General features: G+C 70.4%; 153 protein-coding genes and 6 pseudogenes (1 of these 159 cut by a window edge). 68 read left to right on the forward strand and 91 right to left on the reverse strand.

Annotated features, from left to right (window positions below; translation table 11 throughout):
• Positions 1 to 187: 187 nt before the first annotated feature.
• The 3 genes from PXH83_RS00005 to lnt are packed head-to-tail and all read right to left on the reverse strand — an operon-like array spanning position 188 to position 3,170.
• A complete protein-coding gene (locus PXH83_RS00005) occupies positions 188 to 994 on the reverse strand; it encodes a 3-hydroxybutyrate dehydrogenase (protein WP_274555183.1) in 807 nt (268 codons plus the stop codon).
• A 55-nt stretch (positions 995 to 1,049) separates the two neighbouring features.
• Positions 1,050 to 1,529: an NUDIX hydrolase gene (locus PXH83_RS00010; protein WP_274555185.1), complete on the reverse strand. Its 480-nt coding sequence runs from the start codon at positions 1,527 to 1,529 to the stop codon at positions 1,050 to 1,052.
• 24 nt (positions 1,530 to 1,553) lie between these two features.
• Entirely contained in the window at positions 1,554 to 3,170 is a 1,617-nt protein-coding gene (gene lnt / locus PXH83_RS00015) for an apolipoprotein N-acyltransferase (RefSeq protein ID WP_274555188.1), read from the reverse strand.
• 184 nt (positions 3,171 to 3,354) lie between these two features.
• On the opposite strand from lnt, the gene PXH83_RS00020 reads away from it, so the two are divergent.
• Complete coding sequence (locus PXH83_RS00020; RefSeq protein WP_274555190.1) at positions 3,355 to 4,434, forward strand: O-antigen ligase family protein; 1,080 nt, start codon at positions 3,355 to 3,357, stop codon at positions 4,432 to 4,434.
• A 78-nt stretch (positions 4,435 to 4,512) separates the two neighbouring features.
• On the opposite strand, the gene PXH83_RS00025 is transcribed toward PXH83_RS00020, so the two are convergent.
• Together PXH83_RS00025 and PXH83_RS00030 are read right to left on the reverse strand one after the other, a co-directional pair.
• The gene (locus PXH83_RS00025; protein WP_274555192.1) at positions 4,513 to 5,067 is read right to left on the reverse strand and encodes a hypothetical protein; all 555 of its coding nucleotides are present in this window, start codon (positions 5,065 to 5,067) and stop codon (positions 4,513 to 4,515) included.
• A gap of 54 nt (positions 5,068 to 5,121) precedes the next feature.
• Positions 5,122 to 5,907 carry a glutamate racemase gene (locus PXH83_RS00030; protein WP_274555194.1) on the reverse strand — a complete coding sequence of 262 codons (786 nt, stop codon included), beginning with the start codon at positions 5,905 to 5,907 and terminating at the stop codon, positions 5,122 to 5,124.
• A gap of 58 nt (positions 5,908 to 5,965) precedes the next feature.
• On the opposite strand from PXH83_RS00030, the gene PXH83_RS00035 reads away from it, so the two are divergent.
• Positions 5,966 to 7,165 (forward strand): glycosyltransferase, encoded by a 1,200-nt coding sequence (locus PXH83_RS00035; protein WP_274555196.1) that lies wholly within the window; start codon positions 5,966 to 5,968, stop codon positions 7,163 to 7,165.
• A gap of 16 nt (positions 7,166 to 7,181) precedes the next feature.
• Here the strand turns inward: PXH83_RS00035 and PXH83_RS00040 are convergent, their stop codons facing one another.
• On the reverse strand, positions 7,182 to 8,447 hold the full coding sequence (locus PXH83_RS00040; protein ID WP_274555198.1) for a TerD family protein: 1,266 nt from the start codon (positions 8,445 to 8,447) through the stop codon (positions 7,182 to 7,184).
• Between the two features lie 286 nt (positions 8,448 to 8,733).
• Between PXH83_RS00040 and PXH83_RS00045 the strand changes: the two genes are divergently transcribed.
• The 4 genes from PXH83_RS00045 (at position 8,734) to PXH83_RS00060 (ending at position 13,290) form a co-directional block, all read left to right on the forward strand.
• Positions 8,734 to 9,225: a DUF6643 family protein gene (locus PXH83_RS00045; protein ID WP_214922963.1), complete on the forward strand. Its 492-nt coding sequence runs from the start codon at positions 8,734 to 8,736 to the stop codon at positions 9,223 to 9,225.
• 42 nt (positions 9,226 to 9,267) lie between these two features.
• Entirely contained in the window at positions 9,268 to 10,092 is an 825-nt protein-coding gene (locus PXH83_RS00050) for an MOSC domain-containing protein (RefSeq protein WP_274555205.1), read from the forward strand.
• Between the two features lie 73 nt (positions 10,093 to 10,165).
• On the forward strand, positions 10,166 to 10,771 hold the full coding sequence (locus PXH83_RS00055) for an Rv1733c family protein (RefSeq protein ID WP_274555207.1): 606 nt from the start codon (positions 10,166 to 10,168) through the stop codon (positions 10,769 to 10,771).
• A gap of 104 nt (positions 10,772 to 10,875) precedes the next feature.
• Positions 10,876 to 13,290 (forward strand): right-handed parallel beta-helix repeat-containing protein, encoded by a 2,415-nt coding sequence (locus PXH83_RS00060; RefSeq protein ID WP_274555209.1) that lies wholly within the window; start codon positions 10,876 to 10,878, stop codon positions 13,288 to 13,290.
• Here the strand turns inward: PXH83_RS00060 and PXH83_RS00065 are convergent.
• Positions 13,260 to 15,626, reverse strand: coding sequence for a hypothetical protein (locus tag PXH83_RS00065; RefSeq protein WP_274555211.1), 2,367 nt, complete (start codon positions 15,624 to 15,626; stop codon positions 13,260 to 13,262). The genes PXH83_RS00060 and PXH83_RS00065 overlap by 31 nt on opposite strands.
• A 195-nt stretch (positions 15,627 to 15,821) precedes the next feature.
• Between PXH83_RS00065 and PXH83_RS00070 the strand changes: the two genes are divergently transcribed.
• Positions 15,822 to 16,679, forward strand: a complete 858-nt coding sequence (locus PXH83_RS00070; RefSeq protein ID WP_274555213.1) for a DeoR/GlpR family DNA-binding transcription regulator — start codon at positions 15,822 to 15,824, stop codon at positions 16,677 to 16,679.
• A gap of 112 nt (positions 16,680 to 16,791) precedes the next feature.
• Positions 16,792 to 17,295: an SRPBCC family protein gene (locus tag PXH83_RS00075; protein ID WP_274555216.1), complete on the forward strand. Its 504-nt coding sequence runs from the start codon at positions 16,792 to 16,794 to the stop codon at positions 17,293 to 17,295.
• 45 nt (positions 17,296 to 17,340) lie between these two features.
• On the opposite strand, the gene cds1 is transcribed toward PXH83_RS00075, so the two are convergent.
• The gene (gene cds1 / locus PXH83_RS00080) at positions 17,341 to 18,477 is read right to left on the reverse strand and encodes an L-cysteine desulfhydrase Cds1 (protein ID WP_274555218.1); all 1,137 of its coding nucleotides are present in this window, start codon (positions 18,475 to 18,477) and stop codon (positions 17,341 to 17,343) included.
• 212 nt (positions 18,478 to 18,689) lie between these two features.
• Here cds1 and PXH83_RS00085 point away from each other — a divergent pair, with 212 nt between their 5' ends.
• Both PXH83_RS00085 and PXH83_RS00090 read left to right on the forward strand, forming a co-directional pair.
• Entirely contained in the window at positions 18,690 to 19,016 is a 327-nt protein-coding gene (locus tag PXH83_RS00085; RefSeq protein WP_214922926.1) for a hypothetical protein, read from the forward strand.
• 166 nt (positions 19,017 to 19,182) lie between these two features.
• Positions 19,183 to 19,716, forward strand: a complete 534-nt coding sequence (locus PXH83_RS00090; protein ID WP_274555222.1) for an ATP-binding protein — start codon at positions 19,183 to 19,185, stop codon at positions 19,714 to 19,716.
• Positions 19,717 to 20,058: 342 nt separating this feature from the next.
• Here PXH83_RS00090 and PXH83_RS00095 read toward each other — a convergent pair whose 3' ends face one another.
• The 4 genes from PXH83_RS00095 to PXH83_RS00110 form a co-directional block, all read right to left on the reverse strand.
• Positions 20,059 to 22,620, reverse strand: coding sequence for an ABC transporter permease (locus tag PXH83_RS00095; protein ID WP_274555224.1), 2,562 nt, complete (start codon positions 22,618 to 22,620; stop codon positions 20,059 to 20,061).
• Positions 22,617 to 23,384 (reverse strand): ABC transporter ATP-binding protein, encoded by a 768-nt coding sequence (locus PXH83_RS00100; protein WP_274555226.1) that lies wholly within the window; start codon positions 23,382 to 23,384, stop codon positions 22,617 to 22,619. Before PXH83_RS00100 ends, PXH83_RS00095 begins: the two co-directional genes overlap by 4 nt.
• A complete protein-coding gene (locus tag PXH83_RS00105; protein ID WP_274555228.1) occupies positions 23,381 to 23,668 on the reverse strand; it encodes an SHOCT domain-containing protein in 288 nt (95 codons plus the stop codon). The genes PXH83_RS00100 and PXH83_RS00105 overlap by 4 nt, the downstream gene beginning before the upstream one ends.
• A gap of 371 nt (positions 23,669 to 24,039) precedes the next feature.
• Positions 24,040 to 24,771, reverse strand: coding sequence for an XRE family transcriptional regulator (locus tag PXH83_RS00110; RefSeq protein WP_338054691.1), 732 nt, complete (start codon positions 24,769 to 24,771; stop codon positions 24,040 to 24,042).
• Between the two features lie 132 nt (positions 24,772 to 24,903).
• Here PXH83_RS00110 and PXH83_RS00115 point away from each other — a divergent pair, with 132 nt between their 5' ends.
• Positions 24,904 to 25,098 (forward strand): hypothetical protein, encoded by a 195-nt coding sequence (locus PXH83_RS00115; RefSeq protein ID WP_274555232.1) that lies wholly within the window; start codon positions 24,904 to 24,906, stop codon positions 25,096 to 25,098.
• A gap of 540 nt (positions 25,099 to 25,638) precedes the next feature.
• Here the strand turns inward: PXH83_RS00115 and PXH83_RS00120 are convergent.
• A complete protein-coding gene (locus tag PXH83_RS00120) occupies positions 25,639 to 27,393 on the reverse strand; it encodes a GmrSD restriction endonuclease domain-containing protein (RefSeq protein ID WP_274555234.1) in 1,755 nt (584 codons plus the stop codon).
• Positions 27,394 to 27,949: 556 nt separating this feature from the next.
• Here PXH83_RS00120 and PXH83_RS00125 point away from each other — a divergent pair.
• The gene (locus PXH83_RS00125) at positions 27,950 to 28,501 is read left to right on the forward strand and encodes a GNAT family N-acetyltransferase (protein ID WP_274555236.1); all 552 of its coding nucleotides are present in this window, start codon (positions 27,950 to 27,952) and stop codon (positions 28,499 to 28,501) included.
• A gap of 94 nt (positions 28,502 to 28,595) precedes the next feature.
• On the opposite strand, the pseudogene PXH83_RS00130 reads toward PXH83_RS00125, so the two are convergent.
• From PXH83_RS00130 to PXH83_RS00145, 4 genes and pseudogenes are all read right to left on the reverse strand, one after another.
• Positions 28,596 to 28,772: pseudogene (locus PXH83_RS00130) on the reverse strand (ATP-binding cassette domain-containing protein); the annotation flags it as partial.
• A gap of 3 nt (positions 28,773 to 28,775) precedes the next feature.
• Positions 28,776 to 30,143: an ABC transporter substrate-binding protein gene (locus PXH83_RS00135; protein ID WP_274555238.1), complete on the reverse strand. Its 1,368-nt coding sequence runs from the start codon at positions 30,141 to 30,143 to the stop codon at positions 28,776 to 28,778.
• Between the two features lie 19 nt (positions 30,144 to 30,162).
• Entirely contained in the window at positions 30,163 to 31,020 is an 858-nt protein-coding gene (locus tag PXH83_RS00140) for a bestrophin-like domain (protein WP_274555240.1), read from the reverse strand.
• Positions 31,021 to 31,309: 289 nt separating this feature from the next.
• Positions 31,310 to 32,524, reverse strand: a complete 1,215-nt coding sequence (locus tag PXH83_RS00145) for an ROK family protein (protein ID WP_274555243.1) — start codon at positions 32,522 to 32,524, stop codon at positions 31,310 to 31,312.
• Between the two features lie 108 nt (positions 32,525 to 32,632).
• Here PXH83_RS00145 and PXH83_RS00150 point away from each other — a divergent pair, with 108 nt between their 5' ends.
• The 4 genes from PXH83_RS00150 to PXH83_RS00165 all read left to right on the forward strand — a co-directional run bounded on the left by PXH83_RS00150 (position 32,633) and on the right by PXH83_RS00165 (position 38,070).
• On the forward strand, positions 32,633 to 33,853 hold the full coding sequence (locus PXH83_RS00150) for an MFS transporter (RefSeq protein WP_274555245.1): 1,221 nt from the start codon (positions 32,633 to 32,635) through the stop codon (positions 33,851 to 33,853).
• Between the two features lie 71 nt (positions 33,854 to 33,924).
• The gene (locus tag PXH83_RS00155) at positions 33,925 to 34,275 is read left to right on the forward strand and encodes an SCO4225 family membrane protein (protein WP_274555247.1); all 351 of its coding nucleotides are present in this window, start codon (positions 33,925 to 33,927) and stop codon (positions 34,273 to 34,275) included.
• 128 nt (positions 34,276 to 34,403) lie between these two features.
• Positions 34,404 to 37,265, forward strand: a complete 2,862-nt coding sequence (locus PXH83_RS00160; RefSeq protein WP_274555249.1) for a poly(A) polymerase — start codon at positions 34,404 to 34,406, stop codon at positions 37,263 to 37,265.
• A gap of 58 nt (positions 37,266 to 37,323) precedes the next feature.
• Positions 37,324 to 38,070, forward strand: a complete 747-nt coding sequence (locus tag PXH83_RS00165) for a maleylpyruvate isomerase family mycothiol-dependent enzyme (protein ID WP_274555252.1) — start codon at positions 37,324 to 37,326, stop codon at positions 38,068 to 38,070.
• Positions 38,071 to 38,151: 81 nt separating this feature from the next.
• Here the strand turns inward: PXH83_RS00165 and PXH83_RS00170 are convergent, their stop codons facing one another.
• On the reverse strand, positions 38,152 to 38,553 hold the full coding sequence (locus PXH83_RS00170) for a MarR family transcriptional regulator (protein ID WP_274555254.1): 402 nt from the start codon (positions 38,551 to 38,553) through the stop codon (positions 38,152 to 38,154).
• Positions 38,554 to 38,639: 86 nt separating this feature from the next.
• Here PXH83_RS00170 and PXH83_RS00175 point away from each other — a divergent pair, with 86 nt between their 5' ends.
• Positions 38,640 to 40,130 (forward strand): MFS transporter, encoded by a 1,491-nt coding sequence (locus PXH83_RS00175; RefSeq protein WP_274555256.1) that lies wholly within the window; start codon positions 38,640 to 38,642, stop codon positions 40,128 to 40,130.
• A gap of 68 nt (positions 40,131 to 40,198) precedes the next feature.
• Complete coding sequence (locus PXH83_RS00180) at positions 40,199 to 40,477, forward strand: DUF6332 family protein (protein ID WP_274555258.1); 279 nt, start codon at positions 40,199 to 40,201, stop codon at positions 40,475 to 40,477.
• Here the strand turns inward: PXH83_RS00180 and PXH83_RS00185 are convergent.
• From PXH83_RS00185 to PXH83_RS00195, 3 genes are all read right to left on the reverse strand, one after another.
• Positions 40,438 to 41,103, reverse strand: a complete 666-nt coding sequence (locus PXH83_RS00185; protein ID WP_214922877.1) for a response regulator — start codon at positions 41,101 to 41,103, stop codon at positions 40,438 to 40,440. The two genes, PXH83_RS00180 and PXH83_RS00185, sit on opposite strands and share 40 nt — an antisense overlap.
• On the reverse strand, positions 41,100 to 42,407 hold the full coding sequence (locus PXH83_RS00190; protein WP_274555265.1) for a sensor histidine kinase: 1,308 nt from the start codon (positions 42,405 to 42,407) through the stop codon (positions 41,100 to 41,102). The genes PXH83_RS00185 and PXH83_RS00190 overlap by 4 nt, the downstream gene beginning before the upstream one ends.
• Before the next feature lie 198 nt (positions 42,408 to 42,605).
• Positions 42,606 to 43,313, reverse strand: a complete 708-nt coding sequence (locus PXH83_RS00195; RefSeq protein WP_274555267.1) for a TetR/AcrR family transcriptional regulator — start codon at positions 43,311 to 43,313, stop codon at positions 42,606 to 42,608.
• 126 nt (positions 43,314 to 43,439) lie between these two features.
• Here PXH83_RS00195 and PXH83_RS00200 point away from each other — a divergent pair, with 126 nt between their 5' ends.
• Positions 43,440 to 43,895, forward strand: a complete 456-nt coding sequence (locus tag PXH83_RS00200; RefSeq protein ID WP_274555269.1) for a nitroreductase family deazaflavin-dependent oxidoreductase — start codon at positions 43,440 to 43,442, stop codon at positions 43,893 to 43,895.
• Here the strand turns inward: PXH83_RS00200 and PXH83_RS00205 are convergent.
• Complete coding sequence (locus PXH83_RS00205) at positions 43,885 to 45,165, reverse strand: geranylgeranyl reductase family protein (protein WP_274555272.1); 1,281 nt, start codon at positions 45,163 to 45,165, stop codon at positions 43,885 to 43,887. The two genes, PXH83_RS00200 and PXH83_RS00205, sit on opposite strands and share 11 nt — an antisense overlap.
• Positions 45,166 to 45,324: 159 nt before the next feature.
• Between PXH83_RS00205 and PXH83_RS00210 the strand changes: the two genes are divergently transcribed.
• Together PXH83_RS00210 and PXH83_RS00215 are read left to right on the forward strand one after the other, a co-directional pair.
• Entirely contained in the window at positions 45,325 to 46,689 is a 1,365-nt protein-coding gene (locus PXH83_RS00210; RefSeq protein ID WP_274555274.1) for a dipeptidase, read from the forward strand.
• A 69-nt stretch (positions 46,690 to 46,758) separates the two neighbouring features.
• Positions 46,759 to 47,376, forward strand: a complete 618-nt coding sequence (locus PXH83_RS00215) for an MBL fold metallo-hydrolase (protein WP_274555276.1) — start codon at positions 46,759 to 46,761, stop codon at positions 47,374 to 47,376.
• Positions 47,377 to 48,219: 843 nt separating this feature from the next.
• Here PXH83_RS00215 and PXH83_RS00220 read toward each other — a convergent pair.
• Positions 48,220 to 48,795 (reverse strand): annotated as a pseudogene (locus PXH83_RS00220) (AAA family ATPase); the annotation flags it as partial.
• 266 nt (positions 48,796 to 49,061) lie between these two features.
• Here PXH83_RS00220 and PXH83_RS00225 point away from each other — a divergent pair.
• The 3 genes and pseudogenes from PXH83_RS00225 to PXH83_RS00240 form a co-directional block, all read left to right on the forward strand.
• Positions 49,062 to 49,241 carry a hypothetical protein gene (locus tag PXH83_RS00225; protein ID WP_214922839.1) on the forward strand — a complete coding sequence of 60 codons (180 nt, stop codon included), beginning with the start codon at positions 49,062 to 49,064 and terminating at the stop codon, positions 49,239 to 49,241.
• A 108-nt stretch (positions 49,242 to 49,349) separates the two neighbouring features.
• The gene (locus PXH83_RS00230) at positions 49,350 to 50,126 is read left to right on the forward strand and encodes an SDR family oxidoreductase (RefSeq protein WP_274555282.1); all 777 of its coding nucleotides are present in this window, start codon (positions 49,350 to 49,352) and stop codon (positions 50,124 to 50,126) included.
• 188 nt (positions 50,127 to 50,314) lie between these two features.
• A pseudogene (locus PXH83_RS00240) lies at positions 50,315 to 50,560 on the forward strand (NPCBM/NEW2 domain-containing protein); the annotation flags it as partial.
• A 43-nt stretch (positions 50,561 to 50,603) separates the two neighbouring features.
• Here PXH83_RS00240 and PXH83_RS00245 read toward each other — a convergent pair.
• Positions 50,604 to 51,566, reverse strand: coding sequence for an ROK family protein (locus PXH83_RS00245; protein WP_274555284.1), 963 nt, complete (start codon positions 51,564 to 51,566; stop codon positions 50,604 to 50,606).
• Between the two features lie 257 nt (positions 51,567 to 51,823).
• Between PXH83_RS00245 and PXH83_RS00250 the strand changes: the two genes are divergently transcribed.
• Positions 51,824 to 52,813: a LacI family DNA-binding transcriptional regulator gene (locus PXH83_RS00250; protein ID WP_274562611.1), complete on the forward strand. Its 990-nt coding sequence runs from the start codon at positions 51,824 to 51,826 to the stop codon at positions 52,811 to 52,813.
• Positions 52,814 to 52,852: 39 nt separating this feature from the next.
• Here the strand turns inward: PXH83_RS00250 and PXH83_RS00255 are convergent, their stop codons facing one another.
• The 6 genes from PXH83_RS00255 to PXH83_RS00280 form a co-directional block, all read right to left on the reverse strand.
• On the reverse strand, positions 52,853 to 54,661 hold the full coding sequence (locus tag PXH83_RS00255) for a serine/threonine-protein kinase (protein ID WP_274555285.1): 1,809 nt from the start codon (positions 54,659 to 54,661) through the stop codon (positions 52,853 to 52,855).
• A 117-nt stretch (positions 54,662 to 54,778) separates the two neighbouring features.
• The gene (locus tag PXH83_RS00260) at positions 54,779 to 56,077 is read right to left on the reverse strand and encodes a DUF6986 family protein (protein ID WP_274555288.1); all 1,299 of its coding nucleotides are present in this window, start codon (positions 56,075 to 56,077) and stop codon (positions 54,779 to 54,781) included.
• 163 nt (positions 56,078 to 56,240) lie between these two features.
• Entirely contained in the window at positions 56,241 to 57,203 is a 963-nt protein-coding gene (locus PXH83_RS00265) for an electron transfer flavoprotein subunit alpha/FixB family protein (protein ID WP_214922807.1), read from the reverse strand.
• Positions 57,204 to 57,263: 60 nt separating this feature from the next.
• The gene (locus tag PXH83_RS00270; RefSeq protein ID WP_274555291.1) at positions 57,264 to 58,049 is read right to left on the reverse strand and encodes an electron transfer flavoprotein subunit beta/FixA family protein; all 786 of its coding nucleotides are present in this window, start codon (positions 58,047 to 58,049) and stop codon (positions 57,264 to 57,266) included.
• A gap of 201 nt (positions 58,050 to 58,250) precedes the next feature.
• Positions 58,251 to 58,742: a flavin reductase family protein gene (locus PXH83_RS00275; RefSeq protein WP_274555294.1), complete on the reverse strand. Its 492-nt coding sequence runs from the start codon at positions 58,740 to 58,742 to the stop codon at positions 58,251 to 58,253.
• Entirely contained in the window at positions 58,739 to 59,065 is a 327-nt protein-coding gene (locus PXH83_RS00280; protein WP_274555296.1) for a TlpA family protein disulfide reductase, read from the reverse strand. Before PXH83_RS00280 ends, PXH83_RS00275 begins: the two co-directional genes overlap by 4 nt.
• 219 nt (positions 59,066 to 59,284) lie before the next feature.
• Between PXH83_RS00280 and PXH83_RS00285 the strand changes: the two genes are divergently transcribed.
• Positions 59,285 to 60,007 carry a lysophospholipid acyltransferase family protein gene (locus PXH83_RS00285; RefSeq protein ID WP_274555298.1) on the forward strand — a complete coding sequence of 241 codons (723 nt, stop codon included), beginning with the start codon at positions 59,285 to 59,287 and terminating at the stop codon, positions 60,005 to 60,007.
• Positions 60,008 to 60,038: 31 nt separating this feature from the next.
• Here the strand turns inward: PXH83_RS00285 and PXH83_RS00290 are convergent, their stop codons facing one another.
• The 7 genes from PXH83_RS00290 to PXH83_RS00320 form a co-directional block, all read right to left on the reverse strand.
• Positions 60,039 to 60,731 (reverse strand): B3/B4 domain-containing protein, encoded by a 693-nt coding sequence (locus tag PXH83_RS00290; RefSeq protein WP_274555300.1) that lies wholly within the window; start codon positions 60,729 to 60,731, stop codon positions 60,039 to 60,041.
• A 22-nt stretch (positions 60,732 to 60,753) separates the two neighbouring features.
• Complete coding sequence (locus tag PXH83_RS00295; protein WP_274555303.1) at positions 60,754 to 61,353, reverse strand: transglutaminase-like domain-containing protein; 600 nt, start codon at positions 61,351 to 61,353, stop codon at positions 60,754 to 60,756.
• 85 nt (positions 61,354 to 61,438) lie between these two features.
• A complete protein-coding gene (locus tag PXH83_RS00300) occupies positions 61,439 to 62,518 on the reverse strand; it encodes a threonine aldolase family protein (RefSeq protein WP_274555305.1) in 1,080 nt (359 codons plus the stop codon).
• Positions 62,515 to 63,285 (reverse strand): SDR family oxidoreductase, encoded by a 771-nt coding sequence (locus tag PXH83_RS00305; RefSeq protein WP_274555306.1) that lies wholly within the window; start codon positions 63,283 to 63,285, stop codon positions 62,515 to 62,517. The genes PXH83_RS00300 and PXH83_RS00305 overlap by 4 nt, the downstream gene beginning before the upstream one ends.
• A 26-nt stretch (positions 63,286 to 63,311) precedes the next feature.
• The gene (locus PXH83_RS00310) at positions 63,312 to 64,709 is read right to left on the reverse strand and encodes a DUF6421 family protein (RefSeq protein WP_274555309.1); all 1,398 of its coding nucleotides are present in this window, start codon (positions 64,707 to 64,709) and stop codon (positions 63,312 to 63,314) included.
• 81 nt (positions 64,710 to 64,790) lie between these two features.
• Positions 64,791 to 65,795, reverse strand: coding sequence for an alpha/beta hydrolase (locus tag PXH83_RS00315; protein WP_274555311.1), 1,005 nt, complete (start codon positions 65,793 to 65,795; stop codon positions 64,791 to 64,793).
• Positions 65,792 to 66,949: an LLM class flavin-dependent oxidoreductase gene (locus PXH83_RS00320; RefSeq protein WP_274555313.1), complete on the reverse strand. Its 1,158-nt coding sequence runs from the start codon at positions 66,947 to 66,949 to the stop codon at positions 65,792 to 65,794. Before PXH83_RS00320 ends, PXH83_RS00315 begins: the two co-directional genes overlap by 4 nt.
• 52 nt (positions 66,950 to 67,001) lie before the next feature.
• On the opposite strand from PXH83_RS00320, the gene PXH83_RS00325 reads away from it, so the two are divergent.
• Both PXH83_RS00325 and PXH83_RS00330 read left to right on the forward strand, forming a co-directional pair.
• Positions 67,002 to 67,649 (forward strand): PadR family transcriptional regulator, encoded by a 648-nt coding sequence (locus tag PXH83_RS00325; protein ID WP_274555315.1) that lies wholly within the window; start codon positions 67,002 to 67,004, stop codon positions 67,647 to 67,649.
• A 126-nt stretch (positions 67,650 to 67,775) separates the two neighbouring features.
• A complete protein-coding gene (locus PXH83_RS00330) occupies positions 67,776 to 68,459 on the forward strand; it encodes a glycerophosphodiester phosphodiesterase (protein ID WP_274555317.1) in 684 nt (227 codons plus the stop codon).
• Between the two features lie 52 nt (positions 68,460 to 68,511).
• Here PXH83_RS00330 and PXH83_RS00335 read toward each other — a convergent pair whose 3' ends face one another.
• Positions 68,512 to 69,066, reverse strand: coding sequence for a GNAT family N-acetyltransferase (locus PXH83_RS00335; RefSeq protein ID WP_274555319.1), 555 nt, complete (start codon positions 69,064 to 69,066; stop codon positions 68,512 to 68,514).
• A gap of 72 nt (positions 69,067 to 69,138) precedes the next feature.
• Here PXH83_RS00335 and PXH83_RS00340 point away from each other — a divergent pair, with 72 nt between their 5' ends.
• From PXH83_RS00340 to PXH83_RS00365, 6 genes are all read left to right on the forward strand, one after another.
• Entirely contained in the window at positions 69,139 to 69,525 is a 387-nt protein-coding gene (locus PXH83_RS00340) for a VOC family protein (protein WP_274555321.1), read from the forward strand.
• 98 nt (positions 69,526 to 69,623) lie between these two features.
• Positions 69,624 to 70,187, forward strand: coding sequence for a TetR/AcrR family transcriptional regulator (locus PXH83_RS00345; protein WP_274555323.1), 564 nt, complete (start codon positions 69,624 to 69,626; stop codon positions 70,185 to 70,187).
• 130 nt (positions 70,188 to 70,317) lie between these two features.
• The gene (locus PXH83_RS00350; protein ID WP_274555326.1) at positions 70,318 to 70,860 is read left to right on the forward strand and encodes a DUF5134 domain-containing protein; all 543 of its coding nucleotides are present in this window, start codon (positions 70,318 to 70,320) and stop codon (positions 70,858 to 70,860) included.
• Between the two features lie 84 nt (positions 70,861 to 70,944).
• Positions 70,945 to 71,880 (forward strand): M56 family metallopeptidase, encoded by a 936-nt coding sequence (locus PXH83_RS00355; protein ID WP_274555328.1) that lies wholly within the window; start codon positions 70,945 to 70,947, stop codon positions 71,878 to 71,880.
• A 58-nt stretch (positions 71,881 to 71,938) separates the two neighbouring features.
• Entirely contained in the window at positions 71,939 to 72,607 is a 669-nt protein-coding gene (locus PXH83_RS00360; protein WP_274555330.1) for a phosphatase PAP2 family protein, read from the forward strand.
• Positions 72,608 to 72,787: 180 nt separating this feature from the next.
• Positions 72,788 to 73,429, forward strand: a complete 642-nt coding sequence (locus PXH83_RS00365; protein ID WP_274555332.1) for a TetR/AcrR family transcriptional regulator — start codon at positions 72,788 to 72,790, stop codon at positions 73,427 to 73,429.
• On the opposite strand, the gene PXH83_RS00370 is transcribed toward PXH83_RS00365, so the two are convergent.
• The gene (locus PXH83_RS00370) at positions 73,417 to 74,904 is read right to left on the reverse strand and encodes an LVIVD repeat-containing protein (protein ID WP_274555334.1); all 1,488 of its coding nucleotides are present in this window, start codon (positions 74,902 to 74,904) and stop codon (positions 73,417 to 73,419) included. The genes PXH83_RS00365 and PXH83_RS00370 overlap by 13 nt on opposite strands.
• Positions 74,905 to 75,081: 177 nt before the next feature.
• On the opposite strand from PXH83_RS00370, the gene PXH83_RS00375 reads away from it, so the two are divergent.
• From PXH83_RS00375 to PXH83_RS00390, 4 genes are all read left to right on the forward strand, one after another.
• Positions 75,082 to 75,744, forward strand: a complete 663-nt coding sequence (locus PXH83_RS00375) for a DUF305 domain-containing protein (RefSeq protein WP_274555336.1) — start codon at positions 75,082 to 75,084, stop codon at positions 75,742 to 75,744.
• A 231-nt stretch (positions 75,745 to 75,975) separates the two neighbouring features.
• On the forward strand, positions 75,976 to 77,334 hold the full coding sequence (locus tag PXH83_RS00380; protein WP_274555338.1) for an FAD-dependent oxidoreductase: 1,359 nt from the start codon (positions 75,976 to 75,978) through the stop codon (positions 77,332 to 77,334).
• Between the two features lie 910 nt (positions 77,335 to 78,244).
• Positions 78,245 to 79,966 carry a S8 family serine peptidase gene (locus PXH83_RS00385; protein ID WP_274562612.1) on the forward strand — a complete coding sequence of 574 codons (1,722 nt, stop codon included), beginning with the start codon at positions 78,245 to 78,247 and terminating at the stop codon, positions 79,964 to 79,966.
• Positions 79,967 to 80,163: 197 nt separating this feature from the next.
• A complete protein-coding gene (locus PXH83_RS00390) occupies positions 80,164 to 82,917 on the forward strand; it encodes a helix-turn-helix transcriptional regulator (protein WP_274555340.1) in 2,754 nt (917 codons plus the stop codon).
• A gap of 24 nt (positions 82,918 to 82,941) precedes the next feature.
• On the opposite strand, the gene PXH83_RS00395 is transcribed toward PXH83_RS00390, so the two are convergent.
• Genes PXH83_RS00395 through PXH83_RS00445 form a run of 10 tightly spaced genes read right to left on the reverse strand, consistent with a single transcriptional unit; the run spans position 82,942 to position 104,396 of the window.
• Positions 82,942 to 83,958 (reverse strand): TolB family protein, encoded by a 1,017-nt coding sequence (locus tag PXH83_RS00395; protein ID WP_274555342.1) that lies wholly within the window; start codon positions 83,956 to 83,958, stop codon positions 82,942 to 82,944.
• The gene (locus PXH83_RS00400; protein ID WP_274555344.1) at positions 83,955 to 85,322 is read right to left on the reverse strand and encodes an MFS transporter; all 1,368 of its coding nucleotides are present in this window, start codon (positions 85,320 to 85,322) and stop codon (positions 83,955 to 83,957) included. The genes PXH83_RS00395 and PXH83_RS00400 overlap by 4 nt, the downstream gene beginning before the upstream one ends.
• 17 nt (positions 85,323 to 85,339) lie before the next feature.
• On the reverse strand, positions 85,340 to 86,530 hold the full coding sequence (locus PXH83_RS00410; RefSeq protein ID WP_338054692.1) for an alkaline phosphatase family protein: 1,191 nt from the start codon (positions 86,528 to 86,530) through the stop codon (positions 85,340 to 85,342).
• A gap of 23 nt (positions 86,531 to 86,553) precedes the next feature.
• Complete coding sequence (locus PXH83_RS00415; RefSeq protein WP_274555346.1) at positions 86,554 to 87,447, reverse strand: galactokinase; 894 nt, start codon at positions 87,445 to 87,447, stop codon at positions 86,554 to 86,556.
• 4 nt (positions 87,448 to 87,451) lie between these two features.
• On the reverse strand, positions 87,452 to 89,323 hold the full coding sequence (locus PXH83_RS00420) for a class I SAM-dependent methyltransferase (protein ID WP_274555348.1): 1,872 nt from the start codon (positions 89,321 to 89,323) through the stop codon (positions 87,452 to 87,454).
• Positions 89,320 to 90,486 (reverse strand): glycosyltransferase, encoded by a 1,167-nt coding sequence (locus PXH83_RS00425; protein ID WP_274555349.1) that lies wholly within the window; start codon positions 90,484 to 90,486, stop codon positions 89,320 to 89,322. Before PXH83_RS00425 ends, PXH83_RS00420 begins: the two co-directional genes overlap by 4 nt.
• On the reverse strand, positions 90,483 to 91,295 hold the full coding sequence (locus tag PXH83_RS00430) for an alpha/beta fold hydrolase (protein ID WP_274555350.1): 813 nt from the start codon (positions 91,293 to 91,295) through the stop codon (positions 90,483 to 90,485). The genes PXH83_RS00425 and PXH83_RS00430 overlap by 4 nt, the downstream gene beginning before the upstream one ends.
• A 7-nt stretch (positions 91,296 to 91,302) precedes the next feature.
• Positions 91,303 to 91,671, reverse strand: coding sequence for a phosphopantetheine-binding protein (locus PXH83_RS00435; protein WP_274555351.1), 369 nt, complete (start codon positions 91,669 to 91,671; stop codon positions 91,303 to 91,305).
• Positions 91,661 to 97,033 carry a type I polyketide synthase gene (locus tag PXH83_RS00440; protein WP_274555352.1) on the reverse strand — a complete coding sequence of 1,791 codons (5,373 nt, stop codon included), beginning with the start codon at positions 97,031 to 97,033 and terminating at the stop codon, positions 91,661 to 91,663. Before PXH83_RS00440 ends, PXH83_RS00435 begins: the two co-directional genes overlap by 11 nt.
• Positions 97,026 to 104,396: a type I polyketide synthase gene (locus PXH83_RS00445; RefSeq protein ID WP_274555353.1), complete on the reverse strand. Its 7,371-nt coding sequence runs from the start codon at positions 104,394 to 104,396 to the stop codon at positions 97,026 to 97,028. The genes PXH83_RS00440 and PXH83_RS00445 overlap by 8 nt, the downstream gene beginning before the upstream one ends.
• Positions 104,397 to 104,780: 384 nt before the next feature.
• On the opposite strand from PXH83_RS00445, the gene PXH83_RS00450 reads away from it, so the two are divergent.
• Positions 104,781 to 105,674, forward strand: a complete 894-nt coding sequence (locus PXH83_RS00450; RefSeq protein ID WP_214922715.1) for a LysR family transcriptional regulator — start codon at positions 104,781 to 104,783, stop codon at positions 105,672 to 105,674.
• Between the two features lie 135 nt (positions 105,675 to 105,809).
• A complete protein-coding gene (locus PXH83_RS00455) occupies positions 105,810 to 106,973 on the forward strand; it encodes a putative Ig domain-containing protein (protein ID WP_274555355.1) in 1,164 nt (387 codons plus the stop codon).
• Here PXH83_RS00455 and PXH83_RS00460 read toward each other — a convergent pair.
• Entirely contained in the window at positions 106,960 to 107,322 is a 363-nt protein-coding gene (locus tag PXH83_RS00460) for an ArsR/SmtB family transcription factor (protein WP_274555356.1), read from the reverse strand. The two genes, PXH83_RS00455 and PXH83_RS00460, sit on opposite strands and share 14 nt — an antisense overlap.
• 150 nt (positions 107,323 to 107,472) lie before the next feature.
• Between PXH83_RS00460 and PXH83_RS00465 the strand changes: the two genes are divergently transcribed.
• Positions 107,473 to 108,555, forward strand: a complete 1,083-nt coding sequence (locus tag PXH83_RS00465; RefSeq protein ID WP_274555357.1) for an NADH:flavin oxidoreductase/NADH oxidase — start codon at positions 107,473 to 107,475, stop codon at positions 108,553 to 108,555.
• Between the two features lie 40 nt (positions 108,556 to 108,595).
• Here PXH83_RS00465 and PXH83_RS32410 read toward each other — a convergent pair whose 3' ends face one another.
• From PXH83_RS32410 to PXH83_RS00495, 6 genes and pseudogenes are all read right to left on the reverse strand, one after another.
• On the reverse strand, positions 108,596 to 108,913 hold the full coding sequence (locus tag PXH83_RS32410) for a hypothetical protein (RefSeq protein WP_420803101.1): 318 nt from the start codon (positions 108,911 to 108,913) through the stop codon (positions 108,596 to 108,598).
• A 121-nt stretch (positions 108,914 to 109,034) separates the two neighbouring features.
• Positions 109,035 to 109,433: a hypothetical protein gene (locus PXH83_RS00475; protein WP_274555358.1), complete on the reverse strand. Its 399-nt coding sequence runs from the start codon at positions 109,431 to 109,433 to the stop codon at positions 109,035 to 109,037.
• A 10-nt stretch (positions 109,434 to 109,443) separates the two neighbouring features.
• Positions 109,444 to 109,824: pseudogene (locus tag PXH83_RS32725) on the reverse strand (DNA glycosylase AlkZ-like family protein); the annotation flags it as partial.
• Between the two features lie 112 nt (positions 109,825 to 109,936).
• Complete coding sequence (locus PXH83_RS00485; RefSeq protein WP_274555359.1) at positions 109,937 to 111,004, reverse strand: hypothetical protein; 1,068 nt, start codon at positions 111,002 to 111,004, stop codon at positions 109,937 to 109,939.
• A gap of 83 nt (positions 111,005 to 111,087) precedes the next feature.
• On the reverse strand, positions 111,088 to 111,216 hold the full coding sequence (locus tag PXH83_RS00490) for a neutral/alkaline non-lysosomal ceramidase C-terminal domain-containing protein (RefSeq protein ID WP_274555360.1): 129 nt from the start codon (positions 111,214 to 111,216) through the stop codon (positions 111,088 to 111,090).
• Positions 111,213 to 112,340, reverse strand: coding sequence for a neutral/alkaline non-lysosomal ceramidase N-terminal domain-containing protein (locus tag PXH83_RS00495; protein ID WP_274555361.1), 1,128 nt, complete (start codon positions 112,338 to 112,340; stop codon positions 111,213 to 111,215). Before PXH83_RS00495 ends, PXH83_RS00490 begins: the two co-directional genes overlap by 4 nt.
• Here PXH83_RS00495 and PXH83_RS00500 point away from each other — a divergent pair.
• The 4 genes from PXH83_RS00500 to PXH83_RS00515 all read left to right on the forward strand — a co-directional run bounded on the left by PXH83_RS00500 (position 112,339) and on the right by PXH83_RS00515 (position 116,291).
• Entirely contained in the window at positions 112,339 to 113,424 is a 1,086-nt protein-coding gene (locus PXH83_RS00500) for a WD40/YVTN/BNR-like repeat-containing protein (protein ID WP_274555362.1), read from the forward strand. The genes PXH83_RS00495 and PXH83_RS00500 overlap by 2 nt on opposite strands.
• Positions 113,425 to 113,533: 109 nt before the next feature.
• The gene (locus tag PXH83_RS00505; RefSeq protein WP_214922653.1) at positions 113,534 to 114,211 is read left to right on the forward strand and encodes a uracil-DNA glycosylase; all 678 of its coding nucleotides are present in this window, start codon (positions 113,534 to 113,536) and stop codon (positions 114,209 to 114,211) included.
• Entirely contained in the window at positions 114,208 to 115,269 is a 1,062-nt protein-coding gene (locus tag PXH83_RS00510) for an N-acetylglucosamine kinase (protein WP_274555366.1), read from the forward strand. Before PXH83_RS00505 ends, PXH83_RS00510 begins: the two co-directional genes overlap by 4 nt.
• 95 nt (positions 115,270 to 115,364) lie before the next feature.
• Positions 115,365 to 116,291 carry a sirohydrochlorin chelatase gene (locus tag PXH83_RS00515; RefSeq protein ID WP_274555368.1) on the forward strand — a complete coding sequence of 309 codons (927 nt, stop codon included), beginning with the start codon at positions 115,365 to 115,367 and terminating at the stop codon, positions 116,289 to 116,291.
• Between the two features lie 114 nt (positions 116,292 to 116,405).
• Here the strand turns inward: PXH83_RS00515 and PXH83_RS00520 are convergent, their stop codons facing one another.
• From PXH83_RS00520 to PXH83_RS00530, 3 genes and pseudogenes are all read right to left on the reverse strand, one after another.
• A complete protein-coding gene (locus tag PXH83_RS00520; RefSeq protein ID WP_274555370.1) occupies positions 116,406 to 117,455 on the reverse strand; it encodes a lactonase family protein in 1,050 nt (349 codons plus the stop codon).
• A 58-nt stretch (positions 117,456 to 117,513) separates the two neighbouring features.
• Positions 117,514 to 117,711, reverse strand: a pseudogene (locus PXH83_RS00525) (hypothetical protein); the annotation flags it as partial.
• 255 nt (positions 117,712 to 117,966) lie between these two features.
• The gene (locus PXH83_RS00530; protein WP_274555372.1) at positions 117,967 to 119,469 is read right to left on the reverse strand and encodes an FUSC family protein; all 1,503 of its coding nucleotides are present in this window, start codon (positions 119,467 to 119,469) and stop codon (positions 117,967 to 117,969) included.
• Between the two features lie 226 nt (positions 119,470 to 119,695).
• On the opposite strand from PXH83_RS00530, the gene PXH83_RS00535 reads away from it, so the two are divergent.
• Both PXH83_RS00535 and PXH83_RS00540 read left to right on the forward strand, forming a co-directional pair.
• On the forward strand, positions 119,696 to 120,178 hold the full coding sequence (locus PXH83_RS00535; RefSeq protein ID WP_274555374.1) for an Lrp/AsnC family transcriptional regulator: 483 nt from the start codon (positions 119,696 to 119,698) through the stop codon (positions 120,176 to 120,178).
• 24 nt (positions 120,179 to 120,202) lie between these two features.
• Positions 120,203 to 120,898: an HAD family hydrolase gene (locus PXH83_RS00540; RefSeq protein ID WP_274555376.1), complete on the forward strand. Its 696-nt coding sequence runs from the start codon at positions 120,203 to 120,205 to the stop codon at positions 120,896 to 120,898.
• A 12-nt stretch (positions 120,899 to 120,910) separates the two neighbouring features.
• Here the strand turns inward: PXH83_RS00540 and PXH83_RS00545 are convergent, their stop codons facing one another.
• Positions 120,911 to 122,572, reverse strand: a complete 1,662-nt coding sequence (locus tag PXH83_RS00545) for a bifunctional NAD(P)/FAD-dependent oxidoreductase/class I SAM-dependent methyltransferase (protein ID WP_274555378.1) — start codon at positions 122,570 to 122,572, stop codon at positions 120,911 to 120,913.
• A gap of 83 nt (positions 122,573 to 122,655) precedes the next feature.
• On the opposite strand from PXH83_RS00545, the gene PXH83_RS00550 reads away from it, so the two are divergent.
• The 5 genes from PXH83_RS00550 (at position 122,656) to PXH83_RS00570 (ending at position 129,189) form a co-directional block, all read left to right on the forward strand.
• Entirely contained in the window at positions 122,656 to 123,249 is a 594-nt protein-coding gene (locus PXH83_RS00550; RefSeq protein ID WP_274555380.1) for a helix-turn-helix domain-containing protein, read from the forward strand.
• A gap of 97 nt (positions 123,250 to 123,346) precedes the next feature.
• The gene (locus PXH83_RS00555; protein WP_274555382.1) at positions 123,347 to 124,000 is read left to right on the forward strand and encodes a DNA polymerase ligase N-terminal domain-containing protein; all 654 of its coding nucleotides are present in this window, start codon (positions 123,347 to 123,349) and stop codon (positions 123,998 to 124,000) included.
• Complete coding sequence (locus tag PXH83_RS00560) at positions 123,997 to 124,647, forward strand: HhH-GDP family DNA glycosylase (protein ID WP_274555384.1); 651 nt, start codon at positions 123,997 to 123,999, stop codon at positions 124,645 to 124,647. The genes PXH83_RS00555 and PXH83_RS00560 overlap by 4 nt, the downstream gene beginning before the upstream one ends.
• A 124-nt stretch (positions 124,648 to 124,771) precedes the next feature.
• On the forward strand, positions 124,772 to 126,853 hold the full coding sequence (locus PXH83_RS00565; RefSeq protein ID WP_274555387.1) for a neutral/alkaline ceramidase: 2,082 nt from the start codon (positions 124,772 to 124,774) through the stop codon (positions 126,851 to 126,853).
• Positions 126,854 to 126,972: 119 nt separating this feature from the next.
• Positions 126,973 to 129,189, forward strand: a complete 2,217-nt coding sequence (locus PXH83_RS00570) for a WD40/YVTN/BNR-like repeat-containing protein (protein WP_274555390.1) — start codon at positions 126,973 to 126,975, stop codon at positions 129,187 to 129,189.
• A gap of 102 nt (positions 129,190 to 129,291) precedes the next feature.
• Here the strand turns inward: PXH83_RS00570 and PXH83_RS00575 are convergent, their stop codons facing one another.
• The 4 genes from PXH83_RS00575 to PXH83_RS00590 all read right to left on the reverse strand — a co-directional run bounded on the left by PXH83_RS00575 (position 129,292) and on the right by PXH83_RS00590 (position 134,941).
• Positions 129,292 to 131,511, reverse strand: a complete 2,220-nt coding sequence (locus PXH83_RS00575) for an NADP-dependent isocitrate dehydrogenase (protein ID WP_274555392.1) — start codon at positions 131,509 to 131,511, stop codon at positions 129,292 to 129,294.
• A 285-nt stretch (positions 131,512 to 131,796) separates the two neighbouring features.
• Positions 131,797 to 132,999: an ABC transporter permease gene (locus tag PXH83_RS00580; protein WP_274555395.1), complete on the reverse strand. Its 1,203-nt coding sequence runs from the start codon at positions 132,997 to 132,999 to the stop codon at positions 131,797 to 131,799.
• Complete coding sequence (locus PXH83_RS00585; protein WP_274555396.1) at positions 132,996 to 133,787, reverse strand: ABC transporter ATP-binding protein; 792 nt, start codon at positions 133,785 to 133,787, stop codon at positions 132,996 to 132,998. The genes PXH83_RS00580 and PXH83_RS00585 overlap by 4 nt, the downstream gene beginning before the upstream one ends.
• Complete coding sequence (locus PXH83_RS00590; protein WP_274555399.1) at positions 133,784 to 134,941, reverse strand: efflux RND transporter periplasmic adaptor subunit; 1,158 nt, start codon at positions 134,939 to 134,941, stop codon at positions 133,784 to 133,786. The genes PXH83_RS00585 and PXH83_RS00590 overlap by 4 nt, the downstream gene beginning before the upstream one ends.
• 309 nt (positions 134,942 to 135,250) lie before the next feature.
• Here PXH83_RS00590 and PXH83_RS00595 point away from each other — a divergent pair, with 309 nt between their 5' ends.
• Both PXH83_RS00595 and PXH83_RS00600 read left to right on the forward strand, forming a co-directional pair.
• Positions 135,251 to 135,904, forward strand: coding sequence for a response regulator transcription factor (locus tag PXH83_RS00595; protein ID WP_274555401.1), 654 nt, complete (start codon positions 135,251 to 135,253; stop codon positions 135,902 to 135,904).
• Between the two features lie 80 nt (positions 135,905 to 135,984).
• On the forward strand, positions 135,985 to 137,226 hold the full coding sequence (locus PXH83_RS00600; RefSeq protein ID WP_274555403.1) for a sensor histidine kinase: 1,242 nt from the start codon (positions 135,985 to 135,987) through the stop codon (positions 137,224 to 137,226).
• 80 nt (positions 137,227 to 137,306) lie between these two features.
• Here the strand turns inward: PXH83_RS00600 and PXH83_RS00605 are convergent, their stop codons facing one another.
• From PXH83_RS00605 to PXH83_RS00650, 10 genes are all read right to left on the reverse strand, one after another.
• Positions 137,307 to 137,930 (reverse strand): hypothetical protein, encoded by a 624-nt coding sequence (locus tag PXH83_RS00605; RefSeq protein WP_274555405.1) that lies wholly within the window; start codon positions 137,928 to 137,930, stop codon positions 137,307 to 137,309.
• Positions 137,931 to 138,040: 110 nt separating this feature from the next.
• Positions 138,041 to 157,810, reverse strand: coding sequence for a non-ribosomal peptide synthase/polyketide synthase (locus tag PXH83_RS00610; protein WP_274555407.1), 19,770 nt, complete (start codon positions 157,808 to 157,810; stop codon positions 138,041 to 138,043).
• A 5-nt stretch (positions 157,811 to 157,815) separates the two neighbouring features.
• On the reverse strand, positions 157,816 to 162,420 hold the full coding sequence (locus PXH83_RS00615; RefSeq protein WP_274555409.1) for a non-ribosomal peptide synthetase: 4,605 nt from the start codon (positions 162,418 to 162,420) through the stop codon (positions 157,816 to 157,818).
• Complete coding sequence (locus PXH83_RS00620) at positions 162,417 to 171,971, reverse strand: non-ribosomal peptide synthetase (RefSeq protein ID WP_274555411.1); 9,555 nt, start codon at positions 171,969 to 171,971, stop codon at positions 162,417 to 162,419. Before PXH83_RS00620 ends, PXH83_RS00615 begins: the two co-directional genes overlap by 4 nt.
• A gap of 280 nt (positions 171,972 to 172,251) precedes the next feature.
• Positions 172,252 to 175,086, reverse strand: coding sequence for an amino acid adenylation domain-containing protein (locus tag PXH83_RS00625; RefSeq protein WP_274555413.1), 2,835 nt, complete (start codon positions 175,084 to 175,086; stop codon positions 172,252 to 172,254).
• Entirely contained in the window at positions 175,083 to 185,117 is a 10,035-nt protein-coding gene (locus PXH83_RS00630; protein ID WP_274555415.1) for a non-ribosomal peptide synthetase, read from the reverse strand. Before PXH83_RS00630 ends, PXH83_RS00625 begins: the two co-directional genes overlap by 4 nt.
• Before the next feature lie 84 nt (positions 185,118 to 185,201).
• Positions 185,202 to 185,429 (reverse strand): acyl carrier protein, encoded by a 228-nt coding sequence (locus PXH83_RS00635; RefSeq protein ID WP_274555417.1) that lies wholly within the window; start codon positions 185,427 to 185,429, stop codon positions 185,202 to 185,204.
• The gene (locus tag PXH83_RS00640; protein WP_274555420.1) at positions 185,426 to 187,306 is read right to left on the reverse strand and encodes an HAD-IIIC family phosphatase; all 1,881 of its coding nucleotides are present in this window, start codon (positions 187,304 to 187,306) and stop codon (positions 185,426 to 185,428) included. The genes PXH83_RS00635 and PXH83_RS00640 overlap by 4 nt, the downstream gene beginning before the upstream one ends.
• Positions 187,307 to 187,308: 2 nt before the next feature.
• A complete protein-coding gene (locus PXH83_RS00645) occupies positions 187,309 to 189,393 on the reverse strand; it encodes an ABC transporter ATP-binding protein (RefSeq protein WP_274555423.1) in 2,085 nt (694 codons plus the stop codon).
• A gap of 112 nt (positions 189,394 to 189,505) precedes the next feature.
• Positions 189,506 to 189,730, reverse strand: a complete 225-nt coding sequence (locus tag PXH83_RS00650; RefSeq protein ID WP_214919707.1) for an MbtH family protein — start codon at positions 189,728 to 189,730, stop codon at positions 189,506 to 189,508.
• Between the two features lie 385 nt (positions 189,731 to 190,115).
• Here PXH83_RS00650 and PXH83_RS00655 point away from each other — a divergent pair, with 385 nt between their 5' ends.
• Positions 190,116 to 190,769, forward strand: coding sequence for a response regulator transcription factor (locus PXH83_RS00655; RefSeq protein ID WP_214919708.1), 654 nt, complete (start codon positions 190,116 to 190,118; stop codon positions 190,767 to 190,769).
• A gap of 16 nt (positions 190,770 to 190,785) precedes the next feature.
• On the opposite strand, the gene PXH83_RS00660 is transcribed toward PXH83_RS00655, so the two are convergent.
• From PXH83_RS00660 to PXH83_RS00700, 8 genes are all read right to left on the reverse strand, one after another.
• Positions 190,786 to 191,601 carry an alpha/beta fold hydrolase gene (locus PXH83_RS00660; RefSeq protein WP_274555430.1) on the reverse strand — a complete coding sequence of 272 codons (816 nt, stop codon included), beginning with the start codon at positions 191,599 to 191,601 and terminating at the stop codon, positions 190,786 to 190,788.
• Between the two features lie 113 nt (positions 191,602 to 191,714).
• Positions 191,715 to 192,518, reverse strand: coding sequence for an enoyl-CoA-hydratase DpgD (gene dpgD, locus PXH83_RS00665; protein ID WP_274555432.1), 804 nt, complete (start codon positions 192,516 to 192,518; stop codon positions 191,715 to 191,717).
• Complete coding sequence (gene dpgC / locus PXH83_RS00670; RefSeq protein ID WP_274555434.1) at positions 192,515 to 193,822, reverse strand: (3,5-dihydroxyphenyl)acetyl-CoA 1,2-dioxygenase DpgC; 1,308 nt, start codon at positions 193,820 to 193,822, stop codon at positions 192,515 to 192,517. Before dpgC ends, dpgD begins: the two co-directional genes overlap by 4 nt.
• Entirely contained in the window at positions 193,819 to 194,496 is a 678-nt protein-coding gene (dpgB, locus tag PXH83_RS00675; protein ID WP_274555436.1) for an enoyl-CoA-hydratase DpgB, read from the reverse strand. Before dpgB ends, dpgC begins: the two co-directional genes overlap by 4 nt.
• A gap of 23 nt (positions 194,497 to 194,519) precedes the next feature.
• Positions 194,520 to 195,593: a 3,5-dihydroxyphenylacetyl-CoA synthase DpgA gene (gene dpgA / locus PXH83_RS00680; RefSeq protein ID WP_274555438.1), complete on the reverse strand. Its 1,074-nt coding sequence runs from the start codon at positions 195,591 to 195,593 to the stop codon at positions 194,520 to 194,522.
• A gap of 183 nt (positions 195,594 to 195,776) precedes the next feature.
• Positions 195,777 to 198,116, reverse strand: coding sequence for an aminotransferase class I/II-fold pyridoxal phosphate-dependent enzyme (locus PXH83_RS32310; RefSeq protein ID WP_338054693.1), 2,340 nt, complete (start codon positions 198,114 to 198,116; stop codon positions 195,777 to 195,779).
• A gap of 136 nt (positions 198,117 to 198,252) precedes the next feature.
• On the reverse strand, positions 198,253 to 201,144 hold the full coding sequence (locus tag PXH83_RS00695) for a helix-turn-helix transcriptional regulator (protein WP_274555440.1): 2,892 nt from the start codon (positions 201,142 to 201,144) through the stop codon (positions 198,253 to 198,255).
• A 274-nt stretch (positions 201,145 to 201,418) separates the two neighbouring features.
• Positions 201,419 to 202,585 (reverse strand): prephenate dehydrogenase, encoded by a 1,167-nt coding sequence (locus PXH83_RS00700; protein ID WP_274555442.1) that lies wholly within the window; start codon positions 202,583 to 202,585, stop codon positions 201,419 to 201,421.
• A gap of 158 nt (positions 202,586 to 202,743) precedes the next feature.
• On the opposite strand from PXH83_RS00700, the gene hppD reads away from it, so the two are divergent.
• Both hppD and PXH83_RS00710 read left to right on the forward strand, forming a co-directional pair.
• Positions 202,744 to 203,847 carry a 4-hydroxyphenylpyruvate dioxygenase gene (gene hppD / locus PXH83_RS00705; protein WP_274555444.1) on the forward strand — a complete coding sequence of 368 codons (1,104 nt, stop codon included), beginning with the start codon at positions 202,744 to 202,746 and terminating at the stop codon, positions 203,845 to 203,847.
• Entirely contained in the window at positions 203,828 to 204,949 is a 1,122-nt protein-coding gene (locus tag PXH83_RS00710) for an alpha-hydroxy acid oxidase (protein WP_274555445.1), read from the forward strand. The genes hppD and PXH83_RS00710 overlap by 20 nt, the downstream gene beginning before the upstream one ends.
• Before the next feature lie 146 nt (positions 204,950 to 205,095).
• Here PXH83_RS00710 and PXH83_RS00715 read toward each other — a convergent pair whose 3' ends face one another.
• Entirely contained in the window at positions 205,096 to 206,142 is a 1,047-nt protein-coding gene (locus PXH83_RS00715) for a ParB/RepB/Spo0J family partition protein (protein ID WP_274555446.1), read from the reverse strand.
• A 576-nt stretch (positions 206,143 to 206,718) separates the two neighbouring features.
• Positions 206,719 to 210,444, reverse strand: coding sequence for an NACHT N-terminal helical domain 7-containing protein (locus PXH83_RS00720; protein ID WP_274555447.1), 3,726 nt, complete (start codon positions 210,442 to 210,444; stop codon positions 206,719 to 206,721).
• A 172-nt stretch (positions 210,445 to 210,616) separates the two neighbouring features.
• On the opposite strand from PXH83_RS00720, the gene PXH83_RS00725 reads away from it, so the two are divergent.
• Positions 210,617 to 210,781 carry a hypothetical protein gene (locus tag PXH83_RS00725; protein ID WP_274555448.1) on the forward strand — a complete coding sequence of 55 codons (165 nt, stop codon included), beginning with the start codon at positions 210,617 to 210,619 and terminating at the stop codon, positions 210,779 to 210,781.
• Between the two features lie 101 nt (positions 210,782 to 210,882).
• Here PXH83_RS00725 and PXH83_RS00730 read toward each other — a convergent pair whose 3' ends face one another.
• Positions 210,883 to 211,305, reverse strand: a complete 423-nt coding sequence (locus PXH83_RS00730) for a secondary thiamine-phosphate synthase enzyme YjbQ (protein ID WP_274555450.1) — start codon at positions 211,303 to 211,305, stop codon at positions 210,883 to 210,885.
• Between the two features lie 135 nt (positions 211,306 to 211,440).
• Between PXH83_RS00730 and PXH83_RS00735 the strand changes: the two genes are divergently transcribed.
• A complete protein-coding gene (locus PXH83_RS00735; RefSeq protein ID WP_274562618.1) occupies positions 211,441 to 212,574 on the forward strand; it encodes an NAD(P)-binding domain-containing protein in 1,134 nt (377 codons plus the stop codon).
• Between the two features lie 6 nt (positions 212,575 to 212,580).
• On the opposite strand, the pseudogene mltG reads toward PXH83_RS00735, so the two are convergent.
• Both mltG and PXH83_RS00745 read right to left on the reverse strand, forming a co-directional pair.
• Positions 212,581 to 213,050 (reverse strand): annotated as a pseudogene (mltG, locus tag PXH83_RS00740) (endolytic transglycosylase MltG); the annotation flags it as partial.
• Complete coding sequence (locus PXH83_RS00745; protein WP_274555452.1) at positions 212,996 to 214,807, reverse strand: ABC transporter ATP-binding protein; 1,812 nt, start codon at positions 214,805 to 214,807, stop codon at positions 212,996 to 212,998. The pseudogene mltG and the gene PXH83_RS00745, both read right to left, overlap by 55 nt.
• Before the next feature lie 114 nt (positions 214,808 to 214,921).
• Here PXH83_RS00745 and PXH83_RS00750 point away from each other — a divergent pair, with 114 nt between their 5' ends.
• Both PXH83_RS00750 and PXH83_RS00755 read left to right on the forward strand, forming a co-directional pair.
• Entirely contained in the window at positions 214,922 to 215,377 is a 456-nt protein-coding gene (locus PXH83_RS00750) for a MarR family winged helix-turn-helix transcriptional regulator (protein ID WP_274555454.1), read from the forward strand.
• Positions 215,378 to 215,503: 126 nt separating this feature from the next.
• A complete protein-coding gene (locus tag PXH83_RS00755; RefSeq protein WP_274555456.1) occupies positions 215,504 to 216,931 on the forward strand; it encodes a Gfo/Idh/MocA family protein in 1,428 nt (475 codons plus the stop codon).
• Positions 216,932 to 216,978: 47 nt separating this feature from the next.
• Here PXH83_RS00755 and PXH83_RS00760 read toward each other — a convergent pair whose 3' ends face one another.
• Positions 216,979 to 218,604: a peptide-N4-asparagine amidase gene (locus PXH83_RS00760; RefSeq protein ID WP_274555458.1), complete on the reverse strand. Its 1,626-nt coding sequence runs from the start codon at positions 218,602 to 218,604 to the stop codon at positions 216,979 to 216,981.
• A 157-nt stretch (positions 218,605 to 218,761) separates the two neighbouring features.
• Between PXH83_RS00760 and PXH83_RS00765 the strand changes: the two genes are divergently transcribed.
• The 3 genes from PXH83_RS00765 (at position 218,762) to PXH83_RS00775 (ending at position 222,741) form a co-directional block, all read left to right on the forward strand.
• A complete protein-coding gene (locus tag PXH83_RS00765; protein ID WP_274562619.1) occupies positions 218,762 to 220,633 on the forward strand; it encodes an ABC transporter transmembrane domain-containing protein in 1,872 nt (623 codons plus the stop codon).
• Complete coding sequence (locus PXH83_RS00770; RefSeq protein WP_274555461.1) at positions 220,630 to 222,411, forward strand: ABC transporter ATP-binding protein; 1,782 nt, start codon at positions 220,630 to 220,632, stop codon at positions 222,409 to 222,411. The genes PXH83_RS00765 and PXH83_RS00770 overlap by 4 nt, the downstream gene beginning before the upstream one ends.
• 192 nt (positions 222,412 to 222,603) lie before the next feature.
• On the forward strand, positions 222,604 to 222,741 hold the full coding sequence (locus PXH83_RS00775; RefSeq protein ID WP_274555464.1) for a hypothetical protein: 138 nt from the start codon (positions 222,604 to 222,606) through the stop codon (positions 222,739 to 222,741).
• Between the two features lie 35 nt (positions 222,742 to 222,776).
• Here the strand turns inward: PXH83_RS00775 and PXH83_RS00780 are convergent, their stop codons facing one another.
• Positions 222,777 to 223,568: a metal-dependent hydrolase gene (locus tag PXH83_RS00780; protein ID WP_274555466.1), complete on the reverse strand. Its 792-nt coding sequence runs from the start codon at positions 223,566 to 223,568 to the stop codon at positions 222,777 to 222,779.
• A gap of 121 nt (positions 223,569 to 223,689) precedes the next feature.
• Here PXH83_RS00780 and PXH83_RS00785 point away from each other — a divergent pair, with 121 nt between their 5' ends.
• The 3 genes from PXH83_RS00785 to PXH83_RS00795 all read left to right on the forward strand — a co-directional run bounded on the left by PXH83_RS00785 (position 223,690) and on the right by PXH83_RS00795 (position 228,053).
• Positions 223,690 to 226,203 carry a DEAD/DEAH box helicase gene (locus PXH83_RS00785; RefSeq protein WP_274555468.1) on the forward strand — a complete coding sequence of 838 codons (2,514 nt, stop codon included), beginning with the start codon at positions 223,690 to 223,692 and terminating at the stop codon, positions 226,201 to 226,203.
• Between the two features lie 109 nt (positions 226,204 to 226,312).
• Positions 226,313 to 227,188, forward strand: coding sequence for an acyl-CoA thioesterase (locus PXH83_RS00790; protein ID WP_274555470.1), 876 nt, complete (start codon positions 226,313 to 226,315; stop codon positions 227,186 to 227,188).
• A 286-nt stretch (positions 227,189 to 227,474) separates the two neighbouring features.
• Positions 227,475 to 228,053, forward strand: coding sequence for a substrate-binding domain-containing protein (locus tag PXH83_RS00795; RefSeq protein ID WP_274555472.1), 579 nt, complete (start codon positions 227,475 to 227,477; stop codon positions 228,051 to 228,053).
• A 34-nt stretch (positions 228,054 to 228,087) separates the two neighbouring features.
• On the opposite strand, the gene PXH83_RS00800 is transcribed toward PXH83_RS00795, so the two are convergent.
• Together PXH83_RS00800 and PXH83_RS00805 are read right to left on the reverse strand one after the other, a co-directional pair.
• The gene (locus tag PXH83_RS00800) at positions 228,088 to 229,059 is read right to left on the reverse strand and encodes a hydroxyacid dehydrogenase (protein WP_274562620.1); all 972 of its coding nucleotides are present in this window, start codon (positions 229,057 to 229,059) and stop codon (positions 228,088 to 228,090) included.
• A gap of 376 nt (positions 229,060 to 229,435) precedes the next feature.
• Positions 229,436 to 230,047 (reverse strand): hypothetical protein, encoded by a 612-nt coding sequence (locus PXH83_RS00805; protein ID WP_274555476.1) that lies wholly within the window; start codon positions 230,045 to 230,047, stop codon positions 229,436 to 229,438.
• 190 nt (positions 230,048 to 230,237) lie between these two features.
• On the opposite strand from PXH83_RS00805, the gene PXH83_RS00810 reads away from it, so the two are divergent.
• Positions 230,238 to 230,686, forward strand: partial view of a sensor histidine kinase gene (locus tag PXH83_RS00810; RefSeq protein ID WP_274555478.1) — the beginning only. 739 nt of this gene lie beyond the right edge of the window; the window shows 449 of its 1,188 coding nt (coding positions 1–449); it begins with the start codon at positions 230,238 to 230,240; the stop codon falls past the right edge of the window.

Raw genomic sequence — 230,686 nt, forward strand, 5'->3', positions numbered from 1 at the left:
CAGGTCGCGCCAGGTTACGGGCCGCTCGTAGGCGTCGGGGGCGGCCCCGCGCGCGAGGAGCTCCAGGTACGGCGCTTCGCTGCTGCTCTGCGGGCGATCGCGACGAGCGGGATGACCGGGATGATCCGGGCGGTCGGGTTGATCGGGGCGGGCGGGTTGATCGGGGGACATGGGCACACTCAACCAGCTAGTGAGCGGTCCAGCCGCCGTCGAGGGGCAGTGAAATTCCGGTGATGAACGACGCCTGGGCGCCGCACAGGTAGGCGACCGCTTCGGCGACCTCGTCCGGTTCGATCAGGCGCTTCAGCGCGGAGTCCTGGAGCAGGACGTCGGCCAGGACGCGTTCCTCCGGCAGTCCGTGGGCGGCCGCCTGATCGGCGAGCTGGCGCTCGACGAGCGGGGTGCGGACGTAGCCGGGGCTGACGCAGTTCGATGTGACGCCGTGCTCGGCGCCTTCGAGAGCGGCGGTCTTGGAGAGCCCTTCGAGGCCGTGCTTGGCCGCGACGTACGCCGATTTGTACGCGGAGGCACGCAGTCCGTGCACGGAGGAGATATTGACGATACGGCCCCACCGCTGCCCGTACATGTGCGGCAGCGCACCCCTGATCAGCCGGAACGGCGCTTCGAGCATCACGGTGAGGACGGTGTGGAAGACGTCGGGCGGGAATGCCTCGATGGGGCGGACCAGTTGCAGCCCGGCGTTGTTGACGAGGATGTCCGTGCCGGCCGCCGCCTGCTCGGCCGCGTCGAGGTCGGTGAGGTCGAGGGGGTGCGCTTCCACGGCGCCCGTCAGGCCCGCAAGTCCCGCCGCCTGCCCGACGAGGGCGTCGAGCCCCGCCGCGTCCCGGTCCACCGCTCTGACCTTGGCTCCGGCGGCTGCGAGCCGCAGCGCGCAGGCGCGGCCGATGCCGCCCGCCGCGCCGGTGACGAGCGCGGTACGGCCGCCGAGGTCGAGTGCTGCGGCATGGCGTGGGGGTGTGGTGGGCGCGGTCATGCCCACGACCCTAGGCAGCGCTCCGCGCACGACCCATGTGGCCAGCACCCATACTTCAGGGCTGGGGGGTGGGCTCGAACCATGTGGGTGCGTCGGTGAGCGCCTGCTTGATCCTCAGGTACCCGAACTCGTGGAGTTCCGGGAGTGCGTCCACCGAGAACCAGCCGACTTCCAGCGACTCGTCGTCGTTGACGCGCGCCTCACCGCCGACGGCCCGGCACCGAAAGGTGATGTCCATGTACTGGCACTGGTCGCCGTTCGAGTACTGGACCGGCTGGAGCCCCTGGACGAGGACGACCCGCTCGGCCACGCACCGTACGGCCGTCTCCTCGTACACCTCGCGCTCGGCGGTCGCCGCAGGCTGCTCCCCCGGCTCCGGAATCCCGCCGATGACCGACCATTTGCCGGTGTCGGCGCGACGCCCCAGCAGCACTCTCCCCTCGTCGTCGAAGACGATGGCGCTGACGCCCGGCAGGAAGAGGAGCTGGTGGCCTGCGGTGGCACGGATCTCGCGGATGAACTCAGGGGTTGACATGGCCCGACCCTAACGGCCCGTCCGTCATGCGGACGTACGCCGACGGGCCCGTGCCCCGAGCAGGACGGCCCAGCCGAGACCGGCCCCGGCGAGCAGTGCCAGTGCCCCTTCGGGGATCGTGCCGAGGCGCGTCGCGGGCGTCAGCGAGGAGCGCAGCGGCACCTCGGCGACCAGCGCGTCGGGCGTGAAGATCTGCGACTTCTGCACGACGTCGCCGTCCGGCTGGATGACGGCGCTGACCCCGCTGGTGACGGGAACGAGGACGGCCCTGCCGTGCTCGACGGCACGGACCCGGTCCATCGCCAGCTGCTGGTACGTCATCTCGCTGCGCCCGAAGGTGGCGTTGTTGCTGGGCACCGAGATGACCTGGGCGCCGCCCATGACGGCGTCCCGCACCGCCCAGTCGAAGGCCGCCTCGTAGCAGGTGGCCAGGCCCACTTTGGTGCCGGCCATGTCGAACACACCCGGCTTGGTGCCGCGTCCGAAGTCCCGGCGGACCATGTCGACGTAGCTCTCGCTGAAGAACCGCACGACGGGCCGCAGCGGGATGTATTCGCCGAAGGGCTGGATCTGCCGCTTGTCGTACGTGTCCTGAGGGCCGCGCTCGGGGTCCCACAGAATCTGCGTGTTGCGCAGCGGCCCGGTGTCTGGGGCGACGACCGCGCCGACGGCGATCGGCACGCCGATGGCCTTGGCCGCGTTGTCGATGACCGAGCGGCCGTCGGCGTTGCGGTAGGGGTCGATGTCCGAGGAGTTCTCCGGCCACAGGACGAAGTCCGGCTTCGCCTCCTTGCCCGCCTTGACGTCGTCGGCGAGCTCGACCGTACGCCGCGCGTGGTTGTCGAGGACCGCGCGGCGCTGGGCGTTGAAGTCGAGTCCCATGCGCGGCACATTGCCCTGGATCACCGCTGCGGTGGCGGTCCCGTCCTCGGCCGTGTCGGTGACCAGCGGGCGCGCGGCGAGGGCCGCCGTCACGGGGACGAGGACGGTCAGCGCCGCGAGGGCGGCGGTCCGGCGGGGCAGTTGACCGGTGCTCCGGTACGTACGGGCCTGGCGCACCAGTTCGTAGAGGCCGAAGCCGCACAGGGCGACCGCGAACCCGAGTAGGGGGGTGCCGCCCAGCGCCGCGAGCGGCAGGAAGGCGCTGTCCGCCTGGCCGAAGGCGATCTTGCCCCAGGGGAAACCGCCGAAGGGCACCCGGGCGCGGACCGCCTCGCCCAGGACCCACACCGCGGCGGCCCACAGCGGCCAGGCCGCCAGCCGGGTCACGGCGGCGATGCCCACACAGCACAGTGCGACGAAGACCGCCTCCACTGCGGCGAGCGCCAGCCACGGTCCCGGGCCGACCTCTTCGCCCGTCCAGACAAGGAGGGGAAGGAGGAAGCCGAGCCCGGCCAGGTAGCCGAGTCCGAACGCGGCCCGCAGGCCTCGCCCGTACAGGCACCAGGCGAGCAGGGCGAAGCCGGGCAGTACCAGCCACCAGAGCGGGCGGGGCGGGAAGCTCGCGTACAGGAGCAGGCCGGACAGTGCGGCGGCCGACGCAGCCACGAGCCGACGCAGCATTGTTCTCCCGCGGTGGGTGGGGGCGGACTGCGGGGCCAGCTGTGCCGGCTCGTCTACGGCGGTGCGGGTGGCGCTCACGCCGGGGAGTCTACGGTGGCCGGGCGGGGCACCGGGAGTCCGGTCACGGCGGCTGAGGCAACGTTCCTGCGCAATCCGTACACAAACCCGTGTCCCTACCGTTACGGTGTGCGCCAGTCCCTGCCGCCCGGCCCGATCCAGCCGCGGTGAACGGGGCCCGTCACATGTCGGGGGGTCGACGGGGATGGCCGCACCGGCCGTACGGTCCGTCGCGCGCGAACGCGGCGGCATCACCGATGCCGCCGGCGTCGTGATCCTGGGCGGCTGCGCCGTCTGGCCGCTGATCGCCGCCACGGGCCGGGACGCCAGGCCCGAGGGCGTCCTGCTCGCCGTGCTGGCCGTCGCCGGGGCTTATGCGTGCGGCCGGATCTGCGGCTCACTGCTGCCGGTCGCCGCCGCGTCGGCCGCTTCCCTCGCCGCACTCGGCCTGGCCGGCGCCTCGCAGCCCGCATCCGGAATGGCCGGCGCGGACGCCGTCACCGTTCCCGGGAGTACCGGCGCGACCGCCGCGCTGCTGGCTCTGGCCTCGGGCGCCGCGTGCTGTGCGGCCTGGGCGGCGCGGCCGTATCCGCTGCGGCTGGGGCTTCGGCTGCTGGCCCTCGGCATCGCGGTCACGGCGCTGCTGCTCGGCTCCGCCGCCGGGTTCGCGGCGGCGCTCGGCGTACTCCTCTGTTCCCTCGCGGCGGGCCGGGCGCATCGCAGGGCGGCGGGGCTGGCGGGGCTGGCGCTGGCGGCGGGGCTCGTGGTGGGGGGTTCATGGGCGGTGGCGGAGGACGCGCTGCCCGACGGGCTGACCGTCTCGCTGGAGGGTCGGCTGACCACGAACCGGGTGCTGCTGTGGCGGGACGCGATCGCTCTGGCCAAGGAGAATCCGGCGCGCGGCACGGGCCCCGACCGGTTCGGCAGGCTGAGCCCGACCGCCCGGCAGACGCCCGGCTCCGACGGCAAACCCCACTCGGCGCCGTTGCAGCAGGCCGCCGAACAGGGGATCCCGGGGGTCGTGCTGCTGGGCGCCGCATTCGCCTGGATGCTGTACGGGCTGTGGCGCTCGCCCCGGTCCACACCGGTGGCCCTGACGGCCGCGGCGGCGCTGACCGCCCTGGCGGCCCTCGCGGGCATCGGCAACGCGCTGAGCTTTACGCAGGTGACGGCGGGCGCCGGTCTGCTGGCCGGTCTGGCGACCGCGCGCCGGCTGGGCGAGGACGGGGCGGATACGGTCGCCGCATCCGGGGCGGGGGCGCGGCCGCGCAGCCGTCAGACGTAGGGGCGTACAGGTTCTTACAGGTCTGTTTCTTACGGGTCTGTTTCTTACAGGTCTGTCAAGGTACGTCCGTCCGGGGGATCAGGCTCCGGCAGTTTTGCCTGTGGTGCCGAGGCCCAGCCGGCCGCGGATGACCCGTACCGCGGTCTGGGCATCGTCCACGGTCACCGAGAAGGTCCCGCCGTCCCCGAGCTTGAGGATGACACCCTCGCCTTCACGGACGATCATGCCGACCCCCAGGTCGGGACGCCAGCGGTAGCCCCAGCCGCCCCAGTGCCGGGGTGTGAGGCTCGGGGCGAATTCGGCGCCCGCCACATGGTCGAGCCGGATACGCCGACGGGGCAGACCCAAGTGGCCGCAGCGCACCTCGACCGCATCGCTGTAGACCTTGACCGCCACATGGACGAAAGCCAGGGTCCCGAAGAGCATGAGCACGCCCACCGCGAGGAGGCCGACGATAGTCATCACCAGTGGGACGTTCGTCCACGAGGCGTCGACGGCCAGTCTGATGCCGACGGCCAGACAGGCGGCGCCCGCAGAGGCGAGCAGCCACTGTGCGCGGTTGGTCGCGCGACCGGTCCAGATCGGGAGAGCGGGCTTCACGGCAGGCCCGTCGCCGTTGGGGTGGTCCCTCATGCGTAGCAGCGTACTCACGTTCAGCGTTCCGGGCAGTGCTGCGCCGGGCCCAGGTCAGCGAACGGTGCTGACGGCCTCCAGCAGCCTGCCTTCGGCGTACGCGAGGGCCGGTCCCGGCAGCGCGGAGTCGCTTCCGCCGAGCAGCACGGTGAGCCCGCCGCCGGGCGTGGCCGCGGTGGCGGGCTGCGCCCCGATACGGCGCAGTGCCTGCGCGGCGACGGCTCCGGCGGAGCCGTGCAGCACCACGGGGGGTGCGCCGGGCGGCTGGACTGCGGCGCGGATGCGCTCGGCGACGAGTTCGTAATGGGTACAGCCCAGGACGACGGCCCTTACATCGGCCGGCGTGAGGGCGGCTGCCGCTGCGACGGCCAGGTCGATGGCCTCCTCGTCGGCGTGCTCCACCGCGTCGGCGAGACCGGGACAGGGCACCTCGGTGACGGTGACGCCGTCGGCGAAGTCACGGATGAGGGCGCGCTGGTAGGGGCTGCCCGTGGTGGCGGGAGTGGCCCAGATGGCGACGGGTCCGCCGGCCGCGGCGGCCGGCTTGATCGCGGGCACGGTGCCGATGACCGGAATCCCGGGCTCCAGCTCTGCGCGGAGCGCGGGCAGAGCGTGCACGGAAGCGGTGTTGCAGGCCACGATCAGTGCGTCCGGCCGGTGCGCGGCAGCGGCGCGTGCCACGGCGAGCGCGCGTGCGGTGACCTCGGCGGGCATATGTGGCCCCCACGGCATGGTGTCGGGGGCGGAGGAGAGGACCAGAGCGGCGTCGGGCCGCAACCGGCGTACAGCGGCGGCCGCTGCCAGCAAGCCGATTCCCGAGTCCATGAGCGCGATCTTCACCCGGTCACCATAGTCGACCGCCCTCCCACCCCGGCCGGGGTGGGGCAGACTTCGGCGGATGAGCGCCATTGCGTGGATTGCTGTGGGATCACTGGCCGCGTGGGTGTGGCTGCTGCTGGGCCAGGGGTTCTTCTGGCGTACGGATCAGCGGCTTCCGCAGCGCGCCGAGCCGGACCGTCCGCCCGGCCCATGGCCGGATGTCGCCGTTGTCGTACCTGCGCGCGACGAGGCCGAGGTGCTCCCGTCGAGCCTGCCTTCGCTCCTCGCGCAGGACTATCCCGGACGGGCGGAGATCTTCCTCGTCGACGACGGCAGCCAGGACGGTACGGGCGCGCTGGCCCGCGAGCTGGCCGCCCGGCACGGCGGGCTTCCACTGACCGTGGTCTCCCCCGGCGAGCCCGAGCCAGGCTGGACCGGGAAGCTCTGGGCGCTGAGGCACGGCATCGCGCTGGCCCGCACGCGCGAGCCCGGGTGTCCGGAGCCCGAGTATCTGCTGCTGACGGACGCCGACATCGCGCACGATCCGGACAGTCTGCGCGAGCTGGTGGCGGCCGCCCGCACGAACGGCCTCGACCTGGTCTCCCAGATGGCGCGGCTGCGTGTTGTCAGCGAGTGGGAGCGGCTGGTCGTACCGGCCTTCGTCTACTTCTTCTCGCAGCTCTACCCCTTCCGGTGGGTGAACAGGGCGGGTGCGCGGACGGCGGCGGCCGCCGGCGGCTGTGTGCTGCTGCGGACCGAGGCCGCGGTGCGGGCGCGGGTCCCGGACTCCATCCACCACGCGGTGATCGACGACGTGTCACTTGCCCGGGCTGTCCAGCGCAGTGGGGGCAGGATCTGGCTGGGGCTCGCGGAGGGCGTGGACAGCGTGCGCCCCTGTCCCCGGCTCGGCGACCTGTGGCGGATGGTGTCGCGCAGCGCGTACGCCCAGCTGCTGTACAGCCCGCCGCTGCTCGCCGGGACAGTCGTGGGGCTCGCGCTGGTGTATCTCGCGCCCCCGGTCACGCTTTGCGCCGGTCTGCTGTCGGTTGACGGGATCACGGCCTGGGCGGGCGGCCTGGCGTGGGCGGTAATGACAGCGACGTACCTGCCGATGCTCCACTACTACGGGCAGCCGCTGTGGACGGCTCTGCTGCTGCCGTTCACGGCGGTTCTGTATCTGCTGATGACCGTCGATTCCGCCGTGCAGCACTACCGCGGGCGAGGCGCGGCCTGGAAGGGGCGTACGTACTCCCGTCCCGAGGCCGCGCCGGAGCGTTGACCGGAGCGTTGAGACGTCACTTCCTGCCGGGGGTCCAGTTCATGCCCCAGCCGTAGGCGTAGTCGATGGTGCGCTGGGGGCTGACGCCGCGTTCCGGTACGAGATAGCGGGCTTCGCGGCGCACGGTCAGGTCTCCGTCCTCGTTGGTGATGAGGGCGAGCGAGGCGACGGTCGACGGCACGGTGCACTCGTCGAGGGAGAAGTCGATGGGTGCTCCGTGCTGCGGCTGGAGCGTGACCGTGGCGTGCAGATCGGCGAACGAGCGGGCGCCTTCGTACACGGCGACGAAGATGATGACGCGGCGGAGCTTGTCCTTGTGGTCGAGGTTGATGGTCAGGTTCTCGCCGGTGCTGACGGCTCCGGTGCGGTCGTCGCCGTCGAGGTGGATGTACGGCGGCTGGTGCAGCGAGCCGAAGGCGTTGCCGAGGGCCTGGACGACTCCCTTGCGGCCGTCGGTGAGTTCGTAGAGGGCGCACAGATCGAGGTCGAGGTCGCTGTGCATGGCGACGGCCCTGCCGAGCTTGGCGCCCCAGCCCTTGAACTGCTTGCGCACCTCCCAGTTGAGGTTCACGCGCATGGTGCCGGTGGTGCCGCCCTGCTTGGCGAGGGAGACGGACGGGGCTTCCTTGGTGAGCGTGATCTTGGTGAGGCGTACGGGGGTGGCGGCGGCCGGAGGAGCCTGGGTTGGCTGGGGCGGCGGGGCCTGGAGCGGCTGGGCCGGGGCCTGGGCGGGAGCCTGGGCCCGGGCCGGCTGCTGGGGCTCGTCGACGCTGATGCCGAAGTCCCTGGCCAGGCCTTCCAGGCCGCTGTCGTAGCCCTGTCCCACCGCGCGGAACTTCCACGCACCCTGGCGCCGGTAGAGCTCGCCGAGGACGAAGGCCGTTTCGACGGCGGCGTCCTGGCTGTCGAAGCGCGCGAGCTCCGCGCCGTTCGCCATGTCCAGGATTCGTACGTAAAGTCCCGGCACCTGCCCGAAGTTGCCGCCGTCCGCCGATGCCGCCACGACTACGGTCTCGACGGCGGGCTCCACGCTCGCCAGGTCGACGGAAAGCGTGTCGGTCACGCTGCCCCCGGCGGGCGTCTTGCCGTCGTGCCTGACCGCGCCCGAGGCGTGCGCGGGCTGGTTGTAAAAGACGAAGTCCGCGTCGGAGCGGACCTTTCCGGACACCAGCAGCAGGGCGGAGGCGTCGACATCCGGCACTCCGGGGCCTGAACGCCATCCCAATTCGACGCGCACGCTCGGCGCCGGCACCGGCACATTGGTTCCTTTTAGCATGGACATGCTCGCCCCCATCGCGAGTCCCGGCGTCTCAAGTCCGGGTGCCTGAAGATTTCCGTACGGCCAACCTATTGCCCAGCGTTCCACAGACGTCACGGCGACCGTTTCAAGATCGCCCGCGACCACGGGTAACCCATGGCCAGGGCGGTCTTTACACGATCCGAACGCCGCGCGCCGACCGATTTTGCCAAGTTCGCTCGGATTAGGGATCCGCAGTCACTCGCAGCATGTAAAACAACCCTCTTATCGGGCTCCCCAACCAGAACATCTTCGGCTTAACTTAGGTGCCATGACGTCCCCCCGCGCCACCTACGGCGGCGGTTACTACTCCGCCCCGTCCTTCCCGGACACCCCGATCTACGACTCCCTGGTCGCAGAACGAGGCACGCCCCAGATTGCTCCTATCCGGGTGCCCTCCGCGTACGACACCGGGAACAGCTATCTGCCGGCACTCCCGGCGGCGCTCCCCGCCCTCCCGTCCGCGCCTTCCCAGTACGCCCCTTCGTACGGTTCGCAGGGTTCATACGGCTCGCAGGGTTCGTACGGGTACCCGCAGCAGGCGGCGCCCCAGCCGATGCCCCTGCAGCACGCGCCCGCGCCGTACATCCCACAGCAGGCCGCGGCCCCGCGCGGCTACGGCTACCCCGGTCCGCAGCAGCAGCCCCGCCAGGCGGCTGCCACCGGATACGAGGCGATGCGCCCCGCGGCGCAGCGTCCTGTACCGGCGGCCGGGCCGTACGAGGACCCGTACAACCGTCAGTACCAGGGCCGGGGGTACTGACCGGCCGCACGGATGTCAGACCTGGCTGGCAGGATTGACCGCATGCCGAATCCAGTTCTCCATGCGGTCCATGTCTATCCGGTCAAGTCGCTGGCAGGGTGCGCGCCGGGTGAGGTGAAGGTCGAGCCCTGGGGGCCGGCCGGGGACCGCAGATGGATGCTGGTCCACCCGGACGGCAAGGTGGTCACCCAACGACCCCAGCCGAACCTGGCGATGGCGCGCGCCGAGCCGCTGCCGGACGGCGGGATCCGGCTGTCCGCGCCCGGGCGGGAGACCCTCACCGTTGCCGTGCCCGAGCCCGCGGGCACCACGTGTGTGGAGATCTGGAAGGACAAGGTCGAAGCTGTAGAGGCGGCTGCGGGGGCGCACGCCTGGTTCAGCGACTATCTGGGCACCGAGGTGCGGCTCGTCCATCTCGACGATCCGTCGAGCCGCCGTGCCATCGATCCGGATTACGCGAAGCCGGGCGAGACCGTCAGTCTCGCCGACGGCTATCCCCTGCTGGTCACCACACTCGCCTCGCTCGACGCCCTCAACTCCCTGATAGCCCAGGGCGACCATGCCGACGAGGGTCCGCTGCCGATGAGCCGGTTCCGGCCGAACGCGGTAGTGGACGGAGCCGCGCCGTGGGTCGAGGACGGCTGGAAGCGGATCGCGATCGGCGAGGTCAGCTTCCGGGTGGCCAAGCCCTGCGGCCGCTGTGTCGTCACGACCACCGACCAGCGGACGGCGGAGCGCGGCAAAGAGCCGCTGCGCACGCTCGCCAGGCACCGGCGCTCGGGCGACAAGCTGCTTTTCGGTCAGAATCTGGTGCCTGAGAACACCGGGACCATCCGCGTCGGCGATCCGGTGGAGATACTCGAATAACCTCCCACCACCCGGGAACCCGCCGGGGCGGCAGGCGCGTTGAAGGGACGGACGCGGAGGGGGGTGCGGGACCGTGCGAACGGCAGTCGGCGTCTGGCGCCGGAGGCACAGTCCCCTGTGCCGCCCGACCGATCTCGTCGAGGCATGGGTGGCATTCGCCGCCGTGCTGCTCATCGCTGTGGCCGCCCCGGCCGTGGGCTGGATCTGCGGTTCGCTCACCGGCGAGTCGCTGCACCGGTCGGTACGCATCCAGCACGAGCAGCGCCACCCGGCGACGGCCGTCGTCGTACGTGCCGCACCGTCCCCCGCCGCTGTCCCCGACCCCGAAATCTCCTCGGAGCGCGCTGCGCACACCCGGGTCGTCGCCAACTGGACGGCGTACGACGGAAGCCGGCACACCGGGACGGTCCTCATGACCGAGCGGTCCCCGCGGCCGGGCGACCGGTTCCGGATATGGACAGACGCGCAGGGGCGGTCCGTCCAGCGCCCGCTGGACAGTGCCACGGCCTCCGCCCACGCCGCTCTCGCGGGCCTCGGCGCGGGAGCGGCCACCGCGGGGCTCGTCGAAGGCGGCAGGCGCCTGGTCGTATGGCGCCTCACGCAGCGGCGGTACGCCCGCCTCGACGAGGCGTGGGCCGAAGTGGGTCCCGACTGGGGGCGCACGGGCGCGGGCAGTTGAGAGGCGGGCCTCCCAAGCACCACTGACCTGTCAACTCCCCGTCGCCGCGCGCGCTACGGTGGACCGACCAGATCGTCGGCACAAGGTGGGGGCACAACAACGCCATGGCACAGGGCACGGTCCAGGTGACGCACACCGGCACATCGCGGTGGCGGCGCCGCACAGGCGAGTACGCCTCCCTCGCCGCAGCCCTGGAGGCCGCGGGAGACGGTGACGTCCTCACCGTCGCTCCCGGTACGTACCGGGAAAACCTTGTCGTCGAGCGCGCCGTGACCCTGCGCGGGCCCGAGGGCACCGTCGGCTCGGTCCGTATCGCGCCCTCCGACGGTGTGGCGCTGACCGTGCGCGCCTCCGCCGTGGTCCAGGACCTGTACGTCGAGGGCCAGGACACCGCCGCCCCCGCCCTGCTCGTCGAGGACGGCACCCCCGAGCTCGTCGATCTGCGGATCGTGACGCGCTCCGCCGTCGGCATAGAGGTGCGCGGCGCGGCCCGGCCGACGGTGCGCCGCTGCACCGTCGACAATCCGGCGGGTGTCGGCATCGGCGTACTGGAGGGCGCGGGCGGGGTGTTCGAGGAGTGCGAGGTGGTCGCGGCGGGCCAGTCGGGCGTCTCGGTCCGCGGCGGGGCGCACCCGCGCCTGGAGCGCTGCCGGATCCATCGCACCTCGGGCGCCGGCCTGTCCGTCACCGGCGAGGGCAGCGGCCTGGAGGCCGTCGGGTGCGAGGTGTACGAGATCAAGGGCACCGGCGTGCAGATCACCGCGCGCGCCGCCGCGCATCTCACCGACTGCACGGTGCACCGCACTTCGGCCGACGGCATCACGCTCGACACCGACGCCGTGCTGACGCTCTCCGACTGCGATATCCACGACATTCCGGAGAACGCGATCGATCTGCGCTCCCGCGCGGTCCTCACCCTCACCCGTTCCACGGTCCGCCGCTTCGGCCGCAACGGCCTGTCCGTCTGGGACCCGGGCACGCGGGTTGACGCCAACCAGTGCGAGATCCACGACAGTACGGGCGACTATCCGGCGGTCTGGATCAGCGACGGCGCGACCGCCGTCCTCGAAGCCTGCCGGGTCCACGACGTCCCCGACGCGCTCTTCGTCCTCGACCGCGGTTCGCGTGTCGACGTCGTCGACAGCGACCTGTCCCAGGTGCGCAATACGGCGGTGTCCGTGAGCGACGGCGCGACCGCGCAGCTCGACGACTGCCGGATCCGCGAGGCGTCGACCGGAGCCTGGTTCCGCGACCACGGCAGCGGCGGCACGCTCTCCGGCTGCACCATCGACGCGGCGCAGACCGGAGTCATCGTCACCAAGGGCGCCGATCCCCGCATCGAGCGCTGCACGGTCACCTCGCCCGCCGAGGCGGGTTTCTACGTCTCCGCCGAGGGCCGCGGCACCTTCCACAACTGCCGGGTGAAGGGCAGCAGCGGCTACGGCTTCCATGTGATCGACGGCTGCCGCACGACGCTGACCCGCTGCCGTACGGAGCGTTGTGCGCGCGGCGGTTACGAGTTCGCCGAGGACGGACCGGTCGTCGAGGACTGCACCAGCGACGAGAGCGGCGTACGGTCGACGGCCCAGGAGGCCACCGCCCCGGCCGTGCTGCCCGCGACGCAGTCCGCCGGGCTGCTGAGCGCGATCCCGGGCCCGCGCGCCGAGCATCCCACGGCGCCCGTCCCCGCGCACGAGGCCGCCCCTGCACGCTCGTCGAAGGCTGTCCTCGGTGAACTCGACGCGCTGGTGGGCCTGGAGAGCGTCAAGCGCGAGGTGCGCGCCCTCACCGACATGATCGAGATCGGCCGCCGCCGCCAGGAGGCCGGGCTCAAGGCCGCGTCGGTCCGGCGCCATCTGGTCTTCACCGGCTCCCCCGGCACCGGAAAGACCACGGTGGCACGGCTGTACGGCGAGATCCTGGCCTCGCTCGCGGTCCTGGAGCGCGGTCATCTCGTCGAGGTGTCCCGGGTGGACCTGGTCGGCGAGCACATCGGCTCGACGGCCATCCGCACGCAGGAGGCCTTCGACCGTGCGCGCGGCGGTGTGCTGTTCATCGACGAGGCGTACGCGCTGTCCCCCGAGGACTCGGGGCGCGACTTCGGACGTGAGGCCATCGACACGCTGGTGAAGCTGATGGAGGACCACCGGGAGGCGGTGGTTGTGATCGTCGCCGGGTACACGGCGGAGATGGAGCGCTTCCTGTCCGTCAACCCGGGTGTGGCATCGCGCTTCTCACGGACCATCAGGTTCTCCGACTACGAACCCGACGAGCTGCTGCGGATCGTGGAGCAACAGGCGGAGGAGCACGAGTACCGGCTGGGTGCGGGCACGGCCGAGGCGCTGCTGAAGTACTTCACGGAGCTGCCCAAGGGCCCGGCCTTCGGCAACGGCCGTACCGCCCGCCAGACCTTCGAGTCGATGGTTGAGCGGCACGCGGGCCGGGTCGCCCAGCTCACCGAGATGAACACGGACGACCTGACCCTGCTCTACCCCGAGGACCTGCCCGAACTGCCCTGATCCTGCGGGGAGTCCGGCCGCTGCCTGGGCAGGGCGGGCTGTGGCAGCCGGTCGAGCAGTGCGGTCCTCTCCCGGTCGAATTCGGGGTCGGCCTGGTAGTCGGAGTGCCCCAGTACGGGGGCGGGCAGCGGCTGTTCGCGGGTACGCCCGTAGGCGAGCGGGTCCTTGAGCGCGGCCCGGTCCACCTCGGGCTCCTGGCCGCCGCCCGTGACGCGCACCGGGCCGCCGATCGGGTCGGTGGGCCGCCACAGGTTCCGCCAGCAGTGCACCTCGTCGCTCAGGGCCTCCAGGCAGGCGGGGCCGAAGTACGCGGGGAACCAGCGTCCGTACAGCCGCTCCAGCGGTGATCCGTACGTGAGCAGGGCGACCCGGCGCCGGGTGCGCAGGGGCAGTTGCCAGACCGCGGCCGCCGACAGGACGCTGCCCTGCGAGTGGCCGGAGATGACGAGCCGTCCGCCGGTGCGGTCGGTCCACGTGGCCATGCGCCAGGTGAGGTCGGGGACGGCGCGCTCGGCGTAGCAGGGGGGCGCGAAGGGGTGCGCCGCGCGCGGCCAGAAGGTGCCAACGTCCCAGAGGATGCCGATGGTGCGGCGGGCCGCGGCGTCACGGTACGCGCGGCGGCCCCAGGTGACGAACAGTATGAAACCGAAGCCGATCAGCCACGAGCCGAGGGCCTGCGCGGTCTGGGCCGCCGACGCGATGAAGGCGTACGCCCCCTCGGCGGCCCTGCCCGGCACTTCCCCCGTCCCCCAGGCGCCGACGACTGCGGCCGCGCCCAGCAGCAGTGTGGTGCCCGCCGTAATGCCGACGATGGAGGGCGCCGAGTCGGTGAGGGCGGCCCTGGCGCGGGTCCCCGCTATACGGCGGGTGCGGACGGAGTCGGGCTCCGCGTCCGGGTAGTCCGCCTCGACCTCGCCGGTCAGTGCGCGGCGCACCCGCCAGGTGCGTACGGCGAGGAAGGCGCCCAGTGCCAGCAGGACGACCAGCAGGGGCGGGATGACCGACGCCTGCCAGGTGAGCAGTACCGGTGGGCCTTCGAAGCCGCCTCCCGCTCCCTCCCCCGGGGTGGCCGCGCCGTCGAGCCAGTCGCCGACGCGCTGGGCGACTCCGCCGGTCATGACGCCGCCGAGGGCGCAGGCGAGCATGGCGACGGCGGGGCCGCCGAGTCCGCGCATCACCGTACGGGCGTCGGGTGCCCGCCGGTACATGGCCAGGGCGACTGCGGCGAGGGCGATGACGAGGCCGCCCTGGCCGAGGGCGATGATCCCGAATGTACGGTCGCCCGGGAGTCGGCCTCCGGAGACCCAGTCGGGGCGGGACCAGGCGGCGTACAGCATGCTCAGGGCCAGCAGGGCGAGTGCGGCTCCGGGCAGCCAGGCGACGACGGCCTGGTCGAGCTTCAGGTCGAGGCGGGATTCGCTGCGGCCCCTGCGGCAGACCACCCAGACCACCACGGCGCCACCGGCGAGCAGGGTCAGTTCGAGGACCCAGCCGAGGGTTTCCAGGAGCGGGCCCGAGGCGCGGCGGTCGTAGCGGGCTCCGGCGCCGGCGAGCGCCGCGGCGACTGTGAGGAAACCGGCGGCGGTGTGGGCGGCGCGCAGCCGGGCGACAAGCCTGCGGCCGTACCAGAAGCCGGGCATGCCGAGGGCGGGACGGGCGGTCGGCTCGTCGGGGTCGGGCTCGGCGCCGGGCGGCAGGGGGCGCTGGGACTCGTACGCGCTCCAGGTGCGGTTGGACAGGTACCAGAGGAGGCCGGTCAGCGCGGCGGGCACGAGGGCGGCGAGGGCGAGGCGCCGGCCCGGCTGGCTCCACCAGCCGTCGTGGGCGGTGGACATGAAGCCGAGCCAGGACTTGTCGCGGGAGCAGCCGGGCGAGCCCGCGCACTGCCAGGCCGCGAGGTCGAGGGCGACCTCGCAGGCGGCGGCGGTCAGCAGCACGGTGAGGCTGAGGGCGACGAGCCGCACCAGGACCCCGTACATGCGTACGGTCTTCTTGAGGCCCTCTGTGGTGGGCTGCATCCAGTGCGCGAGATTGGCGACCATGAAGGGCAGCAGGAGTAGCCACAGGGCGCGGGCGCCGTTGCCCGAGGTGAGGTTGCACCAGACGTACGCCTCGGGGACCGGCCGGTCGCGGGGCTCGTCCGGTGCCGGTTCGTGCGGGTGGAGTCCGGCTTCGGCGTCCTCCGTGCGGCGGTATACGGCGGCGGTCTCGTCGCCGGTTACGCGGACCGTGCGCGGATCGCCGAGCATCTCCTCGGGGGTGGTCCCGCCGACCCCGTGGACCAGCAGTTCGAGCGCGGCTCCGCCGTCGGTGGGGGACGGTGTGACACGGGGCACTTCTGTGGCTCGCTCTCGTGGTGGGAGGATCGTGTTCCGCGCACGGCGGCGCCGCTCAAGGATCCCGGATCATGGGCGGCTGCCGCAGGGCTCTCACCGAATCTCCCCGAGGTCCGGCCGTCGAGCACCCGTGCGAGGATGAGCAACCCCCAGTGCACGCACCGAGTTCACCCACGCGAAAGGACCGGCCTGCCCGTGACCGAGAATCAGAACCTGCTCGCCGAGCAGCGTCGCGCCCTGATCCTCGACGAGGTAAGACGGCGCGGCGGTGTCCGGGTCAATGAGCTCACCAGGAAGCTCAATGTCTCCGACATGACGGTCCGCAGGGACCTCGACGCGCTGGCCCGCCAGGGTGTGGTGGAGAAGGTCCACGGCGGCGCTGTGCCGGTGGTCGAGGCGAGTACGCACGAGCCGGGCTTCGAGGCCAAGTCCGGTCTCGAACTGAGCGCCAAGGAGGACATCGCGCGGGCGGCCGCGGCGATGGCGGCGCCGGGCTCGGCAATCGCGCTGTCCGGCGGGACGACGACGTACGCGCTGGCCCAGCATCTGCTGGAGGTGCCGGACCTGACGGTGGTGACCAACTCGGTGCGCGTCGCGGATGTGTTCCACACCGCTCAGCGCGCGGGCACGGGCGCGGGCAGTGGGCTGCGGCCCGGTGCGGCGACGGTGGTGCTCACCGGTGGCGTGCGGACACCGTCGGACTCACTCGTCGGCCCGGTCGCGGACCAGGCGATCCGCTCGCTCCACTTCGATGTGCTGTTCCTCGGAGTGCACGGGATTTCGGTCGAGGCGGGTCTTTCCACCCCGAATCTGGCCGAGGCGGAGACGAACCGGCGCCTGGTGCGGTCCGCACGGCGGGTCGTCGTGGTCGCGGATCACACCAAGTGGGGGACGGTGGGCCTGAGTTCGTTCGCGACGCTCGAAGAGGTCGACACGCTGGTCACGGACAGCGGGCTCTCCGCGCAGACCCGCGAGGAGATCGAGGAGCATCTGCCGGGACTGGTGGTCGCGGGCGAATCCCAGGAGACAGAGCCGGAGCCCGCAGACATCTGACGGTCCGACAGTTACGGTGTACGGGCCCGGCCCGGTCCAGTCCCTGTTCCGTCCTGCCTGTCCTGCCTGTCCTGTCCTGTCCGTCACCGAACCCGCTGGGGGTGCAGGTTCCATGGCACGCCGACTCCGCCCTGTCGAGCTCGACTTCGTAGAAACCGCGCCGCTGCGCCTGGTCTTCGCCGCCGAGGTGTCCGCACCCCCGGAGGCCGTGTACCGGGCGCTCGCGGAGGACGTCGATGCCTGGCCCAGCTGGTTCGGCGCGGTGACGCTGGCCCGGCCCACGGCTGGTGGCGCGGGGCGCGAGGTGCGGCTCAAGGGCGGCACGCGCTTCCAGGAGACGATCCTGGCGGCGGAGCCCGGCGAGCGGTACGCGTACCGCGTCGACGAGACCAACGCTCCCGGCCTGCGTGCCCTGTTGGAGGAGTGGCGGATCGCTCCGGCCGGGACTGGTGCCGGTCCAGGTACTGGTACCGGTACGCGCGTGCAGTGGACGTTCGCGGCGGACGGTCCCGCGCCGCTGCGGCTGGCGTTGCGGGTCGGCCGGGCGGGACTGGGGCGGGCGTTCCGGGACGCGGTGCGCAGCCTGGACCGGCGGCTGGCGTCGGCAGCCGCGTGAGCCCTCACCCGTAGCCCTTCGGCAGGACCGGTCAGCAGGGACCGGTCAGCAGCTCCACTCGCCGGTGGCCAGGAATTCGTCGATCGCAGCAGCGTACGGCGCAATGTCCAGGCCCTGTTCGGCGAGCCAGGCGTCCGAGTAGTACTTGTCGAGGTAGCGCTCGCCCGGGTCGCAGAGCAGCGTGACGACACTGCCCCTGCGCCCCTCCGCGACCATCCCGGCGATGATCTTCAGGGCGCTCCACAGCCCCGTACCGGTGGAACCGCCCGCTTTCCGGCCGATGGCCCTGTCGAGCGCGCGTACGGCCGCGACGCTCGCCGCGTCCGGGACCTTCATCATCCGGTCGATCGCGCCGGGCACGAAGCTGGGCTCCATCCGGGGCCTGCCGATGCCTTCGATGCGCGAGCCGCAGTCGCTGGCGGCGAGCGGGTCGCGGCGGGTCCAGCCGTCGAAGAAGCAGGAGTTCTCCGGGTCGGGGACGCAGATGCGGGTGTCGTGCTGCATGTAGTGGACATAGCGCGCGATGGTGGCCGATGTGCCGCCGGTCCCGGCGGTCGCGACGATCCAGGCCGGTTCCGGGTAGCGCTCCAACTTCAGCTGCTGGTAGATGGATTCGGCGATGTTGTTGTTGCCGCGCCAGTCGGTGGCCCGTTCCGCGTACGTGAACTGGTCCATGTAATGCCCGCCGGACTCGGCCGCGAGGGCGGCCGACTCTTCGTACATCTTCCGCGAGTCGTCCACGAAGTGGCACTGCCCGCCGTGGAATTCGATCAGGCGGATCTTCTCGGGGCTGGTGGTGCGCGGCATCACGGCGATGAACGGCACGCCGATCAGCTTCGCGAAGTACGCCTCGGAGACGGCGGTCGAGCCGCTGGACGCCTCGATGACCGGCTTGCCGGGTCTGATCCAGCCGTTGCACAGGCCGTACAGGAAGAGCGAGCGGGCGAGCCGGTGCTTGAGGCTGCCGGTCGGGTGGGTGGACTCGTCCTTGAGGTACAGGTCGATCCCCCACTGCTCGGGCAGCGGGAAGCGCAGCAGGTGCGTGTCGGCGGAGCGGTTGGCGTCGGCCTGGACCTTACGGACGGCTTCTTTCAGCCATGCCCGGTACTCCGCATCGCTGCGGTCCACATCGATGGTCGCCATGGCGGCGTCGCCGGCGCGTGCCTGGTCAGTGGTGCTCATGCGGGCCACTCCTCGTCGTAGCGTCCCCGCGGCAGCTGGTTCCACCTCGGGACTCACGTCTCCCATCCGCCACTTTAAGCCTCTCACCTGCACAAACGTTGACTTTGGGCATCCATAGGGATCCCTTGTTGATGGGCGAGGTGCTCTGGTGCGTACGCCCACGTTTGTGCAGACTGCCCCCCAGGACCTATGCGCGAAGGGGGCGAAGTGGCATGGCGGAGCCCGAGTTCAGCGCGACGGGCGTACGGATCGAGCGTTGGCCCCGCTCACTCACCAAGGCCGGACAGGTGCTGGTCAAAGACGGCAGGCTGGTGCTGCTGACGAGCAACGGGCGCGAGATCGACAGTGCGCCGCTGGGCTCTGTGAGTGCGGGGAAACCCTGGTACGCCGGGGAGGACAGCACGGTGGCGACGGTCAACGGAACCCGGTACCGGCTCATCATGGGGAAGCACGGGCGCACCCCGAAGGGTGAAGAGCTGGCGGGCCGGCTTCTGGAGGCCATTCGCAGCGCCCGCGACACGCGGGGTGCACGTGACTGATGTGATGCGAGTTGCGGAGCAGTATGACCTGGGTCACCCTGATCTCACATCACTCAGGGTGCAACGGCGGTGACGCTGAGATCCAGTCCGCCGGACCACACAGCAGCCAGCAACTGCTGGATCCGTTCTTCGTCTTCTTCCGGACCTATTTCGGGGAGTCGCAGCCGTGATCAGCCAGCCAAGCAGGCACTGCACGGTGGAGCTCCAGGCCCTGCCGTCGCGGATCGGTCAGGTCCGCAGAATCATCTCGGCGCAATTGCGCTACTGGCATCTCGATACCTTGATCGACCTGGCGGCGCTCGGCGTCACCGAATTGCTGACCAACGTCCACCGGCACGCAGAGCCGGACAAGACGTGCACGGTGAAGATCGAGCTGCTGCTCGACCGCCTCACGGTGTCCGTCCACGACCACGATCCGCGTCTGCCCACGGTCCGTGCGGCCGACGCGGGTGAAACGAGCGGGCGCGGGCTCGCTCTGATAGAGGCGTTCAGCGAGAGCTGGGGCGTACGCCCGCAGGGCGACACCGGGAAGGTCGTGTGGTTCACACTGCCCGCACCGCCCTCCCCCGTTGTGGCGCTGTCCTCCTACCCCGTGTACGGGGCGACGACCGACGGACCGTTCCCCCATGACGGCGCTGCTCACGACGTCGTCGAGGCGACGCACGCACATACGCCCGCCCGGTCGGCCGTGGTCGGCTGACTGACGGGGCGGACGAGGCGCGCACCACGGGCCGTCACAGGAGGCCCGCACGACCGGCGTTCACGGGCGTGCGGGCCCCACGCGACCGGTCTCGGCCGGGCGCGGGCCGCACCACCGGCCGTCAGGGCCCCGCGCTACCGGCCTCAAGCCGCACGGGCGAGCACTGCCGGCCCTGACTGGGGTGGGGGCCGCGCCACCGGCCTCAACCTGGCGCGGCCCGACCACCGGCCTTCACCGGGGTGGGTCCGCGCTACCGGCCTTCACCGGGGTGGGTCCGCGCTACCCGCCATGACGGGCACGCGGACCGCACCCCGGCGTTCACCGGGTCGGCGCCCCCGGCCGTCACTCCGTGGCGATCGCGCGCAGTACGTCCAGGCGTGCCGCCCTGCGGGCCGGGCGCCAGCCCGCCAGGGCGCCGGCGGTCAGTCCGACCAGCGCGACCACCGCCAGCTGGAGCAGTGGCAGCGCGAACGCGAAGGCAGTGTCGCCCGCGCCCTCGGACGCCTTCACCAGCACCCAGCCGAGGAAGGCTCCGAGTGCCAGACCGCCCGCCGTACCGAAGGCGGCGACCAGCACCGACTCCCAGCGGACCATGGCGCGCAGCTGCGACCTGGTCTGGCCGACCGCGCGCAGCAGGCCGAGTTCCCTGGTCCGTTCGTGGATCGCGAGGGTGAGGGTGTTGGCAATGCCGAGCAGCGCGATCAGGACCGCGAGGGCCAGCAGTGCGTAGATCAGCGTCAGCATCATGTCGATGGCGCCGGCTGCGGACTGTGCGTACTCGTCGCGGGTCTGCACCTCGGGGTCGCCGTAGGCCGCCGCCGTCTTCTCGACCGCTGCCGTGCCGTCCGCGTCCGTCACGCCGTCCTTGAACGTGACGGCGACGAGGGTGTCGGAGTCCTGTCCGCGGTGCGGGGCCCAGGCTTCGCGGCTGATGACGTAGTCGCCCGGCAGCTCGGACCGCTCGAAGACGGCGCGGACCGTGAAGGTCTGTTTCCGGCCGTCCGTGAAGGCGAGTTCGGTGGTGCTGCCCGGCCGCCACCCCTTCTTGTCGGCCTCGGACTGCGATACGGCGAGGCCGTCCGCACCGAGGGCGTCGAGCGATCCTTCGACCGTGCCGAGGTCGAAGCCCTTGCCGAGCGCGGCCGGGTCGGTGACGGTCAACTGCCGTCCCCCGCCGTCGACGTCCGCCACGCCCTGGCCGAGTGCGACCGTGGCCGCCACCTCGGGCAGCTCCGCGATCGCGGGACCGAGCTTCGGGCTGAGCCCGCTGCCGCCCGCGCCGAACGCCGGTGCGCTGATCGCGACATCGCCCGCGAAGGAGCGGGCCACCGTCTGGTCCATCGTCGCCTTCAGCGAGGCGCCGAAGACCGTGAACAGGGACACGACGGCGACGCCGATCATCAGCGCGGTGGCGGTCGCCGCGGTGCGCTTCGGGCTGCGCAGCGCGTTGCGCCTGGCCAGGCCGCCGGTGACGCCGCGCAGCCGGTCGAGCGGGCCGCCGAGCACCCGTACGGCGTACGACGCTGCGACCGGTCCGAGGATCACGAAGGCGACGAGCGCCAGCACCGCGCCGGCCCCCGCAAGCCACACGGACGGGCTGACCAGCACCCCGACGAGGATGATGCCGACCCCGGCCAGGCCCAGGCCCGTACCGGCGACGCCACGCGACCTGGACGCGCCGGAGTCGTCGACGGCGGTTTCGCGCAGCGCGGCGAGCGGTGCGGTGCGTCCGGCCCGGACGGCGGGCAGCAGTGCGGAGCCGAGGCATACGAGGACGCCCACGACGAGCGGCAGCAGCATCGAGACGCCGCTGACCACCAAGTCGCCCTCGGGGAAGGGGAATCCGATGGCGGGGAAGAGTGCCTGGAGGCCGGCGGCGATGCCGATGCCGCCGAGCAGCCCGGCCGCGGATGCGATCACCGCGACGACGGTCGCCTCGGCGAGTGTCGAGCCGACGACTTGGCGGCGGGAGGCGCCGAGGGCGCGCAGCAGGGCGTTCTCGCGGGTGCGCTGGGCGACGACGATCGCGAAGGTGTTGTGGATGGAGAAGGTCGCGACCAGCAGCACGATGCCGGAGAAGACGAGCAGCAGGGTGGTGAAGAGGCTCAGGAACTGACCGGAGATGGCGTCCTGGTTCTCCGCGGTCGACTGCTCGCCAGTGATCGCCTCAACCCCCTCCGGCAGTACGGGAGCCAGCGCGTCCACGAGCTCCTGCTGACTGGTCCCGGGCCCTGCCCGTACCTGAATGCTCGACGCCTCGCCCGGCTTCGGCGTGAGGTACTTCTCCGCGTCGGCGCGCGTCATCCCGGTGAAGGTGACCTCGCCCATGCCGTCCTCGCCGCCGAACGTGGCCAGGCCGACGACCGTCACGCGCACCGGGTCGGGGGTGCGCAGCACGGTCGTGTCACCGACCTTGAGACCGCCGTCCTCGGCCGCTCCCCGGTTGACGACGACCTCGCCGGTCGCACTGGGTGCGCGCCCTTCGGCGAGTTCGTACGGGTTGAGCTCGGGGTCGTCGATCCAGTTGCCGGCGGTGGTGGGCGGGCCCTCGCCGCCGACGGGCTCGCCGTCGGAGCCGATGAGCTGGCCCGCGCCCTGGATGCTGGGTACGGCGGCCGCGGCGCCCGGAGCTTCCTTGACAGTCTTGACGAGCGAGGTGGGGACAGGCTGCCGCGTCCCCTGGCCCTCTCCGACGACGTTGGAGCTGCGGACGACCGCGTCCGTACCGCCGGTGGCGTTGCCGAACATCGAGTCGAAGCTGCCGCGCAGGGTGTCGCCCATGACGAGCGTGCCCGCGAGGAAGGCGACACCGAGCAGCACGGCGGTGAACGTACCGGCGAAGCGCCGCTTGTGGCCGCGCAGGGAAGACATGCTCAGCCGTACGGACGTACTGACGGAACTCATGTCGTCACCCCCCTGACGTCGAAGGCCTTGAGGCGGTCGAGTACGCGTTCGGCGGTGGGCGATTCCATCCGGTCGACGAGACGCCCGTCGGCGAGAAAGACGACCTCGTCGGCGTGGGCGGCGGCGACGGGGTCGTGGGTGACCATGACGACCGTACGGTCCATCTGGCGCACCGCCCGGCCGAGGAGGCGCAGCACCTCCTCACCGGACCGCGAGTCGAGGTTGCCGGTCGGCTCGTCGGCGAAGACGACGTCGGGGCGGCCGGCGAACGCGCGGGCCACTGCGACGCGTTGCTGCTGGCCGCCGGAGAGCTCGCTCGGCCGGTGGTGCAGGCGGTCGCGCAGCCCGACGACATCCACGAGCGCGTCGGTCCACTCCTGGTCGGCGCGGGCTCCCGCGAGGTCCATGGGCAGCGTGATGTTCTCGGCGACGGTCAGGGTGGGGATCAGGTTGAACGCCTGAAAGACGAACCCGATGCGCTCGCGGCGCAGCAGAGTGAGCCTGCGGTCGTCGAGCGCACTGAGGTCAGTGGGCCCGATGAAGGCGGACCCCGAGGTGAGCGTGTCGAGCCCGGCAGCGCAGTGCATCAGCGTGGACTTGCCGGACCCGGAGGGCCCCATGATGGCGGTGAACCGCCCGGCCGGAAAGCCGACGCTCACCCCGTCCAGGGCCCTGACTTCGGTGTCGCCCTTGCCGTAGACCTTGACGGCGTCGACGACGCGGGCGGCGGTGTCGGTACTGGTACCGATGGCCGTGGCGGTCACGCCGCACCGCCCTTCGCCGTACGGCCGAACTGCTCGTCCAGTACGGAGAGCCGACGCCAGTACTCCTCCTCGTCGATCTCCCCGGAGGCGAAGCGGCGCCCGAGCATGGCGATCGGCGAGCTCTCACTGTGCGGGCCACGGCCGGCATCTGCCCGCCAGGGCCCACGGCGCCCACGCCACACGGTACGACGCAGCACGGTGATGACGCCGACGACGACGGCCGCCCAGATGAGCGGAAAGAGAAGGATCCACGGGCCGGGTCCTTCGTGCGCGAGGGTGTTCATGTAGGTCAGCTCCTCGGTGCGATCTGCGTGCTTCCTTGCTTCCTTGTCGCTACCGAGAGTGGCGCGGGGAGGGGGGCCGGGTCGTCGTACGGCCAGCGGCAGTGCGCGTACCACGGAGGGAGTAGGCGAGGCGTGCGCGACTGCTTCCGGGGCGCAGCTTCCGCAGCTCAGAGTGCGAGTTCGATCCTCGTCGCCTGCTCCGAGCAGAAGCCCCAGGCCAGCGGCCCGGGGCTTCTTCGTTGTCCAGACTGTGGCAGGCATCGCACACCAGCTCCGCACCGGAGGGCGAGCCGCCGCAGGGCCAATCAGCACGGCGGAAGCGGCAAGGCGGCCGACGGGGGCTCACGCCATCGCAGATGCTGAGGGGAACCTCACGACGCGATGGTCGTCGCCCGGCCCCAGAGTTCCTCCGCGTGTTCAGCGAATCGGTCGAACATTCCGTCCTCGCCCTGGCGGCGCAGGTGCAGAAGCGGCGAATCGTGGCCGACCAGTCGAGCAAGGTGCGGTGTCACAAGGGCGTCATGGTCAAACCTGAACACGGACAGGGAGACATGATTGGCCGCGTCCTCCGCGCTGCTCAGACGAGCCTCCAAGCCGTCCTGTGCACCTAGGCGTTCCAAGTGCTCCAAGGTGATCTTTATACGTGTGGACACGCTGAGAGCCACGTCCTCGATCGCTTCCCGCTGACGAGTCACCTCCCCATCAGGGTCACCCAGCAGGAAACGCACCCGGCACCCCGACTGGATCTTCCTGCGGAGGGTGGCGGCGAAGGCAGGCTGCTCCAGCCAGAGGAAATAGTTCGTGTACCCGGCCAGGAAGATCTGGTCGTCGGCCTGCTCGACCAACTCACCCCACACGGTGGACGGGCAAGCCGACCGGTATGGATAGGCGTGGACCAGTTCACGGTCATGGCCCGACTTCACTCGGTCCTGTACAGCCTTCGGCCAAATCATCTCTTCGTCCACCTTCAGCGCCCGGCAGGCGTCGACACGGTTTCTTGCGTGGGGTACCAACTCGGCGTCGGCCAGCCATCGCTCTACCGTCTTGGGCGACACCCCGATCCGGGCAGCCAGCCTTCGGGGCGAAAGCTTCGCGTCAGCCATAGCTGATCGTAGAGCCACGTTCAAGACTTCCCCCAGCGACGTTTGGGCCTTCTTGGACCGTAGCCGCATCCGGCCCAACTGTCCTTGTCTTGGGGCGAGATACGTCCACTCGGGTTGAGCACCCTCAGAGGCATGAACCGCCCGAAGACCACCATGGACCAGCCCGTACACCTGCCGCTCCCGCCGCCGCTCCCACGTCCGGCCAAGGGCTGCGGAGTGTGCGAAGCCCTCGCCAGACAACGACAAGCGGCCAGAGACTGCGGCGACTATTCGACCGCGACGGACGCGTGCGTGGAGATTCGCAACCACCCCCACCGAACGCTGTAGCACCAATGACCGCCCAAGAGGGGCAGCGTCGGACATGCAACAGTGGCACGACGGCCGCAAGGCAGCCGAGGAGGCGACCAACGCATTCGAAGAATGCCCGACACGGCCGGGTGATCCTGAGCACAAGTACCGGCACGCCCGACCCGCGGTCACGCATTCCGGCTAGCCGTACGTCGCCTCGGCCTGCTGCCCGTCAACATCGTGAGGGGTCACCGAGGCACTCGTAGGCGCCCTGTCACTACCAGGGGAACGCCAAGGGAAAGACGGGCACGGGCCTGTCGAGTCTCAGGTGATGGTTGACGATTCAGCGTGAGTGATGTCCGACGTCTGTCCTAGACGATCTTCTGGTGGGTGTATTCACCGACTTACGCGCGACCACCTCCGCCGTGAAAGACCGGATCGTGTCGGTGTCCAGGTGGGCGGGCGACCACCTGGTGGCAGATGCCGGGCCGAGTGGGACGTGTAGCTCGGCTAGGACGGATCCGCCGTTGCTGCTGACCGTCCGTTCGGCGATCCGGTGTGCGGGCGGCAACAAAACCATCACCCGAACATTTTCCCGAGCGCCGCAACTTTCTTTAGGTCGCTAATTTCCTCAGTGGAGGAACCTCGTCTCACAAAAACACGATCACCACAATACGATAGGTCATTTTGCCCTGGGACCAAGACCCTAATCACCGAGAGCCCTTTGTACTCGATGGTGTCGATTCCGGAAAGGATCTGCGTCGCCAGTGGTTCACTAATCGGCTGCTGAGAAATTCTACTCACAAACCTCTGGACATAGTTATCCAGGGAAATCCCTCGCACTCTCGCCTCCCTGTCAACGCCGACCACATGATGCTGTCCGACCTTGATCGGAACAACGGAGTCAAGGCTGTGGATCCTAGAAGCATCCGGCTCCTTATCCGCAACCCCAATGAAGAGATATCCTTCCACGCCGGGCTTCATGTTCGCGATCCCGCAAATTGTCTCCGCCAAGCGGGCACAAATGGCGTCGTCCCACGACCTCTGACCATCAAGACGCAGAAGTCCCTGCTTGAACTCGTATCGACTCGTCTCGATCCTCGACCTTCGCAAGGAGTTTTCAAAGTCGAGCGCAAGTCCCGGACCGTGGCCAAACACGGGTGGAACCCTCGATACGAAGTGCCGCTGAGCCAGGCCCGTAATCGTATCGATGTTGGATACGCGATCATCAGCCGATGTGTAGTGGCGGGCACTTTTGAGACGCGTGCCGACATTTTTCAGCGCCGACACAATCGCAGCATAATCGTCCGGAGACTTTTGCTGACGCACGATCAACTCAAAGAATGACATAAAGATTGCATAGAATGGCGTCCGAATTGGGTTTCCGGTACTCGGGCGCACCAGGTTCCTTAGACCGTTAGGCGCTGGAAGCTGATCATCCACTACCTCAGCCAGCACAGAGAAAGTCGACTGGATCTCCTCCTGAAGTCGCCTCACGCCGTATGCGGAAAGACTCCTTTCGACACGCTTATGTTTTTCACTGGCCTCTTCGTAGATTTCGTCAAATTCCTCCTTACTGGCAGGAAACGGGCTTCCCAGGAGAATGGAGGCGGCAATATCAGCAACCATTTGCTCGTCGTCGCCTTCACGTAGTTGCTTCACATTGAGGATGCCGTGCCGAATCCACAACGTATCCTCGGCACGCACTCCATATTGTTGTCTTTCGCGAGCCGACTCAACAGAAATGCTCGGCATGTCGTGTAGAAGTAGAACGTCATCGGAAACATCGCCGCGGAGGGCGCTTGCAACCGTTCGTACAAGTTCCGAAAATGGATTAAGCATGCCAGCTTGACGCTTCTCTTGCGCACTCAACTGACGGCCATTCGAATTAATTCGACTGAAGACATCAGTGATTTGCTGCTCGGTTTGGGTGGGGAAAATCGTGACAGCCAACTGATAATCGAGGAGGTTGGCACATTTATCCGCAGGAAGCGTGACGAGGGTTTCCACAGGCTCGAAAGCCTTCGCATCTGCAGCTTGACGGGCCCTAGCGCTCTGGCCTAGGTCGAAATTCATTCCCCTATAGTCAAATTTCTGCTCAATGAACGAGAAGATCGCATCAAGGCGCTGCATTCCATCGATAATTTCATATTTTCCCGTTCCGTGAATCTCCGGCCGCTCAGCAAGCAGGATTAGGGGAATTGGATAGCCATCCAGAATGCTGTCAATTAGCAACTGCTTTTCAGACACGGACCAAACAAGCTTGCGCTGGTAGCGCCGATTAACGAGAAGCGCGTCGTCCCTAAATAGCCGATACGCCTCCTGTACGCTCATACCTCTGGGGGTAATTGAGACATGCATTTCAGTAGTCAATTTTCACTCCGCGAGCGTAGAAGTACTGTTACTCTTAGCTTGGCACATCAAAGTGGGTTGCGCCCGGTATCGCCCAAAAATACGCCTCGACAAAGGCCCTGGGTGGTCAAATCGCCCGCCATTGAGCCTCAGCGACTGGTCGTGCCAGTACTTCGTACTGAGGAGTCAGGAGCGGATTTGAGCTCGGAGCGAGCAGGCGTGCGTACTCTTGGCCTGGCTCTCTGCTGAGCTCAGCTTCCTCGCCAAGGCCCCTGTAGCCTGGGCGGTCTGATTGAGCGCCAGTACTGGCGGTATGCCGCGGTCGGCATGGACTACAGCACAAGAGCATGCGGAGCGCCAGATCCTCCACCTTGCAGTTCAGCCCATGTCGTGGTCACGTTCAAGCGCGTCCCAACGGCCTTGACGCGCGGACCAGTTCGTACGGCGACTATTGCCAAAGAACTGCGCGAAGAGATCGCCCAGTTCTCGCCCAGCAGGCTCGCTCTTCCGCACTGACCTGCTTGAGTAGAGTCCAGACATGCATCCGATCAGCCGCCGCAGCGAGCGCCTTGAGGTCCGGGAGCTCCAGACCTCCGACGCCAACGACGTCTTCGCGATCTACGGTGATGAGAGAGCCACCGAGCATCTCTCCTTCGACCCGCGAACGCAGGAGGAGGTGGCTCAGATCGTCGCCCGATCCATGGCATTCGCCACTGCCGAGCCCCGGCAGGAGTACGCGCTCGCGGTAGTCGAGCGCGAAGGTGGCCGACTGATCGGATTCGGCCGCCTCGCCCTCGACCCGCACCAGACCGGTGGCGCCACCATGGGCTTCGCCCTGCGCCCAGATGCCTGGGGTGTCGGCTACGGCACCGAAACTGTCCGGCTCCTGCTCGACGTCGGATTCGACGAGCTGGGCCTACACCGCGTGTGGGGAGCCCGCTCGCCAATCAACGGCGCATCCGCGCGCACCATGGAGGCAGCCGGGATGGTTGAGGAGGGGCGCATCCGCGAGCACATCAAAAAGCGCGGCCAGTGGCGAGACTCCATCGTCCACGGCATCATCGACCGCGAGTGGTTCGCGCGCAGTTAGTCGAACGACACCGTTTACGCCGTCCGTGGGCAGCTGGTTGGCGCCGTCGCTTCCGGCGCTCAGGCTCCAGCGTTCAGGAACGTGCGAAGCGGTTGAGCGTGTCGAGCCCGGCAGCGCAGTGCATCAGCGTGGACTTGCCGGACCCGGAGGGCCCCATGATGGCGGTGAACCGCCCGGCCGGAAAACCGACGCTCACCCCGTCCAGGGCCCGGACTTCGGTGTCGCCCTTGCCATGCCAAGCCCCGCGGCCCAGGCCTGATCCGCCGGACACGCCCTAGTCCCGGTAGCCGCCGCCCTCGACCACGTCCTTCGCGAAGAGCTGGGCCTTGGCCAGCGCCTCATCGACTGGCTGCCGGCCGGCGATCGCCGCGGAGATCTCCTCCGACACCCGGTCGCCGAGGTCCGCGAACTCCGGGATGCCGACGTAGTGCACCCCGGCCCACGGCTGCTCGTGCATCCCGGGCTGCTTGGGGTTCGCGGTCTCGATCGCGTCCAGCGTCGGTTCGGCGAACGCCTTGGCGGCCTCCATGTACTCCGGAAGCCTGTACGTGGACAGCCGGCCGCCAGGTGGCACGCGAACCCAGCCGAGCTTCTCGCCGTATTGCTTCAAGTAGCCCTTGGCCGTGGCCCAGGAGGCGAACTCCCACGCGGCCTCCGGATCCTTCGCCGTGGCCGGGATCGCCAGCGACCAGGCCCACAGCCATCCCGAACTTTCCGTGTTCACCACCGGGGCGGGGGCGTAGCCGAGCCTGCCGGCGACCTTGCTTTCCTTCGGGTCCTCAAGGGTGCTGGCGAAGACCGTGCTGTCGTACCACATGGCCGCCTTGCCCTGCCGCATCGTCGCCAGGCACTCGGCGGGCCCGGCCTCGGCGGCCCGGGGCTCGCCGTGCCGGCGGACCAGGTCCGCGTAGAACCGCACCGCCTTCTTCGTTTCGGGGGAGGTGAGCTGGGGGTTCCAGTTCTCGTCGTACCAGCGACCTCCGAAGGTGAGGATCACCGTGTTCAGCGGGGCCAGCACGTTCCCCCAGCCGGGACCGCCGCGCAGACAGATCCCGGCGACGCCGTTCTTGGGGTCGTGAAGCTTCGCCGCCAGTTGGGCGACCTGCTGCCAGCTCGGGTGGGCCGGCATGGTCAGCCCGGCCTTCGCGAACAGGTCCCTGCGGTACATCAGGAAGGACGACTCGCCGTAGTACGGCACCGCGTACAAGCCATCGTTGTACGACAGCGCCTTGCGCACCGTGGGGATGAAATCCTCTATGTCGTAGTCGCCCCGGCCAGCGTAGGCATCGAGTGGGGTCAGCCACCCCCGTGAGGCGTAGATCGGCGCCTCGTACGGGCCGATGGTGACGACGTCGTAATGGCCGGTCTCGGTGGCGATGTCCTCCGGTACCCGGTCCCGCAGCTCGTTCTCGGGGAGGAACACGAGGTTCACCTTCGTGTCCGGGTGTTCCTGCTCGAAGTCGTCGACGAGTTTCTCCATGTCCCGCATGAAGTCGACGGCTGTCACCGTGATCGTCGTGCCTTCCTCGTCCCCGGTATCCCCGGTATCGCCGGCGCAGGCGGCCGCGCCGAGTGCGAGCGAGGCGATCGAGGCTCCCAGCAACGCGACACGTGTCAGCCGCCCACAGCGCATTTCCAGCATCAGTACCTCACCTCTCTCCTCATTCCGGGAGCTGGTCCGAGCTCGCGAACGAAACGTAGTCGGACACGTCCAGGAGGCAGCCCGGGACCCTCTGCGCGGTCGACTTTCCGAAGTAAGTGGCGACCTGCTTCTCGCCATCAGAGGGAACCCCCATGCCTTTGGCGAGCGCGACCTTCCAGGGTTTCGGCTCGATCGAGTTGCTGTCCTGGAGGGGGTGGTCCAGCGCGACGATCAGGGCCAGGAAGAGGCCGATGAAGAGCGAGAGGAGGCCGGTGAGAGCCAAATGGTCGATCAGCCTGACGCCGACGAGCGCCCAGCTCACCCCGATGGTCACGACCGCGCCGAGAAAGAGGACGATGTAGAGCTCGGGCAGCAACCCGATCTCCACCTCCCCCTGCCGCTCGCGACGAAGGTTGTTGTATTCGTTGAAGGCGTCGACGGTGGCAGACTGGGCATTCGACTCCTGGTCGTTTTGAGGCTCATAGAACATGAGCGACTCGAACACGGCGTCCAGCCTGCCCTGGTCCTCCTCGATCTCGCCCTGCTTCTGCTTCGGCCAGACCTCGTCGATCACGTTCTCGGCATAGTTGCGTACCTGCGACTGGAGTCGGCATCGACGGCTGTTGGGAAATGCCTGACCGGCGCGATAGACACTGGTGAGTTGTGAGGCTTCCTGGTTGACCAGCTTCTTGACCTCCACATAGTGGTCGTACGCGCCGACGGCAACCAGCCCGACCAGCAAGGCGTAGAAGATCCCCACGACCTCGATCAGGAAGGTGACGCGCTCGTTGTGTTCGGGGTCACCGCCGAACCGCCGACGAACCCAGGAGCGCGTGAGCAGGCCGCCCAGACCGAAAGCGAGTAAGCCCCCGGCCAAGACCACAGCCTGGGCCCAGGTCGTCAAATCCGAGAACCAACCAGGCATCCGCTGAACACGTCCCTAGTGTCTTGTGATTCTGTTCGTGTCGCTTCTAGTTGTTCTGACTCACTTCTTCACGTTTGTGTGGGCAGGTTATCCAGCACGACATAAATTTCCGCCCGACGTGCGGCTGGACGGCCTATCAATTGGTGGGTGGCGTTGTTGGGTCAGGTCCGTCGCGGGGTCACCGGCGTGCGGTGTACTGCGGCCGCGTCCTCGCTGGTCGAAGAGGACGGTGCGACAGCGGTCATGCGAGTGCGGCCAGCGGGTCGTCCAGCACCGGCTGCCACGCCAACTCGGCCGCGCCCACCAGGCTGTTGTGGTCCAGCGTGCACGGCAGAATCGGTACGCCGCCGCTCCTCCCCCACAGGCTTCGGTCCGCCACGACGGCGCGCAGCCGCACCGGGTCGGCGTCCAGCAGTGCGCGGTGGAGGCCGCCGAGGATGATGCGGTCGGGGTTGAGGATGTTCACCAGGCCTGCGAGGCCCAGGCCGAGGCGGTCGATCAGTTCCTCGGCCGCGGTACGGATCGCCGGGTCGTCGTATTCCTCGCGCAGCAGGTCGCGGGACTGCTGGAGCAGGGAGACCTCGGGTCCCGGGGTGCGGCCCGCCGCCGTGAGGAAGGCGAGCGGGTCGGCCTCAACGTCGAGGCAGCCGCGGCCGCCGCAGTAGCAGGGGCGGCCTTCGGGGTTGACCGTGAGGTGGCCGACTTCGAGGGCGAGGCCCGAACTGCCGGTGTGCAGGCGGCCGTCGATGACCAGCGCGCCGCCGACGCCGCGGTGCCCGGTGGCGACGCAGAGCAGGTGCTGGGCGCCGCGTCCCGCGCCGTGGCGGTGCTCGGCGAGTGCGGCGAGGTTGACATCGTTGCCGGTGAACGCGGGACCCGCGAGGCCGGCGGCGCGAACCTGCTCGGCGAAGATGTCGCAGACCGGGGCGCCGGCGGGCCACGCGAGGTGCAGGGGGTTGAGGGCGGTGCCGTCCGGTTCCGCGACCGCCGACGGCACGGCGAGGCCCGCGCCCACGCAGCGCAGTCCAGTCTCACGCAGCAGCCCTGCGCCCGCCTCGACCACCGCGCCGATCACCTGCGCCGGGTCGGCGGACACCGTCAGGCAGCCGGGTGCGGTCGCCACGATGCGCCCACCGAGGCCGACGAGCGCCGCCCGGAAGCCGTCGGCGTGCACCTGGGCGGCGAGGACGACGGGGCCCGAGTCCTTGACGGCCAGCCGGTGCGAAGGACGGCCCTGCGAACCGGCCGCCGCTCCCGGCCGGGAGTCGACCTGGATCAGTCCGAGGGCTTCCAGTTCGGCGGCCACCGCACCGGCGGTTGCCCTGGTGACGCCGAGCTCCGCCGTGAGGACGGCACGGGTGGGCGCCCGGCCCGTATGCACCAGTTCCAGAGCAGGCCCGAGCGCGCTCCGGCCCCTCTCCAGCTTTGTTTTGACGGTGGTCGCCTTGCCGTTCATGGGGGCGAGTCTCCCATGTCTCAGAAGATCGTCCGGGTCCGGCTCCCGTCTCCGGGCCGGTGACCGGTCGGCTTGTACAGATCCGGACGCGGCCCCTATGGTGAGTTTGTGCCGCTACTAAACAAAGTAACCGCGACCGCCCCGGGGAACAAGCGCGGAAACCCCGCCGCAGCCTCCCTGTCCCGCCTCCGTACCGCACTGACCGTGTTCTTCGCCCTCGACGGCTTCCTCTTCGCCGGGTGGGTGGTCCGTATCCCGGCCATCAAGGAGCAGACCGGGGCCTCGGCGAGCGATCTCGGCCTCGCCCTCCTCGGCGTCTCCGGCGGCGCGGTGATCACCATGGTGCTCACCGGGCGGCTCTGCCGGCGCTTCGGCAGCCATCCGGTGACCGTGGCCTGCGGCGTACTGCTGTCGCTGAGCATCGCGCTGCCCGCACAGACACATTCGACGCTCGCGCTCGGCCTGGTGCTGCTGGTCTTCGGAGCCGCGTACGGCGGCATCAACGTCGCGATGAACAGTGCCGCGGTCGATCTGGTCGCGGCCATGCGGCGCCCCGTCATGCCGAGTTTCCACGCCGCCTTCAGCTTCGGCGGCATGACCGGGGCCGGGCTCGGCGGCCTGGTCGCGGCCGAACTGTCCGCCACCACACACCTGTTGGCCCTGACCGGCATCGGGCTCGTCGTCACGGCAGCGGCGGGCCCCACGCTGCTGCGCCACCGGGTGCCCGTCCCCGAACGTACCGAGGCGGCGACCAAGGGCGGGCCGCTCTCAGGAAGGACCCGCAAGACAGTCGCGCTGTTCGGCGTGATCGCCCTCTGCACGGCGTACGGCGAAGGGGCCCTCGCCGAATGGGGCACCCTCCATCTCCAGCAGGACCTCCACGCCCACCCCGGCATCGCAGCGGCCGGCTACTCCCTCTTCGCGCTGGCCATGGCGGCGGGCCGACTGAGCGGCACCACCCTCCTGGAGCGGCTCGGCCAGACCCGCACTCTCGTGGCGGGCGGATCACTCGCATCAGCCGGAATGCTGCTCGGCGCGCTCGCGCCCACGACCTGGCTCGCGCTGTCCGGCTTCGCCGTCACCGGACTCGGCCTGGCGAACATCTTCCCTGTGGCGGTCGCCAGGGCGGGCGCACTGGCCGGGCCGGGCGGGGTGGCCGCGGCGTCGACGCTCGGTTACGGCGGCATGCTCGTCGGGCCGCCTGCCATCGGGTTCCTCGCCGACTGGTTCTCGCTGCCCGTCGCCCTGACGACGGTGGCGCTGCTGGCCGCCGCTGCCGCACTGCTGGGGTACTCCGCTCGGAACGCGTCCTCCACCCCGCCCGCCTGAGTAGCCGTACTCAGGCGCGGCCGGATCGCGGGCCGCACCATGAAGGCACCGGACCGAATGGGGAGACGACCATGACCGCTCGACGGCTGCGCAGCATCGCGCGACTGACGTTCCGCAATCCCGCCTCGCTGGTGTACCTCGGCGTGGTCGCCGTGACGGCGGTGCTCGTCACGATCGACACGCTCTTCGTGACCCACGAAGACGCCTCGTTCGCCGGGATGTCGCTGTTCCTGCTCAGTGCGCCGACGGTGTTCGCGTTCTTCATCGGCGGCGATCTGCTCGGGGAGGCCGTGAACGTGTCCACGTGGTTCGTGTACGTCGCCATGGTGCTCTCCGTACTGATCCAGTCGTTCGCCCTCGGCTGGTTCGTCCGACTGGTCCGCGGCGGCGCCGCGCACCCTGCCCATCCGCAGGGCGCCTGACCACAGGGCGCCTGACCACCGGTCGTCCGACCATCAGTCGTCTGCAATCGCTCGGCTGATCGCTGCAGCTCGACATCGCGCCTGCCCGTCGCGGGACCATGGTCTTGGACCCCACGTCCGGAGGCGCCATGCGTACGAGCGAGGAGATCTACCACCAGGTCCTGTGGGACCCGCGGTTCGACCCGGCCAGGTTCGTGCTGGGGATCAGCCAGCGCGGGGCAGCGGTCGAGCCGATGCCGCTGCCCTCCTTCGTACCGGGCGGTGACATCCCGTGGCACCGGGTGGTGTTCGTCGAGGCGGACGGCGAGGTGGTCTGGGACCGGGCCACCGGTGTGGACCGGATCGATGCCTCACAGGCGGGCCGGGCACGGTATCCGCGTCGCCTGCTGGGGCCGTTCTTCACGGCCGGAACGCCGTACGCATGGGACCCGGCGGCCGGATGGCGCCCCGTGGACCGCGACCGCGCACCCGGCGCAGCACGGGCCGAGCGTCTGCGCGTACTTACCTGGAACACCCTGTGGGACCGGTACGACAGCGACCGTATCGACACCGCCCGGCGCAGGCCGCTGCTGCTGGCCGCCCTGGAGCACGCCGATGCGGACGTCATCGCCCTGCAGGAGGTCGAGACCGAACTGCTCACCATGCTGTTGAGGGCCCGCTGGGTCCGCGACGGCTACACCGTGTCCACCGGCCCCGAGGGGGAGGACGTGGAAGAAGGCGGGCTGCTGGTGCTCAGCCGACTGCCCGTACGCGAGACGGCGTGGCACGAGCTCGGCCCGCACAAGGCCGCCGTGGCCGTTACCGTCGAGACCGCCGCCGGGCCGCTGGTACTGGTCACCACCCACCTGTCCAGCGACCACTCCGCCGACGGCCGGGTCCGGCGGGAGGCCGAACTGACCCGGCTCGCCGAGGGGCTGGCCGCCGTCGGAGGCGATGTGATCCTGCTGGGCGACCTCAACGAGCACGGGGACGGACCGGCCCGTGTGCTGGGCCTGCTCGACGCCTGGACCGAGGTGCACGGGGCCGGTGACGCGGCGCCCACCTTCGATCCGCGCGTCAACCCGCTGGCCGCACTCTCCTCGGTGTCCGGCCGGGCGGCCCGGCTGGACCGGGTACTCCTGCGGGACGGGGGAGCCCTGCGGGCGACCGGGGCGGTCCTGCGGGGCGTGTCGCCGAGCCCGGACGGGCAGTTCGTGTCGGACCACTACGGCGTGGAGGTGGATCTGGCCGTACGCGTCGGGCCCGAGCTCCCGGGTGTGTTCGACGTTTCGCCGACGCCCCGTACAGCGGTGGCATGGATGCCGTCGGCGGAGCTCTGGCCGCCCATCCAGAGCATCCGCGAGGAACACGACCCGCAGATCCGCCGCTGGCCACCGCATGTGAACCTGCTCTTCGGATTCGTGCCGGAGTCCGACTTCGAGCAGGCTGCCCCGCTGCTGTCCGCCGCAGCGGCTGAGACAGCCCCGTTCACCGCCCGCCTCGCAGGCGTACGCACCTTCAAGCACCGGGAGTACTCCACCGTCTGGCTCGACCCGGCGGCGGCCGACCGGGCGCCCTGGGCGGAGTTGCAGCGCGCGCTGGAGGAACGGTTCCCCCGTTGCCGGGGCCGTGCCGGGAGATTCACCCCGCATCTGTCTCTCGGACGCACCCGGGAGCCACGTCGGCTCGCCACCGAGTGTGCCGCCCTGCTGGGCAGCATGTCCGCGTACGTCGGCGAACTGGTCCTGCTCTCCCGCCGGGGCGGGGAGCCAATGCGGCCACGGGCGACGATCGCCCTGGGGACGGGCGAGGTGCGGTGGCTGTCCGAGCCCGGCACGGAGGAACCCGTAACAACGCCCGTCACAGAGGCCGGTCCGGGGACAGGGCCAGGGACAGGGACGGCAGAGCAGGTCGCGCAGTGCGTTTCCGAGGCACTGGCCGAAGGAATCGTGTACGTCACCGGATCGCGCCGCATGGGCTGCGCCCTCACCGACGCGGACCTGAACCTGGTGGCGGCGCTGCCGGGCGCGGTCGACATGGTGGGGATCGAAGCGCGGGTGGCGGCGGCGCTGCCCGGCGCCACCCGGGTACGTCGGGTACAGCAGGTGACCGGTGCCGAAGTGCCGGGTCTGCGGCTGCGCGTCGACGGCCTGGACGTCGACCTCGTGGTCGTCGGCGCCGGAAATCTCGCCCCCGCCGAGGCAGTGGCCCGCCGCACCGAGCTCGGTGACGCAGCCGCGATCGCCTTGAGCGCGGTCAGCGACGCGGACGCGGTACTCGCCGCGACCGGCGGCAACCTCGACGCATTCGCCCGGCTGGCCAGGGAGGTGAAGGCGTGGGCCCGGGCACGCGGCCTTGACTCGGCCCCCTTCGGCGGGCTGCCTGGCCTGGCCTGGGCCGTATTGGCGGCACGAACGGCGCGCGAGGCCGGGGACCTTCCGGACGCCGACCTGCTCCGGCGCTTCTTCTCCACCTGGGCCGCCTGGGACTGGCGCGAACCGGTGAGCCTCTCTGCACACACCACGGCATCCGCAGCACCCGTCTCGATCATGACCCCCACCGCACCCGTCCGGAGCTGTACCGGACAACTCGGCACCGGCGGACGGGAACTGCTGTCCCAGGAGCTCTACCAGGCTTGGGAGACCGTGGAGTCGGCGGCCCGGACCGGCACCGACCCTTGGCCGGAACTCCTCTCGCCACCGCCTCTCCACCGGCGTCACGCGGCCTGGGCGATTCTGACCGTACGCACAGAGACGGAAGAAGACGTCGAGGTCCCCCTGAGCCGCCTCTGGACGCTGCTCACCACCCTGGGACAAGCGGGCTCGCCGGACGCCCGCGCCTGGCCCCGCCCCTTCGAGACCGCACCGGGCTCGGCCCGCTACGCGATCGGCCTCGGCCAGACACCCCCGGACGCACCCCAACTCGCCGACCTGGCCGCCGGATGGCTCAAGGGCCTGCCCGGGGTTGAGATCGAATGGGCGGAAGGCGGCGTCGTACCTACGATCCGATGACTTCGATCCGATGACTTCGGATCGGCGTCCCGGGGAGACCTTTGGCACAATCGCCCGCATGGAGATCTCCGAGCTCGTCAACTGCCTCGACCGCGAAGGCAAGTTGCTGACCGCTGCCGCCGAAAGCGCGGGATCCGGCGCCGAAGTGCCCACCTGCCCCGGCTGGCAGGTGCGGAATCTGCTGCGGCACACCGGCATGGTCCACCGGTGGGCGGCGGCGTACGTCACGGCGGGACACAATGCCTACCACCCCGACGAGGGCGAGCCGGACCTCGACGGGGATGCGCTGCTCGGCTGGTTCCGCGAGGGCCACGCCCTGCTGGTGGCCGCACTGAGCGAGGCGCCCAAGGACCTGGAGTGCTGGACCTTCCTGCCCGCGCCGTCGCCGCTCGCCTTCTGGGCGCGGCGGCAGGCGCACGAGACGGCGGTCCACCGTGCGGACGCCGAGTCGGCGCTCGGTGCCGGACTCTCGCCTCTGCGGCCGGAGTTCGCCGTGGATGGCATCGACGAACTGCTGCGCGCCTTCCACGCCCGCGAGAAGAGCCGGGTACGCACGGAGGTGCCGCGAGTTGTGCGTGTGCGGGCAACAGACGCGGGCGATGTGTGGACGGTCCGGCTCTCGCCCGACGGGCCGCCGCAGGCCGAACGTACCGAAGAAGGGTCTGCGGACTGTGAGTTGAGCGGTCCTGCCGAGAAGCTCTACCTGGCCCTCTGGAACCGGCTGCCGCTCTCCGCAATCACACTGTCCGGTGACGCAGAGCTCGCTCAGCTGTGGCGGGAGAAGTCGCCCGTCACCTGGTCGTAGCGAAGTAGCGACGTAGTGGCATAGCGGCATAGCGTCGAAGCCGCGTATCGACGTAACGACGTAACGACGTAGCCCTCTGCGTTACGCGGGCCGGTCCGCCAGCATCCGCGCGAGCACCGCGCGCTGGAGCGGCTTGACCTCGGCATGGCGTGCCCGGCCCGCGTCCGTGAGCACCACCCGTACTCCCCGGCGGTCCTCGCTGCACATTCCGCGATGCACCAGGCCGTCCTTCTCCAGCCGGCCGATGAGCCGGGACAGCGCGCTCTGGCTCAGGTGGACGCGGGACGCCAGTTCCTGGACGCGGTACGCACCGCTGCCGTCCTCGGCGGTCCCTTCCGCCAGTACGTCCAGTACCTCGAAGTCACTCGCGCCGAGGCCGTGCTGATGCAGCTCGCGGTCGAGCTCGCAGAGCGTGCTGGCATGCAGCGCGAGGATGCCGCGCCACTCATCGACGAGCGCTCGCTCGGACTTCTTCGCTGCCATGGGCGCACGGTAGCAGAATTCGGCACTTTGTTGCATTGGAATTAAATGCGCTTGCACTCAATGCATGTGCATGTACTGTGCTCCTCATGACTTCTCCGCTCAACGTCCCTCATTCACCTGTGCGTTGGAGCCCGCGCCTGTGGGGCACCCTGCTCGTGCTCTGCGGCGCGATGTTCCTCGATGCCCTCGACGTCTCAATGGTCGGCGTCGCCCTGCCCTCCATCGCCGCCGATCTCGACCTGACCACCTCGACGCTGCAGTGGGTCGTCAGCGGCTACATCCTCGGTTACGGCGGACTGCTGCTGCTCGGCGGCCGCGCGGCCGACCTGCTCGGCCGGCGCCGCGTCTTCCTCATCGCGCTCGGCGTCTTCGCCCTGGCCTCACTGCTCGGCGGACTGGTCGACTCGGGGCCGCTGCTGATCGCCAGCCGCTTCATCAAGGGCCTCAGCGCCGCCTTCACCGCCCCGGCCGGGCTGTCGATCATCACCACGACGTTCAAGGAAGGCCCGCAGCGCAACCGCGCGCTGGCCATCTACACCACCTGCGCCGCCACCGGCTTCTCCATGGGCCTGGTCCTCTCCGGCCTGCTCACCGAGCTCAGCTGGCGCTGGACGATGCTGCTGCCCGCCCCCGTCGCGCTGATCGCCCTCGTCGCCGGCATCAAGCTGATCCCGCACAGCGCCCGCGACAACACCCGTGGCGGCTACGACCTGCCGGGCGCCGTCACCGGCACGGCCTCGATGCTGCTGCTCGTCTTCACCGTCGTACAGGCGCCGGAAGTCGGCTGGGCCTCCGCCCGTACGCTGCTGTCGTTCCTCGCGGCCGCCGTGCTGCTCACCGTCTTCGTGGTCATCGAGCAGCGCACCGCGAACCCGCTGGTCCGGCTCGGGGTACTGCGTTCCGGCAGCCAGATCCGGGCGCAGTTGGGCGCCGCCACCTTCTTCGGCAGTTACGTCGGGTTCCAGTTCCTCGTCGTCCAGTACATGCAGTCGCTGCTCGGCTGGTCCGCGCTGGAGACGGCGCTCGCCTTCCTGCCCGCCGGTGTGCTGGTGGCGCTCTCGTCCACCAAGATCGGCGATGTGGTGGACCGGTTCGGCACCCCGCGTGTCATCACGGCGGGCCTCACCTTCTTGGTGATCGGCTACGCGCTCTTCCTGCGCATCAGCCTCACTCCGCAGTACGTGGCGGTCATCCTCCCCTCGATGCTGCTGATCGGCGCCGCCTGCGCGCTGGTCTTCCCCTCGCTCAACATCCAGGCCACCACCGGTGTGGACGACAACGAGCAGGGCATGGTGTCGGGCCTGCTCAACACCTCGATCCAGGTGGGCGGCGCGATCTTCCTGGCCGTGGTCACCGCCGTCATCACGGCGGGCGGTGGCGAGGGCGGCTCCCCGCAGGCCGTACTGGACAGCTTCCGGCCGGGCCTGGTCGTGGTGACCGTGATCGCGCTCGTCGGACTGCTCATCACGCTGACCGGGCTGCGCACGCGGCGCCGCCAGGAGACCGTCGTGCTCGCGAAGTCCGTACCGGTGACGGCCGAGGAGGCCGAGCCGGAGCGGGTGGGCGTGCGCGACTGACCGGGGGGCGGGTGCGGCCGGCGGGTGTACCTTGCCCGCCGGCCGCACCCGTTGGGACACTTCCGGGCATGGGGACACGGACGCAGGCTCAGCGCGATGCGATGACGGTCGAGATCGGTTACGCACTGCTGAGTGCGGCCGTCCTGGCGGGTGTCACCTTCGCCGCGCTCACCGCTCCCGCGTATCTCCTCGGCTGGCCGCCGACACTGAACAAAATCCTGCTCGTGGCCGGATGCGCGCTGGCCGCCGTCGTGTTCGTGCTGCGGGTCGTCCATGTGCTGTGGCGCTACAAGGGTGCGCCCGGCACTCAGCCCAGCCAGCCGGGCCGTACGAGCCCCGACTCGTAGGCCAGTACGACCAGTTGGGCCCGGTCACGGGCGCCCAGCTTCACCATGGTGCGGCTGACGTGCGTCTTCGCGGTGAGCGGGCTGACGACGAGGCGGCGGGCGATCTCCTCGTTGGACAGGCCCATGCCCACCAGGGCCATCACCTCCCTCTCACGGTCGGTCAGTTCCACCAGGGCCTCGGCCTGCGCCGGTTCCTTGGACCGGGCGGCGAACTCCGCGATCAGGCGGCGCGTCACGCCGGGCGAAAGCAGCGCGTCCCCGTCCACCACGGCCCGTACCGCCCGCAACAGCTCTTCCGGCTCGGTGTCCTTGACCAGGAAGCCCGAGGCACCGTTGCGGATAGCCTCGAAGACGTACTCGTCGAGCTCGAAGGTGGTCAGCATGATCACCTTTACGCCGTCCAGCGCCGGGTCGCCGGTGATACGGCGGGTCGCCGCGAGGCCGTCGAGCAGCGGCATCCGGATGTCCATCAGTACGACATCGGGGCGCAGTTCACCGACCAGGCGCACCGCTTCTTCCCCGTCGGCCGCCTCCCCCGCCACCTCGATGTCGGGCTGCGCGGCGAGCAGGGCCCGGAAGCCGGCCCGTACCAGCGACTGGTCGTCGGCGAGCAGTACGCGGATCACGAGTTCTCCTTCTGCGAGTTCGGCGAGTTCGGCGAGTTCGGCGAGTTCGGCGAGTTCGGCGAGTTCGGCGAGTTCGGCGAGTTCGGCGAAGCGCGGAACGGAAGGGTCGCCTCCACCCGGAAGCCGCCGTCCGGACGCGGCCCGGCCTCGATCGTGCCACCGAGGGCGGCCGCACGCTCGCGCATCCCCACAAGTCCGTTGCCGCTGCCGCCCGCGTGGCCGCCGGTGGCCGGTCCTTCGTCGTCGATGCGCAGGTCGAGGCGGCCGGGCGCGTAGGCGAGCCGGACGCGGGCGGTGCGCGAGCCGGAGTGTCTGACCACGTTGGTCAGGGCCTCCTGGACGATGCGGAAGGCCGCGAGGTCGGTACCGGGCGGCAGGGCGGCCCGTACGCCTTCCGTCTCGATCTCCACGGTGAGGCCCGCGCCCGAGGCCTGTTCCACGAGCTCGGGGAGCCGGTCGAGGCCGGGCGCCGGGGAGCGCGGCGCCTCGCCCGGGGTGCGGAGGGTGTCGAGGACCTGCCGCACTTCGCCGAGCGCCTCCTTGCTGGCCGACTTGATGGTGGTCAGGGCCGTACGGGCCTGCTCGGGGTCGGTGTCGAGCAGGGCCAGGCCCACGCCCGCCTGGACGTTGATGACCGAGATGCTGTGGGCGAGTACGTCGTGCAGCTCGCGGGCGATGCGCAGCCGCTCCTCGTCGGCGCGGCGCTTCTCGGCGGCCTGACGCTCGACGCGCTCGCGCGCCCATTGCTCCCTGCGTACGCGCACGAGTTCCGAGGCGGCGACGACGGCCACCACCCAGGCGGCGACGAGGAGTTCCTGCCCCCAGGGGGCGGCGTCGTCGTTGGCGGGCGGCAGCCACCGGTAGAGCCAGTGCGAGAGCAGGACGTGGCCTGCCCAGAGCGTCCCAACGGCTGTCCAGGCGGCCCGCCGGTGACCGGCGACGATGGCGGAGAAGCAGCCGATGGCGACGGGGACGAAGACCGGTCCGTACGGATAGCCCGCGCCGAGATAGGTCATCGCGGCCGCCGACGTACCGAAGGCGACGAGGACGGGGTACCGGTGGCGCAGCAGGAGCAGCGCCGCGCCCACGAACAGCAGGAGCCGGGCGAAGACGTCGAGCCCTGGGCGGTCGAGCTGCCCCTCGGCCGCGAACCCCGATCCCACCTGCACGAACGCGATCACGAGCAGGGTCGACACCCACGGCAGCCGGCCGCCCGCCTGCCGGGTCACCCAGGGCTGCCAACGCGGCGGCCCGCCCTGCTGCCAGGGGGGACCGCCGCACCACCGTTCTTGCTGCGGGCTCATAGCGACCGTTCCTGCTGCGGGCTCATAGCGGCCACGGTAGACGCGCAGCGACGGCCGGGGCGTCAGCCGTGCGTGGTGATCACACGTACTCCCTGTGCAGTACGTGGTCCCGGCCTCGGCCGAGGGCGGATCGAGCTCGGGCGCTGTCCGGAGTGCGTACGCGAGGGCGCTGCGCGCCCCGCGCGAGCGGGTGCCGCGTCAGGATCCGGCGCTGCTGCCGATCAGGCCCACCGTCTGGGCGAGGCCCGCGGCGGAGTGTGCGAAGAACGCGTCGCGGTCCTCGACAATCCGGTTGAACTGGCCGAATACCTCGAAGGAGATCAGGCCGAAGAGCTGCGACCAGGCGGCGACCAGGGCGACCACGACCGGCGGCGGGAGGTCGGGGGCGAAGTCGGCGGCGATCCGCTCCGCCTCGGGGCGCAGGCCGGCGGGGAGACGCGGGACGGCGAGGCCGTTGGTGCGGTGGGCGTCGCGTGCGATGGAGATGAGGGCCCGGCCGACGCGGGAGGCGGGGCCGACGGTCGCCTGGGGGGCGGTGTAGCCGGGTACGGGCGAGCCGTAGATCAGGGCGTACTCGTGGGGGTGGTCCAGCGCCCAGGTACGTACGGCCCCGCAGACGGCGGTCCAGCGCTCGGGGTGGGCGGCGGCTGCGGGCTGCTGTGCGAGCGCGGTCTCGGCGGCGGCGCCCACGGCGTCGTACGCGTCGACGATCAGGGCGGTGAGGAGGTCGTCGCGGCTCGGGAAGTAGCGATAGAGCGCGGAGGAGACCATTCCCAGTTCGCGGGCGACCGCGCGCAGGGAGAGCTTTGCGGCGCCTTCGGCCGCAAGGTGTCTGCGTGCCTCTTCCTTGATGGCCGCAGTCACTTCGATCCGGGCTCGTTCCCTGGCTCCGCGCATGGTGCTCATCGCGAGCAGTCTGTCACGTTCGAGAGCACCGACCAATAACGAGAGCACCGCTCTTGCATTGGATCGCCGATCGAGTGCACACTGCTCTCAAGCGAGAGCAGTGCTCTCACACCGGTGGAGGCCACCATGCCGCAGTCCGAGCCCTACTACCTCCAGGGCAGCCCCATGGCGATCAGGCTGAACAACGTCATCGGCTGGCTCGCCCGCCACGGCTTCAGCCTGATGGGCTCGGCCGAGCTGTCCGTCCGCGGCCGCAAGAGCGGCCAGATGCAGCGCATCCCCGTGAACCCGCACACCCACGACGGCGCCCAGTACCTTGTCTCCGCCCGCGGCCACTCCCAGTGGGTCCGCAACATGCGCGCCGCCGGCCAGGGCGAACTCAAGGTCGGCCGCAAGGTCCGCCGCTTCACCGCGGCCGAACTTCCCGACGACGAGAAACTCCTGGTGCTCCGCACCTACCTGGAGCGCTGGGGCTGGGAGGTCAACCAGTACTTCAAGGGTGTGACCGTCAAGTCCTCCGACGAGGAGCTCCTGGCGGCCGCCCCCGACCACCCCGTCTTCCGCATCACCGTCACGGGCTGACGGACGACGACCCCCGGTCCGCCGCCGCACCCCGGTCCGCCGCACCCCGGCCCAAGGATCCCGAGTCCACCGCGTTCAGTGCGCGCTGGGCCATGGGGTGCGTACGCACTGTCTCGGCCAGCGTGGTCGAGCCGCGCGTGATCCGGGCGAACATCTTCCAGGCCGGCCGGAAGCCGGTGATCGCCGCATGCAGCAGCCCGGGACGGCGCTCGAAGAGTGCAAGCATCCGCCGCCCGACGCCCATCTCCACGCCGAGCCCCGCCTTGATGGCGAAGGCGTAATTCAGTGCCTGGCGGCGGGCGTCCACCGCATCCTGCGACTCGGCGATCCGCACCGCCCACTCCCCCGCAAGCCGCCCGGACCGCAGCGCGAAGGAGATCCCCTCACGGGTCCACGGCTCCAGCAGCCCCGCCGCGTCCCCACACACCAGCACCCGGCCGCGCGACAGCGGCGAATCCTCGCTGCGGCACCGCGTCAGGTGCCCGGAGGAGACGGCGGGTTCGAACCCGGCGAGACCGAGGCGGGCGATGAATTCCTCCAGGTACCGCTTGGTGGCCGCACCCTCGCCGCGCGCCGAGATCACGCCGACCGTCAGCGTCTCCCCCTTGGGGAACACCCAGCCGTAACTCCCCGGAATCGGCCCCCAGTCGATGAGCACCCGCCCCGCCCAGTCCTCGGCGACCGTCGCGGGCACCGGGATCTCCGCCTCCAGGCCGAGGTCCACCTGGTCGAGCTTCACCCCGACGTGTGCGCCTATGCGGCTCGCACTGCCGTCCGCGCCGACCACCGCGCGCGCCAGCACCGTCTCGCCGCCGGAAAGAACGACCGCCACCGTGCGCCGGTCCGGCACCGCCGAACCGTGCTGCTCGACACGTGCGACCGTCACGCCGGTACGGACTTCGGCGCCCGCCTTCTGCGCCGCCTCCACCAGACCGGCATCGAACTCCGGCCGGTTGATGAGCCCGAAGAGCATCTGCTTCGAGCGGCGTGTCCGCGACAGCTTCCCGCCCAGCGAGAACGTCACGGCGTACACACGGTCCATGAGGGGCAGTTCGAAACCGGGCGGCAGCGCGTCGCGCGATGGCCCGATGATGCCTCCGCCACAGGTCTTGTACCGGGGGATCTCCGCCTTCTCCAGGAGGAGTACGCGCCGTCCCGCGACGGCTGCCGCATATGCCGCCGATGCCCCCGCGGGCCCGGCACCGACCACGACGACGTCCCAGACCGGCTCTTCGTGCTCACGTCCGGCGTCTGCGTTCTCGCTGCTCACGATGTGCTTCTGCTCCTGATCCGCCCGTTGACCGTACTGCTGACGCATCCTACGGCGCGGGCCCGGCCGATCTCGTTGTGGGAGGATCGGCCCTGCCTTCCGATGTACGAACAACCATTCGTACATGTACACAACGTCGCACCCACGAGGAGCGTGCCCATGACCGCGAATCCGATCGCCGAGACCGTCGCCTCGCTGATGCCCCGCGCCAAGGCGGAGCTGGCCGAGCTGGTGGCCTTCCAGTCGGTGGCGGATCCCGCGCAGTTCCCGAAGAGCGAGTGCGAGGCCGCCGCGAACTGGGTCGCCGGCGCGCTGCGCTCCGAGGGCTTCCAGGACGTCGCGCTGCTCGACACCCCGGACGGCACCCAGTCCGTGTACGGCTTCCTGCCCGGTCCTGAGGGCGCTCCGACCGTCCTGCTGTACGCGCACTACGACGTGCAGCCGCCGCTCGATCTTGCTTCCTGGGTTACTCCGCCGTTCGAGCTGACCGAGCGCGACGGGCGTTGGTACGGGCGTGGCGCCGCCGACTGCAAGGGCGGCTTCATCATGCACCTGCTCGCGCTGCGCGCCCTCAAGGCGAACGGCGGCGTTCCTGTCTCCGTCAAGGTCATCGCGGAGGGCTCGGAGGAGCAGGGCACGGGCGGCCTGGAGCAGTACGCGGAGGCGCACCCCGAGCTGCTCGCCGCCGACACCGTCGTCATCGGGGACACCGGCAACTTCCGCGTCGGCCTGCCGACGGTCACGGCGACGCTGCGCGGCATGACCATGCTGCGGGTACGGATCGACACCCTGGAAGGCAACCTGCACTCCGGCCAGTTCGGCGGCGCGGCACCCGACGCGCTGGCCGCGCTCATCCAGCTGCTGGCCTCGCTTCGCGCCGAGGACGGCTCGACGACCGTGGACGGGCTGACCGCGGACGCCGCGTGGGACGGCGTCGAGTACCCGGAGGCGGAGTTCCGCAAGGACGCCAAGGTGCTCGACGGCGTCGACCTGATCGGCAGCGGCTCCGTCGCCGACCGCATCTGGGCCCGCCCCGCCGTCACGGTGATCGGCATCGACTGCCCGCCGGTCGTGGGCGCGACGCCGTCCCTCCAGGCGAGCGCGCGGGCGCAGATAAGCCTCCGCGTGCCGCCGGGCCAGGACGCCACCGAGGCGACGAAGCTCCTGACCGCGCACCTCGAATCGCACACGCCGTGGGGTGCGCGGGTCTCGGTGGAGCAGGTGGGCCAGGGCCAGCCGTTCAAGGCGGACATCAGCAGTCCGGCGTACACCTCGATGGCCGATGCGATGCGTGTGGCGTACCCGGGCCAGGAGATGCAGGCGTCCGGCATGGGCGGCTCGATCCCGCTGTGCAACACGCTCGCCGCGCTCTACCCGGAGGCGGAGATTCTGCTCATCGGGCTGAGCGAGCCGGAGGCGCAGATCCACGCGGTGAACGAGAGCGTGTCGCCCGAGGAGCTGGAGCGGATGTCCGTCGCGGAGGCGCTGTTCCTGGTCAACTACGCCGAGTCCAAGAAGAGTTAAGCGGAGAGCGGAGATCGCCGACAGCGGAGATTCGTGCGGCGGGCGGCACGCGCTGCGTACGTTCGCCGCATGGATCTCGTCGAGGTAATCCCCGAGCGACTGCACATGTTCCGCTTCCCGATCGGCCAGGCGTACCTCTGGCGCGAGAGCGGGGGGCCGGACGCGGAACTGACCCTGATCGACGCGGGCAACAAGGACGCCGCCCCGGACATCGAAGCGGCGATACGGAGCCTGGGCCTGCGCCCGCAGAACATCCGCCGTATCGTCCTCACCCACTGCCACCGCGACCACGTGGGCGCCACCCAGGAACTCGCCGACCGCTTCGGCGCCGAGATCGTGGCCCACCGGCTCGACGCGCCCGTCATCCGCGGCGACCGGCCGGTGCCGGAGCCCGTACTGCTGGACTGGGAGCGTCCGCTGTACGCGCACGGGCTGACCGTGCCGCCGGCCCCGCCCACCCGGGTCGACCGGGAGGCCGAGGACGGCGACCTGCTGGACTTCGGCGGCGGCGCGCGGGTGGTGCACGCCCCCGGCCACACGGACGGCAGCATCGCCGTCCATCTGCCGGAGTACGGCGTGCTGTTCACGGGTGACTGCGTCGAGGCGTTTTCCTTACCAAACTTCTATACCCCCTCTTTCTTTTCCTATTACCTAATGGTTCTCTATTTTTTATATATCTCTTATTAAACTCCAAATACTTAAACCCATCCCACCAATCCCTTATCACTTAATCCCACACATTCTGTCACTTCTAGTTAATACACAAATAATATCTACATACTCACACTCACAGCAGTCAGTCATCCACCTTATACCCCCCCCCCCCTCCACCCAGATTCCCCCCCCCCCTCACCTACTAAGTCATTTACTTATCTAGTTCAAACTGTCCACCCCTTTTTATTTTTTTTCCGTTTATATTTATCATATTTAGATAAATTTCTTAATTTTAATCTTCAAACTTTGTACTTAAACCTTCTATGAGTAGTATCTCCTATTATATACCATATCCCCTATATATATATTTTTATAGCACTATTATTGCTCATCTCCTTCCATTGTACTCCATTACCCTTTTCCAAATTTCTTTTTTTTCATCACACGCACACTCACTCCCCTAAATATTCTAGATACATCTTACTCTCCCCTTACCTCCTCCTCCCCTCAATTATTCTAGAGATAGAGTGGAAGATACTCAATCCTTAGAGTACCCTGATACCCCCCTACTCCTTCCTAACGCGTAGGTGAGAGATGATAGAGAGTGTCACCCTACTCCTCCTGTATAGTATAGATACCCTCTATGTGTCCTCTCTACACCCACACACCAAGAGAGATAGAGATAGTAGATAGATGTCTCTTTCTTTCTTCACCCCCTACTCGTTGTGTGTGTGTTTTCCCACCCTCTTTAAATACCTACTTTACTCCTATCATACCCGCGCTGGACGCGCTTCTCGAGCCCGCTTGAGACCGGTGTTGTAGGGTGTTTTGAACTTGTGGGCCGCTACCCCCCCCGCGCACTCCTAGTAGATGACACTGCACGATCTCGCAGGCGCCGGCGGCCCCGGTCCGTACCGCGTCGGCTATCCGGCAGGCCGTCTCGGCGGGGCTCAGCCGGCTGGTGTCGATGACGTGGGCGTCGTCGGCGAGCCAGGACAGGGCCGCGCGGTACGGCTCGATGTGCTCGTACGCCCATTGACGTACGCGCTCACTGACTTCCTGGTCGTCCTCCATCTCCTCGCGGTCGGCGATCCGTTGGCGCAGGATCGTTTCGTCTGGCGCCAGCAGTACGTGGCACACCGGGATACGGCGGGCGGCGAGCCCGCCGAATATCTCGTCCCGGTACTCCTGCCGCAGGATCGTCATGGGCACCACCAGCGGCCCGCCGACCTCGGCGAGCAGGGCGGCGGCGGTGTCGACGACGAGGCGACGCCAGATCGGGAGGTCCTGGTAGTCGGTGACCTCGGAGAGTCTTTTCTGCGGCAGCAGGTTGCGCAGTCCCCCGCCGATCAGTTCGGGGTCGTAGAAGGTGCTGTTCGGGATCAGATCGATCAGTTCGCGCGCGGCGCTGGTCTTGCCCGCACTGAACGCACCGTTGATCCAGACGATCACGGTTCCCCCTCTTCCGTAGCCCCCAGTGGCTTGCCCGCAACACCCTGCCACGGAAACCCGGGGTCACCGCATGGTGCCCGCGACCGTTTGGGCACACAACCGTGCTGATGCTGTTGCGGGTTGGAAGCAACGCCGGCGGGCCCCGGCGGCGTCGAATCGTATGACAAGAGTGCCCTGGTGGGACGGGGGAACCGTGACGCACGCGCACGGAGTCTCGTTGGAGCACATGAGCGAGAGTTCGGCTGGTATGGGAACGGGGGTGCGGCATGAGTCGCATGGTGTTGGAACAGTTCCCGGCCGGAGGCCCGAGGGGCAGCTGGCCGGCTGAGGAATTCGCCTTGGCACGACGCGCGGAGGGGTGCCCGGCGGAGGTCGTGATGGACCTGGAGTCGGACGCGTTCCTGGTGATCGTGGTGCAGCGCGTGCCGGAGGGAGCCGGCACGTAGCCGCCGGCCGACCTTTTCCTTTTCTGGCCGGTCGGCTGCGGAAGCTGTCACAGAACGCGCGAGTCGTCGGTTCTTCATGAGTGACAGCAACACGAGAAGGGCCGGCTGATGAACAACAACGGGATCATGGTGACCGGTGCGACGGGCGTACTCGGCCGCAAGGTGCTGGAGCGGGCACGCCGCACCGGGTTGCCGGTGCGGGCGCTCAGCCGCAGGGCCGTGCTGCCGGGCGATGCGGGGGTGACCTGGTTCACCGGTGACCTGGCGAGCGGTGCAGGTCTGGACGAAGCGTTCGCCGGGGTCCGGACGATCATTCACTGCGCGACCGACATCTGGCACTTCAAGAACGACATCCCGGCCTTCCACCACCTGCTGGAGGCCGCGAAGCGGGCCGGGGTCGAGCACGTCGTCAACATCTCCATCGTCGGCATCGACCGGATCCCGTACCCCTACTACCGGATCAAGCTGGAAGGGGAGCGGCTGCTGGCGGCCTCGGGAATCGGCTGGACCAATCTGCGCGCCTCTCAGTTCCCCGAACTGCTGGACAGGACCTTTACCGTCTTGTCCAGGCTGCCGGTGGTCATCGTGCCGGCCCGTACCGTCTGCCAGCCGGTCGACCCGGGTGACGTTGCGGACCGGCTTGTCGAGTTGGCGCTGGACGGGCCGGCCGGACAGGTGCCGGACCTGGCCGGGCCAACGGTGTACACGGTGGACCGGCTGGCCAGGACCTGGCTGCGGGCGGCGGGCAAGCGCCGCCTCGTCCTGCCGGTGTTCATCCCGGGGAAGGTCGGCGCGGGCTTTCGTTCCGGGGCTCTGACCACGCCCGACCGCGCAGTGGGCAAGCGGACCTGGGAGGAATACCTGGCCGAGAAGGTCGTCCGCTGACGTCAACGCGGGCGAGCCGCGCATCCGCAGCCGTGCGACCGCGAAGGCCACGAAGGACGGCCGTCGCCGCCGGGGCCACTGCCACAGGCGGTGAGCAGCGAAGGCAGCGCGACCGCACCCGCGCCCGCGGCCGCACCGCGCAGGAGATTCCGACGGGACATCCGATGTCCTGCTACGCGCGCGGGAAGTGCTCCGGCGTCACCGCGGGGGTGGGTCTCGACGACGAGACGGGCCTCCGGGGCACGGTGGCGTTCGAGATCTGGGCGGACGGCAGGAAGGCCGCCTCGACGGGCACACTGACCAACATCATGCCGTCGCAGCCGATTTCGGCGGATGTGAGCGGTGCGCAGGTGGTGCGTCTGGTGGTCACGGACGGCGGGGACGGGATCGACTACGACCACGCGGACTGGGCCGATGCGAAGTTGAGCTGCTGAGGTGGTGAGGTGGTGAGTCGTGGGGTGATGGGCCGTCAGTTCGTCAGGTGCTGAGGGCCGTCGCCGCTTCGCCCGGCTTCTTCCCGAGCAAGGCGGTGGCGGCCGCGCCGACCAGGCCCGCGTCGGTGCCGGTGAGCGCCGGAGCGACCGTCAGTCGCTGTACGAACGAGAGCGTGGCGTAGTCGCGCAGCGCGCGGCGCAGGGGCACGAACAGCACATCGCCCGCGCCCGCCACTCCCCCACCGATGACCGCGATGTCGATCTCGACCAGCGTCGCTGTGGCGGCGATGCCTGCTGCCAAGGCCTGGGCGGCCCGTTCGAACGAGGCGACGGCGACCGGATCTCCGGCCCGGGCGGCAGCCGCCACCGCGGCGGCGGTGGCGTCGCCGTCGGGGCCGGGCCGCCAGCCCTGCTCGACGGCCCTGCGCGCGATGTTGGGCCCGCTGGCGATCCGCTCCACGCAGCCGCGCGATCCGCACGGGCACGGGTCGCCGTCCAGGTCGACGCTGATGTGGCCGATGTGGCCCGCGTTGCCCGTGGGCCCGGGGTGCAGCTGCCCGCCGAGGACGAGGCCACCGCCGACGCCGGTCGAGACGACCAGGCACAGGGCGTTGTCGTAGCCGCGGGCCGCGCCCTGCCAGTGCTCGGCGGCCGTCATGGCGACGCCGTCGCCGACGAGTGCGACCGGGCGGCCGCCGACCGTACGCCGTACCCGCTCGACCAGCGGGAAGTCGCGCCAGCCGGGGACATTGACCGGGCTGACCGTACCGGCGGAGGCGTCCACGGGACCCGCGCTGCCAATACCGACGGCCGTCGCGCGCTCCCACAGCGGGGACGCGGTCAGCTCGGCGAGCACCGCGGCGACGGCGAGCATCACCGTGTCGCCGTTCTCCCGGGCGGGGGTCGGCCGCTGTGCCCGCAGGAGAAGTCGGCCTTCGCCGTCCACCAACGCGCCGGCGATCTTGGTGCCGCCGATGTCGAGAGCTGCGACGAGGTCGGTGCGCATCGGTGTGGGATCTCCAGGCTGAACGAGGTGGCGGCAGGTCAGAGCCAGTCTCCATTCACCTGACAACGTTGTCCAGGCCCTATGCTCGACGCCACACCCCTTCGCTCCCGCCGCACACCCCGACCGATACCTCCGAGCACGACCCGAGCACTACCCCGAGTACGCCCCGAGCACGCCTCCGACGACGACAGGACAGGACAGCGCACGTGGCCGACACCGAGAGCCGCCCCGAGCCCCGTTACGGCAACCGGCCGACCATGAAGGATGTGGCCGCCCGCGCCGGAGTCGGCCTCAAGACGGTCTCCCGTGTGGTGAACGGCGAACCGGGCGTCACACCCGACACAGAGCAGCGCGTCCATGAAGCGATCGCTGCCCTGGGGTTCCGCCGCAACGACAGCGCCCGGGTGCTCCGCAAGGGCCGCACCGCCAGCATCGGCCTGGTGCTGGAAGACCTGGCCGACCCCTTCTACGGGCCGCTGAACCGCGCCGTCGAGGAAGTGGCCCGCGCCCACGGCGCTCTCCTCATCAACGGATCGAGCGCCGAAGACCCCGGCCGCGAGCAGGAGTTGGTGCTCGCGCTCTGCGCCCGGCGCGTCGACGGTCTGATCGTGATCCCGGCCGGGGACGACCACCGTTACCTGGAGCCGGAGATAGCGGCGGGCATCGCCACCGTCTTCGTGGACCGCCCCGCCGGGAAGATCGACGCGGACGTGGTGCTCTCCGACAGCTTCGGCGGCGCGCGCGAGGGCGTGGCCCATCTGATCGCGCACGGGCACCGCCGTATCGGCTTCATCGGCGACCAGCCGCGCATTCACACCGCTCACGAGCGACTGCGCGGCTACCACGCCGCGATGGAGGAGGCCGGGCTGCGGGTCGACGACGCGTGGGTGTCGCTCGGCAGCACCGCGCCCGAACGGGTTCGCGACGCGGCCACCGCGATGCTGGACGCCCCCGAGCCCGTCACCGCCCTCTTCGCGGGCAACAACCGGGTGACGGTGACGGCCGTACGGGTCCTGGCCGGCCGGGAGCACCCCATCGCCCTCGTCGGGTTCGACGACATCGAGCTGGCCGATCTGCTGCAGCCGGGCCTCACCGTCGTGGCCCAGGACGCCACCGCGCTGGGCCGCACCGCGGCCAACCGCCTCTTCCGCCGCCTCGACGGCGTGGACGACGCCCCCAGCCGCGTGGAACTCCCGACACGACTCATCGCGCGCGGCTCGGGCGAAATACCGCCCTGGACGCGCTGAGCCGGACGGGTGGCCGGACCGCCGTACCGTTGCGCGGCCTCAGCAGACGGGGAGGCCGGGCACCGGCTGGTCGTTGTCGCCGCCCTTGATGTAGACATCGCTGACGAAGACGTTGGTGTTGCCGCTGTCGTCGTCGGTCTTGGCCCACCAGACGTTCGTCCACTGGCCGGAGGTCTCCCTGCGGCCGAGGTTCTGCTGGCAGTAAAAGTAATTGGTGCCGGCGTTCAGGACGCCGACTTCGGTGCCGGACGCCGTGTAGGACTTCGCGGTCTGCCAGACGGTGCAGTTGTACTTGCCCGCGCCGATGGAGTGGCAGGCCGGCTCCGGAGCCGGGGTGCCGGGGTCCCCGCCGCCGGTCGTGGTCGTGGAACCGCCGCTGCCCGAGCCGCCGCTCGTCGAGCCGCCCGAATCGCCCGAGCCCCCTGACGTGTCCGAGCCGCCGGAGGAGCCGGACGTATCCGAATCGCCGTCGTCGGAACCGCCGTCCGATCCGCCCGAGTCCCGGGAGTCCTTGCCGTCGTCGCCCTTCGCGGGCGGCTTCGCGTCCTTGCCCGGCGTCTTGTCGGCGGCTTGCCCGGAGGGCGCGGCGCTGGTCGGCATCTTCGTCGCGGAACGCTCGCCGTCTCCGGGTTCACGCTCGTCGCTGCCGGGCGACGCGCTCTCCCCCGAGCCGTTCGCCAGCTCGCCGGACGTCTGTTCCGTACGGTCGGTGAGGGCGTACGTCACGCCGCCTCCCGCGAGCAGCGCAGCCGCGACACCCGCCGCCACCAGGACCTTGCCGCGCCCCGGCCGCCGCTCCGGAGTCGCGGGCTGGGCAGCGGGAGCGGGGGTAGGGGCCGGCGCGACGGGACCCGGTCCTGGCGGCGCCTGCTGCCGGCCCATCGCGGGGCCGAACCCCTCGGGCCGGTGCGGCAGCACATCGCGCACCGTGGCCTCCCTCGGCGCACCCTGCGACCCGGGGCCGCCCTGCGTCTGCCGGACACCGCCCAGCGCCGCGGTGGCCGTCGTGTCCTCGCCGGCCGCCACCGCCGCCAGCAGCCGGGCCGCCTCTGCCGCGTCGGGCCGCTGCGCCGGGTCCTTGTGCATCAGCTTCTGGAGTACGGGCCCGAGCGGCCCCGAGCGCTGCGGCTCCGGCAGCGGCTCCTGGACGATCGCGGTCAGCGTCGACCAGGTCGACGTACGGCGGAACGGCGAGCCGCCCTCCACCGCCGCGTACAGCGTCGCGCCGAGCGCCCACACGTCCGAGGCGGGCCCCGGTTCGTGGCCCTGGGCACGCTCGGGCGCCAAGTAGTCGAGGGAGCCGACCAGTTCGCCGCTGCGCGTGAGATGGGTGGTGGAGCCGTCGCCCGGGTCGTCCATCGCGGCGATCCCGAAGTCGGTGAGGACCACCCGTCCGCCGGGCTCCAGCAGCACATTGCCCGGCTTGACGTCGCGGTGCAGCACTCCGGCACGGTGGGCGGCGCCCAGCGCCTCCAGCACCTTCACGCCGATGGACGCCGCCTCGCGCGGCTCCAGGACGCCTCGCTCGTTCAGTACGTCGTCCAGCGAAGGGCCGTCGATGAGCTCCATGACGATGACCGGGCGTCCGTCGTGGTCGGCGACGTCGTGCACGGCGATGACTCCGGGGTGGCGCACGCGCGCGGCGGCTCGCGCCTCGCGCTGCATGCGCACCCGCAGACCGGACAGTTCGGGCGCGGAGGCATCGTTGTACGTCCGCAGTTCCTTGACCGCGACCTCACGGCCCAGCACCTCGTCGACGGCCCGCCAGACGACGCCCATCCCACCCCGGCCGAGCTGCTCGACGACCCGGTAGCGGCCGGCGATCCGCTCGTTCTCCCCCGAAGACACCGCTGCCCCGTTCCTGTGTCGCGTGTGTGGACGCGTACAGAGTACGGGGCAGCTGTGACACCGGATTCGGGGTGTCGGCGGCTGTTACCGGGCCGTGGCCGCCACTTGCTGCGGCCGCTACTTGGCCGTGGCCGTGAGGTCGCCGCGGCGCGGCGACGCGAAGGCGTCGAGGTCCGCGCGGGTCAGGCCGGTGAGCCGGGCGACCTCGGCGGTGTCCAGGGCGCCGCAGTCGATGCCGCGCAGCAGGTAGCCGCTGAGCGCCTTGGCGGTGGCGGGCTCGTCCATGACGTCGCCGCCCGCGTGGTTGACGTACGCGGCGAGGCGCGCGGCGGCCTGCTCGTACCCCTCGCGGTAGAACGCGAACACGGCCGCGTACCGGGTCGGGATGTGGGCCGGGTGCATGTCCCAGCCCTGGTAGTAGGCGCGGGCCAGGGCGCGGCGGGTGAGGCCGTAGTGGAGCCGCCAGGCCTCGTGGACGTGCTCCGTGGAGCCGACCGGCAGGACGTTGGTGGAGCCGTCGGACACGCGTACGCCGGTGCCGGCGGCCGCGACCTGCATGATCGCCTTGGCGTGGTCGGCGGCGGGGTGGTCGCTGGCCTGGTAGGCGGCGCTGACGCCGAGGCAGGCGCTGTAGTCGAACGTGCCGTAGTGCAGTCCGGTGGCGCGGCCCTCGGCGGCGCCGATCATCCGCGCCACGGCGGCGGTGCCGTCGGCGGCGAGGATGGACTGGCTGGTCTCGATCTGGATCTCGAAGCCGATCCGGCCCGCGTCCAGGCCGCGCGCCTTCTCGAACTCTTCGAGGAGGCGCACCATCGCGGTGACCTGCTCGGGGTACGTCACCTTGGGGAGCGTGAGGACGAGCCCGTCGGGCAGGCCGCCGGCCTCCATCAGGCCGGTGAGGAAGATGTCGAGGGTGCGGATGCCGCGGTCGCGTACGGCCGCCTCCATGCACTTCATGCGGATGCCCATGTACGGCGCTGCCGTGCCGTTCCTGTACGCCTCGCTGATCAGCCGTGCGGCGCGGGCCGCGTGGGCGTCCTCGTCGGCGTCGGTGCGGCCGCCGTAGCCGTCCTCGAAGTCGACGCGCAGGTCCTCGATGGGCTCCCGCTCAAGCTTGGCCCGTACGCGGTCGTAGACCGGCCCCGCGAGCTCGTCGGAGAGGCCGAGGACGGCGGCGAGCGACGCGGCGTCCGGCGCGTGCTCGTCGAGGGCGGCGAGGGCCTGGTCGCCCCAGCTGCGGATGGTGTCGGCGGCGAAGACGTCGCCGGGGACGTAGACCGTGTGGACGGGCTGCCGGGTCCCTGGGTCTCCGGGGTACCGGCGGGCGAGCTCCTCGTCGACCGGTACGAGGGACGCGCTGATGCCCTCGCTGACCGCGCCTGTGAGGCTCGTCGCCACCTTCTCCTGCTGACCCATTCCAACCCTCCAGTTTTCCGCTTCACGGAATCAACAATCCGCATGGCGAAGTTAATGGTCGGTCATGACCTGCGTCAATGGTCTCCGGAAAGCGGCCGGGGCCGCGCGGTGAAGATCACCACGCGGCCCCGGCTCTTTCCGACTTCTCGCGGACTTCCGCAGGTCAGCCCTTGCGGGCCTTGACCTCTTCGGTCAGCTGCGGGACGACCGCGAACAGGTCGCCGACCACGCCGTAGTCGACGAGGTCGAAGATCGGGGCCTCGGCGTCCTTGTTGATGGCCACGATGGTCTTCGAGGTCTGCATGCCGGCCCGGTGCTGGATCGCGCCGGAGATGCCGGAGGCGATGTACAGCTGCGGGGAGACCGACTTGCCGGTCTGGCCGACCTGGTTGGAGTGCGGGTACCAGCCGGCGTCCACGGCGGCGCGCGAGGCGCCGACAGCGGCACCGAGCGAGTCGGCGAGCTCCTCGATGACGTGGAAGTTCTCGGCGCCGTTGACGCCGCGGCCGCCGGAGACCACGATCGCGGCCTCGGTCAGCTCGGGGCGGCCGGTCGACTCGCGCGGGGTGCGGGAGACGACCTTGGTGCCGGTGGACTTCTCACCGAAGGAGACGGCGAGCGCCTCGACGGCGCCCGCGGCCGGGGCGGCCTCGACCGGCGCCGAGTTCGGCTTCACGGTGATGACCGGGGTGCCCTTGGAGACACGGGACTTGGTGGTGTACGAGGCGGCGAACACGGCCTGCGTGGCCACCGGACCCTCGTCGCCCGCTTCCAGGTCGACGGCGTCCGTGATGATGCCGGAGCCGATACGGACCGCGAGGCGGGCCGCGATCTCCTTGCCCTCGGCGGAGGACGGGACGAGTACGGCGGCCGGCGACACGGCGTCGTACGCGGCCTGGAGCGCGTCCACCTTCGGTACGACGAGGTAGTCGGCGAACTCCGGGGCGTCGGCGGTGAGGACCTTCACGGCGCCGTGCTCGGCGAGCACCGCGGCGGTGGCCTCGGCACCGGAGCCGAGGGCGACGGCGACGGGCTCGCCGACACGGCGGGCGAGCGTCAGCAGCTCAAGGGTGGGCTTGCGGACGGCGCCGTCCACGTGGTCGACGTAGACGAGAACTTCAGCCATGGGACTTCAATCTCCTGCGAGTGCGAAGAATCTGGGGGCGTTTGAGGGGGCGTACGAGTCCTAGATGAACTTCTGGCCCGCGAGGAACTCCGCGAGCTGCTTGCCGCCCTCGCCCTCGTCCTTGACGATCGTGCCGGCGGTGCGCGCCGGACGCTCCGTGGCGGAGTCGACCTTGGTCCAGGAACCTTCGAGGCCGACCTCGTCGGCGTCGATGTCCAGGTCGTCCAGGTCCAGGGACTCCACCGGCTTCTTCTTGGCGGCCATGATGCCCTTGAAGGACGGGTAGCGGGCCTCGCCCGACTGGTCCGTCACGGACACGACGGCCGGCAGGGAGGCCTCCAGCAGCTCGCTCGCGGTGTCGCCGTCGCGGCGGCCCTTCACGACGCCACCCTCGACGGAGACCTCGGAGAGCAGCGTGACCTGCGGGACGCCCAGGCGCTCGGCCAGGATCGCCGGGAGGACACCCATGCCGCCGTCGGTCGACGCCATACCGGCGATGACCAGGTCGTAGCCGGTCTTCTCGATGGCCTTGGCGAGCACCAGCGAGGTGGCCATGACGTCACTGCCGTGCAGGTCGTCGTCCTCGACGTGGACGGCCTTGTCGGCGCCCATGGACAGCGCCTTGCGCAGGGCGTCCTTGGCGTCCTCGGGGCCGACGGTCAGCACGGTGATCTCCGCGTCGTCGGCCTCGTCGGCGATCTGCAGCGCCTGCTCGACGGCGTACTCGTCGAGCTCCGACAGCAGGCCGTCGACGTCGTCGCGGTCGACGGTCAGGTCATCGGCGAAGTGCCGGTCGCCGGTGGCGTCGGGCACGTACTTCACACAGACAACGATCCTCAAGCTCACGCCGGCTCTCCTACTGCATCGTCTATTTCTTGACTGCCTCGTTGCAGGCAGCATAGGCGCCTGAAGGGGCGGATCCCGGTCGGGGCGGACCCCGCGCCGACTGGAATATTACTCGTCAGTACACCCAGCTCTTTCCCTGTAAGCAAGCGCTTTGAACTGTGACCTTGCCAACGCTGCGTAATCGGAAGGCAGCGGGAACTCTCAGTCCCTCAGCGCGTTGAAGCGACCTTGGTGATAGAGCAGCGGCCGGCCGTGTCCCGCAGGGTCTCCGGCAACAACCTGGCCGAGCACGATCCGATGATCCCCCGCGGGCACGCGCGCCACCACACGGCACACCAGCCACGCCAGTACGCCGTCGAGCACGGGCACCCCCTCGGGTCCCGTACGCCAGCTGGTGGGCGGCGCGAAACGGTCGGCGCCACTGCGGGCGAAGGTGGCCGCCAGGCCCCGCTGCTCCTCGGCCAGTATGTGGACGCCGATGTGCTCGGCCTCGGCCAGCACCGGCCAGCTGGACGAGCCTGTGCCCACTCCGAAGGAGACCATCGGCGGATCGGCGGCGACCGAGTTGAGCGAGGTGGCGGTGAAACCGACGGGGCGCGAGCCCTGCGCGGTGATCACCGCGACACCGGCGGCGTGCTGCCTGAAGACCGAGCGCAGCAGTTCTGGAGAGCCCACCTGGGCTGCCCTGGTCATACGGCCCTGCCAAGTGCCGCGAGGACATCGGCGCGGCGCGGCTGCCCCGAAGCCCTGCGCACGACTCGCCCGTCCGCGTCGAGCACCAGCACGGTCGGCGTCCTTACGATGCCCAGCTCCCGTACGAGATCGAGCCGCGCCTCCGCGTCGATCTCCACATGGGCCACTCCCTCGACCATGCCGGCGACTTCGGCGAGGGTCCGCCGGGTCGCCCGGCAGGGCTGGCAGAACGCGGTGGAGAACTGGACGAGAGTCGCCCGCTCCCCCGGCTCCGCACCGATCTCGGCCGCACCCAGTTTCCTACCGCCGTCGTGCCCTGACACCCGCTGCCTCCCCTTGTTCTGACGTGTCCCTTTCCAGCATTCACGGCATGAAGACGATTCCCGCACTTTCCCTACGTGACGAGAATCTCGCGCATGAAAGACCTCAGGGCTGGCTACTCGGGCGCTCATGGGGCACGATCTGCCCAACGCCGCTAAACCTACGGCTGCGTAACTTCCGCCGGGAGAGCCCTCCCCGGGCACAGAAGGGTCACCCCTGACATGGCAGAACTCGTCTATCGACCGGTCATCGGTGCCGCACGTACCTTGTTCAAGGCGCTGGACCTGAAGATCGACACGCAGGGTTCTGAAAACGTCCCCCGCACCGGTGGCGCCGTGCTGGTGAGCAATCACATCAGCTACCTCGACTTCATCTTCGCCGGACTCGGCGCGCTGCCGCAGAAGCGCCTGGTGCGCTTCATGGCGAAGGAAGCGGTCTTCCGGCACAAGATCGGCGGGCCGCTGATGCGCGGCATGAAGCACATTCCGGTGGACCGCAAGCAGGGTGAGACCGCGTACGCGCACGCTCTCGACTCGCTGCGTTCCGGCGAGGTCATCGGTGTCTTCCCGGAGGCGACGATCTCCGAGTCGTTCACGCTGAAGAGCTTCAAGTCGGGTGCGGCCCGGATGGCACAGGAGGCCGGGGTGCCGATGATCCCCGTGGCCCTGTGGGGCACGCAGCGCCTGTGGACCAAAGGCAAGCCGCGCAATTTCGGCCGTAACCACATCCCGGTGACGATCCGCGTCGGCGAGCCGATGGACGCACCCAAGGACGAGTACGCGGGCGCCATAACCCGGCGGCTGCGCGGGCGCGTGCAGGAGCTGCTCGAAGCGGCTCAGCGCGCGTACCCCGTACGACCGAAGAACGCCGAGGACACCTGGTGGGTCCCGGCGCACCTCGGCGGCACGGCGCCGACCGCCGCGCAGGTGCGCGAGGCCGGCTGACCGTCCGTACGGCCTGATCCATTCCGGCGGGCTACTCCGGGGAGCGGACGGTGATCCGCACCCCGGGGCTCAGCTTCTCCAGCGACTCGGCGAGTTCGGCCCCTGCGGCCTGGAGCTCGCCGATTGTCATGGGGGCCATGCTTTCCAGCAGGAAGACGGCGTTGACCGACTCCTCGGTCAGGCGCGTGCGGACGCCCTGGCGCCAGTTCCAGCGCCGGCAGGTGACGCCTTCGTCGTCGCACCAGACGACTTCGCCCGCATCGGGGTGCTCGACGACGTCCTCGCCACCCGCGACCGTGACGAAGGGCTCTTCGCCGGTGGCCCGTACGAGCCTCATGCCGCCCGTGATCCGGTCCAGGTCCTCGCCGCCGACCGGGATGAGGTGGGCGACGCTTATGGCGTTGTAGAGATCGACGAGCAGATTGATGCGCGGCAGCCCGGCGTCCGACAGCGCGCGCCTGGCCAGCGCCTCGGCGGAGTTGCGGTTGCGGGACGGCTTGGTGCCGAAGGCCGTGTACGCGGCACGCCAGGCGGCCATGTGCGGGTCCTCGTGCGGGGCGAGGCCGCCGAGGCGCTCGGCGAGGCATCGCGTCGCGTCGTCGAGGAGGGCCGAACTGTTCGCGTCGCTGGGCCCGTTGACCAGGCCGTGGGCCTCGACGGCGAGGTGGGTGAAGCCGGGGGTGAGGGCCCGCACCTCGTCCGACACGGTGAGTGTGAGTGTCATGTCTGCCTTGCCTCGGGGGCGTTCAGAGTGCGACGGGGAGTGTCCGCCAGAGGTACGGCCGGTCCGGGGCGGCTCGCAGAGCGCGCAGGACGGCCGGATGTGGTGCAGCATACAACACCGGGTAGTCCACTTCACTGCACTCCGGGCGCACGGACCAGGCCAGCCGCTCACCGTCGAGGGAGAACTGTGCGTCGACGCCGGGCTTGTTGCCGCGCGGGTCCTGCCGCGACCAGGCACTCCGCCCCGGGAGCTTGATGGCGACCAAGCCGTGGACCATCGGGTTCGAGCCATCGTCGTCCGTGAGCCGCTGATAGCAGAGCGCGGTGGGGATGGACTCGGCGCGCAGCAGGGCGGCGAGGGCGTGGGACTTGGCGTGGCAGATGCCGCTTCGCTGCGCGAGGACGTCGGAGGCACGCCAGGTGACACGCATGTCGCCCGTGTCGTAGGAGTGCGGGACGGTGTCGCGTACGAACTCGTAGGCCGCTTGGGCGTATGCGTATGCATCGGACGCTTCGGCGCGAAGCTTCGCCGCCGTGTTCCGTACGAGCGGATGCTCATGGTCGACAGCCTCGTCGGCCGCCAAGTAGGCCGAAAGGGCTGGGCTTTCCTGGATCATCTCCATGGCGGCCGAGCATAAAGACGCAGCCGACCGGAAGTCAATCATCTTCCGATCGACCGCATATTTATGCGCTATCTGGGTACGCGGGCTACCTGGCCATCTCTTCCTTCAGCGCCTGCACGAAGCCGTCGACGTCGTCCTCCGAGGTGTCGAAGGAGCACATCCAGCGGACGTCGCCCGCCGCCTCGTCCCAGAAGTAGAAGCGGTAGCGCTCCTGCAGACGCACACTGACGTCGTGCGGCAGCCGCGCGAAGACGGCGTTGGCCTGCACCGGGTAGAGGATCTCGACACCGTCCACCGTGCGGACACCGGCGGCGAGCCGCTGCGCCATCTCGTTCGCGTGGCGGGCATTGCGCAGCCACAGGTCGCGCGCGAGCATCGCCTCCAACTGCACCGATACGAAACGCATCTTGGAGGCGAGCTGCATCGACATCTTGCGCAGGTGCTTCATGGCGCGCACCGCGTCGGGGTTGAGGACGACCACGGCCTCGCCGAAGACCATGCCGTTCTTGGTGCCGCCGAAGGTCAGGATGTCGACGCCGACGGTGTTGGTGAAGGTCCGCAGCGGTACGTCGAGCGAGGCCGCCGCGTTGGATATCCGGGCGCCGTCGAGGTGCACCTTCATCCCGTGCTGGTGCGCGTGGTCGCAGATCGCCCGGATCTCGTCCGGTGTGTAGACCGTGCCCAGCTCGGTGTTCTGGGTGATCGAGACGACCTGCGGCATGGCGCGGTGCTCGTCCTCCCAGCCGTACGCCTGCCGGTCGATGAGCTCGGGCGTCAGCTTGCCGTCGGGCGTCGGTACGGTCAGCAGCTTGAGGCCGCCGACCCGCTCCGGGGCGCCGCACTCGTCGACGTTGATGTGCGCACTCTCGGCGGCGATGACCGCGCCCCACCGGTCCGTGAGCGCCTGGAGGGCGACCACGTTGGCGCCGGTCCCGTTGAAGACGGGGAACGCCTCGGCGAACGGGCCGAAGTGGCTGTGCATGATCCGCTGGAGGTGGTCGGTGTAGTCGTCCTCGCCGTAGGCGACCTGATGGCCGCCGTTGGCGAGGGCGATCGCGGCGAGAACTTCGGGGTGGGCACCCGCGTAGTTGTCGCTCGCGAAGCCACGTACCAGCGGGTCGTGGTGCCGACGGGCGTCGGTCTTCGCCGTGTTGTTCTGGTTCACGGCTTGGGGGTCAGCCACAGGCGCTGTCCATTCACTTCCCTGGCGGGCCTGTCCCAGACTCCGGCGATGGCCTCGGCCAGTTCCTTGACGTCCGTGAAGCCCGCGAACTTCGCGTTCGGGCGCTCGGCGCGCATCGCGTCGTGCACCAGTGCCTTGACGATCAGGATGGCAGCCGCGGCCCGCGGACCGTCGTCGCCCCCCACCTTGCGGAAGGAGTCGGCGAGCGCGAGGGTCCATGCCTCGGCGGCGGCCTTGCCCGCGTTGTACGCGGCATTGTTCGCCGTGGGCTTGGCCGCACCGGACTGGCTCACCAGGACGAACCGGCCGCGGTCGCTGCGCAGCAGCGCGTCGTGGAAGGCGATCGAGGTGTGCTGCACGGTACGGATGAGGAGCTTCTCCAGGAAGTCCCAGTCCGCGAGGTCGGTCTCGGTGAAGGACTTCGCGCCGCGCCAGCCACCGACGAGGTGGACCATGCCGTCGATGCGGCCGAATTCCTTCTCGGTCTTGTCGACCCAGTCCCGGGTGGCTTCGAGGTCGAGGAGGTCGACGATGTCACCGGTGACGGTGGCGCCGCCGTGGGCGTACCGGGCCGCGTCGACGGCCTCCGCGAGCCGTGCCGCGTCGGCGTCGGAGGCCACCACGACGGCCCCTGCCTCGGCGAGCGTCAGCAGTGCGGCACGGCCGGCCGGCCCACCGGCTCCGGCGACCGCGATGACGGCGCCCTCCAGCGGGCCTCCGTTGCCGTTGCCGGTGGTGTTTGCGGTCATGGTCGTCGCCTCCTGGGCGCGAGGGCTCACGCGGCCACCCGCTCGGCACTCTTCGCGGTGATCCCCTTGGTCGAGGCGATCACATTCTTCAGCTTCTTGGAAAGCGCCTCATAGAACATGCTCAACGGAAACTCGTCCGGAAGCACGTCGTCGACGAGTTTGCGCGGGGGCAGCGACAGGTCCAGGGCATCAGGGCCCTTGGCCCAGCGCGAGCCCGGGTGGGGTGCCAGGTACGTCGAGACCAGGTCGTACGCCGCGAACCAGTGCACCAGCTTCGGGCGGTCGATGCCCGCCCGGTAGAGGTCCTCGATCTCGGCGCAGAGCTGGTTGGTGACCTGCGGGGCACGCTCCCAGTCGATCTTCAGCGTGTTGTCGGTCCAGCGCACCACGTCGTGCTTGTGGAGGTACGCGAAGAGCAGCTGGCCGCCGAGGCCGTCGTAGTTGCGGACGCGGTCGCCGCTGACCGGGAAGCGGAACATCCGGTCGAACAGCACGGCGTACTGCACGTCACGGCCGTGCGCGTTGCCCTCGGCTTCGAGCTTCACGGCCTCCTTGAAGGCGGTGAGGTCGCAGCGCAGCTCCTCCAGGCCGTACATCCAGAACGGCTGACGCTGCTTGATCATGAACGGGTCGAAGGGCAGGTCGCCGTGGCTGTGGGTGCGGTCGTGGACCATGTCCCACAGCACGAAGGCCTGCTCGCAGCGGGTCTGGTCGGAGACCATCGCCCGGATGTCCTCGGGCAGTTCGAGGCCGAGGATCTCCACGGAGGCCTCGGTGACGCGGCGGAAGCGGGCCGCTTCGCGGTCGCAGAAGATGCCGCCCCAGGTGAAGCGCTCGGGGGCCTCGCGCACGGCGATCGTCTCCGGGAAGAGCACCGCGGAGTGGGTGTCGTACCCGGCGGTGAAGTCCTCGAAGGTGATGCCGAGGAAGAGCGGGTTGTCGTAACGGGTGCGCTCCAGCTCCGAAAGCCACTCGGGCCACACCATGCGCAGCACGACCGCTTCGAGGTTGCGGTCGGGGTTGCCGTTCTGCGTGTACATCGGGAAGACGACCAGGTGCTGAAGGCCGTCAGCGCGCTGCTGCGCGGGCTGGAAGGCGAGCAGCGAGTCCAGGAAGTCGGGTACGCCGAAGCCGCTGTCGGCCCACTTGCGCAGGTCGGCCACGAGGGCGCGGTGGTACGCGGCGTCGTGCTCCAGCAGCGGGGCGAGCTTCTCGACCGCGTTGATCACACGGTCGAGGGTGGCCTCCGCGGTGACGCGGGAGGGCGCCCCTTCGGCGTCGAAGTCGATGGAGCCGTCGGCCGACTGCCAGGGCCGGATCTCCTCCACGGCATTCTTGAGCTCGGGCCAGGCCAGGTGCTCGACCACGCGCCGGGCGTCGGATATGCCGCCGGCTGCTATGTCCTGCACAAGAATTTCCGTCATGTCACTTCCTCCACGGGAGAACCTCGCGTCAAGGCACCGTATAGGTATTCACCCCTCCCACTCAAGTGGTACCCCAGTAAATTATCCTGCACAGCCCCCTTGATCGCAGCGATTCTTCCTGCCCTTGGCCGTACTGGCGATGGCTTCTGCCACTCCGGTCAAGGCATCGCGGGCGTCATCGAGGATTTCCGAGAAGCCGAAGAAGCCGTGGAACATCCCGGGACAGTGGCGTTCTGCGACCGTCACTCCGGCCCTCCGGAGCCTCTCCGCGTACGCCTGCCCCTCGTCGCAGAGCGGATCGCAGCCCGCGGTGACGATGTACGCGGGCGGTAGCCCCGCCAGGTCGCCTGCCCGCAGCGGCGAGGCGTAGGGATGGGCCCCGTCGCCCTCCGGGCCCAGGTACTGCTCCCAGAACCAGCGCAGCGCTGCCGCCCCCAGGAAGTAGCCGGTGGCGTTCTTCCGGTACGAGTCGGTGTCCTGCCCGGCGTCGGCCGCTGGATAGACGAGCGCCTGAAGTGCGATGGCGGGGCCGCCGCGCTCCTTCGCCATGAGCGCAGCCACGGCCGACAGGGTGCCGCCCGCACTGTCGCCCGCGACGACCAGCGCCCGCGGATCGCCGCCCAGCTCCCCCACATGGCCGGCGGCCCACAGCAGGGCGGCGTACGCGTCCTCGACGGCGGCGGGGAACCGGGCCTCGGGTGCGAGCCGGTAGTCGACGGAGACCAGCACGGCGCCCGAGGCGCGGCACAGGCCCCGGACGGTGATGTCGTGGCTGTCCAGACCGCCGATGACCCAGCCGCCCCCGTGGCAGAAGACGACGGTGGGCCGGGGCCCCGTCGCGGCCTGCGGGTCGGGCCGGTAGATCCGTACCGGTATCCCGGGAGCCCCGTCCGGGCCCGGAATGGTCCGCTCCTCCACCGAGCCGACCTGCGGGGGCGCCACAGGAGGCTTCGGCAACGCGTCGATCATGCGGCGGGCCTCGACGGCGTCGGTGACGGCGCCGCCCAGATCGGGGAAGGCGGAGGTCATGAGGTCGACCAGTTGCCGCGCATCGGGGGCCAGGCGGTCGCCGGCTTCGCCTGTCATCGGCCGCCGCCCCTGAAGCCGCCGTCCTTGACGCCGCTCTCCTTGAAGTACGGGATGACTTTCTCGCCCCACTGCCGGATCGTTTCCAGGCACGCCTCCTGCGGGACGGTGCCCATTTGGATCAAGCACATGATTTCGTCGGCGCCCGCGTCGCGGAGCCGTTCCACATAGGCGATGGCGTCGTCCGCCGTGCCGTACGCGTGGTCGGCGTTGAACGTGGCCGTGGAGGCGGGGCGTACCGGGATGTCGTGCTCGTGCAGCCGCGCGACGACCTGCTCGGCGGCCCTGCGCATCTCGGCTGCCTCGTCGGCGCCGTCGACGACCGCCTCGTCGGGGATGCCCGCGCCGCCGTACCAATGGCCGATGGACTGGGCGAAGAAACGCTGGCCGCGTACGCCGATGCGCCGCGCCCGCTCGCGGTCGTCGAGCACGATTGTCGGGCAGAGCACCGAGAAGTGGTCGTTGACGACGCTCGACACGAACCGCTCCGGGGTGCGGGCGGCGACGGCGGCGTCGTACGCGGTACGCATCCCGGCGATCGACTCCGGTCCCGCGAAGCCCATCACCAGCGCGCCGATACCGAGCTCGGCGGCCTGGGTGAGGGTCTCGGTGCGGCTGCACGCGAGGAAGAGCGGAGGGTGCGGGGTCTGCTCGGGCCGGGGCAGGATCGGATGCGGATCAATGTCGATCAGCTCGCCGTGGTACTCCAGCTCGTCCTCCTGCCACGCCCTGCCGATGATCCGCAGCGCCTCCTCGACCTCCTGGGTCGTACGGCCCCTGTCGACCCCGCACAGCGAGGTCTCCTGCTCCGTACCGCCGCGCCCGGCTCCCAGATCGAGCCGCCCGCCGGAGAGCAGGTCGAGCATGGCGGCGCGTTCGGCGACGCGCGCCGGGTGGTTGAAGCGGAACGGCATGCAGACGACGCCATGACCGATGCGGATGGTCGTGGTCTTCGCGGCCACCCAGGTCAGGAAGATCTCCGGGGCGGACATGTGCGCGTACCACTTCAGGGAGTGGTGCTCGACGGCCCAGATCCGGTCGAAGCCCATCTTCTCGGCGAGCACTGCCTGTTCGACGCTGTCGCGGATGACCTGATGCTCGCGCTCGACGGTGGGGTCGGCCAGTTGCGCCTCGAAGATGACGGAGAACTTCACGGTGCCTCCAGGGGGTTGCGTCCATGGGGCTGCGCTTATTTCAATCAGTCATATGACTAGTCGTCAGATATCGAGGAAGCAAGACCCGGGCCCGGACGACCTGCCGCCGACCGCATGGGCGGTGCTCGGCCTGCTCTCCTTCCCGGGTGAGCGGACCGGCTACGAGCTGAAGAAGTGGGCGGACGCCTCCCTGCGCTTCTTCTACTGGTCGCCCGCCGTCAGCCAGATCTACGCGGAGCTCCGGCGCCTCGAATCCCTCGGATACGCGGCGTCCCGGCGCTCGGGCCCCGAAGAGCCGCGCACCAAACGCCAGTACGCGATCACCGAAGAGGGACGGGCGGCGCTCGCCGAGTGGGCGGACAGCGCCGGGGACACGGGCCCGCCGGTGCTCAAGCATCCGCTGGTGCTGCGCGTATGGCTTGGTCACCTGGCGGACCCGGAGCGCCTGCGGGAGCGCGTGGAGGACCACATCGCCCGTACGCGGGGCGAGTTGAAAGAGGTACGGGACGCTCTGGCGCGGGCGGGGGGCGTCGCCGACTGGGCACATCCTCAGGTGGCGCTGCGCTGGAGCGAGCGGCAGCATCTGGCCGAGCTGGAACTGGCGGAGGCGATGCTGGCCGATCTGGACGGGCTGGGGACGCCGGGCACGTCGACGACACTGCCGCGTCAAAGCGCCAGGGGTCCGCTCACGCAAGGGTGACGCGGCTCGCGTCGGCCCGGCCCGGGCCCGAGCGGAGCGGTCCGCTTCCGCCTGCGAGCGGGGTTCCCTCGGGGAAGAGGGCCGTTAGGCTGCCCGGGAGCCGCCGTCGACGGAAGCGAGATTGCCTTGAGTTTCCTCACCATTGGTCACCGTGGGGTCATGGGTGTCGAGCCGGAGAACACCCTCCGTTCCTTCGTCCGTGCCGAGCAGGCCGGCATGGACGCGATCGAGCTGGATCTGCATCTGAGCAAGGACGGCGCGCTCGTGATCATGCACGACGCGGAGGTGGACCGTACGACCGACGGCAGGGGCGCGATCGCCGACCTGACCCTCGCGGAACTGCGGGGACTCGACGCCGGGCAGGGCGAGCGCGTTCCCCTCTTCGAGGAGGTCCTCGACGCCGTGAAGTCCCCGCTCCAGGCAGAGATCAAGGACGTGGCGGCGGCGCGGGCGCTCGCCGAGGTCATGCACCGGCGGGATCTGACCGGGCGCGTGGAGGTGTCGTCGTTCCACGACGAGGCGGTTGCCGAGATCGCGTCGCTGGTGCCGGGCGTACGGACCGCGCTGATCGCCAGCCGCTGGGGCGGCGATGTGGTGGACCGCGCCAAGGCGGTGGGCGCGGCGACGCTCGCCCTGAACATCCGGAGGTTGACGCTGGAGACGGTGGAGCGTGCGCACAGGGAGGGTCTCGCGGTCATCGGCTGGGTGGTGAATACGCAGGATCATCTGCGGCTGGTGCGGGCGCTGGAGCTGGACGGTGCGACTACGGACTACCCGGAGATTCGGCGTACGGGGCGGTTCACGGCGTAGAGGTGGCTCGGGGCGTGGGCGGGGCGGGTGCGGGTTGCTGCGGCGCAGCCCCCTACCCGCCCAGCGTCTTGACCAGCAGCTCGAACGCGAGGTCGTCCCGCTGCGGCACGCCGAACCGCTCGTCGCCGTACGGGAACGGGCTCATCCGCCCCGTCCGCCGGTAGCCGCGCCGCTCGTACCACGCGATGAGTTCGTCACGTACCGAGATCACCGTCATGTGCATCTCACCCACGCCCCACGCCTCACGCACCGTCCGCTCCGCCTCCGCGATGATCACCCTCCCCAGGCCACCGCCCTGCAGGCCCGGCGCGACGGCGAACATCCCGAAGTAGGCGGCGTCACCCCGGTGTTCAAGCTGGCAGCAGGCGACCACCGCGCCGTCCCGCTCGACGGTCAGCAGTCGGCTGTCCGGCGACTTGATCACATCGAGGACGCCCTCGGGGTCCGTCCGCTGCCCTTCGAGGATGTCCGCCTCCGTCGTCCACCCCGAACGGCTGGAGTCCCCGCGGTACGCCGACTCTATGAGCGCGACCAGCACGTCGACATCGGCTTCCGTCGCGTCGCGGAAGGTGAGCTCTGCGTCGGCCGGGCGCGGGGTCGTGTCCATGAAAGGCGCTCTCCAGATCTGTACGGCGGAGGTCGGGCGACCTGAGCCTAACGCCCGCTAAGGTCCGGATGCATGGTGCATGTACTGAGCAGCAGGACACTCCTCCGCCCCACGGACCCCGAGCGCTCCCGCGCCTTCTACGGCGGGGCGCTGGGTCTCGCCGTCTACCGCGAGTTCGGTACGGGCCCCGAGCGCGGCACCGTGTACTTCCTCGGCGGCGGCTTCCTGGAGGTCTCGGGACGTTCCGATACGCCGCCCTCCCCCGCTCTCCAGCTGTGGCTCCAGGTCGCCGACGCGACAGCTGCGTACGAGGAACTGTCGGCGCACGGCGTCGATGTGCTGCGGCCGCCGGTGAAGGAGCCCTGGGGACTGGTCGAGATGTGGATCGCCGATCCGGACGGCGTACGCATCGCGGTCGTGGAGGTACCGGCGGAACATCCCCTCCGCTACCGGCCGTGACCAGCGGCTAGGCTGGGCCGACCGAGGCTGACTGAAATTCCGGTCAAGGCCTGGGGCGCAGCGAGTCCGGGGAGTGGACAAGGAGTGGATGAGTCGACATGGCGTCCGACCGTCAAGTACTGATCATGGAAGCGGCCGTACGTGTCATTGCCCGCAGCGGGGTGCGGGGACTGCGTGTCGAGCAGCTGGCCGCGGAGGCGGGGGTGTCCACGGCGCTGATCTACTACCACTTCAAGGACCGGTCCGGTCTCATCCGCCGGACCCTCGATTTCGTCAGCGACCGGGCCGTCGCCTACACCGACGAGGCGATCGCTCGTGCCGATGATGCGCGCGGCGAGCTCGAACAGATGCTGCTGACGGAGCTCCAGGACACGCCCGGGGTACGGGAGAACAGCACCGCCTGGGGTGAACTCCGCGCCAGCGCGGTCTTCGAGAGCGACGACCTGCGGGATGCTCTGGCGCGCTCCACCCGGTCCTGGGTGACCGATGTCGCCGAGGCGATCCGGGCGGTGCGGCCGGATGCGAACGCGGAGGACGCGGCGGAGCGGCTCACCGCGCTCGTCGAAGGGCTCAGCGAGCGCTGGCTGAGCGGCTCCTTGGCACTGGAGCGGGCACGTGAGCTGTTGCGGGGAGGGATCGCGGTCGAACTCGACGCGGGGTAGCGCCGCAGGCAACCCGCACAAGCCCACGCTCCCCCACACACCCCGCGCGCACCCCCACGCGCCCGCATACGACCCCCCACCGCTGGGCATCGCATCGACGGGACGACACCGTCGAACGGGGAGGTACACCGTGCACGGACAGGCGTTGTCCAGCTGGCTGCTCGTCGCGCTGTGCTCGGCGACCGGCGCGTACTGCGTTCTGCGCATGTACACCGGCATGGGGGAACACCGGAAAGAGGCGGGCAGCGATGCCCTGATGGGATTCGGCATGGCGGCCATGGCCGTGCCTGCAGCGGTGGCCGCCCCGCCGTTGCTGTACGCCGCCGTCTTCGGCGGCGCCGGCCTGCGCGCCCTGTGGCAGGCCCGCGGGAGTACGCACCATCTGCACCATCTCGTCGGCTCGCTGGCGATGGTCTACATGGCCCTGGTGATGGCACCGGGCACTGGTCACACACCCGGGTACGCCCCCGGCGGCGTACCCCTCCTGACCGGGGCGCTGCTCCTTTACTACGCGACGTACGTCCTGCGCACCGGGGTCCGGTTGATGCCGGTGTCCACCGGGGCTGCGGGAACCGGCGGCCGGGCGCCCGCCTGGGGTGCTCGTCCCGAGCTCGCGATGGCCTCCCGGCTCTCCATGGGCATCGCCATGATCGCCATGCTGGTCACCCTCTGAGGGCGCCCGCGAAACCGTGGCCTGCGTCACTTGACGCACCCAAGTCCTACCCGGGAGTAGCCCCGTCCTCATAGGCTGCTGCCCATGACGGTCCCCTTCGCACTTCTGCTGCTCGGTGTCGTCGCCGCCGTCGCCGCCCCGCGGCTCATGTCGCGGGCCGACTGGCGGGAGCGCGAACCCGTGGTGGCCCTGTGGGTGTGGCAGTGCATGGTGGCCGGTGTCCTGCTGTGCCTGGGTCTGTCGATGACGTTCAGCGCGGCCGCCGCCTGGCAGGCCGTACGGGGCCAGATGTTCGCGCCCGCCCCGCACGGTGTGGTCGAGGCGTACGCCCTTGCCGCCTACGGGCCCTGGTCCGCCGTCATCGCGGTGCTCCTCGCGTGCGGCGGTGCCTGGACGGCGGCAATGCTGACCCGGGAGATCCGCAGGGCGAGCGTACGGCGGAAGGTGCGGCGGGCGGAGCTGCTCGTACGCTCGCCGCTGCTGCCCGGCGAGGAACCCGGCAGCGACCGGCTCGTGGTCCTTGAGGGCGAGCGGCCCGACGCCTGGTGGCTGCCCGGTTCCGCGCCCCAACTGGTCGTCACCACGGCGGCGTTGCGCCGCCTGAAGGGCCGTCAGCTCGATGCCGTGCTCGCTCACGAGCAGGGTCACGCCCGCGCCAGGCACGACTGGCTGCTGAACTGCGCGTCCGCTCTCGCGATCGGTTTTCCGCAGGTACAGGTGTTCGCAGCGTTCCGCGACGAGATGCACAGGCTCGTGGAGCTGGCCGCGGACGACGTGGCCTCGCGGCGCTTCGGCCGGCTGACGATCGCCCTGGCCCTGGTCGAACTCAACGAGGACCGCGGCGTGTTCGGCCCGTGCCCGACGCCCGGCGCCGAGCTGCCGCACCGCGTGCACCGGCTTCTGACCCCCGTCCCGCGGCTCGCAGCGGGCCACCGGCTGGGGCTGACGGCCGCGGCCGCGCTCGTGCCTGTCGTGCCGCTGCTGGTCGCGTTCGCTCCGGGGCTCAACGCTCTCGGATAACGCGCTCGGACGACGGGCCGGGCGGTTGCGCGCGCCGCCCGTGGGCGAGGATCTTCCCATGCGCTCCCCCCACCCCGCCCTTCCGGCCCTCGTCCTCACCGGAATCGTCTGCACGGTCCTGTCTGTTGCGCTCCTGGTGCTCGTCGCCGTCGAGTGGGCCCCACTGATGGCGTTCGACCGCTCGGTCGCGGACGGGCTGCACAGTTCGGCCGTCGTCCGCCCCGACGTCACCCGAACCAATCGGGTGCTGACCGACTGGGTGTGGGACCCATGGGCGATGCGCGCGCTGGTGGCCGTCGCCGTCGTCTGGCTGCTGTGGCGGCGTGAATGGCTTCTCGCGATCTGGGCCGCGGCGACCAGTGCGCTCGGCTCGCTCGTACAGCAGGGCCTCAAGGCCGCGGTGGACCGCGACCGCCCCCGGTGGCCCGACCCCCTCGACTCCGCGCACTACGCCGCCTGGCCGTCCGGCCACGCGATGACGGCCGTCGTCACGTTCGGGATCCTGCTGTGGCTGCTCGCTCTGCGGGGCGCGGACCGACGCCTGCGTACCGCCGTGCTGGTGGTGGGGGTGGTGTCCTGCGTCGGCGTCGGTCTCACCCGGATCTATCTGGGCGTGCACTGGGCGTCCGACGTGCTGGGTGGCTGGCTGCTCGGAGCGGCGTTCGTCGCCGTCATGGCACTGGCGTACGGTCGCGTCGTCTCCTCCCGGGAAGGAACACCCGAATGACAGTCAAGGGCGCACTCTTCGACTTCTGCGCGGCGTACACGGGCAAGAGCCGCCCGTATCCGGCGGTCCCCCGCGCCGCCGGATACAGACGGCAAGCCCACGCAACAGGACCCCGTAAGGGACCCTGCGTGGTACGACTGAGTATATTGGCTGAGGGCCAGTCAACGCAGGAGTTACAGCATGTCCCCGCGCAGCGCATCGGTCAATGAAGAGTTGCGTCGGCGTTCCCGGGAACGGCTGCTGCAGGCAACCGTGGAGCTGGTCGGCGAACGCGGTTACGAGGCCGCGACCCTCGGGGACATCGCGGACCGGGCCGGTTCGGCGCGCGGTCTCGTCTCGTACTACTTCCCGGGCAAGCGGCAGTTGCTGCAATCGGCCGTCCACCGGCTGATGCACCGGACGCTCGAAGCGGCCCTGGAGCGCGAGCCGCGCAGCGAGGACGGCCGCGAGCTGCTGGCCCGGGCCATCGACGCCATTCTGGGGCTGGCGAGCGAGCATCCGCTGCTGATGCGCACGCACATGGCGGGCATTCTCCAGGCCGAGGGATTCGTCCAGTGCCCGGAGCAGCGGCGGCTCGCCGAGCTGCTGCGGAACACGGTCGTCCGGTACGGATCACAGGACGTGGACGTCGATTACCCGTTGCTGCGGGCCCTGTTGATGGGCGCGGTGTTCGCCGTACTGCTGCCGGGGGCGCCGATGCCGCTGACGAGTCTGCGGGCCGAGCTGTTCCAGCGGTACGGGCTGGACTGGGAGCTCGGCGTGCCGCCGGACGGGGATCCGCCCGGCGGCACGCGGGCATGCGGGGTCGATCAGCGGCGGTAGTCGGGCTGGGTCTGCACATTGAGCTCGTGCAGCCGGACCTTCTTGGCGCCGTCCGTGCGCTTGTCGTTGAGCTTCAGGACGTCGAAGCCCTTGGCCATGTCGTTCGAGTAGATGTAGCCGTTGTAGTAGTACGCCGACCAGGAGCCGGCGGTCACCGAGGTGTCCGCGCTGACCGGACCGCGCTCGAAGAAGGCGATCTCCTCGGGCTTGGACGAGTCGGTGAAGTCCCAGACGGACACGCCGCCCTGGTACCAGGCCTGGACCATGATGTCCTTGCCCTTGACCGGGATCAGCGAGCCGTTGTGGGCGACGCAGTTCTCGGTGTCCGCCTGGTGGCGGTCGATCTTGAAGTAGCTCCTGAACACCAGCTTGCGGCTGTCGCCCTTGCCGGTGATGTCGTAGATGCCGTCGGCGCCGCGGTTCGGGCCTGTGGCTTCGTTGCAGGTGGCGCCGACGCCGCCGCCGAGCTCGTCGGTGAAGACGACCTTGTTGGCCTTCTGGTTGAAGGTCGCCGAGTGCCAGAACGCGAAGTTGACGTTGTCCTGGACGCGGTCGATGACCTTCGGCTCCTCCGGGTCCTCGATGTCGAAGAGGATGCCGTCACCCATGCACGCACCGGCGGCCAGGTCCTTCGAGGGCAGCACGGTGATGTCGTGGCAGCCGGTCGTCTTGGAGACGCCCGGGTTGGTGGGCGCGCCCGGGTTTCCGCCGTCCGGGAAGAGCACAGGGAAGCCCACGATCGCGGACTTCTCCGGAGCGCTGCGCGGCACCTTGATGACGGAGATTCCGTCGTGCGGCGGCTTGCAGTCGGGGAAGCTCTCGCTGGGCGAGTACGACGAGACGTAGACGTAGACGTTACGGCGCTCCGGCACCAGGGTGTGCGTGTGCGAACCGCAGGCGGTCTCGACAGCGGCGACGTACTTCGGGTTGCTCTTGTCGCTGATGTCGAAGATCTTCATGCCCTCCCAGGAGGACTTCTCCGTCGCGGGCTGCGAGGTGCTGGCGCAGGAGTTGTCGTTGCGCGAGGAGTCCGTGGAGAGGAAGAGCAGGTTTCCGGAGACGGAGATGTCGTTCTGGGCACCGGGACACAGAACCTGGGAGACCGTCCTGGGGGCCTTCGGGTTGCTGATGTCGAAGATCCGGAAGCCGTCGTAATTGCCGGCGAAGGCGTAGTTGCCCTGGAAGGCCAGGTCCGAGTTGGTGCCCTTGATCGCGTCCTTGGGGACGTTCACGAGGTGCTCGATGTTCTTGCTGTGGGCGATCTCGTCGACGCCGGGTATCTCGCCGCTCTCGATGGCGGCCTTGGCCTCGGCATGCTGTGCGGTGGAGACGCCCTGCTTTGTGGCAGGCGAGTCTCCCGGGTCGGGGATCGCGGCCGCGGGTCCGGCCGTCAGCAGCGTAGCGAAGAGCCCGGCCGCGGCTGCCGCCACGCCGAGATGTCTGCGCCGCACGCGGGTGATGTGCAACGAGGTCACTGCGTCCTCCCTTGTATCCGTTCGTAGTTGAACGGTTCATACACCCCGGCAGTATCGTCGTTTGCATGCACATCTCAACAGATGGCAACTAAGACGTAATGAAAGTTTTTGATCAGTGGCGTGCGTGAGCGTGCTAAGAACTGTCATCAACCAGCCCATCTGCCCCAGGAGGTCGCCGTGTTGAACCGCCGAAAGCCAACGCGCGCCCGCAGACTCGCACTTGTGGCGGCGTCGGCCGTTTTCGCCGTGACCGGCCTCGGCGCGTGTTCCGCGGCCGGGGACGCTCCCGAGGCGAAGGCGGGCGGCGGGCCTTCCGTGGTGGCGCCGGGCAAGCCGGGCGAGCCCGCGAAGACCATGTCGGCCGAGGAGGCCGCGAAGTCCCTCCCCGACGACACACCCAACAGCGCGGACTTCTCGTACGCGCGCATGATGATCACGCATCACGCGCAGGCGCTCGTGATGACGGAACTCGCGCCGAAGCGCGCCGAGTCGGCGAAGGTGAAGCGGCTCGCCGAGCGGATCACGGCAGCTCAGCGGCCGGAGATCGACGCCATGCGGGGCTGGCTGGACAACAACGGCGGCAAGAAGCGCAAGGGCGGCCACGACCACGGCTCGATGCCCGGGATGGCCACGGAGAAGCAGCTCGCGCAGTTGCGCGAGGCGAAGGGCGAGGAATTCGACCGGCTCTTCCTGAAGCTGATGATCACTCACCATGAGGGGGCGGTCGGCATGGCCACCGAAGTCCTCTCGCAGGGGAACAACGTCCAGGTCGAGGAGATGGCGACCGACGTGCTCGCCCAGCAGACCGCCGAGATCGGCAGGATGCGCGACATGGCGTGAAAGGCTCGTCGCTCAGCGGTGACCCCGCCGGCGGCGCTGCCGCCCGGCCAGGAACCTTGATCCGGTCCGCGACTGGTCCACACTGGTCATTAGCCCCCAAAAGTTACTTTCAGGTACACCGGAAAGGACCCCGGACAGCCCGGGGTCCCCACGGCACGCACGCAGAGCATCTCCCGCTATGCCGCCCACCAATGCCATGCTGGAGTCACCTTGCGGGAAGGAGCACCCGCCGTGCTTCGCGTCGCTGTAATCGGCTCGGGCCCCAGTGGGGTCTACGCCGCTCAGGCCCTGGTGCAGCAGGAGACGGTGCCCGACGTACGGGTGCACGTGCTCGACCGGCTGCCCTGTCCGTACGGACTGGTGCGCTACGGCGTCGCACCGGACCACGAGAAGATCAAGTCGTTGCAGAACAATCTGCGCACGGTGCTCGAACACGACCGGATCACCTTCGTCGGCAACGCGGAGGTGGGCTCGGCCGGGCTCACCACGGCGCGGCTCCTGGAGCTCTACCACGCGGTGGTGTACTGCGTCGGCGCAGCGACCGACCGCAGGCTCGGCATTCCGGGCGAGGAACTGCCGGGCAGCTACTCCGCGACCTCCTTCGTCTCCTGGTACAGCGCGCATCCCGACGCCGCCGCGAACGGCTTCGCGCTGGGCGCCCGGTCGGCCGTCGTCATCGGGGTGGGCAATGTGGCGGTCGACGTGGCCCGCATCCTGGCGCGCGGTGCGGACGAGCTGCTGCCCACCGATGTGCCGCAGCCCGCGCTCGACGTGCTGGCCGGCAGCCGGCTGCGCGATGTGCACATGGTGGGCCGGCGCGGTCCTTCGCAGGCGAAGTTCACCACCAAGGAGCTGCGGGAACTCGGCGCGCTGCCGGACGCTTCGGTGGTGGTACGGCCCGACGAACTCGCCCTCGATCCGGCGTACGTGGAGCCGGCGGTGTCCGCGGCCCTGCCCGCCGTTAACCGGCGCAATGTCGAAGTGGTGAGGGACTGGGCGACGAGCCCCGCGCAGCAGCGCTCACGCGTCATCCACCTGCGGTTCTTCCTCCGCCCCGTGGAGGTGCTGGAGGAGGACGGGCGGGCAGCCGGGGTGCGGTTCGAGCGGACCCTGCCGGACGGTACGGGTGGGGTGAGCGGCACGGGAACGTACGAGGACATCGAGGCCCAGCTGGTGCTCAGGTCGGTCGGCTACCGCGGCAGGCCGCTCCCCGGCCTACCCTTCGACCCGGCACGCGGCACGGTGCCGAACGCGGCGGGCCGCGTCCTGCGCGACGGGGTGCCGTCGCCCGGGGAGTACGTCGCGGGGTGGATCAAGCGGGGCCCGACGGGCGTGATCGGCACGAACCGCCCCTGCGCCAAGGAGACGGTGGCCTCACTGCTGGCGGATGCCCCCGAGCTCGCCCGCCGGCAGCTCCCGGAGGACCCGCTGGCCGTACTGCGGGAGTCGGGACTGCGCCTGGTCGAGTGGAAGGACTGGAAGGCGATCGAGGCGGCGGAGGCGGCGCTGGGGCTCTCGCTGGGCCGGGGGTCGGTGAAGCTCCACGAGTGGGCGGATCTGCTGGCTGCGGCGCACCGGGCGGCGGGCTGAGGGCCTCACCGGCTGGGGGTGTGGTCCCACCAGTCGGCCCTGAGCACCGGGCTGCGCCTGGCCAGCCGGCCGAAGGCGCCCGACGTCGGCCCTGGACGCCGGGCGCAGCAGGCTGCCCCGCCCATGGGCCCCGAGTTGGCCCTCCATGTCGGGCTGCGCCTCACTGCTGGGCCAGGGGGTGGAGGTGCCCCGACGTCGGCCTCTGGCCCCGGAGCGGCGTCCGGCTGACAGTCCGAGGTGGGTCGCTTAAGGGCCTGATCCGCCGGACACGCCCTAGGCGTGGGCCTTGGGCCCCCGGGTGGGGTGCGGGCCCCGGCGTCGGCTGTGGGCGCCGAGGCGGGGCGCTCGGGGGCGGATGGCGCCCCCGTTGCGGTGGCCCACAGGGAGAGCCCGGTGTCCCAGGTCGTCCCGAGCGGGTGGCCGATGCAGTACGCGGAGCCGTGCGTACGCCCTCTTCGCAGTGTTCGATGGCCGCCGCCGAACCGGCCTGTTCCGGGCCGGTAGTTGCGTAGTGCAGGTGTTGTGCGGAGTGGGCGGCCGGGGGGTTTGAGCAGAGCGGCGGGGCGTGGACAAGGGTTTTCCCCGTATCGGCTTCATCTCGTCTTTCCCTACTGTCTGTCCACCGGCGATCTTCGATTCCGTCGAAGCCGGTAACACCCCTCTGCCCCTGCCCTGACCCGGCCGGGGCGTGCTTCAGGCGTGCGGCGGCCGGTGGTGCCTCACATCAGCCATCGGCCCCGCATCGCAGCGCCTGCACAGCTCCGCTCACGAAGTGCGCCAACTGCCGCTCCGGCCTGCCCGGTTCCGGCTCTCGAAAGGGAACACCTTGCACGCTTCCAGACGAAGACTCATATCCGTCGTAGCGGCCTCCGCCACCCTGCTCGGGGCCGCCGCCACCTCCTCCGTCGCCATGGCACAGCCCGCCGCTCCGGCGGCTGCGGCAGCGGTATCCCCGACCCCCACCGCACCGGTCGAGAACCTGATCGTCGGGTACAAGTCGTCGGCCTCCGAGGCGCGTTCCAACAACGCGGCATCGGACGACGCCGAGGCAAAGGGCCGCAAAGCGGGCGAATCGCTGGAGTTCGAGCGTCGGCTGGGGACCGGCGCCGCGCTGGTCGACCTGGGCGGCAAGCTCGCGCCGGCCGATGCCGCCGACGTGATGGCGCAGTTCCGCGCGGACCCGGATGTGGCGTACGTCGAGCCGGACGCCCGGGCTTACGCGATGGCGGACCCGAACGACACCGAGTACGCCAAGCAGTGGGACCTGTTCGAGGCCACGGCCGGTATGAACGTCCCCGGCGCCTGGGCCACCACGACCGGCACCGGCGTGACCGTGGCCGTGATCGACACCGGCTACGTGGCGCACTCCGACCTGGCCGCCAACGTCGTGGCCGGCTACGACTTCATCACCAGCTCCACCGCCGCCCGTGACGGCAACGGACGCGACAACAACCCGGCCGACCAGGGCGACTGGAGCGCTGCGGGCGAGTGCGGCATCGGTTCCACGGCGTCCAACTCCTCCTGGCACGGCACGCACGTCGCGGGCACGGTCGCCGCGGCGACCGGCAACGCGAAGGGTGTCGCCGGTATCGCGTACGGCGCCAAGATCCAGCCGGTACGTGTGCTGGGCAAGTGCGGCGGCAGCACCTCCGACATCGTGGACGCCATCACCTGGGCGTCCGGCGGCTCGGTCCCCGGTGTCCCGGCGAACGCGACGCCCGCCAAGGTGATCAACATGAGCCTCGGCGGTTCGGGCGCCTGCGGCAGCACCTACCAGAACGCGATCAACGCGGCCGTCGGCCGGGGCACCACCGTCGTGGTGGCCGCGGGCAACAGCAACTCGAACGCGAGCGGCTTCTCGCCGGCCAGCTGCAACAACGTGATCAACGTCGCGGCGAGCAGCCGCAGCGGTGACCGCGCGTTCTACTCGAACTACGGCACCATCATCGACATCGCCGCCCCCGGTGGCGAGACCCGCCGGGCGACCGACACCCCCGGCACGATCACCACGCCGGAGAACGGCATCCTCTCGACGCTGAACACCGGCACCACCACCCCGTCGGCCGAGAACTACAAGCCCTACCAGGGCACCAGCATGGCCGCCCCGCACGTCGCCGGCCTCGCCGCACTGATGAAGGCGGCCAAGACCACGCTGACCCCGGCCGAGATCGAGTCGGCCATCAAGGCCAACGCCCGCCCGCTGGCCGGTACCTGCACCGGTGGCTGTGGCGCCGGACTCGCGGACGCGGCCAAGACGGTCCAGGCCGTCACCGGCGGTACGCCGACCGGGCCCACGTTCCAGAACACGGCCGACGTCTCCATCCCCGACAACGGCGCCGCCGTCACGTCGTCGATCACGGTCAGCGGTGTGACCGGCAACGCCCCGGCCGCCCTCAAGGTCGCCGTCGACATCAAGCACCCCTACCGCGGTGACCTCGTCGTCGACCTGGTCGCTCCCGACGGCACCACCAAGCGCCTGCAGAGCTCCTCCAACGACAGCGCCGACAACATCATCACCACGTACACCGTCGACGCCTCCGCCCTGGTCGCGAACGGCACCTGGAAGCTCCGGGTCCAGGACGTGGCGAGCGCCGACATCGGCTTCATCGACTCCTGGGGTCTCACCTTCTGACCACGCTGACCAGGCGAAAAGTCCGGACCAAGCACCACCACGGACCTGCCGACGCCCTGCGCGTCGGCAGGTCCGACGGCTTTTTCACGCCGGCACTGACGCCTGCGTCACACTCCTGTCCTGTTCCGCGAACGACCTCGTATTCTCGCGCTCACAGGAAAGGCACAGGGACGGGACCGAGAGGCTGGTGGCTGTGCGTGGCGGCGACCGCGAACGCTGACGCGCCCGTCGGGCGCGGTGAGCTCATCGCACTCCTCGACCGCGCGCTCGGCGCCGACGGCCGGGCCGTCCTCACCGGTACGGCAGGCGTCGGCAAGAGCGCGGTGGCGACGGCTGTCGCGGCTCTGGCCGAATCGCGCGGGGATTCCGTACTGCTGCTGGCCCCCGAAGAGGCCGACCGACGGATACCCGGGGCCTGTGCCGCCGCTCTGCTCGCTTCGGTGCCGCGCACGGCCCTGGACTCCCTGTCCGGACCACAGCGGCTGGCGATCGCGATGTTCCGGCGGGAGACCGACGCTCCGGACGACGGCTGGGACCGGATCGCGCTGCGGCTCGCGATCGTGGAGGTGCTGCGCGCACTCGCCGCGGTCGATCCGGTGCTGCTGGTGGTGGACAACGCGCAGTGGCTGGACGGAGAAAGCGTCGATCTGCTCCGTTTTGCCCTGCGGCTCACGCCTCCCCAGGTCCGCATCCTCGTGGCCGAAAGCGTCCAGGGCGGCGCACCGTTGGCGGAAGCCCTGTGCGGACCCGGCGCGCGGACCGTACTGGTGCCGCCGCTGGACGCCGACGAAGTGGCCGAGCTGCTCGTACGGCACAGCCTCCCGTCCCGCCTCGCGGGCCGGATCCACCGGGCCAGCGGCGGCAACCCGCGGCTCGCTCTGGCCCTCGGGCGGTCTCTGGCCGAGGCGCGTGAGCCCGTCCACCACGCGGACACGCTTCCGGTGTCGGGGCAGGCCCGCGAGGTCGCCCGGCGGCTGCTGGCCGAGGCGTCCGCCCCCGTGCACGGCACCCTGCTGCTGGCCGCGCTCGCCGCCCGGCCCACGACGGCGCTGCTCCGCCGGGCCGGCAGACCTGCGGCCGAGGCCGAACTGGCCGCCGCCGAGGAGGCCGGCCTGGTGACCGTCGAGGAGGACGGTGCGGTGGCCTTCACCGCCGGGGCGCTGCCCACGGTTCTGGCGGCGGATGCGGGCTGGACGGATCGCGCCGCGGGCCACGCCGCGCTGGCGGACGCGGTCGACGATCCGGTGGAGGCCGTACGTCACCGGGCGCTGGCCGTGGACACCCCCGACGAGGAGCTGGCCGCCGAGGTCGCCGACGCGGCGGCGGCCTGCCGGCGCCGGGGCAAGCGCGCCCTGGCGGCCGAACTCGGGCTGCTGGCCGCGGAACGCACCCCGCTGGACCGGCCGGCCGCCGAGCTGGCCCGGCTGGTCGACGCCGCCGAGGACGGTGGCTGCGCGGGACGCGCCGATCTGGCCCGCCGCGCCGCCAGGGCGGTCCTGGCCCGCGACGCCTCTCCGGCCGACCGGGTACGCGCCCGGCTGGCCGTCATCGACTCCGCCGGACAGGCGCTCGCCGACCTCGACGAGACCTTCGCACACGCGATGGCCGACGCCGCCGGTGATCCCGCGCTGCTGGCGCTGGTCCAGCTGCGGGTGGCGTGGAAGCTCAACCTGTGCGACGGGGACCCCGTACGCTCCTGCGCCGCCGCGGCCGAAGCGGGCGCCCTGGCGGCCGTCGGCGGCGATCACGTGGCCGAGGCGATGGCGCTGACCGTGCGCGCCCGGATGGGACGCATCCTGGGCGACCCGGCCGCCGAGGGGATCCTGGCCGAGGCGCTTGCCCTGCCCGCGCCCGAGGTACCGCTGGGGATGCGGAACGCCCCGCAGTACCTGGCGGTGCGGCACGCGCTCTTCGACGACCGGCTCGCCGACGCCAGGGCGCAACTGCTGGTGCTGCTGCCCGCGGTGGAACGTACCGGCTCCGCCGAGGACGTCTTCGAGGTCCTGCGGAGCCTTGCCGAGGTCGAGTTGCGCGGGGGCAGGTGCGCCGCGGCGCTCGCCCACGCACGCCGCTCCGTGGAGCTGACGATCGAGGCGGGCCTGTCACCAGGGCCCGCGTGGTACATCGCGGCCATGGCCGAAGCCATGGGCGGCAGCTTCGTCCGGGCCGCCGGGTACGCGCGGCGGGGAGTGCAGGCCTCCGAGGAGGAACACGACCAGGTGTTCCTGTCCCGCAGCCTGTACGCGCTGGGGCTGGTGGAACTGGTCACGGGCGAGACCACGAAGGCGGTCGCCACCCTGCGCCGGGTGGCCGATTCGGAGGCCGCTCAGCAGGTCGTCGACCCCTCGGTGCTGCGCTGGCACGGAGAGCTGGCCGAGGCGCTGGTGGCGGCGGACGCGCCCGACGAGGCGGTGGCGCTGATCGACGGTGTCCGTGAGGTCGCGGTCGGTCTGGGCCGGTCCGGGGTGGTGGCCGCCCTCGACCGCGCGTACGCGCTGGGCCTGGCCGCCGGTGGCGACGCGGGCGCCGCGGTCCGTCTCCTGGAGGACACCTCAGCGCGCTTCGCCGAACTGGACCTGCCCGTGGAACGCGGCCGGACCCTGCTCGCCCTGGCCCGTGTCGAACGGCGCCGCCGCAGGCGGGCCCCCGCGCGCACCGCCCTCCAGAGCGCGGCCGAAGTGTTCACCCAGGCAGGCGCGAGGCCGTGGGCGGAGCTGGCCTGCGAGTCTCCGGCCCGGCCGGACAGCGGCTACGGGCGTGAGGGGGCGCCCGTACTCACCGAGGCGGAGATGCGGTTGGCGGTGCTGGTCGGCGAGGGGGCGAGCAACCAGGAGGCGGCGGCGAAGCTGTTCCTCAGCGTCAAAACGGTGGAGGCCAGGCTGACCCGTATCTACCAGAAGCTGGATGTACGCTCCAGAGCCCAGCTGGCCACCGCACTGCGCGGAAGGTGACGCCCAGGACCTCTGGCGAGCCCCTCAGGGGAGCACGGCCGGAGACGTGCCGGACTTCACGGCCATGCGGGGTGTGCCGCCGCCGTCCGCAGGGACCGACCAGAGGTCGGCTCCGAAGTCGCCGGGCAGGGCGTAGAGAAGAGTGCGGCCGTTCAGCCACAGGGCCTGGTCGTCGACGCTTCTGCGCTCCGCGAGCGCGGTCTCACGGCCGGTACGCAGGTCCAGGACGTACAGCCGCCAGGGCGTACTGGCGGATGCGCCGGGGACGCGTTTCTTGAAGGCGACACGAGTGCCGTCCGGGGAGAGGGACGGGCATTCGACGTTCTCGCGCAGGGTCCGCAGTGTGCGCCGTCCCAGGTCGCCCTCGACGAGGTACGTACGGCCACGGGTGGCGAGGGTCGCGTAGAAACGGTTGTCGTCGGCGGCGAAAGTGACGCCCCAGAAGTTGTGGTCGGCGGCCCGGTGGCGGCGACCGTCCTTGATCACGGCGAACTTTTCCAGGTCGGGCCGGAGGCTGCCGGTGCGGCTGTCGTAAACGGCGGTACGGGTGGAGAAGGCGCTGCCCGCGTACGAGTCTCCGCTGACGAAGACCGTCCACGCCACCAGCCGTCCGCTCGGCGATACGCGGGCGCGAGTGGGCATCCCGGGCACCGGGAATGTACGGACGGGGCGCAACCGCGCGTCCAGCAGCACGGCTTCGTGACCGGGGACCACCCCGCCGGTGGCGCGGAGGCAGATGCCGGTACCGGCAGCCGCGTGGAAGCGCAGGCAGTTACGGGGCGCGGAGGTGCGGGGCCCTGCCGGGGTGGCCAGCGGGACGGAGGAGACGTGATCGCGTTGCGGGCCCCAGGCCAGGTTGCGGAAGAGCAGCCGCTTTGGCTGACGCAGCGTCACCACACCGGTTTGGGCGCCTGGTTCGCCCGGTCTGGCCTGATCACGTTCGGCCGCGCGGTCGGCGGCCCGCAGGGTGACGACGGCCGCGACCACGACCAGGACGGCGGTGACGAGCACGAGGACGAGCAGCCGAGCCCTGATGCTCATGAGGGACTCCGTCGGTGGAGGTGGCGGTGGCGGTGGAGGTGGGGGCGGAGGGTGGACAGGGCGGCGACCGCTGCCAGCGCGACGGCCAGACCGGCGGCGGCCACGGTCAGGGCGCCTTCCGGCCCGAAGTACATCCAGCCCGCGCCGAAGAGCAGTGAGCCCGCGAAGCGGGCGAGGGCTTGCGCGGTCTGGACGAGCGCGAGGCCGCTCGCCCTCAGGTCCGTGGGCAGCAACGGGCCGGCGGCGGCCATCAGTACGCCGTCGGTGGCCGCGTAGAACGCGCCGAGCAGTACGAGTACGGCTCCGGCCGCCGCCAGTCCGCCGCCCCAGGGGGTGAGCAACAGCACGTACGCGATGAGCAGCGCCCCGTGCCCCGCGAGGAAGACCTGCCGACGGCCGATCCGGTCGGCCAGGTGCCCCAGCGGCACGGCCAGCAGCAGGAATCCGGCGGCGGCGCCGACGGGCAGCAGCGGGAAGTACGGGGCGGGCAGGTCGAGGCGGCGCTGCAGCAGCAGATAGAGGAACGAGTCGCTGACGGTGACCACGCCGAGCAGCGCGGCGATCAGACACAGGCGAGGCAGGCCCGAAGTGCGGGCCAGGGAACGCAGGGCACCCGGCCGGTGCCTCTTCTTGTCAGTGTCCTTGTCCCGATTCTTGTCCGCGTTCTTGTCCCCGTTCTTGTCCGCGCCCTTCCTCCGGGCCGTAATGGTGGAGGACGGCTCCCGTACGAACAGCACGAGCAGCAGTACGCCGAGTGCTGCGGCGCAGAAGCTGACCACGAACACGGCGTCGTAACCGTCACGAGCGGCCCACAGCACGGCGAAGGCCGCGAGCGGGCCGAGCAGCGCGCCCGCGGTGTCCATCGCCCGGTGCACCCCGAAGGCGCGGCCCTGCTCCTCGGGCAGGCAGGACAGGGAGATGAGTGCGTCGCGCGGGGCGGTGCGCAGCCCCTTGCCGGTGCGGTCGGTGGCGAGTACCGCACCGACCGCCCACGGCGTCGTGGCCGCGAGCAGGGCGAGTTTGCAGCCGGCGGACACGGCATAACCGGCGCCCGCCACCAGCTTGCGGCGCTGGGCGCGGTCGGCGACATGGCCACCGGCCAGCCGGGACAGGGCACTTGCGCCCTGGTAGAGGCCGTCGAGGGCGCCGAAGGCGAGCGGGGACATGCCGAGGCCGACCACGAGATACAGCGGCAGTACGGCGGTGACCATTTCTGCTGAGACATCCGTGACCAGGCTGACCGCGCCGAGGGCGATGACGTTGCCGGCGACGGCGCGGCGGGTCCTGGTGCCGCGCGGCGGGCGCGGCCGCGTGCGGCGTACGCCCGCCGTGGTGTCGGCGGCCCGGCTTGCCGACAGGTACACGGGTGACTCCCTTCCGGTCAGAACCAGTTGACGGTCAGCGGGAAGGCCGCGTTCGACGAGGCTCCGGCGGAGTCGGTGGCCGTTGCGGTGATCTGGAGTGTGCCGGTCTGCCAGGGTTTGCCGGTGATACGGCCGGTGGCGCTGTCGATGCTCAGGCCGAACGGCAGTCCGGTGGCGCTGTACTTGAGGGGTGGTTTTCCGCCGGTGGCGGTGATCTGGATCGTGCAGCTCTGGTTGAACTTGCAGGTCTGCGTACCCGGGTTGGACACCTTCAGGTCCCCGTCCGGCGGCGGAGTCGTACCGTCGCCGAAGACCTCGCTGATGGGGGTGGCGCTCGCCGCATTGCCGGCGTGGGTGGTGCCGAAGAGGTCCTCGAAGGTGCGCAGCAGGTTGTAGTGGTTGTACGCGCTGCTGTACTTGCCCTGCTTGACCTTGGCGCCGGAGAAGACCGTGGCGATCTGGTTGGAGCCGAGGAAGTTGTCCTCGTCCCACGTGAGCACCAGCAGGCTGTTGTTGGCCTTGGCCCACTGCGCGTAGGCGTCGAGGTTGTTCTTCACCCAGGTGTCTCCGGTGCTGACCGGGCACGAGTGCATGTCGTTGCACTGGTTGGGGACGACGAACGACAGATGAGGCAGCTGGGAGAAATCGCTCTTCGGGAACTGCGCCCAGGTCTTTCCGGTGTTGAGGGGCACGTTCTTGAAGGCGAACCAGGGGTTGTGCTTCTGCGCGTACTGACCGCTGGTGCAGACCGTGGACCCCTCGCTCGGCAGGTCTTCGTTGTACGTGGCGAAGGTCTTGCCCGCGGCGATCAGTTCCTGCCCGAGGTTGGCGGCGCTCATCGACTGCGGGGTGTAGCAGCCGTCGCCCGTGATGCCCTGGGTGGCGCCGGAGAAGAGGTTGAAGTAGTTCGGCTGGCTGGGGTGGGTCAGGGCCTTCATGGCGGTGAGGCTGGCGCCCGCGTTCGCGAGCTGGTTGATGTACGGCGCGTTGGCGCTGCCGATGATCTCGCCGTACTGCTTGTTCTCGAAGACGACGACTACGACGTGGTCGTAACTGGGCAGCGCGGCGGGCGCGGGGGCCTGCGCGGCGCTCGAATCGGATACGCCGAAGGCAGCGACCAGGGCCAGGGTGCTGAAGATCCCGGCGGCGGTTGCCCGCCACGTCCTGGACCGGGCCGGTGTCCGGTCCGGCAAGGCTCTTGGTTTCATGGGGTGTTCCTCCTTGTCCTTTCTCACTCTTCGCGGCGGGCCGCGCCCGCCACGGTGATGTTCACCAGGCGCGGCACGGGAAGTCCGCGGCTGCGGAACTCCTCGGCCACACCGGTACGTACGGCCGCCAGCCGGTCGTACGGCAGCAGCACCAGCCCGCTGCGCTCCGGCTGCGGACCGGGCCACCAGTCGGCGGTGGCACCCGCACGCCGCGCACACGCCACAGCGCGCCGGACATCGCCCCCGCCCGGGCTGTCGCCGCGCGTCACCAGCAGCATCAGCCGCGCCCCGTACTCGGCCGGGTCGAGGCGGACATGGCGTCGGCCTCCGTGGCCTCCGCCGAGCAGCAGAGCCCGGCCGGGCCGGGCGAACAGCACGGCCTGGCGCAGCGCGTTGTCGCCGTCGGGCGCGGCGTCCCGGACGAGGGCGGCCACCCTGCCGCGCGGTGGGCGCGGCCTGGCGGGGCCGGTGTGCGGGCGGGCGTACAGGTCGGCGACCGCGAGCGCCACGGCGCACTCCAGCGGTTCGGCGCTCGAAAGACCGGTCGCGGCGGTCAGCGTGGAGTGGATGTGCAGGTCGATTCCGCCGCGGCCGTATCCGGCGCGGGCCATGGTGCGCAGGAGGGTGTAGGTGCGGGCGGCCCAGGCGGGGTGGGGCTGCGGCGGTCCTGTGAGCGGGAGTTCGCAGCTCTGTGCGGGGTGGGCGAGCGAGCTCAGCCGTACGAGACCGTCGTCCCGTGGCGCGGCGGCGGCTGCCACGGGCCAGCCTGCGGCGGCGACGAGGTGCGGCGAGCCGAGGTGGAAGGCGTGCGGGGCGCTCCACACCGTGGCCGGGGGTCGGTCGTGCGCCGATTCGAGGGCGTACGCGACGAGCCGGAAGAGCGGGTCGGCGGTGTGGCGGCGGGCGAGGTCCAGCACGTACTCACCTTCCTTCCGTGTCGGCGGGTGTCCTGCGGGCGAGCAGGCGGTAGGCGTTGCCGCCGTCGGTGGCACGGGCCACCGACGAACGCACTCCGTCCAGGGCCGCAGCGGCGGCGTAGCACGGCAGCGACACGGTCTGCACGGCCGCACGGAACGCCCGCCCCGCCGGGGTGGCGCGGCCAGGGCCCCAGGGGGCGTACGGGTCGGGAGCGAGGCGGTTCGCGGTGAGGAGGACGGCGCCGAAGAAGTCGCAGGACTGGTGGGCGGCGCCGTGCTCCTCGGCGAGGACGGTGAATCCGCGCTCTGCCAGCGCACGGCGGAGGTTGGCGACCGGGATGAGGTGCTGGTGCTGGGGCTGGAACCAGGGCAGCCAGGCGGGGCCCAGGAGGCGGGCGAGGCGCGATTCGGGGTCGGGCAGCTCGATGAGCAGATGTCCGCCGGTGGGCAGTACGGCGGCGGCCGCGTCGAGTTCGGCGAGCGGGTCGCGGGTGTGCTCCAGGTAGTGGTACATGCTGACCGTGTCGTAGCGGTGGGCGAGCCCGGCGGCGAGGTCGGGGAACTGGCCGTGGTGGGCGGCAGTGACCCAGCCGCGCGCCTCCGCCTCCCGCACGGCGGCAGCCATGTCCAGGCCGTCGAAGCGGGTGTCGGGCCAGACGTCGCGCGCGCTGTCGCAGAAGTGGCCGTGCCCGGTGCCGACGTCGAGCCAGGCGGCGGGCGTCCCGAAGGGTTTCAGCATTTCGGCGCGGTCGCGGTACGAGCGGCCCATCCTGGCGAACACGACGTCGGCGCCGCCGTCACCGAGGCCGTCGTAGAAGTCGCGGTAGTAGAAGTCGAGGCCGTCGAGGGAGAGGCGGGGGTTCTGGAAAACGTGGCCGCAGTCGCCGCACTGTTCGAGGGTGAACCGGCCAGGCTTGCCCTGGAACAGGTCGGGGACGCGGGTACGTACGGAGAGACGGTCGGAGCCGCACCAGGGGCAGTCGGGGCGACGGTCCTCGAAGAACCGGTCGGTGCCGGCTTTCAGTTCGGCGGTGTAGTACGGCCGGAGCTCCTCCAGTTCGGGCGACGGTCCGGGGCCGGGGCGGGCGCTCACGGCGGTACGGAGTGCGGCGCCGAGGGAGTGCAGGGGACGCGCGGCGGCGGCCCGGGGCAGGTCGGCCGGGCGCAGAGGGCTCCGGGGACCGCCGAGGACGAGGACGGGCTGCACGCAGTAGAGAGCGGCGGCCGCAGCGCCGCAGCGCCGGTCCTCGAAGGCCGCGCGCAGGAGCAGGGCCAGACCGACCAGTTGGGCGGTGGCCACCAGGCCCGGGGGCAGCCCTTGGGCGCGGAGCTCTGCGGCCCGCAGACTGAGGTCGGGGGTGGGGGCGGCCAGGCCGGGGGCGATGGCGACGCCGGTCGCGGTGGCGGCGTACTCCTTCAAGCGCTTGAGGAGGGTGTGGAGTTCGGCGGTGCCGAGGTCGGTACCGAGTTCGGTGCCGGGATCGATTCCGGCTCGGCGCCGGACGTCCTCGCCGACGAGTACGGCGTGCCCGGCGCCCCGGCCCTCGGCCGTGCGGGCATAGCGGTGGGCGCTGAGGTCGAGGATGCGGAGCAGGCTCAGAGCGCGCTCCGTGTCGAGGAGGCCGGGCAGCAGGTCGAGTACCTGCAAGCCGGTTCGTTCAGCGTGGGCGACGGCGGCGAGGAAGGTGGCGTCGTCGACTTCGACACCGCGTGCGGTGATCAGGTGCCATTCGTTCCGGGGCGGGCTGCTCGCCTCGGGGGCAAGGTCCAGGACTGGTACGGCGGCCAGTCTGCGGCGGGCGCGCACGGTCCCGGCGGTGAGTCCGGCCAGCGCAACGAGAGCCGCCCATGGGACGCGGGTACGGGGCTGTGTCATGTCAGCTTCTCCAACCGGTCGGCCGCGGCCACGGCACCGCCGGCCGCGGCGAAGGACGCCTGGATGCGGCGGGCGGCGTGGCGGTGCGCGGGGTCGTCGAGTACGGCTTCGAGTGCGTCGCGCAGCTCGCCCGCGCGGGCCCGGCCGAAGCGCACCCGGACGCCTGCTCCGGCCGCCTCGACCTGCTGGGCGACGATCGGCTGGTCGTCGCGGATCGGCGCGACGACCAGGGGCAGGCCGTGGGCGAGGGCCTCGCAGACGGTGTTGTGGCCGCCGTGGCTGACGACGGCGTCGAGGTGCGGGAGCAGCTGGAGTTGGGGGACGTACTCCTGGAGAAGGACGTGGTCCGGCACCTCGCCGACGGCGTCCGCGGGCGCGGCCAGGATCAGCTGGACGCGGTCGGCCAGCTGATCCACGGCCCGCAGGACCGTGGCGTAGAACCGGCCGCCCGCCTCCCGGTTGAGCGTCCCGAGCGAGACCAGAACCCGGCGTCGTACGGGATCCAGCCGCTGCCACGGGAAGGACGAGCCGTCCGAGGGGCGCGGGCCGAGGGCCGGGCCGACGAAGGCGTAGTGCTGGGGGTACATCTCGTCGGCGCCGACCAGTTCGGGCGTGGAGAAGACAAGGACCAGGCGGTCCGAGAAGCGCGCGTCCCAGCCCGCGGGCGCCCCGCAGGCCGCGAGCAGTCCGGCGATCCGGTCCGCCACCCACTCCCCCACCCGGGGGAAGCCGGCGAAGGGCCGGGTGAACTCCGCCGAGGTCGACGCGGACGTCACCCACGGCAGCCCGCGTCGCCCCGCGACCACAGCTCCGGCGAGCGCCTGCTGATCGACGACGAGTACATCGGGGGCGTACGCGTCGACCGCCCTCTCGACGCCGGGCAGCATGGCGTGGGCGAGCGGGATGATCGCCTCCTCCCACAGGAAGCGCAGGGCTGCGACGCCGCGCAGGTCGCGCCAGTGCTCGTGCAGCGTGCCGTAGCCGCCGGTTTCCGCACTGTCGCCGGAGGGGTACAACTCGGCGCCTGCGGGCAGCAGTTGATGCAGTACCTCGGCCGGGCCCGTCCAGGCGACGTCGTGTCCGCGGGCGGTCAGCTCGGCGGCGACGGCGACCGTGGGGTTCACGTGTCCGGCGAACGGCGGGACGACGAAGAGCAGCTTCATACCGTCACCGCCTCGGGCTGCTGCCGCGCGGGCTCGGCGAGTCGGTCGAGCACCGCCCGCCGGAGCTCGTCGGTGCCGCCCTTGAGTACGTCGTGTCCCAGGCCCGGCAGGACGCGGACGGTGCAGTGGGCTGCATGGCGGGCCAATTCGCGGGCGCCGGGGAGCAGTTCGGAGTGCTCGCCGCAGACGGCCAGCACGGGGCAGCGCACTCGGGCGAAGTCCTCTGGCGTGAAGGGCCGGGCCGCCGCGATGTCGTCGATCAGGGTGGTGCGGTTGAGGAGTTCGTCGGCGGTGGCGGTCAGGCGGGCGGCCTTGCGCGCTCCGATCGAGGCGAGTTCCTGCGGCACGTGGCTGCCTTCGAGGTCGAGGGCGGCGACGGAGAGCGTGTCGAGCATGTTCTCGATCCAGAGGCCGCTCAGCGGGGCCTCGATGAGGACGAGCCCGGCGACGAGGCCGGGGTGGGCGAGCGCGGTGTGGAGTGCGAGCATGCCGCCGTAGCTGTTGCCTATGAGGTGTACGGGGCGCTCGTCGAGGCCGAGGGCGGCGAGCAGGGCGGTCAGGTCCCGTACGGCGGTGTCGGTGTCGTACCCGGCGGGCGGCCGCTCGCTGCGACCGTGGCCGCGCAGGTCGTACAGGACGACGTCGTGCCCGGCCCGGGAGGCGGGGACGGCGAGGGTGCAGTAGAAGCTTGAGAGGTTGTCCACGACCAGGCCGTGGAGGAAGACGGCGACGGGTTCGGTGGAACTGCGGTCACGGCCCGGCAGCCGCTGCACGTGGAGGCGTACGGAGTTGGCGAGGATCTCGGCCATGGCGGGCTCAGGCGGCCGAGGCGGACGAGGTGGACGACGGGGCTGATGGGCGTGACGTGGTCGGCGGGGTCGGCGAGGCCGGCGGAGCCGACGGCGCTGTGCCGGCGATGTGGAACACGAGGTCGCCGACCGTCATGGCCAGGATCTCCTCCATGTCCTTCTCCGCCAGGAAGGCGATCAGGTCCACCGCCGCCCCGTAGCGCTGCTGGAGCAACTCTGCGAGTGCGACGAACTCGATGCTCTCCAGCGCCAGATCCTCGTTGAACGTGGTCTTCAGAGTGACCTCGTCCGCGAGGAGGAACTCGTCGCCGACGGTCTCGACGAGCATGGCGGTGATCTCGGCGAGTATCCGTTCGGCCGTGGGGTCAGATGCCATGGCTGGCCTCCGTCGGGTCGGTGGTGGCTGGGGTGGTGGTGGATGCGGCTGTGGCTGTGGCTGTGGCTGTGGCTGTGGCTACTGTCCGGGCGACGACGTGGAGGGTGGGGCCGTCGTCACCGGGGCCGGGCAGGTCGTGGACCGTGCTGATCCTCACGGCGTGGCTACGGCCCTCGGGCGAGGTCACCCGGAGCCCTGCGGGAGCGTCGGTGACGGTCCACTGCCGCAGGCGTCCCCCGAGGCCCGTGCCTTCCGCCTTGGCGGCTGCTTCCTTGGCACACCAGAGCGCGGTGAGCGCCTGCGCCGTGCCGGTGCCTTCGCGCGCGGCGAGCTCCTCGGCGAGGCGCCGCTCGTCGGCGGTGAGGGCGATACGGCTCAGTGCGGCGGGATCGTCGGTGACGGTCTCGACGTCGATGCCGATGCCATTTCCGATGCCGATGCCGATGCCGACGGTGTGAGCAGGCTGGGCGTACGCGACTGCCAGCCGGTCCTTGTGGGCGAGGGAGAGCCGTAGCCCTGCGGCGAGCGGGCCTTCGGGGCGCGGGCGGCCCCGGTCGTCGTTGCCCACGGGGACTTCGGCCGGGAAGACGGGGCCCGCGTCGCGCTCCCAGAGAAGCCGGCGTATCGCATCCTTCGCCGCGATCCGGCCGAGCAGCCAGGCCGCGCGGGCCCGCGGCGGACGCTGCTCGTACGCCGCCCGCTCGGCGGCGCCGAGGTAGCGCCGCATCACCAGCTCCTGCGAGGCGGGGTCGGTCCAGCGGCGCCGTGCCAGACACCAGCCGCCGGGCTGCGGCTCGCCGATGCCGCAGATCTCCGGCGTGAACTTCATCGGCCACACCCGCTCGTCGGCGGCGAAGCGCCGGTACGTCCAGCCCTCCAGGCGGGCCAGTACGGTGCCGTCGCCGTGGGTGAGTTCCACGTCGCCCAGTACGGAGCCCGGCCGCACGGCGCGGATGCGGGCGGTGGCGCGTACCAGCGCGCCGTCACGTGGAGCGGGCCCGTAGAGGCGGACCCGCTCCAGCGACGCGGGGAACACCAGCCGGTCGACCGTCAGCCTCAACTGCATCCAGTGACCGAGCAGTTGCCCGGCGGCATCGAGGAGTGCCCCGGGCGCCGGCAGGGCGCACAGCACCCCCCGGATGCCGTCGTCGGCGACGGCGGTCACCTCGCGGACTCCGGCGAAGGCCGGCCCGTGGAACATCCACCGGTCGCGGTAGAGGGCCTCGGCGCTGACCGGCGGCGGCGCTTCGCGGGTCAGTGCCGAAGGATCGGGGGCGGGGCGGGCAGGACGACGGTCGGCCAGGACGACGGTGACGGTCGCGCACCCGGCGATCTCGACCCGCACCCGGCCGCTGTCGGAGGGGTCGTGGAAGGCGTTGATCTCGGCATCGACGGGCGGGGCGACGGCGAGCCAGCGCAGGGCGCGCACATCGTCGAAACCGGCCACAGTACGCCCGGGGACCAGCTGGCGCGCGGCGTCCGCGGCCAGCTCCAGCAGCGTGGTCATGGGCACGACGGGGAACCGGTCGGAGGGCTCGGGCCAGGTGTCGGGCTGGAGGTAGACACAGTGGTCGCGGACGTACGGCATGGTCTCCAGGGAGAGCTGACGGCGGGTGCGGTGCTCCTGTGGCGCGGTGGGCGCCGGCCGGAGGGCGGGGGCAGCGCGCCAGGCTTCCGCAACGCTGCGTGCTGCGGCTTGCGTCTCCTCCAGTACGGCGTCCAGGGCCGAGACCAGTGCGTGGCTGGAGGCGGCGGGTGGCCGGGACGGGCCGGTCACGGACAACTCGGGCGCGTTGCTGCCGAGGCGCACCAGCGGGGAGCCGAGGTCGAGCCGTACGAGGCGAGGTCTGGGCGCTGCGGGCGAGGCAGGCACCGCAGGCCCGGCCGGCATCCCGGGGTTGCGGTCCGTCAGGCGATCCCAGCGGGCGTCGAGGCCTTCCGTCCACAGCGCTGCGGCAAGCCGGCGCAGTTGGTTCAGCCCGTCGCTGCCCCGGGCCGCGCCCGCGGAGACGGCGAGGTGGTCCCGGCCGTGCAGGGTGTCCGCCACGAAGCCGGGGAGGCTGCCCGGGCCCATCTGTACGAAGGCCCGTACACCCTCGGCGTACAACCGGCTGGTCAGCTCCCGGAAGCGCACCGGTTCCAGCAGGTGGCGCAGCACCACGTCCCGGACTTCGTGCTCGCCCCCTGGGTACAGGGCGCACGTGGTCGCCGACCACACAGGTACGGTCGGCGGCCGCAGCGGCAGCCTGGCGAAGGCGGCGCGCACCTGGTCGAGGTACGGCGCCCACATCGGCGTATGGAAGCCCGACCGGAATGGCAGCTCCTGCGTGAGTACGCCCTGGCCGGCCAGCCGGATCAGCGCGTCGGCAACGGGGCGGGGCTCGCCGCACAGCACCGACTGGTGAGGGCAGTTGTCGTGGCTGACGGCAACACGGTCGAGCCCCCGCAGCGCGTCGGCAGCTTGCCGCGCGCCGCAGCCGAGGGCCGCGTACACGAGATCGGGGACGTCGAGATCGCCGGGGCGCAGCGAGTCGAGGAAGGTGTCGACCGCCTGCTGCGGGTACATCCCGGCCACCACCATGGCGGTCCATTCGCCGAGGCTGTGTCCGGCCAGCAGGTCGGCCCGGATGCCGAGTTCGGGGAGTACGCGGGCGAAGAACCGGCCGACGGCGATGGCGTCGACCGCCCGCTCGACCAGTGCGCCGCCACCGGTCAGGGCGGGCCGGGGCAGCCCGAAGTGGTCGGCGACGCCGTCGACACAGGGAGCGAGCTCCGGCTCCAGCCCGGGAAACAGGAACGCGAGCCGAGCGTCGCCCGCGAGCAACGGCCTCGGCGCAAACCACACCCCGCCACGCCCGCGCCACGGCTTCCCCCGAGCGACAACCGCCGCTGCGAGGGCCCGCTGCTTGCGCCCGTGGGCCCCGAAAAGAGCAAGGCGACAAGGACCACCGGAGCCGAGCGGCGCGGAAGCCCGCCAGCGATCGGGCAAGGCTTCGAGCACGCCCAGGAGTTCGCGGGGAGTGGCGGCCGCAATGCGAAGCACGAGCCCGCCCGCCCCGGGGCCCGTGCCTACCGGCGGGCGGACCGCCGATGCGGACACCGAACCTTCTGGAACCGGGTCCGCGGACACCGAAGCCGTCGGCAGCGGGCCTGCGGTTGGCGAAGCCGTCGGGCCCGAGACCGCCGATACCCAACCCGGCGCGTCCGAGCCCGAGGCCGCCGCAGGCGAGCCCGCCGGTGCCGAGACCGCCGGAGCCGGGCCCGCGGGGCCCTGGGTCCCGGTGTCCTGGCCCGCGGACGCGGAGACGGCCAAAGCCGAGACGGACGCCGCCGGAGCCGAGCCGGCCGATGCCAAGGCCGATGCCTCCGGACCCGGCGATGCCGAAGCCGCCGGAACCGAGCCCGCTGCTGCCGAAGCCGCCGGAGCCGGGCCCGCGGGGCCCTGGGCCCCGGTGTCCTGGCCCGCGGACGCGGAGACGGCCAAAGCCGAGACGGACGCCGCCGGAGCCGAGCCGGCCGATGCCAAGGCCGATGCCTCCGGACCCGGCGATGCCGAAGCCGCCGGAGCCTGGCCCGCCGTTGCCGAGGCCGGTTGGCTCCGGGGCCCTTGGGCGGGCGGTGGTGGGGGGCTCGCGTTGCCGGGGTGGTTCCTGGGCTCCGTCCCGTCCGGGGGGCCCTGCTCAGCAGCCGGGCGGGGCGGCTCCGTGCCGGGTGCGGCAGCGGGCTTGGGCGCGGTGCCTGGATCGGCCGCACCGGCCCTGAGCCGTCCTCCCGGCGGTAGCCCGGCGCGCGCCGCCGTGGCGGGAACGGGGCCCGGCAACTCTCCCGTCGCGGCCGTTGCCTTCGCCGACGGCGCCGTCTCCGTGGCAGGTCCCCGCACCGCGCGGCCGGCCGGGCCCCCCTCCCGTACGAGCGGCACGGACCCGCCGCCCGGTGCCTCCTCCAGCACCACGTGGGCGTTGATCCCGCCGAAGCCGAACGCGTTCACGCCCGCCCGTCGCGGTGCGCGCCCCCGCTCCCACGGCTCTTCCGCCGTCACCGGACGCATGCGCGTCCGCGCGAAGCCCTCGTGCGGTTCGTCGAGGTGGAGGGTCGGGGGCAGCGTCCCGTCGTACACCGCGAGTACGGCCTTGATCAGCCCGGCCATCCCCGAGGCCTGCATGGTGTGGCCGAGCATCGACTTCACCGAGCCCATCGCGACCGGGTCGGTGCCCGCCACGCGGGGGCCGAACACCCGGGCCACGGTGGCGAGTTCCGCCTCGTCGCCGACCGGTGTCCCGGTGCCGTGCGCCTCCAGCAGGCCGAGCGCATCGGGCGCGGCCGGGTCGAGACCGGCCTGCGCCCAGGCCTGCCGCAGGGCGCGTACCTGGCCGTCCACCAGCGGGCTCATCAGGCTCGCCGCCCGGCCGTCACCGGCCACGCCGACCCCTCGTACGACGGCGTAGATCCGGTCGCCGTCGCGTTCGGCGTCCGCCAGGCGCTTGAGGAGGACGATGCCGGTGCCCTCGGAGAGCAGCGTGCCGTCGGCGCGGCGGTCGAAGGGACGGATGGTCTGGGTCGGGCTCAGCGCCCGCAGCTGCGTGAAGACGCTCCACAGCGTGGCGATATGGCAGTGGTGCACGGCCCCCGCAACCACCAGGTCGCAGCCGCCGCCCGCCAGGAGGCCGGCCGCCTGCTCGACGGCGAGGAGCGACGAGGCGCAGGCGGCGTCGAGGGTGTAGGCGGGGCCCCGGAAGTCCAGGCGGTTGGCGGTACGGGCGGCCGTGAAGCTGGGTACGAGGCCGATGGACGCGTCCGGCCGCTCCGGGCCGAGGCCGGCCTGAAACGCCTCGCGGACCGCCGTGATCCGGTCCTCGCCCAGCTCGGGGGCGAGTTCGCGCAGGGTCGCGGCGATCTGGTGGGCCGTGCGTACGCGCTGGTCGAGGCGGGCGGTGGCAACGCCCATGAATCCGCCGCGGCCGAGGATCACGCCGATCCGGGAGCGGTCGGCGGGCAGCCGCTCATCGCCCCCCGCGTCGGCCACCGCCTCGGCGATGACGCGCAGCGCGAGCAGCTGATCGGGCTCCGCGCCGGCCACGGCCGCGGGCATGATGCCGAATCGGGTCGGGTCGAAGGCGGCGAGGTCGTCGATGAAACCCCCGCGTCGGCAGTAGAAGTGGTCGCTGCGGGCCGGGGCTTCGGCCCCGTTCGGGTCGTAATAGACCTCGGGATCCCAGCGGCCGGGCGGTACATCGCTGATGGCGTCCAGACCCGCGTAGAGATTCCTCCGGTACGCGGCCAGGTCGGCGGCGCCGGGAAACACGGCGCCCATGCCGACAACGGCCGCGTCGGTCGGGCGGGGTCCGCGTCGCGGGTCAGCCATGGTGGGCCTCCCCCGGGTGCTCCGCCATGAGGACGACCTGGCCCACGGTGCCGTGCGCAAGCTCGGCGAGGAACGCGGCGGTGCCCGCGGCCGGATCGAGGAGCGGGATGCCGCGGCTCGCGTACATCCGCTCCAGTTCCGGCGTCACCATGCCGCCGGCCTCGGCGGCCCACGGCCCCCAGTCGATGGCGAGGACACGGCCCGGGAAGCGGCGTGACCAGGCCGGGGCGGCGGCCAGGGTGTCCAGGGCGTCGTTCGCCGCCGCGTAGTCGGCCTGGCCGCGGTTGCCGAAGACCCCGGCGACGCTGCCGAAGAAGACGAGGAAGCCGGGGGCGGGCGCGTCGCCGTGGTCGGCGGCCGCGTCGGCGAGGTGACGGGCACCGTCCACCTTGGTGGCGAAGACGCGTGCGAAGGATGCCGGGTCCTTGTCGCACAGCAGCCTGTCCTGGATGGTTCCGGCACCGTGCACGATCCCGTCGAGGCGGCCGTGGCGTGCGCGTACGTCCTGGATGACGGCCCGTACGGCGTCGGCGTCGGTGACGTCCGCCGCGTGGTAGCGGACGGAGGCCGCGACACCGCCGAGCGCGGCGAGGGTGCTGCGTATCTCGCGAGCGGCGAGGACGCGGGACGCGGCCGCTTCGACCTCGGCGGGGGTGCGCAGGCCTTGCCGGACCAGGGCCGCGCGCAGGGTGACCCGGTCGTGGGCGTGGGCGACCGCCGGATCCTCGGCGTCGTCGGGGGGTGGCGTACGCCCGATGAGCTCGATGTGGCATCCGGTGGCGTGGGCGAGGGCAACGGCCGTACGGGCGGTGATGCCGCGCGCTCCGCCGGTGAGCAGCACCACCGCGTTGCGACCGAGCCGGAGCCGCACCGCTTCGGTGTCGGGGAGGGGAGCGGTGACGGTGCGCAGGCTGTTGCGGGTTCCGTTGGTGTAGCCGACGGCCACCGGCTCCTCGGGGGAACACAGTTCGGCGATCAGGTGGGCGGCGATCCGTTCGGGACGGTCCTTGGGGTCGACATCCACGGCGCGGACTTCCACGCCGGGGTATTCGATCGCCGCCGTACGGGCAAATCCGCACAGCCCCGCACCGGGAACCGGGTCGGCGGAGTGCGGTGAGGAAGCGTTACGCCCGAACGCCCCGCCGCAGCCGGTGACGAGCAGCAGCCGGCGCGTGCCCGCGATCAGCATCTCGCGCAATGCCCCGAACGCCTCCGGCAGCACGGGCGCCTCGGCCGCACGCAACGCACCGAGATCCACCACGCCGTCGGATCCGGCGGCGTCCGCCAGACGTTCCCGGCGCACGGTACGCACCTCGGCCCCGTAGGACTCCAGCGCGGCGGCGAGGGCAACGCCGACACCAAGCCCGTCGTCGACCACGGCAAACCGCCGGCCGGGCAGTACGTCGGCGGGTTCACGGCTCACGGGCGGCCCCACGGGGGCGACTTCGACGAGCAGCCGGGCGGCCCGGGAGGCGCACCGCACGACGCCCCCGCGAGCGAACTCGCCCTGTGGCACGCCCGGGTCGGTATCCAGGTGCCCCATGGTGACGCCTGAAAGGGGCCGCTCGGTGCCCGGTTCGGTGGCGGGGTCGGTGCCGGTGCCGGTGCCGGTGCCGGAGGCTCGGATCCGGGCCGGCTCCGAGACCGGCTCGGAGACGGCACCCGTACCGAAGCCCGCAGCCAGGCCCGAGGCGGGGCCCAGGGCCGGGACCGCAGCGGAACCCGCCCCAGCGCTCGTGCCGGAACCCAGGCCAGAAGCCGTACCGAAGGCCGCGTCCAAGCCCGAGGCCGGACCCGAAGCTGAGCCTGTGTCAGAGCCCACGGCTGGCCCCGTACCAAAGCCCGCATCCCGGCCCGAGGCAGGGCCCAAGACCGAGCCCGAAGCGGGGCCCGAAGTCAGGTCCGACGCTGGGCGCGTGCCAGATCCCATGGCCAGGCCCACTCCCATGGCCGCAGCCGGATCCGAGGCTCGGTCCGAGGCCGGACCCGTGCCAGAGCCCACTGGCAGACCCGAACCGAAGCCCGCAGCCAAGCCCGTGGCGGAGTCCGCAACGGGGCCCGCGGCCATAGCCGTAGGCAAGTCGGCGGGGTGATTCACGGCCGGGGCCGGGCGCGTGGCTCGGGAGGTCAGCCAGTCGACCATGCCGCTGATGGTCTTCAGCCGGGCGAGTTCCTCGACGGCCGATTCCGCCGGGCCGTCCGCCCCGCGCGGCAACCCGATCCGGTCGGCGAGCGCACCGATGATCTCCACCCGCTTGATGGAGTCCACCGAGAGGTCGGCTTCCAGGTCGAGTGCGGGGTCCAGCATCTCCCTCGGGTAGCCGGTTCGGGTGTGGACGATCTCCAGGATCGCGTCCATCAGCTGATCGGGTGTCAGGGCTTGGGGAGCCTCTGGTTCCTCGGCTGTCGCGTGCGGAACGGGCACTTCGGGGGTGTACTGCTGCCGGACAGGCATTGCGGAGGGCGGAGTCGCATCTGCCCCCAAGTAGCCCAGCAGTACGTCGCGTTGCGCGGCCACCAGTTCCCGTGCCCCGCGCAGATACTCCAGTACGGCGTCCTCCCGCCGGTCCACGGCTGCCACCGGAACCGCCGCCGCCACTCGCCGGGGCGGGAGCAGTCCGCCCGCCACCGGTTCGCCGTCCGCCGTCCGTACGAGGTGGCCGTCCACCAGCCATCCGGCACGTCGGGGTGCTTCGGCGGGCAGTGGCGCGGTGCGGCCCTTGAACAGGGGTTCCGGGTCGAACGGGACGCCAGCCGCCGCGAGTTCGGCGAGTGCGGTGACCAGGCGGGTCAGGCCGTGTTCCCCCGGGACGTCCAGCGGGACGGCGGTGTGCGGCCGGTCGCCCAGGGTCCGCCCCACGAGACCCGTGAGCACCCGGCCGGGTCCGGCTTCGACGAACGTCCGCACTCCGGAGGCGTACATCGCTTCGATCTGCTCGGCGAAGCGCACGGGTTCGGCAAGCTGGCGGGCCAGCATGTCCCGTACCGCCACCGGGTCGCCGGGGTAGCGGCCCGCTGTGGTGTTGGACCACACCGGGATTACCGGCCCCGCCACGACCTCACCGGCCAGCTCGTCGGCCAGGGCCTCAGACGCTCCGGCGACGACCTCGCTGTGGAAGGCGCAGGCCACCGGGATGCGTTCGGCGGTGATGCCCGCGTCGCGCAGTGCGGCGATCGCGGCGTCGACCGATGGGGTCGGGCCGGAAATGACGGTCTGCACGGGTGCGTTGTGGTTGGCGACGACGCATCCGGCCGGCAGTCCGGGCAGCTCGTGCGGGGCTGCAGAAACGGCGGCCATCGCCCCGGGGTCGTCACCGGCGGCGGCGAGAATCGCATCGGCCCGGCGGTCGCTGAGCCGCAGGAGGGTCGCGGTGTCATAAGCACCCGCTGCCCACAGGGCGACCAGCTCTCCGTAGGAGTGGCCGGCCGTGCAGTCGGGGCGCACGCCGAGCGAGGTGAGGAGCAGGTGCGCGGCGGCGCCGACGAGGCCCAGGGCGGGCTGGGCGGTCCGCGTGTCGGTGAGGGCTGCGCGCTGGGCCGCTCGTTCTTCGGCGGTGAAGGCCGCGGGCGGGAACATCGCGGCGACGCGGCGCGGATCCGCGCCGTCGAGCAGTGTCCGCAGGCGCGGAAAAGCGACGAAGAGGTCGCTCAGCATGCCCGGCCGCTGGCTGCCCTGCCCGGGGAAGAGGAAGGCGACCTGCCCAGGGGCCGTGGTCTCGTCCCGTACATGGACCCCGTCGGCGGCGACGAAGTCCCGGGCCGGACCCAGCTTCGCGGCCAGGTCGTCGAGACCGGTGGCGACGATCGCGACCCGGACCTCGCCGTCACCGGCGGAGGCAGATGCGGAGGCTTCGGCGGCAAGGTCGCGCAGCGGCCACGGACGCCCTGCCGCGTCGTTCTGTTCCAGCCTGGCGGCGAGTCGGTCCATGGAACGGCGCGCGGCCGCGCGGTCGGCGCCCCGGAAGCAGAACAGTTCGGCGGGCCAGCTGTCCAGCCCGTGCGCCGGCTCGCCCGCATCACCGTAACTCGCCAGCACCGCATGGTAGTTGGTGCCGCCGAAGCCGAACGCGCTGACCGCGGCGAGCCGCCGGCCCGCGGGCGCGGACCACGGCCTGGCCTCGGTGTCGAAGAAGAAGGGGCTGGAGTCCGGCTGCCAGTCGGGGTTGGGGCTGTTCAGGTGCAGGGTGGGCGGTCGTACGCCGCTGTGCACGGCACGTACCGCCTTGATCAGCCCGGCCAGGCCCGCCGCGCATTTCGTGTGACCGAGCTGCGACTTGACCGATCCGAGCGAGCAGGAAGCGACGCCCCCACCTACGCCCACGCCTACGCGCCCGCCCGCGCCCGCGCCCCCGGCCCCGGCCCCGCCCCCGAACGCCTCAGTAAGGACGGCCAGTTCGGTGCTGTCACCGACGACGGTGCCCGTGCCGTGCGCCTCCACCAGTCCGATCTCGCCGGGCGTGATCCCCGCCCGCCGGTAAGCACGTTCCAGGGCGCGTCGCTGTCCTTCGGGCCGTGGGGCCGTCAGCCCGAGGGAGCGTCCGTCGCTGGAGGCGCCCACGGCCTTGACGACGGCGTAGATGCGGTCGCCGTCGCGTTCGGCGTCGGCCAGGCGCTTGAGTACGACGCAGGCGACGCCCTCGCCGAGTGCGATGCCGTCGGCGGCGGCGTCGAAGGGGCGGCACTTGCCCGTGGGCGAGAGGGCGCGTACGGAGGCGAACATCAGGTAGTCGTTGATGCCGTTGTGCACATCGGCTCCGCCACACAGCGCCATGTCGCTGTCCCCGTCGCGCAGTTGCTTGCAGGCCAGGTCGAGGGCGGCGAGCGAGGATGCGCAGGCGGCGTCGATCGTGCAGTTGGCGCCGCCGAGGTCGAGGCGGTTGGCGACGCGCCCGGCGATGACGTTCGCGAGGACGCCGGGGAAGGAGTCCTCGGTCAGCCGGGGCAACTGGGCATCGAGTTCGGGCGGCAGCTCGCCGAGGTAGCCGGGGTGGAGGGCCCGGAAGCCGTACGCTCCGGCGAGGTCGGTGCCCGCTTCGGCGCCGAAGACGACGGAGGTGCGGGAGCGGTCGAAGTGCCGCTCCCCCGCGTAACCGGCATCGGCCAGGGCGCGCGCGGCGATGTCGAGGGCGAGCAGCTGCACCGGCTCGATGCTGCCGAGCGAGGCGGGGGCGATGCCGTGCGCGAGTGCGTCGAACGGGGCGGGCGTCAGGAAGCCGCCCCACCGGGAGGGGGTACGTTCGCCCGCCCGCGCCGGGTCGGGGTCGTGGTAGGCGGCGGCGTCCCAGCGGTCGGCGGGCACTTCGGTGACGGAGTCGGTCCCGGCGACGATGTTCGCCCAGTACCCGGCGAGGTCGTCCGCGCCCGGGTAGCGGCAGGCCATGCCGACGACGGCGATGTCGAGCGGGGCTTCCCGGTCCGCGCCGGGCTCGGGCTCGCGAAGCTGCTCCGCGCGTTCGGCGAGCAGGTCCGTCGCACCCTCGGTCACCTGGGCGTGCAGGGCGGCGACCGTGGTGGTGGCAGTGCGTGCGGTGGCGATCTGGCCGAGCATGTAGAGGCCCTCGCCGCGCTGCTCCTCCTCGTCGACCGGCACGGGCCCCGCAGCTGTGTGGCGCAGGCCCTTGCTCGCGATACGCAGCCGCCCGAGGTTGAGCCTCTCCAGCTCCTCCCACACTTCGTTCGGGCTCGCGCCGTCCTGCCTCAGGCGCTCGGCCGTGGTGGTGAAGGCATCGGTGTACGGAGTGGTGGCGCAGCGGGTCGCGTGGCCGGGAGCGGTGCGCAGCAGCGTGGTGGTGTCGCAGTCCAGAGCGGTGCTCTGGAAGCCGGGGAGTACGGCTCCGGCGGCTACCGCCTCCTCGGTGAACAGGTAGGCGGTGCCCATGAGTACGCCGGTCCGGGCGCCGCGCTCGGCCAGCGGCCCGGCGGCGGCAGCGGCCATCGCCGCGGAACGCTCGTCGTGGATGCCGCCTGCGAAGAGCACGTCGAGTTCGGCGGCGTACGGGCAGGAGAGCAGTCGCTCGATCTGCTCCTCCCAGAGCGGGAAGGCCGCGCGCGGGCCGATGTGGCCGCCGCATTCGAGCCCTTCGAAGACGAAGCGCCGCGCTCCCTCGGCGAGGAACTGGTCCAGCAGTCCCGGCGAGGGTACGTGCAGATACGTTCTGGTCCCGGCGGCTTCGAGCGGGGCCGCCTGGGCGGGGCGGCCGCCGGCGATGATCGCGTACGGCGGGCGTGCTTCGGCGACGGCGGCGAGCTGCTCGCGGCGCAGCTCGTCCGGGGCGAAGCCGAGCAGGCCGACTCCCCAGGGGCGGCCGGCCAGGCGCTCGGCGGTTTCGGTGAGCAGTCTGCGTACCTCACGGCCGTTCATCACGGCCAGGGCTAGGAAGGGCAGCCCGCCCGCGTCGGCGACGGCGGCGGCGAAGGCGGGCCGGTCGCTGACCCGGGTCATGGGTCCCTGGACGACCGGCAGATGCTCCTCGCCCGGGCGCGGCAGTAGGGGGCGGACCCGTGCGGCGGCCTCGATGTGCCCGGTGATGGCCGCGCGTACGGCCTGAACGACGGAGCCGGTGGTGCGGTGACGCGCCGCGAGCCGGGCGGCCGTCGCACCGTCCTGGCCGATGGGCAGGGGCTGCGTGCTCAGGCCGTGTGCGCCCAGCAGCCGCGCGATGTCGCCTTCCGGCAACGCCAGATCGGGGCGGGTGTAGACGCGGTGGCCCGCGACGACCGTGGTTTCGCTGCCGTCCATGGCACGGATCGCGGCCGCGACCGCGGCCGGCAGTTCGGCGGCTCCCTCGGTGGTGAGTGCGAGCTGTGCGTCGAGTACGACACCGGCGGCGCCGCCCGCGACGGCGGCGGCGGCCGTGTGGGGTCCGATGCCTCCCGCTGCGAAGACCGGGACGTCCAGCTGCCGGTCGGCGAGGAGGCGTTGCAGCAGTACGAAGGTGGTCAGTTCACCGACCCGGCCGCCCGCCTCGTGCCCCCTGGCCACGAGCCCGGTCGCTCCGGCGGCGACGGCAGCCACCGCCTCGGCGGGGCTGACGACCTCGGCCCACAGCCGGCGCCTGCCGTCGGCGGCCCACTCGCCTGTCCCGGTCCGCCACCACTCCTCGGCGAGCAGAACGGTGTCCACAGCGTCGGGCAGTTCGTCCGGGGTGAGGGGGCATCCGGCCGGTACCCGGACTCCGTACGGCCCGCGTCCGCGAAGTGCGGCCAGTGCGGTGCGCGCCCGGTCGGGGTCCCTGCCGAGGTCGAGCAGGCCGAGGGCACCGGCTCGCTGCGCGGCGGCGACCATCCCGGGATTGGGTTCCTCGAACGGGCTGACCACGACGACGAGGTCCTGACGCAAGGACCGGGCGGGCTGAGAGATCACGGGCTCTCCTTTACTTCCGGGCAGTTGCTCCCGGTTACTTCCGGGTGGTTGCTTCCCGGCGGTTGCTTCCGGGCAGGACCGGGCGGGGGAGCGGGGACCGGTGTCAGGCAGAGGGGCGTACGGACGTAGGACGTAGGGGCGTACGGACGTACGGGCGCAAGACGTAGGGGGCGTACGGACGCCGCGAATGAAGTAACCGGCGGTAACACCGCCATGTCGCGTTGCATCGTGCGGCGACCGACCCGCAGTGTCAACGCCCATCCACGACCCATGCCGCCGCGGTATGGACTGCTGCCGACCGGGCCTCAATCACCTTGACGTGGCGGACATTTGTTCATCCGTGTGCCTCTTACACCCTCACGGCGCTGGAGTTAACGTCCGCACATGACCCCCACACTGCAGCAGCTGCGCTACCTCGTAGCCGTCGCGGACTGCCGTTCCATCACGGCCGCGGCGTGTTCCGTCTACATCGCCCAGCCCGCCCTCTCCCGCTCCATCCAGTCCCTGGAACGTGATCTGGGCGTGGAGCTCCTGGACCGCAGGGGCCGGGGCGCGACTCTCACGCCCGAAGGCACGCGTGCCGTACGCCTGGCCCGGACCGTCCTGGACGCCGTGGAGGCGATCGAGGACATCGGTCCGGCGCACGGCGGCAGTTCGCCCGCCACGCTGATCGTGGCCGTGACCCCGACGCTCTCCCTCGACCTCGCCGCCGACCTCGTGCCCTCCTTCACCGAACGCCATCCCGGCGTCGACGTGCGTCTGCTCCAGCACGACAGCCGTGAGGCACTCGTACGGGCCCTGACCGACGGCGCGGCGGAACTGGGCCTGGTCGATCTGCCCGTCGACAAGGATCTGTCGACACATCACCTCCAGGACCGCGAGGTCGTACTGATCTCCCCGCCCGGCTCCGGACTGCCCGACCCGATGCCGTTCCGGATGCTGGGCGGCCTGCGGATGGTGCTGCCGACCCCCGGCACCGGCCGGCGCACGGAGCTGGAGGCGATGTTCGGCCGCGTCGGGGTGCGTCCGGTGGCGGTGGTGGAGGCGGACGAGCGGCTGGCCTGGGTGACCAGCGTGGCGGACGGGCGCGGCTCGCTGATCTGGTACCGGGACATGGTGTTACGGGCCTTCGGCCACCGCGTGGAGGTCCGCTCCTTCACCCCGCCGCTGCTGCGCGCCGTCGGCATCGTCCACCCGCGCGGTCCGCTCAGCCGCGCCGCCCGCGCCTTCCTCTCCCACGCCAGGCACAACGCACCCGTACGGGAACCGGCGAGGTGACGAGAGCGAGGGAGGAGGCGGGTTGAGGAGGCGAGGCGCGGAGGCGGGCCGCCATGCCCGCCGGGCATCGGCCCATGCCGAACGGGTGTGCGCTGCACGCTTGGAGCCTCGACCGCCCGCCGTCACATTGTGCTCATGCCCCGATACCTGATTCGTACCGCCATGGGCGCGGCGCTCATCACCACCGCCGCCCTCTTCGCGGCCCCGCCGACCCCGGCCGCAGCGGCGCCGTCCGCCGCGCCGGAGCGCGCGTGCACCCTGCCCCCGGGCCTCGCCGAGCTCAGCGGCCTGGCCATGAGCGCCAGACACCCGGGCGTCTTCTACGCCGTCAACGACAGCGGCAACACCACTCAGGTGTTCGCCGTCGACTGCGGTGGCCCCACCGGCGTCCTGAAGGCGACGTACAGCCTCAGCGGCGCGACCAACACCGACTGGGAGGGGCTGGCCGTCGGCAAGGACGCGCAGGGCCGCCCCGTGATCCAGGTCGGCGACATCGGCGACAATTTCAGCGGCCGCGCCGAGCTCACCGTCTACAGCTTCCCCGAGCCCGACCAGCTCACGAACGCCACGGTGACACCCACCGCCCTGCGCTTCGCCTACTCGGACGGCAGACACGACGCCGAGTCGCTCCTCGCCGATCCGACGACGGGTCAGCTGTACGTCGCCAGCAAGCTGATCGGGGCCGCCGGACAGCTCTACAAGGCCCCGCTGCCACCCCAGTCCGGCCAGGTGAACACGCTCACCCCGGTCCGTCCGGGCCCGGTCTTCGCCACGGACGGCGCCTTCTCCCCCACCGGCAAGTCGTACGCACTGCGAAGCGGCGGCCCGCTGGGTGCCAACACTGCGTACATCTACGACGCCGCCGGCACGAAGCTCGCCGAGGTCGCGCTGCCGTCGCAGCCGCAGGGCGAGACCCTCACGTACGCCAATTGCTCGACCCTGCTTGTGGGGTCGGAGAACGACACGCAGCTGTGGCGCGTCCCGCTGCCGCCGGAGGCCGCACCGGGCTGCGGCGGCACCACTCCGCCGCCGGACGGGGACCTGAAGGTGTCCAACCCGGGCACCCAGAACTGCAAGTTCAACCAGAGCTGCACGATCCAGATCACCGCCACCGGCGGCAAACCACCGGTCAGCTACAGCGCGTCCGGGCTGCCCTTCGGCCTGAGCATCGACACCGCCACCGGCCGGATCACCGGCAAGCCGTGGCAGACCGGCACCCTCCAGATAACCGCCAGGGCAACCGACTCCACCACAGCCTCGGCCACCACCACGTTCCCCCTCAGCATCAACTGGTTCTAGCGCCGCCGAGCCGGTCCGCCTCCCCGGCCGCCGCCGCGAGAACGGCGTCGAGCAGGCCGGGGAAGAGCGCGTCCAGGTCGTCGCGGCGCAGCCCGTTGAGCTTGGCGGTGCCCCGGTAGACCTGCTGGATCACACCGCTCTCCCGCAGCACCCGGAAGTGGTGGGTGGTCGTGGACTTGGTGACGGGCAGGACGAAGTACGAGCAGGAGAGCTCGGCCTCGTCGGCCGAGGCCATCTCGCGGACGATGCGCATTCGCATCGGGTCGGAGAGCGCGTGCAGCACCCCTTCGAGGCGGATCTCGTCGCGCGCGGGGTGCGCGAGTTCACGCGCGCTGGTGACGGTGCTCACGACGGCTCATTTCGTTGGTGTCTTCGTCTTCGGTGTCTTCGTCTTCATTCAGGGATGCCATTGTACGAGAACCATCGTAGTTTGACATTCACCGTACTACGATGAGTATCGTACTACGCGTCCCCGGCACCGTCGTGAATGGAGTCCGCCGTGAGCAGCCTGTTCGAGCCCTACACCCTGCGTTCGCTGACCGCCCCGAACCGGGTCTGGATGGCCCCGATGTGCCAGTACTCGGCGGAAGCCTTCGGGCCGAACGCGGGCGTGGCCGACGACTGGCACTTCGCCCACTACGCGGCCCGCGCGGCCGGCGGCACCGGCCTGATCCTCGTCGAGGCGACGGCCGTGAGCCCCGAGGGCCGCATCAGCCCGTACGACCTGGGCATCTGGAACGATACGCAGGTCGAGGCGCTGCGCCGGATCACCCGCTTCCTCAAGAGCCAGGGCACGGTCGCGGGCATTCAGATCGCCCACGCGGGACGCAAGGCGTCGACCGACCGACCCTGGGAGGGCGGGGCGCCGGTCGGGCGGGACGAGGCCAACGGCTGGCAGCCCGTCGGACCGAGCCCCGTCGCCTTCGCCGAGGGCCACCCCGTACCGGACGAGCTGTCGGCCGACCGGATCAAGGAGATCGTCGGGCAGTTCGCCGACGGGGCACGGCGCGCGCTGGACGCCGGCTTCGAGGTCGTCGAGGTGCACGGCGCGCACGGCTACCTGATCGGCGAATTCCTCTCGCCGCACAGCAACCACCGCACCGACGAGTACGGCGGCTCCTTCGAGAACCGGACCCGCTTCGCGATCGAGGTCGTCGACGCGATGCGTGCGGTGTGGCCGGAAGAACTGCCCCTGTTCTTCCGGATCTCGGCCACCGACTGGCTCGACGAGAACGGCTGGACGGCGGACGACACCGTCCGCTTCGCCCGTCTCCTCAAGGCGCACGGGGTCGACCTGCTGGACGTCTCCACCGGCGGCAACGCGTCGGGTGTACGCATCCCGACGGGCCCCGGCTACCAGGTGCCGTTCGCCGCGCGGGTCAAGGCCGAGACGGGCCTGCCCGTCGCCGCCGTCGGCATGATCACAGAGCCCGGGCAGGCCGAGAAGATCCTGGCCAACGGTGAGGCGGACGCGGTCCTGCTGGGCCGTGAGCTGCTGCGCAACCCGTACTGGGCACGGCAGGCGGCGCGGGAGTTCGGCGGGGACATCCACGTCCCCGACCAGTACCACCGCGCTGTCTGAACCGGCGCCGGGAGCCGCGCGCCCAGCCCTCCTCCCCTCGTCAGCCTGCGAAGGCGGTGGCGGGAAGGCCCTGACCCGCGCCCGGGAGGACCAGCAGGGAGCCGGCGAGCGGGTGCGGGCGGGTGAGGCCGGTGCGGGCCGTGGTGATGTAGACGACGCCGTACATCGACTTGTCGATCGCGGGGCCGGTGCGGGCAGGGTCGACGGTGATCGAGTAGTCGGTGGCCGCTTCGGCCGCCGGAGCTTCGGCGGGAACGGTGACGAGTGCGGCCGTGAGGCCGGTCAGGACGGACGCGATCGCGAGGCGCGTCTGAGTCTGCTCATTCGGGCTCCTGGTGTCGTTCGAAATATCGGACATTGACCACAATCCCGAACGAGAACATAGGCAGGCGCCCACGGCAGGTCAACTCCCCTGCACCACAAGAAACTTCCGTTCGTGGCGGACAAAGGACTGCGGGCTGCGGGCTGCGGGCTACCGACTACGCGCGACGCCGGAGGCTGATGTCCGCTTCCGTGGCGTAGCTCTGGGTCCACTGACGCCCGACGTCCGACGTCCATGTGACGTGGACGGTGTCGCCGTCGGTCCTGACGCGGTCCACCGTGATCGTGCGCTCGCCGGTACGCACGTCCCCGCGCCGCAGCTCGCCCGCCTTGACGGTCTCGTACGTGTCCGTGGCCTGCGCCTCGGCCTCGTCGGCGGCGCGCAGAAGGGCTGCGGCCAGCTCCCGGGCCTGCGCGGGGGTGGCGACGAGGGGGACGTACTCGCTGCCGTGCGCCCCGATGTGGATCTGACCCGCGTCCGCGTTGCCGGCGGGACCCGGGGCGACCTCGACGTGGTGCGTATCGCCGTCACGGGTGTGCATGCGGATCTCGGGCATCTTCGTCTCCTCAGGCGTGCGGGCCCACCGTGATCGTGCCGACGGTGAGTTCGGTGCTGCCCTCCATGATCTCTCCGACCCGCCTCACCTGGTCGTCGAGCTCCTTGCGCTGCGCGGCGGTGAGGGCGCCGAGTGGCTCGACCGTGATGTGGATCTTGCGTCCGGAGCGGCGCTGGTGCCCGTCGCCGGCCGCGACGCCGTCCACCAGCAGGACGGGGGTAGTTGCCCGCCTGGCCGCCGGCCAGTGCGCGTTCATAGGCCGGTCCGGGGAAGAAGCAGCTCCCGGGGCTGAGACGCGATGACGTACGCGTCGAAGTACGGCAGCAGGCGCACACCCCGGGGCTTGGCGGTGCATCGCCGTGTCCCCGGCCACCACCCAGGCGGTGGCGCCCTGGCGGACACCTGGGCCAGGAGAACCTCGGGGTCGCGGTCGCGGGGTTCGTGGCGATCAGTGTGCCGTGCGGCCGGTCCGGGAGGGAGTCGGCCGCACGGTGAAGGGCTTCCTACCAGTCGCCGTCGGTCACCGGCTTCCCCGGCGCGTCGCCGAGCGGCTTCACCTGGTGCGGCGAGGGCTCCTGCCACGGTGCGTGGTCGTCGCCCAGCCACTCCCCGGCGGGCAGCACCGCGCCCAGCGTCTCGGAGGGCGCCAGGTCCTCGCCCTCGGCGTCGTAGTAGTCGAACCAGGGCAGTCCGGCGCGCGTGTACGCGGCCCGGTCCACGGGGGACGGCGGGGGCTCCTCGCCCGTGATACGCCGCCACTCCGGGGGCGTCACGAGGTGGACGAAGACCCGGCCCGACGGCTCCCCGGCCCAGTCGGACGCGGACCGGTCGTCCTTGTAGACCTCCTGGCGCATGGAACCGCCCACGCCCAGTCCCATCGCCGCCCGGGCCCTGGGGGCGCCGCCCGGCCTGCCGAAGGGAGCGGCGCCCATGGCGGGCGCGGCGGGCACCGGCCCTCCGTACCCGTATCCGTAACCGCCGCCGGGCTGGGGCGGCGGGGGCATCGCCGCCCGGCGCTCCGCCTCGCGGCGCTGTTCCTCGCGCCAGGCGGCCAGGGCTGCGCCGGTGAGGGGGAAGGACTGCAACTGGAGCCCGCCCCACGTCTCCTCACCGGTGACCTGGCCCTCCACCGTCGCGCCCATGCCCAGCGGCACCGCCACGAACTGGCGCACCGTGCCCTTGCCCGAGTTGATGCCGTCGAGCCACGGCTGGCGGGGCAGCACGAGGTAGTTCTGCGGGTCACGGGACAGCCGGCCACTCCACGGCTTCCCCGACACGGCACACACCTTGCCCACGCCCACCTGGAGGGCACCCGGCTCCGCGGTCCCGGCGAAGCTGAGCCACATCGCCTCCCGCAAGTACACGGGCAGCATGATGCCGCCCCTGGCCAGCCACTGCTGCGGCGCGGTGTCCGGGTAGTCCTCGACCCTGCGCAGCGGGAAGTGCCCCAGCCCGGGTGGCAGCGCGTGCGTCCCCTTCTCGGGCAGGCGCAGCGTACGTACGAAACGCACCTGCACCCCGCCCGGCAGCAGCAAACTGTCCCCGTCGATCCGCACCGCCCCGACAGTCACCGGCGCACTCCCCTTGTCTCGGTACCGCTGATCCCTTACGGAGGTACCACGACGACGCCACGTCCCCCGGTTCCACGTGCGCGTCAGGTGCTGCGCCCCACGTCGAACGGCGCCGTCGTCCCCGTGAAAGGCCCCGCCGCCGTGTCGCCGAAGTACCGCACCCGGTACGTGCCCGCCTCGGCGTCCGGCGGGACGGCCCAGGTGATCGTCACCGTGGGCGACGACGCCCCCGCCCTTGCCCCGCCCTGGCCCAGCGGAACGTGGTCGACCAGTCGCCGTCGTCGGCGACCACGGTCCACACTCCGTCCTCCCCCATCCGCTCCACTGCGAGGTAAGTGCCGCCCCTGTGCAGGTCGTTGCCCGGGTGGGCGCCCACGAAGCGGGCGGTGACCAGGCTGCCCGTACGGGCGAAGGCGAGGACGTCGCCGAAGGCCCGGCCGGGGTGCGGCGCGTCGTGCCCGCGCCGCCGGGGCCGGGAGCGCTGCGGCCGGATGCGCTCCGGCGTGCCCCGGGCGACCCGCCTGCCGTCCCGCATCGCCTCCGCCAGGCCCGCCACGCTCTGGCAGAGGGCCGGCAGCTCCCAGCGGCCGAAGAGCGTGCTGCCGCCCTCGTACTCCTGGGCGTCGTACTCCTCCGGTGTGGTCACGTAGTGCGCGTACGTATTGCTGTAGCCCGCGACCAGGACGTCCGCCAGGTCCGCGCCGACGATTTCGGCGACTGTACGGCGCAGACGCAGGCCCGCCACGATCGTCACCTCGGCGGGGATGCCGACGAGGTACAGGGGGCCGATGCGCAGCAGTTGGACCGGGAGCCGCTCCTGAACCATGGGCAGGACGCGGTTGACCGGGCCTGCGGGCAGGCACATCCCCTTGGGGGCCTGGGCGTCGCGCAGGCGGGGCGCCAGAGGGTAGACGACCTGCTGGGACAGGGTGTCCCAGAGGAGGTTGCGGCCCGGCCTGAAGCCCCTGAAGCCGGGGCCGTCCACCCAGGCGCCCGCGAAGGCCGCCGCACCCGCGACCGGGACCTGTTCGAGCGGGCCGGGCTGCGGCCCACGGTCGACCTCGACGAGCTGGTCAGGGTGGTGATCGCGATGCGGGAGGGGGCGCTCGGCCAGAGTTACGTCGAACCGGACCGGCTGACGCCGGGCGCGCTCGTCGGCCGGTTCCTGCCGCTGCTGCTGGATGCGTCGACGGCGGAACTCAAAGGACCGCTGCCCCGACTTCAGGGCGCGCCACCGCCCTGAACTGCGACAACGCCCGCTGCAAGGTCCATTGTCAGTGGGCGGGTGCACACTGGCCCGTATCTCAGACAACGGCGTCCTGGAGGTGTCGGTCATGACCGACGTACTGCTGACTGTAGGTACACGAAAAGGACTCTTCATCGGCCGCAGGCGCGGAGGTCAGTGGGAGTTCGACGGACCGCATTTCAACGCGCAGGCGGTGTATTCGACCGCCATCGACACCCGCCGGGCGGTGCCCAGGCTGCTCGTCGGCGGGGACAGCGCGCACTGGGGTCCTTCGGTCTTCCACTCCGACGACCTGGGCGAGACCTGGACCGAGCCCGCCCGGCCGGCGGTGAAGTTCCCGCAATTCACCGGGGCCTCGCTGGAGCGGGTCTGGCAGCTGCATCCGGCCTGGCCCGCGGCGCCCGACGTGGTGTACGCCGGCACCGAGCCCGCCGCGCTGTTCCGGTCCGAGGACGGCGGAGAGTCCTTCGAGCTGGTACGGCCGCTGTGGGAGCACCCGACGCGCTCGCAGTGGATGCCGGGCGGCGGCGGGGAGGGGCTGCACACCGTAATCACCGATCCGCGTGACGCACAGGCTCTGACGGTCGCGGTCTCCACGGCCGGGGTGTTCCGTTCGCTGGACGGCGGGGCGAGCTGGGCACCGTCCAACCGCGGGGTGTCGGCGGTCTTCCTGCCCGACCCCGATCCCGAGTTCGGCCAGTGCGTACACAAGATCGCCCAGGATGCGGCCGATCCCGACCGGCTGTATCTGCAGAACCACTGGGGCGTCTACCGGAGCGACGACGCCGGAGCCAACTGGTCCGACATCGGGGCCGGGCTGCCCTCCACGTTCGGATTCGCCGCCGCGGCGCATCCGCACCTGGCGGACACGGCGTACGTCTTCCCGATCACCGCGGACTCCGACCGGGTGCCCGCCGACAACAAATGCCGCGTCTACCGGACCGGTGACGCGGGCAAGACCTGGGAGCCGCTGTCGGCCGGACTGCCCGAGGAGGCGCACTACGGGACGGTGCTGCGCGACGCGCTCTGTACGGACAACGCCGACCCGGCGGGGGTGTACTTCGGCAATCGCAACGGCGAGCTCTTCGCGAGCGCGGACGACGGGGACAGCTGGCAGCTGCTCGCCTCGCATCTGCCGGATGTGCTGTGCGTACGGGCGGCGGCCATGGGCTGAGCTGCGGTCGTCGGCCGAGCTACGGCGATCGACTGCGGCCCTGGACCGTCGGCCGAGCTCCGGCCATCGGTTGATGCGGGCGGGTGCGCCACCAGTAGAGTGACGCCCCGTGGCAGCAAGACCGTTGAAAGAGATCGTCGAGCCGGGCTGGGCGGACGCTCTGGAACCAGTGGCCGAACGGGTCGCCGCTATGGGCGACTTCCTGCGTACGGAGATCGCCTCCGGGCGGACGTACCTACCGGCCGGGGCGAACGTACTGCGGGCGTTTCAGCAGCCGTTCAGCGAGGTGCGGGTCCTGATCGTCGGCCAGGACCCGTATCCGACGCCGGGACATGCCGTGGGGCTGAGCTTCTCCGTCGCGCCCGAAGTGCGTCCGCTGCCGGGCAGCCTGGAGAACATCTACCGGGAGATGCACACCGACCTCGGTCTCCCCCGGCCGTCCAACGGTGACCTCACGCCGTGGACGCGCCAGGGGGTGCTGCTGCTCAACAGGGCGCTCACCACGGCTCCGCGCAAGCCCGCAGCGCACCGGGGCAAGGGCTGGGAAGAGGTGACCGAGCAGGCGATCCGGGCACTGGTCGCGCGCGGCACACCGCTGGTGTCCGTGCTGTGGGGGCGTGACGCCCGCAATCTGCGGCCGCTGCTCGGCGATCTGCCGGCCGTCGAGTCCGCGCACCCCTCCCCGATGTCGGCGGACCGCGGTTTCTTCGGCTCCCGGCCGTTCAGCCGCACCAATGAGCTGCTGGCCCGCCAGGGCGCGCAGCCGGTGGACTGGCGGCTGCCGTGACGCCGGGCCCCGGCCCCACCGGCGGGTGGGTGCTGGGCGTGGACTCCGGCGGATCGGGGCTGCGGGTGGCGCTCGCGGACGCCTCGGACATTGGGCGTGCGCGGACCACCGCGTCGCGCGAGCCCGTCCGCACGGGTCCCGCCGGCATCGACGCGGCGCATCTGCTGGACCAGTTGCTGCCCATGGCACGCGCCCTGCTCGACAGTGCCGGAGGCGGCGCTCGGGACACCGCCGGTGAGACTGTCGGTGACACCGTCGCCGTCGGCGCTGTCGCCGTCGGCGCCGCCGGGATGGCGACCCTGGGTGACGACCTGCGCACCCGGCTGCCGGCGGCGTTGGAGAGTGCGCTCGGAGTACGGCGCGTCGCGCTCGCCGCCGACGCCGTCACGGCGTACGCGGGGGCGCTCGGTCAGCGTCCTGGGGCGGTAGTGGCGGCAGGGACCGGGATGATCGCCCTGGGCACCGACCTGGCCTCCTGGCGCAGAGCCGACGGCTGGGGGCATCTGCTCGGCGACTGCGGCAGCGGTGCCTGGATCGGCCGGGCGGGGCTCGAAGCGGCGATGCGCGCCCATGACGGGCGTCCCGGGGGCTCCCCGGCGCTGCTCGCCGCACTGGAGACGGTTTTCGGCCCCGCGCCCGAACTGCCCGGCCTGCTCTACCCGCGCACCGACCGGCCCGCCGTACTGGCCTCCTTCGCGCCGGAGGTCGCCCGGTGCGCCACGGCCGGGACCGGCGAACCCCGCGAAACTGTCGACCCCGTCGCGGCGGGAATCCTGCGGGAGGCGGCCCGGCACATCGCCGACGCAGCTGCCGCCGTCTGCCCGGCGTCCGGGGAGTGCGAAGTCGCCCTCACCGGCGGCCTGTTCAAGATCGGCGACCCGCTGCTCGTACCCCTGCGGGCCGAACTCTCCGCTCGACTGCCGCACGCGCGTACCGTATCGGCGGCCGGTGACCCGCTGGCCGGGTCCGTGCGCATCGCCGCATCGCTCGCCACCGGCGACCTGCGGCTGCCGCACGACGGGCGCCTGTTGCACGTACCGACAGAGCAGGGCAGTTGAACTCAAAGCGACTCACGGGATAAATAGGGACAGACACCGCTCGAATGCCCCCTCCCCGAACGGCCCAACCCCGAAAGCCAGTAGCATGCGGCGCCATGAGCTCCCCCACTGGGCCCGCATCCGGCCTGCCTGTACGAATGCCGCGACCTCGCCAGCCCGGACGGCACCGCCGCCCGGAACCCGTGGTGGCGCCCGAGGGCGCGCCCGCGCTTGTCCTCGCCGTCCCCGGCACCCCGGGCAGCGCTTCGCGCAGCCTGGCGGAGGAAGTCGTCAGCATCGCCCGTTCCGAGCTGCCCGGCCTTGACGCCAGAATCGGCTACCTCGACGGCGACAACGCCGAGTACCCGACGCTCGAAAACGCCCTCGCGCACACCGCTGCCGAGCGCACCGCCCGCTACGAGCAGGCGCTCGCGGCGGGACGCGAGGTCGAAGAGCCGCACGGCCCGGTCGCCGTCGTGGTACCGCTGCTCGCCGGTCCCGAAAGCGCCCTCATGCGCCGGATACGGCAGGCAGTCATGGACAGCCGCGCCGCGGCCGAGCTGACCGACGTCCTCGGCCCCCACCCGCTGCTCGCGGAGGCACTGCACGTGCGCCTCTCCGAGGCCGGTCTGTCCCGCGCCGACCGTGCCAGGCTGTTCACGGTCGCCACGGCGGCCGACGGCATCATCCTGGCCACGGTGGGCGGCGAGGAGGCCGTGCAGGCCGCCGGGATCACCGGCATGCTGCTGGCCGCGCGTCTCGCCGTACCGGTCATAGCCGCCGCGCTCGACGAGGAGGGTTCGGTCGCCGCCACCGCGGAGCAGCTGCGCGGTTCGGGTTCGGTGCAGCTCGCGCTCGCGCCGTACGTGATCGGCCCGGAGGTTCCGGACAGCCTGCTCGACGCGGCCGTCAAGGAGGCGGACTGCGCGACGGCGGAGCCGCTGGGCGCCTACCCGGCGATCGGCAAGCTCGCGCTGTCGCACTACACGACGGCGCTCGGCATCGCCCCGCAGCAGCAGGCTCAGGGCATGTCGACCCACTGACACGGCACACCACGTCGGACAACGGCAGACGGCAGGGAGGGCCCGCACCGATCACTCGGTGCGGGCCCTCCCTGTGTGTCAGGGGCGCCAGGGGCACCAGGGATGCCGAGGGTGTCAGGCGAAGACGACGCAGGACGCCGCAGGCGCCTCGATGGAGCCCGCCCGGCGCGGGATGCCCGTCTCCTGGTCGATGTCGAACCAGATGACGTCTCCCGAGCGTTCGTTGGACACGTACAGCCTGCGTCCGGAAGGGTCCGCGGTGAGGTCGCGCGGCCAGTGCCCGCCGCACTCCACCGTCGTCACCAGCTCCGCCCGCGCCCCGCCCGCGTCGAGTGCGAGGACAGCGATGCTGTCGTGCCCCCTGTTGGCCACCCACAGGAAGCGCCCGTCGTGCTCCACGACGGCCTCGGAGGCGTACGTCGCCCCTTCCGTGCCCGGCGGCACCACAGGGGCCTCAGCGAGCGGCACAAGCACTCCCGACTCGGCGTCCCAGCGGCAGACCGTGACGGTCGGCTCCAGTTCGTTGAGGACGTACGCGTGACCGCCGTCCGGGTGGAAGGCCAGATGGCGGGGGCCCGACCCGGGCCGCAGCGCGGTCTCGGTGTGCACACGCAGCGTTCCGGTGGGGGTGGTGAGTTGGCAGACCCGTACGGAATCGGTTCCGAGGTCGACGCTGAGCACCCAGCGCCCGGTGGGGTCGGGCAGCACCTGGTGCGCGTGCGGCCCGGCCTGGCGGTCCTCGTCCGGGCCGTTGCCGCGGTGGTGCAGTACGCCGGTGGCCGCCTCCGGGGCGCCGTCCGCGCCGACGGGGAGGACCGTGACGCTGCCCGAGCCGTAGTTGGCGGTCACCAGGTGCCCGGCGGCGAGGGCGAGATGGGTGGGCGCTGCGGCGCCCACCGGCACCGGCTTGCCCAGTGGCTGCGGGGCGCCGTCGCCCGTCACGTCGAACGCCGCGACCGCCCCGTCCTCGGTCTCGCTCACCGCGTACAGGGCCGAACCGCCGGGCGCGAGCGCGAGGTACGAAGGGTCGGCGACGGCGTCGGTGGCCCCCAGGAGGGTCAGCCCGCCCGTCTCCGGGTCCACGGCGGCGGCGATGATCCCCCGGCCCCCTGCCGACGTGAACGACCCTATGAACGCCCGCCCTGCCGCGTTGCTGCTGCTCACCGTGGAGCCCCTTTCCGAGACAGCTGTGGATCACATTCTGCCGGGCCGCGATTACGATCCACGCCCAGTCGGCCCCGGCCCGGCGGCCCCTCGCCTCCTCCCGTTCCAGGTGGGCGAGGAAGCGCAGCGACTCGGTGTGGTGGTCGGATGGGGGTACCTCCCATGCCTTGCGGTGGTGGAGCCGGATGAACTCCCCGGCCTGTCTGAGAAAGCGCCCGTTCGGCTGTTCGGTACAGGGCAGGGAGCGGGGCGCCAGAGGTCCTGGTCCTGGTCTTGGGCCTGGGCCTGGGCCTGGGCCTGGTCCTGGTCCTGGTCCTGGTCTGCGGCTCGCCGGCGGTACTTGCGCATGGTGCGGGCACCCCCAAGTGCCGAAGGGGCACGGGCCGTTTCCGCACGGCCCGTGCCGGTCACCCGTGTGGTGCGGCCGGGTCTACCCCTCGCACACGCTGATCCACCCTGTCCGTGTTGATTGCATCTGCCTCATTCGGCGACCTCCTGTCCAGGCCGCAGCTCAGGCGCTTACGACGGGGGCGCGCGGAGAGGTGCGCAGGGGAGTGGCGAGCTCGGCGAGCGCCTGCTCCAGCTCGTGGAGATGGCTCAGCGCGGCCTCGGCGCCCGGGTGGTGCGCCGGTGCCTGTACGGGCTGAACCGGCGGCCCCTCGATCTCGGCCCCCGGCGACACGAGCGCCTCGACGGCGGCCTCGACGCGCCAGCAGGCGGCGGCGAGGCGCGCATCGTGGGAGGCGTCGGGGTCGGCGGCCACGGAGGCGAGGGCCCGTACCAGCCGGGCGCAGTCGTCGAGCAACGCGATGACCTGGCGGGCACGCGCCTTGCGGGCGCGCAGCGGGCTCAGCGGGTGCACCAGCGGGGCGAGCGTGTGCCGTACCCGGCCGAGGAGCAGCTCCAGTTCGGCCACCCGGGGCGCCGGGTCGGCGGCGGTGTCCCCGGCCAGCCGCCGGGCGGCGTCGGCGGTGCAGGCGCGTACGCAGTGCAGCGCGCGCTGGATCCAGGCGTTGGTCGTCCCGTGGGTGGTGACCGGCAGGACGACGGCGACGGCGACGGCCGCGCCGAGTGCGCCGACGGCGGTCTCCTCGAAGCGCAGGAGGAGCAAGCCGGGGTGCAGGACGCCGAGGAGTCCGTACAGCAGACCGGCCATGACGGTCACGAAGAACATCATCCAGCTGTACGAGGGCGCCGCCGTGTAGAAGATGCCGAAGACGCAGACGGCGACCAGGGCGGCCGTCGGCGCGGGCGACCCGGCGACGGGGACCGCGATCAGCAGGCCGGCGGCGATGCCGGCGACCGTGCCGAGTACGCGACGGAAGCCGCGTACCAGCGTCTCGCCGCGCGCGGTGGTGTTGACGAAGATCCACCACGCGGTGCCCACGGCCCAGTACCAGCGCTCCTGCGAGAGCAGTTGCCCCAGCGCCAGCGCGAACGCGCACGCGGCGGTGACCTGGAATGCCTGGCGGGTGGTGGGGCGCGCGAGACGGCGCCCGGTCAGCGGGGCGGGCGCGGCGGGCGGCGGAGTGCGCCGCTCGATGCACCACGCGCCGAAGCGGACCGCGGATGAGGCGGCGACGGCGAGCGCGACAGCGGCGTACAGCTCGGGCAGCTGGGACGGCTGCGCGTGCAGGAACTGGGTGGCGAAGAACTGCATGAACGCGAAGATCCCGAGCGCGTGACCGCGCGGCCCCCAGCGCCTGGCGTACGCGCCGCAGAAGACCACCAGGAGGAATGCCAGGTCGCGAGGGAGCGGGTGCTCGTGGAGGGCGGTCGCCAGGGCGAGTACGGGGAAACCGGCGAGCGGCAGCAGCGCGGTGGTGACCACCTGGCGGCGGACCGTCGCATCCTGGACGGTGAAGAGCGCGAGGAGCGCGGCGAGTCCCGCGGTGATGGAGGCGGTCAGGGACAGCCCGGCCAGTTCGGCCGCGGCCACCGAGAGCCCCACCCCGATGACGGCGCGCGTGGACACGCGCAGACGCAGAAGCCCCGGATCAGGAGCGCTGAACATCCTCTTCACGACGGTGTGACCGCCCCCCTCGGCGAACCGATCTTCACGGACATGGGAAAGGCGCCGCTGTCCGGGAGCGGCTTCGTTGCCGGTCCGGCGCTGCGCGGCGCCATGAATACACAAAGGAAAGCATCAAGTGGCACGGTGGCTCAACTCGCCCTGGAACCACTGAGCCATTGGTACAGTAAGCGATCCGAGAACCGAGCCAGAAGGAGGCCAACGGATCATGGCGGTGGACGAACTCGACACCCGCATCCTGCGCCTGCTCATCGAGCAGCCCCGCACCAGCGTGCGCGAGTACGCCCGCGTCCTGGGCATCGCGCGCGGGACGCTCCAGGCCCGGCTGGAGCGGCTGGAGCGGGACGGAGTGATCACCGGTACAGGTCCCGCCCTCTCCCCCGCCGCGCTCGGCCACCCCGTCCTCGCTTTCGTCCACATCGAGGTAACCCAGGGCCACCTCGACGAGGTGGGCGACGCGCTGGCGGCCGTACCGGAGATCATCGAGGCGTTCTCCATCACGGGCGGCGGTGACCTGCTGACCCGGGTGGTGGCGCGCGACAACGGGCACCTGGAGGACGTCATCCAGCGGCTGATCCAGATGCCGGGCGTCGTACGGACGCGTACCGAGGTGGCACTGCGCGAACGCGTGCCGCACCGGCTGCTGCCGCTGGTCGAGGCGGTGGGCAGGGCGGCCGCCAGAACCCCGTAGTCACCGGCTTGGCATGCTGGTGCCATGAGCACCCCGCACGGTACCTCGGTCATCTTCGATCTCGACGGAACGCTCGTCGACAGCGAGCCGAACTATTACGAGGCGGGCCGACGGCTGCTCGCCCGGCGCGGCACCACGGACTTCACGTGGGAGGTGCACGCCCGCTTCATCGGGATCAGCACGCGCGAGACGCTGATGGCGCTGCGCGAGCGGTACGGCATCGAGGCGCCGCTCGACGAGCTCCTCGCCGAGAAGAACCGGCTCTATCTGGAACTGGCCGGCGCCTCGACCGAAGTGTTTCCCGAGATGCGGAAGTTCGCCGAGCGGCTGCACGCGGAGGGGACCCCGATGATCGTGGCCTCGGGGTCCTCGCGCACCGCCATCGACGCCGTGCTCGCCTGCACCGGCCTGGACGCCCTGATCACCGCCGTCGTCTCCGCCGATGAGGTGCCGCACGGCAAGCCCGCGCCCGATGTCTTCCTGGAGGCCGCCCGCAGGATCGGCGCCGCGCCCGCCGACTGTGTGGTCCTGGAGGACGCCCCGGCCGGCGCGACGGCAGCGCACGCCGCGGGCATGCGCTGCATCGCGGTCCCCTACGTCGACGGCACGGACACCGACCCGGCGTTCGCCACGGCCGGGCTGCTCTTCCCGGGCGGCCAGAGCGAGTTCACGGCGAGGGCGGCGTACGACTGGCTCGCGCAGCGGCCCGCCCGGCCCTGAACTCGGGAGGGTTCAGCCGGTGCGCCGCACCTTGAGCGTGTTGTCCGTACGGGTGCCGGGCTGCCCGTCTTCCGGCCGGGTCTGGATCCGCTCGTGTTCTTCGCTGACCAGCACCTCCCACTGCCCTTCCGGCAGCTCAAGCGCTTCGAGAACCTCATCCGGCGTGGGGAAGGCCACGTCGGCAGGGTGGTTGTGCTCCCACGACGGGTACCCGGCATGTCCGACGATCAGGAGTACGCCGCCGGGCGCGACGGCCGCGGCAGCCGTCCGCAGGATCTTCTCGCGCGGCATTTCGCCCCAGGAGTGCAGGAACTGGGCGGAGACCAGGTCGAATTCGCCTGCGGGGAACGACTCGCCCAGGTCGTGCCGCTGCCAGTCGATCCGGTCGGCCACTCCCGCCTCTGCCGCGTGCCCGGCCGCACGGCCGAGGGCGATTCCGGAGATGTCTGTGGCGGTGACTCGCCATCCCTGCTGTGCGAGCCAGATCGCGTCGGCTCCCTCGCCGCAGCCCAGATCCAGGGCCCTGCCCGGCTTCAGGCCGGTGGTTTCACGGACCAGGGCGGCGTTGGGGTTCCCGCTCCAGATGCGGTCGCTCTCGGCGTACCGGGCGTCCCAGAGCTCCGCGCCCGACTTGAGCTCCGCGCCCGACTTGGCATCCTTTGTCATCGGTGTGTCCTCCCATGTCCTACTGTGTGCGACGGCCCGGTGCGCGACGGCCCGGCGGGTGTCCTCGGCGACGAGGTCGGCGTTGATCGCCGCGGCGGCGCGCACGCCGGCACCGGCGGCGCCGATGACCTGTTCCGTCAGGTTGGCGACATTGCCGGCCACCCACACGCCGGGCACGGCGGTCGCGCCGGTCGGGTCGGCGGCGATGTAGCTGCCGATCACATGTCCGTCCCGTTCCTGCTCGGTCGGCTCAAGGCCCAGGCCCGCCAGGAGGCCGCCGCGTGCGGTGAAGAGCGGGGCGACGACAAGGGCCTCGCAGCCGGCCGACCGGCTGTCGGCCAGGGTCACGCCGGTGAGGCGGTCGCCGGTGATCTCCAGACCGGTCACCCGCCCGTCCACCACGGCGATGTCGCGGGCCGCGAGCTGCTCGTACTCCTCCTCGCCCACTCCCGCCCAGGTGTGCAGGAAGAGAGTCACGTTCGTGCTCCACTGCCGCCACAGCAGGGCCTGATGCACCGCGAGCGGCCCGGTGGCCAGGACTCCGATCGGACGATCGCGCACCTCCCAGCCGTGGCAGTACGGGCAGTGCAGCACCTCGCGCCCCCACCGCTCCGCCACGCCTGGCACCTCGGGCAGCTCGTCGACCAGGCCGGTCGTCACCAGCAGTCGGTCCGCCTCGACCGCTGCCCCGTCTTCGAGTACGACGCGAAAGCCCCCGGCGTCCATGCGCTCGGCCGTCACGACGCTCCCTGTCACGATCTCGCCGCCGTAGCCGGTCACTTCCGCGCGGCCCTCGGCGAGCAGCTGCGCGGGGGGCGTCCCCTCGCGGGCGAGGTAGCCGTGGACGTGGGCGGCCGGGGCGTTGCGGGGCCGGCCGGCGTCGATCACCAGCACCGAGCGGCGTGCCCGGGCGGGGGTGAGTGCGCCGCTCAGCCCCGCGGCGCCACCACCGACGACCACGACGTCGTAGCGCTCCTGCTGCGCCGCCTGCTCTCTCTGTACGGTCATGTCTGGTACCTCCATTCGTGGGAGATGGTCCGCCCGGACCCCGGCGCTTGACAAAGTTTGTTGCCGGGTCGGCAAATGGAGAGATGGCAGACGACGACTTCGCAAGTGTGCTGACCGCCGTGGGACCGCGCCTGCGGGCGCTGCGCCGGGAACGCGGCACCACCCTGGCCCAGCTGAGCGAGACCACCGGAATCTCGCTCAGTACGCTCTCGCGCCTGGAGTCCGGGCAGCGCAAACCGACCCTGGAGCTCCTGCTGCCCCTGGCGAGGGCCCACGGCGTACAACTGGACGTACTCGTGGACGCGCCGGCGACCGGCGATCCCCGCATCCACCCACGCCCGTTCACGCGCCACGGCATGACCTTCATCCCGCTGACCCGCCAACGCGGCGGCCTGGTCGCGTACAAGCAGGTCATGCCTCCGGGTCACGGCGGAAGCGGGGAGCTCGAACAGCGGGTGCACGAGGGTTACGAGTGGCTGTACGTCCTCGCGGGCCGGCTGCGGCTCGTCCTGGGCGAGCACGACTTCGTCCTCACGGCCGGGGAAGTCGCCGAGTTCGACACCCGCACGCCGCACGCCTGGGCCAACGCGGGCCCGGAGCCGGTCGAATTCCTCAGCCTGTTCGGACAGCAGGGCGAGCGGATGCACGTACGCGCCCGCCCCGCTGCAGGCAAGTGACCCGCAGGTGAATCGGCCATTGTGCGGTCGGTGACCCGCGGCGGCACAGTGGAGGTACGGACGAAATCCGTACCAGAGGAACTCAAGGGACTCAGCCGTGAAGGACGACGACACGCTGCGGACCTACCGCGGCAAACGGCACTTCGACACGACCTCGGAGCCACGCGGCGACGGCGAGCAGGCGGGCGGCGCCCCGCGCTTCGTCGTGCAGATCCATGACGCGCGCCGCATGCACTTCGACTTCCGGCTGGAAGTGGACGGCGTACTGAAGTCGTGGGCCGTACCGCGCGGCCCGTCGGAGAACCCGCACGACAAGCGGCTGGCCGTGCCGACGGAGGACCATCCGCTGGAGTACCGCGAGTTCGAGGGCGTCATTCCGAGCGGCGAGTACGGCGGCGGCACGGTCATCGTCTGGGACCAGGGCACGTACGAGCCGCTCAGCCACGACCGGCGGGGCAGGCCCGTACCGTTCGACGAATCCCTGGAGAAGGGGCACGCCACCTTCCGGCTCGACGGGACCAAGCTGCACGGCGAGTTCGCCCTCACCCGCTTCCGGGGCGGCCACGAGGGCGACGAGCCCGGCGAGGAAGCGTGGCTGCTGATCAAGGCCGACGACAAGCGGGCCGTCCACGGCAAGCCCGGTACGCCGGACCCGCACCGCGCCCGTTCGGCCCGTACGGGGCGCACCCTGCGCCAGGTCGCCGCCGAGGAACCGGCAGACCTGCCGCGAGAACTGGGAGAACCGTCATGACCGACCGCGAGGACCGCAAGACGGTGGAAGCCCTGCTCGACGAGTACGGCAAGACCTACGCCGACGAGGCGGGCATCCGACTGCGCGACACCCCCCAGCCCCTCTACCAGCTCCTCGTCCTGAGCCATCTCCTCAGCGCCCGCATCCGGGCATCCGTGGCGGTGGCCGCGGCACGTGCGCTGTTCGAACACGGCATGCGCACTCCGCGCAAGATGGCCGACGCGACCTGGCAGCAGCGCGTCGACGCCCTCGGCGAGGGCGGCTACCGGCGCTACGACGAACGGACCGCGACCCAGCTCGGCGACGCGGCGCAACTGCTGCTGGACGAGTACGGCGGCGACCTGCGCCGCCTGCGCGAGGAGGCCGACGGCGATCTCGACGAGCTGCGGACAAGGCTGCGCCGGGCCCCGGGCATGGGCCCGGCCGGTGCGGACATCTTCCTGCGCGAGGCGCAGGCCGTGTGGCCGGAGGCGGCGCCGTACATCGACGGCAAGGCACTTCAGGGCGCGGAACGCCTCGGCCTGCCCAAGTCGCCGGACAAGCTGGCTGCCCTGGCGGACGACCGCGGCCCGGCCGTGCTGGCGGCGGCGCTGGTGCGGGCGGCGCTGGACAAGGAAGTCGTGGCGGAGGTACGGGAACGCGTCTGACGCGGACCGCAAGCAGGAGTGGCAGTAACCGACATGCGAGGGCCGAGCCGAGGGCTTGAAGTTGTCATGATCACGATGCTAACTTCAAAGCTGAAACTCTGTCAGGTTTGGAGTCGGAGGCCCGGTGAGCACGAGCCCGAAGCCGCACGCTGTCGGACCGGCGCACCGGCTGAGCCGGTGGCGTACGACCGCCGTCGTCACCGCCCTCGCCCTGCTGGGCATCGCCGCCCCCGCGGCGGCGCAGGACTCGACCCCCACGCCCGCCCCCGAGCCGTACCTCGTGGGCCGCGGGATCGCCGACGCGACCGGAGAAGTGGCCGCGACGGGGATGATGGGGTACGGCCGGACCGACCAGGTCGCCGAGGGGCTGCACACGAGGCTGCGTTCGCGGTCGTTCGTCATCGTCGACCGGGCGACCGGCAGACGCGTGCTGCTCATCGTCGCCGACTCACCGATGATCTTCGAGAGCGTGCACCAGCGGGTGCTGAAACGGCTGGCCGAGCGCTACGGCGACCTCTACACCGAGCAGAACGTGCTGATCACGGCAACACACTCGCACTCGGGGCCCGGTGGTTACTCGCACCACCTGCTCTACAACCTCACGACGAAGGGCTACCACGAGAAGACCTTCGCGGCCATCACGGACGGCATGGTGGAGTCGGTGACGCGCGCGCAGGCCGACCTCGCGCCCGCGTCGCTGACCCTCACCCACGGCGAGCTGCACAATGCCAACGTCAACCGCTCCAGGGCCGCGTTCGACAACAACCGGCGGGACAAGGAGTTCTTCCCCGAGGGTCGCGATCCGCAGACCTCACTGCTGCGCATTGAGCGGGGCGGCCGCCCGGTGGGCGCGATCAACTGGTTCCCCACCCACAACACCTCGATGACCGGCGAGAACAAGCTGATCAATTCGGACAACAAGGGGTACGCCGCCTACCGGTGGGAGCGCGAGAGTGCCCACGTCGACTACCTCGCCGACGCCGAACCGGACTTCGTCTCCGCCTTCGCACAGACCAACGCCGGCGACATGTCCCCGAACATCGCGCTCAAACCGGCAGACGAGCTGCCCGCCACAGAGTTCGAGAGCACCCGCGAGATCGGACTCCGCCAGTACGACGCGGCACACGACCAGCTCGACGACACGGGACAGCGGCTCGACGGGGCGGTCGACTCCCGGCTCACCTACGTCGACCTGGCGAACACCACGGTCGGCCCGGCGTTCACCGGCGACGGCAGGGAGCACCGCACCTGCAAGCCGGCGATCGGCGCCGCCATGGCCGCGGGCAGCACCGAGGACGGTCCGGCCTTCCCGGTCTTCAAGGAGGGCGAGAACCCGGTGTGGGACGCGGTCTCGAAGACCGTCCTCTACGGCGCGGACGAGGAGTTGAAGCAGTGCCAGTCCCCGAAGGGCATCGTGGTGCCCGTCGGCGCGATGAACGCGGTCTACCCCTGGGTGCAGGAGCAGGTTCCCGTCCAGCTGGTCCGCATCGGCGGTCTCTACCTCGTGGGTGTCCCCGGGGAGGTCACCGTCGTCGCGGGGCTGCGCCTGCGGCGGACGGTGGCGGAGATCGTCGGCGCCGACATCAAGAACGTCCTCGTGGCCGGGTACAGCAATGCGTACATGCATTACGTGACCACGCCCGAGGAGTACGACAAGCAGCAGTACGAGGGCGGCAGTACGCTCTTCGGCCGCTGGGAGCTGCCCGCTCTCCAGCAGACCGCCGCCGGGCTGGCCACCTCGATGCGCGCGGGTGAGCCGGTCCCACGCGGGTCCGTGCCACCGGACCTGTCCGGCCGACAGCTGTTCCGGCAGCCGGACAACGGGCCTGACACTCCACCGCTGGGGCGGCGGTTCGGCGACGTACTCACCCAGCCCGCTGCCTCCTACAACGGTGGGCAGCAGGCCGCGGCGGTGTTCGTCGGCGCGCATCCGAACAACAACCTGCACCGGCACGGCACTTACCTCGAAGTGCAGCGCCTGGACGGCTCGAACTGGCGGCGCATCGCCGACGACGGCGACTGGTCGACGACATTCCGCTGGAGGCGCGAGGGCCTCATGGCTTCGCGGGCGACCGTGACCTGGGACATTCCGGCCGACGCGGAGCCGGGCAGCTACCGGATCCGCTACCACGGCGACGCCAAGAACTTCCTCGGCGGGATCGGCCCGTTCACGGCGACGTCCCGCACGTTCGAGGTCAAGGACTGACCCGGACGGCACCCGACGTCCCGATGGCGTGGCAGAAGCGCGCGGCCTTCTGTTGCAGTGCGGCAGTCTCTCGTAACCTCGGCACGGTTTGAAGTGGCCATGCCGAGAAGAGGGTGCCCATGCACAGACGTCTGCTTCACCTCGTCCTCGCCCCGCTCGCGGGCGCTTTATTGATCGGGGCGCCGGCGGTCGCGGCGCCCCCGGGTCCGCCCGACGTGTACCGGCCCGTGCGTGGACCCTCCGCGCCCGCCGAGTACCGGTACCTGCAGAAGACCTTGCCGGGACAGCCGATTCCGCGCCACGCCCACGAGGACGCCGCTGCGCAAGCCCGTCAACTGCCCACGGCCGGCGGGCGCTGGAAGTCGGTCGGCCCGACGAACATCGGCGGTCGCATCGTCTCGCTGGCGCTCGATCCCAAACGCGCCGACACCGTGTACGCCGCAGCGGCCAGCGGCGGGATATGGCGCAGCACGGACGCCGGGCAGACCTTCGAGTCCGCGTGGCCCGACAGCTGGACGCAGGCCATGGGCGCGGTCGCCACGGGACCCGACGGTGCCCTGTACGCCGGGACCGGCGAGGCCAACCCCGGTGGCGGCAGCATCACTTACGAGGGGACGGGCATCTACCGCAGCACCGACGGGGGCGCCCACTGGCGCTCGATCGGGCTGCGCGACTCCGGCGCCATCAGCGCGATCACGGTGGACCCCGGCAATCCGCGTCGTCTCTACGTCGCCGCGGCCGGATCGCTCTACAACGGCGGCGGCGACCGGGGCGTCTACCGGTCGGACGACGCCGGCAAGACGTGGCAGCGGATCCTCACCGGGGCCAATGAGTTCACCGGCGCCACCGAAGTGGTCGTCCAGGGCAAGAATCTGTACGCCGTGATGTGGGACCACCGCCGCACACCCCAACTGCGCACCTACGGCGGCGTGGGCTCCGGCGTCTTCCGCAGCGGCGACGGCGGCAAGAGCTGGCAGCGGCTCGGCGGCGGCCTGCCCGCGCAGGGCCCGGATGTGGGGCGGATCGGCCTCGCTGTCGCGGGCGAACGGGTCTACGCCATCGTCAACAAGAGCAGCGGCCCCTTCGAGGGCTTCTACGCCTCCACCGACGGCGGCGACAACTGGAGCCGGACCCCCGCGGATGCGAACCTCACCGGGTCGCAGTCGTCGTTCGGCTGGTGGTTCGGGAAGATCTGGGCCGACCCTGCGGACGCCCGTCATGTGCATGTTGCCGGCGTCCCGCTGATGACGACCAAGGACGCCGGGGCCACCTGGACGTTCGACGACAGCAGCATCCATGTGGACCAGCACGCCATGGTGTGGGATCCGCGCCGACCCGGCCGCGTCTACCTGGGCAACGACGGCGGGGTCTACCGCTCCGACGCGAACGGGGACGGCGGGTGGGTCAAGGCCCGCCACGAGCCGTACACCCAGCTCTACAGCGCGGCGATCAGTCCGCAGGACACCTCACGCATCTCCGGCGGTGCCCAGGACAACGGTTCGCTGCGCTCCTGGGGCGGTGACGGCTTCAACGAGTATCTCGGCGGGGACGGGGAGGAGAACCTCATCAACCCGACCGACGTGAACAATGTCTTCGCCTGCTACCAGTACGGCAACTGCTTCCGGTCCACAGACGGGGGCGACACCCTCACCTACTTCGCCGACAAGACCACCTTCAAACGCCGCAACTGGTTCACGCCCGTTGTCTTCGACCCCCGCGACCCGAAGATCCTCTACTACGGCTCCGAGGTGCTCAACCGCTCCACGGACGGCGGCGCGACCTGGCAGCCCATCAGCTCCGACCTGTCCGGCGGCCCGGGTCCCGACCCGATCTACACCAATTACGGGACCATCACCTCGATCGCACCGGCGGGCGACGGACGCACCGTGTACGCCGGCACCGACGACGGCCGCGTATGGGTCACCAAGGACCTGGGCGCGACCTGGACGAAGCTGGCCGAGGGCCGGCCGTGGGTGACCCGGGTCGTCGTCGACCCGGCCGATCCCGACCGGGTGTACACGACCCACTCCGCCTACCGCGCCGGGTCGGGGCTGGCGCATGTGTACGGCAGCACGGACGGCGGCAAGCACTGGAAGGACCTGTCGGGCAACCTGCCTGACGCACCCGTCAACGACCTCGTCGTCGGGCGCGGCAAGCTCCTGTACGCCGCTACCGACCAGGGCGTGTTCACGTCCGCGACGGGCGGCCGGCAGTGGCTCCGCCTGGGCCGGGGCATGCCTGCGGTTCCGGTGGACGACATCGAGTACGACGCCGGGCACCACCGCTTGGTGGCGGCTACGTTCGGCAGGGGCTTCTACGAACTGAACACGGCCTGAACGACGTAGACGCATAAGAGCAGAACGCAAAAGGAGAACGCAAAAAAGCGGACGGAGGGCGGTCGCCTGTGCGGCGTGACCGCCCCCCGTCCGCGGCTTGTGTCAGCCCAGGGTCGCGATGGCCTGGTTGAACGTCTTCGACGGACGCATCACGGCCGAGGCCTTCGCCGGGTCGGGCTTGTAGTAGCCGCCGATGTCGACCGGCGAGCCCTGCACGGCGATCAGCTCGTCGACGATCGTCTGCTCCTGCTCGGCCAGCGTCGTGGCGAGAGCCGCGAACGCCTTGGCGAGCTCCACGTCCTCGGTCTGCTTCGCCAGCTCCTGCGCCCAGTAGAGCGCCAGGTAGAAGTGGCTGCCGCGGTTGTCGATGCCACCGAGGCGACGGCTCGGCGACTTGTCCTCGTTGAGGAAGGTCGCGGTCGCGCGGTCCAGGGTGTCGGCGAGCACCTGGGCGCGCGCGTTGTCCGTGGTCTGTGCGAGGTGCTCGAAGCTGACCGCGAGGGCGAGGAACTCACCCAGGCTGTCCCAGCGCAGGTAGTTCTCCTTGACGAGTTGCTGGACGTGCTTCGGCGCGGAGCCGCCTGCACCGGTCTCGAACAGTCCGCCGCCGTTCATGAGCGGTACGACCGAGAGCATCTTGGCGCTCGTACCGAGCTCCAGGATCGGGAACAGGTCGGTCAGGTAGTCGCGCAGCACGTTGCCGGTGACCGAGATCGTGTCCTCGCCGCGGCGGATGCGCTCCAGCGAGAACGCGATCGCCTTCTCCGGCGCCATGATCTCGATCTGGAGACCGTCGGTGTCGTGCTGGGCCAGGTACGTCTTGACCTTGGTGATGAGGCTGGCGTCGTGCGCGCGGCCCTCGTCGAGCCAGAACACGGCCGGGTTGCCGGTCGCGCGGGCGCGGGTGACGGCGAGCTTGACCCAGTCCTGGATGGGGAGGTCCTTGGCCTGGCACATGCGCCAGATGTCGCCGGCGCTCACCGCGTGCTCAAGGACGGCGTTGCCGGCTCCGTCGAGGACCCGCACCGTGCCGGTGGTGGGGATCTCGAAGGTCTTGTCGTGGCTGCCGTACTCCTCGGCCTTCTGCGCCATCAGGCCGACGTTCGAGACCGAGCCCATCGTCGACGGGTCGTAGGCGCCGTTCGCGCGGCAGTCGTCGATGACGACCTGGTAGATGCCGGCGTAGCTGCTGTCGGGGATGACCGCGAGGGTGTCGGCCTCCTGGCCGTCCGGGCCCCACATGTGACCGGAGGTGCGGATCATGGCCGGCATGGAGGCGTCGACGATGACATCGCTCGGTACGTGCAGGTTGGTGATGCCCTTGTCGGAGTCGACCATCGCCAGGGCGGGGCCCTCGGCGAGCTCGGCCTCGAAGGACGCCTTGATCTTCGCGCCCTCGGGCAGCGACTCCAGGCCCTTGAGGATGCCGCCGAGACCGTCGTTCGGGGTCAGGCCGGCCGCGGCGAGCGACGCACCGTGCTCGGCGAACGTCTTCGGGAAGAAGGCGCGCACCACGTGGCCGAAGATGATCGGGTCGGAGACCTTCATCATCGTGGCCTTCAGGTGCACAGAGAACAGGACGCCCTCGGCCTTGGCGCGGGCGACCTGCGCGGTGAAGAACTCGCGCAGCGCCGCGACGCGCATGACGGACGCGTCCACGACCTCGCCGGCGAGCACGGGTACGGACTCACGCAGGACCGTGGTGGTGCCGTCGTCACCCGCGAGCTCGATGCGCAGCGTGCCGTCCTCGGGGACGACCACGGACTTCTCGGTGGAGCGGAAGTCGTCGGTGTCCATGTGCGCGACGTTCGTCTTCGAGTCGGACGACCAGGCGCCCATCCGGTGCGGGTGCGCCTTGGCGTAGTTCTTGACCGACGCGGGGGCACGGCGGTCGGAGTTGCCCTCGCGCAGGACGGGGTTGACGGCGCTGCCCTTGACCTTGTCGTAGCGCGCGCGGACGTCCTTGTCCTCGTCGGTCTGCGGGTCGTCCGGGTAGTCCGGCAGCGCGTAGCCCTGCTGCTGCAGCTCGGCGATCGCCGCCTTCAGCTGGGGGATCGAAGCCGAGATGTTCGGCAGCTTGATGATGTTCGCCCCGGGCGTCTTGGCGAGCTCACCGAGCTCGGCGAGCGCGTCGTCGATCCGCTGGGCGTCCGGGAGACGCTCGGGGAAGCTGGCGATGATCCGCCCCGCCAGGGAGATGTCACGGCTCTCTACATTGACCCCGGCCGTCGAGGCATAGGCCTCGACCACAGGCAAGAACGAATACGTCGCCAGGGCCGGGGCCTCGTCGGTGTGCGTATAGATGATGGTCGAGTCAGTCACCGGTGCTCCGCTCCACGTCTGCAACATTGCTCGACATCAAGATATCTCGTGATCGCCCCCCTATCGACAGGGGCCTGCCCCCGCGGATGGCGACCCAGGGGCAGCGGTGCGTGTGGGCGGCTGCCCCACACGCAACTTCGCCCGGAATCCCATCGGGAGATTCCGGGCGAAGCCGGGGACCGTACCCGCGCCGCGGGGGTCGTACGCGGGTACGGAGCAGGAGGGCGTCGTACGACGCCGGGTGAGCCGTGTCAGCCGGCCACAGGTACTGACCGGCCACAGGCACTACGTGGTCCGGAGAGCTTCGGTGGGCTGCATGCGGGCGGCGCGCAGCGCGGGAAGCAGGCCGGCGACGGCGCCGATCGCGATGGCCGCGAGGAGGCCCCCTCCCCAAGCGAGCGGCGGGACGACGGTGGCCCAGTCCTTGACCTGGGCGTAGACCGTGGTGGCGATGACACCCAGCGCCACCCCCACGACGCCGCCGAGCGCGGCGAGGAGGATCGCCTCGGCCAGGAACTGGAGGCGGATGTTGCCCTTGGTGGCGCCGAGTGCGCGTCGTAGCCCGATCTCGGACCGGCGTTCGAGCACCGAGATGACCATGGTGTTGGCGACTCCGATGCCGCCGACGAGCAGGGCCACCGCCCCGAGGCCGAGGAACAGTCCGTTCAGCGCGGACTGGGTGGCGGCGCGGGCTTCGAGAGCGGCCGAGGGCTGGCTGACGCTGACCTCGTCGGCGTTTTCCGGATTTGCCGTCGCGGCCAGTACCTTCTGGACGTTGGTGACCTGGTCGGTCTCGGAGCGTACGTAGACCGTGGACGGGTGGCCGTCGAAGTCCAGGTACTTCTGCGCGGCCGGGTAGCCGACCAGCACCGAGGAATCGATCTCGGGCGTCAGGGTCGCCTGATTGAGGATCCCCGCGACGTAGAACCACTGGCCGCCGACCCAGATGCGCATCCCCGTGTGGACCTCGGCGATGCCCAGGCGGCTCGCGGCGGCCGCGCCGAGCACGGCGACCGGCTGTTTCTCGGTGGCGGCGTTGAGGTACTTGCCCTTGGCCACGGTCGTGCGCAGTGCGGCGGGCAGCTCCAGGCTCGCGGCGTTGACCGTGATGGAGTTGGTGTTGATGCTCGGGATGTACGGGTTGCGGAAGGCGTTGGCCTTGGTCTTGCCGGTGCTCTGGACCGATTCGACCGGCCCGACGCGGGCGATCATCGCCGGAGCGTCGAGCGGGAGCTTGGCCTCGCCGCCGCCCAGGACCCGGCCTGGGGTGACCGTCAGCAGGTTGGTGCCCAGCTTGTCGATCTCGGCGAGCAGACCGGCCTGGGACGAGGCGGACAACCCCATCACCGCCACCATCGCAGCGACGCCGATGGCGATGCCCAGTGCTGACAGCGCGGCCCGCATACGGCGGGTGCGCAGCCCCACGCTGGCGGTCCGGGCCAGGTCGGCCGGGCGCAGCCGGCCGGGAGCCGGAGCCGTGGTGGTCATGGCAGGTGCCTTTCGGTGGACAGGGGCTGCTCCGACGAGCTGACGTCGGCGACGATGTGACCGTCGAGGACCTCGATACGGCGCGGCATTCGTGCGGCCAGTTCACGGTCGTGGGTGATCACGACGATGGTGGTGCCCTCGGCGTTGAGTTCTCTCAGCAGCTTGAAGATCGCTGCCCCGGTGACGCTGTCGAGGTTGCCGGTGGGCTCGTCGGCCAGCACGATCGCCGGGTTGCCGGCCAGGGCGCGGGCGATCGCGACCCGCTGCCGTTCGCCTCCGGACAGTTCCGGCGGGCGGTGATCGGCCCGGTGGCCGAGGCCGACCCTGGTCAGGGCCGCGGCCGCCGCCTTCATCCGCGTGGCGTGCTTGGCGCCCGAATAGAGCATCCCGTCGGCGACGTTCTCCAGGGCGGTGGAGTTCTGGGCCAGGAAGAACTGCTGGAACACGAACCCGATCCGGGTGGCTCGCAGTCCCGCCAGGGCGCGGTCCGACATCTTGGCGACGTCCTCGCCGACGACCCGTACCGTGCCCGAGGTGGGACGGTCGAGGCTGCCCATGACTTGCAGCAGCGTCGATTTTCCCGATCCCGAGGGGCCCACGATCGCCACGAGCTCGCCCCGGTGAATGGTGAAGCCGGCCTTGTCCAGCGCCACCACCGGCGACGCGCCGGGGTAGATCTTGGAGACCTCCTCCAACTGCAGGACGGGCTCACCGGTGGGCTGAGTACCCGCTGCGCGTGTCGTCGCTGTTTCCGCCGCTTCGGCTGTTTCCGTGTCCGCGCCGGTCATGAGGACGGCACCACGATCTTCTGACCGACCTTGAGCCCGTCGCCCTTGACCTCGACCATGCCGGCGCTGTCGTCGAACAATCCGGCCGTCACCGGGATCAGGCGATGCGCGTCGTCGGCCCCGACGACCTCGACGGCGTACCCGCCGCCGGCCAGCGCCAGCAGCGCGTTCACCGGCACCGACAGCACGTCCTTCACGGTGTCGGTCACGATGGACACCTGCACGGGCGCCTGGTCGAGCTGCCCGGTCGCCTTCGGGTTCGACGGCTTGATCTCGACGGAGATGGTCATGCTGTCGTCCGATTTGGTCGCGACTTTCCCGACCGACGACACGACACCGTCGGTCGTCTTGCCGTTGGGCAGCGAGATGGTCACCTTGTCACCGATCGCCACGTCGGACTGCTGGCTGGCGTTCAGCGCGACGGTGACCTGGCGTTGCGTCGAGGACGCTTCGAGGACCACTGCGCCGGGCGCCGCCGCACCACCGCGTACCGCGCTGACCTTGGTAACCCTGATCTCCTTGGCCGACAGGAACACGGCCTGCCCGAGCGGCAGTTTGCCGGTCTCCTTCAGGCCCACATCGTCCTGCATCTCTTTGAGGGCGTAGTACGTCTGCCAGCCGAAGTAGTCGGAATCGGGGTCGATTTCGTCCTTGGTGGCGTATCCGAGGGCGACCAGCGCGGCGTTCAGCTGCCGTACGTCGGCCCCTTCCATGTTCCACTCCAGGGCCCGGTAGACCGGCACGTAGGCGCCGTACAGGAAGATGACCGGCTTGCCGTCCACCCGGTAGAGCACCTTGCCCTGACGGACCACTGTGCCCGCGCCCGGCAGCTTCGTGACCGTGCCGCCGGCCTTGTTGACCACCTTGTAGTCACCTGCGTAACCCAGCGTCCCGTTCTCCTGGGTCCGGGCTGCCAGGGTTCCCTTGGTCACCTTCGCCAAGCCGGTCCGGGCAGTGGGCTTGGTCAACGGGTCCTTCGCCTCGCCGCCGAACGGGTCGGTGACGACGATCCCCACACCCGCCGCGACCAGGACGCTCACGACGACCGCTATCGTCCGCGCGCGCCGTCCGGAGCCTCCGGAGCGCGGACGCCGTCCCTTCTCGTCCGGCTCATTGACATCGGCGTCATCCATCGAAATCTGCGAAGTGCTCATGATGCGCCTCCGCGCTGCTGAGGAACCGTCACAGTATTCACGCGCATGCCCCGGCCCGCCTTTTCCCGTTCGCGTTCCGGTCGGCATCGCACTTGACGGTGCTTTGCATATCGCCCTCCATTACCGTCCGAATTCCTGCATGGGTTCCTGCATGGGTCCTTTCTACGGAGGGATCGGTTTCACCAAGGTTTCGCTCCGCCAGGTGCAGGGCAACCCGGCGATGAAACGCTGAGGAAACCGGGGGTTGAGCATCCTGGACCGGCTTGTCAAGGTGTGCCGTGAGAGAAGTGGTCGTCGAGGGGGCAACAGGTGCGGGTACTCGTGGTGGAGGACGACGAGGAGATGGCGCAGACGGTGGCCGTCGGCCTGCGCCAGTCGCAGATGGCCGTGGACGTGGCGTTCGACGGCCCGTCCGGGCTGGAACGCGCGCTGTGCAACGACTACGACGTGATCGTGCTCGACCGGGACCTTCCCGGGATGCACGGCGATGAAGTGTGCTCCGAGCTGCTCGCGGCGGGGTGCCGGGGCCGGGTGCTGATGCTCACCGCCGCGGCGACGACGGAGGACCTCGTCGACGGGCTCGGCCTGGGCGCCGACGACTACCTCCCCAAACCCTTCGATTTCCCGGTGCTGATCGCTCGGATCAGTGCGCTGGCACGCCGGGTTCATCCGGTCGTGCCGCCGGTGATCCGCCATGGAGACCTGGTGGTCGACACCGCACGGCGTACGGCCAGCCGGGGAGACCGGCCGCTGGAGCTGGCGCCCAAGGAGTTCGGCACGCTGGAGCTGCTGCTGGCCTCCGAGGGCCGGGCCGTCTCCGCCGAGGAACTCCTCGAACGGGTCTGGGACGAAGCCGCCGACCCGTTCACCAATGCCGTGAAAATCACGATCAGCCGGTTACGGACCAAGCTCGGGGATCCGCCGATCATCGAGACCGTGGCCAAGCGCGGATACCGGATTTGAGGAAATACATGTCGGTCGTCGCCCGGCTCAGGAGCCGCGTAATCCGTCCCCGTCTGCCCCGCCGCACAGTCCGGGCCAAGATGACCCTCCTGTACGGGGGGTTGTTTCTCATTTCAGGCGCCGCCCTGCTGGCGATCGCCTATCTGCTTGTGCGGTACTCCGTGCTGGGCGATCCCCCCATGGATTCCAGCTCCGACTTCGCCACTCCGCCACCCGACAATGGCGGTATCAAGCCGCCCCAGAACCCCGAGAACCCAGAGGGGCCTGTCGATTCGCCGCAGGACCAGTCGGTAGCCATCGACATGCTCTCGGCCCAGGCGCAGAAAGCTCTTGCCCGTCAGCGGTCCCTCGTCATGCACCAGTTGCTCGTCAATTCCGGGATCGCGCTCGCTCTCATGTCGGTGATCTCGATCGCGCTGGGCTGGATCGTCGCCGGCCGCATTCTGCGCCCGCTACGGACGATCACGGCCGCCGCACGGGACATCTCGGCGACAAGCCTGCACCAACGCCTGGCGCTCGACGGCCCCGGCGACGAGCTCAAAGAGCTCGGCGACACCTTCGACGGCCTCTTGAGCAGGCTCGAAAGCTCCTTCCAGACCCAGCGCCAGTTCGTGGCCAACGCGTCCCACGAACTGCGCACTCCGCTGGCCCGCCAGCGGGCGCTGGGCCAGGTCGCACTGTCGGACCCCGAGGCGACGGTGGAGTCCTTGCGGGCGGCGCACGAACGGATCCTCGCCGCGGGCGCCCAGCAGGAACGGCTCATCGAGGCACTGCTCACCCTGACCCGCAGCCACGTGGGCATCGAAGTCCGCCAGCCCTTCGACCTGGCACAGCTCACCCACGAGGTCGTCGACCCACGGAAGGCCGAGGCGGCCTTCCGGACGGTGAAGATCCGGTCGTCGGTCTCCGCGGCCGTGGCGGCGGGCCACCGGCCCCTCGCCGAACGCCTCGTCGTCAATCTCGTGGACAACGCCATCCGGCACAACACGCCGCACGGTGAGGTGGAGGTCACGACCCGGACCGAGGGCGGTCACGCCGTCCTCACGGTCGCCAACACCGGTCCCGTCGTGCCGCCGGACGCCATCGACCGGCTCTTCCAGCCGTTCCAGCGGCTCGGCACGAACCGTACCGGCGGCCGTAGCGAGGGACTGGGTCTCGGCCTGTCCATCGTGCAGGCCATCGCCACCGCCCACGACGCCACCGTCACCACCACAGCGGGGGCCAGGGGCGGCCTGATCATCACCGTCACCTTCCCCGCCGTGAGCAACCATGCCCCGCTCACTCGGCACCGTCCGGAGCAGGCCACCACCGCACGACGGTAACGACCACGACGGTAACAACGGGGAGCGCCGTACCCCCCTCGTAGCCAACGAGGGGGGTACGGCGCTCAGTTGCGCAATGGTCACTGGGGTCCGCTTCCGGGCCCGCCGGACTGGATCTCCTTGGGCCCGCCCGCGACCTTCTCCAGAATGGGCTGGCAGGTCTTGTCCGCGCCCTTGAAGACATCGCCGTTCGGGTCGACGCCGAGCGTTTCGCCATTGATGTCGAGGCCGCCCTCGGCATTGGGGTCCGGGAACTTGGGGACCCCGTTCTTACGCATGCACTTGGAGTACTCCAGCGCCGCTTCCTTCACCCCGGCGGGCGGCTTGGCGTTGCCGACCGCGGGCAAGAGCGGCTTGCATGCCTTGTCGGCGGCCTGGGCCTGCGACGACTTCATGTCGACCTTGTTGCCGTCGATGTCGAGAAGACCCTGGGCATTGGGGTCGGGGAAGTTGCTGATTCCGTGCTCTCGCATGCACTTGGCGTACGCCAGCGTGCTGCCGCCCTTGGGCGGGGCGGCCTTGGCCGTCCCCTTGCTGCTCGGAACGTCCGCAACGGCATTCTCACTGGGTTTGTCATTGGAACAAGCGCCCGCGAACAGCATGATGGCCGTCACCGCGGCGAGCGAACCGACCAGCGACCGGGTCCGCCGCGACCGACCAGTACAGCTGCTGTCGAGGACACCGTGGCCAGAGGCACCTTGCATGTCTTTCTCCGTCTCTCGTGGAGGTTCCTGTTGGCTTCGTCAGCGACCGGGCGCTGTCGTAGCCGGGACGCTTGATCAGACGTTACGGTTCGGGGGGTTTCGGCGAGGTATCAAGAACGCTGGTGCCCGAGCTTCTCCAAAACCACGCGGGCGATCTCAACGAGCGGTTCCGCCTTTACCAATTGACGGTGGTCGCACTCAATGGAGTGGGTCTCCACATCGCCCTTGACATAGGGGCGCCAGGATTCTGGAGCGGCCTCGGCCGACATGAGCTCCGGGCGGCCGAGTGTCGCCACGAAAAGGAGAATGTCTCCCTCTACGAAGCCGGGAGTGAATCTCTGCAGAAGCCGCAGATTGTTCTCTTCGGCCTTCTGGACGACCGACAACGTCTCATCGCCCAGTTTTACGTCGGCCTGCTCAACTGCGGCCGCCTCGGGGGCGCCGGTCACGACGTCGCCGTCGATGAGCAGCACCGGCTGTTCCCCGGGCCGGAGCTCGCCGAATCCCGCGAATTCCCCACTGCCTTCGCCGCTGACGTTTCCCTTCTCGTTCGCCGTCGTTATCTCGCGGTTCGGATATCCGTCCAGAATGGCCAGCATTCCGACCGTGTCGCCCTCCCGCTGGAGGTGCGCCGCGACAGCGTGGGCGACCACTCCGCCGAAGGACCACCCCAGAAGGTGGTAGGGCCCGCTCGGCTGTACGGAGCGGATCTGCTCGGCGTAGTCGGCCGCCATTTCCTCGACACTTTCGGGCAGCGCGTCGGTTCCGGTAAGTCCGCGCGCCTGCAAGCCGTATATGGGGTATTCGGCCGGCAAGTGGTTCACCAGAGCCGCGTAGTGCCAGCTGAGGCCCCCGCCGGAATGCAGGCAGAACAGCGGTGGCCGGTCGCCGCCGGTCCGCAGTGGCAGGATCATTTCGTAGTCGCCCGTGGCGTCGGAGTCCTTGTCGAGCACCGCGGCGACCGAGGCGGCCGTCGGCCCGGCGAACAGCTCCCGGATGTTGATCTCCGTGTCGAGTACGGTCCGGATCCGCTCGATCAGCCGCATCGCCAGCAGAGAATCGCCGCCCAGGTCGAAGAACGACTCTTCGGCGCCGACCCGGTCCACGCCCAGGACTTCGGCGAACAACCCGCACAGGACCGCTTCCACCAGCGTTGCCGCCTCCCGGCCCGTCCCGGGGCCGCCGGGGTCCGGGGACGGCAGAGCCGCCCGGTCCAGCTTGCCGTTCACCGTGACGGGCAGGGTCGCCATCATCATGACCGCGGACGGCACCATGTAGTCAGGCAGTGCACGCGCCGCGTACTCCCGCAGGGTGTTCCCGTCCAGCCCCGGGTCGGCCGGGACGACGTAGGCGACCAGGCGCTTTGTCCCGGGCTGGTCCTCGCGTACGGTCACCGCGACCTGGCCGACGCCTTCGTGTCCGGCCAGCACCGACTCGACCTCGCCCGGCTCGATCCGGAACCCGCGAATCTTGACCTGATCATCGGCCCGGCCCGCGAACACCAGCTCGCCCTCGGGCGACCAGCGCGCCAAGTCGCCGGTCCGGTACATCCGTTCGGCGTTGTCGGTGAACGGGCAGGCGACGAACCGTTCAGCCGTCAGTCCCGCCCGTCCCGCGTAACTCCGGGCCAGACCCGCGCCGGCGACGTACAGCTCGCCGGTCACTCCGGGCGAGAGCGGGTGCAGGAATTCGTCCAGCACAAACGTCCGACTGTTGTCCATCGGGCGGCCGATCGGCACGTTCGACGGGACTGTGTCGGCGGCGGTGTACGGGATCTGGGTGGTGAACGCCGTCGTCTCGGTCGGCCCGTACGTCGTGCGGACCACCAGCCCGGGATGCGCCTCCAGCAGGGTGCGGATCGCTGAGGCCGACACCACGTCACCACCGGTCGAGACCTCGCGGACCCCGGCGAAGATCTGGGGCGACTCCTCGGCCAGGAGGCTGAACAGCCCTGCGGTGGCATGCACGTTGGTGACGCCGTGCTCGGAGATCAGCCGGCCCCGCTCGGCCGCGCCGACGTCGCCCGGGGGCATGACGACCAGCCGGCCACCATGCGCGAGGGTCACCCAGATCTCGTACGTCGAAGCGTCGAAGGCATGATTGGCCTGCACCAGGACACGCTCGACGACGTCCTCGCGCCAGCTCCGGTCCTCGGCGAAGCTCACGACGTTCCGGTGTGTCACCGCGACGCCCTTGGGCGTACCGGTCGACCCGGATGTGTACATCACGTACGCCAGGTGACCGGGCAGCAGCGGCGCCGAACGGTCGCCCTCGCGGGGCGCAATCGGCGGGCAGAGCGCCATCCCGGCGACGGCCTCTTCCCACACCACGTGGTCGTACTCGTCCGGCAGAACGCCCCGGGTCGTCCTGGTGCACAGCACCAGAGCGGGCTCCGCGTCGGCGAGCATGAGCCCGATGCGCTCGGCCGGACAGTCCGGGTCGACCGGCACGTACGCCGCGCCCGCCTTCACCACGCCCAGCAGCACCACCAGCAGGTCGGCCGACCGGTCCATCACCACGGCGATCCGGTCGTCGGGTCCTGCCCCCCGGCCGATCAGCCAGTGCGCGACCCGGTTGGCCAGCGCGTCCGCCTCCGCATACGTCAGCGTGGCATCCCGGGCCGCGATCGCGATCGCGTCGGGGGTGCGTTCGACCTGGCGCTCGAAGAGCTCCGGCAGGGTGGTGGCGGCCACCGGGTGTGCGGTGTCGTTCCATTCACGGAGGACCGTCCGCTGCTCCTCGGGGTCGATGATGTCGAGCTTGCCGACCCGCACCCGCGGATCGGCGGCTATCTGTTCCAGCACCTTGACCAGCCGGTCGGAAAGGGCCTGGGCGGTGTTCTCGTCGAACAGGTCGGTGGCGTACTGGAGAGTGCCGCCGATGCCGTCGGGTGTCCCGGTCTCGTCGCGGAACTCGCCCAGCGTGACCGACAGGTCGAAGCGGGCCGCGACGGCGTGGTCCGGGTTCAGCTGCTCCACCTGGAGGCCGGGCAGGTCCCACGAGTCCTGGGCCGGGCCGCTGGAGTGCAGGGCCAGCATGATCTGGAAGAGCGGCTGCCGGGCGAGCGAGCGCACATGGTCGAGGTCGTCCACGAGCCGCTCGAACGGCAGATCCTGGTGGGCGTAGGCCGCCAGGTCCGTGTCACGGACCCTGGCCAGCAGCTCCTCGAACGTGGGGTCGCCGCTGACGTCGGTGCGCAGCACCAGGGTGTTGATGAAGAACCCGGCCAGGTCCTCCACCGCGCTGTCGGCCCGGCCGGCGACCGCGGTGCCGACGGGAATGTCGGTCCCCGCGCCGAGCCGGGCCAGCAGCATCGCCAGCGCGGCCTGGACGACCATGAACATGGTGGCCGAACTCTGCCGCGCCACCTCCGTCAGGGCGGCGTGGGCCTCCGCGTCGAGCCGGAGGGGTACGGATCCGCCCTGGAAGGACGAGATCGCGGGCCGGTTCCGGTCCACCGGCAGCGTCAGTTCCTCGGGCAGACCTGCCAACACCTCGCGCCAGTATCCCAGCTGAGCGCTGATCAGGCTGTCGGGGTCGTCCAGTTCGCCGAGGACCTCGCGCTGCCAGAGCGTGTAGTCGGCGTACTGCACCGGCAGTGGCGCCCAGCCCGGCTCGGAGCCGGTCTGCCGGGCCTTGTAGGCCGCCTGCACGTCCCGCTCCAGGACGCCCATGGACCAGCCGTCCACGGCGATGTGGTGGGCCACGATCACCAGCACGTGTTCCGTAGCGGAGACGGTCAACAGCTCGGTCCGCCACGGCAGATCGCGGGCCAGGTCGAAGCCCTTGCCCGCCACCTCGGCCATGGCGCCGGGGAGTTCGGTCCGGGTGACGTTCCGGACGTTGAGGTCCGGACGGCCTTCGAGGATCTCCTGTCGGGGGCTGCCGTCCGTCGAGGGGAACACGGTACGGAGCGTCTCGTGCCGGTCGGCGACGTCGCCGATCGCCGCGTCAAGGGCTGCGATGTCCAGCTCACCGGTCAGTCCGAGCGCCAGCGGCACGTTGTACGCCGCACCCGCGCCCGCTTCTTCCATCCGGTTGAGGAACCACATCCGCTGCTGGCCGAACGACAGCGGCAGCACCTCGGGCCGTTCCCGCACGACCACACCGGCCCGTGCATCACCCTGGCCGCTCTCGACCAGCCTGGCCATTGCGGCGACGGTCGGCACGGAGAACACTTCGCGGATGTTGATCTCGACGTCCAGGACCGAGCGCACTTTTGCGATCAGCCGCATCGCAAGCAGTGAGTCACCGCCGAGCTCGAAGAACGAGCCGTCGGCGCTCACTTGCTCCAGACCCAGCACCTCGGCGAACAGCGCGCACAACGCTTCCTCCGCCGGGGTGGCCGGAGCACGGTGTTCGCCGCTGCCGAAGTCCGGAGCGGGCAGGGCGGCCCGGTCCAGCTTCCCGTTCACCGTCACCGGCAGGGATTCCAACGCAACGACAGCGGCCGGAACCATGTAGTCCGGCAGCACACCCGCCGCATACTCCCGCAGTACGTCTCCGTCGAACTCATCGCCGGCCGGGACGACATAGGCAACGAGCCTCTTGGTCCCCGGCTGGTCCTCACGCACGATCACCGCGACCTGACCGACACTCCCGTGCCCGATCAGCACCGCGTCGATCTCGCCGGGCTCGATCCGGAATCCACGGATCTTCACCTGGTCGTCGGCACGGCTCGCGAAGAGCAGCTGCCCGTCCTTCGACCAGCGCGCCAGGTCACCGGTCCGGTACATCCGGCCGCCGAACGGGCACGCCACGAACCGCTCCGACGTCAGGGCGGCCCGGTCGTCATAACCGCGGGCCAGTCCCGGTCCGGCCAGGTACAGCTCCGCGATCACGCCCGGCGCGACCGGCTGGAGGAACTCGTCCAGTACGTACGTCCGGACGTTGTCCATCGGCGATCCGATGGGCAGCACGGCCGGGGCTTCGGCTCCGGATTCCACCACGAACGTGGTGGAGCACAACGTCGATTCCGTAGGCCCGTACAGATGCCGCACCCGCAGCCCGGGCACTGTCTCCAGCACTCGGGCGACCGAACCGGCCGGGACGACGTCACCGCCGGTGAGCACCTCGTCCAGTCCCGACAACGATTCGGGAGACTCCTCCGCCAGGACGCCGAACAGGCCGGCCGTGACATGGACCGTGGTCAGGTCGTACGTCTCGACCAGTCCGGCCAGCACCGCGCCGTCCACGGCCCCCGCAGGAGCGACCACCACCGCACCGCCGCGCACCAGCGGCGCCCACACCTCGTACGTCGAAGCGTCGAAAGCGTGGGGGGCGTGCATCAGGACCCGGTCCCCTGGCCCTACGGCCCAGCCCCGGTCGAGTACGAGTCCGGTGACACCGCCGTGCGTGGCCACGATGCCCTTCGGTGCTCCGGTCGAGCCCGACGTGAACATCACGTACACCGCCGATCCCGCCGACGCCCGGCTCTCGGGGGCGGGGCCCGAGCAGGATGCGACCTCGGCCACCACCTCGGGGTCGTCCCAGACGACCCGCTCCGTTTCCGGTCCGGAGAGCAGACCCGCGGTGTCGTGCGTGCAGAGCACGACCTCGGGGGCCGCGCCGCGCAGGATCTGAGTGATCCGCTCGGCCGGATAGGACGGGTCCACCGGCACATACGCCGCACCGGACTTCACCACTCCGAGCAACAGCACGACCAGGTCGGCCGAACGGTCCATCACCACCCCGACCCGGCTCTCCAGGCGCACGCCCCGGTCCGCCAGCCAGCGCGCGACCCGGTCGGACCGGGCGTCCAGCTCGGCATAGGTCAGCGTTACGTCGTCGTCGGCGCCGATCAGGGCGACCGCGTCCGGTGTACGGGCCGCCTGTGCCGTGAACAGTGCGGCCAGCGACGTCTCCGGCACCGGCCGGGTGGTGTCGTTCCAGCCTTCGACCACCTGTTGGCGCTCGGCGTCGTCGAGGATGTCGAGCCTGCTGACCGGGAGGTCCGGGTCGGCCGCCACCTGCCGTAGAACCTCGGCCAGCCGGGCCGTCAGAGCCTGCGCGGTGCCGGCGTCGAACAGGTCGGTGGCGTACAGGAGGTCGCCGACGATCCCGGCCGGGCTGCCGTTCTCGTCGCGGCGTTCGGCCAGCGTGATGGACAGATCGAACCGGGCCGCGACGGTGTCTTCCGCCGGCATCGGCCGGACGTCCAGCTCCGGCAGATCCCAGGAGGATCCCTCCTGGGGGAGGTTCTGCAGTACGAGCATGATCTGGAAGAGCGGGTGCCGGGACAAGGACCGGGCCGGGTTGAGGTCTTCCACGAGCCGCTCGAACGGTACGTCCTGGTGGGCGTACGCCGACAGGTCGGTCTCCCGGACGCGGGCGAGAAGCTCGGCAAACGTGGGATCGCCGCTGACGTCGGTGCGCAGGACCAGGGTGTTGATGAAGAACCCGGCCAGATCCTCCAAGGCACTGTCGGGACGGCCCGCGATCGCGGTGCCGACAGGGATGTCGGTACCCGCGCCGAGTCGGGCCAGCAGCATCGCCAACCCGGCCTGGACCACCATGAACATCGTCGCCGAACCCCGCTGCGCCGCCTCGACCAGCCCGGCGTGGGCCTCGGCGTCGATCTCCACCGGAACCGAGCCGCCCCGGTAGGACGAGACCGCGGGCCTCGTCCGGTCCGCCGGGAGGAGCAGTTCCTCGGGGAGCTCGGCCAGTGCCTCGCGCCAGTAGCCGACTTGGGCGCTGACCAGGCTGTCGGGGTCGTCCAGGTCGCCGAGGACCTCGCGCTGCCAGAGCGCGTAGTCGGCGTACTGCACCGGCAACGGAGACCAGTCGGCCTCCGTACCGTGCAGGCGGGCTCCGAAGGCTGTTCGCAGGTCGCGCGCCAGGACGCCCATCGACCAGCCGTCCACCGCGATGTGATGCGCGACCAGCACCAGCACGGACTCGGTGTCGGACAGGACGAGCAGCTCGGTCCGCCACGGCAGGTCGTGCGTCAGGTCGAAGGTCCTGCCCGCCACCTCGGCCACAGCCGAGGGCAGGTCTGTCGGCGTGACGTTCCGGACGTGGAGGGCCGTGCGGCCGGCGGCGCCGTCCAGGACCTGCTGGCGGGGAACACCTCCGGTCGTGGGGAATGTGGTGCGCAGCGTCTCGTGCCGGTCGGCCACATTGTGCAGAGCCGCCTGCAGTGCGTCCACGTCCAGCTCGCCGGTCAGGCGCAGCGCCAAGGGCACGTTGTAACCTGCGCCCGCGCCTGCCTCCTCCATCCGGTTCAGGAACCACATCCGCTGCTGGCCGAACGACAACGGCAGCACCTCGGGCCGCTCCCGCACACCCACACCCGCCCGTACGACACCCCGGTCGCTCTCCACCAGCCGGGCGATCCCCGCAACCGTCGGCGCACCGAACAGCTCCCGGATGTTGATCTCGACGTCCAGGACCGAGAGCACCTTGGAAATCAGGCGCATCGCGAGGAGCGAGTCACCGCCGAGCTCGAAGAACGAGCCGTCGGCGCTCACTTGCTCCAGTCCCAGCACCTCGGCAAACAACGCGCACAACGCCTCCTCCGCCGGGGTGACCGGCGCGCGACCTTCGCTGTGGCCGAACTCGGGGGCGGGGAGGGCAGCGCGGTCGAGCTTGCCGTTCACCGTCATGGGCAGGGCGTCCAGCGCGACGACAGCGGCCGGAACCATGTAGTCCGGCAGCACACCCGCCGCGAACTCCCGAAGACCGTCCCCGTCGAACTCCTCGTCGGCCGGGACGACATAAGCCACCAGCCGCTTGGCACCCGGCTGATCCTCACGCACAATCACCGCGACCTGACCGACACCCCCGTGCCCGGCCAGCACCGCCTCGACCTCACCCGGCTCGATCCGGAAACCACGGATCTTCACCTGATCATCGGCCCGGCCCGCGAACACCAGCTGACCGTCGGACGACCAGCGCGCCAGGTCACCCGTCCGGTACATCCGACCACCGAACGGGCACGCCACGAACCGCTCCGACGTCAGCCCCGACCGCCCCGCATACCCGCGAGCCAGCCCGGCACCAGCGACGTACAAGTCACCTGTGACCCCCGGTGCGACCGGATGCAGGAACTCGTCCAGCACGAACACCCGGCTGTTCCACACCGGGCCGCCGATCGGCACGGCGGTCCGCCCCGGCTCGGGCGTCAGCGCGCCGGACATCGTCGCGCAGATCGTCGTCTCGGTCGGCCCGTACGCGTTGACCAGGTTCAGCCGCTGAGACCATTCGGCAACCAGGGACGGCGGGCAGGCCTCGCCCGCCACGACGACCGTCTCGACGGACGCAGGCAGTTGAGCGGTACCGGCCAGCACCGAGGGCGGCAACGTCATGTGCGTGATCCCGTACTCGCCGAGGAGGTCCTCCAGCGGCGCATAGGGCGGCATCCGGTCAGCGGGGGCCGTGACGAGGGCCGCCCCGGACGTCAGCGCCATGACCAGTTCCCATACGGAGGCGTCGAAGCCCAGCGCAGCGAACTGCAGCACCCGCGAACCCGGCCCCACCCCGAACCGGTCGATCTGGCAGCCGGACAGGCTGGCGAGACCCGCGTGGGTGACGACCACTCCCTTGGGAACACCGGTCGAACCGGACGTGTAGATCACATACGCGGGATGTTCAGGATGCAGTGCAACCACCGGTGCGCTCACCGGACGGTCCTCGATCTCGGCCACCGTCGCGGGGTCGTCCCACACCACCCGCTCGACCCCGTCGGCGAGCAGGCCGTCGGTCCCGCTCGTGCACAGCACCAGCGCGGGCAGGGCGTCGGCGAGCACGAACTTGATCCGCTCGGAAGGGTAGTTCGGGTCCACCGGAATGTAGGCCGCTCCGGCCTTCATCACGCCGAGCAGAACCACGACCAGGTCGGCCGAGCGCTCCATCAGTACGCCGACCCGGTCCTCCGGGCCGATGCCCCGGCCGATCAGCCAGTGCGCCACCCGGTTGGCGCGTCGCTCCAGCTCCGCATAGTCGAACGACGTCTCGCCGATCAGCGCCGGCTCGGCGGGTGTTCGCGCGACCTGGGCCTGGAACAGCTCGGGCAGGGTCGCGGCCGGGATCGGCCGGGCGGAGTCGTTCCACTCGTCGAGCACCGCGCGGCGCTCGGTCTCGTCGAGTACGTCGACCTGGCTGATCCGGACGTCCGGGTCGGCCGCGACCTGCTCCAGGACCTGGGTCAGACGTGCCGCCAGAGCCACCGCGGTCGGCTCGTCGAACAGGTCGGTGGCGTACTGGAGGCTGCCGACGATCCCCGCGGGGATTCCCTGCTCGTCGCGCTGTTCGGAGAGGTTTACGGACAGGTCGAATCTGGCCGCCACGTTCTCGTCGACGGGCATCGGCTCGATGCTCAGGCCCGGCACGTCCCACGGGGTCTCGGTCCGGGGCACGTTCTGCAGGATCAGCATGATCTGGAACAGCGGGTGCCGGGACAGCGAACGAGCCGGGTTGAGCTCGTCCACCAGCCGCTCGAACGGCATGTCCTGGTGGGCGTAGGCGCCCAGGTCGGCCTCCCGGACGCGGGCGAGAAGTTCGGCGAAGGTGGGGTCGCCGCCCGTGTCGGTGCGCAGGACCAGGGTGTTGATGAAGAACCCGGCCAGATCGTCGAGCGAGCTGTCGCCGCGGCCGGCGATCGCGGTGCCGATGGGGATGTCGGTGCCCGCGCCGAGACGGCTCAGCAGCACGGCCAGCGCGGCCTGGACGACCATGAACATCGTGGCCGAACTCCGCTCGGCGACGTCCACGAGCCCGGCGTGCGCTCCGGCGGCGACCTGGACCCGTACCGACCGGCCCTGGAAGGTGGCGACGGCGGGCCGCGCCCGGTCCACGGGGAGTACGAGTTCCTCGGTGATGTCCGCCAGGGCGTCCCGCCAGTAACCGAGCTGGCCGCTGATCAGGCTTTCGGGGTCGTCGGGATCGCCCAGGACCTCGCGCTGCCAGAGCGCGTAGTCGGCGTACTGGACGGGCAGAGGTGTCCAGTCGGGGCCCTCTCCCGCGTGGCGGGCCTTGTAGGCGGCCCACAGATCCCGGGCGAGGACGCCCATGGACCAGCCGTCCACGGCGATGTGATGTGCCACCAGTACAAGAACGTGTTCGGTGGTGGAGAGGGTCAGGAGCTCGACGCGCCACGGCAGGTCGGTGGACAGGTTGAACCCCCGGTCACCGGCGGCGGCCACGAGGCCGGGCAGCTCGGCGTGGGTTGAACGGCGAACGTGCAGGTTCGGACGGGATCCGGGGCCCTCCAGGATGCGTTGCTGGGGAACACCGTCGGTCTCCGTGAAGACCGTGCGGAGCGTCTCGTGCCGGTCGGCGACGTCACCGAGCGCCGCTTCGAAGGCGGTGACGTCCAGGTCACCGGTCAGCCGTACGGACAGGGAGACGTTGTAGGCGGCGCCCCCTCCGGCTTCTTCGAGCCGGTTGAGGAACCACATCCGTTGCTGGCCGAAGGACAGGGGCAGCACGTCTGGCCGTTCCCGTACGACGACACCCGCTCGTACGACGCCCTGGTCTCTCTCCACCAGCCGGGCCATTCCGGCGACGGTCGGCGCACCGAACAGCTCCCGGATGTTGACCTCGGCATTCAGCTCGGACCGGATCTTCGAGATCAGGCGCATCGCGAGGAGTGAGTCACCGCCGAGCTCGAAGAACGAGCCGTCGGCGCTCACTTGCTCCAGCCCCAGCACCTCGGCGAACAGTGCGCACAACGCTTCCTCCGCCGGGGTCGCCGGAGCACGGCCTTCGCCGCCGTCGAACTTGGGGGCGGGGAGGGCGGCGCGGTCGAGCTTGCCGTTCACCGTGACGGGCAGGGTTTCGAGCTGCACGATCGCGGTGGGGACCATGTAGTCCGGCAGCTTGCCCGCGACGTACTGCCGCAGCAGGTCGGCGTCGATCTCCTGACCGGCCGGGACGACGTAGGCGACCATCCGCTTCACGCCCGGCTGGTCTTCCCTGACGATCACAGCGACCTGGCCTACGCTCTCGTGCGCGGCCAGCACCGCCTCGACCTCACCGAGCTCGATCCGGAAACCACGGATCTTCACCTGGTCATCGGCACGGCCCTCGAAGAGGAGCTGCCCATCCGGCGTCCAGCGGACCAAGTCGCCGGTGCGGTACATGCGGCCCCCGTACGGGCAAGCGACGAACCGCTCCGCCGTCAGCCCGGCACGGCCGTCATAACCACGGGCCAGACCGGAACCCGCGACATACAACTCCCCCGTCACACCCGGTGCGACCGGACGCAGGAATTCGTCCAGTACGTACGTCCCGGCGTTGTCCATCGGTCGGCCGATCGGCACACTCACCGGAACAACATCACCGGCGCTGTACGGGATCTGCGTGGTAAACGCGGTCGTCTCCGTAGGACCGTACGTCGACCGGACCGTAAGACCCGGATGGGCGTCCAGCAGCGCCCGTATCGCCGAAGCAGAGACCACATCACCACCGGTCGACACCTCACGCACACCCGAGAAAATCTGCGGAGACTCCTCCGCCAGCACCCGGAACAGACCAGCCGTGGCGTGCACGTTGGTGATCCCGTGCTCGGCTATCAACCGGCCGCGCGCGGCCGCGTCCTTCTCACCATGCGGCAACAGGATCAGTCGACCACCGCGTGTGAGCGGCACCCACAACTCATACGTCGACGCATCAAAAGCATGGTTCGCCTGAACCAACGCCCGCTCCACCACGTCATCACGCCAGCTACGGTCCGCGACGAAGCTCGCCACATTCCCGTGCGTCACCGCCACACCCTTCGGCGTACCGGTCGAACCCGACGTATACATCACATACGCCAGGCTGTCCGGCGACAGAACCAGCCCCGGATCCACCGGCTCAGCCTCAAAAAGCCCCGCCACCGCAGTCGTCTCAAGACCGTCCAACTCACGATCGGCCACCACCACAGAGACCCCGGCCTCCGCCACCACCGCACGCAACCGCTCCACCGGATGACCAGAGTCCAACGGCACATACGCCGCACCGGCCTTCACCACACCCAACAACACAGCAACGAGATCCGCCGACCGGTCCATCACCACACCGACCCGGCCCTCCAGACCCACACCCCGGCCGATCAGCCCCTGCGCCACCCTGTTCGCCCGCTCGTCCAACTCCGCATACGTCAGCGACACATCACCGCCAACAACCGCAACAGCACCCGGAGCCCGCGCCACCTGCGCCCCGAACAAATCCGGCAACGTCACCGCAGAAACCGACCGAGCAGTGTCGTTCCACTCCTCGATGACCTGCCGCTCTTCGCTCGCATCCAGCACGTCGAGCCGACTGATCCGTACCCCCGGGTCGGCGGCGATCTGCTCCAGGACATGCCGCAGGCGGTCGGCCAGAGCGCGAACGGTGTGTTCGTCGAACAGGTCAGTGGCGTACTGCACAGTGCCGCGCAGTCCTGCCGGGACGCCCTGTTCGTCGCGCAGTTCGTTCAGTCCGACGGACAGGTCGAAGCGGCTTACGACCGTCTCGTCCGCCGGCATCGGTCGAACCCGCAGACCGGGCAGCTCCCACGAGGCGTCCGCCTGGGCGTCGTTCTGGACCGCCAGCATGATCTGGAAGAGCGGGTGCCGGGACAACGAGCGCGCTGAATTGAGGTCTTCCACGAGCCGCTCGAACGGTACGTCCTGGTGGGCGTACGCCGACAGGTCGGTCTCCCGGACGCGGGCGAGAAGCTCGGCAAACGTGGGATCGCCGCTGACGTCGGTGCGCAGGACCAGGGTGTTGATGAAGAACCCGGCCAGATCCTCCAAGGCACTGTCGGGACGGCCCGCGATCGCGGTGCCGACAGGGATGTCGGTACCCGCGCCGAGCCGGGCCAGCAGCATCGCCAGCGCGGCCTGGACCACCATGAACATCGTCGCCGAACCCCGCTGCGCCGCCTCGACCAGCCCGGCGTGCGCGTCGGCGTCGACTTCGACCGTGACCGTCCCGCCGATGAATGAGGAGACCGCCGGTCTCGTGCGGTCCACTGGCAGGACCAGCTCTTCGGGCAGTTCGGCCAACACCTCTCGCCAATAGCCGACTTGGGCGCTGACCAGGCTGTCGGGGTCGTCCAGGTCGCCGAGGACCTCGCGCTGCCAGAGCGCGTAGTCGGCGTACTGCACCGGCAACGGAGACCAGTCCGCCGTCGCGCCCTGGAGACGCGCCCTGAAGGCCGCCCGCACGTCCCGGGCCAGGACGCCCATCGACCAACCGTCCACCGCGATGTGATGCGCCACCAGCACCAGCACGTGTTCGGTCTCGGACAGGACCAGCAGCTCGGTCCGCCACGGCAGATCGTGCGTCAGGTCGAAGGTCCTGCCCGCCACCTCGGCCACGGTCGCCGGGAGATCGTCGTGCGCGATCTCGCGGATCCGCAGTGCTGTCCGGCCGGCGGCACCCTCCAGGACCTGCTGCCGGGGAACACCCCCGGTCTCGGGGAACGTCGTGCGCAGCGTCTCGTGCCGGTCGGCCACATCGTGCAGAGCCGCCTGCAGTGCGTCCACGTCCAGCTCCCCGGACAGCCGCAGCGCCAAGGGCACGTTGTAACCCGCGCCCGCGCCCGCTTCCTCCATCCGGTTCAGGAACCACATCCGCTGCTGGCCGAACGACAACGGCAGCACCTCGGGCCGCTCCCGCACACCCACACTCGCCCGCACGACACCCCGGTCGCTCTCCACCAGCCGGGCGATCCCCGAAACCGTCGGCGCACCGAACAACGCGGAAATGGTGATCTCCGCGTCGAGGACCGAGCGGATTTTGGCGATCAGGCGCATCGCCAGCAGCGAGTCACCGCCGAGGTCGAAGAACGAATCCTCCGCGCCCACCCGCTCCAGGCCCAGGAGCTGGCCAAACAGCCCGCACAGCACTTCTTCCGCCGGCGTTGCCGGACCCCGGCTCACCACTTCGCCCAGATCCGGAGCGGGCAGAGCGGCCCGGTCCAGCTTCCCGTTCACCGTCACCGGCAGGGACTCCAACGCGACGACTGCAGCCGGGACCATGTAGTCCGGCAGCACACCCGCCGCGAACTCCCGCAGTACGTCCCCGTCGAACTCCTCACCCGCCGGGACGACATAAGCCACAAGACGTTTCGTCCCCGGCTGATCCTCACGCACGATCACCGCAACCTGACCGACATTCCCGTGCCCGACCAGTACCGTCTCGACCTCACCCGGCTCGATCCGGAAACCACGGATCTTCACCTGGTCGTCGGCACGGCCGGCGAAGAGCAGCTGCCCGTCTTTCGACCAGCGCGCCAGGTCACCCGTCCGGTACATCCGACCACCGAACGGGCACGCCACGAACCGCTCCGACGTCAGCCCCGACCGCCCCGCATACCCGCGAGCCAGCCCGGCACCAGCGACGTACAGCTCCCCGACGACTCCGGGCGGCAGCGGGCGCAGGAATTCGTCCAGTACGTACGCGCGGCTGTTGTCCATCGGGTACCCGATCGGCGTGCTCGCGGGAACCGTGTCGCCTGTGGTGTAGGAGATCTGTGTGGTGAAGGCCGTCGTCTCGGTCGGCCCGTAGGTCGTACGGACCACCAGTCCGGGATGTTCCTCCACGAGGGTCCGGATCGCCGATGCCGACACCAGGTCACCACCGGTCGACACCTCACGCACACCCGTGAAGATCTCCGGCGACTCCTCCGCGAGCACCCGGAACAGACCGGCCGTCGCGTGCACGTTCGTCACCTCGTGCTCGGCGATCAACTGCCCGCGCTCGGCGACGGAGACGTCACCCGGACGCAGCAGGACAAGGCGGCCGCCCCGCACCAGGGGCACCCACAGTTCGTACGTCGAGGCGTCGAAGGCGTGATTGGCCTGTACGAGCACCCGCTCGGCCACGTCCTCGCGCCAGGAGCGGTCGAGGACGAAGGCGATCACGTTGGCGTGGGTCACCGCGACGCCCTTGGGGACACCGGTGGATCCGGAGGTGTACATCACGTACGCGAGGTTCTCCGGTGACGCCAGATCCTGCGGGTCTTCCGTGCCGTCCGGCTCCGGCAGCCCCTTCACCATGACGGCGCCGAGCTCGTCCAGCGGACGGTCGGCCAGCACCACCGAGACCCCGGCCTCCGCGACCACGGCGCGCAGCCGCTCGACGGGGTGACCGGCGTCCAGCGGAACGTAGGCCGCGCCCGCCTTGAGCACGCCGAGCAGTACGGCGATCAGGTCCGCCGAGCGGTCCATCACCACGCCGACCCGGTCCTCCGGGCCCACCCCCCGGCCGATCAGCCAGTGCGCGACGCGGTTCGCCCGCTCGTTCAACTGCACGTACGTCAGGGTGACTTCGTCGCTGACGACGGCAATCGCGTCCGGGGTCCGTTCGGCCTGTTCCCGGAACAGCGAGGGCAGCGTCGTCTCGGGGACCGCCCGGCCGGTGTCGTTCCAGCCGTCGACGACCGTGTGCTCTTCCATGCCGTCGAGGACGTCGATCCGGCTGATCCGCAACTGCGGGTCGGCGGCCACCTGTTCCAGTACGCGTACCAGTCGCCCGACCAGCGCCTCGGCCGTGGCCTCGTCGAAGAGGTCCGTCGCGTACTGGAGTTCGCCGCCCATACCGGCGGGAGCGCCGTGGTCGTCGCGCTGTTCGGCGAGGCTGACGGTCAGGTCGACGCGCGCCGCGACCGTCTCGCCCGCGCGCATCGGCTCCACGCGCAGCCCTGGCATCTCCCATTGGCCGGCCGCCCGGGGGATGTTCTGCAGGACCAGCATGATCTGGAACAGCGGGTTGCGGGACAGCGAGCGCACCGGGTTGAGATCGTCCACCAGCCGCTCGAACGGCAGATCCTGGTGTGTGTAGGCGGCCAGGGCGGTCTCGCGGACCCGGGCCAGCAGTTCGGCGAAGGTGGGGTCGCCGCTCGCGTCCGTACGCAGTACCAGGGTGTTGACGAAGAATCCGGCCAGGTCGTCGAGAGCGCTGTCCCCTCGTCCGGCGACCGTGGTGCCCAGGGGGATGTCGGTGCCCGTGCCGAGCCGGGCCAGCAGCATCGCCAGCGCGGCCTGGACGACCATGAACATCGTCGCCGAGCCCTGCTGGGCCACTTCGACCAGCTCGGCATGTGTGTGCGCGCCGAGCCGTACCGGGAGCGAACCGCCCTGGAACGAAGACGTCGCGGGCCGCGTCCGGTCCACCGGGAGCGGCAGTTCCTCGGGGAGGCCGGCCAGGGTCTCCCGCCAGTAGCCGAGCTGGGCGCTGATGAGGCTGTCGGGGTCGTTCAGGTCGCCGAGGACCTCGCGCTGCCAGAGGGCGTAATCGGCGTACTGCACCGGCAACGGCGACCAATCCGCCGCCGATCCCGCACGCCGCGCCGCGTACGCGGTCTGAAGGTCCCTGGCCAGGACGCCCATCGACCAGCCGTCCACCGCGATGTGATGCGCCACCAGCAGCATGGCGTGCTCGGTGGACGACAGGGCCAGCAGGTCGATCCGCCACGGCAGGTCCCGCGTGAGATCGAAGCCCCGCGCGATGCCCTCTTCCAGCAGGCCGGGGAGGCTCTCTTCGGTGACCTCGCGGACCTGGACGGACGGGTGTCCGGCCGGGCCGTGCAGGATTTCCTGTGCGGGTACGCCCTCGGTCTCCGAGTAGACGGTACGGAGCGACTCGTGCCGGTCGGCCACGTCCGCGAGGGCCGCTTCCAGTGCGGCCACGTCCAGCTCGCCGGACAGTTTCAGGACGAGCGACACGTTGTATCCGGCGCCGGATCCTTGTTCTTCGAGCTGGTTGAGGAACCACATCCGCTGCTGGCCGTACGACAGCGGCAGTACGTCGGGGCGTTCGCGTGCGACGAGGCCCGCCCGTACGGCCCCCTGATGGCTCGTCACAAGCCGGGCCATCCCGGCCGCGGACGGCGCCCCGAACAGCTCACGGACCGTGACCTCGGCGTTCAGCACCGCCCGGATGCGGGCGATCAGCCGCATCGCGAGGAGCGAGTCTCCGCCGATGTCGAAGAAGGAGTCCTCGGCGCCGACCCAGTCCAGGCCCAGTACCTCGCCGAACAGCCCGCAGAGCACCTCTTCGAGCGGCGTCGCGGGACCGCGCCCGAGCGCGCCGCCGAAGTCCGGGGCGGGCAGCGCGGCCCGGTCGAGCTTGCCGTTGACGGTCACCGGCAGCGATTCCACGATCACCACGGCGGCGGGGACCATGTAGTCGGGGAGCCGGTCCGCGACGTGGTCGAGCAGCGCGTTCACGTCCGCGCCTGCGCCCGTGCCCGCGTCTTCGGCGACCACGTAGGCGACGAGCCGCTTCACGCCCGGCTGGTCCTCGCGGACGATCACCGCGACCTGGCCCACACTCGCGTGTCCGGACAGGACCGCCTCGACCTCGCCCGGCTCGATACGGAAACCACGGATCTTCACCTGGTCATCGGCCCGTCCGGCGAACACCAGTTGACCGTCGGACGACCAGCGCGCCAGGTCACCCGTCCGGTACATCCGCTCCCCGGAGCCGGGGAACGGGCACGCGACGAACCGCTCCGCCGTCAGCCCGGCGCGGCCGTCATAGCCTCGGGCGAGCCCGGTCCCGGCGACATACAGTTCCCCGGTCACGCCGGGTACCGCCGGACGCAGGAACTCGTCCAGGACGTACACCTGGGCGTTGTCCATCGGTCGGCCGATGGGCACACTCGCCGGAACGACGTCATCAGCGGCGTACGGGATCTGGGTGGTGAAGGCTGTCGTCTCCGTCGGCCCGTACGTCGACCGGACCGTCAGATCCGGATGGGCGTCCAGCAGCGCCCGTATCGCGGATGCGGAGACCACATCACCACCGGTCGACACCTCACGCACACCCGCGAAGATCTCCGGCGACTCCTCCGCCAGCACCCCGAACAGACCGGCCGTGGCATGGACGTTCGTCACCCCGTGCTCGGCGATCAACCGGCCGCGCTCGGCCGCGTCGACATCGCCGGGACGCATGACGACCAGCCGGCCGCCGCGCGTGAGCGGAACCCACAGCTCGTACGTCGACGCGTCGAAAGCGTGGTTCGCCTGAACGAGCACTCGCTCGACCACGTCATCACGCCAGCTACGGTCCGCGACAAAGCTCGCCACGTTCTCGTGCGTCACGGCAACGCCCTTCGGCGTACCGGTCGAACCGGACGTATACATCACATAGGCCAGAGCGTCCGGCGAGACGAGTGTCGATACGGGGCCGTCCAGCGCCGCGACCTCGTCGGCCAGCGCCGGATCGTCCCAGCTCGCAGCACCGGCAAGCCCGAGCCTGTCCGCATGCGCGCTCGTGCTCAGCACCAGCGCGGGTTTCGCGTCACCCAGCATGAATCCGATGCGCTCGGCCGGATAGTCCGGGTCCACCGGCACATACGCCGCGCCCGCCTTCACCACACCCAGCAGCACCACGATCAGCTCGGCCGACCGGTCCATCACCACGCCGACCCGGCTCTCCGGGCCCACCCCCCGGCCCGCCAGCCAGCGCGCCACCCGGTCGGCCCGGGCGTCCAGCTCGGCATACGTCAGCGTCAGGTCCTCACCGGCCACCGCGACCGCGTCCGGCGTGCGTGCCGCCTGCGCCTCGAACAGCTCCGGCAGCGTGCGGGCGGACAGCGGCTGAGCGGTGTCGTTCCAGTGCTGGACTACGGTGCTCCGCTCAAGGGGGTCCAGAAGGTCGAGTCGGCCGACCGGCAACGCGGGGTCGGCGGCGATCTGCTCCAGGAGCCTGACGAGCCGGTCCCCCAGCGCCTGGATGGTGACCGGGTCAAAGAGGTCGGACTGGTAGTCGAAGCGCAGTTCCAGCCGCTCGCCCGGGACGACGCCCAGGATCAGCGGGTAGTGGGCGGTGTCCGAGCTGGCCGATCCGGTGATCTGCAGTCCGCCGGACGGGACTAGGCCGCCCTCGGCCGGCACCGGGTAGTTCTGGTAGACGAGCAGTGAGTCGAAGGTCGCACCGGAGCCCGCTGTCCGCTGGATCTCCGCGAGTCCCAGATGCTGGTGGTCGAAGAGTTCGGCCTGCTGGACCTGGAGGTCGGTCAGCAGCTCCGCGATCGTCCGGTACGGATCGAGACGCACCCGCACCGGCACCGTATTGATGAACAGACCCAGCATCCGCTCAACACCCGGAAGATCAGCCGGACGACCGGCCACCACAGCACCGAAGACCACGTCATTCCGGCCGGTCAGCATGCCGACCAGAACACCCCACACACCCTGCACCACAGTGTTGAGCGTCAGCCCGTGCTCGCGCGCGATCTCGCGTAACGCCTCAGTCAGCCCGGCGCCGGCCCGCACCATCGCGTGCTCGGGCAGAGCCAGGTCGCCGCCGCGGTCGGCCGGGCGTACCAGTGTCGGGGCGACGGTCCCCGCCAGCGCATCCCGCCAGGCATCCCGCGCCGCATCCTTGTCCTGACGGCCCAACCACGCCAAGTACTCCCGATACGACGTCACCGGCGGCAGCACCGACACATCGCCGCCAGCCGCGTACAACTCCGACAACTCACCGAACAAAACCGGCAGCGACCAACCATCCATCAAAATGTGATGCATCGTCAGCACAAGCTGATAACACGACTCGTCCAGCTTCAGCAGCAACAACCGCAACAGCGGCGGAACCGCCAGATCGAACCGGCGCTCGTGCTCGGCTTCCATGAGCCGCACGGCCTCCGCTTCGGCCTCCGCGGCGGGCAGCCCGGAAAGGTCGACCTCACGCCACGGCAGAGTCACTCCCTGGAGCACCACCTGCACGACCTGCTGCATCCCGGCGGGCTGCTGGAAGCTCGCACGGAGGCTGGCGTGCCGGTCCAGCAGCGCCTCCCAGGATGCCCGCAGTACTCCGGTGTCCAACGGCGCGGCCAGATCGGTGACGCGCTGTTCCACGTAGACGTCACGGGCCTGCTCGTCGTACTGGGCGTGGAAAAGCAGCCCTTCCTGGAGCGGCGACAGCGGCCACACATCTTCGATACGCACCTGGGTCACTGCGGTCACTCCTTTTCGCCGGAGAGCTTGATCTGAAGCGCATCGATCTGGTTCTGGGCCAGTGCGACGAGCGGGAAGTCCGAGGGGGTGTGCTGGTCGCCGTCCGCTTCGGGGACGTGAGAGGCCAGGCCGGTGAGCATCGCGACCCAGCCGTCAGCCAGATCGTGGAGCGCCGCCTCCTCGAAGGGGCCGACCGGGCAGACCAGGGACACGGTCAGCTCGGGGCCGTCGGGCAGGTCCCGGACGAGGCCCCCCGCCTCCAGCAGGTGGGAGGCAGGCATCTCGGCGTCGGCCGTCCCGCCCAGGATCGTGTCCCCCACCGGCTGCCAGGCTCCTCCGGTCACCGGCGTCGCCGGACCGGAGGCGAAACGGCCCAGGTAGTTGAACCCGATCTGGGGCGTCGGCAGCCCGGCCAGTGCAGGGGCCGTCTTCGGGTTCAGATGGCGCAACAGCCCGAAGCCGAGCCCGTCGCCGGGCACCGCCCGCAGCTGCTCCCTGACCCGCCTGATCAGACCGCCCGCCGCCGGGCCGCCGGAACGGATCCGCGCGTACTCGGCTGTGCCGGGGTCCAGCCGTACCGGGTACGAGCCGGTGAACCAGCCGACGGTACGGGTGAGGTCCATGTCCTCGGTGAGCGGGGTACGACCGTGGCTCTCGACCTCGATCAGTACACCGCCCGCAAGGTTGCGGCCCTGGCGGCGTCGCCATTCGCCGACCGCGGCGACCAGCCCGGCCAGGAGTACGTCGTCGATGCCGGCGTCGAAGGCCGCCGGGACGCGGGTCAGGAGCTCCGTCGTCACCGGGACCGGGACCTTGACCTCGACCTGGCGTACGCCCCGGGCGACGGTGTCCACGGCCGGATCGAGCGCCCTCTTCCCGAGCAGCGGGTTCGGGCCGCCCAGCAGCCGGGTCCAGGCGGGCACTTCGGCGGTCCGCTCGGTGCTGAGCGCCTGGAACTCCAGCGTCTCGGCCCAGCGCCGGTACGACGTTCCGCGCTCGAAGAGCGGTTCGCGTCCTTCCTGCAGGGCCGTGCACGCGGCGGCCAGGTCCGGGACGAGCACCCGCCACGAGACGCCGTCGACCACGAGGTGATGGGCCACCATCAACAACCGGCCGGGAACGTCCGGTCCGGCATCGAACCACACGAGCTGGACCATCGCCCCGGCCCGTGGGTCCAGCCGGTCCACCGCACGGCGTCCCTCGTCCCGGACCAACTCGGCCAGGCTCTCGGCGGTGAGCCCCACCGTGTCGACCCGGACGACACGATCCCCGGCCGCCGAGCCCGCCTCCGGGACCGCCAAGTGGGCGGCCCCGTCGGTGAGTTCGAGCCTGGCGCGCAGGATGTCGTGGTGGTCCAGCAGCGCCTGAACGGCCGCCAACAGGCTGGGCAGGGTAAGGCCGGCAGGGGTCTCGACGAGCATTGACTGGGAGAGGACCCCGGTCAGCGCGCTCGGGCCCGCCCGCTCGACGAGATCGAGCATGACCGGGGTCAGCGGGGCCCGTCCGATGCCGGTGTCCTGTTCCGCCGGTTCCGCCTGGTCGGCGTCGTCCGCACTGGTGCTTATGGCGACCGCGGCGAGTCCGGCCGGGGACTTGTGCTCGAACACCTGGCGGGCCGTGATCACGATCCCGGCACGACGGGCCCGGGACACGACCAGCATCGACATGATCGAATCGCCGCCCAACGCGAAGAACGAATCCTCCGCGCCGACCCACTCCAGCCCCAGCACCTCACGGAACAGCGCACAAAGCAGTTCCTCGACGGGGGTCTCGGGGCCACGGCCTTCGCTGCCGCCGAACTTGGGGGCGGGGAGGGCGGCGCGGTCGAGCTTGCCGTTCACCGTGACGGGCAGGGTGCCGAGCTGCATGATCGCGGTGGGGACCATGTAGTCCGGCAGCTTGCCCGCGACGTACTGCCGCAGCGGGTCGGCGTCGATCTCCTGACCGGCCGGGACGACGTAGGCAACCAGCCGCTTCACGCCGGGCTGGTCTTCCCTGACGATCACAGCGACCTGGCCTACGCTCTCGTGCGCGGCCAGCACCGCCTCGACCTCACCGAGCTCGATCCGGAAACCACGGATCTTCACCTGGTCATCAGCACGGCCCTCGAACAGCAACAGGCCATCATTCGACCAGCGGACCAAGTCGCCGGTGCGGTACATCCGACCGCCGTACGGGCAGGCGACGAACCGTTCCGCCGTCAGGGCCGCGCGGCCGTCGTAACCTCGGGCCAGACCGGAACCCGCGACGTAGAGCTCCCCTGTCACGCCCGGTGCTACCGGACGCAGGAATTCGTCCAGGACGTACGTCCGGGCGTTGTCCATCGGAAGGCCGATCGGCACGCTTGACGGAACAACATCACCGGCGCGGTACGGGATCTGGGTCGTGAACGCGGTCGTCTCCGTCGGCCCGTACGTCGACCGGACCGTAAGATCCGGATACGCTTCCAGCAGCGCCCGTATCGCGGATGCGGAGACCACATCACCACCGGTCGACACCTCACGCACACCCGCAAAAATCTGCGGCGACTCCTCCGCCAGCACCCGGAACAGACCAGCCGTCGCATGCACATTGGTGATCCCGTGCTCGGCAATCAACCGGCCACGCGCGGCCGCGTCCTTCTCACCATGCGGCAACAGGACCAACCGGCCACCCCGTGCCAACGGCACCCACAACTCATACGTCGACGCATCAAAAGCGTGGTTGGCCTGCACCAACACCCGCTCCACCACGTCATCACGCCAACTACGGTCCGCGACGAAGCTCGCCACATTCCCGTGCGTCACCGCCACACCCTTCGGCGTACCGGTCGAGCCAGACGTGTACATCACATACGCCAGGCTGTCCGGAGAGAGACCGACCACCGGCCGGGCCGCGCCGGCCTCGAACAGCTCCGCCACTGCTGTCGTCGGGAGGCCATCAAGCTCACGGTCGGCCACGACCAGAGAGACTCCGGCTTCGGCCACCACCGCACGCAACCGCTCCACCGGGTGATCGGAATCCAGCGGCACATACGCCGCGCCCGCCTTCACCACACCCAGCAGCACCGAGACCAGGTCAGCCGACCGGTCCATCACCACACCGACCCGGCACTCCGGGCCCACACCCCGACCGATCAGCCAGTGCGCCACCCGGTTCGCCCGCTCGTCCAACTCCGCATACGTCAGCGACACATCACCGCCAACAACCGCAACAGCACCCGGAGCCCGCGCCACCTGCGCCCCGAACAACTCCGGCAACGTCACCGCAGAAACCGACCGAGCAGTGTCGTTCCAGCCCTCCACCACAACGCGCCGCTCGCCCTCGTCGAGCACATCGAGCCGGCCCACCGGCATCGCGGGGTTCGCAGCGATCTGCTCCAGGAGCCTGACCAGCCGGTCTCCCAGCGTCTGCACGGTCGCCGCGTCGAAGACGTCGGGCTGGTAGTCGAAGCGCAGTTCCAGCTCGTCCAGTGGGGCCACCGCCAGGGCCAGCGGGTAGTGGGCGGCGTCCTCGCTCGCCGCTCCGTCGATCTTCAGGCCGCTGAGCTGCAGCGGCCCGTCGGGGTTGCGCGGATAGTTCTGGTACACCAAGAGCGTGTCGAAGGTCGCGCCCGCACCGGCGAGGCGCTGGATCTCCGTCAGGCCGAGATGCTGGTGCGGGATCAGCTCGGCCTGCTCGATCTGGAGGTCGGTCAGCAGCTCCGCGATCGTCCGGTACGGATCGAGACGCACCCGCACCGGCACCGTATTGATGAACAGACCCAGCATCCGCTCAACACCCGGAAGATCAGCCGGACGACCAGCCACCACAGCACCGAAGACCACGTCACTCCGGCCGGTCAGCATGCCGACCAGAACACCCCACACACCCTGCACCACAGTGTTCAGCGTCAGCCCGTGTTCACGCGCCGTCTCCCGCAGTGCCTCCGTCAGCCGGGCGCCGGCCCGTACCGTCGTGTGTCCGGGGACGGATGTGTTCGCGCCGGGGCCGGCCGGGCGTATCAGCGTCGGGTCGACGGTCCCCGCCAGCGCATCCCTCCAGGCATCCCGCGCCGCATCCTTGTCCTGACGGCCCAACCACGCCAAGTACTCCCGATACGACGTCACCGGCGGCAACACCGACACATCGCCACCCGCCGCGTACAACTCCGACAACTCACCGAACAAAACCGGCAGCGACCAACCATCCATCAAAATGTGATGCATCGTCAGCACAAGCTGATAACACGACTCGTCCAGCTTCAGCAGCAACAACCGCAGCAGCGGCGGAACCGCCAGATCGAACCGGGCCTTCTCCGCGTCCGCGAGCCGATCCGCCTCAACCTGCTGCTCGGCCCCGTCCAGTCCGGACAGATCCACCTCGCGCCACGGCAGTCGCACGCCCGAAGCGATCAGTTGGACGGGGTGGCCCGTCCCTCGCCGCTGGAAGCTCGCCCGCAGGGTCGCGTGCCGGTCGAGCAGCGCCTGCCAGGACGTGCGTAAGAGGTCGATGTCCAGCGCGCCCCGGAGTTCCATCGCACCCTGGAGCACGTAGACGTCGTGGGTGTCCTCGTCGTATCCCGCGTGGAACAGCAGACCTTCCTGGAGCGGCGACAGCGGCCACACATCTTCGATACGCACCTGGGTCACTGGGGTCCCTTTTCGTCTGCAAGCCTGATCTGGAACTCGTCGATCTCGTCCTGGGCGAGTGTCACCAGGGTGAAGTCGGAGGGCGTATGACCGGTGGTGCGGGGAGCACCGTCCGGGTCGGTGGTGTGGGCCACCAGTCCCGTGAGCATCGCGACCCATCCGGTGGCCAGCTCGTGGAGCGCGGCCCGGTCGAGCAGCCCGGTCGGGCAGGTCAGTGTCACGGTCAGTTCGGGCCCTTCCGGCAGATCGCGGACCAGTCCACCGGCTTCGAGGGCATGGGAAACGGCCATCCGGGCGTCCGCCGTTCCGCCCAGGACCACGTCTCCGACAGGCTGCCAGCTCGCCTTTCCGATGTCATGGCCGTCCAACTGCCGAACCGCGGAGGGGAAGCGGCCGAGGTAGTTGAAGCCGATCTGTGGCGTCGGCACATCGGACAGAGCCGGGGCCGTTTCCGGGTTCAGGTAGCGAAGGAGCCCGTAGCCGAGACCATCGCCGGGTACCGCGCGCAGTTGCTCCTTCACCTGCTTGATCAGGACGGCCGCCGCGCCTCCGCCGGAGCGGATCGTCGCGTAGTCCGTGGTGCCGGGGTCGAGGCGTACCGGGTAGGAGCCGGTGAACCAGCCGACGGTCCTGGTCAGGTCCAGGTCGTCCGAGAGCGGGTCCTCGGTCAGCGGCACCCGGCCGTGGCCCTCGACGTCCACGAGCATCCCGGCCTCGGTGTTACGGCCTCTCCCCCGCTGCCACTCGGCCACCGCACCGGCCAGACCGGCCAGCAGGACGTCGTCGACGCCTGCGTAGAAAGCCGCCGGAACGCGGGTCAGCAGGTCCGCCGTCACCGGAACGGGCACCGGCAGGGAGACGGCGTGTACGCCGGCGGCCACGGTGTCCACGGCCGGGTCGAGCGCCCTCTTCCCGATCAACGGGTCGGGGCCGTCGAGCAACCGGGTCCAGTTCGGCAGCTCGGCCACCCGGCCCGCCTCCGCCGCCTGCTTCTCCAGGGCGCGTGCCCACCGCCGGAACGACGTCTCGACCGTGTCGAGTTCGATGTCCCGTCCGGCCTCCAGTGCCTCGTAGGCTGCCGCGAGATCGGGGAGAAGCACCCGCCAGGACACGCCGTCGATGACCAGGTGATGCGCCACCAGCAGCAACCGTCCGGGCACTTCGGCGCCGGCGTCGAACCACACCAGCTGGATCATCACCCCTGCCTGCGGGTCGAGCCGGTCCACCGCGCGCCGGAACTCGGCTGCCACATCCGGCGTCGGGGCGCGCATCACACAGTCGTCGCCCGACGGCCCGGAGCCCCTCTCCGGCACCATCAGCGACTCCGGCTCGCCGTCGACGAGTTCGAGACGGGCGCGCAGGATGTCGTGATGGTCGAGCAGCGCCCGTACCGCCGCCGCCAGCCGGGACAGATCCAGGTCGGCGGGCACCTCCACGAGCATCGACTGGGTCAGCGATCCGGTCAGCGCGGTCGGTCCCGCCCGCTCGACCAGTTCACGCATGACGGGCGTCAAGGGCACTCGTCCCACGGGCACATCGGGTTCCCGCATCACGGCGACTGGCTCGGTGGCGATCGCGGTGGCGACCCGGGCGAGGCCCGCCGCGGACTTGTGCTCGAACACCTGCCGGGCGGTGATCACCACTCCGGCGCGACGGGCGCGTGAGACGACCAGCATCGACATGATCGAGTCGCCGCCGAGCTCGAAGAACGAGTCCTCCGCGCCGACCTGTTCCAGGCCCAGGGCCTCGCCGAACAGGCGGCAGAGCACCTCCTCGACCGGCGTGGCCGGGCCTCGGCCGGCCGGGCGGGCGCCGGGCTCGGGTGCGGGCAGCGCGGCCCGGTCGAGCTTGCCGTTCACCGTGACGGGCAGGGCGTCGAGCGCGACGACGGCGGCCGGAACCATGTGTTCCGGCATCAGCCCGGCCACGTGGTCGCGCAGCGCCTCGGCATCGATGCCGGTGTGCGGGTCCGCGGGCACCACGTACGCGACCAGGCGCTTGATGGGGCGGGCGCGGCCTTCCCGCTGGTCGGCGCGGGCGATCACCACGACCTGGCCTACGCTTTCGTGCGCGGCGAGCACCGCCTCGATCTCGCCCGGTTCGATCCGGAAGCCGCGGATCTTCACCTGGTCGTCGACCCGGCCCGCGAACCGCAGTTCGCCCCCGGTGGTCCAGCGTGCCAGGTCACCGGTCCGGTACATCCGCTCCCCGGAGTCCGAGAAGGGGCAGGCGACGAAGCGCTGCGAGCTCAGATTCGGGCGCCGGACGTAACCGCGCGCCAGCCCTGCCCCCGCGACGTACAGCTCTCCGGTCACACCGGGCGGAACCGGGCGCAGGTGCTCGTCCAGTACGTACACCCGGACGTTGGCGATCGGGCCGCCGAGCGACACGACGTCGGGGAGCTCGGCGGGCGCCGTCCAGCAGGTGACGTCCACCGTGGCCTCGGTCGGGCCGTACTCGTTGTAGAACGACCGTCCCGGAGCCCACCGCCGCAGCACCTCGGGGCTGCACTCCTCGCCCGCGGTGACGATGTGCTCGATCTTCCGCAGGACCGCTTCCGTCCGCGCGTCGTCCCCCACGAGCGTCTCCAGGACGCTCGGCGTGAAGGTGACGGCGTTGACGGCCAGAGTCTCCAGCTCCAGCAGGATGTCGCCGTCCCGCTGGGCGACGCACAGGGTCGCCCCGCCGACCAGTGTCGGGTAGATCTCCGACACGGACGTGTCGAAGGACACCGAGGCGAATTGCAGGACCCGGTCGCCGGGACCCCAGCCGTAGGCGCCGACCCTCCAGTTCACGTAGTTGACGAATCCGCGGTGTTGTACCGCGACGCCCTTGGGGGTCCCGGTCGAGCCGGAGGTGTAGATCACGTACGCGGGGTGGGAGGGACGCAGCGGCGCGACCCGGTCGGCGTCGCTCGGTGCGGTCGTCGGACGGCCCGACAGGTCGGCGACCACGTCCGGGGCGTCCCAGATGAGCCGTTCGAACCCGGCGGCGGTCTCCGCACTCCTGCCGTTGCACACCACCAGTGCCGGGCGGGCGTCGGCGAGCATGAAGCCGATCCGCTCGGCCGGATAGCCGGGGTCGATCGGCACGTAGGCCGCGCCCGACTTGAGCACACCGAGCAGCACCGCGAACAGGTCGGCCGACCGTTCCATCAGTACGCCGACCAGGTCCTCCGGGCCGATTCCCCGGTCGATGAGCCGGTGGGCGACCTGATTGGCCCGCGCCTCCAGCGCCGCGTACGTCAGGGCGCCGTCCGTGCTGACGACCGCGTCGAGGTCGGGGGTCCGCGCGGCCTGTGCCTCGAACAGGTCGGTGAGCAGCGTGGCGTGGACTGGGCGGGCCGTGTCGTTCCAGTCTTTGAGGATCCGCTGCCGTTCGGCCGGTTCCAGTACGTCGAGTTCGCCGACCCGAAGTTCCGGGTCGAGGGTGATCTGTTCCAGGAGCCGGGTCAGCCGGGCCACCAGGGCCTGGACCGTAGGCTCGTCGAACACGTCGGGCCGGTACTCCAGCCGCAGTTCCAGTCCGTCGCCGGGGGTCGCGATGAGGGTGAGCGGGTAGTGGGCCGCTTCCTCGCCCCCGCCTCCGGTGATCGGGAGTCCTCCGGGCTGACCTGTGGCGGCGTCAGGGTCGTGCGGATAGTTCTCGTAGACGACGAGGGTGTCGAAGGTCGCGCCCGCACCCGCGATGCGCTGGATCTCGGTCAGGCCCAGGTGCTGGTGGGCGATCAGTTCGGCCTGCTGGACCTGGAGATCTGCCAGCAGGTCGGCGAACCGCTGCCCCGGACGCAGGCGGACGCGCACCGGAACGGTGTTGATGAACAGCCCCAGCATCTGCTCCACGCCCGCAAGTTCGGCCGGACGGCCCGCGACCGTCGCACCGAACACCACATCGGTACGGCCCGACAGCATCCCGACCAGAACGGCCCACGCACCCTGGACCAGGGTGTTCATCGTCAGCCCGTGCTTGCGGGCCGTCGCTTGCAGCGTCCGGGTGAGTTGTTCGCCGGTGTTGGCGACGACGTGTCCGATCTGTTCTCCGCCGCCGTCGACGGGTCCCACCAGCGTGGGGTCGTCGGCACCAGCGAGCAGCTCGCGCCAGGCGTCCCGGGCGGCTTCCTTGTCCTGACGGCCCAGCCAGGCGAGGTAGTTCCGGTACGGGGTCACCGGCGGCAGGGCGCCCGCGTCGCCGCCGGCCGCGTAGATCTGTGACAGCTCATCGAACAGGACGGGCAGCGACCAGCCGTCCATCACGATGTGGTGCGAGGTCACCAGCAGCCGGTGGCGCGAGCCGCCCAGCTTCACCAGCAACAACCGCAGCGCCGGTGGAACCGCCAGATCGAACCGGCTCGCCTGCTCTTCCTCGGCCAGCCGGACTGCCTGCGCCTCGGCGTCCGCCTCGGACAGACCTGACAGGTCCGCCTCGCGCCATGGCAGCACCACATCCCGTACGACCACCTGGACCGGGATGTCCATCCCGGCCGACTGCCGGAAACCGGTCCGCAAGCTCGCATGCCGGTCCAACAACGCCTGCCACGACGCCCGGAGCACTCCCGTGTCCAGGGCCCCGTCGAGGTCCAGGAACCGCTGGCCCACGTAGACATCGCGGGCACCCTCGTCGTACCGGGCGTGGAAGAGCAGGCCCTCCTGCAGAGGCGACAACGGCCACACATCGACCAGACCTGGAACAGCCGCCTCCAACTCCTCGACCTCGTCCTGGCCGAGAGCAACCAATGGGAAGTCGGACGGTGTGTGGCCACCACTGCCGGATTCGGCGGCGTGGGCCGCCAGGCCGCTGAGCATCGCCACCCAGCCTGCGGCGATCTCGTTCAGCGCCGCGTCGTCCAGCAATCCCGCCGGGCAGGCCAGCGAGATCGTCAGCTCGGGCCCGTCGGGCAGGTCTCGGACCAGTCCGCCGGCGTCGAGCTCGTGCGTCAGAACCATGCGTTCGTCGGCCGTGCCGCTGAGGACGGTGTCGCCGTCGGGCTGCCAGTTCCCGCGTACGTCGTCGTGGGTGGGAGTGAACCGGCCGAGGTAGTTGAAGCCGACCCGTGCCACAGGCAGTCCGGCGAACGCCGGAGCCGTCTCCGGGTTCAGGTGGCGCAACAGCCCGTAGCCGAGCCCATCACCGGGGACGGCCCGCACCTGCTCCTTGATCCGCTTGATCAGGCGGCCCGCGTCCGCGCCTCCCTCGCGGATCCGGTCGTGGTCGACCGTGCCGGGATCGAGCCTGACCGGATACGAGCTCGTGAACCAGCCGACCGTACGCGACAGGTCCATGTCGTCGGAGAGCGGCACGCGGCCGTGGCCCTCCACGTTCACGAGCAGGCCGCCCGGTACTTCACGCCACTCGTCCACGGCCGCGACCAGGCCGGCCAGCAGCACGTCGTCGATACCGGCATGGAAGGCCGCGGGTACCCGCGTCAGCAGCTCCGACGTCACCGCCACGGGCACCCGGAACTCGACCCGCCGCGTCCCACCGGCCACAGTGTCCACGGCCGGATCGAGTGCCCGCTCACCCAGCACAGGGTCCGGGCCCTCCAACATGCCACTCCAGAGCGGCAGTTCGGCCACCCGCTCCGCGTTCATTGCCTCTGCGGCGAGCGCCTCCGACCATCGCCGGAACGACGTGGTCGGCGTATCCAGGCCCGTACCCAGGCCCGTACCCAGGCCCGTATCCAGCCCCGTGGCCGCGCCCGTATCGATGCCCGACGTGTACGCGGTCGCAAGGTCCGGGACCAGCACGCGCCACGACACACCGTCGACCACCAGGTGATGAGCCACCACCAGCAGCCAGCCGGGCAGATCCGGTCCGGCATCGAACCACACCACCCGCACCATCCGCCCCGCGAGCGGGTCGAGTTGCTTCGCCTCCTCCTCGGCGTACGACCGCACCACGCCGATCCGCCGCTCGGGGTCGACGTCCAGTCCCGCCGCGTCCACGCGCCGGACGTCAGACAGCCCGGAGCCCTTCTCCGGTACGACCAGCGAGCCCGGCTCACCGTCGACGAGCTCCAGGCGCGCACGTAGTACGTCGTGGTGGTCCAGCACCTTCCGAACCGCCGCCTCCAAGCGCGTCAGCTCCAGCCCGGCCGGGACCTCGATCAGCATCGTCTGGGAGAACGCCCCGGTCAGGACCGTCGGGCCCGCCCGCTCGGACAGCTCGCGCATCAGCGGGGTCAGCGGCACGGCGCCGACCGCCCGCTCGTCCACGCGGGCGTTCGTCTTCGCCGTCGCGGCGACCCTGGCCAGCGCGGCCGGGGTCCGGTACTCGAACATCTGGCGCGTGGTGATCACCACTCCGGCGCGGCGGGCCCGGGAGACGACCAGCATCGACATGATGGAGTCGCCGCCGAGCTCGAAGAACGAGTCCTCCGCACCGACCCGTTCCAAGCCCAGCGCGTCGGCGAACAGCCCGCACAGCACCTCTTCCACCGGTGTGGCGGGGCCACGGCTCGACGTACCGCCGAACTCGGGGGCGGGCAGCGCGGCCCGGTCCAGCTTCCCGTTGACCGTGACGGGCAAGGTCTCCAGCCGCGTGATCGCGGCGGGCACCATGTACTCCGGCAGCCTGTCGGCGGCGTAGTCCCGCAACAGGTCGGCGTCGAGGGTGCCCTCGGCCGGGACGACGTACGCGACCAGCCGCTTGGTCCCGGGCTGGTCCTGCCTCGCGAGCACCACGACTTGGCCGACGGTGTTGTGCTCGGCCAGTACGTTCTCGATCTCGCCCAGCTCGATCCGGAAGCCGCGGATCTTGACTTGGTCGTCGGCGCGGCCCGCATAGAGCAGCTCGCCGTCCGGCGACCAACGTGCGAGGTCACCGGTCCGGTACATACGGCCGCCGTAGGGCGAGGCGACGAACCGTTCCGCCGTCAGGGTGGCCCGGCCCGCATAGCCCCGGGCCAGCTGAACACCCGCCAGGTACAGCTCCCCCGTCACGCCGACGGGAACGGGACGCAGGAACTCGTCCAGCACATAGGTCCCCGTGTTCCACACCGGACGGCCGATCGGCACCACCCCGGACGACGCCCCGCGCGAACAGTCCCAGAACGTGACATCCACCGCGGCCTCGGTCGGCCCGTACAGGTTGAACAGCCCGGCGCCCAGAAGCCCGTGGAACTCACCGACCACGTCCGCCGACAACGCCTCACCGCTGCAGATCACCCGCCGCAAACCAGCACAGTCGCCCGGCTGAACCTCCTGCAGAAACACACTCAGCATCGACGGCACGAAGTGCATCACCGTCACACCACGCCGCACCACCACATCCACCAGATACACCGGATCACGATGCCCACCGGGCTTGGCCATCACCAGACCGGCACCCACGATCAACGGCCAGAACAGCTCCCACACCGACACATCGAAACCGGTCGGGGTCTTCTGCAGCACCCGGTCGTCGGCCGACAACCGAAAGGTGTCCTGCATCCACAACAACCGGTTCACAATCGCCGCGTGCGAGACCACAACGCCCTTCGGACGCCCCGTCGACCCCGACGTATAGATCACGTAAGCCGGGTGATTGGGCATCAGATTCACATCAAGGGCATCACCCGGATACGACGCGACCTCCGCGACGGTCGCCTCGTCGTCCCACACCGTCCACGAGGAATCACCGGCTGTCTTGCTCGTGCACACCACAACCGAGGGCGCGGCATCGGCCAGCACGTACCCAATGCGATCGGCTGGATAGTCCGGATCCACCGGAACGTACGCCGCACCGGCCTTCAACACACCCCACAACACCACCATCAGGTCGGCCGACCGCTCCATCAGCACGGCCACCCGCCCCTCGGGCCTCACACCCCGGCCGACCAGCCAACGCGCCACCCGGTTGGACCGCTCGTCGAGCTCCGCATACGTCAGGGACGGCCCCTCGTCATCCACCACCGCCACCGCACCCCGCGTCCTCGCCACCTGGGCCCCGAAGAGCTCCGGCAGCGTCGTCGCGGGGATCGGCCGGCCGGTTTCGTTCCACTCCTCGACCACCGTGTGGCGCTCGGCCTCATCGAGCAGCTCCAGCTGACCGACCGGCAGCCCGGGATCGGCCGCCACTTGCTCCAGCAGCCGCACCAGCCGTCCCGACAGGGCGCGTACGGTCGCCTCGTCGAGCACGTCGGGCCGGTAGTCGAGCCGCAGTTCCAGCCGGTCGCCGGGAATGACGCCGAGGAACAGCGGATAGTGGGCCGCGTCCTCGCCGTCCAGTCCGCCCACCGTCACGCCGTCGAGCCGCAGGGGCCCCTCCGGGTGGCGCGGATAGTTCTCGTACGCCAGCAAGGCGTCGAAGCTGGCGCCCGCACCGGCGATCCGCTGGATCTCGGTCAGCCCCAGGTGCTGATGCGCTATCAGGTCTGCCTGCTGCGCCTGAAGATCGGCCAGCAGCTCCGCTACCGTCCGCCGCGGGTCGAGACGCACCCGCACCGGGACGGTGTTCATGAGCAGTCCCAGCATCCGCTCGACGCCCGGAAGGTCGGCCGGACGGCCTGCGACCGTGGCGCCGAACACCACATCGGTCCGGCCCGCGAGCATCCCGACCAGCACGCCCCAGACGCCCTGGATCACCGTGTTCAGCGTGAACCCGTTCGCGCGCGCCATCGCGTGCAGTGCCCCGGTGAGCTCCGGGTCGGCCGAAGTGCTGATCGTCCGGGGGGACATCGGTTCCCCGCCCCGGTCGACCGGTCCGACGAGAGTCGGCTCGGACGTCCCCACCAGGGCCGCCCGCCATGCTTCCCGCGCGACTTCCTTGTCCTGTCGGCCCAGCCACTCCAGATAGTCCCGGTACGGCGTCACCGCCGGCAGCCCACTCGCGTCGCCGCCGGCCGCGTAGATCTCCGACAGCTCGCCGAACAGGACGGGCAACGACCAGCCGTCAAGCACGATGTGATGCAACGTCACAACCAGCCGGTATCGCGTTCCGCCCACCCTCACCAGCAACAACCGCAGCATCGGCGGAACCGCCAGGTCGAACCGGGTCTGTTCCCCCTTGGCCAGCCGTACGGCCTCGGTCTCGGCGTCCGCGTCGGACAGACCGGACAGGTCCACCTCGCGCCACGGCAGCACCACATCCCGTACGACCACCTGGACCGGGCTGTCCATCCCGGCCGACTGCCGGAAACCGGTCCGCAAGCTCGCATGCCGGTCCAACAACACCTGCCACGACGCCCGGAGCACACCCGTGTCCAGGCTTCCTTCCAGGTCTACGAAGGTCTGCTCGACGTAGACGTCCCGTATCTGCTCGTCGTACCGGGCGTGGAAGAGCAGGCCTTCTTGCAGCGGCGACAACGGCCACACATCGACCAGGCCGGGGACGTCTGCCTCGAACTCCTCGATGTCGTCCTGCCCGAGCACGACCAGCGGGAAGTCGGACGGGGTGTGGCCGCCGCTTCCCGGCTCGGACACGTGGGCCGCCAGGCCGGTGAGCATCGCGACCCAGCCGGACGCCAGCTCCCCCAGCGCCTCCTCCTCGAACAGGCCGACCGGGCAGCCAGGGTGACCGTCAGCTCGGGTCCGCCCGGCAGGTCGGCGTACCAGCCCACCGGCCTCCAGTCGCATGCATCAGCACCATCTGGTCGTCGGCCGCCCCGCCGAGGACCGTGTCGGCGTCGGGCCGCCAACTACCTCCCGCCGTCTCGTCGGCGGGGCGTGAAGCGGCCGAGGTAGTTGAAGCCGATCTGCGCCGACGGCAGCCCCTCTAACGCGGAGGCCGTCTCCGGATTCAGGTAGCGCAACATCCCGTAGCCGAGCCCGTCGACCAGGAACCGCCCGCACCCGCTCCTTCACCAGCTTGAGCAGACGACCCGCCTCCGGGCCGCCGGCCCGCACCTGGGCGTGATCAGCGTCCGCCGCGTCCAGCCGCATCGGGTACGAGCTGGTGAACCAGCCGACCGTACGCGTCAGATCCATGTCCTCCGAGAGCGGCACACGACCATGGCCCTCGACATCCACCAGCACTCCGCCCGGGACCGTACGCCCCGGCTGCGCGCCACTCCTCCACGGCCGCCGCCAGACCGGCCAGCAGCACATCGTCAATACCGGCATGGAAGGCGGCCGGTACCCGCGTCAACAGCTCCGACGTCACCGACACCGGCAGCTGGAACTCCACCCGCCGCGTCCCACCGGCGACCGTGTCCACAGCCGGGTCCAGATCCCGCTCACCGAGCCGCGAGTCCGAGCCCTCAACCATCCGTGTCCAGACCGGCAGTTCAGCCACCCGCCCGGCGCCCATCGCCTGCTCGGCCAGCTCCTGCGCCCATCCCCGGAACGACGTACCCACGGGGGCGAGGACCGAGTCCTCACCGGAGTCGTACGCCGCCGCCAGGTCCGGGACGAGCACTCGCCACGACACACCGTCGATCGCCAGGTGATGAACGACCACCAGCAGCCGTCCGGGCACATCGGCCCCGACGTCGAACCACACCGCCTGCACCAGCCGGCCGGCCACCGGATCAAGCCGCTCCACCGCGCTCTGCTCCGCGTCGCGGACGAGCTCGGCCATGTTCCCGGCGGCGGCGTCCACGCGCCGTACGGCCACCGGCACGGAACCCTTGTCCGGCACCACCAACATGCTCGGCTCGCCGTCGGCCGGCTCCAGGCGTGCACGGAGTACGTCATGGTGGTCCAGCACCTTCTGAACCGCCGCCTCCAGACGCGGCAGCTCCAGCCCGGCCGGGACCTCGATCAGCATCGACTGCGAGAACCCTCCGGTCAGGACCGTCGGGCCGGCCCGCTCGACCAGCTCTCGCATCACCGGGGTCAGCGGCACCGGCCCCACGCCCGCCGTCTGTGCCTCCGCCGGGGCGCCCGCCGTGGTCGTCTGCACCCCGGCGACCCGCGCCAGCCCGGCCGGGGACTTGTGCTCGAACACCTGCCGGGCGGTGATCAGCACGCCTGCGGCACGGGCCCGGGAGACGACCAGCATCGACATGATCGAGTCGCCGCCGAGCTCGAAGAACGAGTCCTCCGCACCGACCCGTTCCAAGCCCAGGAGCTCACCGAACAGCCCGCACAGCACCTCTTCCACCGGAGTCGCGGGGCCCCGGCTCTCCGACCCGGCGAACTCCGGGGCGGGCAGCGCGGCCCGGTCCAGCTTCCCGTTGACCGTGACGGGCAGGCTCTCCAGCCGCATGATCGCCGTGGGAACCATGTATTCGGGGAGGATCTGCGCCGAGAATTCCCGCAGCGCCTCCGCGTCCACTTCCACGTCTGCGTCTGCGTCTGCGTCTGCGTCTGCGTCTGCCGGAACGACGTACGCCACCAGGCGCTTGACTCCCGGCTGGTCCTCGCGGACCACCACCGCGATCTGGCCGACGCTGTCGTGCTCGGCCAGTACGTTCTCGATCTCGCCCAGCTCGATCCGGAAGCCGCGGATCTTCACCTGGTCGTCCACACGGCCCGAGTACAGCAGCTCGCCGTCCAGGGTCCACCGCGACAGGTCACCCGTCCGGTACATCCGGTCGGACCCGGGGAACGGGCACGCGACGAAGCGCTCGGACGTCAGGCCGGGCTGGCCCGCGTACCCCCGGGCCAGCTGAACACCCGCCAGGTAGAGCTCTCCTGTCACGCCCGGAGGAACCGGGCGCAGGAACTCGTCCAGCACATAGGTCTGGGTGTTCCAGACGGGACGGCCGATGGGCACCGACCCGTACGGCGTGCCGTCCGTACCGTCCCAGGACGTGACCTCGACCGCGGCTTCGGTCGGCCCGTAGAGGTTGTGGAGCCGCACACCGATCCGCTCGCGGAACTCCTCCACCAGGTCGGTCGTCAGCGCCTCGCCACTGCAGAAGACCCGCCGCAGACCGGCACAGTCACCCGGGCGGACCTCCTGCAGGAAGACGCCCAGCATGGACGGCACGAAGTGCATCACCGTCACCGCACGCCGGGCCAGCACCTCCACCAGATACGCCGGATCACGGTGCCCGCCGGGCTTGGCCATCACCAGACCGGCGCCCACGACGAGCGGCCAGAACAGCTCCCACACCGACACATCGAAACCGGTCGGCGTTTTCTGCAGCACCCGGTCGTCGCTCGTCAGCCGGTAGGTGTCCTGCATCCACAGCAGCTTGTTCGCGATCGACCGGTGGCTCACGACGACGCCCTTGGGGCGGCCCGTCGATCCCGAGGTGTAGATCATGTACGCCGCGGAACCCGGCGTGACGGTAAGTTCCAGCGGGGCGCCGGAACACGACGCGACCTCCGCGACCGTCTCCGCCGCGTCCCACACCGCCCAGCCGGAGGGTCCTGTCTGGTCACCGGCCGTCGAGCCGGTGCACACCACCACCGCGGGCGCGGCATCGGCCAGCACGTACCCAATACGGTCGGCCGGGTAGTCCGGATCCACCGGAACGTACGCCGCACCGGCCTTCAGTACGCCCCACAGCACGGCCATCAGGTCGACCGAACGCTCCATCAGCACGGCCACCCGGCTCTCCGGCCCCACGCCCCTGGCCGCAAGCCAACGCGCCACGCGATTGGACCGCTCGTCGAGCTCCGCGTACGTCACCGAGGACTCTTCGTCGATGACCGCGAGCGCCTCCGGGGCGCGCTCGGCCTGGGACCGGAACAGCTCCGGCAGGGTGGTGTCCTGGACCGCGTGGCGGGTGTCGTTCCACTCCTCCACGACCAGCCGTCGCTCGGCGGCGTCCAGGACTTCGAGTTCGCCCGCCTTCACGTGCGGGTCGCGGGCGACCTGTTCCAGTACGCGTACGAGCCGCCGGGCCAGCGACTGGGCGGTGGCCTCGTCGAAGAGGTCGGCGGCGTACTGGAAACCGCCCTCGATTCCGGCGGGCGTGCCGTGCTCGTCGCGGAGTTCCGCCAGTCCGACCGAACCACCCGCACCATCACCCCGGCCAACGGGTCGAGGTGCCGCACGGCGCGCTCGGCCTCGGCTGCCAGGTCGTCCGTGTCGGCGCGCACCACGCAGTCCTCGGCCGCCAGTCCGGTGCCCTGCTCCGGGATCACCAGCCGGCCCGTTCCCTCGGCGAATTCCAGGCGCGAGCGCAGAAGAGCGTGCCGGTCGAGCAGCGTCCGTACCGCAGCGACCAGCCGTCCCAGGTCCAGCCCGGCCGGGACCTCGATCAGCATCGACTGGGACAGCGTCCCGGTCAGCGCCACCGAGCCCGCCCGTCCGGCCAGTTCGAGCATCGCGGGGGTAAGGGGCACCGGCCCGGTACTCGCCGTCCGGGGCTCCGCCGGTTCCGCGACGACCGTCCCGGCCACCCGCGCCAGCCCGCCCGGGGACCGGTGCTCGAACACCTGCCGGGCGGTGAGCTGCACGCCTGCGCGCCGGGCTCGGGCGACGACCAGCATCGACATGATCGAGTCACCGCCGAGCTCGAAGAACGAGTCGTCGGCGCCGACCCGCTCCAGGCCCAGGACCTCGGCGAACAGCCCGCACAGGACCGCCTCGACCGGTGTCGCCGGGGCCCGCCCTTCGAGACCGCCGAACTCGGGGGCGGGCAGCGCGGCCCGGTCGAGCTTGCCGTTCGCCGTCACCGGCAGCGTCTCCAGGACCACGACCGCGGCGGGGACCATGTAGTCCGGCAGGACAGCTGCTACCGAGCCTCGCAGCGCCTCGCCGTCCAATTCCCCGTCCAATTCCCCGACCATTACGCGGTCCGCCTCGCCGTCCGCCTCGCCGTCGGCCGGGACGACATAGGCGACCAGGCGCTTCACGCCCGGCTGGTCCTCACGGGCGATCACCGCGACCTGGCCCACGCTCCGGTGACCCGCGAGAACGGCCTCGATCTCCCCGGGCTCGATCCGGAAGCCACGGATCTTCACCTGGTTGTCCGCACGGCCCGCGAAGATCAGCTCACCTTCGTACGACCACCTGGCCAGGTCACCGGTCCGGTACATCCGCTCACCGGCTCCGGACAGCGGGCAGGCGACGAAGCGCTCCGACGTCAGGCCGGCGCGGCCCTCGTACCCCCTGGCCAGTCCCGCCCCCGCGACGTACAACTCCCCGATGACGCCCGGCGCCACCGGACGCAGGAACTCGTCCAGTACGTACGCCCGGCTGTTGTCCATCGGGTAACCGATCGGGACGCCGTCCGGGACGGCGTGCGCGGCGGTGTAGGCGATCTGGGTCGTGAACGCCGTCGCCTCGGTCGGCCCATACGTCGACCTGACCGTCAGCCCGGGGTGCGCCTCCAGCAACGCGCGTATCGCCGACGCCGACACCACGTCGCCGCCGGTCGACACCTCGCGCACACCGTCGAAGATCTGCGGGGCCTCCTCGGCCAGCACGCCGAACAGCCCTGCCGTCGCATGAACGTTGGTGACCCCGTACGAGGCGATCAACCGGCCGCGCTCGGCCGCGTCCACCTCGCCCGGCGGTACGACGACCAGCGCGCCGCCCCGCACCAGCGGCACCCAGATCTCGTACGTCGAGGCGTCGAAGGCGTGGTTGGCCTGGAGCAGGACCCGCTCGGCGAGGTCGCCGTCCCAGCTGCGGTCCAGGATGAAGCTCACGACGTTCCGGTGGGTCACCGCGACACCCTTGGGCACACCGGTCGATCCCGACGTGTACATCACGTAGGCGAGGGCCGCCGGGGAGAGGGGCACGTCCGGGTCGGCCGGTGGCGCGTCCGCCGGGGGCGTACCGTCCGCCTGGATCCCGGCCACCAGGATCGCGTCGAGCTCGTCCATCGCCCGGTCGGCCAGCACCGGCGACACCCCGGCCTCGGCCGCCACCGACCGCAGCCGCTCCGCCGGATGCCCCGCGTCCAGCGGCACGTAGGCCGCGCCCGCCTTCAGGACGCCCAGCAGGACGGCGATCAGCTCGGCCGACCGGTCCATCACCACGCCGACCCGGCTCTCCGGGCGCACGCCTCGGTCGATCAGCCAGTGCGCGACCCGGTTGGCACGCTCGTTCAGTTCGGCGTACGTCCAGGAGACGGCGTCGCCGGTCACCGCGACGGCGTCCGGGGTGCGTGCCGCCTGGGCCTGGAAGAGCTGGGGCAGCGTCAGGTCGGGTATCGGCCGGAGGGTGTCGTTCCACTGCTCGACCACGGTGTGCCGCTCGGCGTCGTCGAGCACGTCGAGCCGGCCGACCCGCACGTCGGGGTCGGCCGCCACCTGCTCCAGCACCCGGACGAGCCGGTCGGCGACGGCCCGGGCCGTCGGTTCGTCGAACAGGTCGGTCGGGTAGGACAGGTCTCCGTCGATGCCGTCCGGGGCGCCCTGTCCGTCGCGGTGCTCGGTGAGGGTCACGGACAGGTCGAAACGGGCAGGCACCGACTCGGCCTCCTGCGCCCGGACGGTCAAGTCGGGCAGCTCCCATGCGGGGGCCTGCAGGTTCTGCAGAAGGAGCATGACCTGGAAGAGCGGGTGCCGGGCGAGGGACCGGGCGGGGTTGAGGTCCTCCACCAGCCGCTCGAACGGCACGTCCTGATGGGCGTACGCGGCCAGGTCGGTCTCGCGGACCCGGGCCAGCAGCTCGGCAAACGTGGGGTTGCCGCTCGCGTCCGTACGCAGCACCAGGGTGTTCACGAAGAACCCGGCCAGATCCTCCAGTGCCGAGTCGCCGCGTCCCGCGACGGCCGTGCCCATCGGCAGGTCGGTGCCCGCACCGAGCCGGGCGAGCAGCATCGCCAGCGCCGTCTGGACGGCCATGAAGAGGGTCGCCGAGCCCTGCCGGGCGGCGTCCGCCAGAGCGGCGTGGGTGGCCGCGTCGACCCGGACCGGAACCGACCCTCCCTGGAACGACGGCACCGCGGGCCTGACCCGGTCCACCGGGAGCGTCAGTTCCTCGGGCAGATCCGCCAGCGCGTCCCGCCAGTGTCCGAGCTGGGCGCTGATCAGGCTGTCCGGGTCGGCGGGGTCGCCGAGCATCTCGTGCTGCCAGAGGGCGTAGTCGGCGTACTGGACGGGAAGCACCGACCATGCGGGAGGTCCGCCGTGCACGCGGGCCGCGTAGGCGGTCCGCAGGTCCCGGGCGAGCACGCCCATCGACCAGCCGTCCACCGCGATGTGATGGGCAACCAGCAGGAGTACGGACTCGGTGCCGGACAGGACCAGTAGCTCCGTAGTCCACGGCAGGTCGTGAGCCAGGTCGAAGCGCGTTTCGGCCGCCTCGGCGAGTACGGCGGGCAGCTCGTCCTCGGCGACCTCGCGCAGACCCAGCTTCGGACGGCCTTCGGGTCCGTCCAGGATGTGCTGCCGGGGAACGCCGCCCGTCTCGGGGAAGAGCGTGCGCAGGGTCTCGTGGCGGTCGGCGACGTCACCGAGGGCGGCCTCCAGTGCGACCGCGTCGAGTTCACCGGACATCCGCAGGGCCAGCGGTACGTTGTAGGCGGCGCCCGCCCCGGCTTCTTCCAGCCCGTTCAGGAACCACATCCGCTGCTGGCCGAACGACAGCGGCAGCGGGTCGGGACGTTCCCGTACGACCACCCCGGCCCGGACGGCGCTCTGGTCGTTCTCCACCAGCCTGGCGATGCCCGCGGCCGACGAGGCGCCGAACAGCTGCCGGATGTTGATCTCTGCGCCGAGGACCTTCCGGATCCGTACGATCAGCCGCATCGCGAGCAGCGAGTCGCCGCCCAGCTCGAAGAACGAGTGGTCCGCGCCGACCCGTTCCAGGCCCAGGAGTTCGCCGAACAGCCCGCACAGCACTTCTTCCAGCGGAGTCGCCGGGCCCCGGCCCACCGCATCGCCCAGGGCCGGTGCGGGCAGGGCGGCCCGGTCCAGTTTGCCGTTCACCGTCACCGGCAGGGACTCCAGGGTGACGACGGCGGAAGGCACCATGTAGTCGGGCAGTGCCTGCGCGGCGTGCTCGCGCAGCGCGCTGACAGTGTCGGTGTCGGCGACCCGGGCGGCCCGGTCGGCCGGGACGACGTATGCGACGAGTCGCCTGACTCCGGGCTGGTCCTCCCGGGCGATCACCGCGACCTGGCCGACGCTGTCGTGCCCGGCCAGCACGGCCTCGATCTCACCCGGTTCGATACGGAAGCCGCGGATCTTCACCTGGTCGTCGACCCGGCCGACGAACCGCAGTTCGCCGTCGGACGTCCACCGCGCAAGGTCGCCCGTCCGGTACATGCGCTCGCCGGTGTCCGAGAAGGGGCAGGCCACGAACCGCTGGGACGTCAGGCCCGGCCGCCGGACGTAGCCACGCGCCAGCCCGGCTCCCGCGACGTACAGATCCCCCGCCACGCCAGGGGGAACCGGCCGCAGGAAGTCGTCCAGTACGTACACCCGGGTGTTGGTGACCGGACCGCCCAGCGACACCGCGTCCGCCGTGGCCCGGGCCGCCCACGAGGTGACGACGACGGTGGCCTCCGTCGGCCCGTACTCGTTGTGGAACGAACGCCCGGGGGCCCACCGCCGCAGCAGCTCGGCCCCGTACTCCTCGCCGCCGAGGACGACGTGCTCGATGTTTCCCAGCACGGTCGCCGCCCGCTCGTCGTCTCCGACGAGCGACTCCAGGACGCTCGGGGTGAAGGTGACCGCGTTGACGGCCAGTTTCTCCAGCTCCGGAAGAGCGTCGCCGTCACGCCGGGCGACGCACACGGTCGCACCGCCGGCCAGCGCGGGGAAGATTTCCGCGACGGACACATCGAACGACACCGAGGCGAACTGCAGGACCCGGTCGCCGGGCCCCCAGCCGTAGTTCTCCACCCGCCAGGACACGAAGTTGGCCAGACCCCGGTGCACGACCGCCACACCCTTCGGCTTGCCGGTCGACCCGGAGGTGTAGATCACGTACGCCGCATGGGCCGGACGCAACGGACGGGCCCGGTCGGCATCGCCCGGCGCGGTCACCGGCCGGGCCGCGATCTCCGCCACGGTCGACGGGTCGTCACGGACGAGCCGGGGGAATTCCGCGGCGGCCTCCGCGCTCCTGCTGGTGCACACCACCAGGGCGGGGCTCGTGTCGGCCAGCATGAAGCCGACCCGATCGGCCGGGTAGCCGGGGTCGATAGGGACATAGGCCGCACCCGACTTGAGTACGCCGAGCAGGACCGCGACGAGATCTGCCGACCGTTCCATCAGTACGCCGACCAGGTCGTCCGGGCCCACGCCCCGGCCGATGAGAGTGTGCGCCAGCTGGTTCGCCCGGGCTTCCAGTTCCGCGTACGTCAGTGTGGTGTCGTCGTCGAGCAGCGCGACGGCGTCCGGAGCCCGCACGACCTGGGCCTCGAACAGTCCGGGCAGCGTCAGGGCGGGTATCTCCCGGGCGGTGTCGTTCCATTCGACCAGGGCCCGGGTCCGCTCGCCCTCGACCAGCACGTCGAGATCGCTGAGCCGGAGGGCCGGATCGGCCGCGACCTGCTCCAGTACCCGTACCAGCCGACCGGCCAGTGCTGTTGCTGTCGGCTCGTCGAACAGGTCGACGGCGTACTGGAGGTCGCCGACGATTCCGGCGGGCGCACCCCGGTCGTCGCGGTGTTCGGCGAGGCTGACCGACAGGTCCACGCGCGCCGGGATCGCCTCGTCGGGCAGCGCCCGCTCGTCGAGGGCCTGGACGCTCAGGCCCGGCAGATCCCATTCCGCCGGCGGGACGTTCTGGAGGACCAGCATGATCTGGAACAACGGATGCCGGGACAGCGAGCGCACCGGATTGAGGTCCTCCACCAGCCGCTCGAACGGCAGATCCTGATGGGCGTACGCGGCCAGGTCGGTCTCCCGGACCCTGGCGAGCAGCTCGGCGAACGTGGGGTCGCCGCTCGCGTCCGTACGCAGCACCAGGGTGTTGACGAAGAACCCGGCCATGTCCTCCAGGGCGCTGTCACCCCGGCCCGCCACGGCGGTGCCGACGGGCAGGTCGGTGCCCGCGCCCAGCCGGGCCAGCAGCATCGCCAGCGCCGCCTGCACGACCATGAACATGGTCGCCGAGCCCTGTCTCGCCACCTCCACGAGGCCCGCGTGCGCGTCCGCGCCGAGCTCGACGGGGGCCGATCCGCCCCGGAACGACGCGACGGCGGGCCGCGTCCTGTCCACCGGAAGCGTCAGCTGGTCCGGCAGACCGGCCAGCGCCTCGCGCCAGTGGCCGAGTTGAGCGCTGACGAGGCTCTCGGGGTCCGTGGCGTCGCCGAGAACCTGGCGCTGCCAGAGGGCGTAGTCGGCGTACTGGACGGGGAGCGGCGACCACCCGGCCGTCCCGCCCGCGCGCCGGGCTCCATAGGCGGTCCGCAGGTCGCGGGCCAGGATGCCCATCGTCCAGCCGTCGACGGCGATGTGATGGGCCATCACGACCAGGACGTTCTCGGAGCTGGACAGCGTCAGCAGTTCGACGCGCCACGGCAGCTCGCGGGCCAGATCGAAGCCCTGGCCCGCCGCGGCAGCCAGCGCGTCCCTCAGGTCGGGTTCGCGTACCGCGCGCAGGCGCAGTTCCGGCCGGCCGGCCGCGCCCTCCAGCAGCTGCTGCCGGGGTACGCCGTCGATCTCAGGGAAGATCGTGCGGAGGCTCTCGTGCCGGTCGGCGACATCGTCGAGCGCCGCCCGTAACGCGGCCAGGTCCAGGTCGCCGGAAAGGCGCAGGACGAGCGGCACGTTGTACGCCGCACCCGCTCCGGCCTCTTCGAGCTGGTTGAGGAACCACATGCGCTGCTGGCCGAACGACAGCGGCAGCACCTCGGGCCGCTCCCCCGCGACCAGGGCCGTCCGTACTCCCGCGTCCTGCAACCCGTCGACCAGCCGGGCCAGTTCCGCCACCGTGGGTCCGCGGAAGAGGTCCCGGATGTTGATCTCGGCGTCGAGCACCGATCGGATCCGTACGATCAGCCGCGTCGCCAGCAGCGAGTCGCCGCCCAGAGCGAGGAACGAGTCCTCCGCACCCACCCGCTCCAGCCCGAGTACCTCGCCGAACAGCGCGCAGAGCACCTCTTCCACGGGCGTCGCGGGACCGCGTCCCACGGAGCCGAACTCCGGGGCGGGCAGCGCGGCCCGGTCCAGCTTGCCGTTCACCGTCACCGGCAGCGCGTCCAGGGCCACCACGGCGGCGGGCACCATGTACTCGGGCAGGCTCCGCGCCGCGAACTCCCGCAGCGCCTCGCCGCTCACGCCGTCGGACACGACGTAGGCGACCAGTCGCTTCGTCCCGGGCTGGTCCTCACGGGCGATCACCGCGACCTGGGCGACGTTCTCGTGGGCGGCCAGCACCGACTCGATCTCGCCCAGCTCGATCCGGAAGCCGCGGATCTTCACCTGGCCGTCCGCGCGGCCCGCGAAGATCAGCTCACCCTCGTACGACCACCTGGCCAGGTCACCCGTCCTGTACATCCGCTCACCGGCTCCGGACAGCGGGCAGGCGACGAAGCGCTCCGACGTCAGGCCGGCGCGGCCCGCGTACCCCCGGGCCAGCTGAAGACCCGCCAGGTAGAGCTCTCCTGTCACGCCCGGGGGTACCGGACGCAGGAACTCGTCCAGTACGTAGGTCCGGGTGTTCCAGACCGGACGGCCGATCGGCACCACGCCCGCGGGAGCTGGTGTCCGGCAGTCCCAGGAGGTCACATCGACGGCGGCTTCGGTCGGCCCGTACAGGTTGAAAAGATCCGCGCCCAGACGTTCCCGGAACTCGTTCACCACCTCGGCGGGCAACGCTTCACCGCTGCAGATCACCCGACGCAGACCGGCGCAGTCGCCCGGGCCGACGTCCTGGAGGAAGGCGCTCAGCATCGACGGCACGAAGTGCATCACCGTCACACCGCGCCGCTCCAGCACGTCCACCAGATACGCCGGATCACGATGCCCACCGGGCTTGGCCATCACCAGGCCGGCGCCCACGATCAGCGGCCAGAAGAACTCCCACACCGACACGTCGAACCCCGACGGCGTCTTCTGCAGAACCCGGTCACCGGCGTCCAGAGCGAACTCGCCCTGCATCCAGAGCAACCGGTTCACGATCGCCCCGTGGCTCACCACCACGCCCTTGGGACGCCCCGTCGACCCCGACGTATAGATCACATACGCCGGATGGCCGGGCACCAGAGCGGGTTCGAGGGCGTCACCGGGGTACGACGCGACCTCCGCGGCCGTCGCCTCGTCGTCCCACACCGTCCACGACGGGTCCCCTGCCGTACCGCGCGTGCACATCACCACGGCGGGAGCCGCGTCGGCCAGTACGTGGCCGATCCGGTCGGCGGGGTATTCCGGATCCACCGGGACGTAGGAGGCGCCCGCCTTCAGCACGCCCCACAGCACGACCATCAGGTCGACCGAGCGCTCCATCAGGACGGCCACGCGGCTCTCGGGCCCCACTCCCCGGCCGGCCAGGTAGCGAGCCACCCGGTTGGACCGCTCGTCCACTTCCGCGTACGTCAGCGAGGTCTCCTCGTCGACGACCGCCAACCGGTCCGGGGACCGCTTCACTTGAGCGCCGAACAGCTCGGGCAGGGTCGCGGCGGGAAGCTGCTCGGCGGTGTCGTTCCACTCCTCCAGGACCGTGTGCCGTCCGGCCTCAGCGAGGGCGTCCAGCCGGCCCAGCCGCGTCTGCGGTTCGGCGGCCACCGCTTCGAGGAAGGCCACGAAGGCCTTCTGGTGGGCCACGAAGTCGTCGATGCCCGGCGACGAGACGTCTCCGTCGAAGTCGATGCGGATCCGGCCGTCGGCGGAGCCGCCCCGTACGGTGATCATCAGGTCGTCGACGGGCGGGATCGAGACGTCGTGCGCCGTGCCCACCGAGCCTGCGAAGTCCAGGTCGTGGTCGAAGGTGACGACGTTGACCAGCGGCCCGAAGTGCCGTTTGCCGCCGGCCGGCCAGTCGAGTTCCCGGCGCAGTTCCTCGCCCCGGAACCGCTGGTGCCGGGCGATGCCGCGCAGTTCGTCCTTCACCCGTCGCGCGAGGGTCAGGATGTCCTCTCGCGGGTCCACCCGCAGACGCATGGGCACGATGTTGGCCATCGTGGCCGGTGTGCGTCCGGAGAGCGCGGTGACCCGGCCCGTCACGACGACGCTGAACACGACGTCGCCGCTTCCGCTCATCCGGCTGAAGTACGCCGCCGCAGCGGCAATGACCACGTTCGACCAGTTCACGTCGCCCGTGCCGGCCAGCCGGACGCGTTCCGCTCCGGAGGCGCCGAGGTAGGTCGTCTCCCTACGGAACCGGGCCCCCGTCGAGCCGCCGACGGCCAGGGTCACCGGGCTCGGCCGGTCCGCGAAGCGACCGGCCCAGAAGGCGCGGTCCTTCCCCTCGTCGGCCGAACCCCGGTATTTCTCCTGTTCGTCCAGGACACCGCCGATCGACCCGAACCTCGGCTCGGCGCATGGCGTGCCCCGGACGAGGGAGGTGTAGATCTCCGCGACCCGCCGTCCGAAGACGGACCAGCCGTAGGCGTCCATGACGACGTGGTTGTACCGCTGATACCAGAAGTACCGGTCGTCGGAGATCTTGAACAGCGCGTAGGCGAAGAGCGGGCTGGCCGTCGGATCCGCCGGGACCGCCAGCTCGTCCCGCATCCAGGCGTGCGCCTCGGCCTCGGGGTCCGGGGACGAGCTCAGGTCCAGGACGACAAGGGACCACTCGGGCGCCGCGGCGACCTGATGGGGGCCGTCGGCGTCCTCCAGGATCCGTACGTTCAGCCCTTCGGCCTCCGCGACGGCCTGCCGCAGTGCGGTCTCGAACATCGGCCCGTCGACCGGCCCGTCGATCTCCACGAACTCACCGGAGTTGTAGACCGGGCTGGGATCTCCGATGCGCTGCGCGAGCCAGATGTCGTACTGAGCCGCGGACAGGGGCAGGCGACGGTCGTCCTGAGACATTCGAGTCCCTCACTCAGAGTTCGGTGCGTTCAAGTTCGGTACGGCTGCTGGGTGCGGGCTGCGGGATGCCGGATGCGGCCGACGTCAGCCCGTCGCCGCCAGGCCGTAGATGAATTCCAGGCTCGGCGCCTCCAGCAGGTCGATGACGCTGATGCTCCGCCCGGTCCTGGCCTCCAGGACGGTGACGAGCCGCAGCAGATGGAGGGAGTCCCAGCCGGGAAGGTCGTGCAGAGCGCGTCCCGCGTCCTCGACAGCCACCGGCACGCCGAGTTCGTCCCGGACCAGGGCGATGAAGTCTTCGAGGTCGTTCATGGTCGGTCGCCTTCGTGGATCTCGTCGAAGCGGATGTGCGGCGGCGGGGGCATGATCTCCGTCAGCGGATGCCGGAAGGTCAGTACGTCGCCTTCGCCGCCGGCCGGGAAGAAGGCGTGCCTCGGGTAGAAGTCGGCGACGCGCCGGTTCTTGGGGGTCTCCCGGTAGCGGGCGACCACGGAGGTCGCTCCGGTGTCGCGGGCGTGCCGCAGCACCCAGGACAGACAGGCCTCCTCGATAGACCGGGAGAACACCCGGCAGCTCAACAGGAAGTTGTCGATGCGCAGCAGGTCGCCGTCCCGCCGGGCCAGGACCGCGCCGACCAGCCCGTGATCACCGAACCTGTCGCCGGCATGGACGGCCAGGGCCAGCGCGGCCGGGTCCTTCATCAGATCGAGTACGTCGCCGGGCTGGAGACGGTCGGCCGTCAGGTTGAACTGGTTGGTCCGCAGGGTGAGTTGGGAGATCCGGGGGACCTCGGCCTCGGTGACCGGCCCGATGCGGACGTGGACGCCCAGCTCGCGCAGGTAGTCGTCGGTCGATGCGAAACTGTCGAGGAAACTCTTGCGCGCCGTCTCGTCCCGGTATCTCGACGCCCTGACCCGGTCCTCGGACGTCACTTCCCGTACGTCGAACCAGCCGTCCCGCAACAGGCTGCGGCGGTGCCACGCCGGTTCGCCGTCGATGTCGACGACCGCGACGCCGGGTAGCTCCCGCCGGACGAGCTCGCGTTCGAAGGCGCTGTCGTCGACGAAGACGAAACTGTCGACGGACAGGCCGAGGGTCTCGGCGAGGACGTTCAGGTTGTCGTGCTTGGGCTGCCAGTTCGCGATGATCCGCACGAAGTCCTGATCGCGCAGCGCCATGCGCGGGTGCTCGCGCAGCGCCCGGGTCACCAGCTCGGGTTCGTTCTTGCTGACGGCGGCGACGAGGACGCCCTGCGAACCGAGCTGCCGGACGACCTGCTGGAACGCCAGGAACGCCTCGCCCCGGTAGCCGTCGCCGACCTCGATGCCTTCCACTCCGTCGTCGCCGAGTACGCCGCCCCACAGGGTGTTGTCGAGGTCGAGCACGAGGCACTTCTTCGACCGCCCGGTCAACTGCCGGGCTAGGTGCCCGATCTCGGCGGCGTACGCGAAGAGCAGGTCGTCGGTCAAGTGGGCCTTGGCGTAGATGCTGAGGCGTTCGTCGCTGACCGGCACGCCCTGGGCGACGATCGGGTCCAGATCCAGTACGACGACCGACGGATTGTCCTCGGCCAGCCTGAGCAGCCGGGTGTTGGCCTCCCGCCAGACCGCGCCCAGCCGGGCCCGGGAGCGGTGGTCCACGAGCTGGCCGGTGTGCCCGCGCAGCAGCGGCATTGTGTTCAGCACCAGGGTGCCCGGGGTCTCGGCGAACCGCGCGGCGAGCCGTTCGAGCAGACCGATCTTGTCGGCCGCGGCCCGTTCCACGTCCTCGGGGCGCCAGGGAACCGGCACTTCGTCGAACACGATCATCGGGTCCAGTACGCACAGGACGAGGTCCGGGCGTGCCGCGTTCAGTTTGCCGGCCGGGTCGAGCAGGTCGAACACGTAGTTGTCGAAGTCGGCCAGTACGGGGCGTGCCACCAGGCCGTGCCGGGCCAGCTGGGCGGTCAGGGCCGGGGCCAGTGCCCCGAGGGTGCCGTGCCCGGTGACGCCGATCGTGACGAGCGGCGTTCCGGGGTGGGCCCTGGAGATCTCCTCCGTGTCGAGCCGGGCGAGAAGCCGCCCGGCTCGCAGCAGTTCCGCGCCCGAGAGCCGGGCCACCAGCTCGCCCGCCCTCGGGTACTCCGCTACGAGACGACCCGCGTCGGCCAGGTCGCGCAGCTCGGCCGCGGCCGAAGCGTCAGCGGACACGTTCACCTCCTCTGCGGTTGCGCGCCCGGCGGGGGCGGTGGCGGGGCGCCGCCACCACCCAGGACCTGCAGCGGGGGCGGGCCGTCGGGGCCGCCGAAGGAGCCGTCCGGGGGCGGCGGCAGCATCTGGCCCATGCCGCCGGGCGGGGGGCCGCCGAAGTGCTGCGGTCCACCGGCGAACTGGGGGGCGGGTTCCTCGCGTGCGGGGGGCGGCGCCGCGAACTGGGTGCGGTAGAGCTCCGCGTAGAGCCCGCCGGCCAGCAGAAGATCCTCGTGGATGCCCTGCTCCCGGATTTCGCCGTCCTCGACGACCAGGATCTGGTCGGCCTCGCGGATGGTGGACAGCCGGTGGGCGATCACCAGGGACGTCCGGCCTGCGAGTGCGGTCTTGAGCGCCCGCTGGACGGCCGCTTCGGACTCCGAGTCCAGGTGCGCAGTGGCCTCGTCGAGCACGACGACGGAGGGGGCCTTGAGGAGCAGCCGTGCCAGGGCGATCCGCTGCTTCTCGCCACCGGACAGCCGGTAGCCGCGGTCACCGACGATCGTGTCCAGGCCGTCGGGCAGGGACGAGATCAGGTCCCAGATCTGCGCCGACTTGCATGCCTCGGTCAGTTCGTCCTCGCTCGCCTCCGGCCGGGCGTACATCAGGTTGGTCCGGAGGGTGTCGTGGAACAGGTGCGCGTCCTGGGTGACCATGCCGATGGTGTCGCGCAGGGACTCCATGGTGAGGTCGCGGGCGTCGACGCCGTCGATCCGCACGGTGCCCGACGTGGGGTCGTACAGGCGGGGCACCAGGTGGGTGATGGTCGTCTTGCCGGCGCCGGAGGGTCCGACCAGCGCCGTGAGCTTGCCCGCGGGCACCTTGAAGGTCAGGTCCTTCAGGGTCAGGGCGTTGTCCTTGCGGACCTGTGAGGGGAGCGCGATCGACTCCAGAGAGGCGAGCGAGACGTCGGCGGCGGCCGGGTAGCGGAAGCTCACGCCCTCGAACTCGATCTCCGGGGCGGCCGAGCCGCGGCCAGGGAGCGCCTCGGCGTCGGGCTTCTCCGCGATCAGCGGCTTGAGGTCGAGCAGTTCGAAGAGCCGGTCGAAGCTGACGAGTGCGGTCATCACGTTGGCCTGCACGCTGGACAGCTGGTTGATCGGCCCGAAGAGCCGGGTGAGCAGCGCGGCCAGGGCGACCAGGGTGCCGATCTCGAAGGCTCCGTGGATGACGAGCGTGCCGCCGACTCCGTACACGACGGCGGTGGCGAGGGTCGCCAGGAGGGTGACCGAGACCAGGAGCATGCGGCCGTAGACGAAGTTGAGTACGCCGATGTCCCGGACGCGGGCGGCCCGGCCGCGGAACAGCTTCGTCTCCTGGTCGGGCCGGCCGTACAGCTTGGCCAGCAGGGCGCCCGCCACGTTGAACCGCTCGTGCATGAGCGTGCCCATCTCGGCGTTCTGCTCCATCGATTCCCGCATGAGCCGCTGCATTCTGCGGCCGATGATCTTGCCGGGGAGGACGAAGAACGGCAGAACCACGAGGGCGACGAGGGTGATCACCCAGGAGAGGTAGAACATCGCGCCGAGCACGAGGAGCAGTGCCAGCGCGCCGGAGACGACGGTCGACAGCAGGGTGGTGAGGGCCTGTTGTGCCCCGACCACGTCGGTGTTCAACCTGCTGACCAGGGCTCCGGTCTGCGCGCGGGTGAAGAACGCGAGCGGCTGGCGCTGCACGTGCTCGAACACCTCTGTCCGAAGGTCGTAGACCAGCCCCTCGCTGATGCGGGCGGAGTACAGGCTCTGGGTGAACGCCGCCGCCGTTTCCAGCAGCGCGAGGCCGACGACCGCGAAGGTCACCGCGAGGACGACCCCGGTGTCGCGGGGGACGATTCCGTTGTCGATGAGCACCTTGAAGAGAAAGGGAGTCGCGACTGTGATCACCGCTTCGAGCGTGGTGATGAACAGGAGGAATCCCACGGTCCGGCGGTAGGGCTTGATGTACGGGAGGATCCGCGGCACGGTGCCGGGTTTTATCTTCTGGCGGGTGAGCCCGGAATCCGAGCCGAACCCGTGCATCACCATTGTTGGCCCCGGGCCTCCAATCATGGCTCCGAAACCTCCTTATCCGTTTGAGTAATCGGACACGCCTTTTTTATTCGGGCTCTTCGAAGCCGACCGGGGTAACGCTCAAGGCTCCCCGGTCGACTTCGAAGAGCCGTTATTCGGCGCGCTCGTACTGCTTCATTTCCTCGATGAGGCTCTTCGGGCGCATGTCCGTCCAGTTCTCCTCGATGTAGTCGAGGCACGCCTGTCGGGCGTTCTCACCGAAGGCGATTTCCCAGCCCGGCGGGACATCGGCGAAGGTCGGCCAGAGAGAGTACTGACCCTCGTCGTTGATGAGCGCGTAAAAGGTCCCGTCTTCGTTGTCGAATGGATTCGCCATGTTCACCCTCCCGTGGAGCCAAGCCGACTCGATAAACGCGCGGAATTTGGCACTGTGCCACTGCGGAGCGATCGTAGTTGCCGCAATCTGGCCGGACAAGGAGCGGTGCAGCCGTCCAACCAGCCGATTCCGGCACTTGGACGCGTGCGTTCCGGAAATGCTGTCCAACTGACCGGCACAGCCACTTGGACGCGAGTTCGGAATCGGTACGATTTCTTTTGATTCCCTATTCGGCCGGCTCGGCGGACGCGCGGGCTCACAGACTCTCCGACTCCCGGACTCGCAGGATCCTGGACGAAACCCTGCTGAAACCGGGTAGGGAGCATCCTGGACCAGCTTTTCAAGATGATCTTGCCGGGAGCGCAAGGCGGAGAGAGGACGACAGGTGCGGGTTCTCGTGGTGGAGGACGACGAGGAGATGGCGCAGACAGTGGCCGTCGGTCTGCGCCGGGCGCGGATGGCCGTCGATGTGGCGTTCGACGGCCAGGAGGGCCTCGACCGCGCGCTGTTCAGCGACTACGACGTGATCGTGCTCGACCGGGACCTGCCCGGGATGCATGGCGACGACGTCTGCGCCGAGTTGATCGCGTCGGGGTGCCGGAGCCGGGTGCTGATGCTGACCGCCGCGGCGACGGCGGAGGCCCTGGTCGACGGGCTCAGCCTGGGCGCCGACGACTACCTCGCCAAGCCGTTCGACTTCCCGGTCCTGGTCGCGCGGATCGGTGCGCTGGCCCGCCGCAGTCATCCGCTCATGCCACCGGTGATCCGCCACGGTGACCTCGAGGTCGACACGGCCCGGCGCAAGGCCAGCCGGGGCGGCCGCCAACTGGACCTCGCCCCCAAGGAGTTCGGGGTCCTGGAGTTACTCGCGAGCTCCAAGGGCCGGGCCGTATCCGCCGAGGAACTCCTGGAACGGGTATGGGACGAGGCCGCCGACCCGTTCACCAGCGCCGTGAAGATCACTGTCAGCCGGCTGCGGGCCAAGCTCGGGAACCCCCCGGTCATCGAGACCGTGGCCAAGAGCGGGTACCGGATCTGAGGGAGCCGGTCGGCCCTCAGGCGTTTTGTCCGTGGGTGGCGAAGAAGTCGATGATCGCGGCATTCACGGCGTCGGGCCTCTCCAGGTAGCCGTAGTGACCGCAGTCGGCGATCTCGGTGTACGTGGCGCCCGGGATGCTCTCCGCGACCTCGCGCGGCAGATGCGGGCGGACGATCAGGTCGTCCCGGAATCCGATGACGAGACACGGGCAGCTGATCTGCCGGTAGTGCGGGAGCCGGTTCGGGATCACATCAAGAGCCAGCTGCCCCCGGAATCCGGACGGGTCGATCATCGACATCTCGAAGACGCTGAGCCAGTCCCTGAGTTGCTCCTCGTCGTTGAGCGTCCGCGGTGACAGGTTCTGGAGGGCATGTACGTACGCCGCGTAGCGGGACGGAACCTTGACCTCGCTGTCGCTCAGTTCCAGGTCGGCGGCCGACATGGCGGTGATCAGCGCGTCGGCCCTCCCGCTGCTCGCCATCAGTACGGCCTGCCGGACGAGTCCGGGCCTCGCCACGAGGAGTTCCTGGACGATGATCCCGCCCAGCGAGTAGCCCACCACTCGGCACGGCCCCGTCCCCAGGTACTCGATGAGGCCGGCGACGTCCGACACCATGTCGTCGAGAGTGAACCCTTCCGGGCACTGGTCGGTCGGCGGGATCCCCCTGTTGTCGAGTGTGATCACCCGGTAACCCGCCGCCTTCAGGGCGGGAACCTGGTGTGCCCGCCAGACCCGCCCCGGGGCCCCGGTGCCCGTGACCATCACGACCGGCTCGCCGGAGCCGTAATCGTCAAAGCTGAGATTGATCCCGTTGATACGCACAACCGGCATGCGCTGCTCCCTCCACGTACCGAAACTTCCCACGGCCGGGGCACCAGGTACCGGCCGGGCCGGGCCCGTCGGTGGGCCGGATCGAGCACCCACCGACGGGCCCAACAATGCGCTCAGCGGCCGGACCAGACCGGTTCCCGCTTCTCGGCGAACGCCCGTACTCCTTCCACCGCGTCTGTGCTGCGCCTGCGGCGCTCCTCCCAGGCGTACTCGGCGGTGAACGCCTCTTCGAGCGGCATGTCGACGGACCTGAGTACGGCTTCCTTGATGGCCCTGACCGAGAGCGGAGCGCTCCGTACCAGATCTGCGGTCCACTCGTCGGTGCATCGGTCCAGCCGGTCCGCCGGGACGACCTCGTTGACCAGGCCGAACCCGAGAGCCGTGGCGGCGCTGAACCGACGGCCGGTCAGCAGGTACCCCATGGCGATCTTCTGCGGGAACTGCCTCGCGAGCCGGAACGCACCACCGGCCCCGGGGATGAGACCGAGCCGCGCCTCGGGCAGCCCGAAGACCGCCCGGTCCGATGCGATGATCAGGTCGCAGGCCAGGGCGAGCTCGCAACCGCCGCCCAACGCGTACCCGTCGACCCGGGCGACCACCGGTTTGGACAGCGTGAACCGGTCGGTGAGGCGGGGCCATCCCGGCTGCCCCCGGCTGCCGAAGGTCGTCAGCGGCGCCCCGTCCTGGTCGAGGCGGGCCCGCTCCCTCAGGTCCTGCCCGACGGAGAAGGCACGTTCGCCCGCCCCGGTCAGCACCGCCACTCTCACGTCGTCGTCGGCCTCGACCTCGTCCCAGATGCAGGCGAGTTCCTCGTGCATACGGAGGTCCATCGCATTGAGCACCTCGGGACGGTCGAGCGTGATACGGGCGACGTGGTCCTTCTTCTCGTACCGCACCCGGGCCTGGACGTCGGTCATGCGGACCGCGCCCCGAACCGGCCGACCTTGTGGATCACGTCCTGGCCGTAGAGCCGCAGAGCCTGTTGCAGTGCGAACTCCGCCATGTACGCACGGAACGCGTCCGGTGGCTCCTCGGCGAGGTTCAGCATGCGCCGGTTGGCCAGTACGGCCTCACTGTCGAGCCGTACGAGACTCCGCTCGATGGCGGCGTCCATGTCGTGCGGCTCCACCACCTCGTCGATCATCAGGCGCGCGTCGGGCTCGCTCGCCCGGATTCTGCGGCCCTGGAGAATGACCTGCCGGGCCAGGCACGGCCCGGCGAAGCGGCTGTACCGGAAGTTCGCGACGCCGGGAATGATGCCTTCCTTAGCCGCGGGAAGGGTGAAGTAGGCGTCGGCCGCGGCCAGCACATGGTCGAACACCAGCAGCAGCTGGAACCCGCCGCCGATGGCGAAGCCGTCCACGGCAGCCACCCACGGCTTCTCGATGTGAGGCGAGTGCCACTGGCCGGGCCGGTCGGTGAGCACGCCACGGACGAGCTTGTGGATGTAGCCGAGCTCGCGCCGCAGCAGGAAGTCGACCAGCGAGATGTCGCCGGAGCTGAGGTTCTTGAGGTTGATTCCCGCGCTGAACACCCGCTTTCCCCGGTAGCGGGGATGGCTCATCTCTCCGCCACGGAGCAGGCCGACGCGGACGGCCGGATCGAGCAGGGCGAGATCGACGGCGGTCTCCATGTCGTCGACCTGCTGGTTGTCCTCGGCGTTCAGGCAGTCGTCCCGGCACATCGTCAGCCGCGCCACCCCGTCGCGGCGTTCCAGCCGTACGGCCTCCATCTCCACGATCCCGGTCCGGGTGAACTCCGGCAGCAGCCGCAGCGCCCGGGGGGTCGGCCGGAGCATCGCGTCGAGCAGGTGCGGGCCCGCGGAAGGCGAGCGCAGCACCGCCCTCAGGAAGATGCCCTGGTCGATCTCGTGTCCTTCTTTGTCGGCCTGGGGCCGGCTCCGGTCGGACGCCAGCCGCTCGGCCGACGGTACGAGCGCGGGGAAGGCGGTCGCGGCTGCCTCGACCAGCTCCTCGATCCGCAGGGCGAGGGTGCGGCCCGCGGTGAGCCGGTCGTACAGGGCGTCGACATGCGCGTCGAGGAACTGGACCCGTAACGACCGCGCCGCGTCCTTGGCGGTGGCGGCGACCGCCTGCTGCTCCGGTGATCGCGACGTCGGCCGCGGCAGCGACTCCTCCAGTTCCCAGGCGCGTTCGGCGGCTTCGTACAGGCTCGGCCAGACAACGGGCGCGGCGTCCGGCGCCGCGAGCGTCGTCGTCACGATGCCTCCGCGGCGGCAACCCGGCGCAGGGCGCGGTCGCATGCCGCGAGGTGCGGTCCGAGGGCGTCCTCGAAGCTCGTCGAGGTCGCGTTGAACAGGAGCTGGCGCCGGATGGCGAGCTCGCTGCCGGACAGCCGGCCGACCAGTTGTGCCGTGGCCTCCAGCACACCGGCCGCGTCGTCGGCCAGCTCGTCGACGATCCCCAGCGTCAGCGCCTCGGGTGCGGGGATCGGCAGACCGAACATCACGGCGCGACGGATTTTCGCCGCACCCGCTTGCTGGACGAGCCGGTAGGCGGCCATCCCGGGCCAGGTGGCCTCACCGTCGGTCGCGACCAGCAGTCGCGATTCCCGGGTGACGATCCGGAAGTCGGTGGCCAGGAAGGCGTCGAGTGCGGCGCCGCCGATGTCTTCCGAGGCCACCGCCACTGTGGGGGTCGGGAGCCGCTCCAGCCGACGCAGTACGCGCTCCCATTTGGTGACCAGCGCGACGCTCAGCCCGCTGGTCCAGCCGGCCTGGGGCGTTCCGGCCGCGTGCACGGTCACGACACCGGTCGCGACACCGGTCGCGGCCGGGTCCTGCTGCTGGTCCTCGGCCTTGTCGCACACGGCCTCGACCGCCTTGACCGTATCGGCCGACAGAGGGGCGGTTCCGTCGATCCACAATGTGAGCATGTCGCCTGTCTCTCTCCCGGTGGTCACCACTGGACCAGCGCCGTCTCGAGTGTGGATCCCGGCCCCATGGTCATGAGGACGCCGTAGTCACCGGGTTGGGCGACCTTTTCGTCGAGGAGCCTCTCGTACGAGAAGAGGAAGGAACCGCTCGACACATTTCCGTAGTCACGCAGCACCTCGACGGTGTGCCGCAACGCGTGGCGCGTCAGGCCGAGGTTGACGATCACGGCGTCGATCACCTTCTTGCCGCCGGAGTGGACCAGCCAGTGCCCGATGTCGCTCCTGCGCAGTCCCGTCCCCTGGAGCAGTCGGTCGACGACGAGTTCGGCGTGCGCGCCCACGACGTAGGGGATCTGCGGATCGAGGAAGAAGCTGAACCGGCTCTGCGTCGCGTCCCAGTCGTAGCGCATGGCGCCCACTGCTTCCGGGATGATGCAGCTGGCGAATTTGAGGATGCTCGGGCCCTCGGGGGTTCCCGAAGCGGCGTCCTGCGTGCCCGAGACGAGGGCTATGGCACCGGCGCCGTCGCCGAACAGGCTGTTCACGACCGCAGTCCGCATGGTCGAGTCCATCGCGTACGCGGCGGAGCAGGCCTCCGCACAGAGCACGACGGCGAGTTCGCCGGGGTGTGCGCTGGACCAGCCGGACACCACGTTGAGGGCGTTGAGGCCGGCGTTGCAGCCCATGCCGACGATGTCGGAGCGGCTGCAGTGCCGGTCGATGCCCAGCTCGCGGATCATCAGGGCGCTGAGGCCGGGGGTGAGGAATCCGGTGGAGGTCACACAGCACAGGTGACGCAGGTCGGAGAGATCGGCGCCCGCCCTCTTCAGGCAGGCGCGCAGGGCCTCGGTGCCCATTTCGATCGCCAGGGCCTTGTGCTTGGCGAGGAGTTCCCCCTGCGGCTCCGAAACACGCTCGCCGTCCGCGTTCTGCGGAGGGAGGGTGAGGTGGCGTTGTTCGATCGCACTGTTGAGGAAGACCGAGCGGATTCGGGGGTCGCTGATGTCGAAGGCGTCGAGGACCTCCTGCTGCGAGAGCGAGGTACCGGTCGAGGCTGTGCCCACTCCTACGATGCGCGGCGCGAGAGGTGTCTGCATACCTTGAGCGCCCCATATCGACGGGTCGGTGTCCGTAATCTCCGCGCCCGAAAGTACCGGACGGTCAATGTTGATGGTCAACGGAAAGTCCACCCCCACGTACGCGGCTTGCTCCGCGGTGTTTGCGTGATCCTGCTTCCGGCCACTCTCTTCGCCTTTCTCGGGACAGGTTTCCGGGTGGTTCTACGACTCCGCGCATTCCGCCTCGATGAAGCGGGCGAGCCGTGCGGTGCCCTCTTCGATCTCCGCAGGAGTCAGGTAACTGGTGGACAGCCGGATTCCGTGGTGTCCACCGCCCTGCGGGTAGAAGTAGCTCATCGGCGTCCAGATGACACCGAATTCCTCGGCGGATCGGGTCAACGCCTCGTTGTCGGCGCGGAAAGGGACGCGCACCGTGAGAAAGAAGCCGCCGGTCGGCTCGTTCCACCGCACTCCCAGGGCCGCCCGGCGGTCGGCGGGCAGATTCCGGTCAAGGCACCGCAAGGTGGCTTGCATGGCGTTGCCGTAATAGGCGGCGGCCTCTTTGTTCATCTCCGAGATCCGTCCGTCGGACGCGAGGAGTGCGCCGGCCACGGCGGCCTGGCTCAGCGACGACGTATTGACCGTCACCATGCTCTTGATCTTGGCGAGTTCGTCGGCGAGGAGACCGGTCCGGCCGGAATCGTCCACAACGTGCTGGTCGGCGACGGCGAAGCCCACTCGGGCGCCGGGGAACACCGTCTTGGCGTACGAGCCGATGTGGACGACGGAGCGTGCGCGGTCGAGGGATTTGAGCGTCGGCTGCGGCGTGCCGGGGCTCACCATCCGGTACGGGCTGTCCTCGATGATGAGGATGTCGTGACGGCTCGCGAGCTTCAGGAGCGAGGCACGGGTGGCCGGACTCATGGTGGTGCCGGACGGGTTGGAGTGATCGGGGACCACATAGAAGGCGCGGGGCCGCCGCCCGCGCGCCCGCTCGTGCCGGATCGCCGCATCGAGGTCGTCGCAGGAGAAGCCGTCTTCGCGCTCCTCGACAGCGGTCACCGCGATGTCGAGCAGCCTGGCCGCGCCGGTGATGCCCACGTAGCAGGGGCTGGCGACCAGGAGGACGTCGTCCGGGCCGGTGATGAGGGCGCGCAGCACCAGCAGCATGGCTTCCTGGGCGCCCACGGTCACCACGATGGACTCGTGCGGTACGTCGATGTTCTCGTCGACGCGGAGCGAGTCCGCGATGATTTCGCGGATCTGGCCGGCCGTCGGGCCGTACTGATACATGGCGGTACGGATCGCCTGCGGCGAACTGCCCTGCTCCGTCAGGTGATCCAGGTACCGGCGGATGTCGGTGATGATCTGCTCGGTGTCGAAGAGCCCGTCGTACGGACGGCCTGGCGCGAAGGAGATCGCGTCGGGGTAGCGATGTGTGACCTCGTTGAGGAAGGTCATCGTGCCCAGGACCGGATCGGAGACGCTGGCGTGCAGGTCGCTCTTGCGCAGCGCCGGAGCGGGTCCGGACGTCGACGCACTGACCGGGTAGCCGGTGCGGAGCACTTCGGCACCGACTTCCGCGACCGACCCGGTCCCGGTGAACGCCAGCGCCGCCCGCAGCTCTTCGACGAGGTCGTCCAGCACCTCGGTGACGCCCTCGCGGGCGGCGACCAGGAGCCCGTCCAAGACCGGTCGGTCGACCATGACGGCGTCGGCGCCGCAGGCGAGCGATGCCAGGACGTCGGCTCCGCGACGGTTGCCTCCGCCCAGCAGTACGGGGACGCGGCCGTCGACGGCCGCGGCGATCGCCGGGAGGGTTTCCAGTACCTCGGCGACGATCCCGTCGGCGCCGCTTTCGAGTGCGCGCACCGCGCCGGCGGCGCTTCGAACGCCCGCGACCAGCACCGGAAGCGAGGTGACCGAGCGCAGCCACTCGACGTCGGACCAGTCGGCGAAGGCGTCGAGCAGGGCCCGGAGGTCTGCGTAGGGGCCGTATCCGCCGAGGTCGGCGAGCGGTCCCACGCCGTAGGGGCGGCGGATCGGGTTTTCCTCCGCGAGGTTGACCGGAACTGCGCCCGGTCCGAACCGGACATGGCGCTGGGGGCCCAGCGCGAGCATCAGCGCCTCGCATCCGGCGTCGGCCGCGCTCGCGACGAGGCGCCGGGCCATGGAGCGGTCCCGGAAGGGGTGGGTCCGCAGCCACAGCGGGCCTTCGGCGGCCGAGCAGAGCTCCGCGAGATTGCGCCCGGTGAACGCGCTCACGACGGCGGGGAGTCCGGCCGCGCCGGCCGCCCGTACGACGGCCAGTTCGCCGTCGGGCCGGACAAGACCCGCGAGCGGCCCGACGAGCAGCGGCGCCGACCAGACGCTGTCCAGGATCTTGGTCGCGGTCTCCGGCGGTCCGGGGTGTCCGGAGCTGCCCTGCCACAGCCCTACCCGGTCGAACGCCTCCCGGTTACCGGCCCAGGTGCGTTCTTCGTCCTCCAGGAATTCAGAAAGTACGGAATGCAGACCTTCCCGCGCCAGGCGCGCATATTCGTCCAGGCCCCGTGCCGCCATGAATTCCCCCCGTGCAGCATCAGCTATTGCGGAGTATCAACTCTGGCCGTCAGGATCACATGGCGGCAGGTGCTCCGACAAACGTCGTCCAACCGACCGGACCGGTCACTTGGACGTGCCATCAACACCGTTCTCTTTATTGCCCGTTCGGGAAGCATGGGATATCAGTGAAGGCCAGGAGTTCCGTTGGCAGACCGGAACGACTCCTGACCTTCAACTTGCGATAAATTTTGGTCAGATGCTGCTCGACCGTACTTACCGTGATGAAGAGCTTGTCGGCGATCTCACGATTGGTACAGCCGGCTGTGGCGAGCGCCCCGACCCTGAGTTCGGCGTCGGTGAGCCGGCTCAGTACTGGGCTTCTTCCGCCGTCCTCGGCGGCAACCTCCCTGACGTGTTCGTCGTGGTGCGACGCCCTGGGGTCCGAGGGACCGGTTCGCTCGTGCTCATCTCCCGGGGCACTGCCGAGGGAGGGGACAACGTCCCTCCGGTTGGGCGACGGGATCTTCCGGGCGAGCGGCGGGACCGTCCGGCCGTGCGGCGGGCCGGGACGGTCCTGGGTGTCCAGCGCGGCCTCCATGTCGATCTGCGCACGCCTGCACTCCACCTGGTCGCCGCACGCCGCGAGAATCTGTATCGCCTCGTTGAGCAGCGACAACCGGTCGCGCCCCGTACTGATCGCCGCGAGCCGGCGCAGCGCGATTCCCCTGGCCCGGCAGCGCTCGTCGCTCAGGAGGGAGAGCTGTTGCTCGATCAGTGCTCTCGCCTGGCGGACCCACCCCATGGCGGTGAGTGCCGCGGCCGCGTCGTTGCGCCAGTCGGACAGTTCCGGGGAGTCGAGCTGCCATTTGGTCAGCATGTCGCCGCACGACTGGAAGTGCGTCAGGGCGGTGTGCGGACGTCCCATGGCCAGGTGGTAGCGGCCCAGCGCCTGAAGGTAGGGCAACGCGAACGGCGTGCCGAACATGACCGGTGGGACAGCAATGTTGAGATAGCGCATCACCGTTTCGAAGTCGCCCAGTTCGGTCGCGGCGCGCACGGCCAGCGCAAGTGGAAGGCCGACCACCATTCCCCAGGCCGACGGCGCGACAAGTTCCAGCGCCATACGTGCGGACTCCGCTGCCGCAGCGAAGTCGCCCCGGCGCAGGGCAGCCGCCGACCTGACCGTCTCCAGCAGCGCGCGCCGCAGGGGAACACGCCGGATCCACGGCTCTTTCAGCAGCCGCTCGGACCAGAGAATCGCTTCGTCCTGCCGGCAGGACTCGATCAGGCAGAGGAGTGCGAAGAGGGTGGGGGCCAGTGGGCTGCCGGCGTGGGTGCTGTGCAGCACCTGGTCGGCCCCCTGGGGCGCGTCCGCGTCACCGGACAGGCTCGTCGAAAGGTTGAGGAGGGTGAGTGCGAGCGTCGAATGAGGCCCGGTCAAGGGGGTGTGAGGGTGGTGGTTTTCGCCGTACGTGTCCTTGGCGGCCGGGCCGGCCGCCGACTCCGGGCGGCATAAGGACAGCCACAGACGGGCGAAGTTGATGTTGACCGGTGCGGTTCCCCACGCCGGGACGGCCGGGGTTCTGTCCCCTCCGCTCTCGATGGTGCTCAGCAGTGAGTCCGCCTGCGCGATGTCACCGCGCCACAGCAGGTGCTTGACGGGGACCATGGCGTCGTCGCCGGTGAGCAGGCCGACGCGCACCAGGTGGCTGAGATGAGGCAGGTGCCGGGTCGCCTTGGCGGGGTCGATGAGCCACTGGGCTTCTGCGAGTGCCGCGAAGATGTGTGCTTCCTGCGCCGAGTCGGCGCAGATCCCGGACGCGTGCCGAAGGTAGCCGACGCATTCTGCGATGTCGCCCGATTCCACTGCCTCGCGGGCGGCGTCGCGGAGTATGTAGACCCGCCACGGGGCCTTCATCAGGTCGCGGGTGGCCATGAGTTGATCGGCGACCACACGCGCGGATGCCCCGCTTTTGTGGAGCAGTTCGGCCGCGCGGCCGTGCATGGTGAGGAGGTCTTCCGGTGAGATGTCGGCGAGCACGGCGTGACGTGCCCGTTCGTGCCGGAATCGCATGTCCGCGAGCAGGCCTGCTGCGTTCAGATCGGCGAGGCTGCGGCGTACCGACGTGGCATCACCTCCGACGAAATCACCGATCAGTGAGGGCGAGGCGGACTCTCCCAGCACCGCCAGGGTGCGGGCGGCGGCGAGCATCGACGGTTCGCACCGGTGAACGCACCGCAGGAAGGCGTGCCGGAAGGATTCGCCCGGCTCCGGCCGCCCCGGCGCCGTCGTCCGCGTCGAGCCGCCTTCGGCGGGGTGCTTCTTGATCAGGAAGTCCTCGACCAGGGCGTGCAGCAGCAGAGGATTGCCTCCGGTCACTTCCGCCCAGGATTCGACGGTGTCCTTCGGCATCGCACCCAGCCGGCGGGTCAGCTGGTCGGCGACACCGATGCCGGCCAGTGGCGCCAGCCTGATCAGGTGGCAGTAGGGCAGATGCAGGGTTTCGGCGTGCAGCGTCGCCATTTCCCGCTCGTGGCAGGAGCTCTCGTTCAGCACGATGAGGACGGCCGACGTATCGATTCGTCGAATCAGGTAGCGCAGGCACTGGAGTGACGATTCGTCCGCCACGTGCACGTCGTCGATTCCGAGGACGAGTGGTCTCTCCTCGGCGAGTTCACAGATGCTCCGGCTGATGCGTTGCAGCACCCGGAGCGGCACCGGCGGAGTCCCCCGGCGATCTCCGGCCGATACCGTGACCCCTACGTCCTCGGCGGCGAACGGGTCCGCGTCCATCCCGGCCGCACGTAACGCGCGCACCAACTGGTCGATCAGACCGAACTGATGCAGCCGCTCACTGGCCGACGCCGTGACCGACGAGAACAGGCCCCCCTTCTCCGCGACACGCTTGGCGAACACCTGAAGCAGGGCCGTCTTTCCGCAGCCGACGGGCCCACTGGCCAGGACGACGGCCCCCTTGCCCCGAACGCACCCGGCGTACAGCCGGTCGAGCAGCAGCAGTTCCCGATCTCTTTCGCTGACCTTCACAGATTCCCCCGTGCCTTCTGTGCATATTGTTCAGCGCCTAAATAACTCAGCTCCGCACTTCCTGCCGCGCAGGCTGTCCAATAAGTGAGATGGAATAAAAAGTAGCTTTGACCTGCAACGACCGGCCTTGTGGGGGGTCTATACCTGTACGTTGCGGTAAAGCAACACAACCCCGAAAGCATACCGATTCGTTCTGACAGATGGAGAACATTTTCGGCCACCGAAAGCAGAACGCCTCAATGACAAGTGGGCAACCGGCCGCTGGAGTCCCAGCTCAGGTACGGATGGCCGGAAATGCCGGACCTTCTTCCCGCCAGTCGGCCTGTGCACCCTTCTGCCGCACCGCGTCCCACCCCTGGGCCACCAGTTCGGCCACCATGCGGTCCGCGAGGTCCGTGACGTACGGAGTGGCGCCGAACCGCACGGTGAGCCCGTCCCCCCACGGGGCCGCGGCATCCTCGACGGTGGCGTCCTCCGCGGTGACTCCGAAGCCGGCGACGGCGTCGAGCAGTCGGGAGAGCTCGCCGGGGCGGTTCGTGACGGCCACGCGCACCTGAAGGCCGTCGGCCGATGCGTCGAGGCGGACCGGCGGCAGCTCGGCGAGGCCTGCGATGCCCCGGTCGAGCAGGTCCACCAAGGTCCGCATGGCGGGGGTCCGTTCACCGGCGTCCGGTTCGGCGAGGACGTCCAGGGCCGACACCAGCCGGGACAGATCGGCGTGCAGGTCCTTCATGACGCCCACGACCGAGGCGGCATTGGCCTGGAGAATGTCGCCCCACAGCCCGGAAGCACCGCCCGCGATCCGGGTGACGTCCCGCAGGCCCTGGCCGGCGAAGCGCGACATCCCGTCCGGGCCCTCCTGAAGCCGTGCCGCCATCAGACTGGCGACCAGATGCGGTACGTGCGAGGTCAGCGCGACGGCTTCGTCGTGGGCCCGGCTTTGCGTCACCACGGGATTCGCGCCGCACAGAGCAACCAGTTCCCGGGCCCGGTCCAGCGCCGCGCTCGACGTCACGGGGGACGGGGTGAGCACCCAGGAGCGGCCCTGGAACAGGTCGGCGCGGGCGGCAAGCGGACCTCTCCGCTCGCGCCCGGCCAGCGGATGGCCGCCGACGTACCGGGACGGATGGGGCGCATGCCGTAACGCCTCCGTTTCGGGCCCGGACTTCACACTCGCCGCATCCGTGTAGCTGTGGGCGAATTCACGCCCCTGGAGCTCGGCGAGAACGGTGCCCACATCGCTGGGCGGCACCGCGAGCACCGCGAGGTCCACCGGCCCGGCCGGGGGCCCGGCCCGTCCCGCCCCGAGGGCCGCGGCGGTTCTGGCGGCCATCGGGTCCTGATCGGACAGGAACACGGTCACACCCCGCCGGCTCGCTGCCAGCGCTATCGATGTGCCGATCAAACCCGTGCCGACGACGGCAATGGTACGGATCGCCATTCTTCACCCCGTCCGGAAAGACATCGACCATATGCAGAAAAGCGCGCTCAGTCTATGTATTGGGGTTGTCCAGCCACCAGGTCCGACGTTTATAGCCAGAAACACAATCGCGACCTAGAGTTCGGGAAAATCAATCCTTTCCCGGCTGGGGGGCACTCATGAAGGATTTATCAAGAGCCGCGGATCCGCACGGGGATCTCGCCATCGACTACGTCGAGATATACGTGGAACACCTGGAGTCGGCGCTGTCCGTCTGGGTCGACCAGTACGCATTCACCGTGATCGGCACCAGCAGCTCCGCGGAGCACCGCAGCATCGCCCTGCGCCAGGGGCTCATCACCCTGGTCCTCACCCAGGCGACCTCCGACCAGCACCCGGCATCCGCGTACGTCTCCTCCCACGGTGACGGAGTCGCCGACATCGCCCTGCGTACCGCCGACGTGGAAGCGGCGTTCAGTGCAGCGGTCACCAATGGCGCCCGGATTCACCGGCAGCCGGCCCGGCACTCGGGCGACGGTCCCGCCGTGACCGCCGCGGTGCAGGGCTTCGGGGACGTCCTTCACACGCTCGTGCAGCGCACGCCCGGGGAGGAGCCGGGGCTGCCTCCCGGCTTCGTGTCCGAGCACCGTCCGGCAGACCAACGGGCGGACGACGTGGCCCTGCTGGACATCGACCACGTCGCGGTGTGCCTCAGCACCGGCGATCTGGAACCCACCGTCGCGTACTACCGCGACGTCCTCGGGTTCCGGCACACCTTCGAGGAACGCATCGTCGTCGGTTCGCAGGCGATGGAGTCGAAGGTCGTACAGAGCCGGTCCGGCGCCGTGACCCTGACACTCATCCAGCCCGACCCGACCGCGGACCCGGGCCAGATCGACGAGTTCCTCAAGGGCCATCAGGGCTCCGGCGTACAGCACTTGGCCTTTTCCTCGCAGGACGCGGTGCGCTCCGTGAAAGCCCTGGGCGGACGCGGAGTCGCATTCCTCACCACGCCCTCGGCCTACTACGACCTGCTGGGCGAACGGATCGACCTGGGGCAGCAGCGGCTGGAAGACCTGCGAGCGACGAAGGTGCTCGCGGACGAGGACCACGGCGGCCAGCTGTTCCAGATCTTCACGGCCTCCACCCACCCGCGGCGGACCCTGTTCTTCGAGGTCATCGAGCGACAGGGCGCGGAGACCTTCGGCAGTTCGAACATCAAGGCGCTGTACGAGGCCGTCGAGCTGGAGCGGACCGGGCAGCGTGAATTCCGCCGGCGCTGAACCCGCCGTCGGGACGGTGGCCGAGGCAGCACTTGCCTGCCTGGCCGACTTCGAAGCCGCCGCCGCGTCTGTCCTGCCGTACGACATCCGGGACTTCGTGGCCGGCGGCAGCGGAGCCGAGACGACGCTCGACGCCAACCGCGCCGCTCTGGACCGTGTCTTCCTCGTCCCGCGGGTCCTCAGGGACGTCTCGCGCGTCACGACGGACACCGTCCTGCTCGGCCGGCCGGCCAGTCTGCCGGTGGCGGTGGCACCGATCGCCTACCACCGGATGGTGCACCCCGACGGCGAACTCGCGACCGCCCGTGCGGCGAAGGCGGCGGGCGTGCCGTTCACCGCCGGCACACTGAGCAGCGTGCCGATCGAGGACATCACCGCGGTCGGTGGCACCGTCTGGTTCCAGCTCTACTGGCTGCGGGACACGGCGCAGTCGTGGGAATTGGTGCGCAGAGCGGAGGACGCCGGGTGCGAGGCCATCGTGCTGACGGTCGACGTGCCCTGGATGGGGCGACGGCTCCGGGACGTACGCAACCGGTTCGCGCTGCCCGGCCATGTGGCGGCGGCCAATTTCCCCTCCGGCCCGGCGGCACATCAGCGGTTCTCGGACGCCTCAGCGGTGGCCGTTCACACCAGTCGGACATTCTCGTCGGCGGTGACGTGGTCGTCCGTGGCGGCTCTGCGCGAGCGGACCGGTCTTCCGCTGGTGCTGAAGGGCGTTCTCGCGCCCGAGGACGCGATCCGCGCGGCCGAGTCCGGGGTCGATGCCGTCGTGGTCTCCAACCACGGCGGCCGCCAGCTCGACGGCGCGATTCCCAGCATCGACGCTCTGGCGGAGGTGGTACGGGCCGTACGCGGGAGCTGTGAGGTGCTGCTGGACAGCGGCATCCGCAGCGGCAGCGACGTACTCAAGGCTCTCGCCCTCGGCGCGTCCGGCGTACTGGTCGGCCGTCCCCTGATCTGGGGTCTCGCCGCGTCGGGGCAATCCGGTGCGGCACGGGTGCTGGAGCTGCTGGCCGCCGAAGTCCGGGACGCCCTGGGGCTGTCGGGCTGCGACAGTGTCGCCGCGGCCGCTCAGCTGCGTACCGTTCGCGACGGAAGCTGATCGTCCGAGACGGCCGCGCGGATGTCCTGCGCGACAGCACTTCGCCCCGCCGGATGAAAACCCGGCGGGGCGAAGTGGTGTGGCCGTTCGTTCCTCAGGTCGTCCAACCGTGCGTTCTGCGCGCTCGGACACCACGGCCGGAAGACTCAACCAGTCTGTGGAACATCATCCTGAATACGCGCGGCAAATTCCGACCAGAGCGCGGCGAACTGCTGAGCCAGGTCGGCAACGATGTCACTGCAGTGCGGCGGGATGTTGTTGATGATCGCTTCCCACTCCTCCTTCTGGAGCGTATGCACAGCCATCAGGCGCAGCAGATTGCGTCCCGTGTCGCTGAAACGCAGAGCCGGGTCCGCCTTCAGCCGTGTGACGAGCGCGGCGTGGTCGGCGGCCCGTTCGCCCTGAGGCCGACCTGGTCGGCGGACCCGCGCCTGACCGCCGAACTCCCTGCCGCCGGCGAATTCCCTGCCGCGGCCCGGAGAGCCGCTTCGTCCCGTGACCGCCACCGTGCCGGCGGTCGCCGCGACCGCGCCCGCGACGGCTGAAGTCTTTCTCCTGCGCGGCTCCGGAAGGAGGCTGTCGCCGTTGCAGAGACGGTTGCGTACGTCCCGTGCTGTCTCGGGAGAGATACCGGCCGCCCGGCCGACCTGACGCAGGGACAGGTTCGGATTCGCGGTGAGCAGCTCCCCCGCGAGCATGCGCCCGACGCTGCTGTCGAGGGGCCGAAGCCTGCCGTCCTGACCGATTCGCCTGTCGTGCGTCTCCGATTCACAGACGGTCCACTTGCGGATGTCCGCCACCGTGCCCGGAGAGATGCCGGTGACCGATGCCACCCTCCGGTCGGACCACTGCGGGTGCGACGCGATGATGCGCTCGGCGGCGCGTTTACGGTCCGCCAGAGCCAGCGGCAGACCGTGCGTGACGTTGAGCCTGACCGCGAGCACGAATGCTTCGGCCTCGTCACCGTCGAAGAACTGGACCGCTATTTTGTCGTCACCGCGCAGCCTGGCCGCCCTGAGCCGGTGAAAACCGTCGATGACCGTCATCGTCGCCCGATGCACGACGATGGGCGGAAGCGCATTTTGCGCCGCCGCCAATAACTGCACATGCTCCGGCCTCTCGCCGGAGAGCCGCGGCGAGCCGGCCAGGCTCAGTGAACTCAGTTCCACTTCCACCACGGGCTGCTCGTCCATCTCCGCTTCCCCGTGCGCCACCCCCCGGCTCCTCATGAACCCGAATTCATGAGGTCGGCGCCGATGCGGACCAGGAGCTCCTCTTGATCGCCTCGGTCAGCCTTGATGCATCTCTGGAAATGCGGATCGAATTGCAGAATCCAGCCTTTGAGCAATGTCCTCGAACCCCCTGGACGATGCGAAAAGAACATCCGATCGACCGAACATGTGTCCACCGGATCGGAGCAAAAATTAACATTCGCCCTTTGGGGGTCGTAACCCCTGCCTTAAGCTCCCCCTGTCTACCCCTACGACGCCCCTACTCGCCGCTGGACGCCCAGGGCCTCACCCCCGCACCCCTTATGCCGGGCCGCCCACGGGCCGCCCCACGCTCAGCAGGGGAAGCCCGGTCCAGCGAGCCCAACCCAGGAAGCTCAGCTGCACCTGGCGGTCGACGTTGTCCGGTTTGTCGCGAAACCCCGTTAGGGCAACCTCAAGAGTAAGCGTCCCTCGAGGACGCACTTCGAACGGCCGGCCCATCCTTTGCGTGGCCCGTCCGAGCCCGGTCGCCCACACCGTTCGAAGACGCATGAGGAGTCAAGAGTGAGACTTACGAGCGGCCCCCGGATCACGCGGCATTGCGGCAGACCGGCCGCGCCAAATCTGTTCGATACCGTTCAGTGCGTCGAGAAGTGCGGTGTCGTGCACAGCTCCCCTCACTGAGTCGACGTCACTGGGCCGCAGTCGCTTCAGCGCACCGGGTCCCAGCGACAACAGCATCGGCTCGGCGTGCTCGGCGAGCCAGCCCTCCTGACCGAGTTCGCGGGCCAGCCGGAGCAGACCGATCACGGCCTCCGGTGAGCGCTCGGAGGCAGGAGCTGCCGCGAGGAGCGACAGCCCCTCGTCAAGTACTGCCCTGCCTGGGCCGTGCTCCGTCACCTGCCAGACGTGGGTGGAGTCGGCCACCCGAAGGATGTGCAGCAAGCGGTCCTGCGGGCTGGGGGCATCCTGAAAGAGCCCCGCATACCTGTGCAGATGGTCGACAAGCACGTTGAGGTGTCTTTCGAATTGCTTCCCCGAGAGATCTGTTCGCTCCATCTGCTTCTGTACATACGCATACAAAACAGGCCATACCTGTATCGGCGGCGGACCCGGATCGGTAGGCCATAGGCGGATCAGTTGCTGAAGTAGGGGTAGGACTACGTCTTCTGGAAGCAAGGCGGCGTCATGGGCAAGGTGCCGGGTGAGCACGTCCGCGACCAGCGAGCGGTCCTCGTCGGGCAGATTCTGCAGCACCGACAGGACATCGACATAGCGTCTGATCACGTCTTCCGGATTCCCCGTGTCCCGGCAGACCAGCGCCACCAGCGCATGCGCGGCTGAGAGTCCGTGCTGGTTCTCGTCAATGCAGTAGGTCCGCAGGGTGCTGGGGAGTTTCCGCAGGAGGGGGAACAGTGCGTGCAACAACTGCTGCACATCGGTGTCGCAGAGGAAGGAAAGGCGCCGCATCAGATCAGAGGCGTCCACGCCCTTTGAATCGTGATATGCAGTGGGCCCCAGCGAGTTCAGACGCAGGGTCCAGTACAGACCGTCTGCGGACGAAGAGGTACCGCGCATACTGATCCGCAGATCCCACACTCCGTCAAGGGCCGGGCCGATGGCCTGGTGCTCCAACGACAGTGTCCGGGTGAACGTCTCCCAGGAGGCTTCCCCGAACTGCGAACGCCACAGCTGCGCAGAGCGCCACCAGCGGTCGACCGGTGTGTCTGTGGCCAAGAACTCCGAGGCGCATACGCCTTCTTCTGCAAGCACCGCGAGCAGCAGAAGATTCGCACTGTAGGTGGCGTCCGACTCGATCCGGTTCCGTTCGACGGGGCGGTACGACAACGGTGCGCGTTGCTTGCCGCCCTGGTAGGTTCGCTGGAACAGGTTGCGCAGCAGTGCAGACAGAGTTGCGCGCTGGCTTGCCGGGCTAAGACCAGGCAGCTCTCCCACATTGCGTAGGACTTCGGCGCGGTCAGTCAGAGGGACAAAGGACAGCAGGGCGTACAGACATCCGTCGTCGACCTGCCCCAGTCCTTTCTGTTCCCCATCGGCGACGGCACGCCGCAGTTCGTTGCCGATCACCCGGGCCACCAGATACTCGCCGAAAGTAGCGTGCAGGAATTCGTACGACCTGATCTCCTCGGCCGCGACCACAGCCTGAGCTTCGTGCACGAAGAAGAACCGGCCGAACAGCAGCGTGGAGCTGTCCTCGCCGAGCAGCGCCGCGAGGTCTGTGTCCGCCTCGGACGCCGTGATGCTCTGCCTGCGGCGGTTGAACATGCCGATCGCGATCACACCAAGGCGTCCGAGTTCCCTTTCGATGGCTTCCGCCTCGGCCGTCGGAGGCAGCAAGCCTTGGTGCTTGACGACTTGGCGGCGTACGAACTCCACGAGAAGCCGCTCATACAGGTCAACGCGATGGATGCCCTGTCTGCCAAGGCGCCGCAGCGGATTGTCGACGGCGTCGTACAGCGCCAGCATCAACAGCAACAGAGGTTGACTCGCCAGGTCGCGGTGCGGGCGAACCACGTCCCAGCTCAGCGGTTCGAGGCCGTGAGAGGCGAAGTAGCGCCGATTCGTAGCCTCCCAGACCTCCAGCCAGCAGGCGATCCGTGTATCGTCAAACGGCTCCAGGCGAATCACGGTGCTGGCTGTCGGGGTGAGGGCTTGGTCGGCGACCACCGTACGGCTCGTCACTACGAAGACGACAGGGCGCCCCAACTCGCTTTCCCGTTGCTGAAGTTGTTCCACATTTTTGAGGTATCGCCACTGTTGGCTCATGTCGAGCTGGCCCGCGCCCGCCTGAAGTAGTTCGTCAAATCCGTCCAGCAATACGACCCGGACGGCATCAGACGACGATCCCGCAGTGTCCGGCCATGTCGTGCGGCGTCCGGTCGAGCGGAACAGCGCCTCCTCGAGTTGCTCCTGAAGCTCCAGGTCTGCCGGGATGTGACGCAGTTCGACATGGAGACAGAAGAAGTCGGCCTCCGGCAGTCGGGCGGCGATCAACCTGGTGAGCAGAGACTTTCCAGAGCCGGGGTGGCCGAGCACTAGAAGAGGCGCCTGCGTGGCCTGGTGAGTGAGCAAATGTGCGGCGAGAAACCCCGCAATGTCCTCCCTGAGGGGCTGACGCTGCCACCAGTCGTCGGCGGCTAGCCGCCAGCCGACCGGGTGCTCGGCCACTCGGAAGGCCGGGTTCACATAACCCGCATGGAGGGAGGGGATAGCAGGGCCTGAACCCTCGGCGGAGGCGATCGGCGTCCGCATTCGCTCACGCTGCTGTGCGCTGGCCGGACCTGCATCCGCGAACTCTCCTAATAACAGGCCGAGTTCCACGAGACCGACTCGGTCGGGGGTGATCTGCTGCCGACGGTCCTCCTGGTCCGGATCGTACGTCTCACACGTGAGGCGCAGCTCTGGACAGTCCCAGGTGATCGGGGCGAGCAAACGTTCGTAGCGCCGCTGTGCCAGCTGTGCGAGTTGCTCCGGCGGATACCCGAAGGAGTTGCCAAGACTGTGTACGGTCTCGGCCACGGACGCGTAGGCGGCGGATATCTCCTCACGGAGTTCCACGGTGTCCCGGACCCGGACCGAACCGAGCACGACGCGCCCGAGTTCTTCGAGGACCTGCGTGGTGATGTCGCCGGTCCCGTCCCCGACTTCGGGACCTCGTACGGTTCCGGACCGTGCAACGGCGTCGCAGAAGGCAGTAACCAGGAGGACTACGTCCGCCGCGCACAGTAGGGCTGTCCTCGTGGTACCTCGGACGGCACGGACCCGAGCCCCGAACCCGTCGAACAGCCCCCGCAGGTCGACGGCCGCTCCACCGATGAGCTTCAGTGGTTTGAGCAGCTCCTCGGCGAGATCATCGAAGCCGTGCCGACCGCCGACGAGGGTATCAACTGCGTCTGCGAAATCGAAGGTGATGCTCTCCACCCGAGGCTGCAGCGGTGCTGCCACCCTTTTGGTCCGCCGCGCCTGACGCTGCCCCTCCGCAGTGCCTTCAAGCTCGGCGAGGCGGGCGCGCCACCACGCCGGATCCAAGGACAGGCCCGGCGGCGGATGCGCGCCCACGCGGGTCCGGCACTGATCCACGATCAGCAGGATGTCGTCCAGCGGCGGCGGTGTAGAACGCCGCCCGTTGAGGAGTTCGGAGACCGCCGCGTCACTGCGGTGAAGCGCCCGGGCGAGTTCGGTCTGCGGGACGCCACAACCGCGTACGAGGCGGCGGACCACAGCACAGAAGTCCGCCACGGCACCCGACGATTCCCCTGCCAAGGATCCCCCCTGGTTTCGCTCAGTTTCGGACCTACGCCCAGCAGCGTACGGCGCGACCTGCACCGGTGGCCGTGAACTTCAGTCTTCTTCTGCAGTACGCCGCCTGGGATTGCCTGTACCGCAGACTCAAGCCACCGGCCGCCCCAGCGACCGCTCGACGAAGGGGGAATCGATGTCCTGGCTGACGACCGACCCAGTAGCCCTGTGGCTCGCACTGATGTTCTTCGCGTTCTTCGCAGGGGTGATACTCCCCGCAGTCTGGTCCTCGCGCCCGACTCGTCGGCAGGCGGCGGCAGCGGTCCTCGCCCAGCTCCTGACGGTTCTGCGGCGTCGCTGACGACAACGGAGCGGACCCACCTCACGCGTGGTTTCGTACACACCAGGGGCCTTCGACCCTGGTGCGGTCCTGCTCTATTGGAGGTGCAGGGTCCCAGCAAACTAGCCGAGAAAGCTCAGGCGGATCTGACGGCTGGGGTTATCCCTATTGGTGTCGACGAGGCAGACGGACTGCCATGTGCCCAGTTCCAGCCGGCCGCCGACCACCGGCAGCGTCGCGTGCGGTGGTACGAGCGCGGGCAGTACGTGGTCCCTGCCGTGGCCGGGGCTGCCGTGGCGGTGTTGCCAGCGGTCGTCGGCGGGCAGCAGGGTGTGGAGCGTCGCCAGCAGGTCGTTGTCGCTGCCCGCCCCGGTTTCCAGGACCGCGATACCGGCCGTCGCGTGCGGTACGAAGACGTTGAGCAGGCCGTCCCTGCCCCGCGCCGCCTGCTGAAGGAATTCCTCGCAGTCCCGCGTCAGGTCGGTCACGGTCTCCTTCGAGCCGGTCACGACGCGCAGGATGCGGGTGGTGAAGACATCGGACATGCTCCCCATCCTGACGCATCCGCGCCCGGTGGGCGCTGTCGATGGACGCTGCTGATGGGCGCTGTCGATGTGCGCTGTCGGTACGGGAAGATCCACGACCTCCGCCCTGTTAGTAGAAATGTGAACAACATCGAGGTGCGGGACGTGGACGTTGTCGTCATCGGCGCTGGGCAGGCGGGGCTGTCGAGCGCCTACCATCTGCGGCGCGCGGGCCTGGAGCCCGGCCGGGACTTCGTGGTGCTCGATCATGCGCCGCACGCGGGTGGCGCATGGCAGTTCCGGTGGCCCACGCTGACGTACGGCAAGGTCCACGGGATGCACGCCCTGCCTGGCATGGAGCTGACCGGCGCCGACTCCGGCCGCCCTTCGGCCGAGGTCATCGGGGAGTACTTCGAGACGTACGAGCGGACCTTCGGGCTGCGCGTTCACCGGCCGGTGGATGTGTGGGCGGTACGCGAGGCAGAGAGCGACGACCGCGAGGGCGACGGCGACGGCGGACGGCTGCGTGTCGAGACGTCGGAGGGTGTGTGGTCCGCCCGCGCTCTGATCAACGCGACAGGCACCTGGGACCGGCCCTTCTGGCCCCGCTACCCGGGCCAGGACACCTTCCACGGGCGGCAGTTGCACACGGCGGATTACCCCGGGCCGCAGGAATTCACCGGTCAGCGGGTGGTCGTCGTGGGCGGCGGGACCTCCGGCGTACAGCATCTAATGGAAATAGCCGAAGTCGCCGCGGAGACCACATGGGTGACGCGGCGGCCGCCGGTCTTCCGCGAGGGGCCGTTCGGCGAGGACCAGGGGCGAGCGGCGGTCGCCATGGTCGACGAGCGGGTACGGCGCGGGCTGCCGCCGCAGAGCGTGGTGTCGGTGACCGGGCTTCCGTTGACCGAGGCGGTCGCGCGGGCGCGTGAGGACGGGGTGCTGGACCGGCTGCCGATGTTCGACCGGATTACGCCGGACGGTGTGGCCTGGGACGACGGCCGGACGGTCGAGGCCGATGTCATCCTGTGGGCGACCGGCTTCCGTGCCGTGATCGGCCACCTGGCACCGCTCAGGCTGCGCGAGCCGGGCGGCGGTATCCGCGTCGAGGGCACGCGCGCGGCGCGGGACGAGCGGGTGCATCTGGTGGGTTACGGGCCTTCGGCCAGCACCATCGGGGCCAACCGGGCGGGGCGGGCGGCGGTGCGCGGGATCATGCGGCTGCTGGAGCGCCGGCCGGAACCGGTGAAGGCGATGGCGGGAGCCAGGGCGGACGCGTCCCGCGTCTGAGGCAGGTCAACCGCCGCTCTTGCTCGCACTCCTGCGATTCGCGTTGAATTCCTTTACGTTCTTCTGCTGTTCGGCGTAGCTGGCGGTGAAGCGGGTGTCCCCCGGCGCGACAGTGACGAAGTAGAGCCAGTTCCCCGGGGGCGGGTTGAGCGTCGCCTCCATCGCCTGCCGGCCGGGGTTGCCGATCGGGGTGGGCGGCAGGCCGGTCTCCTTGTAGGTGTTGTACGGGTTTTTGATCTTTGTGTCCGCGTGGGTGGTGTCGAGGGTCGAGCGGTTCAGCGCGTAGTTGAGCGTCGAGTCCATTTGCAGCGGCATGCCCCGCGCCAGCCGGTTGCTTATGACGCGCGCGACCTTCCCCATGTCCTCGGGGGTGTCGGCCTCGGCCTGCACGATGCTCGCGATGGTCACCGGGGATCCGGGGTCAGGTCGCGGCGGGCGCCAGCCGTGCGTCTCTGCGCACCAGTGCGGCGTACCGCCCGCCCTGCTCCAGGAGCTGCTCGTGCGTGCCCCGCTCGGCGGTCGTCCCGCTGTCGAGGACGACGATCTGGTCGGCGTCCCTGACGGTGGAGAGGCGGTGCGCGATGGTGATGGTCGTGCGTCCCTCGGAGAGCGCGTCGATGGCCTGCTGCACGGCGTGTTCCGTACGGGTGTCGAGGGCGCTCGTCGCCTCGTCGAGGATGAGGACGGGCGGGTCGCGCAGGATGGTGCGGGCGATCGCGAGGCGCTGCTTCTCGCCGCCGGAGAAGCGGTAGCCGCGCTCGCCGACCAGGGTTTCGTACCCGTCGGGCAGTGAGGCGATGTGGTCGTGGATCTGCGCCGCCTCGGCCGCCGCCCGGAGCTCGTCGTCGGTCGCGTCCGGCTTGGCGAAGCGCAGGTTTTCGGCGACGGAGGCGTGGAAGAGGTACGTCTCCTGGGAAACCACGCCGACGGCGCGGGCCAGGGTGCCGAAGTCCAGGTCGCGCACGTCGACGCCGTCGATGGTGACGCCGCCGCCCGTCACGTCGTACAGCCTGGGCACCAGGTAGCTGAGCGTGCTCTTGCCGGACCCGGTGGGTCCGACGACGGCCAGGCTGCCGCCCGCGGGGACCGTGACGTCGATGCCGCTGAGCGTGGGCCCGCTCTTCTCGTCGTACGCGAAGTGGACGTTGTCGAAGCGCACTTCGCCTCGGATCTTCTCCAGCCGGACGGGCTTCTCGGGCTCCGTGATGTCCACCGGCAGATCGAGGTACTCGAAGATCCGGTGGAAGAGGGCGAGGGAGGTCTGCATCTGCACGCCGGTCGACAGGAGGCTCACGGCGGGCCGGAAGAGGCCCTGCTGGAGCGATACGAAGGCGACGAGCGTGCCGAGGGAGACAGCGGCGCCGCCGGTCTGCATGGCCAGGCCCGCGGCCCAGTAGATGACGGCGGGCATCGCGGCCATGACGATGCCGATGGTGGACATCCGCCACCGCCCCGCCATGTTGGAGCGCACTTCGAGGTCGACGAGCCGCTCGGACTCGTCGGCGAAGGACTTGGTGAGCGAGTCGGCGCGGCCCATCGTGCGGCCGAGCAGGATGCCGCTGACGGACAGGGATTCGGTGACGGTGGCGGCCATCGACGCCATCTGTTTCTGCCGCTGCGTGGTGATCTTCTTGCGCTCGCGGCCGACGCGGCGGCTGATCCAGACGAAGACCGGCAGCAGGAGCAGCGAGACGACGGTCAGCCGCCAGTCGAGCGCCAGCATGGCGACGACCGTGGCCACGACCGAGGTCAGGTTGGAGACCAGCGAGGTCGCGGTGGACGTCACCGTCGCCTGCATGCCGCCGATGTCATTGGCGATGCGGGACTGGACCTCGCCGGTGCGGGTCTTGGTGAAGAAGGCGAGCGGCATGCGCTGGAGCTGGGCGTAGACGGCGGTGCGCAGGTCGTGCATGACGCGCTGGCCGACCGTCGTGGAGATCAGGGTCTGGAGTACGCCGAAGACACTCGTCACCACGGCGGTGAGGATCATGCCGAGGGCGAGCAGGCTCAGCAGCCCGGTGCGGCCCTGCGGGATCGCGGTGTCCAGGATCTCGCGGAGCAGGAACGGTGAGGCCACGGAGACGAGGGACGAGGCCGCGACAAGCAGGCCGACGAGGGCCAAGCGGCCCCGGTACGGCCGGAAGAGCCGGAGGATGCGACGCACCTGCGCGGGCTCCTCGGGCTGTGCGGAGTCACGCGGTGGGGGCGTCCAGGAAGATCGATCGGGATGCATGGGCTCCTTCGCCGGGGATGAGTTCGCCAGAGGTGAGATAACGCGGACATTTTGAGAGCGTAGCTCATTGTTACCTATACTCACAATGCACAAAGTCCTGTTATCGTTCCCGGTATGAGCAACTCCGACGCCGACGGCCTGCTGGCCGAGCAGCTGCTGCGACTGACGCGCAGACTCCACCGGATCCAGCGGCAGCAGATGGAGCCGATCGGCATCACCCCGGCGCAGTCCCGACTGCTGCGCACGGTCTCGCACTTCTGCCAGAACCACGAGCAGCCGCCGCGCATGGCCGATCTGGCCCAGCGCCTCGACGTGGTCCCGCGCGCCGTGACCACGCTCGTCGACGGTCTGGAAGCGAGCGACCGGGTGCGCCGCGTGCCCGATCCCACCAACCGCCGGGTGATCAGGATCGAGCTCACCGACACCGGCCGCGCCACTCTGAGGTCGCTGCGCAACGCTCGCCGGGACGCCGCGGAGGACATCCTGGCTCCCCTGACCGCCGAGCAGCGCGAGGTGCTCGGCGGCCTGCTGTCCGCTCTCGTCGACGGGATGCCGGAGCGCCGCTGCTGAGGACGGCGGCGCGGGCGCAGAAGAGTCCATGGGCCCGAAACAAGAGTCCAAGCGGCCCTCTTGCGCATCATCAGTCTCAAATACCAAGGTCCATGCGGAAGTTCATACGCTCTCTCTGGAGGCTCGATGAACGACAGCAGGGACGAAAATCCGGTGAGCCGACGCTCGGTCCTGTGGACCGCCGGTGCGGCCGGCGCCGGGATCGGGCTCGGCGCAGTGGGCACAGGCAGCGCCGCAGCCGCAGCCGCACCGGAATCAGCGGCAGAGGACGCGACTTCGGCCGGGCAGGACGCCCCGAAACGCCAGGGCCGCACGATGGCCGGGGTCCCCTTCGAGCGGCGCAGCCCCGTCCGGGTCGGCATCGTCGGCCTCGGCAACCGCGGCGACAGCATGATCGACCTCTTCCTCGCACTGCCGGCCGTCAAGGTCGTCGCGATCTGCGACCCGGTCAAGGAAAAGACCGAGAAAGCCTCCGCCAAGGTCATAGCGGCCGGGCAGCCCGCGCCCGCCGTCTACACCAAGGGCGAGGACGACTACAAAAATCTCTGCAAACGCACCGATATCGATTTCGTGTACGTCGCGACGCCCTGGGACTCCCACTTCGACATGGCCAAGACCGCCATGCTGGACGGCAAACACGTCGGAGTGGAGTGTCCGATCGCGCTCCAGCTGGACCAGCTCTGGGAACTCGTCGACCTCTCCGAGCGCACCCGACGTCACTGCATGCAGCTGGAGAACTGCTGCTACGGCAAAAACGAGATGCGCGTACTGCGCATGGCACACGCGGGCAAGTTCGGCGACCTGCTGCACGGTGCGGGCGCGTACAACCACGACCTGCGCGGCCTGATGTTCTCCCCCACCTATTACGAGGGCCCCTGGCGCCGCCTGTGGCACACCCGCCTGCGCGGCGATCTCTACCCCAACCACGGCTTCGGCCCGGTCGCCAACTACATGGATCTCAACCGGGGCGACCGCGCCGTGAGCATCACCAGTGTCGGCTCCCCCGCCCTCGGCCTCGCCGAGTACCGCGCCGAACACATGCCGCCCGGCGACCCGAGCTGGAAGGAGTCGTACATCGAGAGCGACCGTACGATCAGCCTCGTCCAGACGGCCAAGGGCCGCGTGATCCGCCTGGAGCACGACGTCTCGACCCCGCACCCGTACAACAGGATCAACAGCCTCGGCGGCACGCGCGGCGTCTTCGAGGACTACCCGTCGCGGATCTACATCGAGCCGGACCACACGAACCACCAGTGGGGCGACTTCTCCAAGTACGCCGCCGAGTTCGACCACTGGCTGTGGAAGGAGCACGCCAATCCGCCCGGCGGCCACGGTGGCATGGACTACATGCTGGTCTTCCGGCTGATGCAGTGCATGCAGCTCGGCCTTGTCCCGGACTTCGACGTGTACGACGCCGCGACCTGGACCTCTCCTGTGCCGCTCAGCCACTTGTCGATCAAGGCGAAGGGGATGCCGCAGCAGATCCCGGACTTCACCCGGGGTGAGTGGAAGAAGTCCCGCCCCGGCATGGACTCCGAGAAGCCGAAGCCGTAGTCAGGCAGCAAAGCCGGGCCCGGCCCTGTGGGGCCGGGCCCCGTCTTTCAGCAGTGCAGCCGGTCCTCCGTCACCGTCCCCTGGACCGTCCTCAGGCTCCGGTCGTAGCACCCGGCCGATCCCTGGAGCCGGTAGCGCTCGCTCGTCGCGGCGACCGCGTGCCGCTGGTCGCGCGGGACGTTCGCCGTGTACGTCGCGTCGCCCTCGTACGCGTCGTCGAACCGCGACCACGACACCCGCTTGCCACCCCGCAGGACGCCGGTGTCGGCCCGGTCCCCGAGCGCCAGCACCGTCCGCAGCCGGTCGCCCGCGCCCAGCGTCGTCGTACCGTCCATCGTGTACGTACGGTGGGCGCGCACAGCACGGGCGGGCCCGCGCCCGTCGGTGGTGACCGTCTCGTCGTCCGTCCACTTCCCCTTGAGCGCGTCGAGGTTCTCGCCCTCGGTCCAGCGGTGGAGGGACGTGTTGGCGAGCGTGCGGTCGACGGTGGTCCGGATGCGCCCGTGCGAGGTGTTCACGTATCCGGAGACGGTGAACCGGTGACCGCCCGTGGTGTCGAGCCGGTGTTCAGAACCGGCCGTGTACGTCGTGGAGTTGACCGGCACGCCGTTCTGGTGCCCGGTCAGCGCGCCCGTGACGACCTCGCGGCCCTCGTCCTGCCAGACCAGCACATTGACGGGCGTGCTCCAGCCGGTCTGCCCCTCGGGAACACCGACGACGGACACCTCGACGCGGTGCGGGCGGCCGTCGTTGAGCCTGCCCGCGAAGGGCGTCAGGTCGTACTGAATCGGTTTGATGTCGAAGGCGCGCGGGCCCGGGATCACGTACCAGAGGAAGGGGTTGGACCAGCCGCCCGTCCAGACCGTCGGGAACGGCGCGGCGATTCCCGCGAGTTGTCCGTCGACCTTGATCTGGACCTCGCGGTAGGGGCCGCCCGGCGTCTTGCAGGAGTACGGCGCCTCTTCGGGTACGGACAGGTACCAGTACTCCTCGCAGCCGCCGCCCGAGCCCGTCGCGTACACCTCGGCGAGTATGCGCTCGGAGTTGCGCGGGGTGGTGAGCGAGTCGCCGTCGAGGGTGAGGACGCGGTCCGGGGGCGCGGCGGGTTTGGTGCGGCCCTCGGTGGCGTAAAAGGTCAGTTTCGCCTTGACGTCGATGACCCCGGTGTACGTCTCGTTGACGACATTGCCGATGAGCATCTCGACGGGCTGCTCGCGGCGCAGTGTGTCGCTGTAGCGCGTGACGTCCTTCTCGACCGACCAGGTGATGCCGTCGGGCGAGGGCTGCGGAGTGGACGTGCGGAGCACCTCGACACCGCCGATGTGGAGGTAGCCGAGGCGGTCGTACTGCCGCCCGGCGACCTTGCCCTCCAGGCGGAGCACGACCTTGCTCCACCGGTCGCCGCATCCCTTCGGGGGTGCGTAGCCGCCCTTGAACGGCGTGAAATCGCGGAACTGCACCTCTGCGACCGTCACTTGGCAGGAGCGCGTGTCCGGGACCTCGACGGGCGGTGCGGCGGTGACGGGATCGTGCCAGTCCCTGCCGAACTCGGCGGGCGGCTCGTCACCGGCGGCCGCAGTCACGGTTGCCGCGCCCGCCTGGCCTGCGCCGAACACCGATCCCGCGGCCAGGGCCAGGCCCGCGAGCATGCTCATGACTCTTCGTCGTCTCATGCGTCAGGAGTGAAGCGTGGGACCGCCGTGAGCGCCAGAGCGAGTTGATGGATCTTGGCGCGTTCTGTGTCCTGGCGCCCATAAATCGATTGTGTTGTGCAGTGGAAAAAGGTGAGCCTTGCACGGTTTCAGCCAACACACCGAGCCGTGGGACGTCATGCAGATTCGCGATCTTCCGTATCCCGATCCGGGCGTCCCCGACGTACGGTCCGGACCCCGATTCCTGCTGTGGATCGGGCGCAACCAGCTCGGCGGGCAGCTCAAGTCGATGTCCTGGGGACTGCTGCACCAGTGCGGCGTCGCCGGTCTCCCGCTGGGCGTGGGCCTCGCCGTACAGGCCGTGGTGGACGGATCCGGCAGAGGCCTCGCGCTCGCCGCCGGGCTGATCGCCCTGCTGGGCGTGGCCGTCGTCGTCGGCGACACCATGCTGCACAGGACCGCCGTCACCAACTGGATCACCGCTGCGGCGCGCGTGCAGCAGCTGCTGGCCCGCAAGACCGCGGAGCTGGGCTCGGCCCTGACCCGCAGAGTCGCTGCGGGCGAGGTCGTCGCTGTCTCCACCGGCGACGTCGAGAAGATCGGCTGGTTCGTCGAGGCGCTCTCACGCTTCGCCGCCGCAGCCGTCGCGCTCGTCGTCGTCTGCACGGGTCTGTTGATCTACCAGCCCGCGCTCGGCATCGTCGTGGCGATCGGTGTGCCCGTACTGGCGCTGGCCGTGCTGCCGTTGCTGCCGGCGGCGACCCGGCGGGCCGACACCCAGCGCGAGCTGGCGGGCAAGGCCACCGAGCTGGCCTCCGACACCGTCGCCGGACTGCGCGTACTGCGCGGCATCGGCGGCGAGGAGCTGTTCCTCGGCCGTTACCGCCGCGCCTCGCAGGAAGTACGCAAGGCGGCCGTGCGCAGCGCCCGCATGTGGTCGCTGATCTCCGCGATCCAGGTGCTGCTGCCCGGTCTGCTGCTGATCACGGTCGTCCTGTACGGCGCGAAGCTCACGCTCGACGGGAAGGTCACGGTGGGGGAACTGGTCACCGTGTACAGCGCGGTGACGCTGTTGCTCTACCCGTTGGGGCACTTCGAGGAGATCGCCATGGCGTACTCCTTCTCGCGTCCTTCGGCGAAGCGGGCCGCGCGGGTGCTGTCGCTGGAACGCACGGCGTCCGCGACGGGCGGCGAGGCCGGGGCGGAGTCCGGCGTCGTGGCTCCGAGCGGTGACCTGTACGACCCGGCCTCCGGGCTGCTCGCACCCGCGGGCCGCTTCACCGCCGTGGTGTGCGGCGACCCCGACGTGGCGGGCCGGCTCGCGGAGCGGCTCGGTGGGCACCCCACGACGGACACCACGGCCGACACCACGGCAGAAATCACGGCGGACACCGGCGAGAAGTCGCCCTCGGTGCTGCTCGGCGGAGTGGCGCTCGACGAGCTGCCGCTGAGCGCCGCGCGGACCGCCGTCCTTGTCCAGGACAAAGACCCGGTGCTGCTGTCCGGCACCCTCAGCGACCTGTTCGACGTGCCCGCTTCGGGCAAGGTCGCCGCCTCGAACGCGCTGGACGCGGCCCAGTGCGACGACGTACTGGCCGCGCTCGCCCAGGCGTCGGCCGACGACGGTGACGGCGACCCGATGCGTACCCGGATCACCGAGCGCGGGCGCTCGCTGTCCGGCGGGCAGCGGCAGCGCCTCGCCCTGGCCCGTTCGCTGGTGACCGACCCGCAGGTCCTCGTCCTGGACGAGCCGACCTCCGCCGTCGATTCGCACACCGAAGCGCGGGTCGCCGCAGGGGTGAAGAAGCTGCGGAGTGGACGTACGACGGTTGTCTTCGCGTCGTCGCCGTTGCTGCTCGACCAGGCCGACCGGGTGGTGCTCGTCCACGAGGGCGAGGTCGCAGCGGTGGGCGTGCACCGCGAGCTGCTGCACAGCGAACCGCGTTACCGGGCGGTCGTCACCCGCGAGACCGAGGAAGAAATCGCGCGGGCACTGGCGCTCCGGGAGCAACTTCACGAGGAACTTCAAGAAATCGAGGAATCGGCATGATCGGCGTGGCGCCACCGTCCTACGACCCGGCCGCACCGGAGTCGGCGACGACCCTGCCCGTCGGCAGTCCCGCGACCGTGCGGACCTATGTGCGCGAGCTGATGAGACGTCACCGCAAGGCTTTCGCGGTGCTCGTGTCGTTCAACGCGATCGCGGTCGTCGCCTCGATGGCAGGCCCGTACCTGTTGGGCTCGCTCGTCGAGGACCTGGCGACCGGGGCGCGCGAGCTCCATCTGGAGCGCCTTGTGGCCGTGTTCACGATCGCCCTCGTCGTCCAGACCGTCTTCACCCGGCAGATGCGGCTGCGCGCCGCGATGCTCGGCGAGGAGATGCTGGCAGACCTGCGTGAGGACTTCCTCGTACGCTCCGTCGGTCTGCCGCCGGGTGTACTGGAGCGGGCCGGCACCGGCGATCTGCTGTCGCGCATCACCACCGACATCGACCGGCTGGCGAACGCGATGCGCGAGGCCGTGCCGCAGCTCGCCATCGGTGTGGTGTGGGCCGGGCTGCTGATCGGCGGCCTCGTCGTCACCGCGCCGCCGCTGGCCCTGGCCGTCCTGGTTGCCGTTCCCGTCCTCGTCATCGGCTGCCGCTGGTACTTCAGGCGGGCCCCTTCGGCGTACCGCTCCGAGGCGGCGGGCTATGCGGCGGTCGCGGCGATGCTCGCCGAGACGGTCGACGCGGGCCGGACGATCGAGGCGCACCGCCTCGGCGGCCGCCGGGTGGCGCTGTCCGAGCAGCGGGTCAGGGAGTGGACGACATGGGAGCGGTACACGCTGTGGCTGCGGTCCGTGCTCTTCCCCGTCATCAACGTCACGCACATCACGATCCTGTGCTCCGTGGTGCTGATCGGCGGCGTCTTCGTCCTGGAGGGCTGGATCAATGTCGGCCAGCTGACGACGGGCGCCCTGCTGGCGCAGATGCTGGTGGACCCCGTCAACCTCATCCTGCGCTGGTACGACGAGCTCCAGGTGGCCCAGGTTTCGCTGGCCCGCCTCGTCGGCGTACGGGAGATCGAGCCGGACGCCGGTGATACGCGGGTCGCGCCCGACGGGCGTACGGTGCGGGCCGACGCGGTGCACTTCGGGTACCGGGCGGACGTCGACGTACTGCACAGGGTGACGCTGGACGTCGCACCCGGAACGCGGCTCGCCCTGGTCGGCCCTTCCGGCGCGGGCAAGTCGACGCTGGGGCGGCTGCTGGCCGGGATCTACGCGCCGCGCACGGGTGAAGTGACGCTGGGCGGGGCGGAGTTGTCGCAGATGCCTGCCGAGCGGGTGCGCGAGCACGTGGCGCTGGTCAACCAGGAGCACCACGTCTTCGTGGGCTCCCTGCGCGACAACGTGCTGCTGGCCCGCACGGGCGCGGACGACGCGGAGTTGTGGGCGGCGCTGGGCGCGGTGGACGCGGACGGCTGGGCACGGGCGCTGGACGACGGCCTCGACACCGAGGTCGGCTCGGGCGGCCATGCGCTCACCCCGGCACAGGCGCAGCAGATCGCGCTGGCCCGGCTCGTGCTGGCCGACCCGCACACGCTGGTGCTGGACGAGGCGACGTCGCTGCTCGACCCGCGGGCCGCGCGCCATCTGGAGCGGTCGCTGGCGCGGGTGCTCGACGGCCGTACGGTCGTGGCGATCGCGCACCGGCTGCACACCGCGCACGACGCGGATGTGATCGCGGTGGTCGAGGGCGGCCGGATCAGCGAGCTGGGGAGCCACGACGACCTGGTGGCGGCGGAGGGGGCGTACGCGGCGCTCTGGCGGTCCTGGCACGGATAGCGACTACCGGGCGGGCGGCGCGTCACCCCGTAACCGAGAGAGATCGACCATTTCTCTCAGTTATTGCGATGGCCATCGTCGCCCACCCCGTCGCCGAAGTGAACGTACACCGAGACCCTCCGGCTCCTGGAAAAAGCGTGGAGGGACGGAGATGAGACGGCATTCGGCGAGTCGTTCCTGACCATGAAGGCCATGAGGGAGATCGCCGTGCAGCTGATGCAGATCAAGCGTCCGGACGGCGAGGACATTGCCACGTACGGGCCCGAGTTCCTCGGCCACGTAACGGGCCAGAGTTCCTCGTCGTCTGATTCACCGCCCCACTCTCCGTGAGGACGCGGCGCCGAGCCCGAGGGCCCGGCGCCGGATCAGATGAAGTTCAGCGCCGCAGCGCCGCCCACCCCCCCGAGCAGCATGAACGCCGGCATCAGCACCTTCAGCTCCACCCAGCTGCCGGCGCGGAAGCGGATCGCCTTCGGCGGGCCGATCGGGTACCAGCGCTTGCGGCCCACCGGGATCGGCCACAGGATCGGGCAGCCCGAGACGGTGAGCGCGTCGCCGATGTCGTGCACCAGGGCGCCGAGGACGATCGGCAGGCCGAGCCACAGGTACTCCTGGCCGTCACCCGTGAACAGCCAGTCGGCGCCGTTGCCCGGTTTGTCCAGTACGCCCGCCAGGATCCATGCGCTGGTCGCGCCGAGCAGCCACACCAGGACGTCGCTGGACACCCGGGCGGCCCGCCACAGCAAGCCCTCCACCGCCAGGACGAGGTGGATGAAGAGGAGCACCAGGACGGCCCAGCGCCCGCCGGTGTACGCCACGGCCGATGCGCCGGCGCCGATCATGACCGCCCACAGCCAGGTGTGGGTGAGCGTGCGGTGGCCGCCGGTCCTGCGGGCGTCGCCGGGCTTTTTGGTCGCCTTGTAGACGGCGTACGACAGCTTGTCGACGATCTCGCACAGGCCCTTCGATACGGGGCCGAAGGCACGCGAGATGGTCGCGGACTTGTGGTCGAGGTCGGGTGCGAGCGCCGCGCCCGCACAGATCAGCGCTCCGACGACGAGTACGGGCCAGGGCATCGGATGGCCCGCGGCGGCCGCCGCCGCCCCCACCCCCAGCCAGGCCGCTGCTCCTGACAGTGAGTGTGCCGGTCCCATCATGATTGTTCCCGCCCCATTTGCTCTTGTGCTGTGGCCCAGTTGACACGGCAGCGTATCGCCCGTGATCTTCGTACGGCCGTCCGGTTCCCTCTTGAAGGGGGAAGCCAGGCAAGATGGGGGTGTGACCCTTATCGATCAGCTGCCTCCGTCCGCCGACCCCGATGCCCTCTTCGAGGCTTTCTCCGCATGGGCCGAGGGCCAGGGCATCAGCCTCTACCCCGCCCAGGAGGAGGCACTGATCGAGGTGGTCTCGGGTGCGAATGTGATCTTGTCCACCCCCACGGGCTCCGGAAAGAGCCTGGTCGCGGCGGGTGCGCACTTCACCGCGCTGGCTCAGGACAAGGTCACCTTCTACACCGCGCCGATCAAGGCCCTGGTCTCGGAGAAGTTCTTCGACCTGTGCAAGCTCTTCGGTACGGAGAACGTCGGGATGCTGACGGGCGACGCCTCCGTCAACGCCGACGCCCCGGTCATCTGCTGCACCGCCGAAGTGCTGGCGTCCATCGCGCTGCGCGACGGAAAGCACGCCGACATCGGCCAGGTCGTGATGGACGAGTTCCACTTCTATGCGGAGCAGGACCGCGGCTGGGCCTGGCAGATTCCGCTGCTGGAGCTTCCGCAGGCGCAGTTCGTCCTGATGTCGGCGACACTCGGCGATGTCTCGATGTTCGAGAAGGATCTGACCCGGCGTACGGGCCGCCCGACCTCGGTCGTGCGCTCCGCGACCCGGCCGGTCCCGCTGTCGTACGAGTACCGCCTCACGCCCATCACGGAGACGCTGACCGAGCTCCTGGAGACCAAGCAGGCTCCGGTCTACATCGTGCACTTCACGCAGGCGGCGGCCGTCGAGCGGGCGCAGTCGCTGATGAGCATCAACATGTGCTCGCGCGAGGAGAAGGACCAGATCGCCGACCTGATCGGCAGCTTCCGCTTCACCACGAAATTCGGCAAGAACCTCTCGCGGTACGTCCGCCACGGGATCGGTGTGCACCACGCGGGCATGCTTCCCAAGTACCGCCGCCTGGTGGAAAAGCTCGCGCAGGCCGGTCTGCTGAAGGTCATCTGCGGTACGGACACGCTGGGTGTCGGCGTCAATGTGCCCATCCGCACGGTCCTGTTCACCGCGCTGACGAAGTACGACGGCACGCGGGTACGTACGCTCCGCGCCCGGGAGTTCCACCAGATCGCGGGCCGCGCGGGCCGGGCCGGGTTCGACACGGCGGGCTTCGTCGTCGCGCAGGCGCCCGAGCACGTCGTCGAGAACGAGAAGGCGCTCGCGAAGGCGGGCGACGACCCGAAGAAGCGCCGCAAGGTGGTCCGCAAGAAGGCACCGGAGGGCTTCGTCGCCTGGTCGGACACCACCTTCGAGAAGCTCATCAAGTCCGACCCCGAGCCGCTGACTTCGCGCTTCCGGGTCACGCACACCATGCTGCTCTCGGTCATCGCCCGCCCCGGCAATGCCTTCGAGGCGATGCGCCGCCTCCTGGAGGACAACCACGAGCCGCGCAAGGCGCAGCTGCGGCACATCCGCCGGGCCATCGCCATCTACCGCTCGCTGCTCGACGGCGGTGTCGTGGAGCAGCTGAAGACGCCGGACGCCGAGGGCCGGATCGTACGGCTGACGGTCGATCTGCAGCAGGACTTCGCGCTCAACCAGCCGCTGTCGACGTTCGCACTGGCCGCGTTCGATCTGCTGGACCCGGATTCTCCGTCGTACGCCCTGGACATGGTGTCCGTGGTCGAGTCCACGCTCGACGACCCGCGCCAGATCCTCGCCGCCCAGCAGAACAAGGCGCGCGGCGAGGCGGTCGGCCAGATGAAGGCGGACGGCGTCGAGTACGAGGAGCGGATGGAGCGGCTCCAGGACGTGATGTATCCGAAGCCGCTGGACGAGCTGCTGTGGCACGCGTACAACGTGTACCGCAAGAGCCACCCGTGGGTCGGTGACCATCCGGTGTCGCCGAAGTCCGTGATCCGCGACATGTACGAGCGGGCCATGACCTTCGCCGAGTTCACCTCGCACTACGAACTCGCCCGCACCGAGGGCATTGTGCTGCGCTACCTCGCGGGCGCGTACAAGGCTCTTGAGCACACCATTCCCGACGATCTCAAGTCGGAGGACCTCGAAGACCTCATCGCGTGGCTCGGCGAGCTGGTCCGCCAGGTCGACTCCAGCCTCCTCGACGAGTGGGAGCAGCTCGCGAACCCCGAGGTGGAGACGGCCGAGCAGGCGCAGGAGCGCGCCGACCAGGTCAAGCCGGTCACGGCCAACTCGCGGGCCTTCCGGGTGCTCGTACGCAATGCCATGTTCCGCCGGGTCGAGCTGGCGGCACTGGACCACGTCCGCGAGCTGGGCGAGATGGACGGCGAGTCCGGCTGGGACGAGGACGCGTGGGGCGAGGCCATGGACGCGTACTGGGACGAGTACGAGGACCTGGGCACCGGGCCGGACGCGCGCGGGCCCAAGCTGCTGATGATCGAGGAGGACGGCGAGCACGGCCTGTGGCGCGTCCGCCAGACGTTCGCCGACCCGAACAGCGACCATGACTGGGGTATCAGTGCCGAGGTCGATCTCGTGGCCTCCGACGAGGAGGGGCGGGCGGTCGTCCGCGTCACCTCTGTCGGTCAGCTCTAGAAGCGCAGGCTCTGGAAGCGCCGACTCTGGAAGCGCCGACTCTGGAAACATCGGCTCTGGAAACATCAGCAGTAACAGCGTCTGCGGTAGAACCAAGGAGAAGCTCCCGGTGACGACGAATCCCGCCGAACGGCTCGTTGATCTGCTCGACCTGGAGCAGATCGAGGTCAACATCTTCCGCGGCCGCAGCCCGCAGGAGTCCCTGCAACGGGTCTTCGGCGGGCAGGTCGCCGGCCAGGCCCTGGTCGCGGCCGGCCGTACGACCGAGGGCGAACGGCCCGTGCACTCGCTGCACGCCTACTTCCTGCGGCCGGGCCACCCCGGTGTGCCGATCGTCTACCAGGTGGAGCGGGTGCGGGACGGGCGTTCCTTCACGACCCGCCGGGTCACGGCCGTCCAGCAGGGCCGCACGATCTTCAACCTCACCGCCTCCTTCCACCAGCCGGAGGAGGCCGCCTTCGAGCACCAGCTGCCGCCGCGTCTGGAGTTCCCGGAGCCGGATTCGCTGCCGAAGGTCGTCGACGAGATCCGTGAGCACCTCGGGACGCTGCCCGAGTCTCTGGAGCGGATGGCGCGGCGCCAGCCGTTCGACATCCGGTACGTCGACCGGCTGCGCTGGACGACCGAGCAGGTCAAGGAAGCGGATCCGCGCAGCGCCGTGTGGATGCGGGCGGTCGGACCGCTGGGCGACGACCAGCTCGTGCATACGTGCGCGCTGGCGTACGCGAGCGACATGACGCTGCTCGACGCGGTCCGTATCCCGATCGAGCCGCTGTGGGGGCCGCGCAATTTCGACATCGCGTCGCTGGACCACGCGATGTGGTTCCACCGGCCTTTCCGGGCGGACGAGTGGTTCCTGTACGACCAGGAGTCTCCCATCGCGACCGGCGCCCGGGGACTGGCGCGCGGCCGCATCTACGACCGTGCGGGCAATCTGCTCGTCTCCGTGGTGCAGGAAGGCCTGTTCCGCCGACTGCCGGCGTGAGTGCGCTCACTGCCAGACGCGGATCCAGTCGACGTACATCGTCGAGCGGTGATTGAGCGGCGCCTTCGTCACATCGCCCTCGGTTCGCCCTGGGCCGCCCTCCGCGCGTACCCGACCGGCGCAGGATCATCGGCGTACTCGTGCCGGACACCGCGCTGTACCACCCTCGCGTCCTCCAGGGCATCCAGGAGGTGCTGGCCGAGGCGGGTGCCCAGTTCGTGCTGGCTGCTCGTACTACGACCCGAAGGCGGAGGACGCGGCGATCGCCGAACTGCTCGCGGCCGGGGTGCACGGGCTGCTGCTGGTGCCCGGCCTGCACGCCTCCGACGACCCGGCGCGGCGTACGGACGAACTCCTGCATCTGCCCGTTCCCGCGGTGCTGGTGGAGCGGCGGCTGACGGCCGCGGGCCCGGGCGATCCGACGGAGCACGTCTGCACGGACCATGAGGGCGGCGCGTACGACGCCGTACGGCACCTGCTGTCCCTTGGCCATCAGCGCCTCGCGCTGGTCACGCGTGTCGACGCGCCGACCGCCGCGCCCGTCCGGACCGGATTCGCCCGGGCCGTCGCCGACTTCGCCCTGCCGGAGCCGGTGTACGACAGTGCGCCGATGGACGCGTGGAGCCCGGAGCGGGCCGACGCGACGGTGGCGAAGTTCGTGGCGGCGGGCGTCACGGGCGCCCTGTGCTTCGGCGACCGGGAGGCCGCGCTGGTGCAGTCGGCGGCGCGGCGGGCCGGGCTGGGCGTGCCTGAGGATCTCGCGATGGTGAGTTACGACAACGAGTTCGCGGACGTGGCGGAGATCCCGCCGCCTGAGCAAGGACCGTGCGGGTGCCTGCGGCGCTTTTTCCCGGGTGCGGAATGAAGCCCACCGCAGGCGACCCGCACCGTCCCCGCGGTCAAGCGATGCGCGGCAAGTCCTCCGCCCGTACCTCCCCCACCAGCGCATCGCCCGCCGCGAATCGCTCCACCTCCGCGACCGCGAACGCGCCCAGCAGCCGCACCTCCGTACCCATCGCCCCCGCGACATGCGGCGTGACCAGCACATTCGGCAGGGTCAGCAACACGTGCCCCGGCGGCAGCGGTTCCGGGTCGGTGACGTCGAGTACCGCGTCGATGCGGCCGGCCGCGCAGTGCTCCGCCAGCGCCTCGGTGTCCACGAGCCCGCCGCGCGCCGTATTGATGAGCACCGCACCGTCCCGCAGCAGCCCGAGCGCCCGCGCGTCGATGAGATGCCGGGTCCCGGGCAGCAGCGGCGCGTGCAGCGACACGATGTCCGAGGCCGTCAACAGCGCGTCCAGGCCGACCAGTTCAGCGCCGAGCGCATCCGCCTCCGCCGCCCCCAGATACGGGTCGTGCACCAGCAACCGGACCCCCGCCCCGGCCAGCCGCCCCAGCACCAGCCGCCCGATCTTCGAGGCCCCGATGACTCCGACCGTACGGTCGAGGAGGCCGGTCGTCGGGGACACCGTCAAGTCCTGGGGCCGGCCCGCCCGGTACTCCCCCGCCGCACGGAACACCCGTTTGGCGGACAGGTGGATCGCGGCGACCGTGTACGCGGCGACCGGAGCCGCGTTGGCGGGCGCGGCGGACGAGACGGTGATGCCGCGCTCCCAGACCGCGGGGGCAAGCACCTGCTTGACCGAGCCCGCCGCGTGCATGACGGCCCTCAGCCGCGGTGCGTCGGCGAGCACGCCCGCGTCGACCACCGGGCAGCCCCACCCCGAGATCAGCACATCCGCACGGGCCAGCGCCTTGCGCGCCTCCGGCCGCCCGAAATCGTCGACCACAAGGTCCGGTACGTCGCAGACCGCGGCCAGCCGCGCCCGTACGCCGTCGGGGAGAGCCAGCGCGGCCACGTCCTGGCGCATGGCGATGAGAGCCGTAAGTCGAGGTGACACAGTCGACACAGTGCGGTTTGCCTTTCCATTGCCGGCTACTTGCCGGATCTGAGCGTCATGCCCTCGATGATGCGGCCGCCGAGCCAGACGTACAGCGTGACAAGCGGCAGGACGACCACCGCGATGCCCGCGAAGAGACGTGCTCCCCGCCACACCACCGCATCCGGTCGGCCCGAGAGCGAGCGCGCCGGCCGCGCTCATGGCCGCGGTCCGGCGCATCCAACCGTCTGTTCATCGCCCTGCTCCTCAACACCGTCGTTGGCTGTTGAGCGGCAGGTTTACAGACACTTCGAGAGTGCAATCAATAAGCACTCTGCGAATTGATGCCGAAACTCTCCCCGATTGCTTACTTCGCGGAAGGGTTCTCCGGCAGGACGTGCTCGACCTTGAAGTTGCCGCTCTCGACCGTCTCGTACGGCGCCGCGCTCAGGCACTTCGGCACGTTCATCGTGTCGATGCTGCCCACGGCCCAGCTGTAGCCGACGCGGTCGCGCTTGCCGCTGTCCAGGACGGTGAAGCCGACGCGCTTGCCGACGATTCCGGCGGGGTGGTCGGAGCGCGTGATGATGCCTGTGGCGGTGGCGACCGGGCCGCCGGTCAGCAGGCAGTCGATGCGCCCTTCGGCGTACGCGCCCTGCTTGCCGTCGGCGGTGTAGTGGCTGAAGCGGAAGGTGCCGCGCGAGGTGCCTGCGGGGGCGTCCGGCTCGTCGGGCTCGGCGGGAGCGAAGCCGTGGGCGTCGAAGGAGAAGTTCACGCGCTGGCCGTCCTTGCGGTACATCTTGGCGGAGCCGGTGAGGCTGGACTCCTTCGGCGCTTTCTTCGCCTGGGTCTGCGCTTGCGGATTGGCGTGGGCTTCGCCCGACGCCGAAGCATTGGCGGAGGCTGCGAGGCCACCGATGGCGGCCAGTGCGGCGAGGCTTGCGACGGCCGTACGGATCGCGGTGCTGCTGCGCAACATGATGAACTCCCGTTTCTCTGCGGCAGGTTGAGCCGCTGTTCGGTGTGGCATCAGCTTCCGCCGCCGGGGCCGGACGCGACCATCGGCCGATCGGGAGATCCACAACGCGGCCCGGCCGGCCTCTATGCCGTTCGGCAGAGGCGGCCGGACCGGCCCGGACCATAGGGTCGTAGACGTGAAGATCATGGGCATGGCACGCAGGGACCGTGTCGTCATAGGCCTCGTGACCGCCGCCTGGTGCGTCGCGGCCCTCGCTCTGGGCGCCGGGCCCGCACCGGCGCTCGCAGCCGTCGGTATCGCGCTCGGCGCGGCCGGATGTTGGCCGCGCTCACGCCGGTGGGCCGGGGTTGCCGCGGGCGCTGCCGGAGCCCTGCTCCTCGTAGCCACGTTCGTCTGGCAGGGACACGGCACACGTACGGGCTCGGTGTGGCAACTCGTCGCAGCAGCAGCGGCGTTGATGCTGCTGACAGCCGCCGCACGCTGGGCGCCGCGCCCGCAGCTCCTCGTCGGCGGCGGCCTCGCCGCCACGGCAGTCGCCCTGTGGACGCTTCCGCTCGTGCCGTCCGCGTCCTTCTTCGAGTACGTCGGCCTGGCGGCCTTCTGGACGGTGCCCGTGATCGGTGCGCTCGTGGTCGGCGG

The organism is Streptomyces spiramyceticus (assembly GCF_028807635.1).
GTDB classification, from domain to species: domain Bacteria; phylum Actinomycetota; class Actinomycetes; order Streptomycetales; family Streptomycetaceae; genus Streptomyces; species Streptomyces spiramyceticus.

Coding starts and splice junctions, on each gene's coding strand:
- PXH83_RS00005 (WP_274555183.1), bottom strand. CDS start 994: ATGACCGCGCCCACCACACCCCCACGCCATGCCGCAGCACTCGACCTC.
- PXH83_RS00010 (WP_274555185.1), bottom strand. CDS start 1,529: ATGTCAACCCCTGAGTTCATCCGCGAGATCCGTGCCACCGCAGGCCAC.
- PXH83_RS00020 (WP_274555190.1), top strand. CDS start 3,355: ATGGCCGCACCGGCCGTACGGTCCGTCGCGCGCGAACGCGGCGGCATC.
- PXH83_RS00025 (WP_274555192.1), bottom strand. CDS start 5,067: ATGAGGGACCACCCCAACGGCGACGGGCCTGCCGTGAAGCCCGCTCTC.
- PXH83_RS00035 (WP_274555196.1), top strand. CDS start 5,966: ATGAGCGCCATTGCGTGGATTGCTGTGGGATCACTGGCCGCGTGGGTG.
- PXH83_RS00040 (WP_274555198.1), bottom strand. CDS start 8,447: ATGTCCATGCTAAAAGGAACCAATGTGCCGGTGCCGGCGCCGAGCGTG.
- PXH83_RS00045 (WP_214922963.1), top strand. CDS start 8,734: ATGACGTCCCCCCGCGCCACCTACGGCGGCGGTTACTACTCCGCCCCG.
- PXH83_RS00050 (WP_274555205.1), top strand. CDS start 9,268: ATGCCGAATCCAGTTCTCCATGCGGTCCATGTCTATCCGGTCAAGTCG.
- PXH83_RS00060 (WP_274555209.1), top strand. CDS start 10,876: ATGGCACAGGGCACGGTCCAGGTGACGCACACCGGCACATCGCGGTGG.
- PXH83_RS00075 (WP_274555216.1), top strand. CDS start 16,792: ATGGCACGCCGACTCCGCCCTGTCGAGCTCGACTTCGTAGAAACCGCG.
- cds1 (WP_274555218.1), bottom strand. CDS start 18,477: ATGAGCACCACTGACCAGGCACGCGCCGGCGACGCCGCCATGGCGACC.
- PXH83_RS00085 (WP_214922926.1), top strand. CDS start 18,690: ATGGCGGAGCCCGAGTTCAGCGCGACGGGCGTACGGATCGAGCGTTGG.
- PXH83_RS00095 (WP_274555224.1), bottom strand. CDS start 22,620: ATGAGTTCCGTCAGTACGTCCGTACGGCTGAGCATGTCTTCCCTGCGC.
- PXH83_RS00105 (WP_274555228.1), bottom strand. CDS start 23,668: ATGAACACCCTCGCGCACGAAGGACCCGGCCCGTGGATCCTTCTCTTT.
- PXH83_RS00110 (WP_338054691.1), bottom strand. CDS start 24,771: ATGGCTGACGCGAAGCTTTCGCCCCGAAGGCTGGCTGCCCGGATCGGG.
- PXH83_RS00115 (WP_274555232.1), top strand. CDS start 24,904: ATGAACCGCCCGAAGACCACCATGGACCAGCCCGTACACCTGCCGCTC.
- PXH83_RS00120 (WP_274555234.1), bottom strand. CDS start 27,393: ATGAGCGTACAGGAGGCGTATCGGCTATTTAGGGACGACGCGCTTCTC.
- PXH83_RS00125 (WP_274555236.1), top strand. CDS start 27,950: ATGCATCCGATCAGCCGCCGCAGCGAGCGCCTTGAGGTCCGGGAGCTC.
- PXH83_RS00135 (WP_274555238.1), bottom strand. CDS start 30,143: ATGCTGGAAATGCGCTGTGGGCGGCTGACACGTGTCGCGTTGCTGGGA.
- PXH83_RS00145 (WP_274555243.1), bottom strand. CDS start 32,524: ATGAACGGCAAGGCGACCACCGTCAAAACAAAGCTGGAGAGGGGCCGG.
- PXH83_RS00155 (WP_274555247.1), top strand. CDS start 33,925: ATGACCGCTCGACGGCTGCGCAGCATCGCGCGACTGACGTTCCGCAAT.
- PXH83_RS00160 (WP_274555249.1), top strand. CDS start 34,404: ATGCGTACGAGCGAGGAGATCTACCACCAGGTCCTGTGGGACCCGCGG.
- PXH83_RS00165 (WP_274555252.1), top strand. CDS start 37,324: ATGGAGATCTCCGAGCTCGTCAACTGCCTCGACCGCGAAGGCAAGTTG.
- PXH83_RS00170 (WP_274555254.1), bottom strand. CDS start 38,553: ATGGCAGCGAAGAAGTCCGAGCGAGCGCTCGTCGATGAGTGGCGCGGC.
- PXH83_RS00175 (WP_274555256.1), top strand. CDS start 38,640: ATGACTTCTCCGCTCAACGTCCCTCATTCACCTGTGCGTTGGAGCCCG.
- PXH83_RS00180 (WP_274555258.1), top strand. CDS start 40,199: ATGGGGACACGGACGCAGGCTCAGCGCGATGCGATGACGGTCGAGATC.
- PXH83_RS00190 (WP_274555265.1), bottom strand. CDS start 42,407: ATGAGCCCGCAGCAAGAACGGTGGTGCGGCGGTCCCCCCTGGCAGCAG.
- PXH83_RS00195 (WP_274555267.1), bottom strand. CDS start 43,313: ATGAGCACCATGCGCGGAGCCAGGGAACGAGCCCGGATCGAAGTGACT.
- PXH83_RS00200 (WP_274555269.1), top strand. CDS start 43,440: ATGCCGCAGTCCGAGCCCTACTACCTCCAGGGCAGCCCCATGGCGATC.
- PXH83_RS00210 (WP_274555274.1), top strand. CDS start 45,325: ATGACCGCGAATCCGATCGCCGAGACCGTCGCCTCGCTGATGCCCCGC.
- PXH83_RS00215 (WP_274555276.1), top strand. CDS start 46,759: ATGGATCTCGTCGAGGTAATCCCCGAGCGACTGCACATGTTCCGCTTC.
- PXH83_RS00225 (WP_214922839.1), top strand. CDS start 49,062: ATGAGTCGCATGGTGTTGGAACAGTTCCCGGCCGGAGGCCCGAGGGGC.
- PXH83_RS00230 (WP_274555282.1), top strand. CDS start 49,350: ATGAACAACAACGGGATCATGGTGACCGGTGCGACGGGCGTACTCGGC.
- PXH83_RS00245 (WP_274555284.1), bottom strand. CDS start 51,566: ATGCGCACCGACCTCGTCGCAGCTCTCGACATCGGCGGCACCAAGATC.
- PXH83_RS00250 (WP_274562611.1), top strand. CDS start 51,824: ATGAAGGATGTGGCCGCCCGCGCCGGAGTCGGCCTCAAGACGGTCTCC.
- PXH83_RS00260 (WP_274555288.1), bottom strand. CDS start 56,077: ATGGGTCAGCAGGAGAAGGTGGCGACGAGCCTCACAGGCGCGGTCAGC.
- PXH83_RS00265 (WP_214922807.1), bottom strand. CDS start 57,203: ATGGCTGAAGTTCTCGTCTACGTCGACCACGTGGACGGCGCCGTCCGC.
- PXH83_RS00275 (WP_274555294.1), bottom strand. CDS start 58,742: ATGACCAGGGCAGCCCAGGTGGGCTCTCCAGAACTGCTGCGCTCGGTC.
- PXH83_RS00285 (WP_274555298.1), top strand. CDS start 59,285: ATGGCAGAACTCGTCTATCGACCGGTCATCGGTGCCGCACGTACCTTG.
- PXH83_RS00290 (WP_274555300.1), bottom strand. CDS start 60,731: ATGACACTCACACTCACCGTGTCGGACGAGGTGCGGGCCCTCACCCCC.
- PXH83_RS00295 (WP_274555303.1), bottom strand. CDS start 61,353: ATGGAGATGATCCAGGAAAGCCCAGCCCTTTCGGCCTACTTGGCGGCC.
- PXH83_RS00305 (WP_274555306.1), bottom strand. CDS start 63,285: ATGACCGCAAACACCACCGGCAACGGCAACGGAGGCCCGCTGGAGGGC.
- PXH83_RS00310 (WP_274555309.1), bottom strand. CDS start 64,709: ATGACGGAAATTCTTGTGCAGGACATAGCAGCCGGCGGCATATCCGAC.
- PXH83_RS00315 (WP_274555311.1), bottom strand. CDS start 65,795: ATGACAGGCGAAGCCGGCGACCGCCTGGCCCCCGATGCGCGGCAACTG.
- PXH83_RS00325 (WP_274555315.1), top strand. CDS start 67,002: ATGACTAGTCGTCAGATATCGAGGAAGCAAGACCCGGGCCCGGACGAC.
- PXH83_RS00335 (WP_274555319.1), bottom strand. CDS start 69,066: ATGGACACGACCCCGCGCCCGGCCGACGCAGAGCTCACCTTCCGCGAC.
- PXH83_RS00340 (WP_274555321.1), top strand. CDS start 69,139: ATGGTGCATGTACTGAGCAGCAGGACACTCCTCCGCCCCACGGACCCC.
- PXH83_RS00345 (WP_274555323.1), top strand. CDS start 69,624: ATGGCGTCCGACCGTCAAGTACTGATCATGGAAGCGGCCGTACGTGTC.
- PXH83_RS00355 (WP_274555328.1), top strand. CDS start 70,945: ATGACGGTCCCCTTCGCACTTCTGCTGCTCGGTGTCGTCGCCGCCGTC.
- PXH83_RS00360 (WP_274555330.1), top strand. CDS start 71,939: ATGCGCTCCCCCCACCCCGCCCTTCCGGCCCTCGTCCTCACCGGAATC.
- PXH83_RS00365 (WP_274555332.1), top strand. CDS start 72,788: ATGTCCCCGCGCAGCGCATCGGTCAATGAAGAGTTGCGTCGGCGTTCC.
- PXH83_RS00385 (WP_274562612.1), top strand. CDS start 78,245: ATGGCACAGCCCGCCGCTCCGGCGGCTGCGGCAGCGGTATCCCCGACC.
- PXH83_RS00395 (WP_274555342.1), bottom strand. CDS start 83,958: ATGAGCATCAGGGCTCGGCTGCTCGTCCTCGTGCTCGTCACCGCCGTC.
- PXH83_RS00410 (WP_338054692.1), bottom strand. CDS start 86,530: ATGAAACCAAGAGCCTTGCCGGACCGGACACCGGCCCGGTCCAGGACG.
- PXH83_RS00420 (WP_274555348.1), bottom strand. CDS start 89,323: ATGACACAGCCCCGTACCCGCGTCCCATGGGCGGCTCTCGTTGCGCTG.
- PXH83_RS00425 (WP_274555349.1), bottom strand. CDS start 90,486: ATGAAGCTGCTCTTCGTCGTCCCGCCGTTCGCCGGACACGTGAACCCC.
- PXH83_RS00430 (WP_274555350.1), bottom strand. CDS start 91,295: ATGGCCGAGATCCTCGCCAACTCCGTACGCCTCCACGTGCAGCGGCTG.
- PXH83_RS00435 (WP_274555351.1), bottom strand. CDS start 91,671: ATGGCATCTGACCCCACGGCCGAACGGATACTCGCCGAGATCACCGCC.
- PXH83_RS00440 (WP_274555352.1), bottom strand. CDS start 97,033: ATGGCTGACCCGCGACGCGGACCCCGCCCGACCGACGCGGCCGTTGTC.
- PXH83_RS00450 (WP_214922715.1), top strand. CDS start 104,781: ATGACCCCCACACTGCAGCAGCTGCGCTACCTCGTAGCCGTCGCGGAC.
- PXH83_RS00455 (WP_274555355.1), top strand. CDS start 105,810: ATGCCCCGATACCTGATTCGTACCGCCATGGGCGCGGCGCTCATCACC.
- PXH83_RS32410 (WP_420803101.1), bottom strand. CDS start 108,913: ATGTCCGATATTTCGAACGACACCAGGAGCCCGAATGAGCAGACTCAG.
- PXH83_RS00475 (WP_274555358.1), bottom strand. CDS start 109,433: ATGCCCGAGATCCGCATGCACACCCGTGACGGCGATACGCACCACGTC.
- PXH83_RS00500 (WP_274555362.1), top strand. CDS start 112,339: ATGACCGACGTACTGCTGACTGTAGGTACACGAAAAGGACTCTTCATC.
- PXH83_RS00495 (WP_274555361.1), bottom strand. CDS start 112,340: ATGACCGACACCTCCAGGACGCCGTTGTCTGAGATACGGGCCAGTGTG.
- PXH83_RS00515 (WP_274555368.1), top strand. CDS start 115,365: ATGAGCTCCCCCACTGGGCCCGCATCCGGCCTGCCTGTACGAATGCCG.
- PXH83_RS00530 (WP_274555372.1), bottom strand. CDS start 119,469: ATGTTCAGCGCTCCTGATCCGGGGCTTCTGCGTCTGCGCGTGTCCACG.
- PXH83_RS00535 (WP_274555374.1), top strand. CDS start 119,696: ATGGCGGTGGACGAACTCGACACCCGCATCCTGCGCCTGCTCATCGAG.
- PXH83_RS00540 (WP_274555376.1), top strand. CDS start 120,203: ATGAGCACCCCGCACGGTACCTCGGTCATCTTCGATCTCGACGGAACG.
- PXH83_RS00545 (WP_274555378.1), bottom strand. CDS start 122,572: ATGACCGTACAGAGAGAGCAGGCGGCGCAGCAGGAGCGCTACGACGTC.
- PXH83_RS00550 (WP_274555380.1), top strand. CDS start 122,656: ATGGCAGACGACGACTTCGCAAGTGTGCTGACCGCCGTGGGACCGCGC.
- PXH83_RS00560 (WP_274555384.1), top strand. CDS start 123,997: ATGACCGACCGCGAGGACCGCAAGACGGTGGAAGCCCTGCTCGACGAG.
- PXH83_RS00570 (WP_274555390.1), top strand. CDS start 126,973: ATGCACAGACGTCTGCTTCACCTCGTCCTCGCCCCGCTCGCGGGCGCT.
- PXH83_RS00580 (WP_274555395.1), bottom strand. CDS start 132,999: ATGACCACCACGGCTCCGGCTCCCGGCCGGCTGCGCCCGGCCGACCTG.
- PXH83_RS00585 (WP_274555396.1), bottom strand. CDS start 133,787: ATGACCGGCGCGGACACGGAAACAGCCGAAGCGGCGGAAACAGCGACG.
- PXH83_RS00590 (WP_274555399.1), bottom strand. CDS start 134,941: ATGAGCACTTCGCAGATTTCGATGGATGACGCCGATGTCAATGAGCCG.
- PXH83_RS00600 (WP_274555403.1), top strand. CDS start 135,985: ATGACCCTCCTGTACGGGGGGTTGTTTCTCATTTCAGGCGCCGCCCTG.
- PXH83_RS00605 (WP_274555405.1), bottom strand. CDS start 137,930: ATGCAAGGTGCCTCTGGCCACGGTGTCCTCGACAGCAGCTGTACTGGT.
- PXH83_RS00620 (WP_274555411.1), bottom strand. CDS start 171,971: ATGCGACTGGAGGCCGGTGGGCTGGTACGCCGACCTGCCGGGCGGACC.
- PXH83_RS00630 (WP_274555415.1), bottom strand. CDS start 185,117: ATGTCTCAGGACGACCGTCGCCTGCCCCTGTCCGCGGCTCAGTACGAC.
- PXH83_RS00635 (WP_274555417.1), bottom strand. CDS start 185,429: ATGAACGACCTCGAAGACTTCATCGCCCTGGTCCGGGACGAACTCGGC.
- PXH83_RS00645 (WP_274555423.1), bottom strand. CDS start 189,393: ATGATTGGAGGCCCGGGGCCAACAATGGTGATGCACGGGTTCGGCTCG.
- PXH83_RS00650 (WP_214919707.1), bottom strand. CDS start 189,730: ATGGCGAATCCATTCGACAACGAAGACGGGACCTTTTACGCGCTCATC.
- PXH83_RS00660 (WP_274555430.1), bottom strand. CDS start 191,601: ATGCCGGTTGTGCGTATCAACGGGATCAATCTCAGCTTTGACGATTAC.
- dpgD (WP_274555432.1), bottom strand. CDS start 192,518: ATGACCGACGTCCAGGCCCGGGTGCGGTACGAGAAGAAGGACCACGTC.
- dpgB (WP_274555436.1), bottom strand. CDS start 194,496: ATGCTCACATTGTGGATCGACGGAACCGCCCCTCTGTCGGCCGATACG.
- dpgA (WP_274555438.1), bottom strand. CDS start 195,593: ATGCAGACACCTCTCGCGCCGCGCATCGTAGGAGTGGGCACAGCCTCG.
- PXH83_RS32310 (WP_338054693.1), bottom strand. CDS start 198,116: ATGGCGGCACGGGGCCTGGACGAATATGCGCGCCTGGCGCGGGAAGGT.
- PXH83_RS00700 (WP_274555442.1), bottom strand. CDS start 202,585: ATGGCGATCCGTACCATTGCCGTCGTCGGCACGGGTTTGATCGGCACA.
- hppD (WP_274555444.1), top strand. CDS start 202,744: ATGAAGGATTTATCAAGAGCCGCGGATCCGCACGGGGATCTCGCCATC.
- PXH83_RS00715 (WP_274555446.1), bottom strand. CDS start 206,142: ATGGACGAGCAGCCCGTGGTGGAAGTGGAACTGAGTTCACTGAGCCTG.
- PXH83_RS00725 (WP_274555448.1), top strand. CDS start 210,617: ATGTCCTGGCTGACGACCGACCCAGTAGCCCTGTGGCTCGCACTGATG.
- PXH83_RS00730 (WP_274555450.1), bottom strand. CDS start 211,305: ATGTCCGATGTCTTCACCACCCGCATCCTGCGCGTCGTGACCGGCTCG.
- PXH83_RS00745 (WP_274555452.1), bottom strand. CDS start 214,807: ATGCATCCCGATCGATCTTCCTGGACGCCCCCACCGCGTGACTCCGCA.
- PXH83_RS00750 (WP_274555454.1), top strand. CDS start 214,922: ATGAGCAACTCCGACGCCGACGGCCTGCTGGCCGAGCAGCTGCTGCGA.
- PXH83_RS00755 (WP_274555456.1), top strand. CDS start 215,504: ATGAACGACAGCAGGGACGAAAATCCGGTGAGCCGACGCTCGGTCCTG.
- PXH83_RS00760 (WP_274555458.1), bottom strand. CDS start 218,604: ATGAGACGACGAAGAGTCATGAGCATGCTCGCGGGCCTGGCCCTGGCC.
- PXH83_RS00765 (WP_274562619.1), top strand. CDS start 218,762: ATGCAGATTCGCGATCTTCCGTATCCCGATCCGGGCGTCCCCGACGTA.
- PXH83_RS00770 (WP_274555461.1), top strand. CDS start 220,630: ATGATCGGCGTGGCGCCACCGTCCTACGACCCGGCCGCACCGGAGTCG.
- PXH83_RS00775 (WP_274555464.1), top strand. CDS start 222,604: ATGAGGGAGATCGCCGTGCAGCTGATGCAGATCAAGCGTCCGGACGGC.
- PXH83_RS00780 (WP_274555466.1), bottom strand. CDS start 223,568: ATGATGGGACCGGCACACTCACTGTCAGGAGCAGCGGCCTGGCTGGGG.
- PXH83_RS00800 (WP_274562620.1), bottom strand. CDS start 229,059: ATGCGCCAGGACGTGGCCGCGCTGGCTCTCCCCGACGGCGTACGGGCG.
- PXH83_RS00805 (WP_274555476.1), bottom strand. CDS start 230,047: ATGTTGCGCAGCAGCACCGCGATCCGTACGGCCGTCGCAAGCCTCGCC.